General features: G+C 40.0%; 184 protein-coding genes, 1 tRNA gene, 2 pseudogenes and 2 riboswitches (1 of these 189 cut by a window edge). Of the genes and pseudogenes, 101 read left to right on the top strand and 86 right to left on the bottom strand.

Annotated elements, in window-relative coordinates:
* From H6G75_RS07860 to H6G75_RS07850, 3 genes are all read left to right on the top strand, one after another.
* Positions 1-2459, top strand: the end of a protein-coding gene (locus H6G75_RS07860; protein WP_190979377.1) for an AAA family ATPase. 3484 nt of this gene lie to the left of the window's left edge; only the last 2459 of its 5943 coding nucleotides appear in the window; its start codon lies off the left edge, out of view; the stop codon is at positions 2457-2459.
* A 76-nt stretch (positions 2460-2535) separates the two neighbouring features.
* Complete coding sequence (locus H6G75_RS07855; RefSeq protein ID WP_190979376.1) at positions 2536-7932, top strand: ATP-binding sensor histidine kinase; 5397 nt, start codon at positions 2536-2538, stop codon at positions 7930-7932.
* 41 nt (positions 7933-7973) lie between these two features.
* Positions 7974-10238: an ATP-binding protein gene (locus tag H6G75_RS07850; RefSeq protein ID WP_242051475.1), complete on the top strand. Its 2265-nt coding sequence runs from the start codon at positions 7974-7976 to the stop codon at positions 10236-10238.
* Positions 10239-10424: 186 nt separating this feature from the next.
* Here H6G75_RS07850 and H6G75_RS07845 read toward each other — a convergent pair whose 3' ends face one another.
* The 4 genes from H6G75_RS07845 to H6G75_RS07830 form a co-directional block, all read right to left on the bottom strand.
* The gene (locus H6G75_RS07845; RefSeq protein WP_190979375.1) at positions 10425-11030 is read right to left on the bottom strand and encodes a DNA-3-methyladenine glycosylase; all 606 of its coding nucleotides are present in this window, start codon (positions 11028-11030) and stop codon (positions 10425-10427) included.
* Between the two features lie 73 nt (positions 11031-11103).
* A complete protein-coding gene (locus tag H6G75_RS07840) occupies positions 11104-14412 on the bottom strand; it encodes a GAF domain-containing protein (RefSeq protein WP_190979374.1) in 3309 nt (1102 codons plus the stop codon).
* Between the two features lie 323 nt (positions 14413-14735).
* Positions 14736-15923 (bottom strand): TRC40/GET3/ArsA family transport-energizing ATPase, encoded by a 1188-nt coding sequence (locus tag H6G75_RS07835; RefSeq protein ID WP_062294884.1) that lies wholly within the window; start codon positions 15921-15923, stop codon positions 14736-14738.
* A gap of 561 nt (positions 15924-16484) precedes the next feature.
* Positions 16485-17720, bottom strand: coding sequence for a glycosyltransferase (locus tag H6G75_RS07830; protein WP_190979373.1), 1236 nt, complete (start codon positions 17718-17720; stop codon positions 16485-16487).
* Between the two features lie 314 nt (positions 17721-18034).
* Here H6G75_RS07830 and H6G75_RS07825 point away from each other — a divergent pair, with 314 nt between their 5' ends.
* Positions 18035-19438, top strand: coding sequence for a serine/threonine-protein kinase (locus H6G75_RS07825; RefSeq protein WP_190979372.1), 1404 nt, complete (start codon positions 18035-18037; stop codon positions 19436-19438).
* A gap of 153 nt (positions 19439-19591) precedes the next feature.
* Here the strand turns inward: H6G75_RS07825 and H6G75_RS07820 are convergent, their stop codons facing one another.
* From H6G75_RS07820 to H6G75_RS07805, 4 genes are all read right to left on the bottom strand, one after another.
* Positions 19592-19996 carry a hypothetical protein gene (locus H6G75_RS07820; RefSeq protein WP_190979371.1) on the bottom strand — a complete coding sequence of 135 codons (405 nt, stop codon included), beginning with the start codon at positions 19994-19996 and terminating at the stop codon, positions 19592-19594.
* 264 nt (positions 19997-20260) lie between these two features.
* Positions 20261-21259, bottom strand: coding sequence for a glycosyltransferase (locus H6G75_RS07815; RefSeq protein WP_190979370.1), 999 nt, complete (start codon positions 21257-21259; stop codon positions 20261-20263).
* 26 nt (positions 21260-21285) lie between these two features.
* The gene (locus H6G75_RS07810; RefSeq protein ID WP_190979369.1) at positions 21286-21939 is read right to left on the bottom strand and encodes a DUF6391 domain-containing protein; all 654 of its coding nucleotides are present in this window, start codon (positions 21937-21939) and stop codon (positions 21286-21288) included.
* Positions 21940-22318: 379 nt separating this feature from the next.
* On the bottom strand, positions 22319-22582 hold the full coding sequence (locus H6G75_RS07805; protein ID WP_190979368.1) for a helix-turn-helix transcriptional regulator: 264 nt from the start codon (positions 22580-22582) through the stop codon (positions 22319-22321).
* 450 nt (positions 22583-23032) lie between these two features.
* On the opposite strand from H6G75_RS07805, the gene H6G75_RS07800 reads away from it, so the two are divergent.
* Positions 23033-24010 (top strand): carbohydrate kinase, encoded by a 978-nt coding sequence (locus H6G75_RS07800; protein WP_190979367.1) that lies wholly within the window; start codon positions 23033-23035, stop codon positions 24008-24010.
* A gap of 153 nt (positions 24011-24163) precedes the next feature.
* On the opposite strand, the gene H6G75_RS07795 is transcribed toward H6G75_RS07800, so the two are convergent.
* Positions 24164-25303, bottom strand: a complete 1140-nt coding sequence (locus H6G75_RS07795) for an acyltransferase family protein (RefSeq protein WP_190979366.1) — start codon at positions 25301-25303, stop codon at positions 24164-24166.
* 42 nt (positions 25304-25345) lie between these two features.
* Here H6G75_RS07795 and H6G75_RS07790 point away from each other — a divergent pair, with 42 nt between their 5' ends.
* From H6G75_RS07790 to H6G75_RS07770, 5 genes are all read left to right on the top strand, one after another.
* Complete coding sequence (locus tag H6G75_RS07790; RefSeq protein WP_397331621.1) at positions 25346-26980, top strand: glycoside hydrolase family 10 protein; 1635 nt, start codon at positions 25346-25348, stop codon at positions 26978-26980.
* A 447-nt stretch (positions 26981-27427) separates the two neighbouring features.
* Positions 27428-29458 (top strand): pentapeptide repeat-containing protein, encoded by a 2031-nt coding sequence (locus H6G75_RS07785; protein ID WP_190979365.1) that lies wholly within the window; start codon positions 27428-27430, stop codon positions 29456-29458.
* A 111-nt stretch (positions 29459-29569) separates the two neighbouring features.
* Positions 29570-29758, top strand: a complete 189-nt coding sequence (locus H6G75_RS07780; RefSeq protein ID WP_190670631.1) for a hypothetical protein — start codon at positions 29570-29572, stop codon at positions 29756-29758.
* On the top strand, positions 29755-30042 hold the full coding sequence (locus H6G75_RS07775; protein WP_190979364.1) for a type II toxin-antitoxin system RelE/ParE family toxin: 288 nt from the start codon (positions 29755-29757) through the stop codon (positions 30040-30042). Before H6G75_RS07780 ends, H6G75_RS07775 begins: the two co-directional genes overlap by 4 nt.
* A 102-nt stretch (positions 30043-30144) precedes the next feature.
* Positions 30145-32133 carry a potassium channel protein gene (locus tag H6G75_RS07770; protein WP_190979363.1) on the top strand — a complete coding sequence of 663 codons (1989 nt, stop codon included), beginning with the start codon at positions 30145-30147 and terminating at the stop codon, positions 32131-32133.
* A gap of 73 nt (positions 32134-32206) precedes the next feature.
* Here H6G75_RS07770 and H6G75_RS07765 read toward each other — a convergent pair whose 3' ends face one another.
* Together H6G75_RS07765 and H6G75_RS07760 are read right to left on the bottom strand one after the other, a co-directional pair.
* The gene (locus tag H6G75_RS07765; RefSeq protein WP_190979392.1) at positions 32207-33061 is read right to left on the bottom strand and encodes an amino acid ABC transporter substrate-binding protein; all 855 of its coding nucleotides are present in this window, start codon (positions 33059-33061) and stop codon (positions 32207-32209) included.
* 303 nt (positions 33062-33364) lie between these two features.
* A complete protein-coding gene (locus H6G75_RS07760; protein WP_190979362.1) occupies positions 33365-33799 on the bottom strand; it encodes a BON domain-containing protein in 435 nt (144 codons plus the stop codon).
* A 464-nt stretch (positions 33800-34263) separates the two neighbouring features.
* Here H6G75_RS07760 and H6G75_RS07755 point away from each other — a divergent pair, with 464 nt between their 5' ends.
* Positions 34264-34608, top strand: coding sequence for a DUF760 domain-containing protein (locus tag H6G75_RS07755; RefSeq protein ID WP_190979361.1), 345 nt, complete (start codon positions 34264-34266; stop codon positions 34606-34608).
* Between the two features lie 175 nt (positions 34609-34783).
* Here H6G75_RS07755 and H6G75_RS07750 read toward each other — a convergent pair whose 3' ends face one another.
* Positions 34784-35278, bottom strand: coding sequence for a pentapeptide repeat-containing protein (locus H6G75_RS07750; RefSeq protein WP_190979360.1), 495 nt, complete (start codon positions 35276-35278; stop codon positions 34784-34786).
* A 151-nt stretch (positions 35279-35429) separates the two neighbouring features.
* Here H6G75_RS07750 and gcvT point away from each other — a divergent pair, with 151 nt between their 5' ends.
* From gcvT to H6G75_RS07720, 6 genes are all read left to right on the top strand, one after another.
* Positions 35430-36545 carry a glycine cleavage system aminomethyltransferase GcvT gene (gene gcvT / locus H6G75_RS07745; RefSeq protein WP_190979359.1) on the top strand — a complete coding sequence of 372 codons (1116 nt, stop codon included), beginning with the start codon at positions 35430-35432 and terminating at the stop codon, positions 36543-36545.
* Positions 36546-36696: 151 nt separating this feature from the next.
* Positions 36697-37086 carry a glycine cleavage system protein GcvH gene (gcvH, locus tag H6G75_RS07740; protein ID WP_190979358.1) on the top strand — a complete coding sequence of 130 codons (390 nt, stop codon included), beginning with the start codon at positions 36697-36699 and terminating at the stop codon, positions 37084-37086.
* 114 nt (positions 37087-37200) lie between these two features.
* Entirely contained in the window at positions 37201-40119 is a 2919-nt protein-coding gene (gene gcvP / locus H6G75_RS07735) for an aminomethyl-transferring glycine dehydrogenase (protein WP_190979357.1), read from the top strand.
* A gap of 307 nt (positions 40120-40426) precedes the next feature.
* Positions 40427-41386, top strand: a complete 960-nt coding sequence (locus tag H6G75_RS07730; protein ID WP_190979356.1) for an AEC family transporter — start codon at positions 40427-40429, stop codon at positions 41384-41386.
* Positions 41387-41708: 322 nt separating this feature from the next.
* Complete coding sequence (locus tag H6G75_RS07725; protein ID WP_190979355.1) at positions 41709-42614, top strand: M23 family metallopeptidase; 906 nt, start codon at positions 41709-41711, stop codon at positions 42612-42614.
* A gap of 119 nt (positions 42615-42733) precedes the next feature.
* Complete coding sequence (locus H6G75_RS07720; protein ID WP_190979354.1) at positions 42734-43267, top strand: late competence development ComFB family protein; 534 nt, start codon at positions 42734-42736, stop codon at positions 43265-43267.
* Positions 43268-43344: 77 nt separating this feature from the next.
* Here the strand turns inward: H6G75_RS07720 and H6G75_RS07715 are convergent, their stop codons facing one another.
* On the bottom strand, positions 43345-44127 hold the full coding sequence (locus H6G75_RS07715) for a L,D-transpeptidase (RefSeq protein WP_190979353.1): 783 nt from the start codon (positions 44125-44127) through the stop codon (positions 43345-43347).
* A gap of 1016 nt (positions 44128-45143) precedes the next feature.
* Between H6G75_RS07715 and H6G75_RS07710 the strand changes: the two genes are divergently transcribed.
* Together H6G75_RS07710 and H6G75_RS07705 are read left to right on the top strand one after the other, a co-directional pair.
* On the top strand, positions 45144-45800 hold the full coding sequence (locus tag H6G75_RS07710; RefSeq protein WP_190979352.1) for a sigma-70 family RNA polymerase sigma factor: 657 nt from the start codon (positions 45144-45146) through the stop codon (positions 45798-45800).
* Between the two features lie 167 nt (positions 45801-45967).
* Positions 45968-46591 (top strand): anti-sigma factor, encoded by a 624-nt coding sequence (locus H6G75_RS07705; RefSeq protein ID WP_190979351.1) that lies wholly within the window; start codon positions 45968-45970, stop codon positions 46589-46591.
* A 100-nt stretch (positions 46592-46691) separates the two neighbouring features.
* On the opposite strand, the gene H6G75_RS07700 is transcribed toward H6G75_RS07705, so the two are convergent.
* From H6G75_RS07700 to H6G75_RS07665, 8 genes and pseudogenes are all read right to left on the bottom strand, one after another.
* Positions 46692-47159 carry a gamma-glutamylcyclotransferase gene (locus H6G75_RS07700; RefSeq protein WP_313934812.1) on the bottom strand — a complete coding sequence of 156 codons (468 nt, stop codon included), beginning with the start codon at positions 47157-47159 and terminating at the stop codon, positions 46692-46694.
* The gene (gene folB / locus H6G75_RS07695) at positions 47156-47518 is read right to left on the bottom strand and encodes a dihydroneopterin aldolase (RefSeq protein WP_190979350.1); all 363 of its coding nucleotides are present in this window, start codon (positions 47516-47518) and stop codon (positions 47156-47158) included. The genes H6G75_RS07700 and folB overlap by 4 nt, the downstream gene beginning before the upstream one ends.
* A gap of 94 nt (positions 47519-47612) precedes the next feature.
* Positions 47613-48512, bottom strand: a complete 900-nt coding sequence (locus H6G75_RS07690; protein ID WP_190979349.1) for a YihY/virulence factor BrkB family protein — start codon at positions 48510-48512, stop codon at positions 47613-47615.
* Positions 48513-48705: 193 nt separating this feature from the next.
* Positions 48706-48855, bottom strand: coding sequence for a PsaJ protein (locus H6G75_RS07685; protein ID WP_190979348.1), 150 nt, complete (start codon positions 48853-48855; stop codon positions 48706-48708).
* A gap of 57 nt (positions 48856-48912) precedes the next feature.
* On the bottom strand, positions 48913-49392 hold the full coding sequence (locus H6G75_RS07680) for a DUF4383 domain-containing protein (protein WP_190979347.1): 480 nt from the start codon (positions 49390-49392) through the stop codon (positions 48913-48915).
* A 299-nt stretch (positions 49393-49691) separates the two neighbouring features.
* Positions 49692-50693: an SDR family oxidoreductase gene (locus H6G75_RS07675; RefSeq protein WP_190979346.1), complete on the bottom strand. Its 1002-nt coding sequence runs from the start codon at positions 50691-50693 to the stop codon at positions 49692-49694.
* A gap of 254 nt (positions 50694-50947) precedes the next feature.
* Positions 50948-51508, bottom strand: coding sequence for a general stress protein (locus H6G75_RS07670; protein ID WP_190979345.1), 561 nt, complete (start codon positions 51506-51508; stop codon positions 50948-50950).
* 217 nt (positions 51509-51725) lie between these two features.
* Positions 51726-51830: pseudogene (locus H6G75_RS07665) on the bottom strand (FAD-dependent oxidoreductase); the annotation flags it as partial.
* A gap of 212 nt (positions 51831-52042) precedes the next feature.
* Between H6G75_RS07665 and H6G75_RS07660 the strand changes: the two are divergent.
* The gene (locus H6G75_RS07660) at positions 52043-52306 is read left to right on the top strand and encodes a hypothetical protein (protein ID WP_190979344.1); all 264 of its coding nucleotides are present in this window, start codon (positions 52043-52045) and stop codon (positions 52304-52306) included.
* A 123-nt stretch (positions 52307-52429) separates the two neighbouring features.
* A complete protein-coding gene (locus H6G75_RS07655) occupies positions 52430-52699 on the top strand; it encodes a hypothetical protein (RefSeq protein WP_190979343.1) in 270 nt (89 codons plus the stop codon).
* 91 nt (positions 52700-52790) lie between these two features.
* On the opposite strand, the gene H6G75_RS07650 is transcribed toward H6G75_RS07655, so the two are convergent.
* The 4 genes from H6G75_RS07650 to H6G75_RS07635 form a co-directional block, all read right to left on the bottom strand.
* Complete coding sequence (locus H6G75_RS07650) at positions 52791-53987, bottom strand: site-2 protease family protein (protein ID WP_190979342.1); 1197 nt, start codon at positions 53985-53987, stop codon at positions 52791-52793.
* A gap of 527 nt (positions 53988-54514) precedes the next feature.
* Entirely contained in the window at positions 54515-57712 is a 3198-nt protein-coding gene (locus tag H6G75_RS07645; protein ID WP_190979341.1) for a GAF domain-containing protein, read from the bottom strand.
* A 296-nt stretch (positions 57713-58008) separates the two neighbouring features.
* Positions 58009-58338 carry a DUF6464 family protein gene (locus H6G75_RS07640; RefSeq protein ID WP_190979340.1) on the bottom strand — a complete coding sequence of 110 codons (330 nt, stop codon included), beginning with the start codon at positions 58336-58338 and terminating at the stop codon, positions 58009-58011.
* A 171-nt stretch (positions 58339-58509) separates the two neighbouring features.
* Complete coding sequence (locus H6G75_RS07635) at positions 58510-58998, bottom strand: hypothetical protein (RefSeq protein WP_242051474.1); 489 nt, start codon at positions 58996-58998, stop codon at positions 58510-58512.
* A gap of 121 nt (positions 58999-59119) precedes the next feature.
* On the opposite strand from H6G75_RS07635, the gene H6G75_RS07630 reads away from it, so the two are divergent.
* Together H6G75_RS07630 and H6G75_RS07625 are read left to right on the top strand one after the other, a co-directional pair.
* Complete coding sequence (locus H6G75_RS07630) at positions 59120-60673, top strand: NAD(P)/FAD-dependent oxidoreductase (protein ID WP_190979338.1); 1554 nt, start codon at positions 59120-59122, stop codon at positions 60671-60673.
* Positions 60674-60695: 22 nt separating this feature from the next.
* The gene (locus H6G75_RS07625) at positions 60696-61400 is read left to right on the top strand and encodes an actin-binding WH2 domain-containing protein (RefSeq protein ID WP_190979390.1); all 705 of its coding nucleotides are present in this window, start codon (positions 60696-60698) and stop codon (positions 61398-61400) included.
* A 133-nt stretch (positions 61401-61533) separates the two neighbouring features.
* Here the strand turns inward: H6G75_RS07625 and H6G75_RS07620 are convergent, their stop codons facing one another.
* The gene (locus H6G75_RS07620) at positions 61534-62211 is read right to left on the bottom strand and encodes an ATP-dependent Zn protease (RefSeq protein WP_190979337.1); all 678 of its coding nucleotides are present in this window, start codon (positions 62209-62211) and stop codon (positions 61534-61536) included.
* 179 nt (positions 62212-62390) lie between these two features.
* Between H6G75_RS07620 and H6G75_RS07615 the strand changes: the two genes are divergently transcribed.
* The 4 genes from H6G75_RS07615 (at position 62391) to rnc (ending at position 65117) form a co-directional block, all read left to right on the top strand.
* Positions 62391-62828: a secondary thiamine-phosphate synthase enzyme YjbQ gene (locus H6G75_RS07615; RefSeq protein ID WP_190979336.1), complete on the top strand. Its 438-nt coding sequence runs from the start codon at positions 62391-62393 to the stop codon at positions 62826-62828.
* 5 nt (positions 62829-62833) lie between these two features.
* The gene (locus H6G75_RS07610; protein ID WP_190979335.1) at positions 62834-63415 is read left to right on the top strand and encodes a Uma2 family endonuclease; all 582 of its coding nucleotides are present in this window, start codon (positions 62834-62836) and stop codon (positions 63413-63415) included.
* A 420-nt stretch (positions 63416-63835) separates the two neighbouring features.
* The gene (locus H6G75_RS07605) at positions 63836-64291 is read left to right on the top strand and encodes an NYN domain-containing protein (RefSeq protein WP_190979334.1); all 456 of its coding nucleotides are present in this window, start codon (positions 63836-63838) and stop codon (positions 64289-64291) included.
* A 142-nt stretch (positions 64292-64433) separates the two neighbouring features.
* Complete coding sequence (rnc, locus tag H6G75_RS07600) at positions 64434-65117, top strand: ribonuclease III (protein ID WP_190979333.1); 684 nt, start codon at positions 64434-64436, stop codon at positions 65115-65117.
* A gap of 15 nt (positions 65118-65132) precedes the next feature.
* Here rnc and H6G75_RS07595 read toward each other — a convergent pair whose 3' ends face one another.
* Together H6G75_RS07595 and H6G75_RS07590 are read right to left on the bottom strand one after the other, a co-directional pair.
* Complete coding sequence (locus H6G75_RS07595; protein ID WP_190979389.1) at positions 65133-65585, bottom strand: hypothetical protein; 453 nt, start codon at positions 65583-65585, stop codon at positions 65133-65135.
* 82 nt (positions 65586-65667) lie between these two features.
* Positions 65668-66858 (bottom strand): sensor histidine kinase, encoded by a 1191-nt coding sequence (locus H6G75_RS07590; RefSeq protein ID WP_190979332.1) that lies wholly within the window; start codon positions 66856-66858, stop codon positions 65668-65670.
* Positions 66859-67185: 327 nt separating this feature from the next.
* Positions 67186-67394, top strand: a riboswitch (cyclic di-AMP (ydaO/yuaA leader).
* Between the two features lie 20 nt (positions 67395-67414).
* Between H6G75_RS07590 and H6G75_RS33475 the strand changes: the two genes are divergently transcribed.
* The 11 genes from H6G75_RS33475 (at position 67415) to H6G75_RS07540 (ending at position 78200) form a co-directional block, all read left to right on the top strand.
* The gene (locus H6G75_RS33475) at positions 67415-67537 is read left to right on the top strand and encodes a hypothetical protein (protein WP_277884077.1); all 123 of its coding nucleotides are present in this window, start codon (positions 67415-67417) and stop codon (positions 67535-67537) included.
* Positions 67491-68342 carry a nitrate ABC transporter permease gene (gene ntrB, locus H6G75_RS07585; protein ID WP_190979331.1) on the top strand — a complete coding sequence of 284 codons (852 nt, stop codon included), beginning with the start codon at positions 67491-67493 and terminating at the stop codon, positions 68340-68342. Before H6G75_RS33475 ends, ntrB begins: the two co-directional genes overlap by 47 nt.
* A 203-nt stretch (positions 68343-68545) precedes the next feature.
* Complete coding sequence (locus H6G75_RS07580) at positions 68546-69988, top strand: ABC transporter substrate-binding protein (RefSeq protein ID WP_190979330.1); 1443 nt, start codon at positions 68546-68548, stop codon at positions 69986-69988.
* Positions 69989-70045: 57 nt separating this feature from the next.
* Positions 70046-70882 (top strand): ABC transporter ATP-binding protein, encoded by an 837-nt coding sequence (locus H6G75_RS07575; RefSeq protein ID WP_190589509.1) that lies wholly within the window; start codon positions 70046-70048, stop codon positions 70880-70882.
* Positions 70883-70899: 17 nt separating this feature from the next.
* Positions 70900-71037, top strand: a riboswitch (cyclic di-AMP (ydaO/yuaA leader).
* A gap of 203 nt (positions 71038-71240) precedes the next feature.
* Entirely contained in the window at positions 71241-71885 is a 645-nt protein-coding gene (locus H6G75_RS07570) for a universal stress protein (RefSeq protein WP_190979388.1), read from the top strand.
* A gap of 118 nt (positions 71886-72003) precedes the next feature.
* Entirely contained in the window at positions 72004-73341 is a 1338-nt protein-coding gene (locus H6G75_RS07565; protein ID WP_190979329.1) for an ArsB/NhaD family transporter, read from the top strand.
* Between the two features lie 155 nt (positions 73342-73496).
* On the top strand, positions 73497-74105 hold the full coding sequence (locus H6G75_RS07560) for a hypothetical protein (RefSeq protein WP_190979328.1): 609 nt from the start codon (positions 73497-73499) through the stop codon (positions 74103-74105).
* Positions 74106-74147: 42 nt separating this feature from the next.
* Positions 74148-75935 carry an OmpA family protein gene (locus H6G75_RS07555; protein WP_190979327.1) on the top strand — a complete coding sequence of 596 codons (1788 nt, stop codon included), beginning with the start codon at positions 74148-74150 and terminating at the stop codon, positions 75933-75935.
* A 2-nt stretch (positions 75936-75937) separates the two neighbouring features.
* A complete protein-coding gene (locus H6G75_RS07550; protein WP_190979326.1) occupies positions 75938-76435 on the top strand; it encodes a Rab family GTPase in 498 nt (165 codons plus the stop codon).
* Positions 76436-76840, top strand: coding sequence for a hypothetical protein (locus tag H6G75_RS07545; protein WP_190979325.1), 405 nt, complete (start codon positions 76436-76438; stop codon positions 76838-76840).
* Positions 76841-77078: 238 nt separating this feature from the next.
* Complete coding sequence (locus H6G75_RS07540) at positions 77079-78200, top strand: sensor histidine kinase KdpD (RefSeq protein WP_190979324.1); 1122 nt, start codon at positions 77079-77081, stop codon at positions 78198-78200.
* Here the strand turns inward: H6G75_RS07540 and H6G75_RS33470 are convergent.
* A complete protein-coding gene (locus H6G75_RS33470) occupies positions 78186-78320 on the bottom strand; it encodes a hypothetical protein (RefSeq protein WP_277884076.1) in 135 nt (44 codons plus the stop codon). The two genes, H6G75_RS07540 and H6G75_RS33470, sit on opposite strands and share 15 nt — an antisense overlap.
* A gap of 221 nt (positions 78321-78541) precedes the next feature.
* Here H6G75_RS33470 and H6G75_RS07535 point away from each other — a divergent pair, with 221 nt between their 5' ends.
* Positions 78542-81325 carry a pitrilysin family protein gene (locus H6G75_RS07535; RefSeq protein WP_190979323.1) on the top strand — a complete coding sequence of 928 codons (2784 nt, stop codon included), beginning with the start codon at positions 78542-78544 and terminating at the stop codon, positions 81323-81325.
* Positions 81326-81508: 183 nt separating this feature from the next.
* Here H6G75_RS07535 and H6G75_RS33765 read toward each other — a convergent pair whose 3' ends face one another.
* Complete coding sequence (locus H6G75_RS33765; RefSeq protein ID WP_190979322.1) at positions 81509-83902, bottom strand: response regulator; 2394 nt, start codon at positions 83900-83902, stop codon at positions 81509-81511.
* Between the two features lie 1236 nt (positions 83903-85138).
* Here H6G75_RS33765 and H6G75_RS07525 point away from each other — a divergent pair.
* Positions 85139-86956, top strand: a complete 1818-nt coding sequence (locus H6G75_RS07525; protein ID WP_190979321.1) for a vanadium-dependent haloperoxidase — start codon at positions 85139-85141, stop codon at positions 86954-86956.
* 57 nt (positions 86957-87013) lie between these two features.
* Here the strand turns inward: H6G75_RS07525 and H6G75_RS07520 are convergent, their stop codons facing one another.
* Positions 87014-87946, bottom strand: coding sequence for a phosphodiester glycosidase family protein (locus H6G75_RS07520; protein WP_190979320.1), 933 nt, complete (start codon positions 87944-87946; stop codon positions 87014-87016).
* Positions 87947-88020: 74 nt separating this feature from the next.
* Complete coding sequence (locus H6G75_RS07515) at positions 88021-89268, bottom strand: DUF4912 domain-containing protein (RefSeq protein ID WP_190979319.1); 1248 nt, start codon at positions 89266-89268, stop codon at positions 88021-88023.
* A gap of 508 nt (positions 89269-89776) precedes the next feature.
* Here H6G75_RS07515 and H6G75_RS07510 point away from each other — a divergent pair.
* Positions 89777-90136, top strand: a complete 360-nt coding sequence (locus H6G75_RS07510) for a VOC family protein (protein ID WP_190979318.1) — start codon at positions 89777-89779, stop codon at positions 90134-90136.
* Positions 90137-90213: 77 nt separating this feature from the next.
* Here H6G75_RS07510 and H6G75_RS07505 read toward each other — a convergent pair whose 3' ends face one another.
* Positions 90214-91188: a hypothetical protein gene (locus tag H6G75_RS07505; RefSeq protein WP_190979317.1), complete on the bottom strand. Its 975-nt coding sequence runs from the start codon at positions 91186-91188 to the stop codon at positions 90214-90216.
* A gap of 992 nt (positions 91189-92180) precedes the next feature.
* Here H6G75_RS07505 and H6G75_RS07500 point away from each other — a divergent pair.
* On the top strand, positions 92181-93497 hold the full coding sequence (locus tag H6G75_RS07500) for a recombinase family protein (protein WP_190979316.1): 1317 nt from the start codon (positions 92181-92183) through the stop codon (positions 93495-93497).
* A gap of 4 nt (positions 93498-93501) precedes the next feature.
* On the opposite strand, the gene H6G75_RS07495 is transcribed toward H6G75_RS07500, so the two are convergent.
* On the bottom strand, positions 93502-94377 hold the full coding sequence (locus tag H6G75_RS07495) for an MBL fold metallo-hydrolase (protein ID WP_190979315.1): 876 nt from the start codon (positions 94375-94377) through the stop codon (positions 93502-93504).
* 554 nt (positions 94378-94931) lie between these two features.
* A complete protein-coding gene (locus tag H6G75_RS07490; RefSeq protein WP_190979314.1) occupies positions 94932-95333 on the bottom strand; it encodes a fasciclin domain-containing protein in 402 nt (133 codons plus the stop codon).
* Positions 95334-95489: 156 nt separating this feature from the next.
* On the opposite strand from H6G75_RS07490, the gene H6G75_RS07485 reads away from it, so the two are divergent.
* Positions 95490-96428, top strand: a complete 939-nt coding sequence (locus tag H6G75_RS07485; protein ID WP_190979313.1) for a putative 2-dehydropantoate 2-reductase — start codon at positions 95490-95492, stop codon at positions 96426-96428.
* A gap of 305 nt (positions 96429-96733) precedes the next feature.
* On the opposite strand, the gene H6G75_RS07480 is transcribed toward H6G75_RS07485, so the two are convergent.
* From H6G75_RS07480 to H6G75_RS07470, 3 genes are all read right to left on the bottom strand, one after another.
* Positions 96734-97228: a hypothetical protein gene (locus H6G75_RS07480; RefSeq protein ID WP_190979312.1), complete on the bottom strand. Its 495-nt coding sequence runs from the start codon at positions 97226-97228 to the stop codon at positions 96734-96736.
* Between the two features lie 98 nt (positions 97229-97326).
* A complete protein-coding gene (locus H6G75_RS07475) occupies positions 97327-99459 on the bottom strand; it encodes a pentapeptide repeat-containing protein (protein ID WP_190979311.1) in 2133 nt (710 codons plus the stop codon).
* Between the two features lie 59 nt (positions 99460-99518).
* Positions 99519-99860: a hypothetical protein gene (locus tag H6G75_RS07470; protein WP_190979310.1), complete on the bottom strand. Its 342-nt coding sequence runs from the start codon at positions 99858-99860 to the stop codon at positions 99519-99521.
* Between the two features lie 378 nt (positions 99861-100238).
* Here H6G75_RS07470 and H6G75_RS07465 point away from each other — a divergent pair, with 378 nt between their 5' ends.
* On the top strand, positions 100239-100676 hold the full coding sequence (locus H6G75_RS07465) for a hypothetical protein (protein WP_190979309.1): 438 nt from the start codon (positions 100239-100241) through the stop codon (positions 100674-100676).
* A gap of 122 nt (positions 100677-100798) precedes the next feature.
* On the opposite strand, the gene H6G75_RS07460 is transcribed toward H6G75_RS07465, so the two are convergent.
* Entirely contained in the window at positions 100799-101236 is a 438-nt protein-coding gene (locus H6G75_RS07460; protein WP_190979308.1) for an Rrf2 family transcriptional regulator, read from the bottom strand.
* Positions 101237-101537: 301 nt separating this feature from the next.
* On the opposite strand from H6G75_RS07460, the gene H6G75_RS07455 reads away from it, so the two are divergent.
* The 3 genes from H6G75_RS07455 to H6G75_RS07445 all read left to right on the top strand — a co-directional run bounded on the left by H6G75_RS07455 (position 101538) and on the right by H6G75_RS07445 (position 104215).
* A tRNA-Cys gene (locus H6G75_RS07455) sits at positions 101538-101609 on the top strand.
* A 132-nt stretch (positions 101610-101741) separates the two neighbouring features.
* A protein-coding gene (locus H6G75_RS07450; protein ID WP_397331598.1) for an IS5 family transposase occupies positions 101742-102502 on the top strand; the annotation gives its coding sequence in 2 pieces (ribosomal slippage) (positions 101742-102078 and positions 102078-102502; 762 coding nt in all).
* Positions 102503-102931: 429 nt separating this feature from the next.
* On the top strand, positions 102932-104215 hold the full coding sequence (locus H6G75_RS07445; protein WP_190979306.1) for a CHAT domain-containing protein: 1284 nt from the start codon (positions 102932-102934) through the stop codon (positions 104213-104215).
* A 22-nt stretch (positions 104216-104237) separates the two neighbouring features.
* Here H6G75_RS07445 and H6G75_RS07440 read toward each other — a convergent pair whose 3' ends face one another.
* The 3 genes from H6G75_RS07440 to H6G75_RS07430 form a co-directional block, all read right to left on the bottom strand.
* Positions 104238-106577 carry a caspase family protein gene (locus H6G75_RS07440; protein ID WP_190979305.1) on the bottom strand — a complete coding sequence of 780 codons (2340 nt, stop codon included), beginning with the start codon at positions 106575-106577 and terminating at the stop codon, positions 104238-104240.
* Between the two features lie 345 nt (positions 106578-106922).
* A complete protein-coding gene (locus H6G75_RS07435) occupies positions 106923-109580 on the bottom strand; it encodes a CHAT domain-containing protein (protein WP_242051473.1) in 2658 nt (885 codons plus the stop codon).
* 206 nt (positions 109581-109786) lie between these two features.
* Complete coding sequence (locus H6G75_RS07430) at positions 109787-110581, bottom strand: tetratricopeptide repeat protein (RefSeq protein ID WP_190979303.1); 795 nt, start codon at positions 110579-110581, stop codon at positions 109787-109789.
* A 319-nt stretch (positions 110582-110900) separates the two neighbouring features.
* Between H6G75_RS07430 and H6G75_RS07425 the strand changes: the two genes are divergently transcribed.
* Positions 110901-111551: a hypothetical protein gene (locus H6G75_RS07425; protein WP_190979302.1), complete on the top strand. Its 651-nt coding sequence runs from the start codon at positions 110901-110903 to the stop codon at positions 111549-111551.
* Between the two features lie 267 nt (positions 111552-111818).
* Here the strand turns inward: H6G75_RS07425 and H6G75_RS07420 are convergent, their stop codons facing one another.
* Both H6G75_RS07420 and H6G75_RS07415 read right to left on the bottom strand, forming a co-directional pair.
* Positions 111819-112025, bottom strand: coding sequence for a ChaB family protein (locus tag H6G75_RS07420; protein ID WP_190979301.1), 207 nt, complete (start codon positions 112023-112025; stop codon positions 111819-111821).
* Positions 112026-112060: 35 nt separating this feature from the next.
* Positions 112061-112507, bottom strand: coding sequence for a pyridoxamine 5'-phosphate oxidase family protein (locus tag H6G75_RS07415; RefSeq protein ID WP_190979300.1), 447 nt, complete (start codon positions 112505-112507; stop codon positions 112061-112063).
* Positions 112508-112817: 310 nt separating this feature from the next.
* On the opposite strand from H6G75_RS07415, the gene H6G75_RS07410 reads away from it, so the two are divergent.
* From H6G75_RS07410 to metK, 3 genes are all read left to right on the top strand, one after another.
* Positions 112818-113336 (top strand): DUF5132 domain-containing protein, encoded by a 519-nt coding sequence (locus tag H6G75_RS07410; RefSeq protein ID WP_190979299.1) that lies wholly within the window; start codon positions 112818-112820, stop codon positions 113334-113336.
* A gap of 150 nt (positions 113337-113486) precedes the next feature.
* Positions 113487-116513, top strand: coding sequence for a cation-translocating P-type ATPase (locus H6G75_RS07405; RefSeq protein WP_190979298.1), 3027 nt, complete (start codon positions 113487-113489; stop codon positions 116511-116513).
* A gap of 174 nt (positions 116514-116687) precedes the next feature.
* Positions 116688-117872 (top strand): methionine adenosyltransferase, encoded by a 1185-nt coding sequence (metK, locus tag H6G75_RS07400; protein ID WP_190979297.1) that lies wholly within the window; start codon positions 116688-116690, stop codon positions 117870-117872.
* Positions 117873-117906: 34 nt separating this feature from the next.
* On the opposite strand, the gene H6G75_RS07395 is transcribed toward metK, so the two are convergent.
* The gene (locus H6G75_RS07395) at positions 117907-118245 is read right to left on the bottom strand and encodes a XisI protein (RefSeq protein ID WP_190979296.1); all 339 of its coding nucleotides are present in this window, start codon (positions 118243-118245) and stop codon (positions 117907-117909) included.
* A gap of 91 nt (positions 118246-118336) precedes the next feature.
* Positions 118337-118651, bottom strand: coding sequence for a hypothetical protein (locus H6G75_RS07390; RefSeq protein WP_190979295.1), 315 nt, complete (start codon positions 118649-118651; stop codon positions 118337-118339).
* Between the two features lie 189 nt (positions 118652-118840).
* On the opposite strand from H6G75_RS07390, the gene H6G75_RS07385 reads away from it, so the two are divergent.
* A complete protein-coding gene (locus H6G75_RS07385) occupies positions 118841-119626 on the top strand; it encodes a class I SAM-dependent methyltransferase (RefSeq protein WP_190979294.1) in 786 nt (261 codons plus the stop codon).
* Between the two features lie 207 nt (positions 119627-119833).
* On the top strand, positions 119834-121000 hold the full coding sequence (locus H6G75_RS07380) for a pyridoxal phosphate-dependent aminotransferase (protein WP_190979293.1): 1167 nt from the start codon (positions 119834-119836) through the stop codon (positions 120998-121000).
* Positions 121001-121206: 206 nt separating this feature from the next.
* On the opposite strand, the gene H6G75_RS07375 is transcribed toward H6G75_RS07380, so the two are convergent.
* Together H6G75_RS07375 and H6G75_RS07370 are read right to left on the bottom strand one after the other, a co-directional pair.
* Positions 121207-123132, bottom strand: a complete 1926-nt coding sequence (locus H6G75_RS07375; protein WP_190979292.1) for an ATP-binding protein — start codon at positions 123130-123132, stop codon at positions 121207-121209.
* An 88-nt stretch (positions 123133-123220) separates the two neighbouring features.
* Positions 123221-124996, bottom strand: a complete 1776-nt coding sequence (locus tag H6G75_RS07370; protein WP_190979291.1) for an SWIM zinc finger domain-containing protein — start codon at positions 124994-124996, stop codon at positions 123221-123223.
* Between the two features lie 509 nt (positions 124997-125505).
* Between H6G75_RS07370 and lpdA the strand changes: the two genes are divergently transcribed.
* From lpdA to nifV, 5 genes are all read left to right on the top strand, one after another.
* Complete coding sequence (gene lpdA / locus H6G75_RS07365) at positions 125506-126933, top strand: dihydrolipoyl dehydrogenase (RefSeq protein ID WP_190979290.1); 1428 nt, start codon at positions 125506-125508, stop codon at positions 126931-126933.
* A gap of 88 nt (positions 126934-127021) precedes the next feature.
* Positions 127022-127909 carry an indole-3-glycerol phosphate synthase TrpC gene (trpC, locus tag H6G75_RS07360; RefSeq protein ID WP_190979289.1) on the top strand — a complete coding sequence of 296 codons (888 nt, stop codon included), beginning with the start codon at positions 127022-127024 and terminating at the stop codon, positions 127907-127909.
* A 213-nt stretch (positions 127910-128122) separates the two neighbouring features.
* Positions 128123-128374 (top strand): DUF5340 domain-containing protein, encoded by a 252-nt coding sequence (locus tag H6G75_RS07355; protein ID WP_015111101.1) that lies wholly within the window; start codon positions 128123-128125, stop codon positions 128372-128374.
* A gap of 381 nt (positions 128375-128755) precedes the next feature.
* Entirely contained in the window at positions 128756-129262 is a 507-nt protein-coding gene (locus tag H6G75_RS07350; RefSeq protein ID WP_190979288.1) for a phosphate-starvation-inducible PsiE family protein, read from the top strand.
* Between the two features lie 199 nt (positions 129263-129461).
* Positions 129462-130577, top strand: a complete 1116-nt coding sequence (gene nifV, locus H6G75_RS07345; protein WP_190979287.1) for a homocitrate synthase — start codon at positions 129462-129464, stop codon at positions 130575-130577.
* 49 nt (positions 130578-130626) lie between these two features.
* Here nifV and H6G75_RS07340 read toward each other — a convergent pair whose 3' ends face one another.
* The 3 genes from H6G75_RS07340 to H6G75_RS07330 all read right to left on the bottom strand — a co-directional run bounded on the left by H6G75_RS07340 (position 130627) and on the right by H6G75_RS07330 (position 133233).
* Positions 130627-130803, bottom strand: a complete 177-nt coding sequence (locus H6G75_RS07340; protein ID WP_190979387.1) for a hypothetical protein — start codon at positions 130801-130803, stop codon at positions 130627-130629.
* Between the two features lie 312 nt (positions 130804-131115).
* Positions 131116-131655, bottom strand: coding sequence for a hypothetical protein (locus tag H6G75_RS07335; protein ID WP_190979286.1), 540 nt, complete (start codon positions 131653-131655; stop codon positions 131116-131118).
* A 222-nt stretch (positions 131656-131877) separates the two neighbouring features.
* Positions 131878-133233: an OB-fold nucleic acid binding domain-containing protein gene (locus tag H6G75_RS07330; RefSeq protein ID WP_190979285.1), complete on the bottom strand. Its 1356-nt coding sequence runs from the start codon at positions 133231-133233 to the stop codon at positions 131878-131880.
* A gap of 208 nt (positions 133234-133441) precedes the next feature.
* Between H6G75_RS07330 and H6G75_RS33455 the strand changes: the two genes are divergently transcribed.
* Positions 133442-133576: a hypothetical protein gene (locus H6G75_RS33455; protein ID WP_277884075.1), complete on the top strand. Its 135-nt coding sequence runs from the start codon at positions 133442-133444 to the stop codon at positions 133574-133576.
* 129 nt (positions 133577-133705) lie between these two features.
* On the top strand, positions 133706-135163 hold the full coding sequence (gene gatA / locus H6G75_RS07325; protein WP_190979284.1) for an Asp-tRNA(Asn)/Glu-tRNA(Gln) amidotransferase subunit GatA: 1458 nt from the start codon (positions 133706-133708) through the stop codon (positions 135161-135163).
* Positions 135164-135262: 99 nt separating this feature from the next.
* Here the strand turns inward: gatA and H6G75_RS07320 are convergent, their stop codons facing one another.
* Positions 135263-136111 (bottom strand): helix-turn-helix domain-containing protein, encoded by an 849-nt coding sequence (locus tag H6G75_RS07320; RefSeq protein WP_190979283.1) that lies wholly within the window; start codon positions 136109-136111, stop codon positions 135263-135265.
* Between the two features lie 181 nt (positions 136112-136292).
* On the opposite strand from H6G75_RS07320, the gene H6G75_RS07315 reads away from it, so the two are divergent.
* The 7 genes from H6G75_RS07315 to H6G75_RS07285 all read left to right on the top strand — a co-directional run bounded on the left by H6G75_RS07315 (position 136293) and on the right by H6G75_RS07285 (position 147625).
* Positions 136293-137177 (top strand): alpha/beta hydrolase, encoded by an 885-nt coding sequence (locus H6G75_RS07315; protein ID WP_190979282.1) that lies wholly within the window; start codon positions 136293-136295, stop codon positions 137175-137177.
* 160 nt (positions 137178-137337) lie between these two features.
* Positions 137338-138378, top strand: coding sequence for a RodZ family helix-turn-helix domain-containing protein (locus H6G75_RS07310; protein ID WP_190979281.1), 1041 nt, complete (start codon positions 137338-137340; stop codon positions 138376-138378).
* 162 nt (positions 138379-138540) lie between these two features.
* Positions 138541-139716 carry an 8-amino-7-oxononanoate synthase gene (bioF, locus tag H6G75_RS07305; RefSeq protein ID WP_190979280.1) on the top strand — a complete coding sequence of 392 codons (1176 nt, stop codon included), beginning with the start codon at positions 138541-138543 and terminating at the stop codon, positions 139714-139716.
* Between the two features lie 299 nt (positions 139717-140015).
* Positions 140016-141851, top strand: a complete 1836-nt coding sequence (locus H6G75_RS07300) for an alpha-amylase family glycosyl hydrolase (RefSeq protein WP_190979279.1) — start codon at positions 140016-140018, stop codon at positions 141849-141851.
* 375 nt (positions 141852-142226) lie between these two features.
* Entirely contained in the window at positions 142227-145202 is a 2976-nt protein-coding gene (locus tag H6G75_RS07295; RefSeq protein ID WP_190979278.1) for a response regulator, read from the top strand.
* Positions 145203-145247: 45 nt separating this feature from the next.
* Complete coding sequence (locus tag H6G75_RS07290; RefSeq protein WP_190979277.1) at positions 145248-147020, top strand: response regulator; 1773 nt, start codon at positions 145248-145250, stop codon at positions 147018-147020.
* A gap of 197 nt (positions 147021-147217) precedes the next feature.
* Positions 147218-147625 (top strand): KTSC domain-containing protein, encoded by a 408-nt coding sequence (locus tag H6G75_RS07285; RefSeq protein WP_190979276.1) that lies wholly within the window; start codon positions 147218-147220, stop codon positions 147623-147625.
* Between the two features lie 130 nt (positions 147626-147755).
* Here the strand turns inward: H6G75_RS07285 and H6G75_RS07280 are convergent, their stop codons facing one another.
* From H6G75_RS07280 to H6G75_RS07270, 3 genes are all read right to left on the bottom strand, one after another.
* Entirely contained in the window at positions 147756-148763 is a 1008-nt protein-coding gene (locus H6G75_RS07280; RefSeq protein ID WP_190979275.1) for a DnaJ C-terminal domain-containing protein, read from the bottom strand.
* A 218-nt stretch (positions 148764-148981) separates the two neighbouring features.
* Positions 148982-149551 carry an AAA family ATPase gene (locus tag H6G75_RS07275; protein WP_190979274.1) on the bottom strand — a complete coding sequence of 190 codons (570 nt, stop codon included), beginning with the start codon at positions 149549-149551 and terminating at the stop codon, positions 148982-148984.
* Positions 149552-149670: 119 nt separating this feature from the next.
* Entirely contained in the window at positions 149671-150960 is a 1290-nt protein-coding gene (locus tag H6G75_RS07270; protein WP_190979273.1) for a glucose-1-phosphate adenylyltransferase, read from the bottom strand.
* Between the two features lie 446 nt (positions 150961-151406).
* Here H6G75_RS07270 and H6G75_RS07265 point away from each other — a divergent pair, with 446 nt between their 5' ends.
* Positions 151407-155594, top strand: coding sequence for a chemotaxis protein CheB (locus tag H6G75_RS07265; RefSeq protein ID WP_190979272.1), 4188 nt, complete (start codon positions 151407-151409; stop codon positions 155592-155594).
* Between the two features lie 127 nt (positions 155595-155721).
* Here the strand turns inward: H6G75_RS07265 and H6G75_RS07260 are convergent, their stop codons facing one another.
* Entirely contained in the window at positions 155722-157614 is a 1893-nt protein-coding gene (locus H6G75_RS07260) for a transketolase (RefSeq protein ID WP_190979271.1), read from the bottom strand.
* A gap of 889 nt (positions 157615-158503) precedes the next feature.
* Between H6G75_RS07260 and polA the strand changes: the two genes are divergently transcribed.
* Both polA and H6G75_RS07250 read left to right on the top strand, forming a co-directional pair.
* A complete protein-coding gene (gene polA, locus H6G75_RS07255; protein WP_190979270.1) occupies positions 158504-161419 on the top strand; it encodes a DNA polymerase I in 2916 nt (971 codons plus the stop codon).
* A gap of 5 nt (positions 161420-161424) precedes the next feature.
* Entirely contained in the window at positions 161425-162381 is a 957-nt protein-coding gene (locus tag H6G75_RS07250) for an alpha/beta hydrolase (protein WP_190979269.1), read from the top strand.
* Between the two features lie 100 nt (positions 162382-162481).
* On the opposite strand, the gene H6G75_RS07245 is transcribed toward H6G75_RS07250, so the two are convergent.
* Positions 162482-163333 (bottom strand): TauD/TfdA family dioxygenase, encoded by an 852-nt coding sequence (locus tag H6G75_RS07245; RefSeq protein WP_190979268.1) that lies wholly within the window; start codon positions 163331-163333, stop codon positions 162482-162484.
* A gap of 147 nt (positions 163334-163480) precedes the next feature.
* Here H6G75_RS07245 and H6G75_RS07240 point away from each other — a divergent pair, with 147 nt between their 5' ends.
* Both H6G75_RS07240 and dxs read left to right on the top strand, forming a co-directional pair.
* Complete coding sequence (locus H6G75_RS07240; protein WP_190979267.1) at positions 163481-164170, top strand: S-layer homology domain-containing protein; 690 nt, start codon at positions 163481-163483, stop codon at positions 164168-164170.
* Positions 164171-164415: 245 nt separating this feature from the next.
* Positions 164416-166323, top strand: a complete 1908-nt coding sequence (dxs, locus tag H6G75_RS07235; protein WP_190979266.1) for a 1-deoxy-D-xylulose-5-phosphate synthase — start codon at positions 164416-164418, stop codon at positions 166321-166323.
* An 80-nt stretch (positions 166324-166403) separates the two neighbouring features.
* Here dxs and H6G75_RS07230 read toward each other — a convergent pair.
* The 9 genes and pseudogenes from H6G75_RS07230 to H6G75_RS07190 all read right to left on the bottom strand — a co-directional run.
* Positions 166404-167324: pseudogene (locus tag H6G75_RS07230) on the bottom strand (diguanylate cyclase domain-containing protein); the annotation flags it as partial.
* A gap of 277 nt (positions 167325-167601) precedes the next feature.
* Positions 167602-168024 carry a response regulator gene (locus tag H6G75_RS07225; RefSeq protein ID WP_190979264.1) on the bottom strand — a complete coding sequence of 141 codons (423 nt, stop codon included), beginning with the start codon at positions 168022-168024 and terminating at the stop codon, positions 167602-167604.
* Positions 168025-168421: 397 nt separating this feature from the next.
* Positions 168422-169864 (bottom strand): NF038130 family PEP-CTERM protein, encoded by a 1443-nt coding sequence (locus H6G75_RS07220; RefSeq protein ID WP_190979263.1) that lies wholly within the window; start codon positions 169862-169864, stop codon positions 168422-168424.
* 419 nt (positions 169865-170283) lie between these two features.
* Entirely contained in the window at positions 170284-170655 is a 372-nt protein-coding gene (locus H6G75_RS07215) for a hypothetical protein (protein WP_190979262.1), read from the bottom strand.
* Between the two features lie 173 nt (positions 170656-170828).
* Positions 170829-172022: an LL-diaminopimelate aminotransferase gene (locus tag H6G75_RS07210; RefSeq protein ID WP_190979261.1), complete on the bottom strand. Its 1194-nt coding sequence runs from the start codon at positions 172020-172022 to the stop codon at positions 170829-170831.
* 66 nt (positions 172023-172088) lie between these two features.
* A complete protein-coding gene (locus tag H6G75_RS07205; protein WP_190979260.1) occupies positions 172089-172424 on the bottom strand; it encodes a co-chaperone YbbN in 336 nt (111 codons plus the stop codon).
* Positions 172425-172700: 276 nt separating this feature from the next.
* Positions 172701-173486, bottom strand: a complete 786-nt coding sequence (locus H6G75_RS07200) for a PspA/IM30 family protein (protein WP_190979259.1) — start codon at positions 173484-173486, stop codon at positions 172701-172703.
* Positions 173487-173646: 160 nt separating this feature from the next.
* The gene (locus H6G75_RS07195) at positions 173647-174354 is read right to left on the bottom strand and encodes a PspA/IM30 family protein (protein WP_190979258.1); all 708 of its coding nucleotides are present in this window, start codon (positions 174352-174354) and stop codon (positions 173647-173649) included.
* A gap of 83 nt (positions 174355-174437) precedes the next feature.
* A complete protein-coding gene (locus H6G75_RS07190) occupies positions 174438-175667 on the bottom strand; it encodes a hypothetical protein (RefSeq protein WP_190979257.1) in 1230 nt (409 codons plus the stop codon).
* A gap of 133 nt (positions 175668-175800) precedes the next feature.
* On the opposite strand from H6G75_RS07190, the gene H6G75_RS07185 reads away from it, so the two are divergent.
* Together H6G75_RS07185 and H6G75_RS07180 are read left to right on the top strand one after the other, a co-directional pair.
* Positions 175801-176343, top strand: coding sequence for a DUF721 domain-containing protein (locus H6G75_RS07185; RefSeq protein WP_190979256.1), 543 nt, complete (start codon positions 175801-175803; stop codon positions 176341-176343).
* Positions 176344-177459: 1116 nt separating this feature from the next.
* A complete protein-coding gene (locus H6G75_RS07180; RefSeq protein WP_190590385.1) occupies positions 177460-177795 on the top strand; it encodes a hypothetical protein in 336 nt (111 codons plus the stop codon).
* A 125-nt stretch (positions 177796-177920) separates the two neighbouring features.
* On the opposite strand, the gene menB is transcribed toward H6G75_RS07180, so the two are convergent.
* Positions 177921-178754, bottom strand: coding sequence for a 1,4-dihydroxy-2-naphthoyl-CoA synthase (gene menB, locus H6G75_RS07175; protein WP_190979386.1), 834 nt, complete (start codon positions 178752-178754; stop codon positions 177921-177923).
* Positions 178755-178864: 110 nt separating this feature from the next.
* On the opposite strand from menB, the gene H6G75_RS33760 reads away from it, so the two are divergent.
* Positions 178865-179089: a DUF4351 domain-containing protein gene (locus H6G75_RS33760; RefSeq protein WP_190979385.1), complete on the top strand. Its 225-nt coding sequence runs from the start codon at positions 178865-178867 to the stop codon at positions 179087-179089.
* A gap of 153 nt (positions 179090-179242) precedes the next feature.
* Positions 179243-179911 (top strand): hypothetical protein, encoded by a 669-nt coding sequence (locus H6G75_RS07165; RefSeq protein ID WP_190979255.1) that lies wholly within the window; start codon positions 179243-179245, stop codon positions 179909-179911.
* Positions 179912-180024: 113 nt separating this feature from the next.
* On the opposite strand, the gene H6G75_RS07160 is transcribed toward H6G75_RS07165, so the two are convergent.
* Complete coding sequence (locus H6G75_RS07160) at positions 180025-180207, bottom strand: hypothetical protein (protein ID WP_190979254.1); 183 nt, start codon at positions 180205-180207, stop codon at positions 180025-180027.
* A gap of 70 nt (positions 180208-180277) precedes the next feature.
* Complete coding sequence (gene menD, locus H6G75_RS07155) at positions 180278-181993, bottom strand: 2-succinyl-5-enolpyruvyl-6-hydroxy-3-cyclohexene-1-carboxylic-acid synthase (RefSeq protein WP_190979253.1); 1716 nt, start codon at positions 181991-181993, stop codon at positions 180278-180280.
* 164 nt (positions 181994-182157) lie between these two features.
* On the opposite strand from menD, the gene H6G75_RS07150 reads away from it, so the two are divergent.
* Together H6G75_RS07150 and H6G75_RS07145 are read left to right on the top strand one after the other, a co-directional pair.
* A complete protein-coding gene (locus tag H6G75_RS07150) occupies positions 182158-182664 on the top strand; it encodes a DUF4112 domain-containing protein (RefSeq protein ID WP_190979252.1) in 507 nt (168 codons plus the stop codon).
* 9 nt (positions 182665-182673) lie between these two features.
* Entirely contained in the window at positions 182674-183609 is a 936-nt protein-coding gene (locus H6G75_RS07145) for an alpha/beta fold hydrolase (RefSeq protein WP_190979251.1), read from the top strand.
* Here H6G75_RS07145 and H6G75_RS07140 read toward each other — a convergent pair.
* Both H6G75_RS07140 and sbcD read right to left on the bottom strand, forming a co-directional pair.
* Complete coding sequence (locus H6G75_RS07140; RefSeq protein ID WP_190979250.1) at positions 183602-183754, bottom strand: hypothetical protein; 153 nt, start codon at positions 183752-183754, stop codon at positions 183602-183604. The genes H6G75_RS07145 and H6G75_RS07140 overlap by 8 nt on opposite strands.
* A gap of 5 nt (positions 183755-183759) precedes the next feature.
* Positions 183760-185013: an exonuclease subunit SbcD gene (gene sbcD / locus H6G75_RS07135; protein WP_190979249.1), complete on the bottom strand. Its 1254-nt coding sequence runs from the start codon at positions 185011-185013 to the stop codon at positions 183760-183762.
* A gap of 210 nt (positions 185014-185223) precedes the next feature.
* Between sbcD and H6G75_RS07130 the strand changes: the two genes are divergently transcribed.
* The 8 genes from H6G75_RS07130 to H6G75_RS07095 all read left to right on the top strand — a co-directional run bounded on the left by H6G75_RS07130 (position 185224) and on the right by H6G75_RS07095 (position 195751).
* On the top strand, positions 185224-185526 hold the full coding sequence (locus H6G75_RS07130; protein WP_190979248.1) for a hypothetical protein: 303 nt from the start codon (positions 185224-185226) through the stop codon (positions 185524-185526).
* A 6-nt stretch (positions 185527-185532) separates the two neighbouring features.
* Complete coding sequence (locus H6G75_RS33755) at positions 185533-185748, top strand: WG repeat-containing protein (RefSeq protein ID WP_190979384.1); 216 nt, start codon at positions 185533-185535, stop codon at positions 185746-185748.
* Between the two features lie 67 nt (positions 185749-185815).
* Positions 185816-186388: a hypothetical protein gene (locus tag H6G75_RS07120; RefSeq protein WP_242051472.1), complete on the top strand. Its 573-nt coding sequence runs from the start codon at positions 185816-185818 to the stop codon at positions 186386-186388.
* A 343-nt stretch (positions 186389-186731) separates the two neighbouring features.
* Positions 186732-187127 (top strand): DUF2809 domain-containing protein, encoded by a 396-nt coding sequence (locus tag H6G75_RS07115; RefSeq protein WP_313934811.1) that lies wholly within the window; start codon positions 186732-186734, stop codon positions 187125-187127.
* A gap of 851 nt (positions 187128-187978) precedes the next feature.
* Positions 187979-189160 (top strand): calcium-binding protein, encoded by a 1182-nt coding sequence (locus tag H6G75_RS07110; RefSeq protein ID WP_190979246.1) that lies wholly within the window; start codon positions 187979-187981, stop codon positions 189158-189160.
* Between the two features lie 230 nt (positions 189161-189390).
* Positions 189391-191118 carry a pentapeptide repeat-containing protein gene (locus H6G75_RS07105; protein WP_190979245.1) on the top strand — a complete coding sequence of 576 codons (1728 nt, stop codon included), beginning with the start codon at positions 189391-189393 and terminating at the stop codon, positions 191116-191118.
* A gap of 341 nt (positions 191119-191459) precedes the next feature.
* Positions 191460-194477 carry a UPF0182 family protein gene (locus H6G75_RS07100; protein WP_190979382.1) on the top strand — a complete coding sequence of 1006 codons (3018 nt, stop codon included), beginning with the start codon at positions 191460-191462 and terminating at the stop codon, positions 194475-194477.
* 293 nt (positions 194478-194770) lie between these two features.
* Positions 194771-195751 (top strand): magnesium transporter CorA family protein, encoded by a 981-nt coding sequence (locus tag H6G75_RS07095; protein ID WP_190979244.1) that lies wholly within the window; start codon positions 194771-194773, stop codon positions 195749-195751.
* A gap of 249 nt (positions 195752-196000) precedes the next feature.
* Here the strand turns inward: H6G75_RS07095 and H6G75_RS07090 are convergent, their stop codons facing one another.
* The 4 genes from H6G75_RS07090 to H6G75_RS07075 all read right to left on the bottom strand — a co-directional run bounded on the left by H6G75_RS07090 (position 196001) and on the right by H6G75_RS07075 (position 199838).
* Complete coding sequence (locus H6G75_RS07090; protein ID WP_190979243.1) at positions 196001-196588, bottom strand: heme-copper oxidase subunit III; 588 nt, start codon at positions 196586-196588, stop codon at positions 196001-196003.
* A gap of 209 nt (positions 196589-196797) precedes the next feature.
* Positions 196798-198444: a cytochrome c oxidase subunit I gene (gene ctaD / locus H6G75_RS07085; protein WP_190979242.1), complete on the bottom strand. Its 1647-nt coding sequence runs from the start codon at positions 198442-198444 to the stop codon at positions 196798-196800.
* Positions 198445-198648: 204 nt separating this feature from the next.
* On the bottom strand, positions 198649-199494 hold the full coding sequence (gene coxB / locus H6G75_RS07080) for a cytochrome c oxidase subunit II (protein ID WP_190979241.1): 846 nt from the start codon (positions 199492-199494) through the stop codon (positions 198649-198651).
* Positions 199491-199838: a hypothetical protein gene (locus H6G75_RS07075; RefSeq protein ID WP_190979240.1), complete on the bottom strand. Its 348-nt coding sequence runs from the start codon at positions 199836-199838 to the stop codon at positions 199491-199493. The genes coxB and H6G75_RS07075 overlap by 4 nt, the downstream gene beginning before the upstream one ends.
* A gap of 1084 nt (positions 199839-200922) precedes the next feature.
* Between H6G75_RS07075 and H6G75_RS07070 the strand changes: the two genes are divergently transcribed.
* Positions 200923-202515: a helix-turn-helix domain-containing protein gene (locus H6G75_RS07070; protein WP_190979239.1), complete on the top strand. Its 1593-nt coding sequence runs from the start codon at positions 200923-200925 to the stop codon at positions 202513-202515.
* Positions 202516-202563: 48 nt separating this feature from the next.
* Here H6G75_RS07070 and H6G75_RS07065 read toward each other — a convergent pair whose 3' ends face one another.
* Together H6G75_RS07065 and H6G75_RS07060 are read right to left on the bottom strand one after the other, a co-directional pair.
* Complete coding sequence (locus H6G75_RS07065; protein ID WP_062295009.1) at positions 202564-202776, bottom strand: high light inducible protein; 213 nt, start codon at positions 202774-202776, stop codon at positions 202564-202566.
* A gap of 41 nt (positions 202777-202817) precedes the next feature.
* Positions 202818-203021 (bottom strand): high light inducible protein, encoded by a 204-nt coding sequence (locus H6G75_RS07060; RefSeq protein WP_190979238.1) that lies wholly within the window; start codon positions 203019-203021, stop codon positions 202818-202820.
* Between the two features lie 517 nt (positions 203022-203538).
* On the opposite strand from H6G75_RS07060, the gene H6G75_RS07055 reads away from it, so the two are divergent.
* The 4 genes from H6G75_RS07055 (at position 203539) to H6G75_RS07040 (ending at position 207690) form a co-directional block, all read left to right on the top strand.
* On the top strand, positions 203539-206658 hold the full coding sequence (locus tag H6G75_RS07055) for an MFS transporter (protein WP_190979237.1): 3120 nt from the start codon (positions 203539-203541) through the stop codon (positions 206656-206658).
* A 79-nt stretch (positions 206659-206737) separates the two neighbouring features.
* Positions 206738-207022: an element excision factor XisH family protein gene (locus H6G75_RS07050; protein ID WP_190979236.1), complete on the top strand. Its 285-nt coding sequence runs from the start codon at positions 206738-206740 to the stop codon at positions 207020-207022.
* A gap of 138 nt (positions 207023-207160) precedes the next feature.
* A complete protein-coding gene (locus H6G75_RS07045; RefSeq protein WP_313934808.1) occupies positions 207161-207400 on the top strand; it encodes an element excision factor XisH family protein in 240 nt (79 codons plus the stop codon).
* A complete protein-coding gene (locus H6G75_RS07040; protein WP_190979235.1) occupies positions 207367-207690 on the top strand; it encodes a XisI protein in 324 nt (107 codons plus the stop codon). The genes H6G75_RS07045 and H6G75_RS07040 overlap by 34 nt, the downstream gene beginning before the upstream one ends.
* 193 nt (positions 207691-207883) lie before the next feature.
* Here the strand turns inward: H6G75_RS07040 and H6G75_RS07035 are convergent, their stop codons facing one another.
* A complete protein-coding gene (locus tag H6G75_RS07035) occupies positions 207884-208384 on the bottom strand; it encodes a sterol desaturase family protein (protein WP_190979234.1) in 501 nt (166 codons plus the stop codon).
* A 496-nt stretch (positions 208385-208880) separates the two neighbouring features.
* Here H6G75_RS07035 and H6G75_RS07030 point away from each other — a divergent pair, with 496 nt between their 5' ends.
* From H6G75_RS07030 to H6G75_RS07020, 3 genes are all read left to right on the top strand, one after another.
* Positions 208881-209882 (top strand): isopenicillin N synthase family oxygenase, encoded by a 1002-nt coding sequence (locus H6G75_RS07030; RefSeq protein ID WP_190979233.1) that lies wholly within the window; start codon positions 208881-208883, stop codon positions 209880-209882.
* A 116-nt stretch (positions 209883-209998) separates the two neighbouring features.
* Positions 209999-210562, top strand: a complete 564-nt coding sequence (locus H6G75_RS07025) for a leucine zipper domain-containing protein (protein WP_190979232.1) — start codon at positions 209999-210001, stop codon at positions 210560-210562.
* An 87-nt stretch (positions 210563-210649) separates the two neighbouring features.
* Positions 210650-211033 carry a DUF2358 domain-containing protein gene (locus H6G75_RS07020; protein ID WP_190979231.1) on the top strand — a complete coding sequence of 128 codons (384 nt, stop codon included), beginning with the start codon at positions 210650-210652 and terminating at the stop codon, positions 211031-211033.
* Between the two features lie 304 nt (positions 211034-211337).
* Here the strand turns inward: H6G75_RS07020 and nadA are convergent, their stop codons facing one another.
* The 4 genes from nadA to H6G75_RS07000 all read right to left on the bottom strand — a co-directional run bounded on the left by nadA (position 211338) and on the right by H6G75_RS07000 (position 213930).
* Complete coding sequence (nadA, locus tag H6G75_RS07015; RefSeq protein ID WP_190979230.1) at positions 211338-212312, bottom strand: quinolinate synthase NadA; 975 nt, start codon at positions 212310-212312, stop codon at positions 211338-211340.
* Positions 212313-212614: 302 nt separating this feature from the next.
* Positions 212615-213007, bottom strand: coding sequence for a DUF5615 family PIN-like protein (locus tag H6G75_RS07010; RefSeq protein WP_190979229.1), 393 nt, complete (start codon positions 213005-213007; stop codon positions 212615-212617).
* Positions 213004-213378 (bottom strand): DUF433 domain-containing protein, encoded by a 375-nt coding sequence (locus H6G75_RS07005; protein ID WP_190979228.1) that lies wholly within the window; start codon positions 213376-213378, stop codon positions 213004-213006. The genes H6G75_RS07010 and H6G75_RS07005 overlap by 4 nt, the downstream gene beginning before the upstream one ends.
* A 186-nt stretch (positions 213379-213564) precedes the next feature.
* The gene (locus tag H6G75_RS07000) at positions 213565-213930 is read right to left on the bottom strand and encodes a hypothetical protein (protein ID WP_190979227.1); all 366 of its coding nucleotides are present in this window, start codon (positions 213928-213930) and stop codon (positions 213565-213567) included.
* Between the two features lie 370 nt (positions 213931-214300).
* On the opposite strand from H6G75_RS07000, the gene H6G75_RS06995 reads away from it, so the two are divergent.
* The gene (locus tag H6G75_RS06995) at positions 214301-218233 is read left to right on the top strand and encodes a DUF2157 domain-containing protein (protein ID WP_190979226.1); all 3933 of its coding nucleotides are present in this window, start codon (positions 214301-214303) and stop codon (positions 218231-218233) included.
* 121 nt (positions 218234-218354) lie between these two features.
* Here H6G75_RS06995 and H6G75_RS06990 read toward each other — a convergent pair whose 3' ends face one another.
* Positions 218355-219302: an NAD-dependent epimerase/dehydratase family protein gene (locus H6G75_RS06990; protein ID WP_190979225.1), complete on the bottom strand. Its 948-nt coding sequence runs from the start codon at positions 219300-219302 to the stop codon at positions 218355-218357.
* A gap of 491 nt (positions 219303-219793) precedes the next feature.
* Here H6G75_RS06990 and purD point away from each other — a divergent pair, with 491 nt between their 5' ends.
* The 6 genes from purD (at position 219794) to H6G75_RS06960 (ending at position 227342) form a co-directional block, all read left to right on the top strand.
* On the top strand, positions 219794-221077 hold the full coding sequence (gene purD, locus H6G75_RS06985; RefSeq protein WP_190979224.1) for a phosphoribosylamine--glycine ligase: 1284 nt from the start codon (positions 219794-219796) through the stop codon (positions 221075-221077).
* A 130-nt stretch (positions 221078-221207) separates the two neighbouring features.
* Entirely contained in the window at positions 221208-223100 is a 1893-nt protein-coding gene (gene nblS, locus H6G75_RS06980) for a two-component system sensor histidine kinase NblS (protein WP_190979223.1), read from the top strand.
* 636 nt (positions 223101-223736) lie between these two features.
* Positions 223737-225104 carry an NAD(P)/FAD-dependent oxidoreductase gene (locus H6G75_RS06975; RefSeq protein ID WP_190979222.1) on the top strand — a complete coding sequence of 456 codons (1368 nt, stop codon included), beginning with the start codon at positions 223737-223739 and terminating at the stop codon, positions 225102-225104.
* A 106-nt stretch (positions 225105-225210) separates the two neighbouring features.
* Positions 225211-226521: a guanitoxin biosynthesis MATE family efflux transporter GntT gene (gntT, locus tag H6G75_RS06970; RefSeq protein WP_242051471.1), complete on the top strand. Its 1311-nt coding sequence runs from the start codon at positions 225211-225213 to the stop codon at positions 226519-226521.
* A gap of 140 nt (positions 226522-226661) precedes the next feature.
* A complete protein-coding gene (locus tag H6G75_RS06965) occupies positions 226662-226943 on the top strand; it encodes a Precorrin-3B methylase (protein WP_190979221.1) in 282 nt (93 codons plus the stop codon).
* A gap of 48 nt (positions 226944-226991) precedes the next feature.
* Positions 226992-227342 (top strand): hypothetical protein, encoded by a 351-nt coding sequence (locus H6G75_RS06960; RefSeq protein WP_190979220.1) that lies wholly within the window; start codon positions 226992-226994, stop codon positions 227340-227342.
* A 160-nt stretch (positions 227343-227502) separates the two neighbouring features.
* Here the strand turns inward: H6G75_RS06960 and H6G75_RS06955 are convergent, their stop codons facing one another.
* The 3 genes from H6G75_RS06955 to H6G75_RS06945 all read right to left on the bottom strand — a co-directional run bounded on the left by H6G75_RS06955 (position 227503) and on the right by H6G75_RS06945 (position 230041).
* Positions 227503-228396 (bottom strand): SDR family oxidoreductase, encoded by an 894-nt coding sequence (locus tag H6G75_RS06955; protein ID WP_242051470.1) that lies wholly within the window; start codon positions 228394-228396, stop codon positions 227503-227505.
* A gap of 51 nt (positions 228397-228447) precedes the next feature.
* Positions 228448-229062, bottom strand: a complete 615-nt coding sequence (locus H6G75_RS06950) for a Crp/Fnr family transcriptional regulator (protein WP_242051469.1) — start codon at positions 229060-229062, stop codon at positions 228448-228450.
* 112 nt (positions 229063-229174) lie between these two features.
* Positions 229175-230041: an SDR family oxidoreductase gene (locus H6G75_RS06945; RefSeq protein WP_190979219.1), complete on the bottom strand. Its 867-nt coding sequence runs from the start codon at positions 230039-230041 to the stop codon at positions 229175-229177.
* Between the last annotated feature and the right edge of the window lie 645 nt (positions 230042-230686).

The raw sequence follows: 230686 nt of genomic DNA, 5'->3' as shown, positions 1-230686 counted from the left end.
ACAGTTCTCTAATTTTATGCAAACACTATCCTAGTTTGCCAGAAGTAGAGCGTAACGAGGTATTGCAGCAAATTGAAATCAATCAAGCCCAACTCAAAATTTGGTCAGAAAGTTGTTCCGAAAACTTCTTACATAAATATTTGTTAGTCGAAGCCGAGCGATCGCGCATTGCGGAAAAATATTTAGTGGCTCAGGAACTTTATGAGCAAGCAATTACCGAAGCTCAAACTAATGGTTATCTCCAGGAAGAAGCACTAGCCAACGAACTCGCCGCAAAATTTTACCTAAATTGGGGTAAAGAAAAAGCTGCCCAAGGATATATGCAAGAGGCATATTATTGCTATGCCCGTTGGGGAGCCAAAGCCAAAACTTATGACTTAGAAAAACGTTACGCACAATTACTCAAATCTATTCAGCAACCGCAAAAAATCAATTTCAACTTATTAGAAACTATTGGAACAATTGCTAATATATCTAATACCAATAGCACTAGTATTACTGATGCCATTAATTTTGCTTCTGTCCTCAAGTCTGCTCAAACTATTTCCAGCACTATCGAATTAAACCAACTTATTGCCAGTTTGACACAAATCATTTTAGAAAACTCTGGGGCAAACAAATGTGCATTAATTCTTCCAGAACCACAAGGCAATTGGCAAGTTAAGGCAATTACTTTAATGAGCAATCAAGCAAATTCCGAAAGTAATATTCAAACTCAAATTAGCTCGCAAACTATTAATAACTGCCTAGAGATTCCCAAAAAAATTATTAATTACGTCAAAAATACTCAACAAACAATTGTAATTGATAATTGTCTGACAGATATTCCCGGCATTATCGGGGAATATATGCAAAGAATTCAACCCAAAAGTGTATTATGTACACCAATTATTCATCAAGGATATATAGTCGGAATTCTCTACCTAGAAAATCAAATTACCAGCGGTGTCTTTCATAGCGATCGCCTCGAAGTTATCCAAATGTTGTCAGCCCAAGCCGCTATCTCTTTAGAAAATGCCCGCCTGTATCAAGAATCGCAAGAAAAAGCCCAACAGCTACAACAAACTCTCCAGCAGCAACAAACTTTATTTGAGGTGGTAACGCAGATTCGCCAATCTTTAGATTTAGAGGCGATTTTCCGCGCTGTTACCCAAAATATGCGGCAAATTCTTGATGCTGATCGCGTGGGAATTTATCAATTTCATCTGAATGTCAATTATCAATATGGTGAATTTATCGCTGAGGATGTTTTACCTCAGTTTACTTCCGCTATAGCTGTGAAAGTGGAAGATAATTGCTTTGGTAACAATTTTGCTACTTTATATAAACAAGGACGCTGTTGTGTCATTGATGATATCAACACAGATATAGTCATCGATTGTCATCGAGAAATGTTAGCACAATTCCAGGTAAAAGCATCTTTGGTAGTACCAATTATGCAAGACAACGAACTTTGGGGTTTGCTGTGTATTCATCAGTGCGATCGCCCGCGTCATTGGCAACCTTTTGAAATTCAATTTGCCCAGCAAGTTGGCGCACAAATAGGAGTTGCTATCAAACAAGCAGATTTATTAATTGAAACCCAAAAACAAGCCACCCAACTCGAACAAACACTCCAACATCTCCAACAAACTCAATTACAATTAGTCCAAAATGAAAAGATGTCGGCATTGGGTAACTTAGTTGCTGGTGTAGCACATGAAATGAACAATCCTCTGGGATTTATTTATGCTAGTCTCCAGCAAGTTAAACCTACCTTAGCTGATATCACAGAGCATCTCAAACTCTATCAAAAAGCTTTACCCAACCCTGGAGAAGAAATTCTTGGTCATGCAGAAGTAATTGACCTTGATTATAGTTTAGAAGACTTATCTAAAATTGTTGATACGATGGCTTTAGCCTGTGACAGATTAAAAAATATTAGTACAAGTCTTCGCATTTTCTCTCGGACTGATAGAGACTACAAAGTACCATTTAATCTTCACGAAGGTATTGATAGCACAATTTTAATTCTTAAACATCGCCTGAAAGCTAATGAACAACGCCCAGCCATTGAAGTGATTACCAACTATGGAGATTTACCTTTAATTAATTGTTTTCCTGGGCAATTAAATCAGGTATTTATGAATATTATTGCCAATGCTATTGATGCGTTAGAAGAAGCCAATATTGGTAAGAGTTTTGCAGAACTTCAAGCTCATCCTAACCGGATTACAATTACAACCTCAATGGTAGATAAATACGTAAACATCTCAATTGCTGATAATGGTACAGGGATGAGCGAAGAGGTAAAACAGAAAATTTTCGACCATTTGTTTACGACTAAAGCTGTAGGCAAAGGTACAGGGTTAGGCTTGGCGATCGCCCGACAAATTATTGAAGAAACCCATGCTGGCAAATTAAATTGTCATTCCGGGCTAAGTAAAGGCACTGAATTCAGTATCCAAATTTCAGTATAAAAATCAGTAAGTATTTGTAAATAAATATAATTTATTCTGGGAATACTAAATCCAAACATTCTGAGGATTTAGAGGTATGATTGGCACTCTTGTGAGGATTCCCGGATATAGCATCAGTGAAGAACTCTATAATGGTTCCCGTACACTGGTTTATCGAGGATATCGAGAAAATGATTCCTTACCAGTAGTCATCAAGCTGCTAAAAAATTCCTATCCTAGTTTTAGCGAACTGTTGTTGTTTCGCAATCAATACACAATTGCCAAAAATCTCAACTCCCCCTTAATTATTCAAACTTATAGCCTGGAACCCTTGAATAATGGCTATATGTTAGTTATGGAAGACTTTGGGGGAATTTCGCTCAAGAATTATTTTACCAAAAATCAGAGTGTCACATCTCTAGAGGAATTCTTAGAAATTGCGATCGCACTTTGCAACGGACTAGATTTACTTTACCGCGATCGGATTATTCATAAAGATATTAAACCCAGCAATATTTTAATTAATCCCGAAACTAAACAAGTAAAATTAATTGACTTTAGTATTGCCTCTTTATTACCACGAGAAACTCAAACCCTCGTCAATCCTAATGTTTTAGAAGGGACACTAGCTTATATTTCTCCAGAACAAACAGGGAGAATGAATCGCGGAATTGATTATCGCACAGATTTTTATTCCTTGGGCATAACTTTTTATGAGTTACTCACTGGAGAATTACCATTCCGATCTAATGATGCAATCGAATTGGTACATTCTCATATTGCCAAAACCGCACCATTAGTCCAAGAAATTAATCCAAGAATTCCATCAATTCTCTCAGAAATCATCAGTAAGCTGATGGCGAAAAATGCTGAAGATAGATATCAAAGCGCATTAGGGTTGAAGTTTGATTTAGAACAATGTTTACAGCAACTAAGAGAAACTGGGAAGATTAGCAACTTTAAAATTGCTACTAGGGATGTGTGCGATCGCTTTATCATTCCTGATAAACTTTATGGCAGAGAAAGCGAAGTCTCAGCCTTGTTACAAGCTTTTGATAGAGTCAGCTTTGGCACAACAGAAATGATGCTTGTTGCTGGTTTCTCTGGAATTGGTAAAACAGCCATTGTCAACGAAGTCCATAAACCAATACTCAGACAACGTGGCTATTTTATCAAAGGCAAATATGACCAATTTCAACGCAATATTCCTCTCAGTGCTTTTGTACAAGCATTTCGTGATTTAATCGGGCAATTATTAACCGAAAGCGATGTTCAAATTCAGCAATGGAAAAATAAAATTCTCGAAGCTGTTGGGGAAAATGGACAAGTTATCATTGAAGTTATTCCTGAATTAGCAAACATTCTTGGTGAACAACCACCAGCCGTAGAACTATCAGGAACAGCAGCCCAAAATAGATTTAATTTGTTATTTCAAAAATTTACTCAAGTATTTACAACTAAAGAACATCCCTTAGTCATATTTCTCGATGACTTACAATGGGCAGATTCAGCATCACTAAAATTAATCCAGTTGTTAATGACTGATACCAGTCATCTGTTTATCATTGGGGCATATCGAGATAACGAAGTCAATGCTGGACATCCATTAATGTTGACTTTGAGTGATATAGAAAAGGCAAATGCAACAATTCATACAATTACCTTAGCACCACTAAGCCAATTACAAGTAAATCAATTAGTTGCTGACACCCTCAAATGTACAGAAGAAACGTCATGGCATCTTTCTGTATTGATATATCAAAAAACTCAAGGTAATCCCTTTTTTGTGACACAGTTTCTGAAAGCATTACATCATGAAAACCTGATTCACTTTGATTTGGAATTAGGCTGTTGGCAGTGTGATATTGCTCAAGTCAAAACTCAAGCTGTGACAGATGATATTGTAGATTTCATGAGTCTTCAATTGCGAAAACTCCCCTTATCAACGCAGCAGGTATTACAGTTTGCTGCTTGCATTGGTAACTCTTTTGATTTAGATACTTTAGCTATTGTTTCAGAACAATCAGCCATCGCAACATCTGATGCTTTGTGGAAAGCATTGCAAGAAGGCTTAGTTTTACCAATCAGTGATGTTTATAAGTTTTATCTTGGTAAAGAGAATCAAGCACTAGCACAAGAAAATCAAGAGAATGTTAGATATAAATTTTTACACGATCGCGTCCAACAAGCTGCCTATTTACTAATACCCGAAGATAAAAAGCAGGAAACACATTACCAGATTGGACAATTATTATTAGAGCATACATCTCTAGAAAAACAAGCAGAAAATATTTTTGATATTGTCAATCATTTGAATATAGCTAGAGAGTTAATCGCCACTAAGTTCCAAAAACATCAATTAGCACAATTAAACCTCATGGCTGGCGAAAAAGCCCTGACAGCAACCGCCTATAGTGCGGCTGCTAAATATTTCCACAATGGAGTTAAGTCTCTAGATACTGATAGCTGGCAAAGCGACTATAGGCTAACTGTATCTCTTTATGAATCTGCGATTAAAGCAGAATATCTTAACATCAACTTTGCCTATGCCCAAAGTTTAGCTAATCTTGTTTTAGAGCGTGCAACCAGCCTACTTGATCGCATAAAAATTTATGAGCTGCAAATTCAAATGTATACGGCTCAGTCAGAAATGCCAAAAGCACTGGATGTAGGAATTTTGGCATTGGAACTTCTAGGTGTCGATTTAAATTATGCACCTGCATCTTCAGCAATTCACCTACCAAAATTGCACACAATCGAATCATTGCCAGTGATGCAAGATGCCCATCAAATTGCTGTCATGCGTATACTTATGGCAATTTTTCCTCCAGCCTACACAACAAAACCAGAGCTACTCTCACCCATTGTCTTGACAATGATTGATTTAAGCTTAAAACAAGGACACACATCGCTGACAGCATTTGCCTATGTATTTTATGGCATATTACTGTGTGCATTTGAGAAAGATTTAGATAAAGGATACTACTCTGGTTTGCTGTCCTTGGAAGTATTAGAGCGATTTTCTGCTAGAGAATTAGAATGCAAAGTCAAGAATTTATTTAATGTTTTTATTCGACCTTGGAAAGAACCTCTAATTGGCACGATAGAAGCATTAGTAAAAGCTAGTCAAGTCGGTTTTGAAATGGGTGATATTGAGTATGCTAGTTATGCAACTGCCCATAGCTGTACCTATAGGTTTCTTGCCGGAGAAACTTTAACAGATTTGCAACAAAACCAAAAGATTGCCCTTGAAGTTTTGCAGCCGATTCAACAAGTTCACTCTCTGGTCAATGCTCAAATTTGGCAACAACTTGTTGCTAATTTATTGGAAGATAGCACTGAGCCAAAGCAATTATCAGGTGAGCATTTTGATGAGCATGAACTTCTACCTGTTTACTGTGCCGGGAACGATCGCTCACTGCCATTTACAGCATATTTAGCTAAGTCTATTCTCAGCTATTTATTCGCCGATGATTCTGCTGCGGTGACATCGGCGCTCAATGCAGCAAATTACGCTGATGCTGGGATTGGAATAACTGTGGCAATCCACAACTTTTATTATTCTCTTGCTCTGCTGTCCCAGCGTATTGATTTACAAGCATCTGAAGTCAGAAGCATATCACCCCTAAACCAACAGTCTCAATCCCTACTAGAGCAAGTAGAAATCAATCAAAAACTCATGAAAGTCTGGGCTGTTCATGCACCTACCAACTTTGAACATAAATATATTTTGGTAGAAGCAGAAAAATGTCGAGTGCTAGGAAAAATTGCAGAAGCTATTGACCTGTACGACCGGGCAATTTCCCTAACCAAAGCTAACGAATACATCCAAGAAGAAGCATTGGCTCATGAATTAGCCGCAAAATTCTATCTTGATTGGGGCAAACACCGCATCGCGCAGGAATACATGACCCAAGCTTACTATGCCTATGCCTGTTGGGGAGCCAAAGCCAAAGTTGCTGACTTAGAAAGACGTTATCCCCAATTGCTTGCGCCTATATTACAGCCAATCCGTTCTGCTGTTTCTAGTAACGAAACTATCTTTGCTTTGAGTAGTGTGACATCTAGTAGTTCTTCCAGTTCTAGCACTAGCAGCAGTGTTTCAGATTCCCTCGATTTAAAAGCAATTCTCAAAGCATCTCAAACCCTCTCTGGTGTCATCGAACTCCAAAAACTACTTGCATCCTTACTTTCCATCATCATCGAGAATGCTGGGGCTGATAAATGTGCGTTAATGCTGTTGCAAGACAATCATTTAGTAATTCAAGGTTCAATTATCCAGGGTTATGAGCCAGTTGTATTGCAAAGTCTTCCCATTGAAGACAGCCAGGATATTCCCCACAAGCTAATTTACAAAGTCAAGCACAGTCAACAGACTATGGTGCTATTGGATGCAACAATCGATCCCAGCTTAATTAACGACCCTTATATTATCCGCCAACAGCCCCGGAGTATCTTGTGTAGCCCAATTTTGTATCAAGGTAAATTGCTGGGTATTTTATATCTCGAAAATCATTTAGTGACGGGGGTGTTTACAAGCGATCGCGTCGAACTGTTAAATTTACTCTGCGCCCAAGCCGCAATTTCCCTAGAAAATGCCCGACTTTATCAACGTTCTCAGGATTATGCCCAACAGCTAGAACAGGCATTAGATAACTTACAACAAGCACAATTACAAATCGTTCAAAGTGAGAAAATGTCTGCATTGGGTAACTTAGTGGCTGGTGTCGCTCACGAAATGAATAATCCTTTGGGCTTTATTGCTGCCAGTCTCAAACAAGCTAAACCGACATTTAACGATATCATCGCTCACTTGAAAATCTATCAAGCAACTTTACCCGATAAAACTGAAGAGATCCTCGACCACGAGTCTGAAATTGATTTGGAATATACCATAGAAGACCTGCCTAAAATCCTGGATTCTATGACAATGGCTTGCGACAGATTAAAAAATATCAGCACTTCACTCCGCGTTTTCTCTCGGACTGATCGAGATTACAAAGTACCATTTAATATTCACGAAGGTATTGATAGCACCATTTTAATTCTCAAACATCGTCTCAAACCTAACGAACAACGTCCAGCAATTGAGGTCATAACCAATTACGATAATTTACCACAGATTCAATGTTTCCCTGGGCAATTAAATCAGGTATTTATGAACATTTTAGCTAATGCTATTGACGCATTAGAGGAGTTGAACTGTGACCGTAGTTTTGAGGAAATTCAAGCCAATCCTAACCGCATTACCATTACAACTTCCTTAGAAAACCATTTAGTGAAAATTGCTATTGCTGATAATGGTAAGGGCATGAGTGCAGATATTAAACAAAAAATATTTAACCATTTGTTTACTACTAAAGCCGTAGGAAAAGGTACAGGCTTAGGTTTGGCTATCGCTAAACAAATCGTTGAAGAAAGCCACGGTGGAGTAATTGAAGTTAATTCTCAACCAGGCGAAGGGACTGAATTTGTCATCCATTTGCCGCTATAAAATCAACAAACTTTCAGAATTTTCCTGAGATTTCCTACGCTATGGTTGTCCAAATTAGACAAATTCTCCATCAACAGTGGTCTTTAAGAGGTTTTTCTTGGCTGAAGAAATGCCCGAATTCACTCACCCACAAAACACTGATGAATATGGCAGTGCGAGTCACAGTAGTGGTACTCCTATCTGCTGGGGTGAGTTATGTTCATATGATGTCGCGTTTAGAAAGCCAAACTCAAGCACAATTAGAAAAATATATCAAAGAAAGAGGGGAGCAAGAAAGTAGCATCTTTCAATTGGCACAAGATAACTTGACTTCGTTGCGCGATCGCTTATTGGTAGAATTTCAGCAACCTACTAATATTGATATCCAAGCTGAATTTGAACGGCAGTATTTTTCCTGGAATGATGGTACTCGGCGTAATTTTCCCCAAAATCGACCGATTAAAGAATTTGATTCCACTCGATATCCCAGTTCCATCATTAGTCGCAATGTGCAGCTAACTACAGAACTCAAGCAGCGAATGTTAATAGCTAACAAAGTCATTACTGCCTATGGGGCTGCTTGGTCTAATCGATTTGTCGATACATATTTTCTCACACCAGAAAATACAGGAGTTAATTATTGGAATGGCGTACCGTTGGCTTTACAGGTACCGCCTGATGTCTATCTGCCAAATGAAGAATATTTTTATATTGCCGATCCTCAACATAACCCAGCCCGCTTGCCAAAATGGACAGGTGTTTATCTTGACCCAAGTGTAAAAGTCTGGATGGTGTCGGCAATTGTCCCAGTTTATCAGGGCGATCGCTTTTTGGGAATTGTGGGACATGATGTGGTTTTAAGCGATCTGATACAGCATACGACGGAGGATCAATTACCCGGTACATACAATCTCATTTTTCGCTCTGATGGTCGTTTAATTGTCGATCCCCACCACACTCAGGAAATTCAGCAAGCGCAAGGAAAGCTCAAAATTGATGCAATTTACGATCCCCATCTCCAACGGATTTTTCAGTTAGTCAGCAACACTTCAGCAGAAACCCAAGTTTTAGACAATAGTCAAGACCGTGAATATCTAGCAGTGACTCGTTTAAAAGGCCCAAACTGGTATTTTGTGACAGTTTATCCCAAATCATTACTATCGGGGATAGCTTGGGATATGGCTCAGTTTATTTTAATGTCTGGTGCTGTGGCGTTGCTGATTGAAGTGTTATTGCTGTTGTCGGTTTTACAACAACAAATCACTACACCTCTACAACAATTGACCATTGCTAGTCAGCAACTTGCTAATGGTGACTTTGCAATTAATCTAGATACTCATCGACAAGATGAACTCGGAGAACTCGCTAGTTCTTTCAACAGTATGGTAAGTCAGTTAAAGACTTCTTTTATTGAACTAGAACAAGTAAATAATGCCTTAGAACTCAAAGTTGAGGAGCGCACCACAACATTACAAAAAACACTTCAAGAATTGCAACGTACCCAAACCCAAATGATTCAAAGTGAAAAAATGTCTGCTTTGGGTCAGATGGTAGCAGGTGTAGCACATGAAATTAATAATCCTGTCAGCTTTATTTATGGGAACTTAACCCATATCGAAACTTACATTCAAGATTTGTCAAAATTTATCCAACTCTATCAGCATTACTATCCACATCCAGTGGACGAAATTCAAATCGAGGCTGAAAAACTGGATTTGGCATTTACCCTAGATGATTTGCCCAAGACGCTGGCTTCAATGAAAATAGGCACAGAGCGAATTCGAGAAATTGTGCTATCACTACGTAATTTTACTCGGTTAGATGAGTCCGAATTTAAAGCAGTTAATATTCATGAGGGCATTGATAGTACATTATTAATCTTGCAAAATCGCCTAAAAGAGCAAGCACAAAAACCAGCCATAGAAGTAGTCAAAAAATATAGTGATTTACCTTTAATTAGTTGTTATCCTGGACAACTCAATCAAGTATTTATGAATATCTTATCTAATGCTATTGATGCCTTAGAAACAGTAAATCAGCAGCGTCATACACATCAAATTTTGATTCATACTCAAGTATTATCAGAAAACCAAATTATGATTTCTATTGCAGACAATGGTTTGGGAATGCCCGATACTATAATCACAAAAATATTTGACCCATTTTTCACAACCAAAGATGTGGGTAAAGGTTCTGGATTGGGTTTATCTATTAGTTATCAAATTGTGACTGAATTACATCAAGGTCAGCTTAATTGTCATTCTACATTAGGCACAGGCACAGAGTTTGTGATTACTTTGCCTGTACAAACTCACCGCAGACTTTGATTGCAGATATCAGCAAAAGTCATCTATCTGAAGTAGTATAGCAGGGGACAGGTAATAGGGGACAGGTGACAGGTTTCAAAGCTTTTTAGTGTCTCAGTTTTATTATTTATCGATGTCCTAAGCAACTTGGCTGCTGCTATATATTTTTAATATATAAATATTGGCGCGATCGCCCAAATAATACATCTATCCTTTTTTCGACACAGCCAGACTATTCCATAAATACCAGCGCCAAGGCAAGTCTACACCTTTAGTCAAACCAATGCGCGTAGTCTGAATTAACGAGAGATTTCCCTGTTCTAGCTGTTGTTGAAACTCAGGCTGGCGGTGTTCTAACCAGAGGGGTTGACCAAATTCTAGGGGTGTTGCATTCAATGTCAAATCAATCTTCAAAGCGCGGCAAAGTTTACCTGGCCCGGCGGCGATGCGATGCGGTTTGAGTTTTTCTTGATGATCAACCCAGGTAGGGACTTGCTCTAACTCCAAGGCGCGAAGAAGCACCGCACTAGGAATTCCGTCTCTGTCAGTTACCACATTCAAACAGTGGTAAACACCATAAATTAAGTACACATAAGCTTTTCCAGCCGCCTCAAACATTACCTGATTGCGAGTAGTCCGACTACGATAAGCGTGCATTGCTGGATCATCGGGTGCATAGGCTTCTGTTTCGACAATTATTCCCCGAAAAATCTTACCATCGGGCATTTGTCTTACTAAAGTACAGCCAATCAATTCAGGAGCCACTAAAGTTGAGGAACGAGTCAGCCAAATTGCATCAATGTCAGATGTCATAGACTAGGGGCTAGAGGTTAGTATTTTTACTCAGCACTCAGCACTCAGCACTCAGCACTTAAAACTCAGCACTTCAAGTATGAATACTCTGCTGGATGGGAACTTCAATGCGAAACTCTGTACCTTGCCCTGGTTGTGAATCGCATTGAAAAATACCACCATGCTTATCTACCACGATTTGGTAACTAATTGATAGTCCCAAACCTGTACCCTTACCTACAGGTTTAGTGGTGAAAAATGGGTCAAAGACTCTTGTTTTGACGGCTTCTGGTATGCCTAATCCATTGTCTTTGATGTAAATTACCACGCTTGGCACATTTTTGTTCATGTTACCAATGGTAGTGCGAATGGAAATTTGAGGTTGATGAGTAACTGAGGTGGATTCTGGGTGATATTCTATAGCATCGATCGCATTGCTCAAGACATTCATAAATACTTGGTTGAGTTGTCCTGCATAACACTCTACCAATGGCAAATCACCATACTCTTGAATAACTTGAATGTCAGCACCATCGGATTTCGACTTTAAGCGGTGCTGTAAAATCAGCAGGGTACTATTTAGGCCTTCGTGAATATCTACTACCTTCATTTCCGCTTCATCCAGGCGAGAGAAATTCCGCAAGGACATGACGATTTGGCGGATGCGTTCTACACCAACGCTCATAGAAGCGAGAGTTTTGGGTAAATCTTGTGAGAGAAATTCTAAATCAATATCTTCCAGGCGATCGCTAATTTCCTCACTAGGTTTAGGATATTGTTTTTGATAAAGGTTGAGCATTCCCAGTAAATCATCTGCATACTCCCGCACATGGGATAAATTGCCATAAATAAAATTTACGGGGTTATTAATTTCATGAGCCACACCAGCTACTAACTGACCGAGTGAAGACATTTTTTCGGTTTGGATGAGTTGAGTTTGGGTAGCTTGTAACTCATGCAAGGCGGCGGTTAATTTTTGGGCTTGCAGTTTGGTTTGCGCTAGTAAATCAGCTTGTTCTAGGGCGACAGAAAGTTGCGCGGCGACTTGGGTAGTAAATTGAATTTCGGAAATTTCCCAGTCTCGCGGTTGGGCGCATTGGTGAATACACAATAAACCCCAGAGTTCTAAACCTTTGACTAAGGGAACTACTAAATTGGCTTGTACCTGAAGTTTTTCCAATAAGTTTAAATAACAAGGGTTAAGTCCAGAGTTGTGAACATCAGTAATCACATGCACTCTTCCCTGACGATGCAAAGCAATATATTTCTGCTTAAAGCAAGTGTCTTGAATTTTTAAAGCAAGTGTTGAGACAAACCCAGGTAAAATATCCTCTGCTACAACTTCACCCGTATCTAGTTCTGCATTGGGGTCAAAGCGATAAACTACAACTCGGTCAGCATTTAAAGTCCGTCGCACTTCATGGGCTGTTGCACTAAAAATCGTATCTAAATCTAGAGATTCCCGCAATTTAGTCACTACTTCAAATAATATTTGCCGTTGTTCGGCGGCTTTTCGCAAATCAGCAGCTTGTTGCTGAGTTTGCATCAGTAATTGGGCTTGTTGCAGGGCTACACCTAATTGGGCGGCGATTTGACTGAGAAAGTTAACTTCCGAAGGTTTCCATTCGCGGGGGCCAGTATGTTGATAGGTGCAAAGTAAACCCCAGAGTTTTTGCCCAACAAAAATAGGAGCTAAAACAAAAGCATGAATGTGATAATACTCTAGATTATCTAAATGGCACTGGTTAAAGCCAATTTGATAGATATCATCCACAGCAAATGTTTCGTTGTGGCGGTAACGTCCTCCCTCGGTTTTTTGCAGGTAGGTGTCATTCCAAACGGTATTTAGCCCTATTTTGCTTTCATTTGTCCAATGGGGGCTAGTAGCTTCAAAATCGCCGACAAATTCACCGCCCCAATCTTCGGTAAAGCGATAAACCGAAACGCGATCGCCTTTGATTAACTGACAAACTTCTTTGGTGGTAATTTGAAAAATCTGATCCACATCCAACGACTCCCGAATTTTAGCAATCACGCCAAATACGGCTTGTTGTTGTTGATATGTGCGTTCTAGTTCAACTGTGCGTCTTTTTACTTGATGTTCTAAATTCTGATTAAAACCTTGTACTTGCTGATAAAGTTCATATTGTTGAATTGCTGAGGCAAAATGTTTAGCAAGTTCTCTAGCTAATTCAATATCTGCGTCTGTCCATTGTTGCGCTTGGGCTGTTTTTGATTCTTTCCAAACATCAAAAGATAACCGGGGATACAACTGGCGGCGATCGCTGTCAAATTGACCAGCCCACAAGGTTTCTGTATCGATTTCATTACGAAAGATACTTAAATAGCCAACTAACTGCTGACGATAATACAGGGGGATCATCAGCAAGCTGCGAATTTTAGTTGATTTAAAAGTTGGTTGCAAAGTTCGCAAACTAGCTGTTTGATAAATATCATCAATTGCCCAAACATCATATTCACCAGACTGATAATGTTCTTGCCAGACGTTATACTGCTCCATTAAGGGATAAATATTATCTTGGGGAATTTCTGGCTGTTGTCCACAGGTGTAAATTTGAATGCAGTCACTCCCTGGAATTAAACATTCTTTCAAACTTTTAATTTGATTATTAGACGCTTGAAAAGCTTCGTTTCTCATACACAATCTCCCACCAACACCTTGAAAGGCGGCGACAGCCGCTTCTAAGGCTGGTTGTAAAACAATTGTCGGGAGGGAATGTAGCAGGGTAGCAATGCGATTAATTACACTTTCTCGTTCAGCTTTGGCGCGGGCTTGGGCGAGAAGATTGCTTTGGGCGATCGCCACCGATAATTGATCTACAACCATTTGCATCGCTTCTAATTCATAAAGTGAAATAGAATGCGCCTGGGAATGATGAGATACCAGCAATCCCCAAAGTTGATTTTGATGGAAAATCGGTGCGACGACACAGGATTTCACCCCCATCGCCGTTAAGTATTCTGCATGACAAGGATCTACAGGGCGATAACGAATATCTTCCGGTTTCAGTTCCCCCGTTTCTAAAACACTCATCGAACTGTGACCAATCTGTTGCAATTCTACATTTACAACCGAACGTACCCTAGATTTAATAAACAATTCACGCGCATGAGGCGGAATATCATCGGCGGGAAAATTCAGCCCCAACAACGAAGGTAAACGCTGTTCATGAATGGATTCAGCCACCACCTTACCTGTACCATCCGTATGAAATTGATAAATCATTACTCGGTCAGTCCCCAGTAAACAGCGTACTTCTGCTGTTGTGGTTGTAATAATTTCTTCTAACTCTAATGTTTGACGAATCCGATTTGTTATCCGGCGTAGAAGACTCTCTTGATTAAGTCTTGTCCGCAAGTTTGGATCTGCTAGTTGGGACATTGTTTTTAAGTTTAAAAATTTTTGAAATTAAATATCTTGTCAGCGATAAATCTAAAAATATTGTGAATTTTATATAATGTATTTGTCTACAGTAAAACCACGGTCAAAATACAGTGAATACTCCTAGGTTTTTGTTACAGGTTTTTACATTATTTTATTTAAGAAAAAAATCTCAGTATTTTATAGATTTTTGATAAATTTTTACTAGTAAAAAGTTTAAAAAAACCAGATATTTATGTTTTTCTAAAAAAAAAGAGACCAGAACTAAGCTGTGTCTCTACTGTTAAAGATAAATTATTCCTTGAGGATGATTACCCAGAGAATTAAACTCGGTTATTATCAGCAAAACGAATTCTTAAATAGTCTTCTTCCATCTTAGCCCCAGCAGGTTGTAGTGCGGCTAAAGCCTGTGGCAGCACTAAATTGCGGCGATGGTTGCCGATTGTAATGTTTAACTCATCACCTGTTTTACTTAGCTGAATTTGGTGTTTAGGAATCCCCGGTAAATACAGTTCTAAACTGTATTCATTTTTCTCTTGTACGACTCTAACTGTTGTTTCTTTATAATAAACTTGGCTAGGGTCTTCGTCTTTATAGAGAATTTCCTTGAGTCTTTCTAGTGCCGCTAATCCACACATTTCTTCAGAAAATAGCGGCACTTCTTTAACTGGCAGAGGATGGAAATTTTCGTGAATTTCTTGACGATACTGTTCTTGATTTTGTTTCCAACGTTGGAAAAATGGATCTTCCACTTCCGGCGGAATAATCCTGTTAGCAACTACTAAATCTGTAGCTACATTATACAAGCTTAAATAAGCATGGGCGCGTAGCGATTCTTTAATCACCATCTTTTCGGGATTAGTGACAAGACGCACAGAAGTTTGAGTATTATCTGTTAATACCTTTTCCAGTGCCTCAATTTGTTCATAAAACTCATAAGGTGCATCCATTACCTCTTTGTCGGGTAGAGAAAAACCCGCAATTGGTTTAAAAATTGGTTCCACTAAAGGACGCAACGCTACAGATATATTTTGAAATGGTTTGTAAAAGCGGCGCATATACCAACCGCCAACTTCTGGTAAGCTTAACAGGCGCAAAGCTGTGCCGGTGGGGGCTGAGTCAATAATTAAAACATCAAAATCCCCTTCATCATAATGGCGTTTCATTCTTACCAAGCTGAAAATTTCATCCATTCCTGGTAGAATCGCCAATTCTTCCGCTTGCACTCCTTCTAAGCCCCGCGCCTGCAAAACCTGGGTAATGTATCGCTTTACAGCACCCCAGTTACCTTCCAGTTCTTGCAGTGCATCTAGTTCTGCACCCCACAAGTTTGGGCGAATTTGCTTCGGTGCATGTTCTAGTTCTAAATCAAAACTATCGGCTAAGGAATGGGCAGGATCTGTACTTAAAACTAGTGTGCGATAGCCCAGTTCTGCACAACGAAGTCCCGTAGCGGCAGCAACAGAGGTTTTTCCCACACCGCCTTTGCCTGTCATCAAAATTACTCGCATTATCTCGAATCTATAAGGTTTTTAGCTTGTGAGTCCTCTAAAATGCTCAATTAATGCTCAAAGAGGGGTGGTTAGTTTTGCAGCCAAATATTAAGTATGAATTTCATACTCAATCTCTCTGCCAAAAAAACACTCATCTCTTATTATTACGTAATTCTCAAGCTCACAAGTTGCTGCATTCTAAATTCGCTGAGGAATTCAGAGGTGAATCATTACCGCAAAAGTATAAAGAAACGAACCGCAAAGGACGCATAGACACGAAGTGGCTTCCCGAAGGGTAGGACACGAAGTTATAAGAGTTTGAGAGAGTTATTGCGTAATACCAATTCTATTTGAGGTTGCATTTAATCTTTATATCTCTTCTTTCTTTGTGTCCTTTGCGCCCTTTGTGGTTCGTTCTTTAATTCAGTGCATCTTCATACAGAATTGGTATAAGTCCTATAAAATTCAGAAGTCAGGAGTCTGAATGGTTAATAAATCACAGTTTTGCTAGACAGAGATTTTCACAGTTTCAAACAAGTTTCTCAGCGAAAATCCAAAATCCAAAATTGGTATGAGTCGTTATTTGATTAGTCCCATCTCATATAAACCTTGGTGCAGTCTTTTGGCTTCTGCGATATTTTGCTGCTGTTCGTGGAGGAGTATGGCATTTTTAAATGCTGTCAGACTAGCTTGGAGATTACCAACTTTTAGCTGTACTACACCTAAATTTTGATATGCTTCTGCGTAATAAGGATTTAATTTGATGGCTTTTTGATAACAAGCGATCGCATCAGTAAATAAATTCAAAGCCTTTAATGTCATCCCTAAGTTATAATACCCAGTCGCAAAATCTGGATCAATCTTTAAAGCTGTTTCGTAAGCTTTTTTGGCGTTGTTTAAATCGCCTGCATCTTTGAGTAAGTTGCCTAAATTGTTATATGCTCCTAACTTGAGCATAGGATAAATCGGTAATTTAATCGCAGCTTGATAGTGTTCTAGGGCTGGTTGCGGCTGTTTTAAATGATTGTACGCAATCCCTAAATGATAATGGAGTTCATATAAAATTTCGTAGTTTTCTGCTGATTGATTTGCTGTCACCCAATCTTGGGATGACCTACCACTAGCTTGCTTGAGTCCCCGTAGCAATAATTCTACACCTTGAGAAAGTTTGCCAGTTTCAACGTAAAGCGCCCCTAATTTACTGCAAACATAAGGATCATTGGGATGGGTGGCGAGAAACTCTAACATTGCGGCTTGCGCTTTGATGTATTTATTATTTTGGGCGATCGCTCTTTTTTGATACCCTGTATGCAGAATTGCTACACCCTGCAAATAACCAACTTGCCAATGAGGTTCTTTTTGTATAATCGTCGCTACACTATCATCCACTAAGGCATGATAAGGCCTTTCAAAGCGAATTTCGGGATGATTGCGAAACAACCGCGAAACCAAAGAATAGGGAGATTGAACCGCACCAATTTCTTGGCGGATGAGATTGATTAAGATATATTCATCACTTTGCATTGCATCTTGTAGCTGTGGCACAATGCTGGGGTTGAGTATTTCATCTGCATCTAACACCAACACCCAATCACCAGTCACATATTTTAAAGCGGCATTCCGAGCAGTACTAAAGTTATTAGTCCATTGAAAATGATGTACTTCTGCACCGAATTGTTGAGCGATTTCGGGAGTGCGATCGCTAGAACCTGTATCTAAAACTACCATTTCATCCACGAAATCCTTAACACTATTTAAGCACTTCGGTAGCGTAGTTTCTTCATTTTTTACAATCATGCACAGACTAATACTCATACGCGAACTTCAATTTATTTACTTATATTTATTAAACATAGGTGATGCACTTGCACAAATTCGGCACTTAGCAATCTTAAATCGGTTGCTGACAAATCTACTCCCTGTCTCTTCGCGTAGTTTACAAATCAAACCGGATTGCTATATGACAACTCTACTTGCTACCAGCCAATGCTTAACACTTTATTACAACAAATTGGCAAAACAGTGAAGTACACTATCTGCCGAGGATTCTGAATCTGGCTGTGCTGTATGTGCAAAAATCAAGATTAACAAATCAGTGAGTGGGTGTTCTCAAAGAGAGGGGAAACTTCATGCTGGGTCAAACGGTCGGGGGACGCTACCAAATTCTTACTCAGTTAGGACGGGGAGGATTTGGCACGACTTTTATAGCTCAAGATATACAAAGACCTGGAAATCCCCAGTGTGTTGTCAAGCAATTTAAGCCACTGGCGAATGATCCCTACACCTTAAATGCAGCTAAACGCTTTTTTGACTTAGAAGCAGCGATTTTGGAAATGTTAGGAAAACATGACCAAATTCCCCAATTACTCGCGCACTTTGCAGAAAATGAGGAATTCTTTTTAGTCCAAGAATTTATTCCCGGTCACGATCTCAAACAAGAATTACCGCCACTCAGTGATAAATTAAATGAAACGACTGTAATTCAATTGTTAAAAGAGATACTGACTGTTTTAGCATTTGTCCATCAAAATCATGTGATTCATCGGGATTTGAAACCTGAGAACATTCGCCGCCGAGAATCAGATGGCAAAATAGTTTTAATTGACTTTGGCGCAGTCAAACAAATTAGTACCCAAGTCGCCAACACTGCGGGACAAACAAGTTTTACTGTTGCTATTGGTACACCTGGTTATATGCCTAGTGAACAAGCTAATAGTAATCCCCATTTAAGTAGTGATATCTATGCAGTGGGGATGATTGCTATCTTAGCTTTAACAGGGATAAATCCGGCGGCTGGTAGTCATTCAATCCCCAGAAACCCAAATACAGGCGAAATTGATTGGCGTAATCAAGTGAAAGTTAGCCCCCAGTTTGCCAGTATTTTAGATAAGATGGTGCGCTATGACTTTCGTCAGCGTTACCCTACAGCCGAATCGGTGTTACAAGCCTTAGAAATGCTTGAGAAAGCACCATTAACTAAACTCAAACAATCTTTGCCGAAAAAATGGGTGATGGGTTTAGGAATTACAGCCGCAGTTGCAGTTGGATTAATAGTTTTATCTCAAATCAAAATTAATCAAACCAAATTTTTAAATTATGCTGCTCATGGAGTAAAAATTAACTATCCTGATAATTGGGCAGTGCAGGAAACACCAAATGCTGTAACCCAAGATATCGTTACTTTCTTATCACCAAAACAAAGTGATACTGACCAATTTCAAGAACTTATAACTATTCGGGTGGAACCACTTTCGAGTACTTTAGACGAGTCGAAAGATTTATTTATTCGGGAAGTGAAAAATACAGTAGATGATGCTCAAATAGAAAGTTCTAGTGAAACAACACTGGCTAATCAGAGAGCCAATCAACTGGTATTTACAGGGAAAATTGATAATGGGCGGTTAAAAAGTCTACAAGTTTGGACTTTACAAAATGATAATGCCTATATTATTACTTACACGGCAACTGTTGACGAATATAATAACTTTTTACCCATCGCAGAAAAAATGATTCAATCTTTTGTTTTTGAATAAAATAAACTAATTTAAAAAGTTTTCTGTTCGTTTCCTCATACTCCTTCAGCCATTTGAATTGAAAGCCTTGTTTTTAAACACAAGCATTTTGGGCGGGGTCGAAATCCCCGTCCAAAACCAGCGCGTTCCCTGTTCCCTTTTAATAAGATTGTTTTAAAACTGAGTGACTGTCAAACTGACACCACCAGAATCTAGTCGCGGAACCTTTAAATAATCTACTGGTTCGCCGTTACGTTGAGTAGGTTCGTTATGATTGGGCTTTTCACATTCTTTAATTGCGGCTTCGGGATCGTTGAGAATTTCTAGGGGTTTAATATTTTTGCAACCCTTTTCTTCACGGACGCGGCCAATAGTGTTAGCAATTTGTCTTAAGGCTTGAGCGCGATCGCTGTTACTAACTGCGCTACTGTTGATTGTAATTGGTTCAGTGATCAGGGTAGCGGCTTCACGGCGTTCGATAGTCAGTGGCGCAAGTTCTTCTTGTTGTTGCGCCTGGACAGGATAAGCAAGAGCGATCGCACTGACAACCACAGCTAAAGTTATAAATGGGCGTTTCATACTTTAACCCCTGAATTTAAGTTATATGTGATACCTACAAGTGCAATTCCATCTTATCCGCAAGCAATTAAAATGTAATCACCTGTAAAGTTGAATGTGTTCCATTTACAAAACTGGCACAGTTGTCTACAGCAGAATTCAGAAGTCAGACTTCTAAAGTCAGAATAAAAATAGGCTCTCTATCTTGCTTTGGCAACTACGCTTTATACTCATCTTACTTGTAGCATACTGTATCTATACCCGTAATTTTCCTTATCTACCTCATCAAGCATGAAAATATTTTTTCTTCACTTTCTTGTAGAGATTTTTAATTCTTAATTGATTTAAGCGTAATTGTGTCAATTTAGGTATGTTAGATTGATAATGCCGTTTATGGTCAAAAAACTCATTTAATTCCTTTAAAATTACTTGCATTCTCTGAATAATATTTTCGTAGCGGTACTCTTTTAGCACCTCCGCTGACAGACTTAAACCTGTGCCAGATTGCAGCACTTTGAGAATCTGAGCTATATCATATTCTTTAGAATAATTAGCAATTTTATAACTATTAAAACCAGGGTCTAAATAATCTGAAAGCCCGCCATTAACGCTAGAAAATACCTGACATCCACAGGCTAAAGCTTCCATTGGTTGCAATCCAAAACCTTCACTGACAGCTTGTTGCGCCCAATATTCTGCCGAATCATAAATATACACCTTAGCGCGATTAAATAATCCTGGTAAATCTTCTACATAATAATCAACCAAATGCACGTTACATTTTTGTTGTAATGTGGGAATTAGCTTTGTTAATAAATACTCCGAAGACTTTCGCGCCTGAACTAACACATCTATATCTCGTTCTAAATGTAAATTTTGAAATTCTGGGCTAATTTCATTCGGTAAATAATATATCAGTGTGTTTGGTGACTTCTGTCCCCAATATCCCAATGTATTGCGGCTAACTGTAATAATGGGAATCTCTGTAGGTAAATTAAATTTGTAACCAGAACTATGGGCATGATATACCACATTATGTTGCTTGAGTTTGGCGACTAATTTAGCGATGTCAAATCCCCAACTAATGATAAAGATGGCATTATCTAAATTTGGTTCTTTCAGCAAGTCATTTAAAAACAACTTACCTGCTTCTCTTTGGCGGTAAGTCACGATTTCCGCACTACAAACCTGTTGAGCAAGTTTCAATGTTTTTAATTCTGCCCAGAGACCACCACAGACAAATCTGCCCTGAGTTCCAGGCAATACAAAATACAGCTTTCGCATTATAAATTATGAATTACGAATTAATTTCACTCTCGCCATTTTACCTTGACAAAATGCCCTTGCCGTCCCCAAACATCACGAGCCACAGTAATATTTTCTACTGCTAAGTTAAACGGAATAGCTGTGGTGAGATAACGCTGGGCTATTGAACCTAAATCTGGGGCGATTTCTGCGGCTGTGGTGGCGGCTAGTCCCAAACCAATTAATTGTTCAACTGGGCGAAAGGGAAGCAATAAATTGACACCGACAGCGAGTCCGGCGGTTAACAACATTGTGACTGAGAGATTTGTACCACAACGGGGATGTACTGCTAAATCCCATTCCCCATGTGTCAGGCGATAAAGGGCTTGGCTGACTGCGCGTCGCAAGTTACTAATATTAACTTCACCATAAAGGTAAAATCCTTGATCTGTAGATAAACCACCCAATAATTCGTTATCAAGTTGAACTGTATTGGGTCTCCCTGGGGGAGTATGAACATTTTTAGTTTCGCTCAAAACCCAAACTGTAGCATGTTCTAAGGCGTGAACTTGCCGCAGCATGATAATTTCTTTTAAACCGGGAACAAATGATAGCTGTTTGACTAAATCAGCATCTAGGGTAGATTGCGGCGTAGTAAAGTCAAAGTTAAAAAAGTTAAAGGAAGACAAGCCACCTTGAACAGAAGCAGAAGTTTCCATAGCAACACTGCTCCTCAAACTGACGGAGCAACATAGATTTCTTACAAATGTAACGCTTGTAGCCAAAGATTATTGCTAATTTTTATTGATGACTGGATAAATATCTTTTTAAATATGGTGAAATGTACCGTTGAGCCAGTTTGACAAAACTGACTCAACGGTAACAATTCTGCACGATAACCAATAACTAAGTAATCTGTTCTGCCTGATGTTGATGTTAGCGAGAACTAAAGGTTCACGCTGGAATAGATGCGTGAGGAGTAAAACAAGCAGTGAACCATGAAAATGTCGTAGCTGCACGCCAAACGAAATTTATCGCCATATTAGACGCGATTAATGGCATCTGCCAAACGCCATTGACCACATCTTTACTAGCAATTCACTCGTTTTGGTTAGGCAGAGGGCAGCAATTCACATCATTTAAGCAGACCTTGCCCCACTGTAAAGCCCAGCGGACAAGCGCCACTCGGTTTTCTGTTTGGGTTTTGGTGAGAATATTGCTGATGTGGTTATCAACTGTTCGCTTGCTAATTTCCAGTTTTGCTGCAATCTCTTGGTTAGTTAAGCCAGCGGCCACTAAGTCGATAATTTGCAGTTCTCTGTCTGACAGAGTAACAGGGGTCTGGGACTCGCCACCAGCCATGACTGATTCTATCCTCCCTTGGTATATGTACTTAATCACTCTCTTTAATTCTAGAAGATTCTTTTGTTGGTAGGGGTTTGAAGTGTTAGCTGCAATACGATTGACAATAATTTTTTTCAAGTTTAATTCAAGGACAAATTTCTATACATAAGTTTAATGTTGTTTTAATTACGTCTATAAAAATTTTATTAAGTATTAATTCTGAGGCAATAAAAGCCGATATTAAAGCCTACATATTCAGTAAGAGTAATAAAAATTGCCATTGAGTTCTATGAAGGACTGGCGACAGAAGACAAAGATTATTGTAGATTTTATACTGACCTCACAAGAACTTAAAAGTTAGGGGTCAACAGGAAAAACTTAGAATTGAGAGTTCTGAGTTCAGGCAGAAAAATTCTGATGTCAGGATTCTTCTTGCTTCCTAAACCTAAATCGCAAATCTAAAGTGAGATGAGCAATCCCCGTGTTTTGTGTCTTGGTGAAATTCTATTCGACTGTTTAGCCGATCAGTTGGGGCTAAAGCTGGAGGAGGTACAGTCTTGGACTCCTTACCCTGGAGGAGCGCCTGCTAATGTGGCCTGTGCTTTGGTGAAGCTTGGAACTTCTGCCGGATTTGTTGGTTCTGTGGGTGAAGATGAACCGGGAAATGAGCTGGTTCAGTTACTCCAAGAGATTGGGGTAGATATAACGGGTGTGCAACGTCATCCAACTGCACCAACGCGACAGGTGTATGTGGTGCGAGATTTGGCAGGCGATCGCAGTTTCGCAGGCTTCGGTCAATATGATACATCTGAATTTGCCGATACCCGTCTCCAAGCCAAGCAATTACCCACTTCGCTGTTTCAAGAGGCAGATTTTCTGGTTTTGGGTACTTTAGAATTAGCCTATCCTGACAGTGAGCAGGCAGTTTATCGCGCTTTAGATTTGGCAGAACAATTAGACCTGAAGATTGTGCTAGATGTCAACTGGCGACCAGTATTTTGGCAAGACCAAAATATCGCGCGGCAAAAAATCCAAAATACATTTAAGCGGATTGACTTTTTGAAACTTTCCAAAGAGGAAGCAGAATGGCTATTTGACACCGCCGATGCGGGAGCTATTACTTACCGTTTAGATTCGGTGGAAGGAGTACTGATTACTGACGGTGACAAAGGTTGCGCCTATTGCTTAAGTGGGAACGAAGGAATATTACCTTCTTTTCCAGTCAAGGTAGCTGATACCACTGGCGCAGGAGATAGCTTTTTGGCAGGATTTATCCACCAATTAAGTCAGTATGGTATCCAAAAATTAGCAGATGCAGACACAGCAAAACGCATTGTTACTTATGCCAGTGCTGTGGGAGCATTGACTACGATTAAACCAGGTGCGATCGCTTCTCAACCAACAGCCGCAGAAGTTGATGCTTTTCTCGCTACCCATCAACTTTAACAAGACTGTTGTCTGTTGAGAATGGGTTTCAAGGTATAGGGGTGTCAGGGTTTGAAATATCTATACCCCTATACCCTGATAGAACCAATTTGGAATCTATTGTTTTTGATGATATTTCTCCAATGTAGGGGCGAATGACTGGGAAAGCCTCTACTAAATTTTGAAAAACCAACGCCGACGATACATTCCATAAAGAATTGTCCACCACAATAAAACCATGACTATGGCAAATGCAAGTGAACCATTGAATGTCCCCGCCCAAGGGCGAAATAGGTTGTCATAAATCCAGTTGTAGGTTGTGCTGTTGCCAATGTTAGTTTTGAGTAAAATTCTGGTAAGTATGCCAGAACCAACAAACAAAAAGATGGCATTTAGTCCCATCACTTCTAATGGTAGTCCCCAGTTTCTCAAATTGCGGACTTCGATGAGTTCATAACACAAAGCTAAAGTGAGTAATGCCCAACCTGCTGTAAAAACAACATAAGAACTTGTCCAAAGTTGTTTATTAATGGGAAATAAAAATCCCCACAATAATCCAATTACTAAGGCAATTAAGCCAAAAATTACTAAATTTACACTTGTGCGGCTTTTAATTGGCTGAGTGCGTAACCAGTCGCCTGTAAAATATCCCAAAAAGACGGTGACAACAGATGGCAAAGTACTAAACAAACCTTCCGGGTCAAAAGCACCGCCGCGATAAATATGCTTACCTAGAATTATGCGGTCAATGTAACCACTAAAATTTCCTTCTGGGGTGAGATTTCCCGCACCAAAGCCGGGGACAGGGATAAATTGCATCGCCAGCCAGTAACCGATGAGGATAACACCCGCTAATATCCACAACCAACGGCGGGAAAGGTTAAGAACTGCTAAGGCTGCAAGTACATAAGCAAGACTGATGCGCTGCAAGACTCCCATAATTCGCAGTGTGCCGAAATTGGGTGGTATGCCTTTAACTAACCAATCAAGGGTTAAAGAAACCAAAGCCAGGAACAAGCCCAGGGCAAATAATATCAGACCACGGCGGAAAATACGCTGATAGACAGTAGCCGTGGGGCGATTTTCTGGGGTGTACTTGGCGAAAGAAAACGGCATTGCGACACCGACAATAAATAAAAAGAATGGAAACACCAAGTCTGTCGGTGTGCAACCATTCCATTTGGCGTGGTCGAGAGGGGGATAGACATAATCCCAATTACCGGGATTATTCACTAAAATCATAGAGGCGATCGCAATTCCCCGAAATACATCCAGGGAAGCGAGGCGCGTAGAGGGTGTAGAGGAATTTTTCATAACGTTATAGTTTAATCTGTTCAACGCTCCTCCAAAACTTTTGTGAACATCAAAGACATTTTTCTTAGTGGATTTTTACGTCTAGGAAAGCAGCACAGGAATTTAATTCTTACCTCCTGTCTCCTGTCTTCTACCTTCTGCCTTTTTCCACTTCAAATTGCAGACTCCTCACCCCAGCCAGCAGCTATCATCCCCCCATCACCCAGCAGAGAATTTCGGGGTGTATGGGTTGCGAGTGTGGCTAATATTGACTGGCCTTCTAAACCGGGTTTAACCACCAGCCAACAACAAGCTGAGTTAATTACAATACTCGATCGCGCGGCGAAATTAAAACTCAATGCTGTAATTTTACAAGTCCGTCCTGACTGTGATGCCTTATACCAATCTACATTAGAACCTTGGTCAGAATTTTTAACAGGACAAATGGGTAAACCACCCGCACCTTATTATGACCCCTTAGCTTTTGCCGTGGCAGAAGCCCATAAACGCGGACTCGAATTACACGCTTGGTTTAATCCTTATCGTGCCAGTCATCCCCAGGGCAAATCAACAGTTGCACCGAATCATATCAGCAAAACCCATCCAGAATTAGTCAAACGTTACGGCAAATATCTCTGGTTAGACCCCGGTGAAAAAGCCGTGCAGGATTACACCGTGCAAGTAATTATGGATGTTGTCAATCGATATGATATCGATGGTGTTCACATTGATGATTACTTTTATCCCTATCCCGAAAAAGATAGGAGAAATAAAAAAATTGATTTTCCTGATCAAATTAGTTGGCAAAAATATCAACAATCAGGAGGGACAGCAACCCGTGATGATTGGCGGCGAGAAAATGTCAACACATTAATTCAACGACTTTATCAAAACATTAAAACAGCTAAACCTTGGGTGAAATTTGGTATTAGTCCTTTTGGCATTTGGCAACCAGGATTTCCCAAACAAATAGGCAATGAAAAAGGTTTTAATGCTTATCAAGAACTATATGCCGATTCTCGCAAATGGTTAATGAATGGCTGGTTAGATTATCTCTCACCCCAACTTTATTGGAAAATTGCACAGCCCCAAGAAAGCTATCCTGTATTGTTGAATTGGTGGATATCACAAAACACTCAATCTCGACATATTTGGCCAGGAATTTACACTAGCCGCATTGGACAAAACAGCCGCACAGCTTGGCCTGCAAAAGAAATTGTCTATCAAATTAAAACCACTCAAGGTCATGTTGGTTCTGATGGCAATATTCACTTTAGTATGAAACCTCTGCTGCAAAATCGCGGCGGCATTGCAGATTTATTACCCCAAGATGTTTATCACCATCCCGCATTAGTCCCGGCATCACCTTGGTTAGATAATACAGTACCTGAAAAACCCCAAGTGAGTTTAGAAAAAGATGTGACTGGGACTAGAACAGTTCTGAGATGGCAACCTACAGGTAAACAAGCAGTTTGGTTATGGGTTGTGCAAACCAAAACAGGTAATGAATGGAATACCAATATTTTACCTGCTGGGCAGAATTCAACTTTGTTAAATCATAATCAAGTTGAAGATGTCGCTGTTTCGGCGGTGACTCGTTATGGTGTGCAAGGCACAAGCGCCGTTGTGGAAATTCCTCAATATCAGGCGAGAAACTCTAATGTTCACACTCCTTTGCCAAGATTAAATTCTCGTTAATGGAGTTATAAGAGGTTTTTTTAAAAGTAGTTTGTTGTGTTTATCGGCACTTACAGATCCCCCTAAATCCCCCTTAAAAAGGGGGACTTTAAGAAACTCTTAGCCCCCCTTAAAAAGGGGGGTTGGGGGGATCTAAAATGTTTGGCTACCAACAATAGGACTTTTGAAACATCCTTTAAGGCTCATTAATGAAGTCTTGAATACTCGCGCGAGAACCTTTGATATTCGTGAATGAATCTCGGATACTCATTAATGAAGTCTTGAATACTCGCACGAGAACCTTGGATATTCGTGAATGAACCTCGAATACTCATTAATGAAGTTCTGATATTCGCACGAGAACCTTTGATATTCGCGCGACTATAGCAGTAGTTTTGTGAAATGCTATCAGCACTATTCATCAGCTTAAGCGTGTAGTAAAATTTGCTTAAGTGCGTAAAACTACAGATGGCTTTAGACTTTTCCGGTCAAAATCTCCGAGGACGCAACTTCAAAGGACAAAACCTTGCAGGTGCAAACTTTAGCTATGCTGACATTCGAGGAGCAAACTTTAACGGTGCTAACCTCACAGACGCAAACTTCAGTAACGTCAAAGCTGGACTGCAAAAACGTTGGGCAATAGGTTTAATTTTGATTTTGCATTCCTTGTGGGGATTGTCAGTATATTTATTAAGTTTCAATATTTACTTAATTAGCAATACTGATGAAACCCATATTACAGGCTGGGTTGTCTTAGTCGTATTAATTGCTTTCTATTTCATCACAATCCTTAAAGGATTCAAAGATGCTTCAGGAGCTTTTGCATTTGTTTTCATAGGAGCCTTTGCTGCTGCGAGAACCTTTTTTATGGGAGCCTTTACTATTGTGGGAGCATTTGCTATTGCGGTAGCTTTTGTTGTGGTTGGAACTATTGCTGGAGCCGTTGCTGCGGCTGGATATGTTACTCTCGCTGGAATTTTTGCCATCGAAGCATCTTTTCCTGCTGTCTTTGCTATTGCGTTGGCAATCTTTGGGTATTTAATCGCTACCGCCATTGCCCCATCTCACAAAATTGCCGGAGCCATAGCTGGAGTCGGAACGTTACTGAACATTTACATCGCTTGGGAAGCGATGAAAAGAAAAGAGAAGTATTCCCTAATTCGTAATATTGTTATTGCCTTTACAACTACAGGCGGTACAAGCTTTCGTAACGCCAATTTAACCAATGCTGATTTCTCCCAAGCCATACTCGAAAGCACAGATTTCCGCAATGCTACCCTTACCCTTACTTGCTATCATCAAGCCAAAATGCTTGACCGTGTCCGCCCTGGTAAAACCTATCTGCAAAATTCCCAAGTACGACAACTGCTAGTTACTGGACAAGGACAAGACAAAAACTTTGATCGCCAAAACCTGCGGGGTATAAACTTACAATCTGCTAATTTAGCAGATGCCAGCTTTATCGGTGCTGACCTCAGTGAAGCTAATTTACAAGATGCTGATTTATCCAGAGCCAAACTCAAACAAACCCAACTCGACGCAACCGATTTAACAGGCGCAATTCTCACAGGTGCATTTATTGAAGATTGGGGTATTACCAGAGAAACTAAACTGCATGGTGTGAGGTGTGAATATATCTTCATACGCTTACCCACCACAACAAACCCCGACCCCCTCCGCAAACCAGATAATCAACAAGAAGTCTTTCAAGACGGCGACTTTGCCGAATTTATTCAACCAATTTTTGATACCCTCGACCTTTATCACAATCAACAAGTTGCCCCTCGCGCCATTGCTATTGCGTTTAATAAATTAGCAGAAAAACACCCCGAAGCTGGATTAGAAATCGTCGCAATGGAGAAACGCGGCGATGATAAATTATTAATCCGCGCCAAAACTGCGGCAGATGTTAATAAATCGCAACTGAGTGCCGAATATTTTGCAGATTATAATCAACTCAAAGCTTTATCTCAAAGTCAACAATCATTACTTATAGAAAAAGACGATCGCATTCGTAGTTTAGAAACTATGCTGACAACTGCTCTCAATCAGCCCAAATATTATATAGAAGGAGATAATAAAGTGTCTGATATTAGCGGCATTAGTATTCAAGGCAGCAGTAATGTTAGTGGTATTGCGGGTGGTGGTTCTGTTGCCAACTTAGGAACAATTAGCGGCAATGTAAATATTGCCATTAATGATTTACCTAGTTCCCCGAATAGTGAGCAACCAGGAATTAAAGAATTACTCACACAATTACAAGCGGCAATTTCCCAATCATCAGAGTTATCTGATGAAGATAAAGCCGAGGCTTTAGAACAAGTTAAAACTTTAGCTGAAGCAGGTCAAAATCCTCAAGAACCTGTTAAGCAAAAGGTTGCAAAGACAGCCATCACCATGTTAAAAGGTTTATTTTCTGGCTTACCCGCCGTCGCCACATTGGTAGAAGCAGCAAATAAATTATTACCTGTAATTTCTAAACTGTTTGGGTTGGGATAATTCTGGAGGCACAGATCCCCGACTTCTTAAAGAAGTCGGGGATCTTGGAGAATGTGATGAGGCAATTGCGATCGCCTACAATATATACATAAAGCGATTGTTTAAACATATATGGAAAAACTAAACATCAAAGAAGAAGCCAAAAAATTAATTGAGCAATTGCCAGATAATTGTACATGGGATGACCTAATGTATGAGATTTATGTCAGACAAGTAATTGAGGCTGGACTTGCTGACTCTCAGGCTGGTAGAGTAACTTCTGTACAAGCAGTTAGGGCAAAATTCGGACTACCAGAGTGAAAGTTTTTTGGACAGAAACAGCTATAGAAAACTTATCGGCTATCTACACTTACATTTCCCAAAACTCACCGCAATATGCAGCAAGGATAGTAGATCGAATTACCAGACGTTCGGAACAAATTTCTAATTTTCCTTTATCTGGAAGAATTGTGCCAGAGTTTGAAACTGAGCAGATTCGTGAAGTCATTGAAGGTTCATATAGAATTATTTATTACATTAAGCCTGAACAAATAGAGGTTTTGGCTGTTATACATGGCTCGCAGCAATTCACACAGCAACCGTAGGGTGGGTATTATATGCTCACCCTACAAACTAATAAAAGAATTTATTTTTAATAAATTAATTTAAAAAAAGTCAAGTAAAATCTACTGACTAACATCAAATATATGGAACACAATACAACAACAGATCCGAACTGTTTCTTAGTGTGTGGACTGGGGAATTTAGGACAATATTGTGTATCTGTGCTGAAGGAGTTTGGCGTTAAGGTCAATGCAATTGAACAAGTAAATACTCACACTTGGGAAATTACAGAATTACCAGAATTAATCGATAAATTGGTGATTGGTGATTGTCGGCAACCGAAAATATTAGAACAAGCAGGGATAAAACATTGTCGGGCAATTTTGATTGTAACAAGTGATGAGCGGGTGAATATAGCTGCGGCATTTGCAGCGCGATCGCTTAACCCTCATGTGCGTTTAGTTATCCGTTCCGCCCAAAATAATCTCAACGATTTACTCCAAGACAGTTTGGGTAATTTTATCGCCTTTGAAGCCACCCAATTACCCGCCCACAGTTTAGCCTTAGCCGCATTAGGCTGTGAAACCAGAGGATTTTTTAATTTAGAAAACCATTTACTCCAAGTTTTCGCAGTATCTATCCATGCTTCTCATCGCTGGAGTTATTGTTGTCTTTCGCAAATTAATACTAGCCACCGCCGCGTACTTATTCACGTCACAGCCGGTCAACCAGTACCTAAAGGTTTTTATCAATGGAAACCAGATGCAAAAGTCCTCCCCGGAGACTCTATCTTTTACATTGAAGTCACCGAAAATCTCAAGACTTCCCCAAAACAAATGAACAGCTTTGGGCAATTTTGGTATGAGATTTTAACAGAAATATCATGGCAAAATCTCCGCAACAAAGTAACGCAGTTTTGGGAAGAAACTACCCAAACTCGCCGTGTCGCTTTAGTTGGGGCATTATTGTTAGTGAGTTTATTTTTGTTAGGAACACTGCTTTTCAAATCACAGTATCCTGACCTTTCTTGGCAAGATGCGCTAAATGTGGCTTTGGTATTGAGTCTCGGCGGTTACGGTGATGTCTTTGGGGGACAACAAAAAATATCTTTTCCCCTGACATGGTGGCTGCATTTATTCAGTATTACCACGAGTGTGACTAGTACACTGTTCGTTGGTATTCTCTACGCCTTAATGACAGAACGCGTCTTATCTGCAAGATTTCAGTTTTCTAAACGCCGTCCCCGCATCCCCAAAGCCGACCATGTAGTATTAGTGGGAATGGGGAGAGTTGGTCGGAGTGTCGCCCAGTTGTTGCAAGAACTCAAACAACCCTTGGTAGGCGTAAATACCAAAGACCTAGAATCAGGAATGTTACCCCAAATGCCCTTAGTTTTGGGAAATCTCAACCATGCTTTAACGAAAGTCAATCTTTCAACAGCGAAAAGTGTTGTGGTTGTCACCGATGATGAAGTGACAAATTTGGAAATTGCTTTAAAAGCAAGTACTGTCAACCCAAAAGCTAACTTAGTTATTCGTACCTTTGACCCTTGCTTTAGCGAAAATATTGGACTGTTGCTACCTCACGCCAGAATTATGGGAGTTTACGCTTTAGCCGCCGAAGCATTTGCGGGTGCAGCATTTGGGGAAAATATTTTAAATTTATTTCGTTTGCATAACCAAACAATTTTAGTTACCGAATATCAAATTGAAGTAGAAGACACCCTCAATGGCAAATTAATTGCTGATATTGCCTATGGTTATCGAGTAGTACCAATTTTTCATCTGAGAGCTAAACAGCATACACCCAAGTTTATGCCTGCCGATGATATCAAATTAATTGTAGGCGATCGCTTGGTCGTCTTAGCCACCATCGAAGGACTGCAAGCCGTTGAACGTGGAAGCATCAAACCCGGACACTGCTTGGTGCGAGTCGAAAAAACAATTTCCGCAGAAGCCAAATTTGAAGGCGCAACCATAATTTCACGAGTTACTGGTTGTGATATGCACCTAGCCAGAACTTTAATGAATCAATTACCCGCCACTCTCCAACATCCCCTATACTTGCACCAAGCACATCGTTTAGTACAAGAGTTGAGTAAATGCCAAGTTTCGGCTCATGTTGAGTGCTGAGTGCTGAGTGCTGAGTGCTGAGTAGATATTCTTCCCCTACACCCTTTACACCCTTACACCCACACACCCCTAATTACAGTTCTCTCTTCGGAATTTCCTCACGAAACTCAATCACCAATTGCATCGTTTCCACAGTTAAATCGCGCAAATCTCGATTCAGAAAAACCGCACCTTGCGGCCCAAACCAACGGTCAAAAATAGCCACATATTTACTATCGCCGTTGACAAAACCTTGCATAAACTTAACCAGAGAATAATTTACAGCATCGAGAAACTTAGAATTATCCTCTGGAACCATACAAGCAATACCTTCTCGTGAAAAAGGTCGATCAGGTGCGATCGCAAAATTATCAGGATTCTTCGCCTTTTGCAACCATCCTTCCAACAAAATACTATCAGATGCAAAAGCATCAATTTTGCCTTCTTCTAAAGCTGTATATCCTTCTGCACGAGTTTTCAAATAAACCAACTTAGCTTGGGGTTGTACCTGTTTAATCGCTAATTCATTTGTAGTTTGTGCTAACACCCCAATTCGTTTCCCAATTAACGATTCCGGCGAACCAATATCACTACCTGCTTTCACTAATAATTGCGTCCCCGTCACACCATAACTCACCGAAAAATCAACCTTTTTATCTCGTTCCCAGGTAAAACTACTAGCATCACAAACAATATCAACTTCCCGGTTAACTATTTTTGGAATTCTCTGTGCAGGAGTCAACCCAACTAATTTTAATTGAATTCTTTTACCTAATTGTTTTTCTAATTGTTGTTTGATGACATTTAACATATCTACCGAATAACCAGTTAATTTACCTTGGTTATCGGTGTATGCAAAAGGCAAAGCATCTTTACTAGTACCAGCCGTCAGTACCCCTGTACGTGCAATTTTTTGCATCACAGTCTCAGCTAAGGCAGCATTAGGCATAATTGCTGCGATCGCCAGACTAATCACAGGAATAGTTATTTTAGTATATTTAGTGATTTTGATAAATTCAGATAAGCACTTTAAATCAAAACTTCTATGCACAGCACCCTCACAAAAAATCTGTTGTGATGGACAAAATACAGTAATTATCCCTGTCAAATGCAAATTAGTTGAATCCGGTAATGATTCTTTACCAGCACTTATCCAAAGACTCTCTATCCTACTAAGTATAATTAGCCTGCCTACGCAGGCTTTGTTTGTATAGCCCCAGACTTCCAGTCTGAGGGGAGGGGTTTACTGAAGTTAAATTTTATTAGGTATTACCACTTTTGCTTCTACCTTGACATTCTTCACACCTTTGACTTCCTTAACTAATTTTTCAGCTTTTTGTAACTCTGCATTCGATGTCGCAGTACCTTTAATTACCACATCTCCTGCTTTATTTTCTACCTCCAATTTATTATTTTGTAACTCGGCTTTCAGCTTTTTGGTAATTTCACTTTTTAATTCATCCTCAGACTTTGTAGTTACAGGAGTATTTTTGGTTACTGCTGTTTTCTCAGTTGTATTTTTAGGTGTTTTACCTGTAGTTTGAGTAGTTTGAGAAGCGGGTTTTGCTGAGGCTTGAGAAGTTGGGTTATTAGTAGAACTTTTAGCAGTATCTTGATGATTTTCTTGACAACCAAAAGCACTAACTAACAGAATACTACTGATAATCAACGGAAATAACTTTTTCATATCTGTCTCCAAATTGAATACTTGCAGCGGTCAATAGAGATAGATGCTATTCTGAAGAAAAAATTTCAAGACAATCACTGAGGCTATGGCAAAATAGCTAAAGTCAACAGCTATTAATTAATAAGCAATTTGCCAGCTAATAAACACCCTAGATACCAAGATATTTCTTTAGGATGTATCCTACGCAGTTTCATAACGGTTTTCTGATGTTATCAGATTAATTAGATATTTGCCTATATTTTGTCAAAATTTTATATTTTTATAAAATATATTCACCAGTTATTTTGGATACATATTTTCTTGAAAAATATTTTTATTACTGAATAAAATATATATGATTGCTATTAAAGTAAAATTCATCAGATGTAGAATAAACCAGAGTTGGGATGTTCGGTTAATCTGAATTTATATATCTAAAAAAACTGATAAATTCAACATAGTGAAGCGCACCCGGAAATAATACTATGAGTAATCTTTCCTCTCGCCAGCCAGAAAACCTTATGCCTGAAGATATTAACAACAATCAATTTTGGCAATATCTTCAATCTCTCAATCGAGATACAGTTGTCCAACTATCTAAACCAGACTCCCCAGAAGTATTACATTTAATTCAACAGACAATTGTAGCAATGTTAGGCAACTTGCCTCATGATAAATTTAATACTACGATTACTACTAACCGCGAAGAATTAGGCAGATTACTAGGTTCAGCTATGGTAGATGGCTATTTTTTAAGGAATGCCGAACAAAGACTGCAAATAGAAAAAGCTTTTCATTTAGTAGATGAAAAATCTCCAAATCCTGAGTAATTTTTCTGCTGATTAATATAGTAGTCCTAAACCCTTCGTGAACCAAAAGATCCCCGACTTCTTGAAGAAGTCGGGGATCTGAGCCTCTTGACTTTCACAAATCAAATACGACTGCTGTATTCAAAATTTCATCAATTAAAACCCTCCAAATATCTGGAGGGTTATTTTTATCAATTTACTTACAACCTAAAGACTCGCGTGTATCTACACCTGTTTTAGAATTGACACCACTAGCTTTAGTACAGAGTTTTTTCACCTGCGGCCCGTCTAACACTGCATTCGTAAAATCTGCACCTGTAATCTCAACATTATCAAAGGTCGATCGCAACATCATCGCGTCGGTCAAAATTGCATCTGTCAAATCAGCATTTTTGAACCTAGTCAAGTAAGCTATACCATTACTAAAATCTACACCATGCAGATTTACACCTTCTAGGATAGTCCCATTAAACACCCCACCGCGTAAGTCAGCATTGCTAAAGTTCGCATTTTCTAAATCAACGTTGGTAAACTCACTACCCACTAAACTTTGACCAGAATAATCCTTTGCTATCACTTCATCCCCAGCCGAACGGGTAATACTCGAAGAACTAGCAGCCTCCGCCGACAGAGGAAATAAAAATAGAACCATTGCTAAAACAACACTCGCTAGTATGCGCCAATATTTCATAACTTATTCTTAACAAAACTCAACACTCCTACAAATAACATTACTAGGTTAAAGTCTGAAGGGTGAAGTCTGAAGTCGGAAATTTTATACTTCAGACTTCATCCTTCATCCTTGACTTAGGATATATAGATGTTGAAGAGCATAACTACCTGTGGCTAATCAAGAAAACATCGCCGCATCCTTGGCGCGAACTCCTTTATATCAACTGGGTGTAGAACTTAAAGCCCGCCTCACCAGCTTTGGCGGTTGGGAAATGCCTGTACAATATAGCGGTATTACCAGCGAACACGAGGCTGTGAGAAATGCTGCTGGGATGTTTGATATATCTCACATGGGCAAATTTACCCTGGAAGGTAAAACAGTCATTGACCAACTCCAAGGTTTAGTCCCTTCTGACTTGAGTCGCTTACAAGCAGGTCAATCGCAATATACAGTATTGTTAAATCCCCAAGGGGGAATTATTGACGATATTATTATTTATTATCAAAGTGAAGAGAAAGTAGCGATCGTTGTCAATGCAGCAACCACAGCCAAAGATAAAAGCTGGCTATTGCAAAACCTCAACTTAGATGAAATTCAATTTCAAGACCTCTCACCCGAAAAAGTCTTAATTGCCTTGCAAGGGCCAAAAGCTGAAAAATATCTCCAGCCATTTGTAGAACAAGACCTACAACCAATTAAAGCCTTTGGTCATTTACAAGCAAACATCCTCGGTCAACCAGCCTTCATCGCCCGTACAGGTTACACCGGCGAAGATGGCTTTGAAATTATGGTAGACCCAGAAGTAGGGATAGAATTATGGCGGAATTTATACAACGCTGGTGTTGTTCCCGCAGGACTAGGTGCAAGAGACACCTTGCGCCTTGAAGCCGCAATGGCACTGTACGGTCAAGATATAGACGACAACACAACACCCCTAGAAGCAGGTTTAGGCTGGTTAGTTCACCTCGATACCAAAGGTGACTTTATCGGTCGGTCAGTCTTAGAACAGCAAAAAGCCAACGGAGTGCAACGCCGACTCGTAGGTTTACAAATGCAAGGACGTAACATCGCCCGTCACGGCTACCAAGTTTTATCCGCAGGTCAAGTTGTAGGAGAAGTTACCAGTGGTACGATATCTCCCACACTGGGTTATCCTGTTGCTTTGGCATATATTCCCAGCAATTTAGCAAAGGTTGGTCAACAGTTAGAAGTCGATATTCGCGGTAAAGCCTACCCCGCAGTAGTAGTCAAACGCCCCTTTTATCGGTCAAAAACTAAAAAATGACGTATGAAGGACGAAACTTCAGACTTCATACTTTGCAGTTTTTAAGGAATAATGTGTTGTGAACTACTTAAGCTACAGTAAACCTGATTATTAAGTATGACCAGCATTACTGTGAGAACAATAATTTTGGTGATATTGGAGAGTAAATAATATGTCTAGATATCCTGAGGATTTGAAATACCAAGATAGTCATGAATACGTGCGACTAGATGGTGATCTTGCTACCATCGGCATTACTGAATTTGCCGTCAAAGAATTAGGTGAAATTGTATTTGTAGAACTGCCAGAGATTGGTCAATCTTCTACCAAGGGTGATGAATTAGGCACAATAGAATCAGTCAAAGCCGTTGGAGAATTGTATTCACCCGTAACCGGCACAGTGGTAGAACGTAACGAGACTGTAATTGATGATCCCGAACTACTGAACGATGACCCATACGGCGATGGCTGGTTGCTAAAAATACGTGTTGATGACCCTGGTGAACTAGATGATGCCCTAACTGCAAGCCAGTACAGCGCCCTCGTGGAAGGGATGGCTTAAGAAGTATGAAGTATGAAGTATAAATTCCATACTTCGTACTTTTCCTTGAATGTCAACTTGTTAAAAGTATTTTTTATTGCAAAATATTAAATAGTTGCGTCCGGAGTTCGATTTGTGGTATACCATGCCCCTCAAACCCAGTCTACCCTTCCTGAAAATACAACATATTCTAATTTTATAGAACGACATATAGGCCCTAGCTTTCATGACATTCAGCAAATGTTGAAAGTATTAGGTTTTGCCAGCCTAGACGACCTCATCGATCGCACAGTACCACAAGCCATCCGATCGCAGCAAACGCTACAATTACCCGACGCACAAAGTGAATACGCCGCCCTAGCAAAGTTAAAAAATATTGCGGCTAAAAATCAAGTGTGTCGTTCATACATCGGTATGGGATATTACGACTGCGTTACCCCGCCTGTAATTGGTCGTAATATCTTAGAAAATCCTGGTTGGTACACTGCATACACACCCTATCAGCCAGAAATTGCCCAAGGGCGGTTAGAAGCCCTGCTGAATTTCCAAACCATGATTATTGACTTAACAGGTTTGGAAATTGCCAACGCTTCCTTACTCGATGAAGCCACCGCCGCCGCCGAAGCCATGAGTCTGAGTTATGGTGTCAGCAAAACCAAAGCCCATAACTATTTTGTTTCCCGTGACTGTCATCCCCAAACCATAGATGTGTTGCAAACACGGGCTAAACCTCTAGGAATCAATATCATCGTTGGCGACCATCAAACCTTTGATTTTGCAGAACCAATTTTTGGTGCAGTCTTGCAATACCCAGCCACCGACGGCACAATTTACGACTATCGCGCCTTTATTGATAAAGCCCATACAGTCGGGGCGTTAGTTACAGTCGCCGCCGACCCCCTCAGCTTAACTTTACTTACCCCACCTGGTGAATTTGGTGCGGATATTGCCGTGGGTAGTACTCAACGCTTTGGTATTCCCTTGGGGTTTGGCGGCCCTCATGCAGCGTATTTCGCCACCAAAGAAGAGTATAAACGCCAAGTTCCAGGGCGTATTGTTGGGTTATCTAGAGATGTTAACGGTAAGCCTGCATTACGTCTAGCACTGCAAACCCGCGAACAACACATCCGTCGAGAAAAAGCGACCAGTAATATTTGTACTGCCCAGGTATTATTGGCGGTGATGGCGGGTATGTACGCTGTTTATCACGGGCCACAGGGACTAAAGAATATTGCTGAAAATATTCACAAATTAACTTTAATCTTGGCAGCAGGGTTAAAGCATCTGGGTTACAAAATTAGTTCGGAAAATGTCTTTGACACACTGCGCGTAGAGTTAGGTACACAAAACCTCGAAACTATTCTTGCAGGTTGCCAAGGTAGAAATATCAACTTACGAATTTTTGATGAGACTGCTGTTGGTATCTCTTTAGATGAAACAACTACAGCAGAAGATTTAATCGACCTGTGGCAGATTTTCGCCGATAAAGATGAATTACCTTTCACCATAGAAGAATTAACTAATTCCACTGCCGATATTTTGCCACGCCGTCAAAGCAGCTACCTCACCCATCCTGTATTTAACCGCTATCACTCGGAAACAGAGTTGTTGCGTTATCTCCACAAACTAGAAACCAAGGACTTATCCCTCACAACATCAATGATTCCTTTGGGTTCTTGTACCATGAAACTAAACGCAACCGCCGAAATGATTCCGGTGAGTTGGGAGGAATTTGGCAAGATACACCCCTTTGCACCACCATCACAAACACGCGGTTATCAAATTCTCTTCCAACAACTTGAGGCTTGGTTAGCGGAAATTACTGGGTTTGCGGGAATTTCTCTGCAACCAAATGCAGGTTCCCAAGGAGAATACGCCGGACTGTTGGTCATTCACGAATATCACGCCAGTCGCGGCGAAGCACACCGCAACATCTGTTTAATTCCCACCTCCGCGCATGGAACCAACCCAGCCAGTGCGGTGATGTGTGGGATGAAGGTTGTACCGGTTGCCTGCGATGCTGACGGTAATATTGATGTATCAGACCTCAAAGCCAAAGCCGAAAAGCATGGTAGTGAACTCGCGGCGTTGATGGTGACATATCCTTCAACTCACGGTGTATTTGAGGAAGCCATTCAAGAAATTTGTGAAGTTATACACCTTCACGGTGGACAAGTATATATGGATGGGGCAAACATGAACGCCCAAGTCGGGTTGTGTCGTCCCGGTGATATTGGTGCAGATGTTTGTCACTTGAATTTACACAAAACTTTCTGTATTCCTCACGGTGGTGGCGGCCCTGGTATGGGGCCAATTGGTGTCGCCTCCCATCTCGTACCCTTTCTCCCCGGACACGCCGTAGTTCCCATTACTAAACCCACTCAGCACGCCCCACTTCCTACTCCCCACTCAGCAGGCGCAGTCGCCGCCGCACCTTGGGGTAGTGCCAGCATCTTGGTAATTTCTTGGATGTATATTGCCATGATGGGGGTGGCTGGTTTGACCGAAGCTACGAAAGTGGCAATTTTGAATGCTAACTACATTGCCAAGCGACTAGAAAACTACTATCCAGTTTTGTACAAAGGCAAAAATAACTTAGTTGCCCATGAATGTATTTTAGATTTGCGATCGCTCAAAAAATCCGCCAATATCGACATCGATGATGTTGCTAAACGGTTAATGGATTATGGTTTCCATGCGCCGACAGTCTCTTGGCCTGTGGCGGGAACTATCATGGTAGAACCCACAGAAAGCGAATCTAAGGAAGAATTAGACCGTTTTTGTGATGCTTTGATTGCTATTCGTCAAGAAATTGCCGAAATTGAATCAGGCAAAATGGATATTGAAGATAATCTTTTGAAGAACGCACCCCACACCGCCGAAAGTCTCATCGCTGGGGAATGGACTCATCCCTATTCCCGCGAACAAGCCGCCTACCCCGCACCTTGGACGCGCGACGCAAAATTCTGGCCTAATGTCGGTCGTATTGATGCTGCTTTTGGCGACAAAAACTTTGTCTGTGCTTGTTTACCAATGGAGGCCTACGCAGAATAAATCACGCCGTGTGCAACTTTCTCTCAAACCTAACCCCCAACCCCTTCCCTGGTAGGAAAGGGGAGCAAGATTCAAAGCCTCTCTCCGTTTCGGGGAGCCAGCGCGTTGCGGAGGTTCCCTCCGTTGTAGCGACTGGCGTGAGAGGTTTGGAGAGGGGTTTCAAGAATAAGTCGCACATCGCGTTAAATAATAATGTAAGAGGCTGTGCTGAATTTTAGATTTTGAATTTTAGATTTGAGATTCAATCCAAAATCTAAAATCCAAAATCCAAAATTTCTAGACACCTCAACCAAGGTGCCACTCTACCATGATTGACAGTTTGATTCATGCTTACACCCCGCTTTTCCTGTGGATTGGGATAGGATTATTAGGTTCTCGATTAACTTCAGATAATTTTCTCAAGTGGCTGGGTAACAGCTTGTATTGGGTGGGAGTGCCATTGCAACTTTTTGTTTTGGCGCGTCATACTGATTTATCTCACGGCCTCCTCATCCCTGGAGTCGCAGTTGCAGTATTACTGCTGAGTTTGGTTTTAGCGTTGTTGATTTGGCAAGCCATACAGTGGTTCCGACATCATCAACAGCCAGCCTCTGAATCATCTGTAGACATCCCATTAATGCAAGCTAGTTTAGGCAGTTTTATTCTCGCTACCATTTTAGGGAATACTGGTTTTGTTGGACTCACCCTCACCCAAGTCCTTACTAGTCCCGCCAACAACGACTGGGCAGTATTATTTAGCGTCACTAACAACGTCATCGGCACTTATGGTATTGCGGTCTTAATTGCCAGCTATTTTGGGAAAAGTACAATCAATAAGCACTGGTGGACTCAGCTACGCGATTTAATTACAGTGCCTAGCTTGTGGACATTTTTTCTGGGCTTGAGTACTCAATTTATCCAATTACCAGCAGTCGTTGAGTCAGGCTTAGAACAAGCTGTTTGGGTAGTTATCGCCTTGGCTTTGTTACTCGTCGGTCTGCGGTTAGGTACAATCACAGGCTGGAAAAGTATTAAGATTGCTTCCATTGCCAGTGTATTGAAGGTATTTATTATTCCTGTATTAGTAGGGTTAAGCGCCACCTTTTTAGGTATAACCGGCGAACAACGTTTAGTGCTAGTGTTAATGTCCGGTACACCTACTGGGCTTTCTGTATTAATTTTGGCAGAAGTGTATGAATTAGATCGCAACTTATTAGCCAGCAGTATTGCCTTGACATTTGTCGGCTTATTTATAGCACTGCCTTTGTGGCTTTTATGGTTTAGTTGATTTTAGAAGACCACTTTAATAATTTTTGATACAACTTCTCTTTGAGCAATCAATCTTGGGACACTATAATGTATCGGTTAAAGAAAGGTTGGCACAAAATCTTCCAACCATGTCTTAGCCTAGTTTTTGCTTGACAAAGTATAGTATTTAATTGGAATCAATGATGATCATTGGCGATCGCATCCAAATCGGTATAGTTTATTCATTAGAATGTTTATTGACATAATATTATGGTGTTCCAAAATAATTGCATAGCGAAGAAAGCCCTAGCAATGATTATTTAGGCTAAATGTTCACAAAAAAGGAATAATATTATATTTCTATGATTATCGAGAATCATCCTAAAAATTCTCAGAGTCAACTAGTAACTCGCCATACTAAAAATTTTTTATCTGGGATATTTATATCTTTACCCCTAACATCGGCATTACCCGCAGCAGCTTTGCAAGTGCAGTTATCCCCTAGTAGTCCCCAATTGGGAGACACCCTGTCGGTAATGATTGATGTCACCCAAGAAAATAATCAGCAACCAACAGTAGTAGTAGGCGAGAAAACTTACCCAGCTTTTGCCGTTGCGCCCAACAAATATCGTGCCTTTATTCCCACCACTCCCCTAGAAACAGCAGGAAATCGAACCTTAAAAATTGCGGGAGATGGTCAAGTTAAGAATTTAACAGTCAAATTGCGATCGCGCAAATTTCCCATACAACGCATTACCCTCCCACCAGGGAAATCCGCCGATGGAGCCACCGAATATGAACTCCAGCGTGTCGCCGCTTTCAAAGCTTTGCAAACCCCAGACAAATATTGGAACGGGAAATTTCTCGCCCCCAGCAAAGCCCGGATTAGTACAATCTATGGCGTACGTCGTTACTATAATGGTAAATTTGCAAAGGATTATTATCATCGGGGTGTAGACTACGCCGGAGCCGCAGGTTCACCTGTAACCGCGCCAGCTGCTGGGCGAGTTGCTTTAGTAGGTACAGTATCTCAAGGCTTCCGAATTCATGGCAATGTAGTTGGCATTGATCACGGCCAAGGAGTAACCAGCATATTCTTACATTTAAGTCGCATTAACGTTAAGGAAGGCGACTTTGTAAAAGCTGGCCAATTAATTGGCGCAGTGGGTTCAACAGGTGCTTCTACAGGGCCGCACTTGCACTGGGGTTTATATGTCAATGGCCAATCTGTTGATCCCGTACCCTGGCGAACACAGATTTTTCAATAAAAAATGTTAACTAATAACCTGTGTGCATAATTTGTAGATTATGCACCGATAATTGGGCAAGATAAATTGGATTTGTACCGTCCTTACCTTACTTGGGTGGCTTAAACAAGATGAGCGTTATGAGTATTGAAAAAATTGTAGAACAAGCTCTTCAGGATGGTTATCTCACACCAGCAATGGAAGCAGAAGTTGGGCGAATTTGTGATAACGCATCGGAACTCTCGATAGAAGAGTATATGGCCCTGGATCGATTAATGGGAGCTTTATTAACAGGTGAGGTAGTGGCGGTACCTCGCAAACAATTTATCAACGTCATGGAAGAATTGGTGTTGACAGAAGCAATTGCCCGTGTTGCCGAAATTGAAGCTACCAGCGAAAGTTCTCTTGATGTGGGTGATATCGCTGCCTATGCTCTCAACCGCCTGCCACCTTTATATGCAACCACAGAAGAAGGTGCAAACTATCAACGTCAACGTGCTAGAGCCGAACTACAAGAGTTGATTTCTCAACAAGTTAGCGAAGCAATCGGTCGTAACCTCGACCAACCCAACGACAACAAAACACCAGTTTTAGCTAAAAACACTGGTAATGAAGTTCTCCGTCAAGTTAGTACCTTACTCCAGGTCTACGCCCCTAGCTTCGAGCAGAAATAAATTGTGGTCAATAGTCAATGGTTGATGGTCAAGATTTGTTGACGCTGAACTCTTGACTATGGACTCTTGACTCTTGATTAATCACGCACTGTTACCAATGTGCCAACTTTAACTTGGTCATACAACAAACGCACATCAGAATTACGCATTCTCAAACAACCGTGAGAAATGGCAGTTCCTAGCAAGTGAATATCTGGTGTGCCGTGAAAACCAATTTCATTGCGTCCATCTGTCCAAAAGCCAATCCAACGCTCACCTAAAGGACTGTCACTTCCGGGAGGAAACACTTTGCCAGTAATGGGGTGTCGCCAAATTGGGTCATGTTGCATATCCATGACTTGGAAAGAACCCGTAGGTGTTTCCCAGCCTTTTTTACCTACAGCAATTGGGTAACTGGCTATAACCAAATCTCCTTGATAAACATAAGTGCGGCGATCGCTTAAATCAACTATTACTTGTGTTTTCATCCCCAGTTTATTAGCCGTTTTTTGTTGAGTGGAAAACTGGGTAAAAAAGGATTTTGGTTGTGTATCAGTATTCTGAATTTCTCTTGGTTCTGACTCAGCGCCCACTAATCGTCTGTTATTAGGTATATCAGTATCCCTAGCTACATTTTGGATGACTGTACCTGATTTATGATCAGAATTCCGTTGCGATTTCTGACCTGGAATGGATTCATCAGTCGTTGTAGACGCACCAAAGGCTGTTTCTCCTATACTCCCTGGAAACTTCCGATTAGGGGCATAATTATCCGACTGTTGTTGCGTTGTCGTAACTCGCCAATGGACAGCTAAAGACAAGATGGCTGCGCCAAAACAGAGAAACATTGCTACACGCGTTACAGATTCATTTCTTATCATTGCGATCGCCTATTATTTATCCCTGACAGATCCATCTCTTGGAATAATTGAATGCGCTCATCATCCAATTATCAATAATTCATAAATACTTATCTGTTTCCTTATACATTCGCTAATCTTTCTGGGCAAACTTAACTTAAGCAAATGTCCCAGCAAATAAAACTTCTGGAGAGAAACCTTGATTCCCGTAAAGACCGAGCGAAGGTTTCCTCCGTTCAGGCTTTTTTCTAGAACTCTCCAAGTGCAGCAATCAATCATTAATGGTGTGGGTGGGAGATAATCCATGTTTGAAAAACTATTGCTAGCAATCACAATCACATTTTCCATTAATTTCTTTCTTCAAGTTCGGATTACAAATCCAGCGAACACTGATGCTATTTATCAGGAACATCCAGAAAAAACTACAATTCTGGTAACTAGACCAAATAAATAACATGAGTTTTCCAGGATGCCAGCAGAAATTCATAATGTCTGATTCATAATTATTAATTATGAATTTCTGCGAGCTTCATAATCTTTGGCAACAATCACCAAAAACAAGATTCTACTCTACCCTTAGTGAAGTTACCACAATCTTTAAAACAGTCTAACGACTTCTTCAACCTCAATTCAGTATTCAAAGTAGAAGCTCAGAAATTTAGTTATTGCTCTGTCAACAGATTTAGATTTTTGCCCTGAGCGTGAGGAAAGAGGTGATAGGTGACAGGTTACAGAGGATATGTAATCACAGATTAACTTTGATAATCATGAAAGGTAAAATTTGTCAAGCGTAAATAGTCAGTTGCTATCAGCCGCACAATTATAGGTAAAACACCCATGAGTACAAATGTGGCATGATTCAACGGCAAACCCTACTTTTCGACCAAAAACTAGAGTTGAGCAACATTGTTGTAACCAGGAATCTTACCGAAATTCAATATTTTCATGTTCCAGTCGTTAATCCGGCACTGAAACCAGGAACATACTGTAATTTAGTAGGTCTAATAGTAAGGGATGATTTAAAGCGAATACGATCTATGAGTCAATCGATTGCTGTATCCTGGTCAACGGTTGATGCGAAATATCCAGAAGCATCGGTGCAAGTTGACAAACTCTCAAATCACGATTTAATTTTGCGCTGTCAAGCAGGACTGCGTCCAGATCGTGCTGCGTTTGCAGAACTCCTGCGCCGCTATCAGACCCAAGTAGAGAGGGTTTTATACCACCTAGCGCCCGATTGGCCAGATAGAGCCGACTTGGCTCAAGAAGTGTGGATTCGAGTGTATCGGAACATTAACCGATTACAAGAACCTGCTAAGTTTCGCGGCTGGTTAAGCCGGATTGCCACTAACTTGTTTTACGACGAATTGCGTAAACGCAAGCGCGTTGTGAGTCCATTATCGCTAGATGCTCCCCGTGCGGTAGATGATGGCGAAATGGATTGGGAAATTGCTGGTGATACTCCAGGGCCAGAAGAGGAGCTAACCACCAGAGAATTTTATGAACAACTGCGAGAAGCGATCGCTGACTTGCCAGAAGTGTTTCGGACTACAATTGTCTTAAGAGAAATTGAAGGCATGGCCTATGAAGAAATCGCCGAAATCACAGGGGTTTCTTTGGGTACGGTAAAATCAAGAATAGCTAGAGCTAGATCCAGACTGCAAGCGCAATTGCAAAATTATCTAGATACCTAAATTACAATCTCTTTCCTTTGTTTGATGCCAAAATTTAAACATTGATTAAGAATTGTGAGGAATCAAAAAGCCTGCTGCTGCCGTCAGGAAAAATCAGGAATTTATCAATGAATTTCTGAGAATTACTAGCTTGCCTTACCCGTGTATGAATTAGTAATAATGTTAAGATGACTACTGATTCTCAGTTTAACGACCTTTCCCACTTACAACTTACTGGAGATTTGTCAGCAGGGATGGATCAACATACCAATGAATCAACGGGTACTACAGATATGGTGAAGCGCGATCGCTTCGAGTTATTAAGTGCATACCTCGATGGTGAGGTAACAGCTACAGAACGCAGGCAAGTAGAAGAATGGTTGGCTAATGATGCCTCTGTTCAATGCCTGTACGCCAGATTATTAAAACTGCGGCAAGGTTTACGGACTTTACCTGTACCAGACACCGCACAATCACCAGAAGTCACAGCCCAAAAAGTTTTCTCTCGTTTGAGTCGTCGCTCGCGTTTGGCATGGACGTTTGGTGGTGCGGCTGTTGCGGCCTGTTTCATTAGCGTAGTTTCGGGTTTACTACCGGGAAGTGAATCTAGAACACCACAACTAGCTCAAAAACCACCAGTAGAAATAGAATCTCCATCAGCAGCCAAAACATCTACTAGCCCCACAGCACCGCTAATGGTGGCTATAAATAATCCAGTGATTGAAATTCCTAAAGCAGCAGTCACTAAACCAGAAACAACTATTGACTTCAACCAACCGGAAATCCATAAAACCGAGCCAGACTTGAATTAATCTCAAGTCAGACAATTTTGGATTTTAGATTCTTTTCACGAATAAATTCGGTGGCTTCAAACCTGGTTAAATTTTGGCTCTTGAATTTTCAATCTAAAATCTAAAATTCGGTGAGGGTTAAACCACAACCACTCCACCAGCCATCAGCTAAAAAAGTACCGTTGAATTGGTGAACCAGCTCTAAACCCATCACATAAACCCAAGCCCAACCAAGAGCTTCGCCTTGGGGTGTGTACACTTCAACTCTTTGGCGATTGTAAAGATTGTCTGAGGTGGGTCTGTGGGGTTGGTAATCTTCCAGGGAATCTAGAGCTTGTAAAACCTTTGATTCCGAGAAAGAAAGTAAATAACCGTGGACTTGATTTTGTCCCAATGTCATTCCTGGGTAGCCCATAGGTAAAGCAAACAGCTTGCCGAGTACGACTGCCCTCTTGGTATCTACCACCTTACCTGCACAGTATTTTTGATAATTAGCTTCACCGGGTTTGAGTGTACCGTAAACAAAAACCCGTAGTTCGTCAGGCGATATTAACCTATCACCTGTAACCTGTAACCTGTAACCTCTCACCTATAACCTCTAGTCAATTCAATACTAATTTTGCCACCGAAATCAGGAATGGGGGCGGCGGGTTTGGTAACAATGACTTGGACTTGTGTGACGCGATCGCTTTGTTGCAAGATAGAGTCAGCGATTGCACCTGCTAACTTTTCTAGTAAAGCGAACTTAGATGTTTTAACTAAGTTTTGAATCGTGCTAATTACACTGCGATAATCAAGAGTATCTGCGATCGCATCAGTTTCAGCAGCTTGGGCAAGATCCAACCACAACTTAACATCCACCTCAAACCATTGCCCTAAAACTTGCTCTTCTGGCAAATATCCAGTGTAGCCATAGCAGCGAATTCCTGTTAAATGAATACAGTCCATAGTTTTCCAGATAAATTTGCCATCCAAAAATTTAACAAACAACGGACTTACACACAAACTTTGTCTGTTGATACTGGAGTTATAAATTCTTTTTCTACTTTGCTGTTTCCTTACTCTGTATGTTGTGATAGCGCATATCTTCGCCAACAATCACGTTTAGTTGATTCCCAATGAGTAACACAGCTGCGCTCATCCACAACCACAACATCAAAACGATGACAGTCCCAACCGCGCCATAAACTTTATTGTAGTTACCAAAATTAGTGACATAAAGGCGGAATAGTGCTGAGAGTATTGCCCAAAAAATCGCTGCTAAACTTGCCCCTGGCATAATTGGTGTACCAGAATTCCACACACTAGGGCCATAGCGATATACAAAACTAAAAGCTGTAGCAACAATACCTAAACTTACAGGCCAGCGTAATAACTGCCACAGGTGCTGCAAGAATAGTAGAGAACTATGCTCATAGACAGCTATTTTTAATAGCAAGTCACTGACAAAGACTAAAAACGAAGCCAACATTAACAGTGCGATTGTACCAACTGTTAAGCCCAAGGAAATCAGTTTAGCTTGCCAGAAAGGACGGCTTTGTTGTGGCGGAGTTTGATGGATTTGATCAAATGCTGTCATGGCTGTACTGATAGCACCAGAAGCAGTCCAAAGAGCGATCGCAAAGCTGAGAGAAAACAAACTACTATTTTTAGAGTGGGCAATTTCCCGGCTGGCAAAGTCTCGAATCAAAATCATCGCTTCTTCTGGTGCAACTTGACTCAACAAAGCCGCCATCTGTCTAAAAGTATCTTGTAATGATTCTGCCAACAAACCAATCGCTGTTAGTACAGCCAGAATCGCCGGAAACAACGATAACATGGCATTGAAGGCAATTTCAGCAGCAAGTCCTAGTAGTCGTCGTTCGATTGTCCGAGCAAAGGTTTTTTTGAGAATGCGCCAATTCAGATGGCGAAAAAAACGGACAAAACGCGGCTTTGGCATAACTAGCTATTAAGTCTTCACAAGCACAATGCCACAATAACTTATCTAGTGTCATTGGTAAATCTAAATGCTTTGGCTTGCAGAAGTCAGAAGTCAGGAGTCAGAAACAAAACAATTTAAGTGGGGACGAACTGCTGTTCGCCCCCACCTTTGGGGAATATTGGTAATGCTGATTTTATGTATAGAAAATCACTTATGGCATCGGATGGAAAAGCAAGTCAGGGAAGAAGTAATTAATAATTGCCCAGGTAGAAAAAGCAATTGATACCGCAAATACAGCCAGAACTGGGGCTAAAGAAAGATACCGAAGAAAGTATTGTTGCTGTTTGCTAGATTTCTGCATATAAAGCTCCTAAAAATTGGCAAGCTACAGTTCTTGATGGTGATACTTTTTCAAACATTAAACATTTTGAGAAACATTCACACCTGCTACTTTAGATGGAATGATCAGACCGTAATAACCTGCTGCGATCGCTGCTAAAAAATTAACCCAAACATTATTGCCAAAAAGTGGCATAAATCCGAAAAATGTCTTGGCGAATGGTAATAATCCCATGATTGCTAATGCCACATAAGCGACGGCAAAAGTAGCATTAAATAACCGCGCACTTTTAGCACTGTTATAAGAAGCAATGCCTAGTAAACCGACAGAACATCGCACTAAATCATGCAAGAAATTGGTAGGAAATAACCCAAATATATAACCAAATCCCGCAGCATAAGCGTTAGGAGATTCATCTAAAGGAATGAAAGATTCATGGGTTCCTGGTAAAGATACCAAAGCTGGTGTAAACCCTGCCAAACCTAGTAATAAATAGAGAATACCAATGGTTAAAGCACAATAACGTTCTATCATTTTTGCTGTTTGAATATTTTCCATGTTCTGTATTACTCCTGTGATGCTTTAATTTCTGAGAAAATTCATACCCATTCGCTATTATTAAAGATTTACAGCTTCATTTTTTTTGTAGGCTTAAAGCTGTGGTCAATCAATACTTTCAATTCAACCGATAATTTTAAATTTAAACTCTATCAAAAGGTGGGGTTAAGTATATAAATCATATTTAATTTATGAAATAGATATGTTTCCCAAAAGTAAGGGCGAACAATCTTTCGCCCTTAATTCATGAACATGATTTTTTTGATAAGTCCGGTTTCTTGTGATTCATCAACTAATAATCATTCAATTTGTTTGAATGCTTGTGCTGCAAGTAAAGCTAATAAAGCGCCTGTTCCTAATTGAAAAATCGGTAATTTACCCAAAGCATCAGTAATGCTGGGAATGACTAAATTTTGATAATCCCCATCAACTCTATCATCTGGAATAGGTTGATAAAAATTGTTGGGTGCGTCTTCCAATTTTAATTCGCCACTACTAAGTTGAAGATTAAAACCTAACAGTAATAACAACGAATCTACTAATGAAGGCGAGATTTTCTGAGCTAAATCGAGTAATTTAGCGATATCTCCAACTAATAAATCCCGAATTGGGTGTTCTGCTGCATAAACTATGGCATCAGCCACAATTTTGGGGTCATAGTAAGGTGGTATTCCTGATGGTTTTACGCCTAATTTAGTTAAACCATTACTCCAAAATGGAGTGTTAATGACGGCTGGTTTAATACTCGTGACATTAATAGGCCATTTTTCATGAATCAATTCAATTCGCATCGCTTCCAGAAAGCCTTCAATGCCGTGTTTAGCACAAGAGTAAGCACTTTGATAAGGAAGCGATCGCCTACCTTCCATTGAAGATACATGAATCAGTGCGCCCCGTCCTTCACGTTTTAGATGGGGTAACGCCGCCATTGCACCATAGACTTGTCCCATCAAACTCACATCTATAACGTGCTTAAACTCTTCTGGAGATGTTTTGTCAAAAGTGGCGAACATTCCAATCGCCGCAGCATGAACCCAAGTATCAAGTCGTCCGTATAACTCGACAGTTTTATCTGCGATCGCTTTTACTTGGTCAAATTCTTGCACGTCAGCAACAATATAATTCGCCTCACCACCAAAACCGCGAATTTCTTCCACCAGCGACTTTAACTTTAATTCACCACGCGCCGAAACAACTACCTTGGCTCCACGTTGAGCAAATTCCAGGGCGGCTTTACGTCCAATACCACTGGAAGCACCAACGACTGCAACGACTTGCTGATTTATAGGCTTTAACTGCATGGATATTACTAGATAAACTTCTGTTAGGGGTTAGAGACTTGGGCGTGTTTTCAAACTATTCATTTAGCTTTTTAATTTTTTAGATCCCCCTAAATCCCCCTTAAAAAGGGGGACTTTAAGATGTCTCTTAGCCCCCCTTAAAAAGGGGGGTTGGGGGGATCAGAGACTTTGAAAACAGTTCCTAAAGGTTAAGGGCTAGAGAAGACAGTATTTCATGTACTGACTTAAAAGTGCTGGGGAAAAAATCCTAGTTTCTAGCTTCTAGCTCCTCGTCCCTCTTGATAAACGCCCCAATTTTGAATATCTTGTTCACGTAAAATTGGTTCGGCGCGTTGAATTTCTGATTCTGTACCTTCGAGGATGAGCAAATAATAGCTTTGTTGCAAGCGATCGCTATAAATTCTCGCTCTCTCTTCCGGGATACCCAAATCTGTGAAAGCTTTGACCAAGTTTTGATTTGCTGCTGCGCCTACAGCCACACCTGCCACACTAGTAGCTAAAGCTACACCAACAGAACCTGCTGCTAATACTGCACCCAAGCCAGGAAGTGCTAGACTGCTCAAGCCTAGTAGCAAAGTACCCCAACTAGTTGCTGTGAGAGTATTTCCGACTGGTGAGCTAACATTGACATCTTGATCGCCGATGCGATCGCTGAGTTGGGCTTCACCGATACTTTCACCTTGCTTGACATCTTTAGCAATCACAGAAACTCTTTCTTTAGGAAAGCCAGAAGCTTGCAAATTATTAATCGCTGTTTCTAAATCTTGAGCATTAGCAAATACCCCTAACGCATAGATACTATTTTTCGTTACCATATTTTCCTCAGTGATAATTTTGTAAGTGAATGATTGTAGAGTTATTAACCTTGAAAAACAGATGCAATTTTGGACTTAAGCGAATTTCCTGCTTCTTTAAATGTCTGATAAATGGGTTCCTCACCTTGCAGAAATACTCGCGCACAATTGTGTCCCGGCATTCCCAAAATTGAACCACCAGGGTGAGTTCCAGTACCAGTTAAATAAAAATTCTCAATCGCCCTTCCAACAACAAGACGCTGTAACCAGCTTTAAGTAAGTAGCCAGCACATACCAAGCCATTGTGACCAGCACCAATAATTACAACGTCATACGCTTCCATGATTGCCACTTAGAAACCAGAGCATCTTTACCGATGTTAGAGAATATATCCAAGCTCTGACTCTTTCGTGGGTTATATTATTTTTAATAACTAAAGGTAGTGTCCCATACACGAAAAAACGTTTATCTCACGCAGAGGCGCAGAGCCGCAAAGAAGAGTGGGAGAGAGAGTTGACAACTTGATTAGTGTTGATTATTTTTTTGGAGATGTTCATGAACGGCATAGATTGGTTAAGAACATTGCATACAAAGCAAATTCTCACAATTAAAAATGATTATTCTCAGTATTTTCTGTATTGTGGTTATATTATCTATAACAATGGGGATTTTCCTCCAGACTCTGGAATTAAGATTACCTACGAAGAATTAAAACAGGTATTAAGTGAAAGACCTCACGTACCAAATAAAGCTGAAACTAAACGTATCAGACAGCAAGCAGCAAAGCAAAAAGTCAGGTCATATCAATCTAGTAAGTAGGTGAACACAATTATGTAGCAGACACATTATGACTCCCTTATCCTGCGGAAGTACTAATGCGAAGAAGAATGGGAGAGTGAGTTGAAAACTTGATTACTGTGGATTATTTTTTTGGAGATGTTCATGAAGGGAATAGATTGGTTAAGAAAATTGCATACAAAGGAACTTCTCGGCATTAAAAATAATTGCTATAAGTGGTTCTTCCATCCCGATGGTTATGTTATCTATAACAATGGTGATTTTCCTAAAGGCTCTGGAATTAAAATTACTTACGCAGAATTAAAACAGGTATTAAGTGAAAGACCTCACGTACCAAATAAAGTTGAAACTAAACGCATTAGACAGCAAGCAGCAAAGCAAAAAGTCAGGTCATATCAATCTAGTAAATTCTGATATCAAACAATAACCGCCAATACTCACGAACAAACACAAATCATCTTCCTGAACTATCTGCATTCATCCGCGTTTATCGGCGGTTAAAAATTTAATTAACAGTAGACTTAGCAATTACTCCCAACTGCAAACCCGGCGGATAACTACCTTCTTCTTTAATCCGCTTAATTTCCACATCGGTGAATGGAATACTTAACTTTTGTGCAACTGCACTCACAATATCACCCCGGTCAATTACGCCAGCTACCGCACCAGCCGGAGAAAGTACAGTAATACGTGGTAACTGTTCATTTTCTAGTTTGTTAATCACTTCTGCGATCGCAGTTGATTCGGGGACTGTTGGTATTTCTGTGAGAGGATGAACAATAGTTTGCAGAGTGAGGGTTTCCCATTCACTTCTTTCGACTAAGCGCAAATCCTCAATCGCCACCAGACCACGATAACGACCATCGGATGCAGCAAAATAAACTTGTGGTGCAGCACTTTCTAATAAATATGCGTCAGCAAAGGCGCGTAAACTTTGGCCAGCATCAACTACGCGAAAGTCGCGTGTCATCGCACTACTAGCGACCATTTTCAACAAAGTTTCTTGTAAGGTAGTCACGCGGTCGTAGGTGTTGGCGTTACGAATCCCAAACCAACCAATCAGCGCAATCCACAAACCGAGTGCTAATTCTCTTGTAAAGAAGTCTACCGCAAATCCTAACGCGATCGCCGCATAACCCAGAATTTGCCCTGATCTTGCAGCCCAGTGTACTGCTTGAAAGCGATCGCCTGTAACTTTCCACAGTGCCGCTTTTAACACCTGACCGCCATCCAACGGTAAGCCAGGAATCAAGTTAAATAAGGCGACAACCAAGTTAATTCTCGCCAAATCTCCCACCATCATACTGAGCGGACTAGTCTCAGGGATGAAAATTGCTACCAGCCGTAATAAGAAAAACAACCCCACACTGACCAAAGGCCCGGCGATGGCTACTTGAAAGGCCTTACCAGGAGTTTTCGATTCTTCTTCAATTGCCGCAATCCCACCAAACAAAAATAGGGTGATGGAATTAACTTTAATACCTTGCGATCGCGCTGCCAAACTGTGACCTAATTCGTGTAACAATACCGAAGCAAATAGCAGCAATGCCATCACTATCCCAGCACTCCAGGCGATGACAGACCCCCATTCTTGGTAAGCCACACCAAAATTGAGAGTTGCGAGTCCTAAAATCACAAACCACAAAGGGTCTAAAAACAACGGGATGCCAAATAAAGTCCCAATTTTCCAATTTGTTTGCATTACATTGTCCTAAATCTACAATCATCCCCAGTTCACTTTATTCACCCACAAGGAATTTCACAACTCCTCTAGGTGGGAAAATCGTTTTATTTACACTAAATAATTTATGTATTAGAAGTTACATTAAAACAGCGATGCCTACCATTAATATTTTACAAACATATCGGCGATCGCTCCTTAGAAAGCGCAAAATACACGATTATAAATTGTAGAGATTTTTAAACCATGTAAAAAATATTTGGGCGTTTGGATGTTGCGGATTTAGGACTTTATACTTAATAGCTTGATGTAATTTATCAACTAAACGAATACATAGCATTCCTAAATTATTCGTAAGCCAAAAGATCCCCGACTTCTCAAAGAAGTCGGGGATATGAGCCTCTCAATTTTCACAAATCAAATATGATTACTATAAGAATACTGAGTTTCCACTCAGCACTTTGCTATACTTCACATTTTACCTGTACCGCATCGCCAAAGATTTGTGGCGCGTTAGGAAGATTTTCCATAACGCACCTTAACATTAACTATTGTGGCTCGGAGGGATTGATTTTAGCTATCGATTTACTATTTGTTACCTGACGAATTGGTAGTTCAACTACAAACTCAGAACCTTTGCCAAGTTCTGAGTGGCAATATATCTTACCTTTATGTTTATCTGTAACAATTTGATAACTGATAGAAAGCCCTAGCCCTGTGCCTTTACCAACAACTTTAGTTGTAAAAAATGGGTCAAACAATCGCGCCAGGATATTTTCTTCTACACCAAATCCATTATCAGCAATCCGAATCGAAATCCAGTCTTTATTCATTAGGGCAGTAGAAATCCGGATTTCGCTAGGTTTTGCTGCTAGTAATTCAGGAGTAGATTGGACATTTCGCTCTTCTAAAGCATCAATAGCATTAGAGAGCAAATTCATAAATACTTGGTTTAATTGACCAGGATAGCATTCAATTAAAGGTAAGGAATCATAATCTTTGATGACATGAATAGTAGGGCTATCGCCTGAAGGCTTTAAGCGGTGTTGCAAAATCATCAATGTACTGTCAATACCTTCGTGAATATTTGCTACTTTAAAATCAGCTTCATCTAAGCGAGAAAAATTGCGTAAAGAGGCGACAATTTCACAAATTCGTTCACTTCCCACTTGCATAGACTGAAATAATTTTGGTAAATCGTCAAAGAGAAATTCGATTTCTGTGTTGCTAAAAAATTCTCGAATTTCCGGTGCAGCATCGGGATGATGTTGGCGATAAAGTTTTACGCAACGTAGTAAATCTTGAGTATATTGGTGCGCGTGTTGCAAGTTGCCGTAAATAAAATTAATTGGGTTGTTAATTTCATGGGCAACTCCCGCGACTAATTGTCCCAAACTTGCCATTTTTTCGGCGTGAATAATTTGCATTTGAGCAGTACGTAACTCGTTCAATGCTTGGGCGAGTTGATTTGCTTCTTCACGGGTTTGACCAAGTAAACTAGATTGTTGGAATAAGTTGGCTTGACGCAAAGCAACGCTGATTTGAGCGGCTACTTGGGTGACAAATTCAAGTTCTTCTTCTTCCCAATGACGTGCATGGGTGCATTGGTGAATGCACAACAAACCCCAGAGTTCATCACCTTCCATGAGGGGGACAACAATTTGGGCTTTGACTTGGAAGCGTTCAATGACATCTAGATGGGGGACTTTGGAACCAATGCTGTTGACATCAGAGATTACTTGCACTTGGCCTTGACGATATTGCGGTGCGAAATGGTCGCCAAAGCAATAGTCTTGTACTTTTACAGACAAGGCAGAATCGAATTTAGGTAGTACGTCTTCAGCGATAAATTCGCCACTACAAAAACCCACATTTGGATCAAAGCGAAATATCCCAACTCGATCTGCTGTGAGCGATCGCCTGATTTCCTGTACTGTAGTCTTGAGGATGGTCTCTAAATCTAATGATTCTCGGATTTTAACCACCAAATCAAATAAAATCCGGCGCTGTTCTGCTGATTTGTGCAGCTCATCGGCGCGAGTCTGCACTTGAGTCATCACTTGAGAACTTTGCAGTGCTACTCCTAGTTGGCTGGCTACCTGTCCCAAAAATTCTACTTCTACAGTATCCCAGTAGCGTGGTGCAGAATGTTGATAAGCTGCCAATAAGCCCCACAAATTTCTGCCGACAAAAATGGGAGTCAATGCGTAGGCACGAATTTTAAATTGCTCTAAAATATCGAGGTGACAGCGAGTGTGTCCAGCTTGGTAGATATCGTGGACAGCAAAATGTTCGTTGTTGCGATAACGTCCGCCTTTGGTTTCTTGTAAATAAGTATCTTCCCAAACGAGATTTTTGCCAAAGGGATTGATGCTATCCCACTGTGCCTCAACCATACCAAAATGACTCACAAATTCGCCACTCCAATCTTGATTAAAGCGATAAACGCCAACTCTCTCGACTCGCAACAGCTTACATACTTCTTGGCAAGTTGTTTTCAAAATCAAATCAATATCTAAAGAGGAGCGAATTTTGCCGACGACTTCTGTGAGTGCGCGTTGACGAGCGATCGCTTCTTGTAAGGCGGTTGCTTGTTGTTTCGATTGGTTCAAATTCTCGGTTTGTTGAATTGCAACCCCTAATTGCGCTCCTACTTGTCCCAAAAACTCAACTTCGTAATTTACCCATTGGCGTGGCCCAGAATGCTGATAGGCGGCAATTAGCCCCCAAAGTTTCGGCCCAGTAAAGATTGGTGCTAAGGCATAAGCACGAATTTTAAATTGCTCTAAAATGTCAATGTGACAACGTGAGTGACCAGCTTGGTAAATATCGTTGACCACAAAACTTTCGTTGTTGCGGTAGCGTCCCCCTTTGGTTTCTTGCATGTGGGTATCTTCCCACACCAAATTTTTGCCAAAGGGGCTGATTCGATCCCACTGCGCTTCCACCATCCCAAATTGGCTGACAAATTCACCACTCCAGTCTTCATTAAAGCGATAAACTGCCGCCCTCTCTAGCTTGAGAAGTTTGCAGAGTTCTTGGCAAGCTGTGTTGAGGATAATTTCGGTATTGACTGATGAGCGAATATTCCCGACGACTTCTGTTAAAGCCCGTTGTCTAGCGATCGCATCTTGCAGTTCGGCGGTGCGTTGTTTGGTTTGCTCAATAATTTCGGCTTGCTGCATCGCTATGCCTAAATGACTGGCGGCTTGTGCTAAAAACTTGACTTCATGATGTTCCCATTGTCGAGCCGCCGAGTGTTGATAAGCTGCCAGTAAACCCCAGAGTTTAGCACCCACAAAAATAGGTGCGATCGCATACGCCCGAATCTGAAACTGTTCTAACACTTCAATATGGCAACGGGCGTGACCTGCATCGTAAATATCAGCTACGGCAAACGGCTCATTAGTGCGATATCTTCCGCCCTGGGTTTCTTGTAAATGAGAATCTTGCCACACCAAGTCTTGACCAAAAGCAATCAGCGTATTCCAAGGTGGTTCGGCAAAACCCAAACGATTAATAAAACTACCACTCCAATCAGAATTGAACTGGTAAATTGCTACACGCTCAATCTTTAACTGGCGACAAAGGTCTTGACAAGAAGTTGAACACAAAGATTCTAACGGTACTGATCCCCGAATTTTAGCTAAAATCCTTGCCAGAATTTTTTGATATTGAACATCAAGTTGTAATTGTTTTTGACATTCATGTAAAGATGTTGTCGCATCATCATCATTTGGTGCCATAAACTGTTAAAAAATGAAACACTTAGTTACAGTGTTCCCGGTTTTAGTTTTTGACTCACAAATAACAACAACAAGTAAGTCAGTGAGAAAAAAGTCACTATCTTAAGAAAGATAAATTGATTTAAAACTCTCTTTTTTCCTGCCTCTTGCCTTGTCCTGACTATAAATATTCACGATGACCTACTTATGTCTTGGGGCTGATTTTCTCATCTTTACAAGACTTTTACGTTGCAGAGCAAAGTGTTGAGTTGGATAAAACACATTAAAATTATGATTCGAGTTTCAATTTTTCATCTTCAAGTTGATTCGCTACTAGTTAATTCTTTCTGCTCGTAGTAACGACAACCTTGACAGGGGCCACAGGGGTTAACAGCGCAACGAATATAACCAGAACGGGCGTTAAATTTACAACTAATGTCACCAATTAAATAGCCTACTCCTTCTAAGTAGTAGCGATCGCCCTCCATAAGTTGGGTATTGTGTCTACCCCTTGTCCCGGCAAAATTCATGGCTGCTTGTCTAAGCTGCGCCCTTGTTCTTAAATGGGTTTTCCTAATTAACCACAAAGAAAACAGGGACGGTAAAAAACCAACGATAATTACCAAAAGTGTCTTTATATTTAACACCTTCTTTTTACCCCTTTTATACGCTGATTGATTGATCGTCCCAGATATGACATTCTAGTTGTTGCCAGAATGCAACTAGGGCGTGGCATCTGGCAAAAAACTACCAGTGCCACTTCAATCAGCATAACCGCTACAACCGATTGGGTGAACCACGGTTAAATTTTTATAACTTTAAGATTTGTTGATTAGCGCCCCCAAGGAAAAAGTTTTTGGTTCAATATCCGCACTTTGTGGGTTTTTTCGGTGTTTTTGTGCAGCTAATCTGCGGTTTTTATTGTGCTGTCTCAGTTTTTGTGCGAGTGATGCGGCTTCTCTTTCTGCACGAAATAAATCAACTTTTCTTGTTGTCAGAATTAAAGAATCATCTGACTTTTGTTTTACCCAAGGAATACTGACTGTAAAGTATTTAAAAACGTTTTTACGAGATTTACCATTTCCTGTCCAATAATTTCTTTGACTGTTGATTGTAGCAGCGATCGCTTTTAATTCTAGAATCTCAGTTTCTAACTCTGCGGCCATTTGATTGATAGTTTGGGCTTGGGCTACTAAACGCTCCCAACCACTGATAATTTTTTCTTCTGGCGGTTGTAAAGGTGCGATCGCAGACTGTGATGCGGAAGGTAAGATGGAACTTTTGTAACTATGTGCAATTTTTTTCATAGTTCCTCTGCTAATGCTACTGAGCTTGTTAGGCATTGTAGCAGCATTTTAATACAAATGTACTAATCAGACAAATTCCGCAAAGATACGATCATGAGTGTACTCCACCGAGAAACGCTGTATGTCTAGTTCACTAACCGAAAAAATTCTGTCTCAACTTCCGGGTGATGTGTTGCGGGGATTACGTCGCACCGATGATATCCTGACAGCCATTCGAGAAAATACTGCACCCATACCAACGGTAGTCAAGGAAAGTCAGCAAGATTTAGATTATCTGGAGTGGGATGTAATTATTTGCGGTGGAACTTTAGGCATTTTAATTGGTTGTGCTTTAGCAGTTAGAGGATTGCGTGTAGCGTTAATGGAGCGCGGAATATTAAAAGGCAGAGAACAAGAATGGAATATTTCGCGCCAAGAATTAGAAGTATTTTTGCAATTAAACTTGTTAACAAAAGCAGAATTAGAAAGTGCGATCGCTACTCAATATAATCCAGCCAGGGTAAGTTTTTATGGTGGTGTAGAAATTTGGGTAGAAAACGTCCTAAATATTGGCGTAGATCCTGTTTATTTACTAGCAACATTAAAAAATAGATTTCTGGCGGCTGGTGGAAAGTTACTAGAAAATACACCTTTTACTGAAGTTGTCATTCATCCCAATGGTGTGATTGTTAATCAGCAATTTGCTGCTAAATTACTCATTGATGCAATGGGACACCTTTCACCCATCAGCAAACAAGCACGCCAAGGCAAAAAACCTGATGCTTTATGTTTAGTTGTGGGAAGTTGCGCTCAAGGTTTTCCGGAAAATCCATCAGGCGATTTGTTGTTATCCTTTACATCCTTGCAGAATCAGTGCCAATACTTCTGGGAAGCTTTTCCCGCTAAAGACGGCAGAACCACCTACTTATTTACCTACATGGATGCCCATCCACAACGCTTGAGTTTAGAAACTTTATTTGAAGAATATCTGCGCCTACTGCCCACATATCAAGGCGTAGAATTGTCAGATTTAAAATTTCAACGGGCGTTATTTGGTTTTTTCCCAACTTACCGCGATAGTCCACTCAAAACCCCCTGGAATCGGATTTTGCCAGCCGGAGATAGCAGTGGAAGTCAATCGCCGTTAAGTTTTGGTGGTTTTGGTGCAATGGTGCGTCACCTGAAACGTTTAACTTTTGGGATTGAAGCAGCACTACAAACAAATCAATTATCTGCACAAGCATTGTCATTACTGCAACCATATCAACCAAATTTGAGCGTGACTTGGTTATTTCAAAAAGCTATGAGTGTGGGGGTAAATCAAAATATTCCCCCAGAACAAATTAATCAGTTGCTGGCGGCGGTATTTGAAGAAATGCAAAAGCTAGGTAATCCAGTCCTCAAGCCATTTTTGCAAGATGTGGTGCAGTTTTCGGCATTAACACAAACATTAATTAAAACTGGGTTATCTCATCCAAAATTAATTGCCAAGATAATTCCCCAAGTTGGTTTAGTTAACTTACTTGATTGGCTGGTGCATTATGGAAATTTAGGTGTTTACACTGCCTTGTTTACTCTGAGTCCAATGTTAGAAACATGGATTAAGAGCCTACCACATCCACAACAATATTACTGGCATCGCTTAATAGATGCTTGGAAGTATGGTTCTGGTGCTGATTACTGCGATGAAAGTTAAATAGTATGTTTGTGAGGATGACATAATGGAACGGAAAGCTGGCAGTATTAAATACTTTGCAGTGTTAATTGGTTTACTGCGCGATCGCCAAGGTTTTTTAGAAGAAGTTCGGCAAGGAATTAGAATCCCTAGTAAGATAATTTCTTTGCTGGTTTGTAGTTCTATTTTTATTGCCATCTACGGGGCAATTATCGGCTCTTCTCATAGTTGGATGCAGGCTATTTCTTCGGCGGTAAAACTACCCGCACTTTATTTAATTACTTTGCTAATTTGTCTACCGACGCTGTTTTTCTCTAATATTATCTTTGGTTCCAAGCGGAGTTTTGGGCAGCATTTTATTTTAGTTCTCACAGCAGTTGCCGTTACAAGTGTCCTACTATTTAGTTTTGCACCCATCACACTGTTTTTCTTGCTCACCACCAATAACTATCAATTTATCCTTGTGTTGAATGTATTAATCTTTGCCATCACAGGATTTATTGGAATTTCCGCTTTATACCAAGCAGCCAATATAGTAATAGAACAAGAGGATGATGGTAGTAAAACTCGCAAGCGAATTTTACAATCTTGGTTGTTTCTTTATGCCTTTGTTGGTAGCCAATTAGGTTGGACTCTCAGACCTTTCTTTGGTTCCCCAATGCACCCCTTTCAACTGTTCCGCGAAAGAGAAGGTAATTTTTATTTGGGTGTAATGAAAGCTATTGGTTATCTTTTGGGATTAAATTAATAGTTTACAGGATTTACGCACAAAGATTTTCTGTGGAGACTGGGTGTAAGGGTGTGGGGGTGAAGGGGTTTTAGATACATACACCCCTTCACCCCTTCACCCTATCTCCAACACTTAATTTTTCGTTATATTTTTATTTTGTACTAGCGATCGCACTTTGGCATTCTTCCACAGAAGCACGTTGTTGCATAGCTTGAACTAAAGCTTGATAACTTGACCAATTTTCTTCTAACAGAGTTTTTGCTTGCAAAACATGAAACCGTTGTTTTTGCTGAAAAGCTGACTCAGAAAAACCCACAACTTTTAAGACTTCCGCCAACTTCGCTTTATCATCACCGCCACCTTCAGCGCGTTCAAATACCAAAGCTTCCGCCGCAATACCAGCCATCCACATTGTGCAGTAACGGTCTAGCATTTGGGCGCTGATCGAACCTTTTTCTAATTGTGCAGCTAACTCAGCATCATTAAAAGCAACACCGCCTTGTCCTGGTTGTCCTTGTCGCCAAGCTTCCCAGGCGCTGAGGGTGTAGCCAGTGACGGGAATACCCAGCACCGAAGCTACCAAAAAATGTCCCGCTTCATGGTGGATAATGCGATCGCGGTGTTCACTCGAAAATCCCGCAATCCAATCTAGCAAGATAGTTCCACCCTTACCTTGCAAGCTAAAACTGTCTAAAGTAGCGATTCCCAAAATGGTGAACGTGGCGAGTGCTGGTACTGTCGGCGATAAGTTGATTAATGGCCCCAGCAATACCGAGAAAGTCATCAGAAAGACTGATATGGCTACTAAATTGAGGGCTGTTTGGCTCATTGTCAGTTTTTTAACTCAGGCTTAATCTTTCTTAATTATGGGGCGATCGCTCCATTTTTGAGTAGGATTTCTGATAGTCTGCATAGATAGACTGGGTTTTTCTATAGCAATCCTCAATAATCTCCCCCTAGTCTCCCTTGTCCGCCTTGTCTCCCTTTTCTATATCTAAACTTCCAGAAATGCCCATAATTCATCAATTAATCGAAATTGCCACCGAACCAGGAATTAATATTCACAACATCACCCCACAAATCAAAGATTTAATTGCTCAAACCTCAATCAAAAACGGACAAGTTTTAGTCTTCTCCCGCCACACAACAACAGCTTTAGCCATCAATGAATATGAAGTCAGATTATTAGAAGATATCAAAGTATTCTTTGCTAAATTAGCACCAGCATCAGACCGTTACTTACACAACGATTTGCATTTACGAGATGTTCCAGAAGATGAGCCAATGAATGCCCATTCTCATTTACTAGCAATGATGTTAAGTACCAGTGAAGTAATTCCGATTGTGGATGGAAAATTAGCTTTAGGAACTTGGCAATCTGTATTATTTTTTGAATTAGATGGGCCGCGTCAACGAACCGTATCTGTGCAGATTTCCGGCGAGTGAAACTTATGAATATTATTCAACCGAAACGTTTCACCTTGGATGAATACCACAAACTTACAGAATTAGGCTTTTTTCATGAAGATGAACATATTGAATTAATCAACGGGGAAATTATTCAAATTATATGTAAGGGTACAGCCCACGCAACTTGTTTAAGAAATTTATTACGAGAACTACCAAAATTAGTAAGAGATAGGGCAACATTACAATCTAAAGCACCAATTACTTTACCTCCCAATAGTGAGCCTGAAACTGATTTCGCTATTGTCAAAAACCGTCCTGATAATTATCTATCGGCTCATCCTAGCCCTGCTGATGTTTTGTTAGTAATGGAAGTTGCCGACTCTTCATTAAGTTATGACCAAGATGTGAAAATTTCTCTTTACGCTCAAGCTGGTATTTCTGATTATTGGATATTTAATTTATTCGATAATTATTTAGAATGTTACAGCGAATCTTATCAAGACAATCACGGTAAATATGGTTATTTAAATAAGCGAATTGTTTTACCTAATCAAGTAGTAGCGTTACCCTGTTTCCCTGATTTATCTTTAGAGTTAAGCAAGGTATTTTCGAGTAAGAACTAATTACTTTAAGATTTCTTTATAAAAAAAATTACCAGTATGCACTTGACATTACCACAATTATACGTGTTATATTTTTTGCAGCACAGCAATCAATCATCCAAGAGCTAAGGCTTAGGTTGGTGGTTACATAGGTTGTACTTTGTTATGCCTAGGTAAGCTTGTAGTCTGTGAACTGGGTAGTTACGGGTTAAAGTATTTAGCTAAATAATAGGTTTTGGTTAAATACTTTTGCTCGTAGCTACCCAGGCGTTAGACTATTAGCTTTCCTGTTCATAACAAAGTGCAAAGTTTGTAACTTTTAACTTAAAGGCTTTGTGTAGGTGTTTATTTATAAGATGAACATTCTATGCAGCTATTTGCTAAAGCAAAGGCGATTTTTGAATGCTGTTGAGCAAAACTCACAATTCTTCAGGTAAGAATATGTTTGAAAAAACAAGCTGGCAGCAACCTTTAGTTTCAATCTATTGGGACTATCAAAATGTCTCTAACATAAAAATAGCTAAAGATTCGTTATTATTAGCTAATTCATTAGGTTGTATCAATAACCGAAAAGTTTATAGCAATTGGTGTAACGCTAGTAAAGTTAAAAAAGCTTTAGAAAATCTGAATTTTGATTGTATTCATGTAGGTAATAAGTTTAAAAATGCTGTAGACTTTAAAATTGTCATGGATTGTGTTTGTGATAATTCTGATATATCTATTCTTATTTCTGGAGATAGTTATTGTGAAATACTAATTGATGATTTGCACTTAAAAAGTAAAAAAGTAGTAATTCTAGCTCAGGAAAAAAGTGTTAGAAACAGCCTGAAATTTCTTGCTGATAAATTTTACTATACAAGTGAGTTAAAGAATTTATTTAGAAACAGATTAGACTGATTGAAAGAGTTTTTAAAACCCAGTTCGGGAAAAACTGGGTTTTATGTAAACTACATCAATTTGGATTTTTTGCATATTTTAGATGCAATCTAATCGCGGAGTTTTCTAAAAATCAATAATTTGTAACTAAGTTAAAAATAACATGCACAAACTTCTAACATTTCGGAATGAAAAACTTTTACGTCATGCGCTGACTCACCGTTCTTATGTTCATGAAAACCCAGGAGAAGGGGAACATAATGAACGCTTGGAATTTCTCGGTGATGCTATACTCAACTTTTTAAGTGGTGAATATCTTTATCGCCACCACCCAGAAAAGGGAGAAGATGAATTAACTCGCCGACGTTCTGCATTAGTAGATGAAAAGCAATTAGCTAAATTTGCTGAAGAAGTTGGTATAGATTTTAGAATGCGGTTAGGAAGAGGAGCGATTTTAGATGGTGGTTTTCAAAATCCTAATTTGCTGAGTAGCACTTTTGAAGCTGTTGTGGGTGCTTATTATTTAGATAGTAATTCTGATATTGAAGCAGTAAGAGCTATTGTTGAACCATTGTTTGATTCTGTCCCTGAACAAATTGTTGTAGTTCGCTCAAATGTAGACTCAAAAAACCGTTTTCAAGAATGGGTACAACGCAATATCACAATAAACCCGCCTGAATACGTCACAAAGCAGGTAGGTGGTTTGTCTCACGCACCAATATTCACCGCAAAAGTATTTGTTGATGGTAAAGAGTATGGAGAAGGAAAGGGACGTAACAAAAAAGATGCGGAAAAAGCTGCTGCTGAAAATGCACTGGCTAAGTTGAAACAAGAAGGTATGTTGTAGAGATTGATATAACTTCTAAGTGTTTGGAGAAGTTAGCCTTGGTTGTGGTTGATTACTTCTAGATTGTGCTTTCATCCATTGAAAAGACACAAGGTTTAATAACAAACCGATGAGTAATAAAATCACCATCAAGGTTATCTGATACCACAGAATTGGCTGCACAAATAAATCTGCTACAAGATGAAGCAAATTCATAACGCTATAAAACACAGTCAATGCAAAATGCGACACGCGGTAGCGTTTAGATTCCGTAAAAGAAGTAGCAATTATCGCCAATATTGGTAGTGTAAAAAATCCCAACATCAGCCACAAAATTACAGAAATATCACTCAGTTGTGAGGCGTGTTGAGATTCAGCTACAGATAAACCATGAAACAAAGGCATTAAACCTAGTTGTGTATGAAACAATGTTCCTAGGAGAAATGCTGTCCATAGAGTAATGATTCGTTCTCTATAATTCAGCATGATGAAACCTTCTCGATTTATAGTCGCCCAGCTTTTAATTTAGGGAAAAAATCTGAGGAACTTGTGAAGGATGTAATTATTTCTATCAGGTATTGATTTTTAAGGGGAAAGTTACAGTAAATGTGGAACCAACGCCTAGCTGAGATTCTAAATTGATTTCGCCTTGGAGTAATTTGACTAACCGAGAAACGATCGCCAGCCCTAATCCTGTACTATCAGGTAGGTAAGTGCGATCGCCTTTACTCACACGATAATAGGGTTCAAATATCCGCGCTTGGTTTTCTGGCGCAATTCCAATTCCTGTGTCAGCAACCGTAAATGACCAAGTATTTTCGTCTAAAATTTGACAGCTAATCTTGACACTACCCGACTCTGTATAGCGAATGGCGTTACTGATAAGATTAGTAATCACTTGTTGTAATTGAAATTCATCTGTGAAAATTTCTTGTGGACAGCGATCGCAGTCTACAATAATTTGTAAATCTTTCTCTTCTGCTAACGGTTCCAACATTTCACACACATTAATTACTAATTCTGTGACATTGGTAGGCGCGATTTGTAGTTGTACTTTACCCGCATCATATCTGGATAGTTCTAATACATCATTAATTAAGCGCAGCAAGTGTCTGCCATTGCGTAATACTCGCTCGATATGTTCTAAATTTGTATAAGAGTCTTTAATATCATAATTCCGTTTTTGTTGTCTTAAAAATAAATCAGAATAGCCAATAATTGATGTTAAAGGATGTTTCAATTCGTGGGCGAGTTGGGAAAATGTATCTTGATTAGCATTAATTAACCGGGTTAGTTCTTCGTTATGCAGAGTTAATGATAAATGTAGGTGCTTTAATTCTCGCAAACGCTCTTCAACATAACTCTTAAAACACCGTGCGATCGCTTCATCTATTACAGCATCAATTAAACGCATATAACGCACAATTTCCACTGGCGTTCCTTGCAATAAATCTGACTCTAAAGTATCAAATATTACTATTCTTAATAAGCGATATTCTCTGGCAATTTCTGTTGGGTCAAAACCTTGTTCCGCCCGCAATAACCCATGCTGCCAACTGGCTTTGAGTATCGACTTGATATCACTTTCCTGAGATGGGGCAAGTACACTAATCATGGCGCAAAACACATCAGGAATGTGATTTTTAATCGCTGTATAAGACAAGTCATCAGCACTTTCAATCTGCCTGTCTTGCCGAACTGCTGCCACCCATTTCTCAATAATACTGTTAGTATTTTCAGCCAGTATGAGACTAAAATCCATTACGTTAATTTTTGTAAAGATTTAGTGAGGGAATTTGTAACTAGAACTAGTGTATCGAGAATGGTGATTTTTTGGTGCCGAATTAACCGAATCATTCAACTATAACAAGTAGGAAACTACGTACCTATAGAGATAGATTTTAGCTATTGAGATTGAATTTTTTGGCTTTTTGTTGAGTAATACTTACGAGGTAATAGTAGATATTTGTTACACATCATTGATAGCCCAAAGGATAAATAAATTAAGCAATATCAATCAATAGAATCTATCCCTGGAAGTTGTTTTTACTGGACAGCAATGTTATATTTCGCTATATTGTTTTCAATTCGAGTAAGTCAGCCTAATTCAGCGCGTCAAAGTACGTAACGCTGAAACGGAGGAACCAAATTTTGGGGCGTATCTTAGTAGAAGTGAAAAGTAAAAAGTGACTAAGAGTTGAACTCAGCACTCAGCACTCATTACTCAGCACTCTAAAAGAAGGGCATCTCTCAGCCCTAGCCCGTCAGCTAACTTCGTAGGCATTGAGAGGAGACTGAAGAGATAGCATTTTTCTAATGTGTTGATCTCATCAGTGTCCAAGGCTGGTACTGCTCAGATTTTTGTACCCGTACTGAAACCTGCTGAGGTTAAATATGATATTGCAATTAAATTTAGCAGCGATCGCGGCGATCGCCGGTAAAGCTGTATGGCAGAAAAGCAAGCCCATTATTACTAAAGATGTCGTCTTTCTACCTATTCTGGGTTTTTTAGGCATTATTTTGCTGTGGTGGGCAGTTGCTTTAGTCAACCATGAATTAATGCCCACACCACCAGAGGCGTTAATTGCTAACTTAGACTACATATTAAATCCTTTTTATCAACGCGGGCCGGGTAATTTGGGCATTGGTTGGCTGTTACTAGCCAGTCTGCGCCGCGTGTTGATTGGTTTTTCGTTAGGTGCAGTCGTCGCCATTCCCTTGGGATTTCTCATTGGGATGTCTAAGCCAGCAATGTTAGCCCTCAACCCCATTATTCAGATATTTAAACCAGTATCACCCTTGGCTTGGTTGCCCATTGCTTTAGCTATCTTTAACTTGGCAGACCCCTCAGCAATTTTTGTAATTTTCATCACCTCCTTGTGGCCGACCATTATTAACACAGCCCTGGGAGTCGCCAGCGTTCCCAAAGATTATATAGATGTGGCACAGGTGTTAGAAATGCCACGCTGGCGCAGAATCACTAAAATTATTTGGCCTGCCAGTTTACCTTATATCTTCACAGGCTTGCGAATTAGCTTAGGCATTGCTTGGTTAGTTATTGTCGCCGTCGAAATGTTGACAGGCGGTATTGGTATTGGCTTTTTTGTTTGGGATGAATGGAGTCGGTTGAATCTCAGTTCTGTTTTTCTGGCTGTATTTGTCATTGGTTTAACTGGACTAATTCTCGATTTCGCCGTTGGTAAACTCCAAGAATTTGTCACTCATCGCCCAACAACTGCGAAATAACAGAATTTAAGACATTACCTAATTAAATCAAAACTCTTGTGGGGTGGGCATCTTGCCCGCCCAAAATATCAGGGACGGGTGAGGACACCCATCCCACAAGAACTTAAAATCATCTCCTTTCGTAAAAGGTGGTCAGATCCCCGACTTCTTAAAGAAGTCGGGGATCTCGCAGCCCATCAAAAACACAATATGGAGCTACAAAAATGGGCGATAATAACTGGACTAGAAGATATTTTCTCTTAGGACTAGGAACCACAACAGCCGGAATTGCCTTATCATCCTGTGGAATTTCGGGAGATAAATCTGCGTCAGGGCTGACAAAAGAAGCCTTAGCAGTTCAACCCGTAGTTAGGTCTCAAGACTTAGAAAAACCTGATATTACTGTTGGTTACGTCCCTGTTAATGATTGTGCGCCATTTGCGATCGCCTGGAAAAAAGGTTTCTTTCGCAAGTATGGTTTAAACGTCAAACTCAACCGTGAAGCCAGTTGGGCAACTTCCCGCGACGGTTTAATTTTCGGTCGTTTAGATGCTTCCCCCGTTGTCTCTGGGGCTGTCACCAATGCCAGAATTGGGGCTGAAGGCGCACGCCACGCACCTTTATGTGCAGCCATGACCATTCACCGCCACGGTAACGCTATGACGATGAACAAAGCTATGTGGGATTTTGGCTTGCGTCCGTGGTACGAATATCAACAACAATATGGCGAAGGCGCATTAGAAGCCTTTGGTAAAGATTTCCGCGCCTACTTTGATAAGCAGTCAGCAGAAAATAAAGTTTGGGCAGTAGTTCTAAGTTCCGCAATTTACGAATACTTCGTGCGTTACATATCTGCGGCGGCTGGTGTTGATCCTCTCAAAGAATTTCGCGTCATCATCGTCCCGCCTCCCCAGATGGTGACAAACGTGCGAATTGGGGCAATGCAAGCTTATATGGTAGCCGAACCTTGGAACACCAGAGCCATTACAGGTAACGAAAACATTGGTTTTACCTTTGCCCAAGGTAAGGAAGTCTGGTTAGGACACCCCGATAGATTATTAGGCGTGATGGAATCCTTCATCGATAAATATCCTAAAACCTATCGTTCTCTGGTAAAGGCGATGATTGAAGCTTGCCAATATTGCAGCAAACCAGAAAACCACCAAGAAGTCGCCGAACTACTTACAGACCGTTCCTTTACAGGTGCGAGACCAAAAAATAAGAATGCACCAATTACCAAATTTACAGCCCCAGGCATTTTAGGAAGTTACAACTATGGTGGGTTTGACGGCAAAGACCGCACCATCCAAGCGGCTGATACTACCATCTTTTACGATATTCCCGACAACTTACCCAAACAACCAAACGAACACGCAACATTTATGTGGCGGTCGAGAAGTATATGGTTAATGACCCAAGCCGCACGGTGGGGACAAATTCAGGAATTTCCTAAAAATGCCGAAGAATTAGCCGAAAAAGGTTGGAGAACAGATTTATATCGAGAAATAGCAGCAGAAATGGGTATTGAATGCCCGAAAGACGATTACAAAGTTGAAGCAGCAGAAGTATTTATTGACAAAAAACCCTTCGACCCTAGTGACCCCGTAGGATACCTCAAAAGTTTTGAGATTCGGGCTAAATCTCCGGTGCGTTTTTTTATGTCTTAGGTATTAATTCTCAACATTGACTAACAAATAGTTCAAATTTTAGCGGAGCCTTTGATGATGAAATATACACCCACTTCAATCGATACTGAACAGCAAGTTATGTCTCGTAATAACTTCTTAGAAATTGAAAATTTAGTCAAGTCATATCCGACACCCGATAAAGGTAATTTTGTGGTTTTGGATAGTGTCAATCTCAGCATTGGTGAAGATGAATTTATTTCCGTAATTGGTCATTCTGGTTGTGGTAAATCAACTTTGTTAAAAATTGTTGCCGGGTTAGAAACAGCAACTTCTGGTTCAGTGCGACTAGATGGCAAAGAAATCCGCAAGCCAGGTGCAGAAAGGATGATGGTCTTTCAAAACTACTCCTTATTACCTTGGTTAACTGTTAGAGAAAACATCCGTTTAGCCGTAGATGAAGTGTTAAAAAATGCAACTCGCGCTGAAAAAATTAGCATTGTTAACGAACACTTGGCAATGGTAAACTTAACCCCGGCAGCAGATAAGTATCCTGATGAAATCTCTGGAGGTATGAAACAACGAGTAGGTATTGCCAGGGCTTTAGCAATTCGTCCCAAAATGTTGCTGATGGATGAACCTTTTGGGGCATTAGACGCATTAACTAGAGGAAAATTACAACGGCAAGTATTAGATATTTGGGAAAACAATCGCCAAGCCGTGATGATGATTACTCACGATGTTGATGAAGCTATTTATATGAGCGATCGCATCGTCCTAATGACTAATGGCCCAGCCGCTAATATTGGGGAAATTTTAGAAGTACCTTTCGATCATCCACGCGATCGCGCCGCTATGCGTAATTCCCAAGAATATTTTGAATTGCGTAATTATGCCTTGAACTTTCTTGATAGATACTTCACCCAAAATGAGTAAATTAGTTTATTATTTCTTTTAGCGGGTCGCCTAATTCAAATTCATCCACAATCGTGATTTGAAGCGGAGGAACCATATACATGGGGCTAATCTTTCAGAAAGACACCTTCCAGTCTTAGCCCGTCAGCTAACTCCGTCGGCAATGGAGGGAACTCCCAAAAATTTGGCTGTAATAACAGTTATTATTGGGGTTTCTTGAAATAAAGGATAAAAATGAATCCTGAAGAATCAAGTCTCAAGGATGAAATTACTACTGAAAATTTCATACTTCACACTTCATACTTCATACTTCATTCACCCTGCTTCTCATTATTAATTCATTTGCTTTAGGAGAAGTTAAACTGTGAACATTAAGCCAATGTTAGTGCGCTTGCAAAGCGCCATAGGTAGAGATGATTTAGTTGAGCAAATGGTGTTAATACCAGAGCCAAAAAGCAGTAATTTGACAAATTCTCCCATAGCTAAAGCCATCAATTTAATTGTTGGTTATGACGCTTCACCTCATAGTCACACAGCACTAGATATTGCTTTTTGGATTGCTCATCAAACACGTTTAGCAACAAATCAGCAAGTTATAGTCCAAGCTGTTTATGTAGTAGAACAAAATCAGAGTGAAAAGTCTTTAGATAAAGTGAATTGGGCAGATTATCTAACTCCCTGCGAATGTGGAGTTAGTAATATGTCCCAATCTGCAACCTCGGTCTTAACTCAACCAAAAATTAAAGGTATCGCCCAGCCTTTACAAGCACAAACTATTACTCATCTAGAACAAGCTGATAAAATTCTTTGGCAAGCACGTAGTTTAGCTGAAGAATGGCAGGGTTCTTTTAAATCGCATTTACGCTTCGGTAACGTTGCTACAGAATTAACAAAAGTTGTGAAATTAGAAGCGGCTGATGTTTTATTGCTGGGGTGTAAATCTATTAATCATAAGATGATTCAGGCGCTAGGTTTTAAGTTTCCTTGTGCGATTTTAGGTGTACCCAATGGCATTGATGAATAACTACTGGATGAAATAACAGTAATTCTTGAGCTAAATCAGATTTATAGCAAGCCACCTATACTTTAGGTGGCTTTTTCAGTAATATGCAACTAACTAGCTAGACATCAAGAGGTCTAAAGTGGAACATTGGCAAGCTATCCTGAGTGTTTTCACCTTTTTGGGTGTAATTCTCCTAATTATGACGGAATGGGTGCATCTAACTATCGCTGCTTTATTGGGAGCATTGCTATTAGTTTTCACCAACGTTATGACATTAAAAGAAGCTGTGGGTTATATCGGTAATAGTCATGGAACATTAGGTTTATTTTTTGGTGTGATGGTGCTTGTCAGGGCATTTGAACCAACTAAAATATTCGATTATTTAGCAACTCAGATTGTAATTATAGCCAAAGGTGATGGCAAACGTTTGTTATTAAGTATTGTGGGGATTGTTACGCCGATTTGTGCAGTCTTACCCAATGCCACAACCGTAATGTTGTTAGCGCCATTAATTCCCCCAATGGCACAAGAAATAGGCATAAATTTTGTACCATTGTTGATATTAATGGTGTTTATAGCTAATAGTGCAGGTTTATTAACCTTAGTTGGTGATCCGGCAACGTTTATTGTCGGAGATGCGATTAATATTAGTTTTATAGATTATCTGTGGAACTTAAGTTTAGGTGGAGTGATTGCTATTATTACAGTCACAGCAACACTACCATTTTTATTTCGGAAAATTTGGCAGACTAAACTTGATAGTCTTGAGGAATTACCACATCCCCAAATTAATCATCCACGAGTATTAACTGTGGGGGCGGTGATTATAGTCTTTGTCTTAATATTTTTTGTGATTGGCGAATCTTTACCAGTGCCGATTTCACCTGCTGCTGTGGCTTTATTAGGTGCAGCTTTGGCATTGTTACTATCTCATCACAGCCGCATTGATACTGTTAACAATATTTTACGTGATGTTGATTGGAGTACATTAATATTTTTTATGAGTATTTTTGTATTAATTGGCGGCTTAGAGAAAACAGGTGTAATTAGTGGTTTATCAGGGTTTTTGGCAATTATTCTCGGAAAAAATATCATTCTCGGTTCTTTAGTTTTATTATTATTTGTCGGCATATTATCTAGTGTCGTGCCGAATATTCCTTTGGTGGTGGCAATGGTACCCTTACTCAAGCAATATATTGTCAGTGTAGGGTTAGCACCAACAGAAGTGTTAGCACAAGACTTTCAAGGGCAATTTCCGACTGAAGTTTTACCATTGTTTTACGCCATGATGTTTGGTGCAACTTTGGGAGGTAACGGTACACTTGTAGGCGCATCTTCTAACATAGTTGCAGCCGGAATTTCTGAACAACATGGTCGCCGCATATCATTTAAAACTTTTCTGCATTACGGTATTCCCGTAATGTTTTTACAACTAGCAACTTCGGGATTATATGTGTTAGTGCGATTTTTAATCTAGACATAATCACAACTAATACAAATTCCTTCTGGAGAGGGATGATTTTAACAGCACGTATTTAAATATACTTACGTGTATGGTTTTGTCGTGGCTATAAATGTTGCATTATAAGTATAAGAGCCAAATCAAAATCAGCTTCAAAAAGGATCAAAATTATGAACCCGCCTGAAGAATATACCAACTACAATGCACTAGAACCAGGACAAGGGGGGTTGAATCAAGTCAATAACAAACTACAATTTACTACTAATGGGATTGGTGAAACTAACAGCTTAGATAAAGTCCGAGATATTCTTTTTGGCAACCAGATACGTGATGTTGACAAAAGATTGACTCGCTTAGAAGAAAATTTAATTTCAGAACTTGTCAGCTTGCGAGAGGAAAACCGCAAACGTTTAGATGTTTTAGAAAGTTATATCAGACAAGAAGTTGATTCGTTAACAGAACAACTGAAGAAAGAGCAATTAGAGCGTGATAGTGGGATGCGATCGCTCTCGGAAGAGCAGAAAAATAGTAACTTATCTTTAGAAAATAAAATCGCTCAAGTTGACGAACAAACTACCAACCGTCAACGAGAACTGCGTGAACATATCTTGAATCAATCGAAAAATTTACAGGATGATATTCAGCAAAAGTATGAAGAGATTTTAGCGGTGCTGAAACGCGAAATGCAAGACATTCAAAGAGAGAAAACAGACCGTTCTAAGTTGGCTGCTTTGTTTACAGAACTAGCCGTACGGCTAAATACAGATCATAAATTTTGAGATGAAATTTCAGTTACTTATGTAGATTAAGGGATTTGGGTAATGAATAACTATCCCCCGAATCGAGTACCTCCAGAAGCTAAAAGCATGAATGGAGAATCTGTTAACTTAGATTCTCTCAATCAAGATGACCTCTCTTTACTTCGCAGTTTACTCCTAGGGATTGAACCTTCTCAACTAAATAAACTCTACGACAGATTAAATAATCCGCAAATTCAACCAGAAGATATCAGTCGTTTGCTTCCCGAAGCTGTGGTTTTGCGTTCCAAGCAAGATCAACAATTGGTAGAAGCAATGGTTTCGACTGTGGAACAAGCAATTCAAACCTCTATTAGCCAAGATGAAAATGTTCTTTCTGAAGCATTTTTTCCCATTATTGGCCCAGCTGCTCGCAAAGCGATCGCCACCGTTTTAGATGAAATGATGCAATCGCTGAATCAAGCCTTAGAAAATAGCCTGTCGGTACAAAGTTTTCAATGGAGGTTAGAAGCCAGAAGAACCGGAAAATCCTTTGCAGAAATTGTTCTGCTGCGGACTTTAATTTACCGCGTTGAACAAATATTTCTGATTCACAGACACACTAGTTTATTGCTGCATCATGTCAGGTTACAACAAGTAGCTGTTCAAGATCCCGATTTAGTAGCAGCGATGTTGACAGCAATTCAAGATTTTGTCAAAGATTCTTTTAAAGTCCAGCAAGAAGATACATTAAGAAGTTTGCGCTTTGGCGAACTCACAATTTGGGTAGAAGCAGGGCCACAAGCAATTATCGCGGGGATAATTCGTGGTAAACCGCCGCAAGAATTACGCGCAGTTTTTCAAGCAGCTATTGAAAAACTACACCTCAAACTCGGAACAGAACTGCATAGCTTTACAGGCGAAACCGAACCATTTCAAGCTAGTGAACCTTATTTAGAAAACTGTTTAGCAGTACAGTATAAAACTCCGGCTCGGCAAAATTATACCTATGCTTGGACTTTTTTAGGTTTAATGGCGATCGCCGCAGGAATTTGGGGCTTTTTTGCTGTGAGAGAAAATATCCGTTGGCAAACTTATCTCCATAAATTGAACTCCCAACCAGGAATTGTGGTGTTGAACACTCGATATTACAACGGGAAACACTTTATTTCAGGAATGCGTGATCCTGTAGCTGTAGATCCCAACACCCTCATCCCATCAACAAATTTGCAGCCGGATAAAGTTATCGCTAAATGGCAATCTTACTTATCATTAGAACCACAAATCATTACTAAAAGAGCCACAGAATTACTGCAACCACCACCCACCACAAAACTACAAGTAAATGATTCTGGCATTCTTGTGGCTAGTGGTTACGCACCACAAAAATGGATTTTAGAAGCTCAGAAACTCTGGCGTTTTATTCCTGGAGTCACACAATTTCAAACTAAAAACCTGTTAGCAAATGAACTCAAAGAACTAGAATCGGCTAAAAAGAAAGTTGAAGCTACGACATTTTTATTTGTCGAGGGCAAAGATGAGTTAATTTCTGGAGAAAGTCAAAAATTGCCGCAGTTACGGACAAATTTTTCTACCCTTTTCAAAATAGCTCGATTCTTAAATAAAGATGTACAAGTTTTAATTCGCGGTCACACTGATACTACTGGTACAGAAGGACAAAACTTACGCTTGAGTCAAGTACGCGCGAATAAAATCTTTACCGCTTTAAATGTGCCGCAAATTAATGCTAATCAATTTAAACTTGCAGCTTTAGGTTCTACACTACCTTATCAGCCAGAACTAAATTTAGATGCCAAAAAGCTCAATCGCCGCGTGTCTTTTCAAGTATTCCTCACTGACAAAAGTAAATAAATATGCTGCAAAAGAAAATATGTATGGTAGGTGCATTTGCCACTGGTAAAACTAGTTTAATCGCAAGGTTTATCTATAGTATTTTTTCTGAGAGATATTATACGACTGTTGGAGTCAAGATTGATAAAAAAACGCTTAATCTGCAAGGCAATGATGTTAATTTAATTCTTTGGGATTTGTATGGTGAAGATGAGTTTCAAAAAGTCAGAATGTCTTATCTGAGAGGTTCATCCGGCTATATTTTAGTGGTGGATGGCACAAGGCGCAATACTTTAGATAAAGCTTTTGAGTTACAAACTAAAGTAGAAGAAACAGTTGGTAAAGTACCTTTTATTTTAGTATTTAACAAATGGGATATGGCAGAGGAATGGGAAATTGAACCCCAGGAGTTAGATAGTATTCTCAGCAAAGGCTGGAATGTAATTAAAACGAGTGCTAAAACAGGACAGGGTGTGGAAGAAGTTTTTCAAACACTTGCTCATCAAATCATCAATCGATAAATGGCAGACATCCCCAAGGCTATAGTTTTATATATTCTCAATTTTATTATCGAAGAGCGATCGCTTGCTTATCTCTTAGTCAACAAGAATGGTGGTCTAGAAGCCTGGGGTGGAAAACTCACTGAGTATGGGATTACAAATCTCAGTCCAGGAATGCAAGTATGCGAACAAATTTTTTTTCTAGAAGGGTTACTACCTATAGATGACTTTCCGTTATTCTTACCCTTAATCAAAATCGCAGAGGGTATTTGTGCAGATGTCCATATTTTCCCCTCAGAGGAAGGTGATTGGGTATTACTATTAAATAGTATTTTAGATGAAAAGCATCTGTCGGCTATGCAGCAAGAAGCAAATTATTCCAGTCTAGCACAAGAAAAATCTGATAAATTAATAAGTAAGGATTGAAGAATTACCCGTCAAAATTTAGAATAATTAATCGATCCAATCTTTCCTAAAAGAGAGATTTTAATCATCTAAAAATTAATCAGTGACCTAGAGAATAAAAAACTATATTTTTTATAGGACTCAGATTTAATTTTGAAAAAAAACTAGGTACACTTCTAATCTTTTTGTCTTGTTCCCTTTTGCCAATCTACACGATTATGTTCAGTGAGCAAATCAGATTCCGATATATGTTCATGATATGACTACAACTATATTATCTGACTTATTCTTAGGCTTAAATATTTTAGTCTTAGAAAGAATTCAGATTGGATTATTTAGAGTCACAGCTCAACCACCTAGCTGGTTACAGCGTTTTTGTAGCCAGAATTTAAGATTTGGGATGGATATGTTAATTCCGCAAGAGGAATTTGCATTTTTAGAGAATTTTCTGTTTGATGCCGAAGATTTTTGGAGTGAAAATAGGCTTGGTAAGCTAAATTCTGGTCTTTGGAGTCAAAAAAACTTAAATGGTTACGAAGAGCAGTTAGAAGCTTATGCTCTTTGTGTTAATGAAAGTAAAGTTTTATTAATTGAATTGGCAGAAGATAAATTTAAATATAAACAGCACCTGATTCAAGCGGGTAGAGAACAACAATTAAATTATCAACGATTATTAAAAGATAATCAAAGAAAAGAAGTATTAGTTAATTGCATTATTCATGATATTGCAGGACAACTTAACGCCATTAATTGCTGTTTAGCATTGCTAGAGTTTGAGAACTTAACAGATAAAGGCAAAGAAAATTTAGAAATTGCTCGCAAGCAATCTATTAAGCAAGAAATGTTAATTAGAAATATTTTAGATGCTTTTTCAGATGAGGTGCGATCGCTAGAAAGTTGTATCATTGATATTGATACTGCTCCCGATATTCTACTGGCTGTAGAAGAAACTATAGAACTATTTCAAGCTAGTTTTGCCCTGACTAACCAAAAGTTACAGCTTGCGCCTAACGTTGATAGAACAGCCGATTGGAAAGTTGTAGGCGAACAATCGCGCTTAGATCGAGTTATTACAAATCTGGTGGAAAATGCTTATCGCCACAGTCCAGAAGACTCTACAGTAACTATTAATTTGCAAGCAGAAACAGAATATATTCTCTTCACTATTGATGATGAAGGTGAAGGTGTACCACCAGAAATGAGCAATAATTTATTTCAAAAGTTTTCTCAAGGCCAAAATCGTGCAGGTAGAGGTGGAATTGGTCTTTATTTTTGTCGAATGACAATTGAACGTTGGAGTGGCAATATTGGTTATTTACCACGTCCCGAAGGCGGTTCCCGTTTTTGGTTCCGCCTTCCCAGACCATTAAGAAGGGTGTAGGGTGGTAAGGGCATAATGTGCAATTTTCAAGCGTGATTGAGCCGCACTGTCTGATGACGGCGGAAACTGTAATAAGAAGCGATCGCTCGATATCACCATCCCCGTTGACGAAAATACCACGAATTTGATTAATCACTTAAATTTGAGCTATTTCTGGAATAAGCTCCCTGATTTTTTTGAGAAGTCGGGGAGCTTATATTTTGAAACCAGGGATTTTAGTTATTAATTTTCTTGTTGAATTATGCCATTCTGGCGTGATTACAGAAATTGATCCCCATACCTCAGCGTATGATTCGCTAGAATCGCCTTTATGAATTGAAAATTCACATTTTGATTTGCTTATGCAGCGACGCTCAACGATGGTGATAGCATTTTTACTTAGTTTTGTTCTAAGTTTTATACCTTTTTCGGGAAATGTGATTAATGCGGTAACTCCAGCCGCAGTTGCGCCTGTATCGGGATTATCTTTTACCCAAGGAGTTAAAAAAACTATATTAGAAAACGGTTTAACAGTGTTAACTAAAGAAGTTCATACTGCCCCGGTGGTGAGTGTGCAAGTATGGTACAAAGTTGGTTCACGCAATGAAGGTAAAGGCGAGAGTGGTATTTCTCACCAGTTAGAACATTTGATGTTTAAAGGTACAAAAGACCGCCCTGTACAGTTTGGCCGTTTGTTTAGTGCTTTGGGTAGTCAGTTTAATGCTTTTACAAGTTACGATGAAACAGCCTATTTCGGCACTGTGCAACGAGATAAACTCCAAGCATTGCTGATTTTAGAAGCAGACCGGATGAAAAATTCTTTGATTGGGGCTGAACAACTTGCTAGTGAAAAGCGTGTTGTAATTTCTGAGTTGCAAGGTTATGAAAATTCACCCAGTTACCGTTTAGGTCGGGCGGTGATGAAGGCGGCTTTTCCCAATCGAGCTTATGGTTTATCAGTCGGTGGTACGAAAGCAGATGTGGAAAAATTCACTGTCGAACAGGTACGAAACTATTACCAAACTTATTACAGTCCTGACAATGCGACTTTGGTCATTACAGGTGATTTTGCCACAGAACCTGTACTCAAGGCGGTGAAAGAAAGTTTTGGCAAGTTGACGAAGAATCAAAAGTCAACTGTCGAGAGTCAAGAAAGAGCTGTTAGTCAAAAACCCAAATCTCCCACTCCCAACTCCCAACCCTCAACTCCCATAGTTTTAAAAGAACCAGGAAGTGCGGCCCTGTTAAATGTTGTCTATCCTTTGCCAGATATCAGACATCCTGATGTACCAGCAATTGATGTGATGGATGCAATTTTGACAGGCGGACGGAGTTCGAGACTTTATCAAGCTTTGGTGGAATCTGGTTTGGCAAGTTCTGTGGGTGGAAGTGCGGCGGAATTAATTGAACCGGGTTGGTATGAAATTGAGGCGACAGCCGCACCTGGTCAAAAGTTAGAGAAAATTGCCCAAGTTCTGCAAACATCTTTATCAGAATTACAACAAAAAGGAGTGAGTGCAGCAGAGTTAAACCGCGCCAAGACAATATTGCAAGCTTCTTTTGTGTTAGGTAATCAAGATATCAGCAGCCAAGCTAATCAGTTGGGGTATAACCAAACTGTAGCGGGAGATTATAAATATATTGAACGCTATTTAGCTGCGATCGCCAAAGTAACGCCCGAAGATGTCCAACGAGTAGCGAAAATTTACCTTGTTCCAGCTAAACAAACCATCGGCTTTTTTGAACCAACTCAACCAGATGGTCAAGCCGGAACTTCTGGTTCTGGTTCTGGTCGGACTGTGGAAAACTTTAGTCCTGGTCAACCTGTAGACCCGGCCGAACTGGCGAAATATTTACCACCGGCGAGTTCATCTACAGGATCTAATCAGCAACCTCTACCACAACAGTTTTCTTTAGCCAATGGTTTGCGAGTCTTACTATTACCCGACCGCAGTCTGCCCACAATTAACATTAGTGGTCAAATTGATGCGGGAACTGAGTTTGATAGTAATCAAAAAGCTGGACTCGCTGTTCTAACTGCGGAAAACTTAATGAATGGTACCCAAACTAAAAATGCTTTGGCTTTAGCCCAAACTTTAGAAGATCGGGGAACCAGTTTAGAGTTTAGCGCCAGCCGCGAAGGTGTCAGCATTGCAGGTGAAGGGCTGTCGGCTAACTTGCCAATTTTAGTGCAAACTTTGGCGGATGTAGTACAGAATGCTAATTTCCCCGCTGACCAATTAGAACTGAGTCGTCAACGCACGTTAACTAATTTGCAAGTGCAGTTAGATGACCCCAGTACTTTAGCAAGGCGCGTATTTCAACAAGCCATTTACCCAGAAAATCATCCTTTCCACAGCTTTTCCACAGAAACGAGTTTAAAGAGTATCACTCGTGACGATGTGTTGAATTTTTATCGTCAACATTACCGTCCAGATACAACCACACTCGCTATAGTGGGAGATTTTGACCCAGTGAAGGTGAAAGATTTGCTGAATCAAGCTTTTGGGAAATGGCAAGCTGAAGGTAAACCACCTGCGTTGAATTTGTCGACAGTACCCCTACCAAAAACTTCCACCCGCTTGAATCAAGTGATTCCTGGTAAAGCGGAGGCTGTAACTTACATTGGTTACAACGGTATTTCACGCAAAGACCCCCGTTTCTATGCTGCTTTGGTGCTGAATCAAATTTTAGGCGGTGATACTTTATCTAGCCGTTTGGGTACGGAAGTGCGCGATCGCCTTGGTTTGACTTATGGTATCTACAGTGGTTTTGCTGCGGGAATTAATCCCGGCCCCTTCTTAATTGAAATGCAAACTGCGCCTACAGATGCCCAAAAAGCGATCGCCAGTACCCTCGCTTTACTCAAACAGTTACGTGAACAAGGCATTACAGAATCAGAATTAAATACTGCAAAACGTTCCATTACTAATAGCTACCCTGTAGAATTAGCGAATCCCAGCGAAGTTGCCAGCATCATTTTAAATAATGCTGTCTTGGGTCTTTCACCCGCAGAAATCCGCGAATTTCCGCGACGCATTCAAGCTGTAAATATGACGCAAATTCAACAAGTCATCAAAGATTTAATTCAGCCAGAAAATGTCGTGATTGTGACTGCTGGCCCTGGTGATACGGCATCTAAATAAGGGTAACTTATTGATGATTTGACTGCTGTATGTCAATCCTCAATCATTCATAAACAAGTAGATACCCGACTGCTTAAAGAAGTCGGGTATCTAATTCAGAGCAATTTCTATCATCGTCTCAATTAGCAATGAAATAAACATCGCATTCGCAAAAATTATCAATGCGATCGCCGAAATTCTACTTTAATTCCTCACCGACAAAAATATCCGATCACGTCCTGCGGCTTTAGCTTGATACAAAGCAGCATCAGCAGCACGATACAGCGTTTGCACATCATGGCCATGTTTCGGGAACTCTGCCACGCCGCCACTAATGGTAACAGTAAAACTTTCTTGATTGCTGGTTGTAAATTCTATGCCGCGCAGAATATCTAATAAATTATTTAACCGCTTAATTACCTGTTGTTGAGTAATACCATACAAGCCAATGATAAATTCTTCCCCTCCCCAACGCGCTACTACATCTTCCTGACGAAATGATTGTTTTAAAAGTTTTCCTAATTGGCTTAAAACTTGATCTCCTGCATCATGACCATACTGGTCATTGATATATTTAAAACGGTCTAAGTCCAAAACCACAAAATAAAATGGTTGATTTTGGCGTTCAGCAAGGTGCAGTAATCTGTTAAGTTCTTGGACTGATTTGCGCCGATTCGTAATTCCGGTTAACGCATCAATTTCGGCTAACTTACGAAGAATTTGGCTACGTTCTAAACGACAAAGCACACGCGCTAATAATTCTGGTTCGACAATTGGCTTGGTGACATAATCATCAGCACCAGCTGTAAATACTTTTTGTACTATGTGGGTGTCTCTGTGTGCCGAGAGAAATAATACAGGCAAATTACTCCATTGAGGGTCATTTCTGACAACTTGACACAAATCTATACCGCTGAAATTTGGCATTTCCAAATCTAAAATCAGCATATCTGGCATAAACTTTTCTAAGGTATCCCAGAAATATTGCGGATCATCTAGCAAAGTTAGTGTAAATCCCCAAGGCTGGAGAATTGTCCGCAGAATATCAAGGGTTTGCGGGTCATCATCGACAATCAACAGTTTGGCTGATGATGTTGTAGATTGTTGCAGAATAGTGGCGATCGCTTCCATAATCTCTGATGGAAAAACTGGCTTTTGTAAAAAACCTCTACCGCCCATCCTGGCAACTTTGACTCTTTGTGCAAAACTATCTTGAGATGTAAATACTAATACAGGTATAGGTGGATGCAAGGCTGTTAACTCGCCCAGTAATCCAAAGCCATTTTCCGCAGATTGAGGAAAGCACAAATCCAACAATACAATATCAGGTCGAGAATTGGCGATCGCTAACCTCGCCGCAGATATACTATCAACGACCACAGTTTCAATCCCTGAAATGCTTGCTTCTGCTGCGACTTGTTGTGCTAACTGCACATCATCATCAACAATTAACAAGCGATATTGTTGATTGAGATAGGGTGGTTTCACACCTGACTGTTGTGGAACTAGTTTGAAATTTTGCTTTAATGTGTTTCTTAATTCCACCAGCAAGGTTTGGATTTGTACGGCTTGGGTGTTACCTAATGTTTCTGTAGATTTGAAGATAGTTTCTATGTTGTGACACAACTGAGTCGCGCCCTCAAAACCAAAAATCCCCAAGGAACCTGCTAAAGTATGAGCTTGTTGTTGTGCTTGTTGGCGCAAGTCTTCAGTTAAGGTATTTGCTAACAAAGATTGAGCCGCTTGCTCAATAATTGTAATGCGATCGCTATACTTGACCTGATAACGTTCCCATAATCCAGCCAGTTGAGTAGTTACTCGCTGTTCAATAGAAGAATTACTTGGATTTTCCCCATCTGCTTTTTCACTGTATTTTGGCTGTTCCGTCTCCACAATTTGCTGCTGCAAATTACCAACTTCTAACTCTTGAGTATTCAGGCGATAACCAAATCCATAGACAATTTCAATCAAGTCAGCCTTCACACCTGCTGTCCTGAGTTTAGAACGCAAACTCTTGATGTACTTTCTTACCGTATCTTCCCCAGCAATTTCATCAACAGACAATAAATATTCTTGCAGAAAACTGTAGCTAAATATCCGCCGACTATTGCGTAATAAAAGTTCTAGTAAAATATATTCCTGATTGGTCAAGGGCAAAATTTTCCCTTCATAAGTAATTTGACCACAACTCGCATCAAGACGCAAAGCCCCTAACTCAATGGACTGTGTAGTCCTGATCATACTTCGCCGCAACAAAGCGCGGATTTTCGCCAATAATTCCTCTAAATTAAATGGCTTCATTACATGATCATCTGCTCCTGCATCTAACCCAGCAATTGATTTAATACATTGATCTTCTTCTATAAGTAATAGAATTGGGATATTACCACCTTGATCCCGTAGATGCTTGCAAATACTTATACCGTCAACTGTTGGCAAGCTCACATCTAGCAAAATTAAATCATAGACATTTCCTAACGCAAGTCCTAAAGCACTTTTAACATCAGTAGCTACCTCCAAAACATAATGTTGTGCTGCAAGTGCTACCCTCAGTATTTCAATGATATTTGTATCATCTTCTACTATTAGAATTTTCACAATAAATTTGTCGTGAATTTAAAATTTTAAATTTGATAAATTAATGGTTACTTCTTCATCTCAACAGGATATATAGTCAATCAAAAAACTTGGCTTAACATTAAATCTCTAATTTTATTTGCTCGCAAAATATTTATAACCAGCACCAACCTGTTATCTATATTGTATAATATAAGTCTTCACACTTGGCTCATCAGAAAAACATTAAACAAGAAATTGGGCAAATCAATCATTCCCAACTTGCATTTGAGTAAACTGTTTCTGACTTACCTACATAACTCGCCTTCTTCAAAAGAGTAGTAATTATTTAAGTACATAAATTTATCTAATAATTAGGATAAACAAAAATGACAAAACAAATTTTAGTCAGTGCAAGTAGAATTGCTCCACCTCGGTGTAGCAGGAATAATTTGCAAACCATTTGTGCCATTAGATGTAGTTGATCAAATCTGCTAAGTTATCAACTGGTAGCAAGAAAATACCCCAGTATAAAATATGTGATGATATTGGTTTTAAGTGAGCTTAAAATGCTGGAATGATTGGCTGTTTACTGGATATAAAATTGTGTTCAAACATTATGTTACCATCCCCAAAACTTCCTGAAAATTAGTGCGAGTTTGAGAGATTTACAGAAATTACAGCAGTTTGTATATTCATGAAATACTGTAGAGAATTTATATATAAATTCTCTACATAGTTTTGGTTTTTACCCTTGTACCTCATATAATAATTCAGAAATCAGAAGCAAAATGATTGATCAATCAAGTATTTGCTAGACAGTGATTTTCATAGTCTAGAACCATGAGTCATTCAACTGTAATCACTTCTGAGTTCTGTATTCTGAATACCTACAGACTTTTGACTTCCAACCACCTCTGTAAAAAAGGTAGATGTAGCTAAAAGTCTTACATTATCTACATTTCAACGTTTATTTAAGTAATAGTATTGCTTTTTAAGCCGATTTGTGGGAAATTCTAATTTAATCATAACTACGGTAAATCGGTAGATTTTTAGTAGTTAACGAAAATGTATAGATAAAAGCGGCTGTTAAAGTCAGCCTCAATTCTGATGCGTAGATTATCTGCTAAGTATCAGAAAACAGGCAAATCTTTGCACCTGCAAACAGAAATTCTCTCACGCATCCGGTTTTGATGATGCGCCATAGATAAGCAACGTCTACAAACAACTGCTTGTAGCGATATATCGTCTTGACTTTTTTATTGAGGAGCAAATCTGATGCAATTTGAATCTGAATCAGCAAATCAAGCGCAAAGCGAAAGCCAACATTCACCAACTCGTAATTCATTTATTAAACGCTTAAGCAGACGTTCATTTCTTAATCGCACGACGATGTTAACAGCAACTGGGGTAGTTGCAGGTGTGATGGGTTCCACAGTTTCGTCTTTCCGCAAAGAAGGTATTGTTCAAGCTAGTGGACGAGATGTTGTTGGGCGGTTTAACTATAACAGGTTTGTGGATAGAGCCTACCGAGTTAGGTTAGAAGCTGCCAGACTAGAACGAAGTTTTCCGATTCCACCTCATCCTACCAACGGCGATGAGCAACGATATGCTAACAAAATTGGCAGTGACTCTAGAGGCTTACCTCACAACCAAAGAGGTGAAGTTAACCTAGAAGCTTACAACTCTTTAACTACAGCACTCACCAGACAAGACCCCAGCCTATATGAAAGGATTATCTTGGGTGGTACAAGAAAACTAGTCAACCCTCAAGGGCCTTTGGCAATTAGCCTTGAAGGTATCAACGCGGCTCAAATAGGAGTACCAACACCACCAGCGTTAGCCAGTGCAGCCCGCGCCGATGAAGCCGTGGAATTATACTGGCAAGCTTTACTGCGTGACGTGTCTTTTTCTAAGTTTCAAGATAATACAGATGATCCAAATGTTTTGGCAGCTGTTGAAGAGTTGAACAGACTGTCGGCTTTTTATGGGCCAAAAATCAATGGTCGTGTCACCCCGCAAACTTTGTTTCGCGGTACTGTTAGCTATGTTGACCCCTCTGACCGTTCTGGTAGAACTGCAAAACACGTCACTCCTCCAGGGGTGTTAAACGGCCCTTACATTTCCCAATTTTTACTGCGGAATATTCCTTGGGGAACGCAGTATATTTTGGCCGTTATTCGGACTGCGCTCCCTGGTAACGACTTTTTGATTGACTTTAACGAATGGCTGACTGTGCAGAATGGTGGCAATTCTGGCAGAGCAATTAATTATGACCCTACACGCCGTTATGTATCGACTGTGCGTGATTTGGGTGAGTTTGCCCATATTGGTGGTGCTTTGTATTACGGGGCTTCTTTGCTTCTCAGTTCCCCTGTAAATTTACGTGACCCACTCATTGACGGTGGTATTGGCGCACCATTGAATCCAGGTAATCCCTACGTTAATTCTCGGACTCAAGTGGGTTCTGCTGCGACATTTGCAGTAGGTCATTTGCAAGCACTATTAAGTTTGGGAACTTCACGAGCAATTCGCGCCTCATATTGGCAAAAGTATTATGTACACCGCATTTTGCGCCCAGAAGCCTACGGTGGATTAATCTACAACAATCTTGTCAACAGAACTCAATATCCTATTCATCCTGAGATATTAAATTCCCAAGCTTTGGCAAAAACTTACAGCAATTTGGGTACTTATTTGCTACCACAAGCTTATCCAGAGGCTGCACCTTTACATTCTTCATACACAGGTGGCGCTGCGGCGATCGCAGGTGTTAATGTGACATTGTTAAAAGCTTTCTTTGATGAAAATTATGTCATTCCTAACCCAGTAGTACCCGACCCCAGCGACCCAACAAAGTTAATTCCCTACACTGGTGAACCATTAACAGTTGGTGGTGAGTTGAACAAGTTGGCAACTAATTATGCCATTGGTCGCGGCCACGGTGGTATTCACTGGCGGACTGATGGTGCAGCAGGTTTAGCTTTAGGCGAAGAGGTGGCTATTAGCCTCTTGAGAGATGAAAGGTTAGGTTATATCGAAGATTTCCCAGGCTTTACCTTTACTAAATTTGACGGCACCAGAATTACTGTGTAATTTGATTGGTAGTAATAAATGCGATGGTATATGAGCGATCGCATTTATTACTATAATTTAATTGACCGTTTTGTAAATTAAAAACACCGAACCAATTGCACCGCCATTTTCGACATAAATTTTACCGTTGTAATATAATCCCGGCGACCCACCCCCATCAAATAACATTCCTTCTTGAATTTTGCCTAAACAGTTATTTCGGGCAATTCCAGATAAAACATCATCAAACATATCTGGCATTAATTCCTGATTAACTTGAGAAGATTCAATAACTGAATTAGCTTTGATATCATTCACTAATAAAATTACATAACCTTTACTAGTTGTCGCCACCATAGAGCGATTGATTGCTTCTTTACAAGCAAGTTCTCCTAAATCTTGACAAATGTCTTTAAACTTACCTTGACGATAAAATCTACCATTCCCACCCACTAAATTGTAATTCAAAAGATTGTTACTTCTTCTTCCGGCTTGAATTGTAGCGATTCGCTCTTGTGGTTTACCTCCCGAAATACCAAAAGAAGAACGCCTATTTTGAAATGCCCCTGAATACTCAACACCACGGGAAATATTTAAGCCTTGTGGTTTATCGTCAGTTCCTATATAGTCGGCGTTAATCGCTACTAGTGGTCTTTGGCCATTTAATAGGGAGTTGCGATCGCTAATAATTTCATTAAATTGCTTCGGTACATAATTTCTGATAAATTTTCCCTGTTGATTTTTAGCATAAAGCTTGTGAGATAAACCCACATTCACCTTGAAATCTAACTTGGGTGATTTAGGATTAAAAATAATCACATGATTAATACCCTTGGCAGACTTCTGTCCTTGATTATTAGTTTTAAAAAATTCTAGGCTGAATTGAGGATTTTCACCAGGGCAAGTTTTTGCAGCTTTAGTTGACGAATTGGCTGTATCTTCTTTACAAGCTAATAGCAAATTGATTGTAATACTCAATATACATAAGAGAAATATTTTTTTAATCCACATATTAAGATAATAAGAACCCGCTACAGAACGACTATAGCGGGTAATAATTCAAAATTCCAATTTCGGCGGATTATTTAGAAAATCCATTCGGGAATAGCTTCTTCTTTGGTGTTGGTATTGCGAGATGGTGTTTCACGATTGAACTTCATGTGAATTGAGCGTGTTTGCTCACCATCAGCAGCTACAGCCAAAATTGGGTAGTCGATTAAACCATCTTGGAAGGACATCTGGAAGCGGAATGTGCCATCGGGATTCAGTTTAATTTCACGACCACCAATGGTTACGGTAGCGTCGGGTTCGGTTGCACCATAAACAATCAATTCAGCATCGGCAATTAACCAGAACTGGCGGGGACGAATTGGTGCAGCAGAAGCGGAGAAGCCAACACCAGACATTCCTGCACCAGACATGGTTAAACCAGACACGGTGGGAACTGCCCACATACCGACACCAGAGGGGAAGACGTAGGAACTGATAGCTTGTTCGGGGCGTACAGAACCAGCTACGTGCTGCATGGAACCAAACAGAGAACCTGCGACCCTTTGTGCTTCGGCAGACTCGGCTAAACCAAAGATTTGGTCGTAGATGGGGTTGCCACCATTAACTCCTGCTGCTGTCGCCAGTTTCTTAGCAGGTGGTACTAGTTCGTACAGAGTTCTACCACGCAGGTCTTCTTCAAAGTTGACGGTGATGAAGACATCTTCAATCCAGTCAGATGGGTACACAGGCGGAATGTGTACTTGAGCAGAACGAGCCAAAACTAACCAACGACCATCAAAAGTCCGATAACCAATATCGATGACATAATCGCGATCGCTCACAGGGATGGGTAAATACCATTCTCTAGCTAGTTCATCAACAGGATATTCTTGGATGCTGTGGGGGCTTTGATAATCAAGGTTGATGTCGGTAACATCATAAATTCGTAGTGCTAATTGCTGTCCACCTTGACGACGCAGTTCTTCTTTATGGTCGTTGGGAATATCCCAATAAGTGTAAGCCCATTGGGGATCGCGGGGTAAAAGCACAATCCGACTTTCACCATAACCACCCGGTAGATCGGCGAGTCCTTCATCAACATCAGCCAGAGAGCCACCTGTACGGTCTTCTTGACCCAGTTCAAATTTTGCTGCTTCCACGGTTTCCTGTGCCTCAAGTGAACGAGATGGACTAAGGGATGCTTTGCTGCGCTGCACTTCTTGAATTGCTGCCAACAATTGTGATTTACGCATTCGGCTGTAGCGGGAGACGCTATATTCACTGGCTACTTTACGTAGTTGTCTCAGTGTCATCTCCTCTAGCGGTGGGCGTTCTTTTGCCATTAATTTGGCCTCCAGTAGTTTGAAAGGTAATTATCTCTCTGAGTTAGAGAATGTTTGATAAAAAAGCCATTCTTCTCAGATGAATTTCTTATTCCTGACTCCTGGTTTTGCCCAGTTTTTAAAGTTTTTTAATTTGCTTTTAAAATGAGGGTCACTCCCTATTTAATTTCCTTAAATGCTTGAGTAAGCATTTTTCGGGATCGGAGGAGTCGTTTTGTTAAGTCAATACTAACCAGTAACCCTCAGTGTTGATCAAGGGGTCTAAAGGCACTTTTTTCAGGCTTTTACGAATTTAATAGCTTTGACGGGATCATTTTGTCATGGTTTTTTGACATTTGGGATTTACAACTCTCTAAATTGTCAATATTTCATGACTTATATAGAAATAAAGCAATCAAACCCTTGTGGATAGATGATCTCATCTCAAATCCTGGCATTTAATTTGGAGCGATCGCCTAGTTGTAAGGTAAATACGTCAAAATCTAAATAAAAGCGAACTTTAGCAACCATGCAGATTACTCAAAGCCTTCATACAGCCATTCTCGTTACTAACTTAGAACGCGCTGAAAATTTTTACACTCAAGTGTTGGGATTATCTAAAATCGACCGTTCCCTAAAATATCCTGGTGTATGGTATCAAGTCGGCAACTATCAAGTTCACCTCATAGTCGCATCCACAGTACCAACCGATAACCCCAATGAAAAATGGGGACGTAATCCCCATATCGCTTTTGCAGTGAGTGATTTAGAACAAGCTAAACAAGAACTGCTGAGTCAAAATTATCCTATTCAAGCCAGCGCCTCTGGTCGACCCGCCATCTTTACTCAAGATCCCGATGGAAATGTGATTGAGATCAGCCAGCAGTGATTACATACTCGTTATTACAGCAGTGTGATGTAAATCAAATTAGCCGCTTTACCCAAACAACCAACACGGTCTTACTACTATGGAGTAAAGGCAATTTTAGCTACACTTACTTTTGATAAAAGTGTCATATTTCCAGTTTTGATATCTACAGCAAACACAGAATTCTTCGACTCATTATTGAGATTAGCAAGTGCAATAAGTTGACCCGAAGGAGAGAAAGTTAAGCTAAGTATGTCACTGGATAAATATTTTCTGTTGTATGTTAAACCCGCCACAGTAGTAATTAATAATTTACCTGTAAGTAGTGAGGTTTTGTTAGGATCTAGCTGCACTAAAGTTGTTCTACCTTCTGAAGTCAGAATAGTTGCATAAAACTTGCCATCAGGACTAAGAGCAAGATTACTGAAGCGTGCATTTCGTGGTAGTTCAGGTAACTTTAACTCATCACCAGAGGTAACCTTACCATTTTTGGGGTCAATCATCACTAGATAGAAAGGAGGAACACCATTATTCGCACTAGCAATTCCAATAATTTTGTTATCTTTGGTTCCTAATACTCCTTCGATTGTATGATTACCATTTTTAAACCCTGAGATTTTTTTAGCCTTTGCTTTCTTAGATTTACTATCCGTGAATATAAGTTTACTATGATTACCTTTTTGGGTTGTTTCTACTGTAACCATTGCCATTGTGGCATCTGGTAGGCTGGTAAAACCAGTGATGCGGCTTGATTCAGTATAAAACGCTCTTTTAGCAGCTTCAATTTTTGTAGTTTGATTATCAACAATACTTGTAGGAATATCTGTACTTAATTTTTCACTCCCAGTTGTTAAATCTAAAGACACTAAAGTAAATGCTGGACTAGTATTTTCTACATCTGTAGAGATTTTAGCATTTTGCTTATTTTGGCTTGCAGGCATCCGAACTCCAACTAGCGATCGCGCTGCCTCTTGTGCCAAGGTTTTATTTTTGACAAGATTAACTAGCATTGTTGTGGCTGCGCTAGCAATAACTAAGTGTCCAAATTGTCTACGTTTGATTTTCAAGTACATAAATCAAAATCCTAAATTTGATATTGTTGAACGAAACAGGGTTAGGTTTTAGCTAATAAAAATTCTTGATTTTGCCAGAAAATAAAGCGATACAATAGCATCTGTATTCTAAAATTATTTTCTGGTTGAATACATGATTATTGAATAATAACAAGATCAAAAATTACTAATTGTGTCTTGTTATTCCTATTTTAAAAATAGAATATATAGTGAAAATTAACTGAACTACCTTAGACTTCTTACAGAAATATTTTTTGTCTTAGAGCTTTGCTGATTCGCATTATTTATCACTAACAGTGGCAAAAAAACCTTGCAAATAATTACTTTTACAAGATGTCTAGTGATTTAAACCGAATATCAAAATAGGGTGTAGGAATGAGGCAATAGATAAGCAATCACCTTCAGACTTATCTATATGATTTCTCTATAATGCCTGGAGCATGATTAACAATGAATATCCTTCTTGATTTATATCTGTTAAGTTGTTAATAACAGCATTTTATTTCAGTAGTAATCAATTAACAGCATTTTCGATTCACTCTCATCAAATAAATTGGAACATTACAAATTAGATTCTTGCGGATTTTTAAGCGCAAGCAATCTTAAACCGAGTGATTAAAAAAAGTTAAATAGGGAAAATCATAAATATCAGCATTTTAGCTAGTTAATGGTCAAGAACTATCTTGTGTAAGATAATTCTTCGCTAAGTAACATCGCTCTAATATCATTATATACACTTTAAAGAAGAGTATGATGCTAGTCATACTGAAACTTTAAAATATCTTTGCTAATAGCATAGATTTCATATTGATGAATTAATGATTAAGATAAAAAATAACATCAGAATGATTTACCAAATCTTTACTAAAACTTATTCTTTACCTCATAAAAATTGATGCTTTATAAAAGTTGATAGTTACAGAAAGCTGAATTCACGGGACTTGTAGCTGATGTTTGTGTCATATAACTATTGATAGTTGATTTATTGACTAATGAAAGTTATTGCCTACATTTATTGTGATCTACTCCTAGACTCTGTGCCGCAAAACATTAATTGGCAATGGGAGGTAGAACGAGTTTATGAAGATTTGTCTAAGAGAGATACTGATGGATATACTGTACGATCGCAACTACAACAATTACTCATAGACTGCCAACATGAACCAGTAGAATATTTGCTGGTTCGTCGTCTGGAAGAATTAGGTGATACGGTAGAGGAAGTCAGCGATCGCTTAAATGAATTAGAAGCGATGGGTGTAGCTGTAATTGCTACTGAACAATCCTACACATCAGAGCAATCCCAGTTTCGGGCTGAATTACTAAAACTAATCCAAGAAATTCAATATCAACAAAGAAGTCGGCGTATTCGTCAAGGACACGCCCGCAACCGCCTGGAAGCCGCACCCCCACCCGGAAAAGCACCTTATGGTTATCGCCGTGGTCAGGGAAAATATATTATTGACCGCAGCACCTCCCCCGTAGTGAAAGACTTTTTTGATCACTTTTTACTCTACGGTTCCTTACGGGGCGCAGTGCGTTACTTAGCGAAAAAATATGCGAAAAAAATTTCTGTTACCACTGGACGACGCTGGTTAACAAATCCTGTTTATCGGGGAGACACGGCTTATCTTAATGGTGAAATTATCTCTGATACCCATACGGCGATTCTTTCTAAAGAAGAAGCAGCCCAAATTGACCGACTGTTACGCCGTAATAGCCGCTTACCATCTCGAACCGCCAGTGCGCCACGTTCTTTAGCTGGGTTAGTTGTCTGCGGCGAATGTCAGTCTCATACAACAGTTACTCGTGTTACCCGTCGCTACCAAGACCAAGAGTATCTTTATTTACGTCCGATTAGTTGTCCTCGCAGTCCCAAGTGTCGCGCCATTCCCTACCAAGACATTTTAGAATCGACGATCGCTAAAGTTTGTCATGATTTACCATTAGCAGTAGCCGGGATGAATTCTCCAGAGTTGGATACTGTCAAGAATAGTTTAGGAGATGCGATCGCTCGTCAACAAGAAATCTTAGCTCAGTTACCTGCTTTAATTGAAAGTGGCATTTTAGATGTAGAAACAGCCAAACTCAGAGAATACAAACTCCGCACAGAAATCTCTGCACTCCAAGCCAAGTTAGCCACACTTCCCCCTGTCAATCTGCGTTCTGTCGCCCAAGCCGTTTCTATTCCGCAATTTTGGTTAGATTTGTCAGAAACAGAACGACGCTTTTACCTCCGGGAGTTTATTCGTCAAATTGAAATTATCCGTGAAGATAAAAAATGGGATTTACGAATAGTATTTATTTTTTAGCAAGTCATTTAAGCCTTTCCATCAACTCAATACACTTGTGCATTTGCTGATTCATAGTTGCAACATCAGCGTGGAATCTCCGCCCATGACCAGGTAAAATCCACTCAAAAGTATAATTAGCTAAATTCCGCATTGATTTAATTTGTTCTGACCAAGAATACCAACAGTGGTCACGAAATGCTGCTAATTGATGTCTAGTTTCTGACCAAGCGAGATGGTCGCCTGTGAATAAAAACTGATTTTTGTAAAGTAAAACTGTGTGTCCTTTGGTATGCCCAGGAACGGGAATAATTAATATATCTGAAGTAAGGGCAAATGTTTCTAAACCTGTTAGCTGAATTTCCACATTACGCGTATTTGCAGAAATATCATCTACGTGGAGGATGCGATCGCACCCAAAATGTTCAGCATACTTTTGATGATCTGCCACATCATCTTGATGGGTTAAATACATATAATGAATTCCCCCCATTGCTTCTAGCTGCTTAACTAGAGGTGGTGTAAACCGAGGAGAATCTACTAAAATATTCCCTGTTGCTAACTGAATAAAATAACTCGCAGCACCGTAAGATTTTTCGGAATGATAGCCACAATGATAGACATTTTCTGCTACCAAAATCGGCAAAGTTTCTTGAGTATGTTTGATATCTTTGGGTTTTTCAACTGTACCAATGGAACTTGTCGGACAAGCTAAAAGTGCTTGCAGTGCTGTTACTCTTTCTGCTTCATTATTTGGTTGATGATAAACTGCTGACTGTTCCTCAACACGCGAAAAAACTTCTGGACTCATCCAGCGACAAGTATCACAATCAATACAGGTAGTATCTACATAAAAATCGCCGTTAGTATTTTGGGGACGACGTAAATCTAAATGAGCCATCTTAACCTCTTGGACTGACCATAAACCCCAATAGCCCTAGATTAGCAAACATGACTATCAGTTGAGATTAATCGTTAACTAAGTAAGTCGGTGGGAAAAAACCTAACTATGTTACGAAAGATTAACTAAGCTAAAAACCTCTTCTCTCCTGCCTTCTGCCTCCTGCCTCCTGCCTTATCCTGACGATAAATATTCACAACGACCTACTTACAAGATCCCTGACTTTTTTGACTCGACTTTAGCCAATCAAAAAGAGGAGGCGAGCAGTTGAATCAACTGTTCGCCTTCTATATTGAGTGCAGATAACACTTCTGCTGTTTCTTTTGATACACTCAGCATAAGTTTTATTAGAAAATACAATGGAGCCAAGCTTACATTTCTGGTTTGACTTGGCTCCATTTTCTTTACATTTTGTTTCCTTACTCTTTCCTCTCTGCCCTAATGGCTAAAGTCGAGTTTAAGAAGTCGGGGATATCGTAAACTACTAGTAAAATGAGTTTATTAATATTAAGAAATCGAAATAATTGAGGTGGGTTATCCCCACCTGAAGTCAGTTACCCAGGCAAAATTACTGTATCAATGACATGAATCATGCCATTGTCAGCATCGATATCTGCCGCTAAGACAGTAGCGTTTTTGATTTCAAACCCCTCAGAACAATCTATTTTAATGATTGAGCCTTCTACAGAAGTAACTGTGCCTAGTTTGGCTAACTCAGCCTGAGACAACTTCCCAGCCACGACGTGATATTTTAGAATTCTGGTCAACTGAGGAATATTCTGCACCAGAGTTTGGATTGTTCCTGGTGGTAACTTGGCAAAAGCATCATCAGTCGGGGCAAAAACTGTAAATGGCCCTGGACTTTTTAATGTTTCAACTAAACCAGCCGCTTGTACAGCTGTTACCAAGGTTTTAAACGCATCGTTACTAACTGCAATATCGACAATATCGGCCATATTTTTTACCTATTCACTGCTAAAAATTTTAAATTATATTAAAGCGATTTAATTTTTTTGACGAAAGCCGAAGTTATAAAATTACACTATCATAGGCAAAAGTCAATCTAATTAATAGATACTAACCAATAGTTATTAATTAACTTGGGAGCAACAATGGGCGATAGCAAGTACGCCATCATAGGAACAGGTGCATTAGGCGGGTTTTACGGCGCAAAACTACAAAAAGCGGGTTTAGATGTTCACTTTTTACTCAAGAGTGATTACGAACACGTCCACCAGCATGGTTTAATCATCGAATCGAAAGATGGCGACTTTACCTTACCCCAAGTTAACGCCTATAACGATGCGGACAAGATGCCACAATGTGATGTAGTTATAGTGGCACTCAAAACAACCCAAAATTATTTATTACCAAAATTATTAGCACCTGTAATTAAAAATAATGGTGTGGTATTAGTATTACAAAATGGATTAGATATAGAACTAGAAATTGCCCAAATTGTGAATAATGTCAACATTATTGGTGGCTTATGTTTTTTATGTTCCAATAAAGTTGGACAAGGCCATATTCATCACTTAGATTATGGACACATTTCTTTGGGGGAATACAGTCATAACTACGAAGCTGCGGGAATTACCAATAGAATGCAGCAAATTGCTAACGACTTTCAAAATGCTGGCATAGTAATAGAATTAACAGAAGATTTACTCTTAGCGCGGTGGCAAAAATTAGTCTGGAATATTCCCTACAATGGTTTATCTGTAGTTTTGGATGCCAGAACTGATGAATTAATGGCAGATCCATACACTCGTCAATTAGTTGAACAATTAATGTATGAAGTAGCCGCAGGTGCAAAAAGTACCGGACGCATAATTGCTGATAGCTTCATTCAAAAAATGCTAGATTACACAGTCAAAATGAAGCCTTACCGCACCAGTATGAAAATTGACTATGATGAACAACGTCCTTTAGAAGTAGAAGCAATTATTGGAAATTCCCTACGTAAAGCCCAAGCCGCAGGTGCATTTTTACCACAAATTAACTGCTTGTACAATCAGTTAAAGTTTTTAGACAACAGGAATAAACACTAATTTTAGAGCAACGTATCTGTAGAGTGGGCATTTACTACTATGTTCTTGCTGAATTGCAAGTTTTACAGAAAATGCCCGCCTATAGTAATCCTATCTGATTTGTGAAAAAGTATTCTTTTTAACGAACCGCATAGACGCGTTAGCGGCTTCCCGCAGGGTAGGGCGCATAGACGCGATAGCGGCTTCCCGAAGGGTAGGACACAAAGAAAGAGAAAGAGGAAAAGAAAGAGAATTTCACGAACGATTTAGGATTGCTATATGTATAGTTCAGAAATAAAATCCGATCGCCTGTATTTAATTAGCTTTTAAAATCTCAAACCCACCCCACCTTGCACAGCCAGCGCCGTACCACCGCCATCACGGTAAGCATCAAAGGCAATAATCGCGTTGCCAAAAATTACCGTATTGCTATTGGGAACAACGTAATCCACTCCTGGCTGTAAAGCAAAACTAATTTTATTTCCTACAGGAGAGGGACTATCACCACCAGTTAATACCAACCCTGCGCCTAAATAAGCATCTGTTTGCCAGTTGAGTGGCAAGTCATAAGATACAGTAGGGACAACAGCAGTATTCTGACCAATCAATGCTTGAGCGCGAAAAGAAACTGGTGCTTCTAAAAGTTTGTAACGAAAAGCCACAACTCCGCCGATTTGAATACCATCAGTTAACCCAACAGTGGGGCCGACACCCACATAGCTACCATAAGCAACTTGAGCCTGTGCTGGTTGATAATCCATTAGCAAGCTGAAAACGGCACTAGCCGCTATAAATGAACTTAAATTAGGTAGATACTTCATCACCCGACTCCTCACACCGTAATTTGAATGTTATCTTGTGTCATTTGTGATTAGTGAGGAGATAGGATTAAGTATTTTCCTGACTCCCCATCTAAATTTTACGGGCAACGGGGATGAATGCCACCTTGGGTACAAATGTAAGCTAATTGCTTGGCATCTAGGTTTTTCGCTTGAGAAAAATCAACACCTTTGACCACAGCCGATACTGTACCAGTATCAGGTGTTTCCACAAATTGATCTGCGGGGTCTTGTTTGCTGGGTGCAATAATTGTGTCTTTAAAATCTGCGCCTGCGACGTTTGCACCGCGTAAATCTACAAAACTCAAATCAGCATTGCGTAAATCAGCATTTTCTAATTGAGCAGAACGTAAAACTGCACCAGTCATCCGGCTAGTACTCAGGTTAGCATTGCTGAGATTGGCATGATCTAAATAAGCTCCAGATAAATCTGCACCTTGCCAATCGGTTTTGGTTAAGTTGGCAAATGATAATTGTGTACCGATCGCAATTACCCTACCCAAGCGAGCCGCATAAAGATTAGCTTCGTTTAATTTAGCATCACCTAAATCTGCTCCAGTCAAGCTGGCATTTTCTAAAACTGCATTCCGCAAATCAGCCCCCACCAGTTGGGCGCTGCTGAGATTTGCCCCAATTAAACGCGCACTTTCTAAATTAGCGCGGTTGAGAGTTGCCCGACTTAAATCACTACCAGTCAATAACACCCGGCTGAGGTTAGCATCGGTGAGATTGGCTTTTTTCATTTGGACTTGCGTTAAATCAGCGATCGCATCATCAAAAGTATCCCAACGGCCATCTTCACCCATACTCCGAAAACGGCTACCTTTGAAACTCGCTTGGTTGAGATCAGCAGCTTTTAATTTCAGTCCCGACAAATCAATGTTTTCTAACACTAAATTAAACAAAGGACTGCCATTTGTACTGGTTTGACTTAAAGTCGTACGAGTCAAGTCCAGACCGTTGATTTTGCCACTATATACATTCAAAATCTTATTGATGGTTTGCTGGTTGAGTTGTAACCGCTTTTGCCACAATTCGCGCTCTTGTGGTGCAGCTGATTGCAGTTCGTTAGCGAGAAACTGGTTCTTGTTTTTTAATTCTGGGATGGCGGGAATACCCACTGTTGTTAAAGCTTGCTGAATCGAATTCAACAGTACAGGGTTAGTTTCATTCACTAACAAATCAGCCAAAAATTGAATCGATTGGGTATCATTTAGACCACCCATCGCCAGAATTGCACTTTGGCGTTCTTCTAAACTAGCGCCAGAGTTGGGACTTAATTGTTTGACAAGTTCCAAAAACTTCTGGCTGTTAATTTGTGAAGTTTCTCGCTGAGTTTGCTGTTTTTGAATATAAACTTGTGTCCCAATTAAAGCCGCTAGTACTGCACTCATACTTGCTAGGGTAACTGCAAACAAAGCTAGGTTTGAGTTTTGCTGCATCCGTCGCCACAATGTTGGCAATTTGGTATCTGTGGCTGAGGTTGGCGCAAGGCTGGCTTCGGTTGCATTTGGGGCTTCTGGTTCACCAATTTTCACTAATGCACTCCGTCCATTTTGACGTTTAGCATCAATGGCTTCTGTACCTGCTAACCAATCATGTAAAGCGCGACGACCTTGGCGGGAAGATAAAGCGACACTTTCGCCTAACACCATCAATACTGCCAAAAAGGTAAATAGTCCCAAATTCGGAAAGGCAAAACTATAGCGCCAGAGAATGTAAGCAATCGAAACTGGTACAGACCAGCGACCAATACCTTCCCTAGCGATCGCTGCGCCTAAACCTGGGGCTTTACCTTGGTCATTCACCACCCGCACACCAAACCAGCGTTTTGGTAAAGTACTCCCGGTTTTTGCTAGTAAGTATAATTGCCACCAAGATAAAGTGACAGGTGCAATTAAAGCCAACATCCATAAATAATTAGTCGGCCAAGCAACATTGGGAATACCGTAACTAACAGGTAAAGCTAAAGGCCGTGCGATCGCTCTTTCGGTTACAACTAATACAGGATTCAGTGGTACACGGTTGAGATCACTCCTGGAATTGGCATAAGCTCCCAATCCAAAAGGAATTAACCCACTCACAACCACTAGGCTAATTTCTGCTGTCCAAGCCGCCAAACGTCGAGTTACTAACGGTAAGGAATTGGTTTTTGTCGGTGCATTTGAATTACTAGGTTGACTATCATTTCTCCTCACAATTGGGGTCGCCATTGAATAATTCCCTTTAAATTTAATAGTTTTGCCATAACTGGCGTGATTAATATAGAGTGCTATTGCTTATTGGAAAAGCTATCAGCGACAAAAAATTTGTATCCAAGATACACTAACCCTGCCAACACCGCCAGACTAATTGCAGAGGTTACAAGTTTTAGTACTGCTTGCAACACCGCCAAACCCAATAGCACCGTGACACCCATAACTACCAACTTCCCCGTTCCCGACAAACTTTGAAACCACAGTTGCGAACGAGTAAAATACTGTTTAAAGTTGAGAAAATAAGACTGAGATTGCTGTCTGGCTGCTGTTTTCTTCGCTTCTACACTCTCAGCATTAATCTCTGCTTCTAGCTTTTGTAGGCGTTGTTGCCAATCTTCTTCCGGTTGAGGATTCATAAATATTGTCTACCTCTGCTAAAACACTTGTTCAACAGGTGAGCAATCACATCCGAAATTTTTCCGGTTGTGTTTGTGATTTTAACGAATGTTTGGTTTTTACAAGGCTGATAATGGCAGAAAATAGAAACTTCTGTCGCTATGTATGTATAAACTTAATGAGAATATCAGTCTAAAGTTTTTTACCATTAAGACAAATTCTCTGTCTATCCAAAATGAATGACTTCATCTCTTTTTCATATTTAGCCATATAGTCATCAAAAATCAGCAATAAAATTTTATACTTCGCTTTAGGAACATTGAGGGATTGCGATCGTCTATTAACTCGGACTATTTATATCAATATCGCTCTACAAATAGTCGGGAGCATAAACGAATATGAAAACTCTGAGGCTATGGCAAATTGTTCCCTTGGCTGTTGTACTGAGTATGGGAATTATCCAGCCTAACTTGGCAGAAGCACCATCAATTCCAATTCCTGCCAAACTCAAATCAGATCCTCTAGTGTTAACTGGCAAGTCTGGAGGAACTGTCCAAAGTAACTGCGGAAATATTCCTGCTGTCCCTAATCAAGTTATTCAAGTTACAGAGTCAATGCCTTATATGCGGTTAACTGTTGACAGTCCTGGACAGCCAACATTACTCATTGACGGCCCTAGCGGACGCTTTTGTGTGTTAGCAGATAGCTACTCCCAAAACAAGCCAGAATTATCCGGTTACTGGCAAGCTGGCAAATACTCACTGTATGTAGGTCAATTGTCCCAAGAGCAGCATAACTATACTCTTTCAATTTCGCAACAAAAAAAGCCTAAATAACAATCAGGACTGACGCATCTGTGGAGACTGGGTCTGGGGGTTTTGCATACATACACCGTTCGACTGACGTTCACGGCAAAGCCCCTATCTACACCCAGTGTTTATCGACTACTTTCATGAATCTAGATATAGTACATCAGGTCTTTCTGCCTGTGGATATTTCGCCGTTCGCACAAGTCTTGTAGAGTATGTTGTTGTAAAACAGCGTTGGCAGCTTGACAAGCTTCTTGCCAAACCTCCTGAATTACTTGAGTTTCTGTATTTTGGGAAGTTTGATTGGATGCGATCGCCCCAGCATCCAATCCTTCCATACAAGTAATACAATCTAATATGGTAATTTTACGTGGTTCGCGTGCCAAAACATAGCCACCTTTAGCACCGCGAATACTTTTAATCAGTCCTCCACGTCTTAAAGTTGCTAGTAATTGTTCTAAATAACGAATTGGTATATTTTGTAGCTCTGCCATCTGTCGAATTTGCAAAGATTCACCACTGGAATAACAAGATGCCAATTCCAATAGAGCTAAAAGAGCATATTCCGATTTGTTCGAGATTTCCACAGGCGTAAGATTTTTAAATTCACACCTAAAGCTTTTCAAGTTGTTGACTTTGATTGACTCGGTTCATCCTGAGCAAAACTGATCACGCAACTTTCATATTTAAAGGCTTGACTTTACTGTAATCAGCCTTACTAATAAGAGCAATTGTTTTTATTTTTTATTTCAATAAAAAAAAATGATTAATTATTGTCAATCACAATCTAAACCTTCAAAATGCCCAATCTTTCCCTGCTTGGCTGATTGTTGCTGGGAACCCTTTCAATTTTGAACAAACATTGCTATACTAAATAATCGTGGATACGGCGACATAGCCAAGTGGTAAGGCAGAGGTCTGCAAAACCTTTATCCCCCGGTTCAAATCCGGGTGTCGCCTTAAGGCTTTTAGCCTTCTCAAAATAAACTAACTGGGGTAACTAAGGTAAATTGATAGTCGAACCTAGGGTGTGTCATCAATTAGGTAAACTGGAATCAACAATGTAAAATAAAAACGAAATTTAAAGAAATAATGACTCGGCGTTACGCACTGCGAGATGACCAGTGGGAAAGGATTAAAAACTTACTGCCAGGAAGAGAAGGATGTGTGGGAGCGACAGCTAAAGATAATCGATTGTTTGTGGAAGCAGTACTGTACCGCTACCGAGCCGGAATACCCTGGCGAGATTTACCGGAACGATTTGGGGATTTTCGAGTAATTCACACTCGCTTTACGCGGTGGTCAAAAACAGGAGTGTGGGAGAAGGTATTTGAACACTTGACAGAAGATGCAGATAATGAATATGCGATGATAGATTCGACGATTGTCCGCGCCCATCAGCATAGTGCGGGTGCAAAAGGGGGGAGCAATCAGCACAAGCCATTGGTCGTAGCAAAGGCGGACTGAGTACCAAGATTCATGCTGTGGTGGATGCTTTAGGAAACCCACTCAGCTTTCACCTCACACCAGGGCAAGCCTGTGACCTGGATGGAGCCGATGAATTGCTACCAAATATTGTGGCGGACACAGTACTAGCCGATAAAGGCTATGATGCTTCGGAGCGAGTAATTGAACGACTTCAGGCACAAGGTAAAACCGCAGTCATTCCTCCCAAACGCAACCGTACTAGACTTCGTGAATACGACCGGGATTTGTACCAAGCTCGTCATCTCATTGAAAACTTTTTTGCCAAACTCAAGCAGTATCGAGGCATTGCTACGCGCTACGATAAACGCGCTAGCAACTTTCTTTCTGGAATTTATCTGGCTGCTTCTGTTATTTGGCTTAATTGATGACACGCCCTAGAGTTTAAGGGTCGCTTTAGGGCTAGGTTGACTTATTCGTAGAGTTGGGCTGGCTAGTATTTTCCTAGTTACCTTATGATTACTTTGCAGAAGAACTCAGCCATCAGAACAAGAGTGTGTGGCAAAGTAAGTAGGGCGACGTAAATATTTGTAGTTGGGAAAAGGCAGGAGGACGACACTTTGCTCAAGTCGGGAAACCCGCCCACGCAAGTGTCTCCAGAAGGCAGGAGGCAAGAAGATTTTAGCCTCATTAACCTTTCTTAATATAGTTTGGTTTTTCCCACCGACTTACTTAACATAATATATTGTAAATCGCTAAATTTAAAACTTAGCGCGGTGTTTCATAGCTTATTCATCCGCGGCTTTGTAGAGAATTTATACTGAATTCAGACTCCTGACATATTTATTCTATATATAATGCCGAGTTACTTTACACAATTAATTTTTACAAATACATTAATTTGCCTAATTATGATGGCGATCGCATCTTTGAGTAATATCAATATTCTCTCCAAAGATAAGGTTTTAGCCAAAACTATAAATTCAGAGAAATTGCCAGTAAATATATTAGGCGATCGCATATTTAAATTAGCAATTAATTCTGCTACAGAACAGAGTAAGCAAGTGGCTAAACAACAAAATGCCACCCTTGTACAGTATTCAATTATTAATGATGAATTTACGATTGCAGGCAAAAAACAAACGAGAGAATCAGAACTCTATATTTGGGTCATTAAACCTACAGGAGATATAACCTTTCGTAAAGTTGATATTAAACCCTTGTGGCAAAAACAAAACACATCACTAGCTGATTTAATTGCTCAAAGTCGTATGTCTTTAGGCGTGGTAGGTAATTATAATTATCTCAAACGTAATCAACTTAAAGATAACTTCCAAAAACTGCATGAATTGTTAATTAAACCTATTGAAAATTTATTACCCACTCAACAAAATACAAATATTGTTTTCATTCCCCAAGGCGAACTATTTCTTGTACCTTTTGCCGCCTTACAAGATGCGAGAGGTAAATATTTAATTGAGCGGTATGCAATTGCAACTGCACCTTCTATTCAAGCTTTAGATTTACTTTATCAGCGAAAAAAACAATATCAAAATGTCGGACAAGATATTTTAGTAGTGGGTAATCCTGCAATACAATCTGATCGAGGAGAACCGCTTCAGCTATTTGGTGCAGAACAAGAAGCAAAAGCGATCGCACAGTTATTTAACACCCAACCACTCATAGGTAATGCAGCAACCGAAACCGCAGTTGTACAGCGAATGTCGCAAGCCAAAATCATTCATTTAGCAACACACACATATCTCAAAAATCAGCAAGGTTTAGCTTTCACACCCTCCACTCAAGATGATGGCTTACTCACACCCGCAGAAATTCAAAAATTAAAATTAACAGCAGATTTAGTTGTCTTAAGTGCCAACGATACAGCCATCGGAAAAATCACAAATGATGGTGTAATTGGCTTATCACGTTCTTTCTTATCGGCGGGAGTTTCCACTGTGATTGCTTCTTTATGGGATATATCAGATCAATCAACTGCATTTTTAATGACAAAATTTTATCAAAAACTCTATGAAAAACCAGATAAAGCAGCAGCCTTGCGTTATGCAATGCTAGAAACTCAAAAAAAATACCCAAACCCCAGAGATTGGGCAGCTTTTACGTTAATTGGCTTGTTATAGTTTTATAGAAATCTTAAATCATTTACAAACATCTCTTCCTTGCCTCCCTTGTCTCCCTTGTCTCCCTTTCCACCTTGTCTCTCATATTCATCAAATAAAACTCCAGTGAAGAAACAACAACTTCAAAAGAAATAGACATTGCAGCTAATTTTTTACTATCAATACCACGCACTCCTGATGGTAATTGTACTTGCTTTGCAGAAATACCGCCACGAGTGCCTGCATCTAAATCATCTAATATATTGTTGGTGACATCTAAAATTTCATCTGTTACAGCAATCGGAGTACTACGATTTGCGACATTTCTTAAACTAGCAATTTTTTGCAAGGCTAAAAGTGAAGTTCTTAGGGGTGTTGTACTAGCAATAACTAACGCTTCTGAAATTCCTAAAGGTCTATCAACAGCTAAGATAAACTCATCATCTGTTTGGGGGATGAGTTTTGTTTTTTGTGCTTCTACTAAAGCCGCATTTTGTGTGGCAGACCAATTATTAGGGAATATAACCGTCATTTCTCCTTCCGCATCAATTACTAAAATGCTGACATAAATGGGTTGATTTTCATTGTTTTGAATTTTAAAAGCAATTTTGGTGCCGACGGCAAGTTGAGTCAAGCCGGAATTAGACAATTTAATAGCAGGTTTTGGTTGTTTCGAGATAGATCCGCGAACTGGGAAAGATTCTGCTAGTAATTCATTGCTATCCGCCACATTCATCGAAACAGCAACATTAATGCGGGATGAATTAATGTTACCCAAAATTTGCTTAACTACTCTAGCAGCTAGTAAAGATTTGAACTTCGGCTGTAAACGTTTTACAGCTTCAGTAACAGATTCACCAGCTTGACCAAAAGACTTAGGAATAATTTCATCTTGGCTAGGGAGAAATAACCCAAAACTACCAACTTCTGGCAACTGAGAAATGCCTTTTTTCTGTAATTCCTGATATTTAGGCTGAGTCATCTGCCCTAGAATATACTGAACAGATTGTTTTCCTAAAAGTTGCGGTTCAACACGTTTCAGGGATTTGAGAGCTTTTATGGCTTGCTGGGCATTGTTATTATTGAGAGATTCATCAATGCCTATTTTTAAAGTAGGATTGTTGGGAATACTGCGAATCCGTTCTTGTAATAAATTTCCTGGCTGTAATTTTAAAGTTGAGCGTGTACCTGTATTGACTAATGTACCTTTACCAATTAATCCTTGACGGGATTCTAATTTGATTAAGCCAACTTCATCACCTTGAGGATTGACAACGGAAAATAAGGGATTATCTGTGAAGGCTTCTAAGCTTTGTGGATCTATACCACCCAACCACAATTGAACTTGATTACCCTTGACTTGAGTCACAACAGCTTCAGCCGGCACAGCTTGAATCGGAATAAAATAAATCGGTGGGTTGTTTTTGTTGCGGCTAAGATTTAATTCAAACTCTGGGTCTTGGAGATTACCATTTTCCCTCGCTAAGATTTTAGTACTGCGTCCAATATTTGCGATCGCACTATTTACAGATTCATTACCAGCTTGTTGCCAAAGATACTGTGTCAACAAATAAGTAAACGCCCCAGCATGAAAGCCCTCAAACGGTGCATCCGCCGCAAATTGATCACTTCTCGCACTAGCAATCACAACTCCCTTCGCCACAGCTTGTCTGCGTTTCTGGATAAATTCTTGTTGCGAAAGTCCCAGCCGCTTCAGCCATTGGCGTTGATATTCCAACTCTTCGGGACTGGGTTGTAGTGATGTACCACCATTCACCGAACGAACACGCAAATTTCCCCGTTTACCACCACCAGAATGACAACTATCTAACACAACCGTCACATTCTCGGTTTTTAATGCAGACATCAACAAAAACAATGTGTGTCCCATAATATGATTTACAGAACCGCGTCCGTTAGGTGGTAATTTACCATCTATCGGAATAAATGTACTATTCAGCCCATCTGGTGAATTACTATCTGGATCTTTGACTCGTGTACCATGTCCAGAAAAGTGAAATAATACTACATCATTGGGCTTGGCTTGTTTAATTAAATGTTCTTCAAATGCTTTCAGAATGCCTTGACGAGTAGCTTGTTTGTCAGTCAAGGTGAGAATATCTTGGGGTTTAAAACCAAAACGATGAATTAATAATTCCTGCTGTAGTCTGACATCAGTAACACAACCAAAAAGGGGCCACAAACCATCATCTTCAGAATACTCATTAATGCCTACTAATAAAGCTAGTTTGCGCCCTGTATTTTGTGCCAAAACTTTACCCAGATGATTACCCTGCTGCATCAGATCCCATTGGCTCAAACCCAATGCGGTGAGGGTAGCAGCAGAAAATTGTAGAAAATGACGGCGTTTGATATTAGACATAAGATGTAAGAAATATCTAGGTTGAAACTGTTTTAAAAAATTGTATTTGTGGCTTGTGTGAGATTATGCAAAATGTTCCAGATAATTTTATAGAGTTCCTCATCTACTGAACTACAAATTTATCTGCGTCCATCCGCGTTTATCTGTGGTTAATTATTTCCCTATATAGCAGTCCTAAATCAATTGTGAAATTCTCTTTCTTCTCTTTATTCTCCTTCTTTGTGTCCTACCCTGCGGGAAGCCGCTATCGCGTCTATGCGCCCTTTGCGGTTCGTTAAAAAGAATATTTTTCACAACTCAGATAGGATTGCTATATAACCCACACAAGGCGTAAATTTTCCAAATCTACTCAGCTTCACCAATTAAACTAAAAGCAGCCCAATGTAAGGGATTTTGATATTTATCTTGTTTCATTGTTGTTAACATAGCTTGGCGTAATGCAGTAGCTTTATCTTGTTTTTGTTGGAGATTTTTATAAAATTCGGTCATTAAAAACGATGTCGAGTTATCATCAACTGCCCATAAAGAAACGATGACACTAGGGACACCAGCACTAATTAAAGAACGAGATAAACCAATAACACCATCACCCGTTACTCTACCGCGTCCGGTGTCGCAAGCACTTAAAACTACTAAGTCTGCATTTAATTTTAAATTGAGAATTTCTTCTGCTGTCAATAAACCGTTATCTTTACCGGATGGTGCTAATGCTATGGCGCTTCCTAAACCTTGGTTATCATCTAATAAACCGTGGGTTGCTAAATGCACAATTCGCGCTTTTGAGATTTGCTGTAAAATGGCAGCTTTAGTTGCTTGGCTACCAGTAATTGCTTTAGTTTTAAATAACGGTGCAATTTCTTTTGCTTCTTTTTCTGCACCTGGTAAAGCTGGTAATTGTGCCAATGGTTTGCCCGGTTCTAAAACTACTTTTGGCATTGTGGGATTACCCACGATTAAAACTTCTCCCTGGCGCGAACTTTGATGTCCTAACTTTTGTTTACGAGTTAAGTCTAAGACTTGAATTGATGGCGCGGTGAGAATTGTATGTTTTTCAATTAAGTATTTGCCTTGTTCATCTTGCAGGGCTGGAAAGGGAACTAAAAACAAAGATTCTTGAGGAATAAAGATAACTTTTGTACTTTCTTGACTGGGTAAAAGGTCGGCAATAGGTTTAATTAATAAGTCATGTAATTGTCTAAAAGAGTTTTTGGCTTTGGTGACATTGGGGTTAGCCGTAACTTGAATTCCCCCGCGGCCTCTCACACCAATTGATTGACGACTCACCGTCACTAATTCTGCGAGAGAGGTTTTATCTTTTTCTTGTAAGGGTCTGAGATCAGTTATGCGGAAGGTAATTTCACCTGTAGGTTTGACTACCCAAATATATAGCGCCTGCTCAAGAGTTGATGATGCTCCTAAGCGAGAGGTAGTTTTAGAATCAATTGAATATTGAACTAAGGTAGCATTTTGCTGTTTAGCAATTTGTTTGAGCAGCGATAATGTTGGTTTTGCGATTGTTGGTAATTGTGGTGCATTACCGCGAGTGCTAGGCCTTGACTGGCGGGAAGATAATAAATCTATAAACGCTCTGGCTCTACCTCGTTCTGAAACTTCTAGAGCTTCATTTGTTTTATTTTGGGCAATTAAAACTTTTTGTAATAATTGATAAGCTTGAATTGGCTGCTCAAAAAATGATATTTTATAACTATCATTTTCTCCTAATCTTTCGCGCAGTGATTCCCAAATTTCAATGGAAGAATATAGGGCTTTTTCTGCTTCTGGGAGCTTGCCTAACTCCATCAAAGGAATACTTAAATTATAGAGTGTGATGCCTTCGCCTCTGGTATATTTTGCCTCTCTGGTAGCAACTAAAGCTTGCTGATAATATTCTACCGATTTACTATAATTTTTCACTTGCAGGTAAGCACTACCCAAGTAGCCTAAAGTTTGACTTTCGTTGAGGCGATCGCCTACTATTCTGGATACTGCCAAATCTTTTTCTAGATAATCTATCGCCTTAGCTGCTTCACCTTTATTAATATACGCTAGTCCGATATTTCCTAATGCTAATCCCTCGGCTCTGCGATTAGATTGGGAACGGGCAATAGACAAAACTTGCTCATAGTAATTAATCGCTTTATCATAATCTCTCAGATAATAGTAAATATTGCCAAGAGAGTTGAGAGATTGACGTTCACTATCTTTATCTTGAATTATCCGAGCAATTTCTAAACCCTGCTGGTTGTATTGAATTGCTTGATTATAATCAGCAATAAAATAGTAGGCACTGCTGATATATCGCAGAAAATCTATAACTGCTGTACTATTAGTTAATTCTTTAGCAATGACTAAGCCTTTTTGAGAAACTTCAATAGCAGCAGCATAGTTTTCTAAATTTAGATAAGTCTCACCTAAATTTAACAGTGCGACTAACTCACTTTGACGGTCATTAATAGCTCTCGCAAGTGCTAAAGCTTGTTGGTAATAATCAAGAGCTTGTGGTAAATTATTCAGGGCTGCGTAAGTTCTCCCTAAATTTCCGAGGGCAGCTATGCGATTTTGACTATCTTGATTTTGCTGGTCTAGAGCTAAATATTGTTGATAATATTGTATCGCCTGATTGTAGTTTTTTTGCAGGCGGTGAGCATTGGCTAACTTAACTAAAATTTCACCTGCATTGGGTCGCTTGGGTAATTTCTGGACTATCTGCCAAGATTTTTCATAATAATCAATGGCTGTTTTGTAGTTATTTTCTTGCTCATAACTAATTCCTAAAAATACTAAAGCAACAGACTCACCTTGAGGCTCATTAACTTGTTGATAAATACTTAAAGCCTGTTGTAAAGCTTGTCTGGCTGAAGTGATTTGTTTATTACTTAAAAGTGCAGCCGCTTGTCTAATTAATGTATTGGCTTGTTGTTCTTGACTATTGGATGTTTGTGCTAATACTGGTAAATTAAAAAATAGTAAAGGTAAGTTTGCCGGAGTAAGAGAAATAGTCAAAATGACCGGGATAAATGCGGTTAAATTTATTTTGCTTAGGCGTAGACTGTTGTGAAATTTATTTAGCATTTGATATACGAAAAAAAATAGACAAGGGAGAGTGTTTGTTATTTAGGATTGCTACATCTGAAATTAGATTAGATTATTGTGGTGTGGGCATCTTGCCAGCTCACCTTGTGCAAGTTAAATGTGCAATAGCTGATCAATTAACGTTTTTGGTTTTGATTTCTTTCATAACTAAGAATACCAAGAATATTAGTTAATCTCGACTCGGTTTCTTTATCATTGATCTCGCGGGCAATATTTAAGCTCTGCTGGACATACTCTAAAGATTTATCATATTGTTTTAAGCGATAGTGAGCTTCACCTAACTTTTCTAGAAAAAACATTGCCCCTGGTTTATCTTGTAGAGTTTTGACTAAGGCTAAACCTTGTTGAGATACTTCAATGGCTGCGGCATAGTTTTTGACTAAAATATGACCAATTCCTAAATTACCTAGTAGTTCTTTTTCATTTTTAGTATCTTTATTTTTTCTAGCTAACACCAAGGCTTGCTGATAATATGCAATAGCTTGGGGATAGTTTTCTGATTTTTGATATGTATCTCCTAATAAACGAACAATGGCATATTCATTTTCTCTTTTTGGTAATTGCTGGACAATTTTTAAAGCACGTTGATAGTAATTAATCGCAGCATCATAGTTATTTTCTTTGTTGTAAGTAATGCCCAACAATAGCAGCATTGCTGATTCACTTTGCGGCTTTTTGGCTGCTTGATACAGTGCCAAGGCTTTTTCAAAAGACTGTCTAGCTTCAGCAACTTTTTGATTGTTTAAATATTCCACACCTTGTTTGAAAAATTTGTCTGCTTCTACTTCTTGACTGTTTTGAGTTTGTGCCAATACCTGCGTTGATTGCCAAATGAACGAATTTGACGGGATCAATCCAACAGCTAATACCAGTGTAGTAAGTGCAGTTAAGCCAATAGTGCGATAAGACATGGTGCTTTTACATATAAATATTTTTGTAATTTATTACGTAGGTGGATATTCTTAGCCAATATAGAGATAAATTTTAAGAATTCAATACTCCCCTTCCTTCGTCTACGGTATATACACAAATCAGGGTTGAGTGCATCTATCTCGCCTCGGAATCAATTCCGAGTCTCATAGCGCAAGTCCTCTCAAGAGGACTCCAGCCAAAGTTCATTTCAGCCCACTGGAGTTGTTTTTTGAATTAAAGTATCTCTTATTATGCTTATTTCCAATTTTTTCTTTGTCTAGTCTCTAAAAGGATATGACACCGTAGTTACTTGAACAAATGCGTCGTCAACTGTGGAATTTATTGACTTATAGTATGCTGAATTTAAACACCTACCAGCAAATTTACCAGAAATTAGCTTTGTTAAACATCAGCTTATTAAAACCGTACCGAATAGTCATTGGCGCAATGCTGTTGGCAATGACTGTCACAGCCTGCGATAACTCGGCTAAATCGCAACTAATATTTATCAATAGCCCTTCGGCCACAAAACTTTCGGACAATTCCAATTCATCGCCACCACTTACATCTACCACACAAAAACCAGTCGATACCAAGTCACTGGAACAGCAAGCAATCCAAGTTATTCACGATTATTATGATGCGATCGCTACTCAAGACTACAAAAAAGCATACTTGCTTTGGGATGGAGATGGAGCCGCTAGTAAGCAGTCTTTTGATGAGTTTAAGCGGGGATTTGCTAACACGGCATCCGTAGCTGAAGAAATTGGAAAACCAGACCCCACAGAAGGGGCAGCAGGCTCGTTATATATTAAAATCCCAGTTACGGTAACGGCGGTGACAACCAATGGAACCCCGCAGCGATTTCACGGTAGTTACGTGCTGCGACGAGTCAATAATGTTCCTGGTTCAACGCCAAAACAGCGTAGCTGGCACATCTACTCAGCTAATATTTCTCAAGAGAACTAAGCTCCCCAACGCCGCGTCAAATTGACTATCAAATATTAATCCTAATAATATAATTTTCAACCTAAGAAATAACCTGGGAATCTCACAAACTTTCAGCTACTCATCTTGAATAATCAAGAGTTTGACTGTGATTTGCTTAAATCCCCAGGACGGAAGTTTACTACTACTGCCAGTAAGAAAAATATCTTTATACTAGTTCTGTTAGCGTCTAACTAAAGAAATAGGTTTTTTGCAGTTAATTGGATCAATAGTAGAATTGATCACACATTAGTTATTTGGCTTTTTGTGCCACTGCCCATCTTCGCCTTTTTCATAATCACGCTTTACTGCGCTCCAAGCAACCCGAAAAGCACTTTCTTCTTCTCTATATTCTGTTTCCGCATTATTAAATGCAGCCCTGAATATTTCTTGGGCGTGTTTAGGCAAGTGGTGTTTTACTGAATCTGGTAATTCCTCAATTTGTTGATATGGCATAAAATATCAACCCTGCTGTTTTAAAGGTGTGATAGTTAAGAAAAATTGATGGTTTGGGGATGATAACTAGAACTGCTATCCCAATAATCGGCTTGTTTAATATTGACTTGGAGTAATGCCAAATCTGGCTGATCTAAGCCTTGAGAAAACCAAGTTTCTAATTCTGGTTTCCATAATTCGGCCATCTTTTGACGGTCTTTGAGGAGTTGTGCTGTACCAGAAATGGAAACATAACGCTGCTGTTCACAGGAGGAAAAACTCACATTTACCTGCTGATGATGTTCAATTTCACTGACTCGATGGGAGTTAGCACTAGTAAAAAACCAGAGTCTTCCTTCTGCATCTATTTCGTTGATTGAGTACATAGGACAACTGTGCAAGCTACCATCATCATTGACTGTGGTCAACATTCCAGAGTCAATATCTTGAATTAATTCTTGCAATTGTTGAATTTGGCGCTCGCTGTTTGTAGAAATTGTCATAATCTAAGAGGTTTCTATTAATTGATAGGGATATTTTTCTGATTACAGCCAATATTCTATTCTGGCGCAATCTATTTTTTATTCTTAACGTTTCCCTTGATTTATGGCTTGAGTCTAAAGACATAATCTTGCTGTGTATACTAATATATCCCCGACTTATTTAAGAAATAGGGGATCTGAATTGTGCAAATATAATTAATACTAGAGATATAAATTTAAAATTTTCTCTGTGACTTTTGGATGATGGAAACAGTTAATAGTTTGATTACGCTTCTATAGTGATGTGTTACTTATAGAGGAGATAGTGATAATGGAGTCTAAGTTTGATTGGGAAAAAGTGAATTTACCAGAAATTGCTGAAGGTTTGAGTGCAATTATTTTTTCCCAGATGATTATACCTGTGGCTGAGGTTATCAAACAACCTTTAGTCCAAACAGCCATTAAAGAAGGTATTAATCTATCAGAAAGTTATCAAGAAGCAGTGACAGTCATAACGGATAATGGTCAGACTCAGCAAACAGATCAGAATTATCGAAATCAGTCAATTTCTCAACCTTATTTAACAAATAATCAATCTGCGATCGCTAAAGATTTGTTAAATATAATGTCCGATTTTAATGCCGATGTTTATAAAATGACTAACGGTGCGGCTGATTTACGGGTAATCGTACCTCTGGGACTTGGTTTATTTGCCCTAGCTCAATTAATCAAACAAGGTTTTAAGTTTGAAGATATACCTTGGTACACAGTGGTATGGTTTGCCTTTGATAGTTTCATAAAACTTAACGATGCTGAGAAATCAAAATCAATCAACATAAATAAAAATTAATCTATTTTGCCTCATTTATTAAGTTATAGGCTTTGCAACCCTTAACATTTCTATTAACAGCAATACAGTCACATACCCTATAATTTTACTAATGGAGATATATATCAAAATTGCAGTTTTGCAAGAGCAAGCACGGGGGCAAAAATTGCAGTGATTCAAGCAGTACATACCAAAGTTAAAGGCAGAGCTAGATATAAAGTAGAAGAACTTCACAATTCAGCAGAACTCAAAAATTATCTGGAGCGATCGCTGTTAAATTATCCAGAAATCAAGTTTGTGAATGCTAATCCTTTAACTAGCAAAGTTTTAGTTTATTTTCCTCAAGAAAAAAGCTATAAAGACATAGCAATTATTATCGAAAGTGTTTTATTAACATACCAAGGCAAGAGTAAGTTAATTTCAACCAAGAAAAAAGAGAAAAACTTAAAAACTCACAAACCAACTGTTAATAATCTTCAAAAACAAAACCAAGCCGACTGGTATTTAATTCCGTCCGATAAAGTTGTTCACAAATTAAATACCTCACCAACACTAGGATTATCCAGTGAATTAGCTAGTATCAATCTGCATAAATATGGTGCTAATGTCCTGGCACAAACAGAAACTCGCTCTGATTTAAGCATTATTATTGAGCAATTTCAATCTCTACCCGTAGCATTACTCGGTGTGGCGGCGGGAGTATCAATATTTACGGGTGGAGTGATTGACGCGGCGGTAATTTTAGGTGTAGTAATTCTCAATGCTGCCATTGGTTACACTACTGAAAGTCAATCAGAAAAAATCATTCATTCCCTAAAAAATCGAGACCAACCATCAACATGGGTAATTAGAGACGGTAAACCGCAAGAAATCCCGACAGAAAATGTCGTTTTAGGTGATATTTTAACCCTCAAACCTGGTAGTTATATAGCCGCAGATGCGCGATTAATTGAGGCTGATAACCTGAGTATTGATGAATCTGCCTTAACAGGTGAAAGTCTACCCGTGACGAAAATCAATGATTCGCTAATAGGTGAGGATATCCCATTAGGCGATCGCTTGAACATGGCCTATAAAGGCACTTTGGTTACAGGTGGTCAAGGACTGGCGGTTGTAGTCGCCACGGGACAGAATACCGAAATGGGCAATATCCAACAACTTGTAGGCGAAGCCACCGCAATGGAAACGCCCCTCGCCAAACAACTAGACCAAGTAGGTAGCCAGTTGGTATTAATCAGTATGGGTATTTGCGGTGTCGTCTTTGGTTTGGGCGTGTGGCGGGGATATGGTTTAGTGCAGATGTTGAAATCATCCATATCTCTAGCTGTAGCGGCTGTTCCCGAAGGCTTACCCACCGTGGCGACTACCACCCTCGCCCTTGGTATCCGTGATATGCGCCGTAACCGCGTCCTCGTACGTAGCCTGAGTGCAGTGGAAGCCTTGGGTTCTGTGCAGACAATTTGCATGGATAAAACCGGCACATTGACAGAAAATAAAATGTCAGTCGTCGAAATTCAAAGCAACACCCACAACATTAAAGTTACAGACGGGGAATTTATCACAGCAGAAAAAACAATCAACCCCTACAACAATGATGAACTATTAAAACTAATTCATGTCTCAGTTCTCTGCAACGAAAGCCAAGTCAGCCGCGCGGGAAATGGTCAGTATGAAGTCATCGGTTCCGCCACAGAAAACGCCCTGATTTATGTGGCTATTAGTTCTGGGGTAGATATTATTGACCTCAAACAAAAATATCCCCTAGTGCAAACCAACTTGCGGTCAGAAAATCGCAACTTGATGAGTACAATTCATCAAACTTATGATGGTAATAAATTTATCGCCGTCAAAGGTAGCCCCGCCGAAGTTGTGGAAATCTGCCAAACATGGGTAAAAAATGGGCAAATTGTAGAATTAACCCCAGCCGATAAAAGCGCGATCGCTATTGAAAATGATCGCATGGCTGGGAAAGCATTACGAGTTTTAGGCATAGCCTATAACCAGATTCACCAGTCACCAACCAACAATAACCATGAAACAGACTTGATTTGGTTAGGTTTAGTCGGGATGGCTGACCCCATTCGGAAAGGTGCAAAAGAACTCATTGGGGACTTTCATCAAGCGGGAATTGCCACCGTGATGATTACCGGCGACCAAAGCCCCACAGCTTATGCGATCGCCAAAGAATTAGAATTAAGTCAAGAACAACAATTAGAAATTCTCGACTCCAGCAACCTAAATAACCTCACCCCCGAAGCCTTAACCGCCCTCAGCGACAAAGTAGATGTCTTCGCCCGCATCAGTCCCAGCAATAAACTGCAAATAGTCCAAGCCTTGCAAGCCGCCGGGAAAGTCGTCGCCATGACAGGTGATGGAATTAACGACGCACCCGCCTTAAAAGCCGCCCAAGTTGGTGTAGCTATGGGTAAAGGCGGTACAGATGTCGCCAGAGAAGTTGCAGATATTGTCCTGGAAGATGACCGACTCGAAACCATGATTGTCGCCGTCAGTCGCGGACGCACAATATATAACAACATCCGTAAATCTGTACATTTCCTCCTCGCCACCAACCTCAGCGAAATCATGGTGATGACAGTAGCCACCGCCGCAGGTATTGGTGAACCTTTAAATGCGATTCAACTACTCTGGCTAAACTTAGTAACCGACATCTTCCCCGGTTTATCCTTAGCAATGGAAGCCCCAGAACCAGAAGTTTTGAGTCAACCACCACGCAACCCCGACGAACCAATCATTAAAAAATCCGATTTTGGGCGAATTGTCTTTGAGTCTGCTGGTTTATCTGTGAGTACCTTACTCGCTTACGCCTACGCCATCCGCAGATATGGTTTTAGCCCCCAAGCCAGTACCATTGCCTTTTTCACCCTGACCTCAAGCCAATTGCTGCATACAATTAGCTGTCGTTCCGAACATCACAGCATATTTAGCAAAGAAAAACTCCCACGGAATAACTATTTAAACGCTGCCATTGTTGGTTCCTTTGCCATTCAAATTTTAGCGATCGCCTTACCACCATTGCGAAACCTCTTAAAGATTACCTCAATTAACTTTATCGATACTGCCGTCATTATTGGTAGTGCATTGTGGCCTTTATTGTTAAGTGAATCAACAAAGAATATTCAGCCAAATCTTAATAGTGCTTTACCCTTACTACCTCCAGAAAAAACACAACAAAATTAGGCTTTGCATAAATGCGGGTTGAAATCATAAAATTCCACTTTTAAAACTCTTGCTCTTTGCGCCTTTGCGTCTTTGCGTGAGACAAAAATCATCCCTGTAATCAGCAACGCCACAAAATTAAATTAAACATTCTTCTCTCTGCGTCCTCTGCGTCTCTGCGGTTCGTAAAATCTTATGAAAAAAGACTTCATGTTCACATCAGAATCAGTCACCGAAGGACATCCTGATAAATTGTGCGATCAAATCAGCGATGCCATAGTAGACAGATTCTTACAACAAGACCCCTACGCCAGAGTCATTACCGAATGTGCCGCATCCACAGGCATATTATTTATAGCTGCCCGATTTGAACCCAACGCCAATGTAGACTTTACCAATATTGCCAGACAAGTAATCGAACAAATTGGTTACGAACAAAAAGAATTTAACGGTAAAACCTGTAGTATTTTGACCAGCTTGCGAGAATTACCCGCCAGTCAAACTCACGTATTTGATGAACAGAATTTATCAGATGAAGAGATAGAAAAAATTACTGTGACAAACCAAGTAACAGTATTTGGTTTCGCCTGTAATCAAACCTATACCCTCATGCCCTTGCCGATTTGGTTAGCGCATAAATTAGCCAGACAATTAAGCGAAGTCCGACACAAAAATATTTTGCCATATCTAACACCTGATGGTAAAACCCAAGTAGGAGTAGAATACCGCGATCGCCGTCCTTATCGAATCCATAGTATTACCGTCATTGCCAGTCAAAATAAAGCAGGCAAACCCGATTACCAACAATTGCAAGATGATATTCGAGAAACAGTGATTAATCCTGTGTTTGAGAACGAAGAAATTCGCCCCGATGCCAAAACCAGAATATTTATTAATCCTGATGGCGCATTTATTAAAGGCGGGCCAGCAGTACATTCAGGCTTAACAGGTAGAAAAAATGCGATCGATACCTACGGCGAATATTCTAAACATAGCGGTTCAGCCTTGAGTGGCAAAGACCCAATTAGAATAGATAGAATTGGAGCCTATATTGCTCGTTATGCTGCCAAAAATATAGTCGCCGCCAAACTTGCTGATGAATGCGAAGTACAACTCAGTTATTCCATTGGTTTGTCTCGTCCTGTGAGTATTCAAGTAGAGACATTTGGTACAGGCAAAATCTCAGATGAAGAGATTACTAACTTATTAGAAAAGCATTTCGATTTCCGCTTGGCAGGAATTATTAAACAGTTTAATTTAAGACATTTACCCACAATTCATCCAGGTGGTTTTTATCGCCAACTCGCAGTTTATGGCCATGTAGGAAGAATGGATATAGATTTACCCTGGGAAAAAACAGATAAAGTCGATGTGTTTTGAGATGTAATAATTTTTTATAACTCAATTATGTGCATTAACCTACAGCAAACTCTGTGTACTTTCGCACATAAGGCGCGTGATAAGCCAACACAATATCTTGCTTTGGTACTCCCTTTGCCACTAACTGATCTGCAATTGCATCTTCAGTTCCATCATGTTGAACCCAAATTTTTCCATCTATAATATCGACGTGCAGCACACAACCATAAATTCGAGTACTGCTATTTTTCCATCCTAAATTGACAAGTTGATAGTGATCACCATCCCGATCAAAAATTGTTTGACTTTTGATCGGGTCATTAGGAGAACGCAATTTTGCTCGTTCTATTAACAATTCCTGAATTAGTTGACGATACAAATTTAATTTATCCATTGGGCAATCTCCTGCTTTTCGATGTTGTAAAATAACAACGCAATTTGTTTACAACAAATAATTTTTATGACTACATTTTAACTAACTTTAACTACTGAAAACCAGGTAATTTACCAAAATAGATAAATAACAGAATTGCTGATATTGCTAACCAGAGATTTTTTGAAAGCTCCTGACTATATTTATACTTTTCAAAATCCTTGGCAAATGGTGTAATTCCTCGTTCGTATAAATAACAAAACTCAAACCATAACCACAGAGGCGGCATAACAATCCAAAATGCTATCAGTGCTTTTTTGATATTATCTGACCAATCAAATAAAATAGCACCCACAACCGAAATTAACAGCACAACAATAGTAATTCTGGCAAACAACTCTGTGGCATTATATTTTATGCGATTCATGTTCACGCCTCCTTGAGATTTATTTGTCTAGCGTACCCAAATGTTATGCAAGACTAACAATAGTAGTCATATTTGATAGATGAATGAAAGAGACAAGGTAGACAAGGGAGAGAAGTTTATAATGTGGTTACAACAAATGAGAATGTAGTAATATCAGTTGGATACTACATCAAAGATTTGCTTCATATTATGAAGAGATTAGAACTGATATTACCAAATCAAATCCGTAAATTTAGTTTTGTATCGATTGCGGGAATTATTCTGATTGCTGTAATTGGTTGGTGGTTGAGTGCGAATCAACCAGAAATTACGAATGTTGACTCTAGCAAAACTTACGAACAAAGAGTTAATCATAGTCCCGATGGAATTGGCAAATTTTATATGGGAAGAGAAATCGCTAAAGTGATGGGACACACAGGCGCAGGTTGGCTAGAACGTCCTAGCCGCGAGTTAGAAGAACAGCCAAGCAAAATAGTTAGTGCTTTGGATTTAAAACCCAATGATGTAGTTGCCGATATTGGTGCTGGTACAGGTTATCTGAGTTTTTTAATTGCACCTTTATTACCCCAAGGAAAGGTTTTGGCGGTAGATATTCAGCCAGAAATGCTAGAGATAATTCAAGATAGCAAACAAAAGAAGAAAATTACTAATGTTGAACCAATTTTAGCAACCATTGATAATCCCAATTTGCCAGCACAAAGTATTGATTTGGCTTTAATGGTAGATGCTTACCATGAATTTGCATATCCCTACGAAGTGATGCAAGGAATTGTCAAAGCACTCAAGCTGGGGGGTAGAGTCGTATTGGTAGAATACCGTGGTGAAAATCCCTTCATCATGATTAAAACCCTGCATAAAATGACACAAAAACAAGTGCAGAAAGAAATGCAGGCTGTTGGTTTAGAGTGGCGCGAGACTAAAAACCTGTTACCCCAACAGCATTTGATGGTGTTTGCCAAGCAAGCTTCTCAGTAAGGGAATCAAGGGAGACTGGGGGGACAAGGAGGACAAGGGAGACAGGGGAGACAGATATTTGTAAATCCCTAAGAGATTATTGAACATTCTGGTGTAAAGTAGAACAAAAAATATAAAGATGAAAAGGAATTACCCAAAAGGCAAATCTTGGTAGGGTTTCTGGGATATCCTAAGATAAGTGAGAGATTTGCCAAAGAATAAGTAAGAATGAAACTGGCAGCAAGAGTAAGTCAGGTAAAACCTTCTTTAACCTTAGCGATCGCAGCTAAAGCTAAGGCGATGAAGGCAGAAGGTATAGATGTTTGTAGTTTTAGTGCTGGTGAACCGGATTTTGACACCCCAGCACATATTAAAGCCGCAGCAGCAAAAGCTTTGGCAGAAGGTAAAACCAAGTATGGCCCTGCACCTGGAGAACCAAAGTTAAGGGAAGCGATCGCCCAAAAGCTGAAATCTGATAACGGTTTAGATTACAAAGCAGAAAATGTCATCGTCACCAATGGCGGTAAACATTCTTTGTACAATTTGATATTGTCACTCATCGATCCGGGTGATGAGGTGATTATTCCGGCTCCCTATTGGCTGAGTTATCCCGAAATGGTAACTTTAGCAGGTGGCGTATCCGTGATTGTCAACACCGATGCTTCCACAGGCTATAAAATTACACCGGAACAACTGCGCCAAGCCATCACCCCCAAAACCAAGTTATTTGTCCTCAACTCCCCCTCCAACCCCACCGGGATGGTTTACACGCCAGAGGAAATTAAAGCTTTGGCACAGGTAATAGTTGATGCAGATATCTATGTAGTCTCCGATGAGATTTACGAAAAAATTCTCTATGACGGTGCAGAACATATCAGCATTGGTTCCCTGGGACAAGAAATTTTTGAGCGCACCTTTATTAGTAATGGGTTTGCCAAAGCTTATTCTATGACAGGTTGGCGCTTGGGTTACTTAGCCGGGCCAGTCGAGATTATTAAAGCAGCCAACTCCATTCAAGGGCATAGTACATCTAATGTGTGTACCTTTGCTCAATATGGTGCGATCGCTGCTTTAGAAGAATCTCAAGATTGTGTAGCTGAAATGTTGCAGGCTTTTAGCAAGCGGCGACAAGTCATGCTAGAGCGAATTAACGCCATTCCCGGTTTATATTGTCCCAAACCAGACGGCGCTTTTTATCTGTTCCCCGACATCAGCAAAACCGGACTCAAATCTCTAGAATTTTGCGACGCATTGATTGAAGAACATCAAGTTGCAGTCATTCCCGGAATTGCTTTTGGTGCAGATAATAACATTCGCCTTTCCTACGCTACCGATTTAGCCACAATCGAAAAAGGCTTGGATAGGTTAGAGAAGTTTGTGCGTTCAAAAATTTAATTTAGGGTCATTTGTTATTGGTCATTTGTCATTTGACAGATGACCAAATAATTAAAAATACCGTAGAACAAAAACTTTAGACCTCTTGCATAAATATTTTTTTGTCTCACGCAAAGGCGCGAAGGCGCAAAGAAAAGAGCGCAAATAACGACTTTTGCAAGGGGTATTTTGATATCGAAACCTATCATTATTCCTTGTAACCTAATTCAAGCCGCCAGCAATCTTTCCTGACTAATTGGAAGTATAATTACAAATTCTGTACCTTTGCCGACAGTAGAATGACATTCCAACTTACCCTGATGTTTTTCCGTCACAATTTGATAACTAATAGATAAAGCCAAACCTGTACCTTTACCAACAGGTTTAGTAGTAAAAAAGGGATTAAATAGTTGCTTTTGTGAAATTTCAGAAATCCCAATTCCATTATCAATAATGCGAATAATAACTTGTTGATTAGCAGTAATTTCAGTTTTAATGTGAATTTTGCCTGTACGTCTATCTTGAGTTGGCGACAAATTAATAAAAGACTCTTCTATGGCATCAATCGCATTTGTCAGCAAACTAATAAATACCTGATTCAGTTCTCCTGCATAGCATTCTACCAGTGGCAAATCAGTATATTCCTTGATAACTAGAATTTCTGGATGGTTGGGTGTAGCTTTGAGTTGGCTTTGCAAAAACATGAGTGTACTATCAATACCTTCATGGATATTAACCAGTTTCATTTCCGCCTCATCTAAGCGCGAAAAATTCCGCAGAGACAGCACAATTTGTTTAATCCTTTCAGCCCCAACTTTCATCGAATTAAGTAAATTTGGTAAGTCTTCTATCAAGAAATCCAATTCAATAGCTTCTGCTTCATCTTGAATTTCTGCTACTGGTTCGGGGTAGTGATATTGATAAAGTTCTAAAAATCTGAGTAAGTCTGCAATATATTCTTGGGCAGGTTCAATATTACTATAAATAAAACTAACTGGGTTGTTAATTTCGTGGGCTACTCCTGCAACTAATTGACTTAAACTAGACATTTTTTCAGCTTGAATCAACTGAGCTTGAGTTTGTTTTAATTCTTGTAAGGCTTGCTCTAATTCTTGTGCTTGTTGTTGTAATGTTTTTTGTTGTTGACTGAGCATTACAACTTGAATTTTTGCTTTTTGGGATAGTTGTATTTGTCGCCAAGCGATAATTGTTCCTATCGCCAGCAGTCCACCTAATATTGAAGTTAGTAAATTTAGTGCTTGGAGTTGAGATTCGATATTTTCTCGCGGTATAACTAAAGCTATTGACCAATTTGCTTGTTTGAGATGAACATAAGCAACATATTGGTAAGTCCCATCAATAGAAATCAGTTCAATTCTCTCTTCTTTGTTTACCATCCGCCGAGCCAGTTCCGCCAAGCTAGAGTCGGTTGATTTGAGAAAACTGGGAGCAGGTTTTTCTTTGGTTGACATCACTTTCGGATGAATAATTGGTTCTCCTTGAGAGTTAAGTGCAAAGGCGTAACTCAAATTACCGTAACGCAGTTTGTTGACTACTTGAGTAATTCTGTGTACTTTTAAGCTACCGTTAATCACAGCTATGGGAGGACTTTTAAAATCGTAACTTTGACGAATAGGTGCAGCAATTGCGACAGAAGGAATACCTGTAGTCCGACTGACAAAAGGATCTGATATATTTGTTTCTCCTGCTAATGCTTTTTGAATAAAATCTCGATCGCTATTTTTGGTGTTGCTTTTACCCACCTCAGTGTTGTAATAATAACCATCAGGTAGTGAGAGTGAAATTTTAAAAAAATCATCAGTGCGCTTCACTTCTGACTTTAATAATGGTTCAATCAATCTCCAATTTAAGGAACGGGCTGCGTCTGTATTTGCAATAGTTTGAATTGTGGTAGAGCAAATTGCTAACCACTGATCAATCTCATCAGTTCCTTGGCGGACTTGTAATAATGCTTTTTCTTTAAGTTGTTGAATAATTAACTTTCTAACCACCAAGTAGCTAGTCCAACCAATAATCCCTATTGCTAATGTACAAGCAATCAAAATTAGTGATGTTCTAATATCAGGTGGTTTTGTGGTGGGAGTGGGTTGGGATTTGCTAATTTTGAGGGCTTTGGGGAATAAATAGAACATATAGGTATGACTGTAAAGCTTTAGTTAGACTCATTACCTATAGTTCCCATAGCATTCAGCTGATAAACATCAATTGATGAATTCAGAATTATTCCATATCTCGTCCTTGCAACATTCCCATCAGTTTGCGCTTGCGGGCGTGGATTTCCATTAATTTGGCGCGATAATTTGACCAGTTGGCTTGTTTATTGGACGCAATGTAAGCAGCGCGGGCTTTTTTGAGCCATTCAACTGCGGCATCATAATATTCAGCTTTCCCTGCATTCATAATTGCTTCCGCAAGCCGACAAGCATGAGTAATTACCCATTCAGGACGATGGGGAATGGCAGCATTCATGACTCGATGAATAATATCAGCATAATAGACATTTAAATCATTAGCGATCGCGATCGCATCATCAATCAGTCCTTCATGTAAGAAAATATCGACTTTGATGGGGGCAGTTTCCCAACCACTATAAAGCCGGAGAATCTTCAATAAATCAGGTTTAATTCGCAGCCATTCTTCCCCAGCCAAATCTTGAATATCTTGGTATTCTTCTAGAGAAGGATGTGCTTGAAAAGCTAATTTTTTGGCTTGCAAAGCTGTGGTTTGATCACCTAACTTTTGGGCTAAATCGCTTGTCCATAAACCCAAGTCATATTGACAATTTCCCTTTAATTGCAAACCAATTTGAGCAATATGCAAAGCTTGTTGTAATGCCCCTTGTTCTTGCAGAGTTTTACCCAAAGCAAAGGCTTCTTCCATTGAATTCATCTCGGTTTGGGCAGCTTCTAAAGCTTCTTCTACCCTGCCGAGTCTCCCCAACATGGTTAAATATTGCCGCGTTTGTCCTTCTGCTTCTGCTAAATATAAATATTCTTGATAACGTTCTTGGCGTTCGAGAATTTTCAACCGAATTAAAGCTAAATCATCGGCATAATCGGGAATGGTTGTTTCCCAAACTCCCCGTTCACTAATTTTGCCTTGCAGAACTTCTGTGAGTTGTGGGTAATCCCAACCTTGGCGCAAAGCTTCTAAACTCAAGCCAAAATCTACATCCCATTCATCTTGCCAAACTTCCAAATTCACCTGGATATCTACTTTTTCTTCGGGAGTTAAGTCAGCAGTCAGAATAGCTTCACACCAAGCATTATTTAATTCCCAGGCAATTTCATCATAGTCTGCACCATACTCGGCGACTTCATACCAATTTTCAATACAGGTAGAAGTAATCGCCTCTAAAATTGCGATCGCTTTATTTCCTTCTCCCCGTTCAATCAAGTCTACCGCCGACTGCACTAAACCCAGCAATTCCTCGGCGATGGGATCTTCTTCACAGCCATCTTCCAGATAGCGTACACCATCGTGAATAATCTGCCGTACTTGTCGCCGAAAAGCAGTGGTATCAATGGCATTTTGCCGCAAAGCTTTGAGCTTTTTTGTCTGGGGCAAAGGATTTGTCATCCAGGTAACATGACGATCAATTGTCTCGATCAATTGGGGATGTTCGGCGACTAATTCTTGCACTAGTCTTTGTGTCTGCACATGATCCAGCCGATCAAGCAATTGCTCTAACGTCGGACGATGTTCAATAATCTCAGGCTGGCGCACACAGACAAGCAACGTTGCCACAATGTGTTTACACCATCCATCAAAATTGTAGGCACAAGTGCAATTAGCTGAGGTTAAACTATGGCCATCAAAACTGAGGCTAACACGATAAGGTCTAGCTTCACTGCCATCAACTTCGGCGTGTAATAGATTACCACGGCGAGTGATGGTATCTACAGCACCAGACTCAAAATAAGCCTCACCTCGTTGGTAAGACTTGGCGTTGGCATAACGACGGATGGTAAATTCACTGATTTTGGGAATAGACATCGGGCAGACGAAGTGCGAAAATCCTATGGGTAAATGAATTTTAGATCCAGGTTGGCTTTTCGGCTCATACTGATTTTGAATTTCCAGCCATAACCATCAGGCTCTTACTGAACTTTCAAACATTACGATACTAGTACAATAAAGCTGCTGATAAAATCTTTACCTCAAAAGTAGTTTATTTCCACAATTGAGTACTAGTATTTTCTAATACTTATTATCTAAGTTTAATTGTCCAATTTATTGCTAAATCAAAGCACAAGCAGCTTAACAAGGTAAAAATAATCAGTTTTGATCAACCTGGATCAGCTATTATAGCTTTCCAAAAAAATTAGCCATATCAGTATAAAATTCAATAAGTGAATAATGTTTACTAAAATTGTCAATAAAGTTATCTCTTCGCTTGCTAGGGTGAACGATAATAGTTGATTTAGCCATTCCCAACTCTTTGGAGTTGTCAGAATAGCTAGTCGAATTGAGAATACATAGGCGAAGCACACGGGGAAACTAACGTGAGTCAAGGATTTGATTACGATTTAGTAATTATTGGCGCTGGTGTAGGCGGACATGGCGCAGCCCTACACGCGGTAAGCTGCGGTTTGAAAACAGCAATTATTGAAGCAGCTGACATGGGCGGAACCTGTGTTAACAGGGGCTGTATTCCCTCGAAAGCATTGCTGGCAGCAGCAGGACGTGTGCGGGAGTTACGTAATGCCCACCACCTCAAGTCACTGGGCATTCAAATTGGTAATGTGGAGTTCGATCGCCAAGCGATCGCGGATCATGCAGGCAATTTAGTCTCGAAAATTCAAGGCGATTTAACCAACAGCCTCAAGCGTCTAGGCGTAGATATCATTCGGGGTTGGGGAAAAATCGCGGGTACTCAAAAAATCACTGTCAGTGGCGATGGCAGTGAAAAAACGATCACCGCTAAAGATATTATTCTTTCTCCTGGTTCAGTTCCTTTTGTTCCCCCAGGCATTGAAGTTGACGGCAAAACTGTATTTACCAGCGACCAAGGCGTAAAATTAGAATCTCTCCCGCCTTGGGTGGCAATTATTGGTAGCGGTTACATCGGTTTGGAATTTTCTGATGTCTACTCGGCTTTGGGCAGTGAAATCACTATGATTGAAGCCCTAGATCAGTTAATGCCAGGATTTGACCGTGATATTGCCAAACTCGCAGAACGGGTATTAATTACGCCGCGTGATATTGAAACCAAAGTCGGTATCTACGCCAAAAAAGTCATCCCTGGTTCGCCAGTGGTGATTGAGTTGGCTGATTTTAAAACAAAAGAAGATTTAGAGGTGATTGAGGTTGATGCTTGCCTAGTAGCGACAGGACGCATCCCCGCCACCCAAAACCTTGGTTTAGAATCTGTGGGTGTGGAATTAGACAGGCGGAATTTTATCCCCGTCGACGATCGCATGGCAGTATTGAGTGCGGGTGAAGTTGTACCCCATCTGTGGGCAATTGGTGATGCTAATGGCAAAATGATGCTGGCTCATGCGGCTTCGGCTCAAGGTATTGTAGCGGTAGAAAATATCGTCGGGCGATCGCGCACTGTAGACTATCGCAGCATCCCCGCCGCCGCCTTCACTCACCCAGAAGTTAGCTATGTCGGTTTAACCGAAACTGCTGCTAAGGAATTAGGACAAGCAGAAGGTTTTGAAGTTGGTACAAGTAAGAGTTACTTTAAAGGCAACTCCAAAGCTTTGGCAGAAAACGAAGCCGATGGTATCGCTAAGGTAATTTATCGCAAAGACACAGGCGAAGTTTTAGGTGTTCACATCTTTGGAATGCACGCCTCCGACTTAATTCACGAAGCCTCAGCCGCCGTGGCGAAGCGTGAATCTGTCCACACCCTCGCCCATCTAGTTCACGCCCACCCCACCCTCTCGGAAGTTCTAGATGAAGCCTACAAACGGGCTGTAGCCTAATAAAGGCAAAAGTAAAAAGGTAAAAAGTAACAATCTTTACTTTTACCTTTTTACTTTTTACTTTTTACTTACTACTCAGCACTCAAATATGCAAATCCGTCGTCGTCAACCAAGCCCAGCTATTGATGTATCCGTAGTGCGCTATCAAGCCGCTTTGCCAGATGCCGAACCAAATAATATTCTGGAAAAAATTGTCTGGCAAAAAGAAATTGAAGTTGAGCAACTGCGAGAAAAAAAGCCTTTAAGAGAATTACAAAAGCAAGCACTTTCCGCACCGCCAACTCTGGATTTTGTTGCCGCCCTCAAACAAGGTAAGACAAAACCAGCGTTGATTGCAGAAGTGAAAAAGGCTTCACCGAGTAAAGGTGTATTACGCGAAGATTTTGACCCAGTGGCGATCGCTTTATCCTACCAACAAGGCGGCGCTAGTTGTATTTCTGTGTTGACAGATGTGAAATTTTTTCAAGGCAGTTTTGACAACTTAGCGAAAGTCCGGGCCACAGTTGATTTACCATTATTGTGTAAGGATTTTATTATCTATCCTTACCAGATGTACTTAGCTCGTCTCCAGGGTGCCGATGCCGTTTTATTAATTGCGGCAATTTTAACTGACCAAGACTTACAGTACTTTATCAAAATTGCCAAAGCCTTAAACATGGCAGCCTTGATTGAAGTCCACAGTCTAGAAGAACTCGACCGGGTATTGGCTTTAGATGGTGTCTCTTTAGTAGGCATTAACAATCGCAATCTCGAAGATTTCACCGTAGATTTGCAGACAACTTGTCAACTTTTACAAGCTAGGGGTGAACAATTACGCGATCGCAATATCGTGGTTGTCAGTGAATCCGGTTTACACACACCTGATGATTTGACTGTTGTTGAACAAGCAGGTGCAACTGCTGTGTTAATTGGCGAATCTTTAGTCAAACAACCAGACCCAGAATTAGCGATCGCGCAAATTCTACCCAATCATTAATCTAGGTGAAGCTATCTTGCTCTATTGAAACAGAGCAATGATAGCATGTTATATAAACAACATAATAATTACCGTACTTTCACCAGGGTTTGCGAAAAATTTATCGTTAAAAACACCCACGCCTTAACCAAAAGTTCATTTTTTATGTAACAATTCATGGCAAGAGATAAACTCTAACTAACACAAATTATACATTTGTAATATTAAAGCCACATGGAGCAAATTCCTCTACCGTCACCCATCCACTACGAATTAATACTCCAACTGTTAGAAAGACAAACCTTGTTAGCCGTTAATCAAAATCCCGATTTGCGACATCAGGTAAATCAACTCATCATCACCCTTCGCAAAGCAGCAGTCCAACAAAAACGGCTAGAAGAGATTTGTGAGGTAACATCTGTGGCTGTTGACCACCGTTGGTCACTCAACCACCATATTGCTGAGAAAGTGGTTGTACCTGACTGACAAAGATATTCAGCAATTATTATTTGATTTATAAATATGAGGTTAATATCCCCGACTTCTTCAAGAAGTCGGGGATATTGTTTGGAAATTGAAAAACTGGATTTTATAGTGAAGTGCTGAGTGCTGAGTAGGAACTAAGCATTTTCATGAGTTTCAGCCACCAACATAGTCCGAACCTATGCTTCGACTGCTATATCAATAAAAAATATAGTTGTTGTCAAGAAAAATACAGTTTAAAAAATAATTTTTTTGCTGTAAATGATATTACAAATTAGCTCAAAGATATGTTAATAAAATTCTACAAAATGTCAAATATTATTAATTTTTTGATTCTTAAATTGCCTATCATGGAGATAAGCAAATCAGGTTTTAGAAGAAATTATGCCAAAGCGTGTAATTAAAGAAGTAAATAGTTGGTTTGAGCGAGAGCGCATTGTCAATAACCTAGAAAGATTCCAGGATTTTATCATTATCTCATTATGCCTTGGCTTATTCTGCGTTATGCTGATTCGGCTTGGGGATATGTTCTTTTCATTTTTACACCCCTTAGATTTACGAGAAATTACATCTGATATCTTGTTTATTTTGATTCTGGTTGAGTTATTCCGGCTACTGATTGATTACTTACAAAATCAGCAAATATCAGTAGGCGCAGCAGTTGAAATTACAATAGTTTCGGCATTACGAGAAGTAATTTTACGTGGAGTATTAGAAATACCACAAAATCAGCTTTTTGGTATTTCGACATTTTTATTAGTTTTAGCAGTAATTTTCATTACCATACCTTTAATTTCCCGCATATTTGGTCATGTTAATAGCCATAACCATGAAACCTTATCCGATACAGAAATAGTTGCCAATAGAACTGTAGCTGCTGATGAAATATAATGCAGAAATTATGAGTGTTACAGTTGGCTGTAAATACCCCTTCGCCAGTAGGAATTAGAGGATATCGGCTTTCACTTCAGCAACATAAGTATAAATTAAATACTTATTGAATTTTTAAGTCATTTTTATCGAATTCTGATTATATTTACTCAAGCTGGAGCTAAAAAGATAAATCTCTTTTTTTGGAGAAATGCAAGCAATGAATCAGGTTGTCATCAATGACACAACATTACGTGATGGCGAACAAGCAGCAGGTGTCGCTTTTAACTTAGAAGAAAAAATTGCGATCGCCAAATTTCTCGATGCAATTGGTGTACCAGAAATTGAAATTGGGATTGCAGCGATGGGTGAAGCCGAGCAAAAAGCGATCGCCACAATTGTTGACTTAAATTTACAAGCTCATCTGTTAGGCTGGAACCGCGCCGTCATTTCTGATATTCAAGCTTCCATCGCTTGTGGTTTAAAGCGTGTGCATATATCTATTCCCGTCTCTGCAATTCAAATTGGCGCAAAATTTCAGGGAAACTGGCAATTAGTCTTACAAAAACTCCAAGATAGCCTGAACTTTGCTTTAGATAAAGGACTGTTTGTTTCCGTAGGCGGAGAAGATTCTTCCAGAGCCGATGAGCAGTTTTTGTTAGATACAGTACTTGCAGCTCAAGAATGGGGTGCATCACGGTTTCGCTTTTGTGACACTGTAGGTATTCTCGACCCATTCAGCACTTATGACAAGGTAAAAAAATTGGTCACATCCTTGTCTATACCCGTGGAAATGCACACTCACAATGATTTTGGTTTAGCCACAGCCAACGCTTTAGCTGGTATCAAAGCTGGTGCATTATCTGTAAATACTACAGTCAATGGTTTAGGTGAAAGAGCCGGAAACGCAGCTTTAGAAGAAGTTGTTATGGCGCTAAAACACTTATCTAAGATTGATTTAGGCATAGACACCCGACGTTTATTAGAAATCTCGCAACTAGTAGCCACAGCATCTGGTTATGGTTTACCCCCTTGGAAAGCAATAGTCGGCGAAAACACCTTTGCTCATGAATCAGGTATTCATGCTCATGGAGTCATACAAAATCCCCATACCTACGAACCCTTCGCACCCGAAGAAATTGGACAAGAACGGCGTTTAGTAGTGGGTAAACATTCTGGCCGCCATTTATTATCAAATGTGCTGCAACAACATGGGATTATTCTCAATAGTGAAGAAACACAATCTGTTTTAAATGCTGTACGACAAGAATCAACCCAGAAAAAGCGCAGCCTGACAACACAAGAGTTGTTATCTTTAGTCGGAGTTAAACAGTAATCAGCTTTCGTTGGGTTTCGCTACTGCTCCACCCAACCTAACTATTGTCTTATCCAAAATATCTTGGGTTAGTGTCAATTATTGCTATGGGTGTTGAATCAACTTGACCAACAGGCGCAGGTTTCATGTCTCGATAATCGAGGAATTGAACAAGAATTAGATAAGCAATAGCCAACAATACAGAAATTGCACCTGTAATAATGGCAACTATTTTAGAACGATTCATCAGTAATCCTAATAATGTAGACTTTTTGCTGTTCTCAATATCCACATTGCCACAAGATAAGTAGAGCGGCGTAAATATTTGTAGTTGGAAAAAGGCAGGAGGCAGAAGAATAGAGGTTTTGGCAAGATTCAGGACAAGCTCAGTGACCATCTTCACAGGCTAATTATATGCTGCTTCATATCGATGTGGTATTGCAGCTATGCAAAAATTTTGAGACCGTAAAAAATATTAGAGACGCGGAAGTTCGCGTCTCTAAGAATGTAGTATTAACATAAGATATAAATTAAATAAGTAAAATAACTAAAAGAAAAGTTAAATGGTGCGTTTGTAACTTCTGCGCCATTTTTCTAACTGATCAATTGCAATTGACTTAGTAACTACATTCATCCCGTTACCGCGCCATTCCACTTCGGAATCTGTTGTAAAAACACCACATTCTAACTGATTCAGTTTTATATCCCAATATTCACTAAATCTATTTTTTAAAGTAATTACTTGTTCAAATACTTTATTTCTGTGCTTATTACGTCTTTTTCTCTCAGTTGCGCCTGTAGCTTCTGTATCAATAAATTTCGTTTCGATGAGAAATAGATTACCTTTTAATGTCAGATAAACAAAATCACATTTTCCTAAATCGGTGTAATCTGCAATTGGTGATTTTTCAAATAACAGCAATTCGCAGCAGTCAGGAAACAAGTTTTTAATATTTAAAAATAAATAAGCTTGCAAAAGTAGTTCCTTATCGTAAGGAAAAACAATTACTCCTTCAAAAAACTGTTTGATATCTTCTTGGGTTTGTGGTTGAATTTTTTTACAATACGATACAAATCGATGTAAATCATTGGCAATCATCAAGCTCTAACTCCTTCACTTAGCAAATCTCCAACTCTCCCTAGCATCAAAAAATACCATTACAACCAAGAAATCATCATCCGCATAAGTCACTAAAAAAACGAATTTACTACAGTATTACTACGGTGTTATACTGTTGACGAAGGCATATTTAAGATATCAACTAGTTTTAGTAATTAAAAATCAGGTAATTTTTCTTACCCAATCTTGCAAAGTTTCTGATCAACTACTAGTTAATTGTTTTACATGAGCGAGAAATCTGGCATTTTGTAGTGCTAAAACCGTTGAGCGAGAATCTTGCACCCAAAATTGTCTGCCAAACCGAACAAGTTGCCGAGAACTACCAGCTTGTACAATGCCTATGACAGGGACTTTGGCTTTTTCTCTGTCACCTGATATTTCTTTTAAAATTGTGCGTAGGCGATCGCGTTCTTCAATTGTGATAGCTTGTTGAGGCGTGAGTTCTACCATCACCAGTTGCACTGTTTCTACGGGTTCAACATCTTCCACAATTAATTGCACTTGTTCATCACGTCTATCGACTTTACCCCAAATAATTAATCTGGCATCAACTTCTAGTGCAAGACTCACCCGTTCATAAGTTTTAGGGAAAACCACAGCTTCTAATTGTGCAGTTAAATCTTCAATCTGCAAAATTGCCATTGGATCACCTTTTTTGGTCATGACTTTTTTGACATGATTTAACATCACAACCGCACAAAGTAATGTGTCTTCTTTCTGATCACCAAGTTGTGATAAATTAATTGGTGCTAAAATCGAAGATGAGTTTTTAATTGATTTAAGCGGATGGTCTGAGACATAAAAGCCTAACAATTCTTTTTCCATCTGCAACTTTTTCTGCGGCGGAAAATCAGGCACAGGTTGGGCTTTGGGTGCCGAGTCAAAGACATTATTGTTAGTTTTATTAGTAGATGTAGAAGCAAATCCACCGCCTAATAAATCAAATAAGTTACCTTGACCACTGGCTCTATCTTTAGCGCGAGATTGCGCCCAATCATAAACAAGTTCTAGGTCTTTAATTAATTGGTGGCGATTTGGTTCAAGTTTGTCAAAAGCACCGCAATAAATCAGTGATTCTAAAGTGCGGCGGTTAACTGCACGCAAGTCAACGCGATCGCAAAAGTCAGATAATGATTTAAACACCCCTTGGTCTTCCCGCGCTTCTAAAATACAAGCGATCGCATTCTGCCCCACATTGCGGACAGCAGAAAAACCAAATAAAATCTTATCGCCCACGGGTGTAAAATCTACACCAGAACGATTAATATCCGGCGGTTCGATTTGAATATTCATACTCAAACAAGTCGAAATATATTTCTGCACCTTGTCTGTGTCACCACTGTTAGCCGTTAACAGGGCTGCCATATATTCTAAGGGATAATTTGCTTTTAAATATGCTGTTTGATAAGTGACATATCCATAAGCAGTAGAGTGGGATTTATTAAAGCAATTAGAAGCGATGAAATTATTTTTAATGACAAAATTATGGTCTTGTTCTACCCCAATGTCATAGACATTTGACTGACCAACATATTTACGCGTAATTATTTTAACCATCTCTCTTTTCCCCGACGCAAACTTAATAAAAGCGAATAATATTACTTTAATGATTTATCAACAACCAGACTTAAAAGTTTACTTCCCTAACGGCTACTCATCTCCTCTTACTCGACAATAACTGAAATTTATAGCTAAGTTAATAGTCTAAGTTTTATAATTTGCAAACATCCAGTTATCAAGTATATATTTGCTGTTTTGGGAAAGGATGACATACATCTTGCACCTGACGATTAAAATCGCACGCCAGTTGCTTCAAGTCGGGAAACCCGCCCAACGCACTGGCTTGGCTACACGAACAAAGCCTGCCTCCGCAGGCTCAAAAGGCTTGACTTTACGTTAGTCCGCCTAGGCGGACTTTGTTTTTATAGCCGCGAATTCCATTCATCGGGGCTAGGTGCAAGATATGTGATGACATACTTCCCCGCAATATGTACTAAAATCAATGACTTGAGTTACCAAGAGAGCAGTCATGGCATCCATACGCGAGTTGCACGAACAGCTAGTTAAAAAAGAACGTTCCGCCGTTGAAATTACCCAAGAAGCTTTGGACAAAATTCAAGCTTTAGAGCCGAAATTACACAGTTTCTTGCATGTAACAGCACAACAGGCGTTAGAGCAAGCTCGTGCTGTAGATGCCAAAATTGCTGCGGGTGAAGAAATTGGCTTGTTAGCGGGGATTCCGATTGGCATTAAAGATAATATGTGTACCAAAGGAATTCCTACTACCTGCGGTTCCCGGATTTTGGAAAATTTTGTGCCACCCTATGAGTCTACAGTGACGCAAAAATTGCTAGATGCTGGGGCTGTCACGGTGGGCAAAACCAATTTAGATGAATTTGCAATGGGTAGTTCGACCGAAAATTCTGCCTACCAAGTTACAGCTAACCCTTGGGATTTAACGAGGGTTCCTGGTGGTTCATCTGGCGGTTCAGCCGCCGCCGTAGCTGGGGGAGAATGTGTGGTTTCTCTAGGTTCTGATACTGGTGGTTCAATTCGCCAACCGGCTTCTTTTTGTGGTGTTGCTGGTTTGAAACCAACCTACGGACTGGTTTCACGCTACGGTTTGGTGGCTTACGCTTCATCTTTAGATCAAATTGGCCCTTTTGGACGCTCTGTAGAAGATACAGCAATTCTGCTCCAAGCGATCGCAGGCTACGACCCCAAAGATTCCACCAGCCTGAAAGTCGACATTCCCGATTATGTGGCTTCCCTAAAACCAGACTTCAAAGCTAGAAGAAAACTGCGAATTGGGGTAATTACAGAAACCTTTGGCCAAGGCTTAGACTCAGTGGTTGAAACGGCTGTTACCAAAGCCATCGACCAATTACAAATGTTGGGCGCAGAAATTCATACAATTTCTTGTCCGCGTTTCCGCTACGGCTTACCCAGCTACTACATCATTGCTCCATCGGAAGCATCAGCCAACCTCGCACGTTACGACGGTGTGAAATACGGCTTACGCACACCCGATGCAGATAATTTACTGTCAATGTACAAGAGTACCCGCGCTAGTGGCTTTGGAACCGAAGTTAAACGCCGAATTATGATTGGTACTTACGCCCTATCGGCCGGGTATTATGATGCTTACTATCTCAAAGCCCAAAAAGTCCGCACCCTGATTAAACAAGACTTTGAAAATGCGTTTAAAAAAGTAGATGTATTAATCACTCCCACCGCTCCCACCACAGCATTTAAAGCCGGCGAAAAAACCACAGATCCTTTGAGTATGTACTTAAATGACCTGATGACCATTCCCGTCAATTTAGCTGGCTTACCGGGGATTAGCGTACCTTGTGGTTTTGATGACAACGGTTTGCCCATTGGCTTGCAAATCATTGGCAATGTCTTAAGAGAAGACCAAATTCTGCAAATAGCTTACGCTTATGAGCAAGCAACTAATTGGCATTTACGTCAGCCAGCATTGTAGTGCTAAGTTTGTGCCTCGCCATATCATGTCTGATAAAAAGTAGAGACGTTGTATACAACGTCTCTACAGAATTTATAGAGTGCAGTTTGAATTAATGAACTATTGACCGTTAACCTTGGGCTGTTGACTGTTGACTTGAGGGGTGAATGTGACTTCCTTGATTTTCCCGGAAGTTCCCAAGGGTGTTGCTGGTTGATTGTTCACAGAAACCAAGACAACACCAGCATTTCCAGAACGCACAGTCAACTGTTTTTTGGCTGTCCAGGTTTTGCGTTGTCCTTTGTTTAAGTTACCCACAAATTCAGTTTTACCGTCTACTTTCACTTGTAACCAAGATTTACCTTGAAGTTCTAAGGTAACAGCCACAGCTTGACTCAAACTATCTTTGGGTGGTGCAATCACAGCTATGGGTGTTGGGGGATTTTCGGCTGGTGCTTGATTAGCTGATGGTAAAGATTCGGTTTTAGGTAAGGGTGCAGGTTGAGATAAGGCTGCTGTTGTTTTTTTAGATGTTCCTAAGTTAAGTTTTTTAACAAGAGATTCGGCAGAAAATTGGGGATTAAGTACATACATAAGCCCACCAGCCGCCACCAATAATAAAACGGTGTAAGGAATGAAGAGTGGTAAAGAAAATTTACGTTTTGAGGCTGCTTTGTGACCAGAGGTTTTTTCAACCATTGAAGGTTGAACTTCAGTGGAAAAAGTTTTGGCTAACGATGCACCATCTAAACCGATGACATCTGCATAACGACGGATAAATCCTTGAATATATACAGGTTCGGGTAATTCATCGAATTTGCCTGTGTCTAAAGCTTTTAAGCAAGCAAGGCGAATATTGGTTTTAATTGCTACCTGCTCTAGTTGAATAGATTTTTCCTGTCTGACTTGTTTTAAAGTTTTACTTATTTCTTGCAACTGTTCTTTTTGAACGTCTTCTAAGAGGCTCACGACCTTCTCCTAAAATTAACTTACGTTTACTATTTAACGGAAGAATTACTAAATTTCCGAATCCTGAATTCTGACTGCTGAATTCTTCTCCAAGAATCCCAAATTGTTTTTGACTCTATACTCTATACGAAAACAACAAAAACTGCTATACAAGTAATTTTTAAAGCATAAAATTACTTGTATGAAAATACGTAAGCAGCAATTGTTATTTTTATTCAAGTCTAGGCTGTTACTTGTTTTTGGAATATTTGTGGCGATCGCCTACTGTAGTATCAGTCTATTTCTGTTTTTCCAGCAAACCAAGTTCATCTTTTTTCCCTCCAATTTCATTGAAAAGACACCAGACTCTTTCAATCTGCCTTATCAAGAAGTCTGGCTACCTGTAAAAACTAGCTTGGGAAAGGTGGAAAAAATCCATGCTTGGTGGATTCCAGCCAACCAGCCCGATGCCAAGGTGTTGTTATATCTGCACGGGAATGGCCTGAATATTGGCGCAAATATAGCGCATAGTCAGCGATTTCATCAACTAGGATTTTCGGTATTGCTGATTGATTATCGGGGATATGGTCGCAGCCAAGGCGATTTTCCTAATGAAATGCAAGTCTATCAAGATGCTGCTACTGCTTGGCAATATCTGACGCAGCAACAAAAAATTCCCCCCCAGCAAATTTTTATTTATGGTCATTCTTTGGGTGGTGCGATCGCTATTGATTTGGCGGTGAAACACCCCGAAGCCGCTGGGTTAATCGTAGAAAGTTCTTTTTCTTCCATACGCGAGATGATATCTACTCGCAAATGGTTTTCCGTCTTTCCCATCGATTTAATTTTGACACAGCGTTTTGACTCAATCAAAAAAGTGCCACAGTTGCAAATGCCAGTTTTATTTATTCATGGCACTGCTGATTCTACTGTACCTGCTTACATGAGCCAAAAACTTTATGATGCTGCTCCTGAACCAAAACAGCTAATTTTGGTTCCCAATGCCGACCATAACAATACAGCTGTAGTTTCTGGTGGTAAATATCTGCAATGGATACAGTCATTTGTGCAGAAGGCTAGTATGTAATATTACTTAGTTCTTAATCTTGCCTTCTTTCCTTTTGGTAAGTATACCTAAAATAAGCAAAAATCTGGGATTTCATAGATAAATATCCTGATACATTATCTAAAGCGCAGGAGAATTTATACAACTAGACTTTCTTGCGGTATGGGGAGTGGTTTGTATTATGAGTATGGCACCTGCATATTTATTAAAAATTCTGGGAAATCCTACTATCGAAATTTCGCAAGCAGAACTGCGATCGCTACTGGGAGAAATTGAGTCTCAACTTCATCGCAGTCAGGTTTATCGTCAAGCTGTGACTAAACTACAAACATTACTTGGTTCTTCCGAAGAAGCCAAAAACTTATTTAAGGCTGTCGGTAGAGAAGCCATTAGTTTAGTCTTCCAGAACTTTGCACACCACGCGAAAGTCGCAGATAGCAATCAACAAACAAACACAGAATCAGAACAATCTAGTGATGTTGCTAATAGTATTTCCAGCCATCATTCAAATACAGATATATTATCAACACCTTTGGTAACGGAAAATACCAGTAATCCTGCAACCCAAAATCCAGAAAGTTCAACTAAAAAGCATCCCACAGCAAAACTCATGAACTGGCTGCAACCCAATCAAAAAAAAGCGAGTGTTGAACTAGCCCAGCAACAACTAGCCGCACAACGGTTAGAAATCATGGGTCAAATTGGTCAACAACTACGCCAAGCCCGTGAAGCTAGAGGCTTTTGTTTGAGAGATTTGAGTATCTTTACTCACTTACCAACTCATCAAATGGAAGCAGTCGAAAATGGCGATTTAGATTCATTACCAGAGGATATTTTAGTTAGAGGATTTATCCGGGTGATGGGTAATGCTTTAGGACTGAACGGCACAAGTTTGGCTAACTCGTTACCAATGGTTAACACTGTGCCATCAGTTATACCTTCTTGGTCTCAGCCTAAACATAATTCCCCTAGTACGGGGTTAGAACTACGACCGATACATTTATACTTAGGCTACACAGCCTTGGTAGCTGGGACAGTAGGAGGGTTATCTGTCATGTCTCAGCCGGGAAAAATTGACACTACTGTTAATCCAGATGTGAGTCCGTCTTCGTCTATTTCCAACTCAACCCAAAGTCCTGAAATTAATACTAAACCAGGTATTAAGTCGAGTAAGACTGGAATTAGTGTCGGTTCAGATATTGCCCCGCCGGAAGCACTGTGAGGAGTGCTGAGTGGGGATAGACAAGGTTGAGGGGGTAGACAAGGTAGAAAGATTACTCCCTTGTCTCCCTTGTCTCCCTTGTCACCCTTGTCTCCCTTGTCCCCCTGCTCCCCGCCCCCTGCCTACAAAGTGATACTATATCTTTGTAATCAAAAGCCCCTTATGACACCAGACCCTTATGCTTGGATAGAAGAATCATTAGCAACCATCCATCGGGCGGACTGGTATCGTGCAGTACAAACTTTAAGCGATCGCCCTGGTGCGACGGTGATTTTGGCGGGGCGAGAGGTGATTAATTTTGCCAGTAATGATTATTTGGGCTTGGCTGGGGATGAAAGGTTAATTGCTGCTGCTATAGCCGCCACTAGTGAATTTGGCACTGGGAGTACAGGTTCTCGGTTACTCAGTGGACATCGACAATTACACAGAGATTTAGAAAAAGCGATCGCATCTCTCAAACAAACTGAAGATGCGATTGTCTTTAGTTCAGGATATCTGGCAAACTTAGGAGCGATCGCAGCTGTTGTTGGGAAACGTGATTTAATTCTTTCTGACCAGTACAATCATTCCAGCCTAAAAAATGGTGCCATTCTCAGTGGGGCAACCATCACAGAATATCCCCATTGTGATGTTGTTGCTTTAAAAACCCTACTCAGCCAACAACGGCAAAACTACCGTCGTTGTCTAATCATTACCGATAGCGTCTTTAGTATGGATGGCGATTTATGCCCTTTGCCAACATTGTTAGCGATCGCTGAAGAATTTAACTGTATGCTGCTAGTTGATGAAGCTCACGCAACTGGGGTCATGGGTCAAACTGGCGCGGGGTGTGTGGAATTTTTTGGCTGTACTGGTAAGCAGTTAATTCAAATTGGCACTTTAAGCAAAGCTTTAGGTAGTTTAGGCGGTTATGTTGCTGGTAATACTCACTTAATTGATTTTTTACGCAATCGCGCCCCGACTTGGATTTACACCACCGGACTTTCCCCAGCCGATACCGCCGCAGCTTTAGCCGCAGTTGAGATTATCCAACAAGAACCCCAAAGGCGAATGCAATTGTGGCGTAATGTCGATTACCTCAAAAATCTGATGCAGCAGCAATTACCCCAACTAAAGTTATTACCAACAGAATCACCCATACTTTGTTTTCAATTACCTAGTCCAACTGATGCACTCCGCGTTGGTAAGCACCTCAAAGATGCAGGTATTTTTGCCCCTGCAATTCGTCCACCCACTGTCCCAACCAGTCGCATCAGAATCTCTGTCATGGCTACCCATCAAACAAAGCATATAGAAGCATTAGTCACTGCATTAAAAAGTATTCTTCCTCATCTGTGAGTTTACCTGCTGTAGCAATCCTATCTGAGTTGTAAAAAATATTCTTTATAACGAACCGCATAGACGCGTTAGCGGCTTCCCGCAGGGTAGGACGCAAAGGACACAAAGAAGAAGAATAAAGAGAAGAAAGAGAATTTTACAAATAATTTAGGATTGCTATATATCGAAATTACTGCTATTCATCCCACAGCCATCACATCATCAAGAACTGACAATTTATCCGGAATTTAAAAATTGAGTTTTGTAGCTTTCCGTATCCACACAGCAATTATTTCAGTCATTAATCTGAGAATACGGAAATGGCAATCAAACAACTATCACAACTTAATTTAGCTGCTTATACCGCCAATAAAACATTTTATCCATCTCCCAATGCTTGGGAAGACCAAGTGTTTTATTTTATGATGCTCGACCGATTTTCTGATGGTAAGGAGAATGGATATAAAGATAATTTGGGCAAGATTGTCTCTAATGGTGTAACTCCCTTATTTGCAGGTGATCAAAATAATGCTACCCGCACGCCAGAAGGCGCAGAACGTTGGCGTGAGGCGGGTGTAAAATACGTTGGTGGTAATCTTAAAGGACTAACTAGTAAAGTCGGATACTTGAAGCGGTTGGGCGTATCTGCTATTTGGATTAGTCCCATTTTTAAACAGGTATCTTTTCAAGAAACATATCACGGCTACGGTATTCAAGATTTCTTAGAAATTAACCCTAAATTCGGTAGTGGTGAAGATTTGCAAGAGTTAGTGCAAACGGCTCATGCCAATGGTATCTATGTAATTTTAGATATTATCCTCAACCATTCTGGGAATATTTTTAGTTACGAAGCTGGTAATGTTAATTACAATGGTACACCCTATCAAGTCAAAGGTTTTAATGACGCAACAGGTAAACCTAGCATCCCATTCCGCAAAACAGACCCCAACAAGCCTGCAACTTGGCCTCAAGAAAATGATGCAATTTGGCCTGTAGAATTTCAAGATCCATCTTTATATACTCAAAAAGGACGTATTAGAAATTGGGATGGCTATCCAGAATTTTTAGAAGGAGACTTTGAGGATTTAAAAGATATTCATCATGGTTTTGGTGGACTGGATGATTATGTACCATCTCCTTCGCTCAAATATCTGGCTCAGGTGTATAAATATTGGATAGCCTATGCAGATATTGATGGTTTCCGCATTGATACTGTCAAACACATGGATAAAGGTGCAACGCGCATTTTTGCTTCGATGATTCATGAGTTTGCTCAAAGCATTGGTAAAGAAAGATTCTTTTTGCTTGGTGAAATTACTGGCGGAAGAAGGAGAGCATTTGAAACTTTAGAAGAGACAGGTTTAGATGCTGCTTTAGGTATTGATGAGATTCCTGACAAACTGGAATATTTGGTTAAAGGATATCGTAACCCTAGAGATTACTTTAGTTTATTTCGTAATTCTTTACTGGTGCAGAAAGAATCTCACATTTGGTTTAGAGATAAGGTCGTGACGATGTTCGACGACCATGACCAAGTACGTAAAGGACAAAACAAAGCAAGATTCTGTGCAGATAAAGACGCTACAAAAGTAGTACTGAATGCTTTAGCACTCAACGCTTTAACGCTGGGTATCCCTTGTATTTATTATGGTACAGAACAAGGTTTTGATGGACATGGAGATAGCGATCGCTATTTGCGCGAGTCTATGTTCGGCGGTGAGTTCGGCGCATTTGGTACTAGAGGCGTTCACTTCTTTAACGAAGACAATTATATCTATCAAGAAATCTCCCAAATTCTCAAAATTAGAAGCGAGAAAAAAGCTTTAAGTCGTGGTCGTCAATATCTTCGTCCCATTTCTGGTGATGGCGTAAACTTTGGCTTACCCCAAATCATTGGTAACGAAATTCGTTCTGTTGTTCCTTGGTCTCGTATTCTCAGCGACCAAGAAATAGTCGCCGCTATCAATACCGACTATTATCAACCTCGTGAAGCTTGGGTGACTATTGATAACGAATTACACAAAGAAGGTGATTTCCTGACTTGCATTTACTCTACCGATAAACAACAAGTCGGACAAAAGGTGAAAATTGCAGCCAGGAATGGTAAAGCTGTGAAAATTACTGTACCTGCGGCTGGGTTTGTCATTTACGAATAAATTTCTTTTCACTACCAATCTTCTCTCCTTGTAGAGCGCATATATATAGATATGCGCTCTTTTATTATTTGTATTGCGGGAGCGATCGCAATTACCAAACTTTTATCACTAAAATATTTTTGGGATAAATATTATATGTAAAAATAACTGATTTAATCATACAATTTTTCACTGAACAACAAAATTTATCCTAGCTCAGTATGAAAAACATCTTTCCCAACTTACATAGTAGATAAAACACTACGCCAGCAAGCTGAACTGTTGTAGTTCCTCATTTAGCCTCTGTCTGACTACAGTCTGGACTGAACAACATTTATATAAGATATCTTTTTTGATAGCTAAATTTTTGTAAAAAACAAATATTAAAATTTTCCAATGAGCGATTCCGATACGATTACTATCATGGACTGTGATCAGGAACTAATTAATCTGCCGGGTTATATTCAACCATTTGGTGTCCTGTTAGCTTTAGAATTACCCCACCTGAAGATTCTACAAGCTAGTGAAAATACAAATGAATTTTTTGGGATTTCTGCAACCGATTTAATTGGGCATAATTTAAATTTTCTCTTCGCCACAGAACAAGTCCAATCAATTATTGATTCTCTGCAACAAGAAATATTTCCGTTTGTTCATTTGTTGGAATTAAAACCTGAACTGCACCAATTTCATGGAGAAAATAGGCAGAAATTTTATCTTGGAACTATACAGCGATCGCAAAATTTTCTGATCTTAGAGTTAGAACCACGTTCCCATACACAAAGCAGTCCATTCCTGGGATATTGTCATCTTTTAGAACAAACAGTTTCCCAGCTAACCACTGCTAGAAATTCCTTAGAACTATTTCAAATTATCGTCAAAGAAGTGAGAAAAATTACTCACTTTGACCGGGTGATGCTCTATAAATTAGAAGCCGATTACAGTGGAGTTGTGATTGCAGAAGATAAGCTCAATCATCTCGAAAGTTATTTAGACTTACATTATCCTGCTTCCGATATTCCCGCCCAAGCTAGACAACTTTACACCAAAAAATGTTTACGATTAATTCCAGATATCAATTATCAGCCAGTTAAATTAATTCCGTCTCATCTAAGCTTAGATTTAAGTACAGTAACCTTAAGAAGTGTTTCACACTGGCATCTAGAATACTTACATAATATGGGTGTAACAGCAACTCTGTGTATCTCCCTTGTCAATCAAAATCAGCTTTGGGGGATGATTGCTTGTCACCATTATACACCTCAAAATGTTGATTATGAAATTCGCAAAATTTGTGAATTTATTGGTCAATTTGCTTCAATTCAATTACTCAATCAGCAAGAAAAAGAACTAAATTTTTATCGCCAACAAGTTAAAATAATTCAAGAACAACTCAGACAAGCCTTATCTAATGAATTAGACTACATTGGCAATGTCTTTAAACGCAACGAATCTAATTTATTAAACTTAGTGCAAGCTCAAGGTGTAGCCATCTTATTAGAAGAACAATTAACTTTAATTGGCCAAACTCCTTCAGAAAGTGATATGAGAAAGCTGATAAGTTGGCTTTCTGAGCAAAACCGTCAAGAAATTTTTTATACTGACTCCTTACCAGAAATCTACCCCATTGCCAGAAAATTTAAAAATAAAGTTAGTGGTCTCCTCGCCATTTCAATTTTTCTGAATCAAAGGTCTTATCATATTATTTGGTTACGACCAGAGCAAGTCCAAACTGTGAATTGGGCGGGAAATCCTCAAACATCAATTTCTATAGCTACTGATAATAGGTTACATCTTACTCCTCGCAAATCATTTGAACATTGGAAACAAACAGTAAAAGATAAATCTTACCCCTGGCAAGCATTTGAAATTGAAGTTGCACAGGAAATGAAAAATAACTTGATGTTAGCAGCTTTAGAATTTTCTCATGTGGCGCTTCAGCAAGCAGCTGAACAAGCAGAAATTGCTAACCGTGCTAAAAGTCAGTTTTTAGCCAAGATGAGTCATGAATTGCGTACACCACTCAATGCCATCTTAGGTTTCACCCAAATTATGAATCGTAATAGTTCTTTATCGCAAAACGACCAAGAACATCTAGACATTATTAGTCATAGTGGTGAACATTTATTAGCTTTAATTAATGATGTTTTAGAAATGTCAAAAATTGAAGCTGGTCAACTCACTTTAAATGAAAGTTACTTCGACTTGTATCGGTTAATTTTATCAATTCAAGAAATGTTTGCCCTCAAAGCTTCCGATAAAGGAATCAACATCATTACTGAGTTTAGTCCAGAGGTAAATCAATATGTTTATGGTGATGAAGGTAAGCTGCGACAAATATTAATTAACTTACTGGGCAATGCCATTAAATTTACAGTGGTTGGTTATGTGGCGCTGCGAGTTTCCTATGCTGAATATGCCAAACAATCCGGCAAGGTAACTGTAAAATTTGTGGTAGAAGATACTGGCCCTGGAATTGCCAGTGAAGATTTAGAGTTAATTTTTGAAGCATTTGCACAGGCTAAAGGTGGAAGACAATTTATGCAAGGTACAGGCTTGGGACTAGCCATTAGTCGCCAGTTTGCCAGATTAATGGGCGGTGATGTACGCGCTCAGAGTATCTTAGGCCAAGGTGCAACTTTTACTTGTAGCATACAGATGACTATCGCTGAGAAATTGGATGTTTTACCTGTTACACAGGTTACTAGGCGCATTGTTGGTTTAGAACCTGGTCAACCTAGATACAGAATTTTAATTGTTGAGGATGTTTTAGAAAATCGCCAATTAATGGTAAAACTGCTGAAATCTGTTGGTTTTGAGGTTTGTGCAGCGGAAAATGGTTTGATGGCTGTTGATATCTGCAAAGCTTGGCAACCCCATCTAATTTTAATGGATATACAAATGCCTGTGATGAATGGTTATGAAGCAACTAAGCAAATTCGCGCTCATACTCAAAATAAAGTTTTAGCAATTATCGCGTTAACTGCCAGTGCTTTTGCCGAAGATAGAGAAGTTATTTTACAAATAGGCTGTGATGATTTTGTGGCTAAACCTTTTGAAGAAACAATTCTCTTGGAGAAAATGGCACAATATCTCGGTGTACGTTATGTTTATGCTGAAAATCATCAGCACAAATTACCAGATTCCAAACATCAATTGCAAAAAATAACATCATCTGATTTAGCAGATATGCCAGCAAATTGGCTTGCTCAGGTTTATGAAGCTGCATTAATTATTGATGAGGAAAAACTTTATCAACTTTTCCAAGAAATTCCTGTTAATAAACATCAACTTGCAGAGGCTTTAAAAGATTTAGTTGATAACTTTCATTTAGAAACAATTATTAATTTGCTCAAAAATGTTTTAAATTAAACAATATTAGCACCTCATAATTAAAGAAAACTAAACTAATAAATTATGTCTTTATCTAGATTGACAATTGATTCTGCTTTGATTTTGCTAATTGATGACACACCAGATAATTTACGTTTGTTAGCGAAAATCCTAGAAAACCACGGTTTTAAGGTTAAAAAAACTGTCAGTGGTAAAATTGCAATTCAGGCTGCCCAAATAGAACCACCTGATTTAATTTTACTGGATATTAACATGCCAGAAATTAATGGTTATGAAGTATGTCAGCAATTAAAGTTATACCCAAAAACTGCTAATATTCCTATAATTTTTATTAGTGCGTTAGACCAAATTACAGATAAAATTAAAGCCTTTGAACTAGGTGGTGTCGATTATATTACTAAACCTTTTCAAGAGTCGGAAGTGTTAGCGCGGGTGCAGAACCAACTGATTATTTATGAGCAGCGAAAAATGCTGCTGGCTCAAAACCAACGCTTACAGCAAGAAATTCAAGAACGTCAACAAGCCCAAGCAGCTTTGCAAGAACTTAATCAATGTTTTGAACAACAAATTATCCAAAGAACTGCGGAATTACAAAGATCCCTAGAGTTTGAAGCAAGATTAAAACGGATTACAGATATAGTTCGTGACAGTTTAGATGAGAAGAATATTTGGCAAGCAGCGGTGGCAGAGTTGGTAGTAGGCTTGGAACTAGATTGTTGTTATGCCACTATTTGTAATAATGATTTAAAAACTTGTGTTGTTGCCTATGAATATCACAAAAATAGTGAGAATGATTGTGTAATTAATTGTATTAAGCAAATAAAAACCTGGGTTGAATTTCCCGCAACAATGCGAACAAAACACAGTACACAATTTTGCTGGTATTTTCTCAATGACAAACAGGAAATTGAGCGAAAATATGCAATTTTATTATGTCAAATTTTTGATAATCAAAAAACTTTAGGGAGTTTGTGGTTGTTTAAATCAGCAGCAAAAGCCTTTGATGAATTGGAAATTAGATTAGTCAAACAGTTAGCCAATCAATGTGCGATCGCTCTCCGTCAAGCTCGACTTTATCAGGCAGTGCAAGCACAAGTTGAAGAGTTACAAAAACTCAATCAATTAAAAGATGATTTTCTCTGTTCTATCTCTCATGAATTACGCAATCCCATAGCGAATATTCAATCATTTATTCAATTACTAGAAACGGAATTAACAAGTTTAAATTACCATAATCCCAAGATATTGCAGTATCTGGCAATTTTACATGAAGAGTGCCAAGGTGAACTTCAGCTAATTCAAGATTTACTAGATTTGCAGTATTTAAATGCTGAGTTTTATCCCTTACAATTTACGACGATTAACTTGGGTGATTGGATTCCTTACACAATAGAAGTATTTATTATTCAATCTCAACAACAGCATCAGAATGTGCAGATTCAATTGCCTCCTGACTTACCATTGCTAACAACTGATATATCTAGCCTGAGCCGCATTCTGCGCGAGTTAGTTAAAAATGCCTGTAAGTACACGCCTGCTGGAGAAACTATTACAATCACTGCTTTCCATCAAAATGATCACCTCCATCTTTGCGTGATTAATTCTGGTGTAGAAATTCCGGAAGCTGAACTATCTCGGATTTTTGATAAGTTCTACCGCATTCCCAATATCGGACATTTAACATCTGGTGGTACTGGTTTAGGGTTGGCATTGGTGAAAAAATTGGTAGAACACTTGGGCGGTTCTATCTTTGTGAAATCACGCCCAAGAGAGATTTGTTTTACCTTGGTGTTACCGTTGCTGACTGAATGTAACTATAGGGGCGAAAGGGTGTAGGAGTATAAGGGTGTATGTATCCAAAACCTTGACACCCTTATACCCTCACACCCCTACACCCAGTATCTCTACGTAAGTCCTAGTTTTAAGAAGAGATTATGAGGAAACTTGACGACTCAGGGGTTTTATAGTACAAAAATACTAAGATAATTTGCCGATCGCACACGCACAACAATACCAGCAGGAGCGCCAAGTTAATGAAGCTATCGAAAATAGACTTAAGCAGTTTAGTAGGGATTGCTCATTCTGACGGATACTTGCAATTATTACTCGATAGAGGTGATGAACTGGAATTTTTAGAAATTCCTGCACCAGTTCAAGCTTATGAAGGGTTACAACACCTGAATGAGATGGTGGCAGAAACGCTCACCTTGCCTGTGCTGGAAGAACCGATTGCGATGCTACCAGTCAGTTCATCAATGGCGATCGCAGTGGGATATAGTGAAGGCGATCGCATCTTACAAGTAGAATTTCACAACGGTGCAGTCTATCAATATGCGGAAGTAGAGCCAGAAACTTGGGAAGATTTACACGATGCTGACTCTGTTGGTGAGTTTTTCAATCAAGAAATTAAAGGTCGATATCTGTCAGAACGGGTAGATTAGCAGGAGGCAGAAGGCAGGAGGCAGGAGGCAGGTAAAAGAGAACAGGTGACAGGGAATTATCTGTTCCCCAACTTTTGATACTAAGTTGCTGTCAGAAATAGTATCCCGACTCCCCACTTCCTACTCGTAATTACAACTTAACTTGGTTTAAATGACTGCGGGGGTTATATGTACGTATCGCCCGAATTTTTTCATAATATTCGCGTTCTTGGGGGCTGAGGTCTTTTGGTGGTGCGATCGCAACTTTCACCAATTGATCACCACGTCCACCTTTGGGTAAAGGCCAGCCTTTGCCCCGTAAACGCAGAGATTGACCAGAACGCACACCCGCAGGCAATTTCACATTCACATTTCCATCAGGGGTAGGTACATCAATGGAAGCGCCTAAAGTTGCTTCATCGGGTGTAATTGGCACTTCACAAACCAAATTATCACCTTCAATTTGGAAGAATGAATGAGGTTGCAGTTCCACTTTTAAATACAAATCGCCCCGTTGTTGAGTCATGGGGTTAAATTGACCTTTACCCCGCACCCGCAAACGACTACCGGGTTTAGCACCAGCCGGAATGCGGACATCAAGGGTTTCACTACCCAAATTAAACCGCTTTTGTACACCAGCAAACGCTTCCAAAAAAGTCAAAGTAATGATGGCTTCCGTATCTTGGGCTGTACCTGCACCAGCATCTTGAAAGCCAAAATCGTTAAAGCCGCCATAACCGCCACCTGGTCTACCTGTGCTAGTGCGGTAAGAGTAACTTTGTCTACCACCAGCCGCACGAGAACCAGCCGCACCACCAAAGCGGCCTAATAACTCATTAATAAACTCATCAAAACTACCGTATTGGCTGAAGTCGAAACCACCCATATCAACCCCAGCACCACCACCGGGGAAACCTTGGCCGACTTGTTTCCAATATTGACCAAACTGGTCATATTTTTGGCGCTTATCTGAGTCAGATAAAACTTCGTAGGCTTCGTTGACTTCTTTAAAATTGGCTTCTGCTTGCTTGTTGCCAGGATTAACATCGGGGTGATACTTTCGGGCTAATTTCCGAAAAGCTTGTTTAATTTCCTCTGGACTGGCAGTCTTACTAACTCCCAAAACTGAATAATAATCTTTGAAGTCGGTTGCAGCCATCTACCAGCCTCCTGTAAAAATTTACTTTAAGTTTTTTTGTAAGATGTCAGATTTATATTTTGCTAGGTATAATGCCGAGCAATTAGATTCTGATTTTAAATTAACAAACAATACACAATTACAAGTGGGGTTCTTGCTCACTGCACCAGCGCAATTCCCGTACTTTGGGAATGGGGGAGTAGAGAGTGGGGTAATAATTTCTTTACACCCTTATACCCCTACACCCCACACCCTATTTTAATCAAGTCGTCTAGTCCTTCTTCGATGCTGGGTGGAGCGTCTCGGAGTTGGTGGTGCATTCGTAAGATGACTTCTTCGGGAACTTGGCGATCGCGTCTTTTATTGCGAGCTAAACACAGCCATACTGGTGTAGTCAGCCAAATTCCCACCACTTGGGTAAAACCTATGTCACGGCTAAAGGTAATCAAGTCGCGGCGATGGCTTCTTTGGGCATTAGTAGCATCAAAAATTGCTGATTGATTAGCCAGGACTGTTTTTTGGAGTTGCTGTTCTAATTCTTGCCAAATCAAAAACCACGGCCCTTGAATAATTTCATCGCCAAACAATTGCCCCCGGATGGCATCTGTAGAAATCAGTTGCATCTGGGGGCATTTAGCCATTAATTGTTTTGCTAAAGTTGACTTGCCGCTACCCGGCAGACCGATGAGTAATATGAGTGCTGAGTGCTGAGTGCTGAGTGCTGAGTGCTGAGTGCTGAGTGTGGAGTACTGAGTGCTGAGTGCTGAGTGAGAAGTTAACAGAGAATAGTAGTCATCAGTTGTACTCATAATTCAAAGTTTCAAACTCAGCACTTTCAACTCAGATGGCAAGAGGTGGGTTTGAATCCCTCTTGGATTTCCCTCCTGCCTTCTGCCTCCTGCCTCCTGCCTTCTGTCCCCTGCCTTCTTTAAATAATCGTCCCATCGGTAATGACTGCACCTTTGAGAACAACTACAATGCCGCTACGGATGTAGAAGCCTTGACTTTCTCGGTCAGCTTCCTGGACGTTATCTTTGTTGATGATTTTAACATCGTGACCAATGCGGGCATTTTTATCAACGATCGCCCGCCGAATGATGGTATCTGTACCAATACCTACGGGGATATCACCTTTGTCGATGCTGCATTGACGTTCAACCGAAGCTTGATAAAAGTCTGCACCCATGAGCAAAGATTCTTCGATGATACAGCCCGATTCAATCCGCGATCGCACTCCTAAAACTGAATGTTGAATCCGGCAGTTTTTCAAAATACAGCCTTCACCAATAATTGATTCGGTGACATGGCAATCTAATAATTTGGTGGGTGGTAGATAACGCGGACGGGTGTAAATTGGTGCTTCTTCATCGTAGAAGCTAAAAGGTGGTTGTGGTTGCTGGGTTAAGGCTAAATTGGCATCATAAAATGCTTCAATTGTCCCGATATCTTCCCAGTAATCATCAAATAAATAAGCTTGAATGTTATGGTCTTGGGCGGCATCAGGGATAATTTCTTTCCCAAAGTCAGTCCGTTCTAATTTTTCCCGCAACAACTTGATCAAAACATTTTTCTTAAAGACATAAATCCCCATTGAGGCGATGTATGGCTGTTGTTCTGCCTGTTCTTTGGTTAATCCCAAAATGGTAGTATCAACCTGCATTTTTGCTAAAGCCTCACCTTTGGGCTTTTCGCTAAAGTCAACCACCCTACCAGACTCATTGATTTTCATCAAGCCAAAGTCAGAAGCCCGACGGTTATCAATGGGAATTACCGACAGGGTAATGTCAGCATTGGTGTCTCGATGACGCTGGATGAATTGACGATAATCCATCCGGTAAAGGTGATCTCCTGAGAGAATCAAAAATTCATCTACATCCCATTCCTCCAACATCCACAAGTACTGTCGCACTGCATCGGCTGTACCTTGGAACCAGTTGGGGTTTTCTGGAGTTTGTTGTGCAGCCAGCACTTCCACAAACCCTTCACTGAATCCACTAAAGTTATAAGTACGAGCAATGTGACGGTTCAGAGAAGCTGAGTTGAATTGTGTCAGGACGTAGATTTTAAAAATTTCCGAATTAATACAGTTACTCACAGGGATATCAATTAAGCGATATTTCCCTGCAACGGGAACTGCTGGTTTTGCCCGGAGTTTAGTTAAAGGGTAAAGGCGGGTGCCTGCGCCACCACCGAGAATGATTGCTAAAACTTTTTTCACAAAATTTCTCCCGACTGCCTTTCAACTCTCACTTTCAGTTTATGACTGTATGTAGCCTCTGATAAGGGGGGATCGAAATATTCTCCGGGATGATTTTTGGAAAATACTGGCTGTAACTGTTACTAGTGGAGGACTAAAATCGCTCCAGCGTCATATTTCTCCTGCCATCTGAAATTCTGAAATAATGTATAAGACTCTCGCCGTGATCCAAAAAATCAAGAGTATAAAGATGTGGGGGTAGAATCAAGTCGAAAGTCAAAAATAAGAGCATTTTTGACTTTCGACTTGCTTGTAGGGGTGTGTTTATCCCAAATTCTTACACCCAATCTCCACGGACAATCTGTATGCGGAAGTCTGGAATATCTATCTTTGGCTGGCTAAAGTCTAGCCAATAACATCGTATTTTGTTTACAGATCATGTAACGCCCTATAATCATTTTGAGATCATGAACCCTAGGCGGCCTAAAAAGTCTCAGTCTTCTAATTCCGATAAGCAGCAACAAACACTCCAAAATGAATTATTTCCGATTGTGGGGATTGGTGCATCTGCCGGAGGGTTGGAAGCATTTACCCAATTACTCAGCCATTTGCCCAATGATACAGGGATGGGATTTGTGTTTATTCAACACCTAAGTCCTAACCAAAAAAGTATATTGGCTGAAATTTTATCCCGGACAACGGAGATGCCAGTCATGGAAGCCCAAAATGGCATGGTGGTGGAACCGAATCATGTTTATGTGATTCCTCCCAACGCGATGATGACTATTGCTGAAGGCAAGTTAAATTTGGTTCCGCGTCAGAAAACTCGCGGTCAAGTGATGTCGGTTGATTTATTCTTCTTTTCATTGGCGCAGGAACGGGGTAGTAAAGCTATTGCCGTGGTGTTGTCTGGGGGTGATGCTGATGGTGCAAGGGGATTAGAAGCAATTAAGGAAGCTGGGGGAATTACCTTTGCCCAAAATGAAACATCGGCACAGGTGAGTGATATGCCGAATACAGCTGTGGCTTCTGGTCAGGTAGACTTTGTGTTAACACCACAAGCGATCGCTCAAGAGTTAGCTCATCTCAGTCATCATCCCTACATTCGTCCCTCAAATCCCGCACAATCAATTGAGGTGCGACCCACTGAAGAAACTGCTTTGCTGCAAATTTTTAGTCTGTTAAAGGCTGCTACAGGTGTTGATTTTAACTTATACAAACAAACCACCCTCAAGCGGCGCATTCTGCGGCGGATGATTTTATACAAGCTAGAGAGATTAGAAGATTATGCAAGTTATCTTCAGGAACATCCGGCAGAAGTCAAAGCATTGTATTATGATGTGCTAATTACGGTCACTAGTTTTTTTCGTGATCCAGAAGCTTTTGAAGCTTTAAAAACCAAAGTATTTCCGCAGATTATTAAAGAACGCAACTCTCATTCCCCCATCCGGATTTGGGTAGTAGGATGTTCTACTGGAGAAGAAGCTTACTCAATTGCAATTTGTTTACTAGAGTATTTGCACAATCAAAATATTAATCGACAGATTCAAGTATTTGCTACGGATATTAATGAAATCGCCATTGAAAAAGCCAGGACTGGAGTTTACAAATACAATCAATTAATTGGTGTCTCTCCTGACCGTTTGCAACGTTTTTTTATCTCGGTAGAAGGTGGCTATCAAATTAGCAAAATAGTGCGCGAAGCCTGTGTTTTTGCTAGACAAAATCTGATTGGTGATCCTCCTTTTTCCAATCTGGATTTAATTACCTGTCGCAATGTCTTAATTTATTTGGGTTCTTCTGTCCAAAAGAAACTGCTGCCACTTTTTCACTATGGTTTGAATCCCAACGGCTTTTTAATGCTAGGTACATCCGAGACAGTAGGCGAGTTTAGTAATTTGTTTACTTTGATTGACAGAAAGTACAAAATTTACTCGCGCAAAATGGCTGTGATTCGGTTGGGAATTGATTTAATTAGTAGTAGCTATCCCAGCGAAAATTTCAGCACACAACTATCAGCAAGTGAAAGAACGTGGAATGATGTAGAAATACAAAAAGTGGCTGATCAAATTGTATTAGATCAGTATGCGCCAGTAGGTGTAATTATCGACAGTGATTTAGAAATTGTCCAGTTTAGAGGACAGACCAATCCTTATTTGCAATTACCATCAGGTAGACCAAGCTTTAATTTGTTGAAAATGGCTAAAGAAGAATTAAGGCTAGAACTACGTGCTGCAATTCACCAAGCCAAAAAACGCGGCGTAATAGTCAAAAAAGAAGGCATTAAAGTTAAAGACAACGAAAAAATGAAGCTGGTCACCATTGAAGTTATACCGTTTAATGCTGCCAGTACTACAGAACGCTACTTTTTAATCATATTTGCAGAGATACCCGCGGCCGCCACTGCTTTGTTAAATTTACCTAGTGATAACCGTAAAAGCAAACCAACTAATGAGCAAGACGAAATTCACCGACTCCAACAAGATTTAGCCACCACTAAAGAATATTTACAGTCAATTATTGAAGAACAACAATCGACTAATCAAGATTTAAGGGCGGCTAATGAAGAAATTCTCTCTAGTAATGAAGAGTTACAAAGTACTAATGAAGAACTGGAAACTGCCAAAGAAGAAATTCAAGCTACGAATGAAGAATTAAACACAATTAATGATGAACTGCAACGCCGGAATTTAGAATCAACCCAAGTCAGTAACGATTTACAAAATCTCCTCAGCAGTATTAATATCCCCATCTTGATGTTAGGTGGTGATTTACACATTCGGCGATTTACTCCAGTCGCAGAAACTATTTTTAACTTGATTCCTTCCGATGTGGGGCGGCCATTGAGTGATATTAATCACAATTTAAATCTTCCTGATTTAGAGCAGCAAATTATCGAAGTGATCAACACACTCAATTTTAAAACGCAGGAAGTCCAAGACCAAGAAGGACATTGGTATGATTTACGCATTCGCCCCTATCGCACTATTGATAATAAAATAGATGGTGCTGTTGTGGTGTTGGTTGATATTGACGCTCTCAAACGCAGCACCAGACAAGCTACAGCCGCCAGAGATTACGCGGAAGCAATTGTCGCCACTGTGCGAGAGTCTTTGGTGGTATTAGATACAGATTTGCGCGTAATTACCGCCAATCAGTTTTTCTATGAAAAATTTCAGCTATCACCAGCCGAAACCGAACAGTGTTTGATTTATGAAATCGGCAATGGGCAATGGAATATTTCCCAATTGCGATCGCTCCTAGAAGATATTTTGCCTCATCACAGCCAATTTCAAGATTTAGAAGTTGAGCATAACTTTGAGCAAATGGGGCAGAAAGTGATGCGATTGAATGCGCGGAAATTGTCGCACATCCATGATATCCCAATGATATTGTTGGTGATTGAAGATATTACCCAACAAAAACAGCTAGAAGCAGAACGAACTCAACTATTAGCCCAAGAACAATCTGCCCGTGAAGCCGCCGAGACCGCCAACCGCGCCAAAGATGAATTTTTGTCAATTCTGTCTCACGAACTGCGAAACCCGTTAAATGCCATGCTGGGGTGGGCAACTTTACTCCGCACTCACCAACTCAACGAAGCCACAGTCAATCAAGGTTTAGCAGCCATTGAACATAGCGCCCAAACCCAAGCCCATTTGATTAGTGATTTGTTGGATATCTCCCGCATTAGTTCCGGTAGGCTGCAAATGAATGTCCAAGAAATTGAACTAGTGCCAATTATTGAAGCAGCGATCGCGGTAGTAAGTCTAGCAGCAGAAACCAAAAACATTCAAATTAACACTAACTTAGCTTCCACAAGCCGAGTAATTATCGGTGATCCAGTCCGCTTACAACAGATCATCTGGAATTTACTCTCTAATGCCATTAAATTTACCCCAGCTAACGGCAGAGTTGATATCTCTTTAGAGTACACAAATTTGCAAGCACAAATTCGAGTCAGCGATACAGGTCAAGGCATTAGTGAAGAATTTTTACCCTACATTTTTGAACGCTTCCGCCAAGCAGATGGCAGCAAAACACGTTCTAATCCAGGTTTAGGGTTGGGGCTGGCGATTGTGCGTCACTTGGTAGAACTCCACGGCGGGACAGTGGAAGCCCACAGCCCAGGAGAAGGTCAAGGCGCAACATTCATCGTCAGACTACCTCTACAAGCTAATCAGCCAGAAATTCCTGTGGTGACTCCTTCCTTACCATCCATCACCAGAAATAACCTACCGGATATCCCACCCGATGACCTTCCTTCCTTGGCAGGTGTGCGGGTACTAATAGTAGACGACGAACCAGATATTCGCCAATTATTTAAATTAATTCTGGAAGAATATGGAATTGAAGTTACAGCCGTCGCTTCTGTCAGTGCGGCCTTATCAACTTTATTGGCAAATCCTGGCGGTTATGATGTCCTTTTGTCTGACATTGGTTTACCAGAAGAAGATGGTTATATGCTGATGCGCCAAGTCAGGGAACTCAGCCCCGAACTGGGTGGGCAAATTCCCGCCGTCGCCCTCACCGCCTATGCTAGTGATGCAGACTATACCGAAGCTTTAGCCGCAGGCTACCAAATGCACCTAGCAAAACCTGTTGAACCTATGCAGTTACTCAGTGTCGTTGCGGCTTTGAGTGGGAGGGGGTAGGGGTGCAGGGTGCAGGGGGCAAGGGGGACAAGGGGGACAAGGGGGACAAGGGGGACAAGGGAAGGGAGCAATCTTTCTACCTTGTCTACCCCCTCTACCTTGTCTACCCCCTCTCAGCACTCAGCACTCAGCACTTCGTACTCACTGGATGTTTGACTAGCGATCGCACTGCGGCAATTATGGCATCAGCATCGATTTTGGCGGCGTGGAGTAGTTCTTCGGGGGTTCCTGATGTGGGCATTTCACTGACGGCTAGTTTGATGAGTTGTAGTTGTGGCCCTTCGTAAGTTGGCATTTCGCCGACACCAGCAAAAGCATCCAACACCGCCGCACCTAATCCGCCCTCTAGCCAATGATCTTCGACTACGATTAAGTTACCTTCGGTGTCTTGTGCGGCTTGATGTAGGGTTGGCAGATCAATGGGTTTGACTGAGTAAGCATCGATGATGCGGACTGTAATACCGTCGTTTTTCAGTTGTTCATAAGCTTTGAGGGCTTCATGTAAAGTAATCCCCGCACCGATGATGGTGGCTTGGTCTTGGTCAGAACTGCGGATAACTTTGCTACCACCAATGGGAAATTCTGCTTCTGCATCGTAAATGACGGGTGTAGCTTCGCGGGTGGTGCGTAAGTAAACAATACCTTGGTGATCGCTCATTTGCGCTACTAATTTGGCGGTTTGATTTGCGTCGCTGGGGTACAATACAGTGCTACTCCACACAGCCCGAAACGCCGCTAAATCTTCTAACCCCATTTGGGAAGCGCCATCTTGACCGATAGAGACACCAGCGTGGGAACCCATTAAATTAATGTTGGCGCGAGACACAGCCGCCATCCGAATAAAATCGTAGGCGCGGGTTAAAAAAGCAGCAAAGGTAGAGGCAAAGGGTTTATATTTTCTGACTTGCAAACCCACCGCCGCCGCAATCATTTGTTGTTCGGCGATGTACATTTCAAAGTAGCGTTCGGGAAAGGCTTCGGCAAAATCTTCGACATAAGTGGAATTACTGACCTCAGCATCAAGGGCAACTACATCTGGTTGAGCATTGCCTAACGCCTTTAAAGCATCGCCATAAGCCCGACGTGTGGCTACTTTTGTGCCTTTTTCATAACTAGGAAGTTGTAGGGGTTGGGGTTTACCCGTAGGAACCGGCTCTTGGGTATCTGGTTGATGAACTGGGATAATTATCTGACGTTCACCGCCTAATTCGGCAATTGCTTGCTGTTCTTGTTCAGGTTTTAAAATTTTGCCATGCCAACCGCCTAAATTTTCCAAAGTAGCCACACCTTTACCTTTCTTGGTGCGGGCGATAATTACTGTTGGGCGATCGTTAATTTCAATAGCCGTACTCAAGGCTTGATCTATTTCAGTAAAATCATGACCATCAATTTCTATCGCTTGCCAACCAAAGGCTTTGGCACGATTAGAGTATGCTTGCGTATTCCAGCCTAACTCTGTTTGCCCCCGTTGACCCAAGCGGTTGACATCAATAATCGCAATTAAATTATCTAAGGTGTAATGTGCAGCATGGTCAAAAGCTTCCCAAATTGAACCTTCGGCGGTTTCGCTATCTCCGAGTAACACCCAAACATGATAGGGAAGTTGGTCGAGATATTTCCCGGCTAAAGCTAACCCCACAGCAATGGGTAAGCCTTGCCCTAGAGAACCAGTTGCCACATCCACCCAAGGTAAAATGGGCGTGGGATGACCTTCTAAACGACTACCTAATTTTCGCAGCGATCGCAATTCTTCATCGTTAATCACACCTGCGGCTTTGTACATAGAATATAGCAATGGTGCAGCGTGACCTTTAGAAAAAATCAGGCGATCGTTATTGGGATTTTCGGGATGCTCAAAATCGTAGTGCAAATATTTAGTCAGTAAAACCGCCATCACATCCGCCGCCGACATAGATGATGTCGGATGACCAGAACCCGCAATTGTGGTGGCGCGAATGCTATCAACACGCAACTGTTGGGCTAGTTCATACCATTGATGCAATTCTTCTTGTGTAGTCATAATTGTTTTCCTAACTTAAAATAATTGCCATTAAGATTTGGGATGTTGATGAAAAATTTGTGGGAAATGATGACAGGATGTTTTAAAACTCCTAGTGTTGGTAGCCAAACATTTTAGATCCCCCTAAATCCCCCTTAAAAAGGGGAGCCACTGCGTTGGGCGGGTTCCCCGACTTGAAGCAAGTGGCGTGGACTTAAAGAGACTCTTAGCCCCCCTTTTTAAGGGGGGTTGGGGGGATCTGTAAGTGCTAATAATCACAGCGAACCGCTTTTAAAACAACCTCTGAGATAAAAATAATTTAACGCTGAGAAACACCGATGTTTTTTATCAGCAGATACAACCACTATCAATCAATTCACGAATAAGATATGATTGCTCTTGTCAAAAATCTCTCTATCTGGGTTTACTTTAGAGAGGAGAATCAAAAAACTCTTCTGACTAAGGGAATAAATAATATTTATATCTAGAAGAAGACTGCAAAAATCACTAAAGTAGTTAGGGATTATTATTCAGAGTGAAATTAAATTTTGCTTAGGGATGAATATTGAGATGATAAATAAATTATTGTGTGGAAATAAAACAATCAATCGCGTTTCCTAATGTGTTGATGTACAAAGTCTTGGACTTCTTACATAATTTTTTGTGTCTCACGCATTCGCCCTTGGCGTTCCGCTTGCGGTAGGCGCAAAGGCGCAAAGAAAGATGCTACTATGATCATGATTTTTGTAAGAAGTCTATTCTTGCTTATACCTTACTAAAATAAAAACCACTAAACGTCAAAAAATAATCAAAAATATCTGCATCCATCCGCGTTCATCTGCGGTTAAAATCATCCCATAATCCTGAATAATAAACTATTTAATTCCCCATTATTCGCTACAATATAAATATGTCTGAAAATTCTGCTTTAACTACAACACGCCCCACATTCATCTTAGTTGATGGACATTCTTTAGCATTTCGTTCTTACTTCGCTTTCGCCAAAGGAAGAGATGGCGGACTGCGAACTAAAACCGGGATACCGACGAGTGTGTGCTTTGGCTTTCTCAAATCTTTGCTGGAAGTGATGACAACACAACAGCCAAAAGCAATGGCGGTTGCATTTGATTTGGGTTTACCGACTTTCCGCCATGAAGCTGATGATACATACAAAGCTGACCGTCCGGGGACACCAGAAGACTTTGTTCCTGATTTAAAAAATCTGCATGAATTACTCGAAGGCTTGAACCTGAAGATTTTTACTGCACCTGGTTACGAAGCTGATGATGTGTTGGGAACCTTAGCGCAAAAAGCCACGGCGGCTGGTTATAAGGTGAAAATTTTAACAGGCGATCGCGATTTATTTCAACTCATTGACCCAGACAAAGAAATTACCGTTTTAAACTTTAGTCCTGATGCACTCAAACGCGCCACAAATAGCATCACAGAATTTAGTGTAGAACAAGTCAAAGAAAAATTAGGCGTATTACCTACACAAATTGTCGATTATAAAGCTTTGTGTGGTGATAAATCAGATAATATTCCTGGGGTGAAAGGCATAGGTGAAAAAACGGCAGTTCAGCTATTAAATACCTATGGTTCTTTGGAGAATATTTATGCAGCCATAGCAGAAATTAAAGGCGCAACCCAAAAAAAACTTACTGAAGGTCAAGAGGATGCTAAAAAGTCGCAATATTTAGCACAAATAGTCACCGAAGTACCTTTAGAAGTTAACTTAGACAACTGCCAATTAACCGGATTTGACACAAGTAATCTCACTCCTATTTTAGAAAAACTAGAGTTCAATACTTTTTTAAAGAAAATCAACGAAATTCAACAGAAATTTGGTGGTGAAGTTACAGAAACTCCCGCCAATGTAGAAGCATCCAGCATAGATGATGATGGTGATGATTTATCATTTTTCACTGCTGCTGAAACAGCCGCATATCAACAGCAACCAGTTTCAGAAATTCAGCCACGGATAATTAATAGTGAAGCTAAACTGACTGAGTTAGTAAATATATTGCAACAATTTACTGACCCTGCAAACCCAGTGGCTTGGGACACAGAAACCAGCGATTTAGAACCACGGGATGCAGCTTTAGTCGGAATTGGTTGTTGTTGGGGAACACAACCAGATGAATCAGCATATATTCCCCTGGCGCATAAAAACGGTGAAAATTTACATCCAGAAACAGCACTTGCAGCACTACGTCCAATTTTAGAAAATGCTAATTATCCGAAAACATTTCAAAATGGTAAATTTGACCGCCTAGTATTTCGCTGTCAAGGAATTAATTTAGCCGGAATTGTCTTTGACCCAATGCTGGCGAGTTATGTTTTAAATCCCGATACTAGCCATAACTTAACTGATTTGGCTTTACGATATTTAGGTTTATCTATTCAAAATTATGCCGAATTAGTTCCTAAAGGTAAAACCATTGCTGATATCGATATTACATCAGTTGCCAATTATTGTTGTTTCCAAGTGTATGCTACATGGCAATTAGTAGAAAAATTGCGCGAAGAACTGGATAAATTTCCAGCCTTGTCAAAATTATTACTAGAAGTAGAACAGCCATTAGAAGCCGTTCTCGCAGAGATGGAATACACAGGTGTCAGCATTGATTCTGCTTATCTGCGAGAACTTTCACAACAGTTAGAAATAGATTTAGCTAAGTTAGAAGCACAAGCAACAGAAATAGCTGGCGAAAAATTTAATTTAGGTTCTCCAAAACAGTTGAGCCAAATCTTGTTTGAAAAGTTAGGGTTAAGTACGAAATATTCTCGTAAAATTCAAACTGGTTATTCTACCGATGCCGCAACTTTAGAAAAGCTATTAGAAGTTGATAACACTGGGTTTGTAGAATCGATAATTGAGTATCGCACATTATCTAAATTAAAATCTACTTATGTAGACGCTTTACCAGCGTTGGTGCGTGCAGATACTCAACGTGTGCATACGGATTTTAACCAAGCCGCCACATCAACTGGTAGGTTATCTTCTTCTAATCCAAATTTACAAAATATCCCAATTAGAACTGCTTTTAGTCGGCAAATTCGCAAAGCATTTTTACCCGAAAAAAATTACTTAATGGTCGCTGCTGATTACTCACAAATTGAGTTGAGAATATTAGCACATTTGAGCCAAGAACCATTGTTAGTGCAAGCATATCAGCAAAACGAAGATATTCACACAGTTACAGCAAGATTGGTATTTGAAAAAGATGATGTTTCCGCAGATGAACGCCGAATAGCCAAGACAATTAACTTTGGTGTAATTTATGGTATGGGTTCGCTGAAATTCTCACGTTCCACAGGAATAGATAAGAATGTTGCCAATGAATTTATTAAACGATTTAACGAACGCTATGCTAAAGTATTTGCATATTTAGAGAGCGTGAAAAAACAAGCGATCGCACAAGGTTATGTTGAAACTATCCTCGGTAGGCGGCGTTATTTTGATTTCCAAACCAACAGTTTACGCAAGTTAAAAAATACAAATCCCGCAGATATTGACTTGAGTAAATTAAAAAATATAGGTGCTTTTGATGCTGGCTTGCTGCGTTCTGCTGCCAACGCACCAATTCAAGGCTCTAGTGCTGATATTATCAAAATTGCCATGCTGAGACTGCATGAAATTTTAAAACAATATCAAGCACGTTTATTATTGCAAGTTCACGACGAATTAGTGTTTGAAGTTCCGCCCCATGAATGGGAAGAATTGCAACCACAAATTAAATCAGTCATGGAAGGTGCAGTAACTTTAACTGTGCCATTACTAGTAGAAGTCCGCGCCGGAGAAAATTGGATGGAGACGAAATAAACTCAATGGATACCATTAATTTTGATGGTGTAAATGGGTATCGCTACTGGTTTTATGAACCTTATGTTTACACTGGTGTGGCTGACATTGATGAACGATTAAGTGGTTTTCCTGTCGCTGTTTTTTTACCACAGCACCAGCCTACACAGGACACACCCTTAGTAATTGGTTTGCAAGGGATGTGTGCGCCTTATGGTTGGAATGCTTTTATTGTGCCGACATTAACGCAAATGGGTATAGCTGTGGCTTTATTTGATACACCTTTTGCGGGTGAACGCAGCTTAGTACGTACATTTACAGCCGTAGTGCAGAACGAAATTAAGCCATTAATTGATAGAGGTATTGCCTTTGATACAGCATTACTTTTATCTATATTTCGCAGTACTGCCCAGGATATTACTAGGATACGAGATTTTTGCTGCGATCGCTATAATCTGAGTCAGACAAAATTGGCATTATTTGGAGTTAGTATGGGAGTCTTGCTCTCTGCATATAGCTTTACAGCACATAGCTTGGGAGATAGACTACTAGGCACTATTGGTCATGCTGATCTGCCATCATTTGCTAAAAGTTGGGGATATGGTTTTTTACCTGATTTAGCAGCTTCGCCCCTTGGTAATTTAGCAGAAATATTCTTAAAAAAATTCCAGCCGGATTTACAACCTGTAGTGCAGCTTTTACAATTAGCTAAACATCTCAAATATGAAGATAAATATACTTGGGAATGCAACCCGATGAACTATGTTCAACAAGTCCAACTTCCCCGAAGAGTGCGTTTTTTAGTTGGTGCGAATGATCCAATTGTTAATATTAAAGATACTCGTGCTTGCGCTCAAAAATTTCCCGATGGTGCTTATTATGTTGTTCCAGGAATGGGACACGGAACTAGACAACAAGGGCTAACATTTGTGGAGCATGTACGTTATTTTCTCGCTACCCAGTTGGGTGACTGGCAAAGATAAAAAAGAATTGACAAATAGGCAATCCACTAGCAACTTCTGTGGTTGAATCTCATTGATTTCAACTACTGAGGCATTGCAAACACAGCAAAATCCTCTTCTGTCACCTATCCACTGCTCCTACACGCAATGCCACACGCTTGTACTTACTCGCATCATAAGGAACACCTGCGTGCATGACTTGGGAGTTATCCCAAAAAACCAAATCTCCAGGCTGCCAAACATGAGCATAAACTGGCGTACCTTCTAAAATCCGTTGAAAGAGTTCATGCCAAAACTGCTTTGCTAAACTCAATTCATCTTCCATTCCCAGCAGTATGGAAGTATCTGAACCCAAATATAAACCTTTCTGCCCAGTGACTTTATGAGTTGACACAATAGGATGTTTTTTCATCGGCACCTCTGCCCCTAACTTAGAGGCTGGTGGCAGATGATACATTGACATTTGCTCTAGTTGTCGCTGATATTCAGGCTCAAGATTTTGATAAGCTTCCACCATATCAAGGAATTCAGTGGTGTGGGGTTGACCATCAAGTCCTTGTGCTGGTATTTCTACACCATACAACATCACCACATACAAAGAATTCATATCTAAACCTGTTGTTCTTGGCAGATGGTCTTTGTCATGATGCCATTGCCAAGCAAATTTCCCCAGAATTTCGGGAGAATTTGTTTTGGGATTTCCTAAAATACCAACACCAGGGCTTTGTAAATTTGGGTCAATATCTGGGTCTAGCGGTTGAGGTGGATACTTAAAACCTGATTCCCCAAAAGCTCTGTTGGCAAATTCCTGCAATTGTGAGGCTGTTAAATGTTGCTTTCTCAGAACAACTACACCATTCGCCCACAGAGATTGTTTAAATTCTTGTATTTGTTGGGTTGTGAGTTGCGTCAGGTTGCAACCTGGTAAAACTTCCGTACCTAGTCTATGATGCTGCTGAACTTTCTGCGGCATTTTCCTAGTCCTTGTGATCTGATTTCAATCTATCGGCCAAACAGCACAAGAGAATGGATGTGTTACAAAATATTTATTCGCTAGTTACAATTCTCAACAAACAGCATTCAGTATGTATCAGTACAAATCCTGTACGGAGCCGTGGAAATGAGAAATATCAGCAAGTACTTTAGTACAATTTCTTTAGTTGTGCTACTTCAAAGTTTTCCGGTAAATGTTCAGGCACAATCAACAGAAACACCTTCTGCGACAAGCTCAGATTCTATTCAACAGGTAATTGCCGCCAAATGGATGACCAATTCGCCAGATGGTAATTTTTATCCCGAAAGATTCCTCAGTCGGGCAGAATTAGCCTCAATTATGGTGAAAGTCTTTCGGCTAGATAAACGACAAGCTGTAAATCAAGAAAATGTTGTGATTGCAGATGTCCCGGCTTCTAATCGCGCATTTAACGATATTCAGATAGTCTTAAAAACAGACATTATGAAAGGCTATCGGGGGAATTTGTTTTTTCCTAACCAAAGAGTTACCAGAGCAGAAGCATTAGCGATATTTGCCCAAGCTTACGGTGTCTTTCAATTTGATGATGATTCGGTGAATGAGATTTTAGCCTCCCATCCTGATGCTAAATCAATTCCGACATGGGCGCGAAGAGCGATCGCTACTGTAGTCTCAGAAGGATTTGTCAAAACAGATAGCCTTGGCAATCTTTCCCCATTGCAACCCATGAATCGTGGAGATATGGCTTACGTGTTAAGTAAATACTTGCAACGGCAACAAAAACTACCAGATACACCAGAAGTTCCGACTGTGCCTGATAATACAGTTTCACCCTAGTAATCAAGGTAACTTACCCATATTCAGAGAACTCACACAAACAACAGGTATCAGGAATGTCAAACCTTGACGACCAAAGACTTTTATCTTCTAACGTCATACCGAACTAGAGTGTGTGATTACGTAAGTTCTCATTCTTAACGGGTCATGTAACAGAATTGCAACGCCTCATCATCATGGGGGCAACCCGACCGTGGGAAAATCAAAATACCAGAAGTAGAAATTAGAGAGGAAAACCCTATAATATGCATCTGAGCGAAATCACCCATCCTAATCAGTTGCACGGTTTATCTATCCGGCAACTGCAACAAATTGCTCGCCAAATTCGAGATAAACACCTGCAAACAGTAGCAGCAACAGGCGGTCATTTAGGGCCAGGTTTGGGTGTTGTAGAGTTAACTCTAGGGCTTTACCAAACATTAGATTTAGATCAGGATAAAGTTATTTGGGATGTGGGACACCAAGCTTATCCTCACAAATTGATTACAGGACGTTATAGTAACTTCCATACCCTCAGACAAAAAGACGGAGTTGCTGGTTATCTCAAACGTTGCGAAAGCAAGTTTGACCACTTTGGTGCCGGTCACGCTTCTACAAGTATCTCCGCCGCCTTGGGTATGGCATTAGCTAGAGATTTAAAAGGTGAAAAATTTAAAGCGGTTGCTGTTATTGGTGATGGTGCTTTAACTGGTGGGATGGCGTTAGAAGCCATTAACCATGCTGGACATTTGCCGAAAACCAACTTACTGGTAGTACTGAACGACAATGAGATGTCCATCTCTCCCAACGTCGGTGCAATTCCTCGTTACCTCAACAAAATGCGCCTGAGTCCGCCCGTCCAATTCATTAAAGATAATTTTGAGGAACAATTCAAGCAAATTCCTTTCGTGGGTGAATCTTTGTCTCCAGAGTTGGGACGCATTAAAGAAGGAATGAAGCGGTTGGCTGTTCCCAAAGTAGGGGCAGTGTTTGAAGAACTCGGCTTTACCTACATGGGGCCAGTTGATGGACACAACTTAGAAGAACTGATTGCAACTTTCCAACAAGCGCATCAAATACAAGGGCCAGTTTTAGTTCATGTAGTCACCACCAAAGGTAAAGGCTATGAACTGGCGGAACAAGACCAAGTAGGCTACCATGCCCAAAACCCCTTTAACTTGGCAACCGGCAAAGCTATTCCTTCTAGCAAACCCAAACCCCCGGCTTATGCTAAAGTCTTTGCCCATACCTTAGTTAAATTAGCTGAACAAAACCCGAAAATTATCGGTATTACAGCCGCAATGGCCACAGGTACAGGTTTAGACAAACTGCAAGCTAAACTACCTAATCAATATATAGATGTGGGTATTGCCGAACAACATGCTGTAACTTTAGCGGCGGGTTTAGCTTCTGAAGGTATGCGTCCGGTGGCGGCTATTTATTCAACCTTCTTACAAAGGGCTTACGACCAAATTATTCACGATGTTTGTATTCAAAACTTGCCTGTGTTCTTCTGTTTAGACAGAGCGGGTATTGTAGGTGCTGATGGCCCTACTCACCAAGGAATGTATGATATTGCTTATTTGCGCTGCATTCCTAACATCGTGTTAATGGCACCCAAGGATGAAGCCGAATTACAACGGATGATTGTGACTGGCATTAATCATACCAGCAGTGCGATCGCTATGCGCTTCCCCCGTGGCAATGGTTACGGTGTACCCTTAATGGAAGAAGGTTGGGAACCTTTGGAAATTGGTAAGGGTGAAATTCTCCGCAATGGTGATGATGTGTTAATCGTTGGCTACGGCACAATGGTTTATCCCAGTATGCAAGCGGCAGAAATTCTCAGCGAACATGGTATTGAAGCTACAGTCATTAATGCGCGGTTTGTTAAGCCATTAGATACAGAATTAATCTTACCCTTGGCTAAGAAAATTGGTCGCGTTGTCACCCTAGAAGAAGGTTGCATCACGGGTGGTTTTGGTTCTGCTGTCGCTGAAGCTTTACTCGATGCTGATATTGTTGTCCCAGTCAAGCGTATTGGTATCCCAGATGTCTTGGTGGAACACGCTACCCCAGAAGAATCTAAGGCAGAATTAGGTTTAACTAGTCGTCAAATTGCCGAAAGAGTGATGCAGGCTTACTTCCAGAAGCAAGTATCTACTGTAGTTTAAATCTGCTGTGTGATCTTCATTAATTGATTTAGGTGGTAATTTACCACCTTTTTTTGTATTGTTAAATTTCTTCCTATTCCCTACTCCCCAGTCTTAAATACTGCATAACGCGCTTTTCCTTGTTGCTTGGCAGCGTACATTGCTGCATCGGCATTTTGCAGTAAGTTTTCTGGTTTATCGCTACCACCTTGATTGATCGTAATACCGATACTGGCTGTAGTCGAAATTAAATTGCCATTCAGAGTTAAGGGTAAGCCTAAAGTGTCTTGAATACGTTTAGCGACGTTAATGGCATCGTTGATATCTTTAATATCTTCGAGCAGCACGGCAAACTTATCACCGCTAAACCTGCCGACTGTATCACCACTGCGTAGGCACGATTCTAACCTGCGAGCGATCGCTATTAATAAATCATCGCCCATCGTATGACCATAGCGATCGTTCAATTCCTCAAAGCCATCTAAATCTAAAAATAAAATGCCAAAACGGTAATCTATCCGGCGTTTACTTCTTTCTACCGCTTGTTTTAATCGATCTAAAAATAAAGCTCGATTTGGTAATGCTGTCAATCCATCATAAAACGCATTCTGAAGCAGTCGTGACTCCATAATTTTGCGTTGGGTGACTTCTTGAAGAACTAATACTGTACCAGTAATATTATTACTACTATCACGAATCGGTGCAGCATAATCTCCAACGAATATTTCTCTCCCATGTTTATTAATTAATACACAGTTATCTGGTAAATATACAATTGTTCCTGTAAATATTATTTGTGTAGCTAAATTTTCAATTGCTTCTTCTATATCTTTGTCAATTAGTTTCACAACTTCTGCTACATTTTTTCCCTGTGCTTCTTTTAGCTGCCAACCTGTCAGCATTTCCGCCATTGAATTCATAAATTGAATGCAACCATCAGTATCCGTGACAACTACAGCATGTTGCATACTGTTAATCATTGCCACCATTGGTTGCTGTTGTTTCTGCATTTTCTCGTTAATAAAGAAATTTTCATCCTCAGCAACTAGGATTTTGTGCGTCAGCATGTTAAGACTACCTATTTGCTAAGTTCCGATATTGTGGGAATTGTTAACTGAATCTGAAGGTGAATAATTCTATGATAATCAATATCTCGAATAATCCGTTTTGAATTTGGAAATTCTTCAACGCCATATTTTAGCGTTACTACGCCACTACGTGTATTTCAAAAATCTGTCTTTATAAGATTTATCGAGTACTAATTCTGATAAAGTTGGTATAAAAATCAAAATGTTAATTTTAAATACAGTGACAAGCCAACTCTTCTTCAATGGTCATCATCAAAGCGTTGAGATTAATTGGTTTGACAAGATAACGACGTGCGCCTAAATGTATAGCTCGTTCTTGATCTGCTTTAAAAGCAAAGGCTGAAATCACAATCACAGGTATTTTAGATACGTATGGATGTTGTTGGATTTGTTCTAACAGCCAATAGCCATCAATATCAGGTAATTTTAAATCTAGTAACACTAAATCGGGCTGAAATGTGTTGACCGTTGAAAATAACGCTGTACCATTTGACAAACTTTTGACATCATATCCACAGTAACCTAGATAGTCACTCAGCAACATCCGGTTTACATGGTTATCTTCAATTAATAAGACTCTTTTTAATTGATTGAGATGCACTTGCTGATTAATGGTGAGTAAGTTTACTGTCATTACAAAATAGAATTGAAGATATACATTCCAGGCTCGAAATTGAATAAAAAATATGTTGTTAGGCGAACTATTAAATTAATAAAAATCTATTTATACTATTTCTCTATATCAAAAAATAGTCAATAAAAGTTAGCTTTTATCTTAGTATTTACTAAATAATATCATTATGATTTATTTAATTATTTTAATAAAAAATTAATATTTACTTAACAAATCTTGATATTTCTATTATAGAACTTGATTGTGAATTTGTTTCCAGTCATGTATATGTACTTACATAAATGGCTTATTACAGTGATATATACAACAGTAATTCCACAGGAAAGGTATAAAGATTTCATAAAAAAAAGGAGCATAGTTGCTCCTTTGGTGATTATTTGGAATGGAAACCGGAGTCTCAACCGGAAACTTTCTTTAACTTGCGTTGTGTAGCAACGATTCCAGCCACACCCAACATACCCAATACTACTGAAGGTTCTGGTACGGAAGTGGAAGAAACATAGCCTGGTGTTTGCCAAGTGTAAATAGCACTGTAAGATACACCGTCATCAGAAGCGGTAATACCAGATGCAGTCGACTTAAAGCTGTAAGCGTAGTAAGTCTTACCACCAGTAACTACTTTGGCGATTTCACTAGCACCAATTTCACCTTCGTACTTCTTGAGTGCATCTTGCAGGCTCAGTATATCTTTAAAAGATGTCAGTTTAGAGATTTGCTCTGGAAGTTGAGTTTTGGCAGTCTCTAGGGTGTTGATTCCACTTGTGAGTTGAGTTTTGGCGGTATTTAGGGTGTTGATTCCACTTGTGAGTTGAGTTTTAGTGGTATTTAGAGTGCTGAGTCCACTTGTGAGTTGAGTCTTAGTGGTATTTAGAGTGCTGAGTGTGCTTGTTAGCTGAGTTTTTTGGGTATTTAGGGTGTTGAGTGTGTTTGTCAGTGTTTGTCTTAGTGTTGTGTTGGTTAAAGGAGTTGCGTTTAGCTGATTTTGCGTTGTGGTGATTTGTGAGTTAACAGTGTTCAGTTGTGTTTGTGTTGTGGTGATTTGTGAGTTAACAGTGTTCAGTTGATTTTGCGCTGTGGTGATTTGTCCGTTAACAGTGTTCAGTTGTGTTTGCGCTGTGGTGATTTGTCCGTTAACAGTGTTCAGTTGTGTTTGCGCTGTGGTGATTTGTCCAGGAATGGCATCTAGTTGTGTTTGCAGTTGTGGAATCAGAGTTTCAACTTCTGAGAGGGTTGGTAGAGTTGTTTGTTGAGGAAACTTCGATTTCAGTGAATCCCAAGTATTATCAACCTGAAGTGAAATAGTGCTTGCAAGCTTACTCTTGACATCCAAGTGACCAACTAATTTCAGTTCTACGCCACCATTTTTATCGAATTGGAAACCGCCAATGTTGGGGTCTCCCATTCCCAAAGAAGGCAAATAATTGGTGACTAGTGATTTAGTGTCGGCTGAAAAACCGTTCCAAACTGACTGAAATGGAGTGTAATTAGTCAATAAATCATTTACCCATTGGGAACTAAAACTCTTCCAGTCGTCAGCAGTGACACTAGTAACAGTGGCGTTGTATTTTCCTTTGGTTGCAGTGAAGCCAACATTAGAAGTAGGATTTTCTGTACTGTGCCAAAGTTCAACGTTAGAACTAGCATCTTTATCTGTTAAAGCTTTAATAGCAGCAGTGGTATCGCCTGTAATAAATTGGCCGTTGGAGCCACCTGTGTAAGTCTTAATTTCGTTGGTATCGTTGAAGGAAAAAGTTGTAGCTTGTGCTGGATTAGAGGCGATCGCACTCACGCCAACAGCCATTGAGGCACCAATTACAAGTGTTTTCAAAGTTCTTTTCATTTACTGTCTCCGCCAGTTTTGCTGTGATTTTATATACTTCTATTTGTTTCTGGAATTGGATGAGCCTGACTACAGGCTTTGACTTTTAAAGAATGCGGCTGGTCTCAAAAATCACCAGCTTTTAATCATCCCTCGTAGTTATGCACACCAATCTAGTTTAGGAAACGGGGAGACTTTATTGGGTAAAGCTGTTGTGGATTCTAAATAAAAAGATGACTAATCTTTTGCTATTGATTTCAGCAAATCTACGATATTACTAATTTTCCTAGTGTCGTGAATATGACATTGATTGAAACGGTAACAGGGAATGGGCAACAGGCAACACTTCAGCAAGCTTAGTGCATCGCCGGGGAATAGGATTGATAGGTTGTGGCGCGTTCTTTACTCCTCGCCCCATTTTTCTGTTCAAAAGACTTTTACTACCTAGCTTTTTTCTGCTGATGCTGCATTCCTAAGCAACTGGCGATCGCAATTAATCCTAGCAATACTGAAGGTTCTGGGACTCTGCGGGGGCTGGGATTTGTACTGTTGAGGTTTGCCCACCTATTGCTATAGGGAGGAATGTAACTAGATACAGGTGCATCACTTTTAGAGGTAGGAATCAAACTGGGCGTGTAGTCATGATTTGGGCTGGTATGATTTTCATCTTCAGTTACTTCTAGTTGGGAACTCGTCTGTTCTGGTTCTATTAATGAAGTGTTGTTTAAGCCCCAAACTGACTGCTGTCCCCAAGCACTAATTACAAAGAAAGACACAGCACAAAGGCTAATTTTTACTACACTACTTGCCATGCACCCCTATTCACCACTTCTAGTCTACTGTCACCGATAGATTTTAATATCTCGATGACATTTCCGTAATTTCTCTGTAGTTTATCTTAAACAAATTCAAAATTAGCCAGGGATTAATCAAATTCTGACCAATTTAACATCAAGACTTGATAAATCTACTGACCTCGGCGTACTTAAAGAAACTTAGCAATTCGTTCCACGGCAGTTTCTAATAAAGCTGGCTCATGTACCAAGGCAAACCGGACATATCCTTCTCCAGATTTACCAAAACCAGCACCGGGAGAAGCTGCTACCCCTGTTTGTTTGACTAACTGAGTACAAAATTCCACAGAGTTATTTTGCCAAAGTGCGGGTAACTTAGCCCAAATATACATTGTGGCTTCGGGACTGGGAACTTGCCAACCAATGCGATGTAAAGCATTCACAAAAGCATCACGGCGTTGGCGGAAGGTGGCGACTGTATTGGTGACTCCGGCTTGTGGCCCGGTTAGGGCTGCGATCGCCCCATTCAAAATTCCTCTATACTGATTAAAATCAACTGCGGCTTTGATGTGACGTAAAGCTTTGATTAACTCAGCATTGCCAATGGCATAACCAATGCGGAAACCACCCATATTGTAAGACTTAGAAAGGGTGAAAAATTCAATCGAGACGCTTTTTTCTGGGTCAGCTTGCAGAATTGACGGTACTAAAGATGGGGATTCCATTCCCTGAATTCCCTCAAACACCAAATCTACATAGGGGAAATCGTGAACTAACACAATATTGTGTTGCTGACAAAAAGCCACAGCTTCTTGGAAAAAAGCCAAAGGGGCGATCGCGGCTGTGGGATTATGGGGATAGCTCAACACCATCATCTTCGACTGAGCCACAACTGCATCCGGAATATCAGCTAATACTGGTAAGAAACCATTTTCTGCCAGTAATGGCATAGGATAAATTTGTCCACTGGCTAAATAAACTCCGCCTGCGTGGGAGGGATAACCAGGGTCGAGCAATAAGGCAAAATCCCCAGGATTTAATAAAGCTAGAGGTAAATGAGCCGTACCTTCTTGAGAACCAATTAAAGGTAACACCTCGGTTTCGGGATCAACTTTGATGCCAAATTTCTGCTCATACCAGTTAGCAGCCGCTTGTCGAAAGGCTTGTGTACCGTTAAATAACAAATAACCGTGGGTGCTGTGGTCATGTAAAGATTGGGCGATCGCTTCTAGAACGTGCGCCTCAGTCGGCAAATCCGAAGAACCCAATGATAAATCAATTAACTGCTGCCCAACAGACAAAGCCGCCGCTTTAGCTTTGTCCATCTCCGCAAACACATTAAATTGTAGAGGTTGTAAACGTTGTGCAAATTGGATGTTAGTCATTTGTCCTTTGTCCTTTGTCATTGGTCATTAGTCATTTGCTAATGACCAATGACCAATGACTAATGACTAATTTTTATTTAAATGCGTATCTAGCAGACTCAGTAATTTGTCTTTACTAATAACTCCCTCAGTTGATTCTAATAATTTTTCCCCTTGAATTAGCCTTAAAGCTGGTACACCTTCTACCCCGTACTGTTTGACAGAAATGGGATTGGGGTCAACTTCCATTTTGACAATTTTCAGGCGATCGCTATATTGGTTGGCCGCTAAATTAATCAGTGGCGACATTAACTGACATGGGCCGCACCAAGAAGCCCAAAAGTAAACTAATACAGGCTGCTCAGATTTCAACACTTCGGTTTCAAACTCAGCATCAGTGATGGTGATTACACCCTTACTCATGGCAGTCTCCATTAGTGGACATTAATACTTGGCACAAAAAATACTTTATCCCAAAGTTGTCAATAGTCCATAGTCGATAATTCATTGACTGTTGACTACTGACGCAAAATCCCACAACCAACAGGTGTGGGACTAGCTCAAATCAGTAAGCTAAACACATCTAAATTAAATATACAGCTTGAGTGTTGCCGGACTTACGTAGTGGGACGAAAAATCAAGGGTTGTAGCCAGGGTGTGTGCGTAAGTCATGTGTCTAATAGCTAATCTAGTCAAATTTTACATTTGATCTAGTTGCTTGCGTAAAGATTCCAACTCAGCGTCAACAACTTCATTGGTTTGGGGAGGCGTAGGTTGGGAAGGAGTTGCTTGCTGTGGTGGTAGTTGGGGTTGATTGGCGGGGCTGGCGGGTGCTAGTGAAGCTTTTAAAGCTGCCAATTCATCATCTACATCACTTCCCGCTTCTAAACGGGCAAACTGGCTTTCTAAATCAGCACCAGCGAGTTCTGCGGCAGATTGGGCGCGGGCTTCTTGCATCAGAACTTTTTCTTCCATCCGCTCAAAAGCTGCCATTGCACTGCTGCTGTTCATCCCGCGTACCATACCTTCGAGTTGCTCTTGGGCTTTAGCGGTGGTGATCCGCGCTTTGAGCATTTCTTTTTTGGTTTTGGCTTCGGAGATTTTGCTTTCTAGCTGAATTAAATTGCGTTTTAGAGTTTCAACTTGAGCAACTTGCTGATCTAAACTAGCTTTGAGGGCTGTAGCAGTATCGTTAAAAGTTTTTTTCCGTTCTAGGGCTTGACGCGCCAAGTTTTCATCGCCTTTTTGCAGTGCTAGTTGAGCGTTGCGCTGCCATTTATTGACTTCGTTGAGATTGTCGTTGTACTGTTTTTCAGTTCGTTTTTGAGCAGCGATCGCTTGAGCAACACCTTGTTTCAACTGTACCAAGTCTTCCTGCATTTCCAGAACTGCTTGCTCTAGCATTTTTTCTGGATCTTCAGCTTTATTTACCAAGTCATTGATGTTGGCACTGACGACTCGTTTAATCCGATCAAATAATCCCATAATTACTTTTCCTTTGGCAGTTTCGGTACTTGGATGAACAGTTAAGGTTTTTACTATGAAATAGTTTCTTATTTAAATGTAATCTTTCTGGTTTGGTTCGGTACCCCTCGATACCCCATAATTGCTAAGATATACCCTATTCATAGCAATTGACCAGTTTTTAAGACTCTGGAGCTTGAGGCAATTGCTGTTGTGGTGTATTGTCTGATTCATGCAGTACTTGTTGTTTCAGACTGGCCAATTCGGCATCAATACTGTTGCCAGATTCTAAGGAAGCAAATTGTTTTTGTAAGTCATCACTATCTAGTTGACTGATAGCTGCTGATTGTGCTTCTATTTGCCAGACTTTTTCTTCCATCCGCTCAAAAGCATTCAAACTACTGGTAGGGGAAACGCCACTCAGCATTTCTTGGAGTTTATAAGATGCTTCTGCCGAACGGGCGCGGGCGATATACATATCTTTTTTGGTTTTGGCTTCCGAGATTTTGGCCTCTAGCGATCGCATATCTGTTTTCAGACGGTTGACAATTTCTGTTTGTTGCCCAATTTGATTCGACAAAGATGTGGCAGTTTCTTGGTAAGCGCGACGCTTTGTTAAAGCTTCTCTGGCTAAAATTTCATTGCCTTGTTCTAGGGCGAGTTGGGCGTTGCGATACCATTTTTCCGCCGCAGCTTGGGCGGCTATGGCTTGGCGTTCTGTGCGTTTTTGGGTAGCAATTGCTTGTGCTACACCTTGCCGTAATCGCACTAAATTGTCTTGCATTTCGGCAACGGCTTGTTCCAAAACTTTTTCTGGATCTTCTGCACTGCCTATCAGACTATTAAGGTTAGCCTGAATCACCCGCAGGATACGCTTGATCAAGTCCATTTCAGCTCTCCATTCACTTTTGCCAGTTGACAGGCAGAGCATTTTCTCGATGTTTTCCTCATCCTATCTTAGATGTTGATCACTTATGGTTGCTGCACCCGTGCTTTAATTCCTTTGGCTTGTAGTTCTTGTAATCTTTGTGCAACTTGTTCTTTGGTTTTTAAAGCAGCAAGATGAATCAGTTTCTTGTCGCTTGATAAATAAGCATCAGCAACTAGTTGCCGTGCGGTTACAAAACTGCGATCGCCTTCATTATCCATAACGATATGAAAAAACCCATCTGCTGCTGGTTTGATTTCGGTATTTACCTGTGGTGAAGTGACTAGAGGCTGTGTTGTGGCGATGGGTGGTACATTCAATGGTTGTACTGGCTGCACCTCTGGTAAAGGATTAACGGCTGGTGGGGCAATTACCACAGGTGGATTTACAGGTGCGACCGCATTTGGCGGAGTTTTTGGTTGTAAACCCACAATATCGTTAGGATCTTTCAGTTCAGGAAATTCTTTCGCCGCTAAGTTGGGATATTTGGGTATGGGAGTGAGTTCGGTTGGATTTTGGGGCTGAGATTGGCTGGCGGCTGGCTGAGTCTGGGTTTGATTGGTATTAGTTGCAGAATTGCTGTTAAATATTTTATCTAGACTCAACTGCGGCAAGCTTTTGGGATTAAAAACTACATAGCCCAATGTCAAACTAGCCATTAACAATAGCAACATAGAGCCGATACCCAAAGGCGATAGCAAACTATCTTGGGAATTACTGGGTGGCTTGGTTGGTTGTGGTTGTTCATCATTTAAACTCCGCAGCAAAGCCTCACTTGATTCTAAGTAATCATCAGGTTGAGTCGGAGTTTCGTTGGTTGACATCAAATTTTCACCTTCAGCCGTCTTGACAGTTGCAGGCACTATACTGCTAGTCGCATTGGGCGATGGTAGGGGTATTTGAGTTTGCTGGGAATCGGTAGAAGATGTTGGCTGGGGTGGCGTTGTTGTTTCAGTCTTGGCTACTGTGACTGGTTTTTCGATAGAGACTTCCGTCACAGGTGCAGGCGGTATACTGGTTTTAACTTCTGTGACAGGTATTTGAGTTTTGCCAGTTAATGCCGTGATTGCTGTTGGATTTTGGAGTTGAGTGTTAACGTTACTGCCTGTTTGGGCTTGATAAGCTGTCTTGGCTGCTATACGTAAACGACGGTATCTAGCCAACTCTTGATCTAGCTGCACTTCTAAACTGGCCAGGGCTGCGGCTAGTGCTGGCTTCAACTCAGGTGTTTTAGATAATTGAATACCGGAATCTATCGGCGAGTTTTGACTCATTACCTGTCTGCCTCAAACCTAGACTGTTAGTTTAACTTTAGATAATTTGTGCCAATGGTAGCGAAAAATTTCGCATCACTATAGACTTTCTTGAACTATCTTGAATTTCAGCAATCAGCACTTGGAAGTAAAGATGTCTTTGAAATCAGTCAATGATATTTTAGGCTGTTTAGAACAGCAAGCCAGATGGCAAGAACAGCCATTCCAAAAAGTGCTGCATTTTTGGGCAGAAGTGGTAGGTGCGGTAGCCGCTAAACACACCCAACCAATCATGATTCAGCGAGATGTTTTGCGCGTGGCAACTTCCAGTGCTGCTTGGGCGCAAAATCTGGCTTTCAAACGCCAAATGATTCTTTTAAAGTTAAATCCAAAGTTACCTGCGCCGTTGGTTGATATTCGCTTCTCGACTGCTGGCTGGCAAAATTCATCAGTCAAACCCCAACCAACCACAAATACACCCCAAGAACATCCTAGTTATCTGGGAAAGACGGGTGCTGTTCAGCCTGATGCTGTAGCTGCACAAGAAACTCCTGAAACTGCATTTGGGGAATGGGCGAAAAAAATGCAAATGCGATCGCATAATTTACCTTTGTGTCCCCAATGTCAATCTCCCACACCTCCAGGTGAACTCCATCGCTGGCAAGTTTGTGCAATATGCGCGTCTAAGCAGTTTTGAAGAAGGCAGGAGTTAGAGGGCAGGAGGCAGGAGGCCGTTGCTGAGTAAATATACTAATTGCTCTTTCATCCAAGGCTCGTGAAATAAGTTTCATCAGAACAACCTTCTGCCTCCGATTGATGAATCTCGACACTTCGGCAAGCTCAGTGCATCGCTTCGCTCGATTACCGCGTAGCAGAACCACTGCCTTTCTGTAACGATAATTTTTAATACTGAGTTACTTATGTAAACAATATTTAATAAAATTGATATTTTTACAAAAAAAATCGCAAAGCTTTTGTAAATTTCATATTTTCTATAGGTCTCCCGGAAAATACTTAAGAAATCTAGAGTTAATTCCAGGCTTTTCCAGAAACAGTTAGAAATTATTAACTGGGTTAATAGCTGAAGTGTTCTCCCTAGAAATCAAGATTTGGCTGATAGCATCCAACTTGAATGACATAAAAAGTCATTTATCAAGGAGATTTCGCTGTGCTGGACTAGGAGAAATCTATCCTTTTGCTGATTTTTTTCTAAAAATTAGGTTTAAAAATCAAGTCTGATTAACTTCTAACTCAGGTGTTAAACGGATGTGGTTGTCATATAGATTTTTGGTTTAACTAAAATTTTTACCAGGATTTTAGGTAATTTCCATATTCAATTTTTCTTTGGATATCTCCTTTCTGAGTACTGATTGACACATCAAACTTTTGATTTTTAACGTGACTGAGGACTAGATTGAGCAAATAGTATTTCTCAATCTAGCAATTTTTCCTGATGACATCTCAGTAATAACTATGTAAGTTTCAAGCTTAATGGCTAAATTAAATACACAATTTTATCGTTAACTAGCTATATAAGGTGGATAAAAAAATTAAAGTTAAACTCAGCTTAAATCTAAACTTTTAGTTTTAACCTTGATCCCTAGCTATTTTTAGCTCAAAATTAGTAGGTAGCTACTTTAGCAATCATTTACAAATATAACAAGATTCTAAAAACATCCTGAAGTTTATTTTTCTGTTGGGATCGCTAGAACCTAGAGTAAATAATCATTTGTTGGCAATATTACGTATTTATATCTAGGCGCAAAATATAAACATATCAAACAGCCCTGAACAGCACGAAAGATGAACTCAAATGAAACCGATAAAATTTTTGACCTCTGCCTGTAGATATTGTCGTCATTACAAACCAGAAGGTCGCCGTGGCGGAACTTGTCAACAGTTGGGAGCGCATGTGCAAGCCAGTTGGAAAGCTTGCGCATTAGCGATCCCACCTTTTGCTCCTTCTTGGGAAACTTTAGAAGATTCTTGGAGTTTGCCGGATGGAACACCAGTTTTAGATGGTGTTCATTCTCTAGTTTCTGTGGCAGACAATATAACAGTTGTGCCTATAGAAGAAATAGCTAATTTAATTCCTGAAGAGACTGAGGCTAAAACAGTAAGTGCTAATTTAGCAACTATTTCTTATTAAACTCAGTTTATAGACATTAAAAAAATATTTCTCTTGAAAATTGCTAGTGCTGTAAACGTTGACATCTGGAAAAATCGCACCTCATACCAATTTTGGTATACCTGACGGTGCGATTTTTGCTATTTTTAAGGCAACCAAGGGAAAGAGCGAAAATTAGGCGATCGCTTTTCTAAAAATGCTTGCTTACCTTCCGCACCTTCTTCGGTCATGTAATAAAGTAAAGTTGCATTCCCCGCCAGTTCTTGTAAACCGGCTTGTCCATCACAATCGGCGTTAAATGCAGCTTTCAGACAGCGAATAGCAATGGGGCTTTTTTGTAAAATTTCTTGCGCCCATTGAATACCTTCATTTTCTAATTCTTCGACCGGCACAATACAGTTAATTAAACCCATATCTAGGGCTTGTTGAGCATCATATTGCCGACAGAGAAACCAAATTTCTCGCGCTTTTTTCTGTCCCACAATGCGGGCGAGATAACTAGCACCAAAACCACCATCAAAACTGCCGACTTTGGGGCCAGTTTGACCAAAAATAGCATTATCAGCCGCAATGGTGAGGTCACAAATCAAATGTAAAACATGCCCACCACCGATCGCATATCCCGCGACTAAAGCAATTACGACTTTTGGCATCGAACGAATCAATCGCTGTAAATCCAGCACATTCAAGCGAGGAATCCCCGCATCATCAACATAACCCGCCTGTCCCCGCACACTTTGATCACCACCAGCACAAAAAGCGTACTTGCCATCAGTGTGAGGGCCAGCCCCAGTAAATAGAACTACCCCAATACTTGTATCTTCACGGGCATCACAAAAGGCATCGTAGAGTTCAAAGACTGTCTTTGGGCGGAAAGCATTGCGCTTGTGGGGACGGTTGATGGTGATTTTTGCAATACCATCGGTTTTGTGATAAAGGATATCTTCGTAGGTTTTGACAGATTGCCAGTTAACTTGCATGAGAATGAATTGCGCTATTGTGCTTGAGAATTTTATCGCGGACTGAGAAGCGATCGCTAAAATTTTCTCTGTCAAAAAGTCTGACTTGTGAAGTATAAAAAACAAATTATATTGATTTCAGAAGAACCACGGGCTATTCGAGAAGCAAGAGAGGAAGAGGCGCGACGCTCATTCTCCGACAACTAAACCGACGAGTAGGTGCAATTTCCGATGAACTTCAGCGCCAGATTCAGGCGTTATCGTTAGAACAGGTAGAAGCATTGGGTGAAGCTTTATTGGATTTTGTGGTGATCGCGGATTTAGAAACTTGGTTACAGGCACACGCTACTAGTTGAGAGCGATATCACTACAGTAAAACGATTATGGCAGAGAGAGATGGTTTCCTTGATGAAGTAGCTTTTTAGCCTTGTTATATTCAGCCCTGAGATATAAACAATACCCTTGGGAATCCTATTATTAGGATTGCTTATCTTAAAGGGTATAAAAATATGAATGACCTTAAATCTTTACTAGATCGTGCTTCATTAGAGGATAGGAAAGCATTGGCAGATATTCTTAAAGCCTCAAAACCAACAGTCGATGCTATTGTTAATCGTCTATGGGAGGCAAGTCAAGATGCTGCAATTTATATATTTAACGAAATATGTGATGATCAACCCAGCTATCACAAAATAGTTAAGAAAGCTGCTAAAAAGTTAAAAATTAAATGTGGTAAATATGAATCTGCTAGTGAGATGGAGGTAAAAATTACACAGAAGGTGATGGCAAAAATCTTGGAAAAAATGACTCCCGAACAAAAGCGAGAAATGGAACAGGAGTTAAGAAAAACAGCATCACAATTTGATAAAGGCGGTGAATTATTAGGAAGTACTAGTATTTTTATTGCTTTAACAACTGCTCAATTGTCTGGTTTTGGTATTTACTTACTAGCTTCAACAACATTAGGTACGCTTACGGGAATATTAGGAGTTACTTTACCTTTTGTTGCCTACACAACAATGTCAAGTACAATAGCGGTAATTATCGGCCCAGTTGGGTGGATAGGTGCAGGACTATTCACTGCATGGCAATTGACAAGCCCTAATTATAAAAGGCTCATTCCAGCCATTATTTATATTTGCGCCTTAAGAGCAAAATTAGATGGAGGTTTTGCTTAATGATTTTTGAATAATTGCAAGATGTCTGATTTTCTGCACTGATTGCTTAATCATGCTTCGGTTACTGAGATTCACTTCAGAATATGAAAATGTCTGGTTATCTCAACTAAACCTTAATGATGAACATCTTTAAGCTTGGTTACTTTATTATCGACCACAACTACATATACTCCTCTAGTAGCTAGATTTTGTATCATCCAGTTGTCTTTTACTATGATCAATTCGTAACCATTGCCTTTTACATATTCAGTAGCTTCTTCAACTGTTTTCCCAATGAGAATTCTTTCATTTATCATGACTTCTTTCTTTTAATTTATGAAATATGAGTTATTCTCCTAACTTTTAACACATTTAAATCACAATAGCTTACGCAAATTTTCCTAAATTTTCCTGTCGCCATTTAGCATCGGCTTTCCGATTTGTCTGCAACTCTAAAACTCTGATTCCTTGAGTTGGTAACGAATTTAGTTTTCTCTGTAACTCTTGCCAAGAAGTAATTAATTCATGCTGTACACTGTATGTAGCACACAACTGAGCAAAATTAATATCCTGGGGTGTGCCGAAAAATTCTTCAAAGGGTGGGTCGAATTTGGCGATAGGCAACATTTCAAAAATGCCACCGCCGTTGTTATTAATTAAAACGATTGTGAGATGACCGACAAACTTATTGCGGATTAAAAAACCATTGGTGTCATGTAATAATGCTAAATCTCCTGTCAACATCACGCTGCTTTGTTGACGATGGGCAATTCCTAACGCGGTGGATAATGTGCCATCAATCCCATTTGCGCCACGGTTAAAATATGCCCGCACTCTTAAATTATTCGGTCGCCAAAAATACTCTACATCTCGCACAGGCATACTATTGGCAATAAATAACGGCGTTTCTGGGGGTAATATTTGAGACAATAACCAAGCTGCTTTCCCTTCAAATAAATTCTCCATTGTCGTCATAGTTTGGTCAACGGCAGCCCTGACTTTTGCTTCTGCAACACACCAATTTTGCAGATATTCCGATGGCGAATTTTGATTGTGACTTTCCCTGGTATCCAAAGTATCTACACTGATTCGTAAATGTGTGGTTTTGCCGTGGAGTGGGTCAAGGTTTTGGTCGCTGGGGTCAATTACCCAGCGTTGGGGTTGTGTTGCATTTAACCAAGTCCGCAGTTCTTTACTGGTAGGCATATCTCCGACCTGAATCACCATTTCGGGTGCTAACTGCTTGGCTAATTGCTGATTACGTAAAATCAGGTCGTAGGTGGAAATTAAATAGGGGTTGAGGTCGGCGTAGTTTCTCAGTGGCGAGAGTCCCTCAGCCAGAACAGGCCATTGCAGCGTTTGGGAAAGTTTGGCGATCGCTCTACAATAATTTTCAGGATTTTGTGGTTGGGCAACTCCGGCAATAATTACACCGCGATCGCAATTTTGCCATACTGAGGGCGTAGGGAGTGGGGAGTAGGAGGTGGAAATAGTATTGGTGACGGCTGTGAAGAATTCTTCTGGGTCAAACTGAAAGTCAGTACCGTCGGGAACTGGCGCAAGGGGGTCACGGAAGGGAATATTCAAATGTACTGACCCTGGAGTTGGTATTTGCGTTCTTTCCCAGGCATAAATCACCATTTGTCGTAAATAAGCCAGCATTTCTGTATTTGCTGAGGGCAAGGCTAACTCAGTTTGCCAGTTGGGATAACTACCATATAATTTCACTTGGTCGATGGTTTGACCAGAGTGACAATCTCGTAGTTCTGGTGGTCTATCAGTTGTTAATACTATTAGTGGTATGCGGCTTTCTCTGGCTTCTATCACGGCTGGATAAAAGTTTGCCCCTGCTGTACCAGAAGTACAAACCAGTGCTACAGGTCGTTTGGTGGCTTTAGCAACTCCCAAGGCAAAAAAAGCCGCAGAACGTTCATCTAGAATAGATATAGCTTCAATATGTGGTACTTGTTGAGCAAAGGCAACGGTTAAAGGTGTGGAACGAGAACCAGGACAAATTACAGCACAAGTTAAACCTAGTCGCTTTAATGTCTCTGTCAAGACAAAAGCCCAAAGTTGATTAACATTCCTATAGGCGACCAGCATTCAAATCCAAGGTAGCTATCAGACAATATTCATTCAATTGTGACATTTTCCCATACTGAGACCAAGTTGCACTTGAAGATTAAGTATTAGGACAAACTCTTGTCAAATTACCAAGCAGCAGTAAAATATTGAACGGTTCCAACTTCAAAGAAGCGATCGCTTGAATGCCTGATTCTTCACCACGGTTTTCTCATATTGATCCTGACGCTAAAGCACCTTCCTTGAGGCGACTGCGCCAGTTAAGTCGCGTTATGGATAAAGCCATCACTATTCCTGGCACAGAAGTGAGTGTAGGTTTAGATCCATTATTAGGACTGTTACCTGTTGGTGGTGATGTTTTAGGATTGATATTTTCAGGCTACATTATCTTAGAAGCTGCTAGATTAGGTGCGCCTAAAGCTACTTTGGGCAGAATGATTTTGAATATCATCATTGATAGCTTGGTAGGCAGTTTACCTATAGCTGGAGACTTATTTGATTTTGCTTGGAAATCAAATGAATATAATCTCAAGCTGTTAGAAGACCACTTAAAAATTCCTGGCAGTACAAAAAAAGCAGATACTGGGTTTGTGTTAGTTGTTTTAGTGGGTTTATTATTGCTAGGCATTGTTTTAATCACAATCCCAATATTATTAATTAGCACTCTGTGGCGAGTATTCACTGGTGGTTAGTGTAAAAGAATGAAAGATTGGTGGCAAGAAACTTTTCCTCAAGGTCGGCAAAACATCATTATTACTGATGCTCAAGGGTATCCTGTGCAGATTGCTTATGGAGAAAAAGGTACAGGTAAGCCTTTAATTTTAATGCACGGTATGGGGAGTTGGAGCTATAACTGGCGTTATAGTATTGAACCATTATCGAAATATTTTCGAGTGATTTGTTTTGATGCTAAAGGCTTTGGATTTTCCGAAAAACCTTGTTTACGACGAGAATATGACGGTCATCAAGTAATTGAATTAGAACGGATTATTCAAGAATTATGTGATGAACCTGCGGTTGTAGTTGCTGAGTCTTTAGGGGGCTTAGTTGCTTTAGCACTAGCACAAGAAAAACCAGAATTAATCGCGCGGTTAATAGTAGTTAATGTGCCAATTTTTGCTGACCGTTTACCGCATTGGGCAATGTCGATTTTAGCTCATACTCCCATTGAAGTTTTGCAAGCAATAGATTCTTTGCGGTTAGCGTATTTCGCTGCACCACTCGTCAGAGAAATTATGGCAATTGAACGCCGGAGAGTGCTATTTGACCCATCAATTTTGTCACAGGAAGATGTCTATTGGATTACTTATCCTTTTACAGAAATTCCCGGAACATTGGTAAAAGTTGCCGAAGATTTACAACTAGCGGCGCGAGAAATTGAAAACTTGCAAAGTAATAAACCTAATATGCTCACGAGAATTCAAAGCAAGTTATCTCATATTGAGTGTCCTACACTAATTTTATGGGGTGATAAAGATAGTTGGTTTCCTGCAAGTCACGGTGAAAAACTACATCAAAGTATTGCTAATTCTCAATTTCAAATCTTGACTGATTGTTATCATGATGCTTCTACAGGTTCAGCCAAAGTAATTAATACAGAAATTTTGAAATTTTTACAGGAAACAAATTTTATTTAGTTAGCAGCATCAAGTGTTTTGAACCCGCCTGTGCGTGTTTTGTCTGTGTAGCAGAGCCAGTGCGTTGGGCGGCTTTGCCGACTTGAAGCAACTGGCGTGCGACTTCAGTCGCTTGGTGCAAGATGTAAATTAACAGCTTATCCACCGATATTAATCAGATGTAGCGGCTTCTAACCAAATTTCCACATCATCTGATAGTAATTTTTCCGCAGCTTCTAGCATAGTTGCGGCGATTTCCTTGAGGTCTTCACGATTATTTAAGTAAGTTTTCAAGGCTTCCATTGGGTCGATGCTGTTACTTGCACTCAATTCAGGAACACGGGGACGCGCTAATTGACTGAGTAATTCTGGTTGAATGGTGTAAGTGTGGGCTGATTGTAAGGCTGTGTGTAAGGCAGCATTTTCAATCACATCTAACTGTTCAGAACGGAGTTTGTAAATTAATCGCACTACTGCATCTTGAATATCATATTTGGCGATCGCTTTTAAAATTGCTCCCTGGGGATCTTCGGCTTTGGAAATATCCACTTCAATGGTGCGGAAACTGCGAACGGGTAAGGGACAAAATTCCCAAGTCGTATTTCCCCGTTCCAGTTCAATCATTACATAGCCTTTGTCTTCTTTTTCTTCGCTAAAATCTACCCGTTCAATACTCCCCGGATAAATAACTGGCGGGTTATTCAATTTATTTAAATTTTGGTGTTTGTGGACATGGCCTAACGCGACATAATCAAAACAAGGGCGCGTCAACAACGACAACGGTAAAGTAAAACCTTTACCCACAGCTAACAAACGTTCTGCGCCTAAAGTTGCATTATCCGCCATCAAGTGAGCTAATAATACAGTCGGCGCGTCTGGGTCAAGGCGACGAATTTCCCCTTCAATCACAACTTGTAACCTTTGGGTTAATAACTCGTTGACTTCTGATAACGATAAACCTTCAGTTTCTTGGCGCGTCATTAAGGTCGAACGAGTCAACCAAGGTAGAGTAATGACTTGCACTTTACCGTTACGAGTTTGGATGTGATGAGTTGTTAATGTGTCACCCACCACAAACCCCGGTACACCCAAAGTTCGATAAATATTTAAGCTTGCGCCTCCTAAACCTTGGGAATGTTGGTCATGATTTCCCACCAACAATACTGTCGGGATATTCGCATCCACCAACCGACGAAATTGACTTGCAAAAGCTTCTTGGATATATGGCGGTGGTGTCGCATCAGGAAAGGCATCACCACCAAAGATTACCAAATCTACAGGATCTGTCAATGCGCGATCGATGCACAGGGATAAAGTCTGCACAAAATCCTCCAACCGCGTGTTTAACCCAGTCGCCGGGTTAATTCGACCGTGAGAAAAACCGCTTCCCATGTGGATATCTGAAAGATGGAGGATTTTAATCATAAAAATTTCAATAATTCCGTGTTTCCATATTAATGATAAATAAGTAGGTCGGTGCAATTAAAGATAACTAATGAGGGCTGTCATTTGTCATTGTCTTTTTAATTCACCCGATGGCGTTGGTGAGTGGATAACGATTCCCTTAGAGAGAAATTGAGATCAAACAGTACCTGCAATTAAAATTAACTTAAAAACTGGCGAGTTTCTCCCAAGATGAACTGCAAAACTTTAATTTCCGATCCGAGTAAGCAAGAGGCAATTACTTTAACTGTTGATCAAAAGCGTTATAAATTGGTACGTTGGGATGTTGCCGATACAGCCCAGATGTTGTCAGAGTCTTCTTTGGAACGATATACAGAATTAAGTTTACTTACCAAAATACCTCAAGCAGAGGCGATCGCTGTTATTCAGTGTAATAATATTTACGAACTTCCCTCCAAGCCAGTCAATGCCATCTTAGAAATTCGTCGCTGGGAAGATTTTAGCTGTATCCAGGAAATAGAGTTACCTGAATGAACCGATATACCAGGTTGTGTCACGATTACTCCCTGTCAACAGTACATCGTCGTTGTCGAATCATATACTTCGCTATTTACTAATCCAAAAGGTAAATTAGTCGTCAAGCCCCAGTTTGATGCAGCTTGGTCATTTTTTGAGGATTTAGCAGCAATTCAAATTGGCGAACAATGGGGATTTATTGACCGCACTGGTAAATATATTTGGCAACCAACCCAGTAATTATATAATTAATTTTCTCAACTTTGATTTTCTAGATTGCTGATATATTCTCACGAAACTTTTATATATGAATATTCAAAATAATATCAATTATGCTTTCATAAATCGTCTCGCTTTCTACATATATATACTATCTATAATTTTGGGTTGGATATCTTGGATGTGGTTATCGGAAAAATTGGAATATTCAATCAGAGGCGGCTTAATTAGTAATTTTTATTTTGTGATTTCAGTTTTAATTATTTCTATCGTAGCAGTAATTTTAATTTTCAAATCGAATTTATCTCTTTGGTTAAAATTTGGATTATCCATACCTCAATGCTTGGGAATATTACCATTAACTTTATTTATTATTCAATCATTGATAGTAATTTTTATTTTTGGAGCTGGATGTAGAACTGACTTTGTTTCTCCTAGTGGTAATAAGTCAATCGCAATTAGCGAGACATGTTTTATGGACTGTCATCATACTGTTTTTAGACATTATTGGATACTGGAGAAAAAAATCGGTTCAATCTCCTCTAATGCCGATAGAGTATGCAAAACAGAGAATGATTTTCAAATAACTTGGAATTCCAATGAAACTGCAATCAAATGGCAAGATAATAATCTATTAGAAGGAAGTTTAGTAATAGATTGAGAAATTGAATTACGAGGGTAATTTACAGAGGGAGTAATACCAATTTGCAATAAGGGAACCTTTTTCTGTGCAGAACTAGCATTGTCAAACTTTCTCCAGATTTGCAGATTCAAGGAAACTTCGATCAATATATAGGACATAAATGTAATGCAATCCCTAAAACTGCTTTGAACAAAGGAAATCGCAACTGTCACTAATTGCGATCGCAATAAACTACAAATCAAATCTGCTAACGCCACTCAGTACACTTTGCCAAACTAATTCACTAATTGGATTCATGATTTTAGGCGAATTTGAAAGAACGATGTTACGATCCTGGCGAATCACACCCAGGAAATCAATTGTGCCTAAACAATTTTTTAATCTCAAGTGGTTGAGATTTAATCGTACTTCTTTCACTCTGTTTGCGATTCTATTTGCAATAGTTGTAATAATTGCCCTCTGCTTTCGAGACGATTGGATTAGACCGTTACTGGGCGACGTTTTAATTGTCATGGTGATTGCTTACTTTGTTCATGCTTTTATTGCAGTTCCATTACGGAAGGTTGCTATTGGAACTCTCATATTTGCCTACTTGATTGAGTTTCTTCAGTTTCTGAATCTCATTGATATTTTAGGCTGGCGAAACTCCCAACTAGCTCATTTAACAATTGGATCTACTTTCGACTGGCGAGATTTGGTTGCTTATACGCTGGGGATTGCGATGGTTCTCCTCACTGCTAATCGTTTGAAGTCATAAACCAGTACCTAAGATAGTTGTCAACAGTAATTTTACAACCACAAAAATCTGCTTGAGTGATTTCTGCTATTTTTCCTGCTGAAATGTAAGCACATACAACAGTCTTTACTAAGATAATTTACGGTAATTTAAGTTTTGCGTTGCTTCCGTAGATATTTATACGGAGATTGTTATTCTTAAACAAAGCATAATCATTTCATTAAGGAAATAAAAAAATGAACAGTTCTAAACCCAATCAGCTAGGTGTATCCGTAGTTATGGGCGCTTTGATTATGTTAACCAGTGTGAGTATTATCACAATTATGAATATGTTCTAGGTTGAATGCTGAGAATTTTTGCAAATAAACTTTACAAAACCCTGTGTGGTACTGCACAGGGTTTTTATATTTTGTTATCTCATCACTGTTTTGTTATTGACAAATTAGTCTGAAAAGTCTTGCTATATATAAATTTGAGCATTTTTATTCTCAGGCTGTGATTTTGGCTAAAGATACTTGCAGTCTCAGGTTTAATTTTTTTAACTATATTGGCTAGATACTATTCCGGATTTGTACTGAGTCTACTGAGAATAGGAAATAAATCTGTTTAATCACTTCTAAGCGAAATGAGAGCAAATTTCTCTACTTTTAGCAAATGAGAAATTTGAGATTTTATTGTCCATAAGCATAGTTGCATTCCAATTTTAATGTTGGAATCAATTTTCATGCTGTCAGGATAATAAATATTCATTTCATTAGCGCGATAGAAGAAGATTGACCAAACATTAACATAAGCTTGACTGCTTTGAAATGCTAGTTTTTGGCTTATGCGATTTTTGGATAACTCATCAGTTTTGCAAGGTTAATAACGTTATGACAACAAGATTTTTTCGGGGAATTAATTACACTGTTGAATCATTAGTGGGAAGTGACCAAACTTTTCAGAGCAATCAAAAAAATACTTGGTTAGAAGTTTTAGGTACGAATAACGTCATCACAACTGGTAGAGGTAATGATGTCATTTTGGAAAACCTGAAGTTCCTGTTTATTAGTAATTATCCTCCTTATGTCGGCCCCGCAATTTTTTATGGTGGTTATGGTGTGATACCTGAAGCATCAATAAGAGGTACTACAACTATTGACACTGGACTTGGTGATGATTTTGTTGTTTTAGGAGAGGGCAATTATATTGTTGATCTCGGTCAGGGTAACAATATTATTGATGGTACTGGTACTTCTGGCAATATCAAAATATCGGCTGGCAACGGCAATAATATTATTGATATGACAGGAAGTGCTGATTCTCAAATTAATCTTGGTAATGGTAATAACTCAGTTTATCTAGGAGCAGGTAATGTCTCTGTGTCTACAGGTTCAGGAAATGATTTGATTACTACAACTATTAATGGGGCATTTACAATCTTAATTGATATTGAATTTTTTGGAGCAGAACCTTACAAACAAACTATTAATGCAGGAAATGGCGACAACCTGATTAAAGTAGTCGTGGCTGGGGAAACAAGTATTACAACAGGCTCAGGGAAAGATTTCGTTTTAGCTACCTCTGCAAATATTGAACTTTTTGATGGAGCGCCTAATTCTGATGTTGTGGATATTCTGACAGGAAGTGGTAGCGATACTGTCATTACAATTGGCACTAAAAGTTTCATTAATTCTGGTTCTGGAGATGATTTAATCATATCTGGTCGGGGCGACGACACAATTTTTACAGGAAGTGGTCGTGATGTAGTGAATCTTCGCGGAGACACTTTTTTTGCTCCCGCCCCTATCCAAGACCTTGAAGAAATATACTTTTCTGAAGCTACTGTTCAAGGAGGTGGCAATGATACTGTTTATTTGGGAAGCGGTAATAAAACAGTAATTTTGGGAAGCAGTGGCTTTGCTACAATCTATGGTTTTGATAAGAAGGATCGTTTAGATGTTAGCGGTTTAAATGCCACTTTCACGCAAATGGGAAATGACACACTCATCAGTTCAGGTGATCATTCTTTGGGAATTATCAAAGACTACACAGGTTCAGTAGCTTTGGTTTAACAGTTAATTCAGAATTAGATTGAAAATGCCTAAAGCCACTGAGGAAGGCGGGAAACCCGTCTAGCACAGTGGCTTATTAGGTAACTAAATCTTGGTGGGAGTAGATTATCATCTCAAGGCTTCGGCTAAGTATAAACTATTTGCTAAGGAACAAAGATAGCTTTTGCTTGATCCGTAATACTAGGTTTTGAGCTTGTAAAAGTTAAAAGAAGCTTGAGGATGAGTGACGGATGCTAAGAAAATACACTGGCAATACTAAAGCAAAAAATCTAAAGCAGTTTTTCATAACTCTTACCTTTTTAACTCCACTGTTAATTACAATTCCGGTTTACGCCAGCAAGCCGGAACATATCAAACAACTAATAGATACAAATAACTGTGCGAAATGCGATTTAAGCGGGGCAAATTTTAGCTGGAAAAATTTGCTGCGTGCTGATTTATCGGACTCTAATTTGAGTGGTGCGGACTTAAGTAATGCAGATTTGAGTGGCGCTAATTTGCGTAATACTAATTTAAGTAAGGCGAAACTATCTCGCGCTAATATTTTTCGGGCTAATTTGGAAAAGGCAAACTTAAGTGATGCTGATTTGAGTAGCACTAACTTGAGTGGTGCTGATTTGCGGAATGCGAATTTAACTCGTGCTGATTTGACTAATGCTGACTTGAGTGGTGCGAATTTAAATGGGGCAAATTTGCAAGATGCTAACTTGCGGGGTGTGCGGTTTGATAATGTCAACCTCCAAGGTGTGAATTTGAATGGTGTTGATTTAAGTAATGCAGATTTGCGGAATTTTAACTTCCGTGGCGTGTCGCTAAATGGGGTTAACTTAAGTCGGGTGAATTTGAGTGGTTATAACTTGAGGGGTATAGAACTGAAAAATGCCAATCTCAGTTATGCAAATTTACAAAATGCTGATTTGAGTAATGCCAGATTGAATAATACTGATTTGCAGAATGCTAATCTCTACAATGCAAATTTGCAGGGTGCAGATTTGATTGGCAGTAAACTTAATAGTGCCAATTTGGATAATGCAGATTTAAGGGGTGCAAATCTGGATGCTGATAGTTTACCTCAGAATATTCGTGCTGATGCTTTGGATTACAGCCGTTGGGGAAATACACTCAGTGGTCAAAGAAGATATCAAAATGCGATCGCCTATTACAACAAAGCGATAGAATTAAATCCTAGAGATGCTCAAATCTATACTAGTCGCGGTTCTGCTCACAGTAAGTTGAAAAATTATCAAGCTGCGATCGCTGACTACAACAAAGCAATTGAAATTGACCCTAGTTATGCAAAAGCATACAGCAATCGTGGCTTAACTCGCATTGAACAAAATGATTATCAAAGTGCGTTAACTGATTTTGACCAAGCCATTCGCTTTGACCCCAACAATGCGGAGGCTTATAACGGACGCGCCACCATTCGCCGCATTCAAAAAGATTATGCCGCAGTGATTACCGAAGCTTCCCAAGCTATTAGAATTAATTCTAAATTTGCCGAGGCATACAATAACCGAGGGTTAGCGCGGTTTGCTATGCAAGATTATCAAAGCGCGATTCAAGATTATGATAAAGCTATTGATAACTCTAGTGGTTGGGCTTGGGCATATTTTAACCGGGGACTTGCTCGCGCCGCTATCACTCAGCATAAAGATGCAACTAAAGATTTTGACCGCGCTATTGAAATTGATGAGAATTATACTGAAGCTTATTATCAACGCAGCGTTGCTAGGTTTAATCGTAAACGATATGAGGATGCAATTAAAGATTGCGATCGCGTCATTCAAAGAGACCCCAATTATGCCGCAGCTTATGAAAACAAGGGCAATTCTTTATTAGCACTGAAAAAGAAAGCGGAAGCTAAACTCGCTTTTGAACAAGCGATGAAAATCTATTCGCAAAAACAAGATAACCCTAGTTTGGAAAGATTACAGCAAATCGTTGCTGGATTGTAGGGAATACGTAAAAGAATGAAGAAACGAACCGCAAAGGACGCAAAGGGCGCAAAGTTATAAGAGTTTAAGAGAGTTTTAGCTTAGTCCGCGCAGGCGGACTTTGTTTTTATAGCCGCGAATTTCATTCGTTAGGGCTATGTGCTTCTCCCTTCCCTTGTCCTCCTTGTCCCCCTTGTCCTCCTTGTCTCCCTTGTCCCCCTTCCACTTACACCCCCTCCGCGCCTCTGCGTCTCTGCGTGAGACAAAAAACCGAGTTCCCGCATTTCTCATGTGAGAGAGATGCTGAGATTTCTATATATTGAGATTATAGAAATATTGAGAACACAAATTTGGCTGCCACAATGCTTTGGAAATGGTGCTTAAGACTCTTCGTAATACTCTTGGGACTGTGGCTGTTATTAGATTTCGCTTCCCGTCTAGGCGCAGAAATTTTTTGGTTTCAAGAAGTCGGTTATTTGCAAGTATTCTTATTAAGGTTAGTTACTAAGTTTGGTTTAGTATTATTTGTCACGGTTGTGAGTGCGGTCTATTTATGGGGGAATTTATGGTTAGCACAAAAGCTAAAATATCCCGCATCTTTGAAAATTGCTCAAATCAAGCGTGAAGAAGCTGGACTGAGTGCAGAGTTAAAAAATTTGCTCAGTCCGCAATATGCAAAATATGATAACAGTCAAATCACTTACACAGGTGTATTACCAATTAAACTGCGCTGGCTTCTACCTTTAGTTGTCATCTTCAGCTTGTTAGTGGGGTTAATGTTGGCGCACTACGGTCAAATTTCTTTTGCTTATTGGCAAGCTTCGGCTAACAAAGCTAGTTTACCTGTGATTTCGTTGTTTCGCCTAGAAACAATTTGGGCGTTGGGAAGGCAAATTACAACTCAGGTTTTATATGGTGCTTTAGTCGGGGGTGTAGCGATCGCTATTTTAATGTATCCACGCTGGTTATTAACAGCGATCGCGGGTACATTTAGTATTTTATTTGGTTGGATAATGCACCAGAACTGGGGAAAGGTTCTGCAATATTTTTATCCCACAAATTTCAACTACTCTGAGCCATTATTTAACCAAGATATTAGTTTCTACATCTTTTCTCTACCAGTTTGGGAATTGATGGAACTGTGGTTAATGGGTTTATGTTTATTTGGGTTCCTCGCCGTTAGTCTTACCTATCTGCTTTCGGCGGAGAGTTTAAGTCAGGGAATTTTCCCTGGGTTTTCATCCCAGCAACAGCGTCATTTGTATGGGGTGGGTGGCTTGTTAATGCTAGTTGTCGCTTTGAGTTATTGGCTGAGTCGTTATGAACTTGTTTATTCTCAACAAGGTGTGAGTTATGGCGCTAGTTATACCGATGTGACAACTCAGTTACCAGCTTACACCGTGTTGTGTGTGTTAGCAGTGGCGATCGCATTTTACTTATTAGGGCGGACAATTTTCTGGCGACCAAAATCAACTTATCGCAAATTTGTAGGTTACGGGTTAAGCGTTTATTTAGCTGTAGCTGTGGCGGCTGGCGTGATTTTACCCCAGGTAGTGCAGTATTTAATCGTGCAGCCAAACGAATTACAGCGAGAAGAACCTTATATTAAACGGACTATTGCTTTAACTCGCCAAGCTTTTGATTTAGAAGCCATTGACGCAAGAACCTTTAACCCCCAAGGTACTTTAACCGAAGCTGATATTAAAGCCAATGACTTGACAATTCGCAATATTCGTCTGTGGGATCAGCGTCCACTTTTAGATACTAACCGCCAACTGCAACAAATTCGTCCTTACTATCGCTTTCCTGGTGCAGATATTGATCGTTATACTTTAGAAGCAGAAGCAAATGCACAACGACCAGGTGCGCCTGCAACACCAACTGCACCAAATGAAGCAGCAACAGAATTAATAGAACGGCGACAAGTTTTAATTGCAGCGCGAGAATTAGATTATGGTGCTGTACCCCAACAAGCGCAGACATGGGTAAACCGTCATTTAATTTATACACATGGTTATGGATTTACTTTAAGTCCGGTGAATACAGTCGCCCCTGGGGGACTACCAGAATATTTTGTTAAAGATATTGCTGGGACTGCGAATGAAGCCCTAACAACTTCTAGTACTGCAATTCGAGATAGCATCCCGATTGGTTTACCCCGGATTTATTACGGAGAAATTACGAACATTTATGTAATGACTGGTACTAGAGTCAGAGAATTAGATTATCCTAGCGGTAGTGATAACGCTTACAACATCTACGATGGTTCAGGTGGCATTTCTATCGGTTCTCTGTGGCGACGTTGCTTATTTGCAATGTATTTAAAAGATTGGCAAATGCTGTTTACGCGGGACTTTTTGCCAGAAACCAAGGTATTATTTCGCCGCAATATCAACCAACGCATTCGCGCCATTGCACCTTTTTTAAAATTTGATAGTGACCCTTACTTAGTCGCGGCTGATCCTCGCATTGGTACTGGGTTTCCTGGTGCAGAAAATTATCTATTTTGGATTGTTGATGCTTACACAACGAGCGATCGCTATCCTTATTCTGACCCAAATAACGATGGAATTAACTATATTCGTAATTCCGTTAAAGTCGTGATTGATGCTTACAACGGCACTGTTAATTTTTACATTGCCGATGCTACAGATCCCATCATTCAAACATGGGCTAACATCTTTCCCAAGATGTTTAAACCTCTGAGTGCTATGCCTGCAACTATCCGCAATCATATCCGCTATCCAGTGGACTTTTTTCAAATTCAAGCGGAACGGTTGATGACTTATCACATGACAGACCCCCAGGTATTTTACAACCGTGAAGACCAATGGCAAATTCCTAACGAAATTTATGGTGATAAAGCGCGACCAGTGGAGGCTTATTATTTAATTACTGGTTTGCCGACTGTTCCCTTTGAAGAATTTATCTTACTGTTACCCTACACTCCCAAACAACGGACAAATTTAATTGCTTGGTTAGCAGCGCGATCAGATGGCGATAATTACGGTAAGTTATTGTTATATATTTTTCCCAAACAGCGCCTCATCTACGGTACAGAACAAATTGAAGCACGCATTAACCAAGACCCCGTAATTTCTCAGCAAATTTCTTTATGGAATCGTCAAGGCTCAAGAGCGATTCAAGGAAATTTGTTAGTCATTCCCATCCAGCAATCATTATTGTACGTCGAACCAATATATTTAGAAGCAACTCAAAATAGTTTGCCCACATTGGTGCGGGTGGTTGTCGCTTACGAAAATCGCATTGTCATGGCGCAAACTCTCGAACAAGCACTAAAAGCTATCTTTCAACCAGAAGTCACGCCAGAACCTGCTATTGTGCGTCCCTTTGAAGAAGGAACTTCAACTAGCCAGTAATATTGTGACATGCAACGTCTATAAAACTTAAGCAGCAATTTGGTATCAATTTTATTCAATTGTTAAATATCTGCCATGCACCATTAACAAATTCATGATATTTATGAAAAGCATGAGTTGTTGTCATTCTGACTGAGAAGCAAAGTTATACTCTTGCTTGGTTATTCATGTTTACCCCTAATACTAAGTTGCGTTTAAACATAATTTCTGACTCCCTCTCACCCCATATAAAGACGTTGTATACAACGTCTCTACAACTTTGATTGCAACTTAGTATGAATTAGGAATGCTATATGCTAACGCTGCTGACATTTTCTCAGAACCACTTAGAAATATTTTCTGGTAAAGATGTTAATGCCATCCTGAAAAGAATTGATGGTTCGCATAATATTTGGTTACGCTGTCTTCATTTCCGCGATCGCACCGGAACCGCTAAAATTATCAACCACTTTCACCTCGACCCATCCCGCATCGACATGATTTTTAACCATTCCTTCACCGGAATTGATGAAGACATGGAAGATTGTTTATTTGATGGCTATGAAATTTTAACTCACCAAATCAAAAATCGGGAATTTCAAGTGGCGCGGGGTAGTATTGTTTTAGGGCGTAACTTTATTATTACCTTTGAAACCACAGAAATTAAAGTTTTAACTATATTGCTAAATAATATTCAAAAGCAACACATAGAAATTCAAAGTTGGGGTGTAGATTACCTGTTATATTTAATCTCGAAAGATATCTTAAATAATTACCATACTGTATTTGATTATATTTCGCGGCAACTTGATGATTTAGAAGATGAAGTCTTAGCCAACTCTGGCAATGAAACAACTTATCAGAAAATTGCTGCTATGAGACAATCTACACGTTCTGGGCGGCGCAATTTTCAAAATATCAAATCACTGCTGGCAATGATGAATTATGATGATATTCAATGGATTAGCCAACCAGTCAAAGAATTATTCCATCAAGAATTAGGATATCAAATTGATAACCTCTGGCAAGAGTACCAAGCTTTACGCGCTTGGATGTCAGAATTAATGGAAATTCAACGCGATAACATCGCCAGTAAAACCAGTGAACGCATTAATCGCTTAACTATTCTTTCCACGACATTCTTACCCATTACCTTTATTACTGGCTTTTATGGCATGAACTTTAAATACATGCCAGAGTTAGAAAAACCTTGGGCTTACCCAGTCGTAATTAGCGTCATAGTGTTAATTGTGATTTGTAGTATTACCTTTGCTAAACGACAACGTTGGTTGTAAGTATGAGTCCTCTAAAAAATAAATTGCTTGCAATCACAATGTGAAGCAACGCATTGGCAATGCGAAGTGACACATTCGCATTGCAAGGCGACACATTCGTAATGTAAGACGACACATTCGCAATGCGAGGCGACACATTCACAATGTGAGGCGACACATTTACATTGCGAAGCGACACATTCACATTGCAAGGCGACACATTCACATTGCGAGGCGACACATTCACATTGCGAAGTTAAAAGGAATATTCTAAAACAAAGTCAGAATATACAAGAGCGAAAATAGGATAATCCAGATAATATCTACAAAGTGCCAGTAGATTTCTGCCATTTCAATGCCAGTGTGTTTAGTAGCAGAGTAATGACCAAGACGGCGCGATCGCCACAGTACACCCAGTATCAACAACAACCCAATAAATACGTGCAAGCCGTGAAAACCTGTCATTAAATAAAAACAGTTGGCAAACACATTAGTAGTTAGCCCATATCCCAAAGTCCAATACTCATATACTTGACCTGCTAAGAAAATCGCTCCCATCATTGCAGTGATACCATACCACAACCGCATTCCCGTGACGTTGTTTTTCTTAATTGCTGTATCACCCAAATGAATCACAAAACTACTAGAAACTAAAATGATAGTGTTAATGGTTGGTACAAGTAATTCAACTTCTGTACCTTCTGGTGGCCAAACTGCGGTAGCACCGCGTAAATAGAGATAACTGGCAAAAAAACCACCAAACATCAATGACTCGGAAATTAAAAATGTCAGCAGTCCAAATACTCGCAAGTCTGGATGTGCTTCGTGGGAGATTTCTGGTGTGTTAACAGTTTGCATAAATTTTTAATTGTGTTCAAAGTTGTCATTTGTCATTTGTCATTTGTCCTTTGTTCTTTGTCAATACAAATGACGAATGACAAAGAACCAGGACTTACGCAAAAATTCCTAAAAGGCTTAATTTATCGAACCGCCAAGTCGCCAAGAACGCCAAGAAACTGTAGAGTCTGCGTAAGTCCTAAGAACAAAGGACAAGTAGTTAAACAATTTCAAGTCACTGGTGCAAGATTGGAATTAACCTCTTCACTGCGACCGTAATCATAAGGGCCGTGAGTTACTACAGGTAAAACTTCCCAATTTTCAATGGCTGGTGGTGAACTGGTTGTCCATTCTAAAGTCATGGCATCCCAAGGGTTATCTGTGGCTTTTGTCCCATACGCCCAACTCCAAATAGCGTTGAAGAAGAATGGTAGTACAGAGATGCCCAGAATCATTGCGCCAATAGTACAAAGATGATTGATTCCCGCAAATTGAGGGTCATACATAGCAACTCGGCGTGGCATTCCTTGTAACCCCAGTTGGTGCATTGGCAAAAAGGTGAGGTGAGTACCGACAAAGGTTAAAGCAAAATGAACTCGTCCCCAAGTTTCATTCATCATCCTGCCTGTCATCTTAGGAAACCAATGATAAATTCCTGCATAGATGCCAAACACTGAACCGCCAAATAAAACGTAATGAAAGTGACCCACAACATAATATGTATCGTGGACATGGAGGTCAAAAGGTGCTGTACCCAAGGTTACGCCACCCAATCCGCCAACGACAAACATCGATAACAAGCCAATTGCAAATAACATGGCACTGGTGAAGCGAATTTTGCCACCCCAGAGAGTCGCCACCCAACCAAAAATCTTCACACCAGTGGGAACGGCAACAATCAAAGTAGAGATGGTGAAGAACATCCGCATCCAAGGGGGTGTACCACTGGTAAACATGTGGTGTACCCAAACAAATAACCCGATAATACAGATTGCCAAGCTAGAATAAGCGATCGCTTTATATCCAAATATCGGTTTACGTGCATGAACAGGAATCACCTCCGACATAATGCCGAAAATGGGCAGAATCATTAAATATACTGCGGGGTGAGAATAAAACCAAAATAAATGCTGATAAAGTACAACATTTCCCCCAGCATCGGGTTTAAAGAACGAAGTGCCGAAATTAATATCAAATAATAACAGTACCAATCCCGCCGCTAATACTGGGGTAGAAAGCAAGGCTAAAACGGAAGTTGCTAAAATTGCCCAGCAAAATAACGGCATTTGCGTCCACTGCATACTGGGGACTTTCATCTTTAAGATGGTGACGACAAAATTTAACGCCCCCAAAATTGAGGAAGTTCCCACCAAAACAATTGCTAAAATCCACATTGTCTGAGCAGTATTAGCTGTAATTAAACTCAATGGTGGGTAAGCAGTCCAGCCACTTTGAGAACCACCAAAGAAGAAGCTTCCTAAAAGTAAGGCACCTGCGGGTGGATTCAACCAAAAAGCGATCGCATTTAACTTGGGAAACGCCATATCTCGCGCCCCCACCATCAACGGGATAAGAAAATTGCCAAATCCACCAATGGCAGCCGGCACAATCCACATAAAAATCATCAATGTGCCGTGGTTGGTCATGAAGGCGTTATATAAATTGGGGTCGAGGAAATCTGCATCGGGTGTATTTAATTCGATGCGGATGGCCATCGCCATCAATCCGCCAATTAGATAAAACACAAAGGCGGTCACTATATATTGAATACCGATGACTTTGTGATCAATATTAAAGGTGAAGTAGTCGTACCATTTCCAAGCTTGTGGGTGATGGGTAACTTCTACTTTGGTTTGTTGAGTTTCTAATTGTGTCATAGGGAAAAGGAAGACAAGGGGGACAAGGAAGACTTAGTAATACCAATCCTGTATGAAGATGCACTGAATTAAAGAACGAACCACAAAGGGCGCATAGACGCGATAGCGGCTTCCCGCAGGGTAGGACACAAAGAAAGAAAAGATAAAAGATTAAATGTAGCCTCACATAAAATTGGTATAAGTATTGACTTTCGTGTAGCGGAATTAAGGATTTACAGCGACGGTTTGATCAATTTCTGGCTGTTGGGCGACTTGGTTTTCTGCTAACCAGCGATCGTAATCTTCTTGGGTGTGGACAACTACAGAAGTACGCATACTGCCGTGATAGCCACCACAAAGTTCGGCGCACACTATCGGGTAAGTTCCTGTTTTAGTCGCCGTAAATCTTAACTGTGTAGCTTGTCCAGGGATTGCGTCTTGCTTTAACCGGAACTGCGGCACCCAAAATGAGTGAATCACATCATTTGCAGAGATGTTAAGTAATACATCTTGACCGACAGGAACGTGTAATTCTCCAGTGTTGACATTGCTATCGGGATAGTTAAATAGCCATGCGTACTGTATTCCAGTGACGTTGACGACAACAGATGGTGGTTTACCTTCGTTTACAGGTGTAGAACCAATCCCAATTGAGTTAGATTTTGCTTCTGCCATCATTGCTGTGTGACTCATACTGTGATGGCCAATCTCATCCATGCCCCCCATTTCTGTGTAAACATCTACACTGTAAATTCCTAGTCCAATCACAATAATTCCAGGAATGAGAGTCCACAAAATTTCTAGGGGAAAGCTACCTTCAATAAATGCACCATCGCTATTATCGCCACGACGACGGCGAAATTTAATTACAGAAAATGCGATCGCTCCTTGTACTACCAAAAATAAAGCAGTACCAATGGCTACCATCACGTTAAAGAAATTATCTACTAAAGGCGCTTGCACCGAAGCTTGTTCTGGCAGAAGATGATTATTCTGTCCCACCCACAAGCTAATTAAAGTAATTAAAATACCTGCGATTAAAGTTATAATCCCAAGGGGAATTTGTTTCATAAAATTATTTCCTCTGGATAAGGACTTCTCTGCCAGATTCTTTCCAACATTTCAACTTGTCTTTGTAGCACAGCCGCACGATAAATCAGATATCTGTCGTACAATACAATTCCTAAACCAAAACCTATAGGGGCAAAAAACATCAACCATAGCACAACATTGATAATTGTCTTGTTAGCATCAGTAATTAATTGTTGGCTATCTTTTACTACATAAAGTAAATGTTTTGTTGCCATAAAATCGAGATGTTCTTGCCAAACCACGCTTATGACTCCCAAAGCCGGAGAAAGCACTACTAAGGTTAATAAGCAGACTTTTAGAAAATTCAAAAGTTTGGGTTTCATCTTGGCACTAATTAGCTTTAGCACTTTGGAGATAAACAGTGTTATATCAGCTACTTCATGGCTGATTAGCAATTATTAAGCCTGTACTCAACTGTTTAAATCTTTACCTGATAAGGGTTCAAAAGTTTTTTTAGTGCGGGGTACTAGTATTTTTCTGCTATTTACGAATATTTACATACAGAGTTACTGGTGTCTCTGTACTCAATCCAAGGTCTAAATAATACTTATAATTTTGTAATTTTTGTATAAAATCACACAAAATATTAAAATACACTTAATATAAATTCAATAAATTAAGTAACTCTCACAATATGCTTTTAATCTAGGGAAAAGTTACTTATAAAATCAATTACAAATTTTCAATTAACGCAACTTCGATATATTCGGAAAAATTATCTTTAAACCTGTGAAAGTGAGAATTAGATTGTCAAAAAATGGATATTTAACTGTTGACAACTTTTGTTTTATTTATAAGATGTAAAATGAGTATCAAACTTCAGAGCCAATCTGGGCTGGGAATAAGCTGATGAAAATTGATTAACTGCGTTGTAGATTCCGATAATGTTAAAAGAATATAAAAATTGGCTTAGTCGTTCAATACAAACAAAATGATTTTGATTTGTTTGTTACAAAAGTTACTAATATCAATATTGAGGATAGTGCTAATTAGTAATAATATTGAATGATTTCAATAAGCAATTTTGTGGCGATCGCCCAGAAAATTTACCCGAATATTGATCTACAAACAGAACCACCATAAAAAATGATTTATAAAATAAACCTTAAATTTTAAGTGATTTTCTACAGACAAAACTATAAGGACAGAATGAAAATTACTCTATTGTCTTAAAAAATGACTTGTGAGTTAAACGCGCAACCTTTTTCAGTTTTTATCTCCCTTTTTTAATATTCACTTGAAAAATTGCCTCTAAAGCTCGTAAATAAAGCAGATTGCAGGTAAATGAGGTACAAATTTTAACAAAAAAGCTATATACCAAAGTTTTCAATTCTGCCTGTTTCCTGCTATACCTACAGCTTTAGTTAGCAATTAGCATTGCTACCTGAAAATCACTATTACAAGACTATGCCTTACGCTATTACTAATCGCTGTATTCAGTGTGATAATTGCCTTCCTCAATGTCCTCAAGGTGCAATCAAACTTATGGAAGGTGAGTACTGGATTGACCCGATTTTGTGTAATGACTGTCAAGGTTATTCCATACCACAGTGTATAGTTTCTTGTCCGGTTAACTCTCCAGTGCCTTATCAAGCAAAAAAGGGCAGATGCAAGAGTGATGCGAGAATTACACCTAGTGCCAAATTGTTTGCTGACAGTAAAAGCCATCCTTTTGCTTCATCGATTATTATTTGGGAATTGTGCAATGTTTTGGCACAGCGACAGTCTCTTTTGTGGGAAAGTAATACAGCCGGAGAGTTATATTATCAACGACAAATTAATAGCGGTAAAGGTACGATCGCTGTTCAAATTACAGACAGTATAGAACAAGAAGCGCCAATTGCCCTGAAAGGTACAGAAGCCTTATCTGCGATCGCCGCATTTGATATAAGATCAGCTTGTATGCACTTGATTTATGCGGCTCATGCCACTAACCTAGATCAGCCTTGGCAAGAAGAGTTTATCATTAGCGATCGTCAAATTGAAGAATATCTAGGACTAGAAAAACGCAAAGACTTAAGCAAATCTGCCAAACTGGCTTTAATTAAAGAACTAGCTCAACAACCATGCAAACTTATAGCTTCTATTAACATACCTCCCCAAAGAAAAATTAAAGGAGTATTTTTAGAAAAAAGCCGCTTGTGGCATTTATTAGAAATTCAACACCACTTTCAAGCAGACGAACTAGGATGCAAACATCTGATTGGATTAACTTTCAAAATTAAAGCAGGAAAGTGGGCGCAGTATTTTCTTAATAGACAAGCTTGTAAAGAACGGACAGCTTTTTATCAGTATGGTAATTTGCCCAAACCTCTACTCAGCGCAATCATGAGCATTTGGCAGCAGCATGAAGGTGCAGCGCGGATGATGCTGTGGTTATTATTTAAAACCAAAATGGGTAGGGAACAACGCATTACAATTCCTACCCTGATGAAAGTTGCTTACGGCGAACAAAAACTTAGCCAAGTCGCTTTGCTACCAGAACATCGCCAACGTTTATTAAGAATATTTGAAAGTGACTTAGAAGTCCTCAATCATTATGGACTCAAACCTCTATTCGACCCAGTTACCTATCCTTTAGAAATTCAACCTTTGTGGACTAAGCTAATTGATATTCCCGAAGATGCAGAGGCAGCATTAGAATTTTGGATAGATGATGCTAGTAATGGTAATCGCTTAACCGATGCCGCTCCTCGTGGTAAATGGAATCGCTTAATGAATGCCCGCATCTTATATTTTGAGATGCCATCACAATGGCAAAAACAACTGACGAAGTCTAAAAAGAAGCGAACTAGTCACCGCAAAACCAAGTTAAAACCGCAAATTGCCCTCTCTAGAGAAAATATTCTGGAGTCAAGAAAAAAGTTAGGGTTAAGCCAAAGAGATTTAGCACAACTCACAGGCAAAAGTCAGAGTTGGATTCGTGACATTGAAAATGGACGTTTTCAAGCTAAGTTAGAAGACTTAATGTTATTGAGAAAAGCCTTGGGAATGAATTAAAAAATGGGTGTAAGGGTTTTGAACACTTACACCCTTACACCCAATATATTAATAGCCAATCAAGTGTAGGACATCACGAACTACGCTATAGCCAGCTAAGTCCCACAGTAAATAAGCCAAAAAACCAATTGCAGCTAAACGGCCATTCCAGAGTTCGGCTTGGGGAGTCCAACCAAACAAAAATTCATTGCGATCGCGTCCATTATAAGCATTAGCAACTGCTGGTAAATCTGTAGAGGAACGAGTTTCACGAGTTTCCATGATTTTTCTCCAAAATTAAGCTAATGTTGGCAAATTTTTCTTTAGTAACCAATTAGATGTAAGACATCGCGTAGGACGCTATAACCTGCTAAATCCCACAGTAAATAAGCGACAAAACCAATTGCGGCTAGGCGACCATTCCAGAGTTCGGCTTGGGGAGTCCAGCCAAAAATAAACGCATTGCGGTCTATGCCGTTATACTCTGTAGCAACTGGTGGTAAATTCGTGGAGGAGCGAGTTTCCATTTGTTGATTCCCAATTTATTTGTTACTTAACTTTACGTTAGCTATTTATCACTAGCCTGCTTTCCGTCTGGAGGAACAAACTCTAGCCACCTCTCATGGACGATACAAAAAGCTGGAAACTTGTAACATCTATTTCTTTAGATGGTGATCAGATTCATATTTGTAAATAAATGTAAATTGCTATTAACTAATTTCTGGATAATTTAGGATGAAATCAGAGGATTTCGCCAATATTAATCAATAGAAATTAAATACCGAAATATCTGTCATTACAGGTATTTGGCTGTCATAATTCCAGCGTTCTCCCAAAATTAAATCTTTCGGTTCATCAAACTTCTATCCGACGCTAGATATATTATTCAAACTTGAGATGGATGATCAAATCGCCTAAATTGCCCGATTCTGAGATTTACAAGAGTTAGGTATGGCGATTGTTAACACATATTAATTGCATAGTTGCTGCTCAGATGATTCTGATATCTCTCCAAAGTTAAACATTAAAAAATAAGGAAATACAATGATTCAAAGTACAGGCATTATGTTGGGACTCTACAAACCATTGTTATGGGTAGCACAAATTTCTGTAGATCCCTCCAACGTCACGCCAGCGCAAGCATCGGTGCTAACTTCCGGGCCGCGCTTTTTTGTCGCCTTAATTTCCGGTGTGATTTTGGCTTTTGCTTTTCAATTAGTGCTAACCAATCTCTCCGTGGCTGCTGGTATTTCCTACTTAGGACATTCCTCAGATTCCGATTCTAGTCATGGGGAAACAGGCAGTTTTGGCGGTACCATTCGCAAAATTGGTACGGCTGTAGGAATTTGGACGCTAGTTACTGTTACTATTGCCTTATTAATTGCCAGTTTCCTAGCAGTAAAATTAAGCTTAGTGATTTTTGACCCCAGATTAGGGGCAATTCTAGGGTTAGTGATTTGGGGTGCATATTTCTTATTACTAGTGTGGGTTAGTTCCACTACTGTGGGTTCCTTAATTGGTTCAGTGGTGAATACTGCTACCTCTGGTTTTCAGGCGATTATGGGTACTGCTACCGCCGCTTTGGGTGCGAAAGCCGTGAATCAGCAAGTGGTAGCCACCGCCGAAGCCGCTGCCGCTGCTGTACGTCGAGAATTAGGTAGTGCAATCGACCCAATTAGCATTCGAGAAAATGTTGAAGATTACCTAGAAAAACTGCGTCCACCAGAGTTGGATATCTCGCAAATCCGGGGCGAATTTGAAAAATTACTCAATGATCCACAATTAAAAGCGATCGCCGGTAGCCCTGATTTACGCCACATCGACCGCCAAAAATTTATTGATTTAGTCAGCAGTCGCACCGACCTTTCTAAACGCGACGTTAACCGCATTGCAGATACACTACACAATGTTTGGCAGCAAGTGGTAGGACAACAGCCGCCTGTTCAAGACCGTTTAGGGGAATTAGTTGACTATCTCAAATCTTTACCACCAGGACAAACTAGAACCGACGAACTCAACGCCAAACTAGAACAGTTAATTGCGGAAAGCCGTTCCGCGAAACAAGCTGACCAAAAAGCCACACCAGGCCCCATTCAGCAGACACTCCAGCAAGGTTTAACGGCTTTAACTGGTATTGTTTTGGGACGCACTGATTTATCAGATATTGATGTGGAAAAGATTTTACAGTCTCTAACCACCGCCAAAGATAAAGCCACAGAACAAGCTGATAAATTAGGACTTCCCGTACCTTCCCAACCTTACAGCCCAATTCGCGCTGACATCGAAAATTATCTGCATAACACCTATGCTTGGCAACTCAGCCAAGAAAGAATCGCCCAAGAATTCCGCGATGTGATTTATGACCCAGCCGCCGACCCTGGCATAATTAAAAGAGAATTAGACCGCCTGTCTCGCAATGATTTTGTGAGGATTCTGCAAGATAGAGGCTTACTTACCCAAGATGAAATTCAACGCATCGCCGACCGTCTAGAAGTTGTACGTCAATCAGTCGTAGTCACAGTTACAGCCGAAGAAGAAAGGGAAATCGCCCAAGATTTGCAACGGCGAGTCGAAAGTTATTTGTTGGTGACACCAAAATCAGATTTAACTGCGGAAGGTATTGAACGGGATTTTCAGTCTTTGTTGTCCGATTCTGATGCAGATGCTGAAACACTGTCACGCCGTTTTGCAGTGATTGACCGGGCAGAAATGCGACAAATTCTGCTGGAACGCAACGATGTGCAAGTATATGAAGTTGAACCAATTTTAGATGAATTGGAAAGACAACGCGATCGCGTTTTAATTACTGCCCAAGGTATAGCAGAACAGGCAAAATATCAAGCAGAAACCCTGTGGTTGAATGTAGAATCATATCTGCGGAACACAGGTAAAGCAGAATTAAACCCTGATGCAATTCGCGCCGACCTCAAGCGATTATTAGAAGACCCCCAAGCCGGGATGAGTGCGATTCGCGCCAGATTGTCTCGTTTTGACCGCGATACTTTAGTGCAGTTATTAAGTCAGCGCCAAGATTTGAGCGAAGACCAAGTTAATAACATTATTAATACTGTGGAAGATTCTTGGCACAGTATTCGTCACGCACCCCAAGCCGTCGCTGACAAAGCCAAAGAGCAATATGATTCTGTGATGACGACAATTACAGATTATCTGCGGAACACTGGCAAAGCAGAACTCAACCCCGAAGGAATTCAACGAGATTTAGATCGCTTGTTTGCCAATCCCAGAGAAGGTGCGATCGCTTTGCGGCGACGTTTATCCCAAGTAGACCGCGATACCTTAGTCAAATTGCTGAGTCAACGGCGAGACTTGAGTGAAGAACAAGTCAACCAAGTGATTGACTCGATGCAAACATCCATCCGCAATATTGTACGTGCGCCCCGCCGTTTGGCTACTCGTACTCAGCAAAGAATGGATACATTCAAAGCTTATCTAGAAGAATATTTGCGACAAACTGGCAAAGAAGAACTCAACCCCGAAGGTATTAAACGTGACTTGCAATTATTGTTGCATGATCCACGGGTCGGAGTAGAAAGTTTGAGCGATCGCTTGGCGCATTTTGACCGTTCTACCATCATCGCCTTACTGAAAATTCGGGAAGATATGAGCGATGAAGAAGCCGCCAGAATTGCAGACAATATAGTTTCTGTCCGGGATCAATTTGTCGAACAAATACGCAGTATTCAACGCCGGATACAAGATGTCGTGGATGGGATTTTTGCCCGTATCCGTAACTATCTCAATTCTTTAGATCGCCCAGAACTCAACTATGATGGCATTAAACGGGATGTGCGTCAGTTATTCGATGATCCACAGGCGGGATTTGATGCCTTGCGCGATCGCTTATCTGCCTTCAACCGTGATACCCTAGTCGCCATCATGAGTTCCCGTGAAGATATCTCCGAGGAAGATGCAAACCGGATTATCGACCAAGTGGAACGCGCCCGGAACACAGTCTTACAACGCGCCGAACGCATCCAACAAGAAGCACAACGCCGTTTAGAAGAAGTCAAACGTCAAGCCCAAAAGCAAGCCGAAGAAACCCGTAAAGCCGCGGCTACAGCCGCTTGGTGGTTATTTGCTACCGCCGTTGTTTCCGCAATTTTCGCCGCCTTTGGTGGTGCGATCGCTGTTTTGTTTGTCTAGCTTAAAAACTATCTCCGCTAAAATTTTAGCCTCTCACATTGGGAGGCTAAAATTTTATGGTGGAAATGTGCTTTAATTTATGCCACAAAGAGATACTATTCACACTCTTGTTAAACAAGCTATCATCAAAGATGGTTGGACAATTACCAACGATCCATACATAATATCCTACGGTGAACGATTTTTATTTGTAGATTTAGCAGCAACAGAGTCTAGTGACTCTCATAAAATTTCATCACCATTTATTGGTGCTGAAAGGCAAAATCGCCAGATTGCGATAGAAATTAAGGAATTTAGAGGTAAGTCTGTAATTGCCGACTTAGAACAAGCAATAGGTCAATATACTCTGGCTCTCCTAGACTAGCTATAGCAAATTAATACTTAATATCAGGTTAAATCCTTACATAGTCTGGGATTCAGGAGTAATAAAGTAAATTTTTATTAAATCATTGTTTTTATATTAGCGAAACCTTGTTATATCAATCATTTGAGCCATTTTTTAGTGTTAATTTATCAACCCAAGTCTGGGAGAGCCTATACTCTTTATCAACTTTTACTCAATCAAGTTGATCCAGAAAGGGAAATATATCTTGCTATTACAGACATTATCTACGAAGAAATATTTAGTGAACCTATCGGTCAATTGGTTATTAGTGAATTACCTATGAAATTACTGGTTATAGATTCAAATAAAGTTGAGGTAAAACAATGGATACCACCACGCATTATGCAGGAATTATAAAACGAGTAATTCAGAAATATGCCCAATTTACTCCATCTCATGGGCAAATTCGGCTGGATACTGTTTTTGATGAACAGCAAAATCGGTATGCCTTAATGCAAGTAGGCTGGGAACGAGGCAGAAGAGTTAGAGGCAATATAATTTATGTAACTCTTCATGATCAAAAAGTTTGGGTAGAATACGACGGTATTGAAACTGGCATTATCACAGATTTAATCGCAGAAGGAATACCAGAAGAACACATAATTTTGGCTTTTCTACCCGAACGACAATTAGCCAAGAATATTTAAACCGATTTCTGCTTTACCGATTTTCCAAAAAATGGAGAATTGGTAAAGCCATTAAAGTAAGTATTTAGAATACAGAAGTCAGAAGTAATCACAGTTTGATATTTCATAGTTTTAGATTTTGAGAATCTCTGCCTAGCAAAACCTTGATTTATTAATCATTCTGGATTCTGACTCCTGAATTCTTAACAATTAACTAAATCCGCGAATAACGCAGACGTACTCTCAAAAGACGCAACCACCGCAGCCAAACTTGTGCAGGTTGCTCAAAGAAAGTGAAAATATCGCCAAAGCCCAGGTTAGTTTTATTATGATGCAGCCAGTGTCTTTCGGGAGTGGTGATGAATAGAAATTGGCACACAACATTGATAATCTTTGGAGTTTGCCAACCCAAAACACTAACATGTCTCCACCATACATGAAACTGACCTAATAGCAATCCTAAAATCACACCAATGGGAGAGAAAGACCAGAAAATAAATGCCATAATTATATAAGGCAAAGCTCCCAAAATTCCATCTAAAAGTACCTGAAGATTTGCAGTTAATATGGCATAGTGGCGAAAATCCTTCTTCCAAGAATGATGTGTTCTTAAGTGGAGGCTACCAAAAACATGCTCAGGTATGTGATACACGAATGTAGATAAAAAATCACCAAAAAATAATAACAGCCAAGCAACAACGATAGCCTCAAGCATTTGTACTCCTCACGTTCAATTAAACAAATCCACACAAAAAAATCCCAAAAAGACAGTTGATGCAGCGCCGCATCTTGTCAATTTTTCGGGTGACATTACCGTAATATTTAAAAGTTTTATTGATGTGCGATTGTCAGTTTAATCAATCACATTCATGACTCCTTTTTTCTTCTGTCAGAAAGAAATTAGTCAATACATCTAAAACTTGATAGATTTAGTGTATTTTAATATTGTTACCCCATAATCTTCTTATGAAGACAGACAGTATGAGCAAAGAACCAGTTAAAATTAGTACAAATTTAGGTTAAGAATTTCTGCACAGTTATTTAGCAGAGATTAACTACAAGTTATCTGGCATTGAGAGAAAATTTTACTAGTTGACTGAAGGATAAATCTATCTGCGGTTAATTATTTTTATCTATAACTCACTAAGTTAAGAAAGGCGATGAGATATATCAAAAATTGATGTGTCAAATATTACGTAAAAAATAAAACTATGGCAATCATACAACAACAGATTCCGATTATAGATATCAGTGCCTTAGTGACAGAAAGTAGCGATCGCCACCTGACAGCAGCAAAAATTGGTCAAGCCTGTCGGGAATATGGATTTTTCTATATTATTGGGCATGGTGTAGATACAGACTTGCAGCAGCGCCTAGAAGATTACAGCCGTGAGTTTTTTGCCCAAGATTTAGCAACCAAAATGCAAATCCCTATGGCTTTGGGTGGAAAAGCATGGCGGGGTTACTTTCCTGTGGGTGACGAACTCACATCAGGAAAGCCAGATTTAAAAGAAGGGATTTATTTTGGTGCGGAATTAACTCCATCACACCCGCAGGTAAAAGCTGGTACACCCATGCACGGTGCAAATTTGTTTCCGCCTAATCTGCCACTATTTCGTGAGACAGTACTAGAGTATATGTCTGTAATGACCAAGCTGGGACATATTTTAATGACAGGTATTGCCTTAAGCTTGGGGTTAGAAGCATCTTACTTTAGCGATCGCTACACCAGCGACCCCTTAATATTATTTCGCATCTTTAACTACCCCCCTGATCAGTTATCAAGCAACGACGAAATTCGCTGGGGAGTGGGTGAACATACAGATTACGGTGTATTAACTATTCTCAAACAAGATAATTTAGGTGGTTTGCAAATCAAATCAAAATCACGCTGGATTGATGCGCCACCTGTACCGAATTCCTTTGTGTGTAACATCGGCGATATGCTCGATCGCATGACAGGCGGATTATATAAATCTACACCCCATCGGGTACAAAATTTTAGTGGACGCGATCGTCTATCCTTTCCATTCTTCTTCGATCCCAACTTTGATGTAGAAGTCAAACCGATTGAATTAAATCACGTCGTCCAAGAAGATTCTCAAGAACGCTGGGATAAAGCCAGTGTGCATAACTTTCAGGGAACCTATGGTGATTACGTGCTGAGTAAAGTAGCCAAAGTTTTCCCAGAGTTACAGCGCACAGTTTTGTAAATCAAGGATTTGCACAAGAGTGTATGTATACAAAACCCTTACACCCCTACACCCTCAACAGATAACCTTTGTGCCTTGAAAGCGTTACCCTAGATGGTAAAGCTCAAATTTAGACTATGACACCTGACGAAATTGCGGTAACACTAACAGAATTTTTTGGTACAGAAAGTATCGCTGCGATCGCACCTGGATCTTGGCAAGTAGACTCACCTAGTTTTCGGCTGTTAGTGCTGCTGTCAGAAGACCAAACTTGGCTGCGAGTGCTATTGCCAATTGTACCGCTACAAGAAGCGGAAACCTTTTTAACCCAATTTTTAGAAGCCAACTTTGATGAAACTCAAGAAGCCCGTTATGCAGTTTATGACGGAGTAGTTTGGGGAGTCTATCACCATAATATGGGTACATTAGTGAGTGCGGATTTTGCCAATGCTATTTCTAGACTGCTTTCTCTACATAAAGCTGGTTTAAATGATGTCTTCAATCGATTTATTGAAAACCGCCTCCGCAAAATTATTCAAGCCGCAAAACAGCAAGGACAATCTCTACAAGCCACAATGCAAAACTTAGACAGATTTTATGCAGAAGGCTTAATGGGTGAAATTAACCAATCTGCTAACGATAGAGAACAAGTATTAGCAACTTGGCAATATCAACTAGAACGCCTGTGGAATGAAATATAGCAAAGTGCTGAGTGCTGAGTGCTGAGAAAAAATACGAATCCCTAGTCTCTAGCCCCTAGTCCCTACTCCCTACTCCCTTTTTTATTCATGGATATTATCGCAATTCTCAAAGAAGATTATCAAAGATTTCCTGAAAATCAAACATATTCAATTTACGCAGAAGATGTTTATTTTCAAGATGCTGTTTTCAAATTTCGAGGACTTAAACTTTATCAGTGGATGATTAAATTTATCCAAACTTTCTTTTTAAATCTCAAAATGGATTTACATAGTATTCAACGTTTAGAAGACACAATCAAAACTGAATGGACACTGAGTTGGAATAGTCCCTTACCTTGGAAACCCCGCATTTCTATCACTGGCTGGAGTGAATTAAAACTCAACTCTGATGATTTGATTATTTCTCACATTGATTATTGGAATTGTTCACAGCTAGATGTAATTAAACAGCATTTTTTTTCACAAGCTTAGGTTCGTTACGAAGAAAGAAAACCCAGTAACAATAATTTCGGTAATTGCTTGGTTTTCTTAATTACATCTATTGATTGATGAGAGCGATCACTTTGAATGATGACAAGTTTATTCTAATGTGTAACTTGATATAGCAATCCTAAATCATTTGTGAAATTCTCTTTCTTTTCCTTCTTTGTGTCCTTTGCGTCCTACCCTGCGGGAAGCCGCTTGCGCGTCTATGCGGTTCGTTAAAAAGAATACTTTTTCACAAATCAGATATGATTGCTATAGTTAAGTACCATTCAGTTTCTAGTCAGCACTTTTAAGCACTCATTTCTAACATCCGTTGCATAGGACGCAGCGCCGCTAGTCGAATTTCTTCCGATATGGTAATTTCAGGAGCGCGGTTTTTCATCGCTAAATATAGTTTTTCTAATGTATTGAGTCGCATAAATGGACACTCATTACAGTTACAATTATTTGTGGGTGGTGCAGGAATAAAATGCTTATCTGGGGCAAATTTTTGCATTTGGTGAATAATTCCTGGTTCTGTCGCCACAATAAATTCTTTGGCAGGGCTGGTCTGACAATATTTGAGTAAAGCTGCCGTCGAACCAATATAATTAGCGTGGCGCAAAACGCTGGTTTCACATTCTGGGTGCGCGATCGCCTCCGCTTGGGGATGTGCTATTTTTAACTGGACGATTTTCTTTTCGGAAAAGGTTTCATGGACAACACAGCTACCTTGCCACAATACCAAATCTCTGCCAGTTTGTTCCATAACATAGCGCCCTAAATTCCGGTCTGGGGCAAAAATAATTGGCTGATCTTTGGGTATCTGCTGCACAATTTTGACAGCATTAGAACTAGTGCAGATAATATCGCTCATTGCCTTAATGTCAGCAGAGCAGTTGATATACGAAACCACCAAATGATCAGGATAGGCTGCTTTAAACGCCGCAAATTCCTGTGGTGGACAACTATCTGCTAAAGAACAACCAGCCGTTAAATCAGGTAACAGTACTAACTTATCAGGATTGAGAATTTTGGCTGTTTCTGCCATAAAGTGTACCCCAGCAAAGACAATTACATCTGCATTTGTCTGGGCTGCGGCTTTCGCCAGTTGTAACGAATCACCAATAAAATCTGCAATATCTTGAATATCTGGTTCTTGATAGTAATGCGCCAAGATTACCGCATTGAGTTCTTTTTTCAAATCCTCAATAGCAGCAAATAAATCTCGTGGTAGCTCACCTGATTGGGTTTGGTTTTTTGGTGCAAATGCAGTTGTAAACACAGTTAGGGGTTGCTTATGGTTGCAAGTATTTTATCCAGTGGATTCAATTATAGTAGTTTTTACCAAAAATAACAGGCAAGAAAATTAAAGACTTTTTGAATTATTACGTAAGTATATGAGAGCGTATGGTAATCTAGACTAATTTTGGCAATCCTCTGGGCAATCAGGGCGTAGGCAGTGGGGAATCCTGATTTTTCCGCAACCACGATGAGTTCTATGTGCGAAAAGTGATGAAAGGTTGAAGGGTGAGGTTAAGCAGGCGATCGCAGCAGTATTTTATACAAAAATCTTATGACTCAACTTTAAGGAATGAAAACTCGACCAACTCCCAGATAGTTTTCTAGATCAAATACAATCTCAATCAAGCGAGTTGCACATTTTTGCCGATAGTTACTTTCATCAAGTCTATCCGGGTTTCCGATTGTCAAAATTGGTAGGGAAGTTGGTTGATTTTCCTCACGTATTGTCTGTTCTAGAGAATCATCACCCTTCATATTTCGATTCGCTGTAATCAAAATCATCTGGTTGGTTTGAGCAAATTGCCAAACAACTCGGTCGCTACTATTCATCGGTAAACCAACTTCCTGAAATGTGCAGAAGCGGATAGGTAACAAATCCAGCCATCCTTCCGCAGAGAGTGTTCCCCAGAATAAAACAGCATCGCCCGTCAAGTTGTAGTCAATCAGAAAGTTCATGACTGCGCTTCAATGCGAGCTTTCCAGGCTTGTAGTTTTGCACGTAGGGCTTCTTGATCTGATTTAGGAGGCATTGCAGAGATTTTTGCAAAGTGTTCTCGATTTCGCTCTTCCCAATATTGCCGAATTTCCACTGCTGTTTGCAGACATTCCTGGTATTCTGCCTCAACTTCTGTCTGATGAGTTTCAATGTATGCTAACGCTGAATTAATCTGCTCATCATTGAGACCAAGCTTCTCACGAATCAGTTTTGGTGGATACTGAGCTTTTAGATAATCCATCACGTCGTAAAGTGTAATGCGTGTACCTGCGATCGTCAATCCACGCTCTGTGCGAATGATTTTTGGTTCTTGCTTGGATGCTGCTACCATAAAGATTTCTCATCAGAAGCTAATTTCATCATATCGCCAATGTAACTTTCCAGCAGACACAGGCGATCGCTATTGGGTTTTGATTGAGATTTGGAAGTTTGAGGGGTGCGATCGCTTCACTTCACTTGTGATGCTATAAATAGTCAATTGGTTAATGATACATCTCTGCCGATGGGTAGTGAATCTCTATGGAACAGGATTGAGTATGGTATCATCACAGGTTGGTAACCATCTTGAACCACCAAATCCACCGCTAACAGCACTTCTGGTAAATTCGGAGACACTCTGATTAGTCACTTTAACAGTCAAATTGAGAATTCCCCCAGATTTGATTCTACCTCTAGGGACATCAGCCCATTGCCCAGTGACAGTGTTTCCTTTTTTGACTCCCTTGAATACGTTTGTCCAGGTTTTTCCATTATCACTGCTCATACCAACCCACCAAACGTCATTGCCAATTTGCCTAACATAGTAGGTACCCCCATCATTTGCCCTCCAAATTCCATTGAGGTCTCTAGGTGCAACACATAGTGCAAGAGTTCTATTTGGCATCGCACAAATCATTGAAGTTGAGGCAAAAAGAGAAAGAGAAATATATTTGCCTGTTTTCAAAAGATTGCACTTCATACAGTGAAGTATCGATTTAACTATATCTACATCAAGACTTTACACCATAGTTATGAAATGAATCAATCTGAAGTTTGCGTTTGGTTAATTAGCCTAGAACTTTAGTTATAGGCGAAATATTTTTGCAGCATAAAAATTTTGACTTTGTATCTACAACGGAACTCCGCGTTGAGGAGAGGTTGATCGCACTTATCTTAAAACATTCTAGCGATCGCTCCCGGAACTGGCACAAGTTGAGTCAAGATATACTTTACCCTAATCAAGACTTAAGTATATACCTACACGGCTGCTGCTTATGTCATCTTCTCCAGAGCGTCCGTTAAAAATTCACATCACCCTACCATCATCCCATCCGCAATTATTAGAGGGATTGGATTTGTGGCTGCGCTTAGGTTTGATATCTGATGCCCAAGTTAGGCAATTGTGTAAAGAATACCTCAGTTGTACGGTGGTGCTACAGCCGCAAGTCGAACCGGAAGCAGTGGTAGCGGGTGCAACTCTCAAACAGCCAGCCAAGCCATTAATTGCTTATTCGCCAGCACCGCCAAAACAACCTTCTCAACCCAACTTTGTCACGAGGATGTTGCAATCTTTGGGGGAAGAACTGAGTGTACGCTGGCTACTATTTTTAGGTGTATTTTTAGTAGTGCTGTCCTCTGGGGTATTGGCTGCAAGTCAATGGGAAAGATTTCCCGCATCTGGACAGTATGGGGTGTTATTTGCTTATACTTTAACTTTTTGGGGTTTCAGCTTTTGGACTGGGAGACAAGCAAACCTGAGATTAACTACTCAGACGCTATTAATTGTCACGTTATTTTTAGTGCCTGTGAATTTTTGGGCAATGGACAGTTTTGGATTATGGCACAATCCGCTTAACTGGTTGACAGTTGCGATCGCTGCTCCTACCCTGACTTATATTACAGTTTTACTATGCCGTAATCGTACAGTTTTTCCCAACTCCCCCACGAGAAAGTTACCACTAATTAATATCCTGGCGCTGAGTTATTTACATTGGGGTTGGAAAATCGCAGTCTTTCCTTTAATTGCTGTGTATGCAGCGATGATAGGCACAACGCTACTAACTATCTATGACATTCGTCGTCAGCGACGTAATACCAATGAAAACCAACTCAATTTATTTGCCACCGTCATTGTTTACTCGTTAATTGTACTGTTGTCACGGGCAACTTTTGTTGCTGGTGTAAATGTCACCCAACTAGGGTTAGCCATTGGGATTTGTGGTTGGTTGATTACTTGGTTAGTACAGCAGGGAAGGGTGCAGGGGTACAAGGGTATAGGGGTGCAAGGGGGACAAGGTGGACAAGGTGGACAAGGTGGACAAGGTAGCTATCTTTCTCCCTTGTCTACCCCCTCTCCCTTGTCACCCCCCTCACCCCCCTCTCCCTCATTCCCTTGGGAAATCTTAGGTAGCCTTTTACTCTTCCTCGGTTGGGCTGTGGCGGTAGCAGATTATCCGGGACAAGCTTTGGCGGTGAGTGGTTTGGCTTTGTGGTATGTGAGTCAGCGTTTGCAGAGATATAGCCTCAAGCTTGATTTAGCGGTGCTGTTTTTGGTTGGCTTACAGTCGATTTGGCAGGGTTGGCGAGTTGTACCGCAGGGAACGCGACAATCGATAATTGCCACTGTGGCAAATCTCACCCAGGCACAAAATGAACCTTGGGCGTTGCTGAGTGTGGCATTATTTCCTTATTTAATATTTATGGTATGGTTTTGCGATCGCCTGCGTCATACCGAGAAACGAGATTTGGCAGATTTTGGTGAAGCGATAGCCGTAATGTTTGGCAGTTTTTTAACTGTCTTGTCCACAATTAATCCTACCTTGCGATCGCTTAATTTGGTTTTTTCTACCATTACTTTGGTTGTTGTTACTAAACGCCGTTCGCCATCTTCCACGCCGTTAATTTACCTGACTCACTTCATCGGCTTACTGGCACTTTTCTCAGTCATAGACTGGTTTTTCCCCAATCTCCCCCATTATCTCTGGGCAACGGTGATCTCAGTTGTGATGGTAGCAGAATGGGGATTTAGTCTTGGCAATGGTAGCTGGCAAAGTAGTGCATGGTATTTCGGGTTAGTATTATCCATTGTCAGTTTTAGTTTATTTTTTGATGCCACTGTTAACAAACAATATTGGGGCGTGATTTGGTTAATTACACCCTTATGTTTGACTTTTTTAGCGAGTCGTACCACAGGCAAACCCCGCACCATCAGGGCTTTTTTGAGTAGTTTGGCTGTGTTTGCAGTGCAGTTTTTAACTATTCTTGTACCAGAAACTAGATTTATGAGTTTGGCGGTGGGTACGGGTGTAATGTATCTCAATACCCGCTATTTACGAAATGAAGGATCTGCCGCTTTTACCATTGGTTTAGGACTGAGTTTTGTAGCGGCGTTGCTGTGGGAAGGAATACCAGGATTACCCCGCCTAGCTATTGCAGGTTGGTTAGTTGTAGGTGCGATCGCCACTTTTAGTTTATGGTTAATGCGGAAATTATTACAACAACGCAACCATGAATTAGCAGATATATATGCAGATGCTAGTGATAAATGGGCGATCGCTTTATGTTGTACTGTACTCTCAACCCTGACAATCCACTCATACTTAGTTTATGATGCCGTCGTCATTCCCGGAGTTTGGTATTTAGTTGCCAGTGCCATTACTTTACTCGCCATTGTTTACCGTAGCTGGCGTGAACCCACAGATTGGGCATTTTACGGTATTGGTTGGTGTGTAGAATTATTCATCGCCGAAGTGTTGAGCTTTGGGGAACGTTCTACAATCAGAATTGCGATCGCTAATATTGCTTTAGGTTTATTCACCCAACTTTTAGGCGAATGGTGGAAAAGACGATATCATCCCGCCGTACTTCCCAGCAGTTTACATATTCTGCCCTTAGTTTATGGTGCATTGAGTGTTGTTCTGCGGTTAAACGTTTTTACTGAGTGGACTGGTTTATCTAGTTTGGGTGTAGCGTTAATCATCATCGGTATCGGTAGACGACAACCAAACTTTAAACCGCTACTGTACTGCGGCATTATTGGCGTATCAATTTCATTTTATGAACTATTGTTTTATCAAATGTCCCAAGCTAAAGGCGGTGCATTGGGTGATGGCTTAATTGCTATGTCCACTTTAGGGACAAGCATCATGCTAGTTTACAACCGATTAGCACCGTGGTTGAGCCGATATTTACGCCTCAGTTTGCTAGAAATCAAAGGTATTGCTCATCTGCACTGGGCTTGGAGTAGTGTATTATTAACCCTGGCCATTGCCTTGCCAATTCAAGCTAACCGCCTTGTTGGGTTGGGTACAGGGGGATTATTAATTATGTATGCCATCTTTCAAGGAAGAGGGACTAGTAATACACCAAGGGTTTTTGGCAGAATCACCACAGAAGAAATGTGGGTGTATCTTGGCTTATTAGAAGTATTGGGAATGCGGGTTTATTGGCGAGAAACCGCCGTCGGACAGTGGTTAGCCGGGCCGTTAGTACCTTGGAATGGTGCGATCGCTTGTGTGATAGCCTACTTCTTATACAGCTTACCCTGGGAAAATTGGGGTTGGTCAAAAAGACCTTGGCAACTCGCCGCCTACATTTTGCCATTAATGATTTTGTGGGAAACCAAACTGCAAATTTACCCCATTACTCTTGTCATCGCGGCTGGATTTTACATCATCTTAGCCAAGGTGAGTGAAAATATCCGCCTCACATATATTAGTATCGCCTTAATTGATTGGGCAGCCTGGAAATGGTTATCCCAATTAAATATTACTGACCCCTTGTGGTATTTTACCGCCACTGGACTTTCACTGTTATACATTGCCCAAGTTGATCCACAGCTAAAACAGCCAGAATCAAAATCATCGCGGCACATTGTCAGGCTGGTAGGTATCAGTTTAATTTGTGGATGGGCTGTGGTATTTCATCAAGATACAGTCATCATTCCCGGAATTTTCAGCCTCATCGCTATTTTTGCCGGATTAACTTTGCGTATTCGGGCTTTTTTATATGTTGGTACAGGTACTTTCTTAGTTACTGGTATTTACCAATTAGTAATCTTCAGCTTACGTTACCCATTTTTAAAATGGATTATTGGTTTGTTAGTTGGCATCTTACTAATTTATATCGCCGCTAACTTTGAAACTCACCGCACCCAACTTAATAGCCTACTTCGCAACCGCAGTCATGAATTGGATGAATGGGAGTAGTTTTCCGCCATACACGATAATTTGCACCTGGCCGCGATTTTAATCTTCAGGTGCAATATTATGTGGGTATTTCTAGGGTTCTCCAAAATTTGCGATCGCACTACATCCAAATCTTGCTCATTTAATATAATCCCTTCACCCACTGCCATTCTTGTGTTAATCCCTCCCGCAGCGAAACTTGTGGCTGATACCCCAAAATTTTCTGCGCTTGGGATATATCCGCAGCCGTGTGTCGTGCATCTCCCATTGCTTTTTCAATGTAGTTTTTCTTAATTGGTTGACCAACAATTTCTGCCATTGTGTCTAACACTTCAGTTAACACAACTCGGCTACCACCGCCAATGTTAAAAATTTTACCCACAGCTTCTGCTGCACTCGCCGCCGCCAAATTTGCCGCGACAACATCACTCACAAATGTAAAATCCCGTGTTTGCTGTCCATCCCCATAAATCGGAATAGCTTCATCCTGTAAAATAGCCTTGAAAAACTTATGAAATGCCATATCTGGGCGTTGTCTCGGCCCATAAACTGTAAAATAGCGCAATGCCACAATCGGCACATTAAAGTTCTTCTGATAAAGCCCACACAACCTTTCGGCGGCTAACTTGGTAATGCCATAAGGTGAAACTGGATGAGGACAAATACTTTCGTGGGTGGGTAAAGTTTCCGCATCACCGTAGACACTAGATGTAGAAGCAAATACTAATCTTTTCAGATGTTTTGCATCTTTAGCTGCTTCTAATAAAACTTGTGTAGAATTGATATTCCGTTCAGTGTAAGCACGGAAACCATCACCCCAACTCGCCCTAACTCCAGCTTGAGCTGCTTGATGATAAATAATTTCTACATCTTGGAGTAAATTTTGCCAATCTAAAAACTGAATATTTCCTTCAATTAATTTAAAGTTAGACCAGCAGTTTAAAAGAGCAATGTTCTTACGTTTTAATATTGGATCGTAGTAATCATTAAATTCATCAATCCCAATTACTTCTGCTCCTTGTTGTAGCAGTACCTCTGCAATATGAGAACCAATAAAACCTGCTGCCCCCGTCACAATAATTTTAGCCATGTTCTCTCTTGACCCGTTTTTTGATATTTCCCTGATCGCAATATTCACAGGTTAATACTTATCTTGTATAAACGTCATCATTTAGCAGTAATGTTTAAATTAATCATCTAAACATCGCAGAATTACTTACGTATACTTATTGAGATTTTCTGATAAAAATTTAATTTTCAACCTAGGAGCTAGTACCGCTACGCGGAAGTTAAAAGTCAATATACAAGGTTGGGGACTTGCATCAGTACCTAAATTAGTGAAAAATTGATCCGCGAGTATTTCTAGTACAGCATGGCGGTAATCTGGCCGCCACTGTCAATGGTACAAGAGTTAAAAATTGACTTTTGACTCCCTAGTACAAGTCGGCGAAAATAAAGCACCCATTATAAATTGCTGCAAAGCTCACTATAAGGGTTTCTTCATTTCATACTTTAGACTTCATACTTCAGCCTTTTTGTACTAGACTTTTCTCGTGTCACAAGGCACGCAAGAGGAAATCCGTGAAAGTTTTAGTTGTAGGTAACGGCGGGCGTGAACACGCTCTAGCATGGAAATTATTGCAATCCCCGCAAGTTGAGCAAGTCGTTTGTGTGCCAGGGAATGGCGGTACAGCTAATCTGGCAGGTTGTCAGAATTTACCCTTGGCTGTGGATGATTTTGCGGGAATCAGCCAATATGCCCTAGCAAATCATATCTCTTTGGTAGTCGTCGGGCCAGAAGTTCCACTGGCGAAGGGAATTACAGACTACCTGCAAGCTCAGGGACTCATGGTATTTGGCCCTGTTAGAGCGGGGGCGCAAATTGAAGCCAGTAAAGCTTGGGCAAAAGCACTAATGCAAGAAGCTGGGATTCCTACAGCTAAGGCTGCGGTATTTACGGAAGCGGCAGCAGCTAAATCTTATGTGAAAGCTCAAGGTGCGCCGATAGTGGTGAAAGCTGATGGCTTGGCGGCAGGGAAAGGCGTAATAGTTGCTACAACGATAGAACAAGCTGAGAGTGCCATTGATGCGATTTTTCAAGGGCAGTTTGGCAGTGCTGGTGAGTTTGTTGTGATTGAAGAGTGTTTATTTGGGCAAGAAGTATCAGTGTTAGCTTTGACCGATGGGTTAACAATTCGCCCCCTACTGCCAGCACAAGACCATAAGCGAGTCGGTGAAGGTGATACAGGTGAAAATACTGGCGGGATGGGTGCATACTGCCCAGCGCCCATTGCCACACCAGAATTAATGGCTAGGGTGCAAACAGATGTGTTAGAAAAAGCGATCGCCACTCTCCGCAGCAAAGGCATAGACTACAGGGGTGTACTTTACGCCGGGTTAATGATTACCCCCGAAGGCGACTTTAAGGTGTTGGAATTTAACTGTCGCTTTGGTGATCCCGAAACTCAGGTAATTTTGCCATTGTTAGCCACACCCTTATTAGATTTAATTCTGGCTTGTGTCGAACAGCGTTTAGGCGAAGTCCCCATTACTTGGCACAGTGGCGCAGCAGCGACCGTTGTGGCGGCTTCTGGCGGTTATCCAGGGGATTATCAAAAAGGCAAAGTCATTACAGGCATTGACGCAGCCGAAACAGCCACAGTCACTGTATTTCATGCCGGGACAAAATTGAACGACCAGCAGCAAGTAGTAACTGATGGCGGAAGAGTATTAAATGTGACAGGCACAGGGGAAAACTTTCAACAAGCGATCGCCCAAGCCTACACAGGGCTGAAATCTATCCAGTTTGAAGGAATATATTATAGGAGAGACATTGGTTATAGAGTGTTGAGTAATGAGTGCTGAGTAAAAAACTTTTCCCCTAGCCTCTAGCCCCTAAACTCTAGCCTCTAACCCCTACCCCATTGGGCAAATTAACTGTTAATTTTTTAGTTGTTGGGGTTTATTACAAAAACTACTAACAACTTGATTGAAAATGTTAGCTCTGTTAAAAACAATCCGAGAAGCGATCGCCAATTGGTGGTCAGATTTCACCCTCCAAACTAAGCTGTTAGCTGTTGCCACTTTGGTGGTTTCTTTGGTGATGAGTGGTCTGACCTTTTGGGCTGTAAACACAATTCAGCAAGATGCGCGTTTGAATGACACCCGATTCGGCCGCGACTTGGGACTGCTGCTTGCTGCTAACGTTACTCCCCTCATTGCAGAAAATAATCTCACTGAGATTGCCCAATTTTCCCAAAGATTCTACAGCAGTACTTCCAGTGTGAGGTATATGCTTTACGCTGACGAAGGCGGCAAAATCTTTTTCGGGATTCCCTTTTGGGAACCCGAAGTGGAAAACTCTTTATTGACAATTGAGCGGCGGATACAATTACCAGAAGATTACCCTGGTAATGACGATAAGCCAATGGTGCGGCAACATAACACCCCCGATGGCATTGTCACTGATGTATTTGTCCCCCTTATTGTTGATAAAAAATACTTGGGTGTCTTGGCGATTGGGATTAACCCCAACCAAACAGCCGTAATTTCTACTAATTTCACCCGTGATGTTACCATCGCCGTATTTATCACAATTTGGGTAATGGTGATTTTGGCAGGGGTAATTAATGCTTTAACCATCACCAAGCCGATTAAAGAACTGCTAGTCGGGGTCAAACAAATCGCCACCGGGAATTTTAAGCAGCGCATCGATTTACCTCTAGGCGGCGAACTTGGAGAGTTAATTCTCAGTTTTAATGATATGGCAGAGCGTCTAGAACGCTATGAAGAACAAAATATTGAAGAATTAACCGCCGAAAAAGCCAAACTCGAAACTTTGGTTTCCACCATTGCCGATGGTGCTGTGTTGATTGACAACAACATGCAGGTGATTTTAGTCAACCCCACAGCCAGAAGGATTTTTGCCTGGGAAGGTAATGATGTCGTCGGTAGTAATGTCTTGCATCAATTACCCTCCGCCATTCAGATGGAAATCACCCGTCCCTTGTACGAAATGGCTGCGGGTGAATGCGATAGTGCTGAGTTTCGCATTCATCTGAATCAACCAACTAAGCGCACCATTCGGATTTTATTAACCACGGTGCTGAATTTACAACGAGAAAGTATTAAAGGAATTGCGATTACTGTACAAGATATTACACGGGAAGTAGAACTCAACGAAGCCAAAAGCCAATTTATCAGCAACGTGTCTCATGAACTGCGGACACCGTTATTCAATATCAAATCTTTTATTGAAACTCTGCACGACTACGGCGAAGACTTGAGTATAGAACAGCGTCAAGATTTTCTCAAAACCGTTAACCATGAAACCGATCGCCTGACTCGTTTAGTTAACGATGTTTTAGACTTATCTAAGTTAGAATCTGGTCGTAGTTATAACTTTGATGGTGTAGACCTCGCTCAAGCCATTGAACAAACTTTGCGAACTTATCAACTCAACGCCAAAGATAAAGGGATTGAACTCATTCAAGAAGTTGCCCCTAGTTTACCGCTAGTCATGGGTAACTATGATTTATTACTCCAAGTCTTAGCCAATTTAGTCGGCAATGCTCTGAAATTTACCAAAGCCGGCGGTCAAGTCGCTCTCCGCGCCTACCAATTAGATCCCAAACCCCAGTCCCAAAATCAATCTCCCCGTGTGCGCGTGGAAGTGTCTGATACTGGAATTGGGATCGCACCGGAAGACCAACAAGCCATTTTTGACCGCTTCTTCCGCGTCGAAAACCGAGTCCACACCTTAGAAGGTACTGGTTTGGGTTTATCCATTGTCAGAAATATTGTAGAAAGACATGGTAGTAAAGTTAACTTGGTTAGCGAAATTGGTGTAGGGACAACTTTCTGGTTTGATTTAACTTTATGTGACTAGACGTTGATAACAACATTTAGAAATGATTTCTAAATGTTGTTTCGCAGTTTATCAAAATAGAATTCAAGATTCATATCGTGTCCGGCAAAAGACTTAATCATTAACATCAAGTTCGGGTAATCAGTTATGATTCAGTCAATCTGTGCAGACAACAAAACCCTCTCCCCTGCTTCCTCTGCTCCCTGTCGCCGAGCGAAGTCGAGGTGCTGCTGCCCCTGCGGTCTTAATCATAAGTCTTTTCCCAGACACAATACTACTCTGCACCTCCGCGTCTCTGCGTGAGAATATAAGTAAGTTTACTCAATATTTGATTCTTAATATTTGTAATAGCATTCACTCACTAATTATCGATTCATTTATTTAGTGACTCATTCTCAATAAAAACAAATTTATTTCTCTGATAATCATCACCAATTAATTAATTATACTTAGCGTGTGATTTTAGATAATGCCGACAAAATCAGGCAGTTAAAGATGATTAATTCAAACTTGAGCATCTTAATTATGATGATTCGTAACTTTAGTCAATTCAATTATTTTTCTAACTGTTCAACATAAACTGTCATAAATCTCAGGAATTTGTTACACATTAGTTAAGAATGATTACAAAGCTCTTAACCCAAGGGAATATTAATTATGCAAGCTTCACTTGAGAATCATCAACCACATCAGGTTGTCATAGTTGGTGGTGGCTTTGGTGGACTATATGCAGCAAAGGCACTTGCCAAAGCTAATGTAAATGTTACTCTGATCGATAAACGAAATTTCCATTTATTTCAGCCACTTTTATATCAAGTTGCGACAGGTGCGCTGTCACCTGCTGACATTTCTGCACCATTACGTTCCATCCTCAGCAAAAGTAAAAATACGAAAGTGGTGATGGGAGAGGTAAATGATATTAATCCCGCAACCCAAGAAGTGATTCTCAGTGAAAGAACAATTAAATATGACACATTAATTGTTGCTACTGGTGCAAAGCATTCTTACTTTGGTAAAGATGACTGGAGAGAAGTTGCACCTAGTTTGAAAACCGTGGAAGATGCGATAGAAATGCGTCGCCGGATATTTAAAGCCTTTGAAGCCGCAGAACATGAAACTGATCCTGAAAAACGTCGTGCTTTATTGACTTTCGTGATTGTGGGTGCAGGCCCTACCGGGGTAGAATTAGCAGGTGCGATCGCAGAATTAGCATATAAAACCCTACAAGAAGACTTCCGCAACATTAACACCTCAGAGACTAGAATTTTACTACTACAAGGTGGCGATCGCATCCTTCCCGCCCTTGCACCAGAGTTATCCCAAGAAGCGGAAGCATCGTTAACAAGACTGGGTGTAGTTGTTCAGAAAAAAACCAGAGTCACAAACATTGAAAACGATATCATTACCCTGAAGCAAGGTGATGAATTCAAAGAAATTGCCGCTAAAACTGTATTATGGGCAGCAGGCGTGCAAGGTTCACCAATGGGTAAAGTATTAGCCGAAAAAACTGGTGTAGAATGCGATCGCAGTGGACGAGTGATTGTTGAACCAGACTTAAGCATTAAAGGATACAAGAATATTTTCGTTGTTGGAGACTTAGCCAATTTCTCCCACCAAAATGGTCAACCCCTCCCTGGAGTCGCACCCGTCGCCAAACAAGAAGGCGAATATGTCGCCGCATTGATTCAAAAACGTCTGCGCGGCAAAACTCTGCAACAATTTAAATATACTGATTATGGCAACCTAGCCATGATTGGCAAAAATTCAGCCGTTGTAGACATAGGGTTGATTAAATTAAAAGGCTTCTCTGCATGGGTATTCTGGCTATTAATTCACATCTACTTCTTGATTGAGTTTGACAGTAAAGTCTTAGTCATGATTCAGTGGGGATGGAATTACCTCACTCGCAGACGTAGCGCCAGATTAATTACCGAAAAAGAAGCTTTAGCATTCGCTAAATTTGAAGATAGCAGTCACAGAAATCATTACAATCCAGCTAACAATAGACAGCCGCTAAATGCTTAATTCATTGATTAGGTAGTTTGTTTGATTGAATCTCTCTGTGTAAATCCTAAATTTATTGCGACATTATATATATTAGCAGTCTCTAAATTTATTCATCTGATTTATTTTGCATCAACCTTCAACATTCATTCGCCGTTTTTTCCAACTTGCATCTGTAAATGTGATTTCTAACTTAATGGTTCCCCTAGCTGGACTATTAGATGTCATGTTTTTAGGACATTTGACAGAAATTCGTCATTTAGCAGGTGTGGCATTAGCAACCATTTTGTTTAATTATATTTACTGGACATTTGGTTTTTTACGTATGGGGACAACTGGAATGGTTGCCCAGGCGATCGGACGTAAAGATAATCAAGCAGTGGTTTTGATTGGGTTACAGCATGGAATTTTAGCCTTACTATTAGGGATTACCATTATTATTTTGCAGCAACCTTTACAAATATTAGGTTTTGCAATTTTAAGTGCAGCGCCAGAAGTCAAAAAATCTGGTATGGAATTTTATAATGCTTTAGTTTGGGGTGCGCCAGCTACGCTGATTAACTTTGTTTTGATTGGTTGGTTTTTAGGACAAGCAAAGAGTAGCAAAGTTTTGTTACTTTCAGCTATCGGTAACTTTAGTAATGTATTACTTGATTATCTATTTATTGTGCAATATGGTTGGGAAAGTAGAGGCGCAGGTTTAGCCACAGCCATGAGTCAATATCTCATGTTTACAGTAGGTATTGGGCTATGTTATCAAGAACTTTCATGGCAAAATATACAAGCTTTCAAGAAAAAAATCTTTGACATATCTGCTATAAAAACAGCCTTAATGCTCAATGGAGAAATTATTATTCGGACTTTTGCCTTGATATCAACAATGGCAATGTTTACTAATTTAAGTTCAAGTTTAGGGACTGAAACTTTAGCAGCCAATACCGTACTTATGCAAATCGTTGGCTTGGCAGCATATTTCATTGATGGTTTGGCATTTGCTACTGAAAGTTTGGCAGGGATTTATCAAGGTAGCGGTAATACTAGTTATTTGAAACAACTGTTAAAGGTTTCTTTGATTAGTAGTTTAATTATAGGACTAACCTTCGCCACTATATTTATTTTGGCTCCCGAACAACTTTTAGGATTCCTGACAAATCATGTTGAAATTATTCATAAATTGCGGGTTTATGTTCCTTGGTTATTACCAGTTTTAGGATTTGGTTCAATTGCTTATGCACTAGACGGTTACTTTTTAGGATTAACTCAAGGTCATATTCTACGCCAAGCAATGCTAACAGCCACAGCAATTGGTTTTATCCCCTTAGCGATTACAGCTTGGTATTTTCGTAATAGTCATCTGCTATGGCTGTCTATGTCTTTATTTATGGCAGCAAGAACAATAACTTTAGCACGGCACTTACCAACAACATTCAGTCAATAGGATAAAATAATGCAGTGATTTTCTGACAATGATAATGTTGAGTTCGGCAGTTATGAAAAATTGAGTTGTCATTTGTTAGTATCAGTTAAAATCGCTACAATGGTATTAGTAATCATAGAAAAAATCTCAGTATCTTGCAAATGGCAAAACAAGAAGCTCCACTTGTTGGTGAAGCGTTAATAAAAGAAGTCTGTCGGCGAATTCGTGTAGCACGTAGCTATTGGGATGCTCATAACAATGCTGCTTGTCGAGGTGAACGTGAACGAGCATTAGCTCTTTACAACAAATTAACTAAGGAAGAAAAAGAGCAGGTTCCGCAAGTGTTACGTGTATGGTTACGTTATCGGAGTGAGAAATACTTTGGGGCGCATAGAACACCACCTAAATCGAGGCGCAAAGCAAAATATAGCAAGTCGGTTTGATTTTTTGAATGTACTTTTTATTTCAGAAATAAAATATTAGTTTTATATATGAATAGTTTAACAATCAAATCAGGGTTGCTCCTAGCTATTTTGACAACAAATTTAGGAATGAACGCGCCTGTAAAGGCTAATACTCATCAAACTATCAATCAACAATCATTAGAGCTAAAAAGAAAACAGGTAAAAAGACAGTCAGCTTCTCAAGAATTGTGGGAAAGATTTAGACAGCGACAAGATGAGTTTAGATTGCAACAACATCATCAAATCGAACAATTTCGCTTAGAAAATCAACTTAGACAACAAAAATTTGAGCAGTTAGACAGAGACAGACTCAGGCTACAACAAAGACAAGAAATAGATACACTCAGATTACAACAAAAGCTGAGAAATCCATATTGATATATGAGTAAAATAGACAAGGTAGATAAAGGAGACAAGGTAGACAAAGGAGAAACTTTTTTCATAGCTAAGTATGAAAGTGTAAATAGGATTTTTACTCAGCACTTTCAAGCTAGAGATTTGTTTATAACGTTTACTGATTAGCTTTGCAGCAATCCATCTAAATTCCAGGGCGGAGAATTTTCTCAGCGACTTGGGGAAACCAACGTTGAAGGAAAAACAACAGTTTGGTTTTACCGATTCGCATTTCATAGCGATCGCACCTAAAATTATGCCAGAATTCATCCGCCAATGCTTCCGGTGAAATTTTCCCTTTACCTCTACCTTGAGTCATTGGTGTATCAACTAAAGGGGCAATAATTTCAAATACTTTAATGGATGTGGTTTCCAGTTGCCAGCGCAGGGCTTTAGTGGCAATATGTAATCCGGCTTTACTACCGCAATAAACAGGCGCAGTTTGTTTCGGTACTAATCCCAAGCCAGAAGATACATTCACAATCGCAGCGTTTGGCTTAGTTAACAAATGCGGTAACATCAGTTTAATCAATTGCAATGGTGCAATTAAATTGGTGCGTAATTCTTCCTCAATTAAATCAGTTGAAATTTCTGGATTAGCAAATTCATAGTTGTATTGAATCCCGGCATTGTTAATCAATATATTTACATTGGGATAGCGATTAACAAGCTGTTGTAAAGCATTAAAATCTTGTAAATCAGCAACTTCAGTAATAATTTCCGGCAAGATTTTCTTGACTTCAGCGAGTTTTTTGGCATCACGTCCAGTAATAATCACTGTATTTTGGGCTTGAAGAAACTTTCTAGCCAATGCAAAGCCAATTCCTGATGAACCTCCAGTAATTAACACTGTATTGCCTTGAGTTGGCATAGAGGATTTCTGCACTGATGGCTTAACAGCAACCGCAAGAGCGATCGCAAATGTCGGCATAATGGGATTTATGACTCCAAAGCCCAAAAATGCCAGAAAGCCTGTGTAGAGGATAAAAGGATGTAGTTTTGTCTTCACCATTGCCTGTTTTGAGCGATCGCATTTCATAACATCTTGTTTAGATGTAATCTCAAATCATGGCGAAGTCATTAACCTATGTTAATTCGGCTGGAGAATTTTCCGAATCCGACTGAGGGAGACAGGCGAAATTCCCAGATAAGAGGCTATATGATATTGCTTAACTCTATGTTCTAAATTAGGATACTCTTGCAAAAACTTTTGATATCTTGTTGTGGCATCATCTATAAGTAATTCCGCCTCCCGCCTCTCTTTTTTAATAAATAACGCCTCAACTAACTTATGATTAACAGCTTCCCAACATGGATTTTCTGTACATAATTGTACGTATTGATTATAATCTACAACTAATAATAATGAATCTTCTAAAGCTTCAATAAAAAATTGAGCAGGTTGTTTTAAAATCAGCGCACTATAGGCAGTTACAAAATGATTTTCTGGACAAAATGACTTTGTGAATTCAGTCCCTGCTGCATTCACATAATAAAGACGAAATATCCCGGAAACCACAAATCCAATTTGCTGAGGAACTTCCCCCGCACGCATGAAAAACTCTCCTGTTTTGCAACTGAATGGTTGAAAGACTTGGGTTAATTTTGCAAGTTCATTCTCTGGAATCTCAACCAGGGTGCGTAAAACATAACTCAGTTGAAGATAAGCAGGTGGAAACATAACGAAAGGAAGAGGTGAGGTCATAACTCTACTATGCAACATCTCACTACTTCCTTCATACTCGTGGGGATTAGGGTATGAGGGTGTATGCAAAATCCCTATACCCCATCTTTACAGACAATTTTGGTGGCTGAAGTTAACCGTTAACAACTTCTCCACCATTTACATGAATGACTTGACCAGATATGTAAGAAGCGTCATCAGAAGCTAAAAATACATAACTAGGTGCGACTTCTTCTGGTTGTCCGGCTCTTTGCATAGGTACTTGTTTACCAAAAGTCTCAACCTTTTCTTCAGGAAAAGTTGAGGGAATTAATGGTGTCCAAATAGGGCCGGGTGCTACTGCATTAACCCGAATTCCCTTTTCTACCAAATTTTGGGATAACGAACGAGTAAAAGCGACGATCGCACCTTTGGTAGAAGAGTAATCTAATAGTTGGGGACTGCCTTTATAAGCAGTTACGGAGGTAGTATTGATAATAGCACTACCTTTTTTCAAATGTTTTAATGCTGCTTTGGTTAAATAAAACATCGAAAAAATATTAGTGCGAAAAGTCCGCTCTAGTTGTTCCTTGGTAATATCTTCAATGCTTTTTTGGGGGTGTTGTTCCGCCGCATTGTTTACTAGGATATCCAGTTTACCAAACTCCCCTAAAGTTTGTTGAATCGCGTTTTGGCAAACAGCTTCATCGGTAATATCACCCGCTATCGTTAGCGCCCGCCTTCCTTGTTCTTCTACCAAACTTTTGGTTTCTTTTGCATCCCCGTGTTCGCTGAGGTAAACAATCACTACATCTGCACCTTCTTTAGCAAATGCGATCGCTACAGCCCGACCAATACCACTATCTCCACCTGTAATCAATGCGACTTTATTTTTTAATTTACCACTACCGCGATACTGTTCATCATCAGCTTTAGGTCTCGGCTGCATCTCAGATTCTTTACCCGGTGCTTGTTGCTGCTGTGGTGGTTGTAATGTTTCTTTTTGTGTTGATACTGTCATCGCATTGTCCTTACAATTAATATTGTGCCAAAATTCGCCCATATAAAAGTCAGAACTAAAAGCCTTCTTAAAAATGAATAAATAAACCTTGGATCGAAAATTCAAGCCAAGGTTTATTGATAGATTTTGCTTTCACTTACATCTAGTAAATGGCTGCATTTTTACCCCGGATATTAGCCAAATTTCATCTACTGACATTAATTCTCCCCACACCCTAAAAACGCTCTTATTCTGACCACGGAAAACAAAGTACACAACTCTACTTATTGATAAAGCATTAAAGTCTCTTTATCTGTTTTTAAGGTATCTATTAAGTTATGAGTATTAATCACTCTCTAGGTGGAAAGCGATTATCTGCTAACTCAATCTGAAGGGTGAAATGATAGCAGTTGTATTTGGGATAAGGGGGACAAGGGAGACAAGGGAGACAAGGGAGAGATGTTTGTAAATGATTTAGGATAGTTATATTCAGTTTCAACTGACAATCTTGGAGCTTATTCCTCAGTAATTTAAAATTGCTATAGCAATCCTAAATAATATATGAGAAAATACTGAGAGAGCAAAAAGTAAAATTTAAAACTCAAATATACTAGCAGTGATGTGGATGCAATTACTAGAAGATTTTATCAGAAACAGTAAAGAGCC

Origin of the sequence: Nostoc sp. FACHB-280 (assembly GCF_014697615.1) — a bacterium.
Classification (GTDB): Bacteria; Cyanobacteriota; Cyanobacteriia; order Cyanobacteriales; family Nostocaceae; genus Nostoc_B.
Note: the sequence above shows the minus strand (reverse complement) of the source record. Positions and strands in the feature narration are given on the sequence as shown.

Coding starts and splice junctions, on each gene's coding strand:
- H6G75_RS06950 (WP_242051469.1), bottom strand. CDS start 229,062: ATGACCTCACCTCTTCCTTTCGTTATGTTTCCACCTGCTTATCTTCAA.
- H6G75_RS07355 (WP_015111101.1), top strand. CDS start 128,123: ATGGAGCAAATTCCTCTACCGTCACCCATCCACTACGAATTAATACTC.
- H6G75_RS07560 (WP_190979328.1), top strand. CDS start 73,497: ATGAACCCGCCTGAAGAATATACCAACTACAATGCACTAGAACCAGGA.
- H6G75_RS07165 (WP_190979255.1), top strand. CDS start 179,243: ATGAATGACCTTAAATCTTTACTAGATCGTGCTTCATTAGAGGATAGG.
- H6G75_RS07465 (WP_190979309.1), top strand. CDS start 100,239: ATGAAAACTCTGAGGCTATGGCAAATTGTTCCCTTGGCTGTTGTACTG.
- H6G75_RS07485 (WP_190979313.1), top strand. CDS start 95,490: ATGGGCGATAGCAAGTACGCCATCATAGGAACAGGTGCATTAGGCGGG.
- H6G75_RS07795 (WP_190979366.1), bottom strand. CDS start 25,303: ATGAAAAATTCCTCTACACCCTCTACGCGCCTCGCTTCCCTGGATGTA.
- H6G75_RS07440 (WP_190979305.1), bottom strand. CDS start 106,577: ATGTCTAATATCAAACGCCGTCATTTTCTACAATTTTCTGCTGCTACC.
- H6G75_RS07120 (WP_242051472.1), top strand. CDS start 185,816: ATGAATATTCAAAATAATATCAATTATGCTTTCATAAATCGTCTCGCT.
- H6G75_RS07750 (WP_190979360.1), bottom strand. CDS start 35,278: ATGAAATATTGGCGCATACTAGCGAGTGTTGTTTTAGCAATGGTTCTA.
- H6G75_RS07105 (WP_190979245.1), top strand. CDS start 189,391: ATGCTAAGAAAATACACTGGCAATACTAAAGCAAAAAATCTAAAGCAG.
- H6G75_RS07475 (WP_190979311.1), bottom strand. CDS start 99,459: ATGGCGACCCCAATTGTGAGGAGAAATGATAGTCAACCTAGTAATTCA.
- H6G75_RS07680 (WP_190979347.1), bottom strand. CDS start 49,392: ATGGAAAATATTCAAACAGCAAAAATGATAGAACGTTATTGTGCTTTA.
- H6G75_RS06990 (WP_190979225.1), bottom strand. CDS start 219,302: ATGGCTAAAATTATTGTGACGGGGGCAGCAGGTTTTATTGGTTCTCAT.
- H6G75_RS07845 (WP_190979375.1), bottom strand. CDS start 11,030: ATGACATCTGACATTGATGCAATTTGGCTGACTCGTTCCTCAACTTTA.
- H6G75_RS07495 (WP_190979315.1), bottom strand. CDS start 94,377: ATGGCTCATTTAGATTTACGTCGTCCCCAAAATACTAACGGCGATTTT.
- H6G75_RS07730 (WP_190979356.1), top strand. CDS start 40,427: ATGATTGACAGTTTGATTCATGCTTACACCCCGCTTTTCCTGTGGATT.
- H6G75_RS07785 (WP_190979365.1), top strand. CDS start 27,428: ATGGCTTTAGACTTTTCCGGTCAAAATCTCCGAGGACGCAACTTCAAA.
- sbcD (WP_190979249.1), bottom strand. CDS start 185,013: ATGATTAAAATCCTCCATCTTTCAGATATCCACATGGGAAGCGGTTTT.
- H6G75_RS07090 (WP_190979243.1), bottom strand. CDS start 196,588: ATGCAAACTGTTAACACACCAGAAATCTCCCACGAAGCACATCCAGAC.
- H6G75_RS07370 (WP_190979291.1), bottom strand. CDS start 124,996: ATGTCTATTCCCAAAATCAGTGAATTTACCATCCGTCGTTATGCCAAC.
- H6G75_RS07275 (WP_190979274.1), bottom strand. CDS start 149,551: ATGAGTACAACTGATGACTACTATTCTCTGTTAACTTCTCACTCAGCA.
- H6G75_RS07205 (WP_190979260.1), bottom strand. CDS start 172,424: ATGAGTAAGGGTGTAATCACCATCACTGATGCTGAGTTTGAAACCGAA.
- H6G75_RS07420 (WP_190979301.1), bottom strand. CDS start 112,025: ATGCCATATCAACAAATTGAGGAATTACCAGATTCAGTAAAACACCAC.
- H6G75_RS07840 (WP_190979374.1), bottom strand. CDS start 14,412: ATGTCCCAACTAGCAGATCCAAACTTGCGGACAAGACTTAATCAAGAG.
- H6G75_RS07010 (WP_190979229.1), bottom strand. CDS start 213,007: ATGAACTTTCTGATTGACTACAACTTGACGGGCGATGCTGTTTTATTC.
- H6G75_RS07645 (WP_190979341.1), bottom strand. CDS start 57,712: ATGGCACCAAATGATGATGATGCGACAACATCTTTACATGAATGTCAA.
- H6G75_RS07380 (WP_190979293.1), top strand. CDS start 119,834: ATGAAACTGGCAGCAAGAGTAAGTCAGGTAAAACCTTCTTTAACCTTA.
- H6G75_RS07515 (WP_190979319.1), bottom strand. CDS start 89,268: ATGGCAAAAGAACGCCCACCGCTAGAGGAGATGACACTGAGACAACTA.
- H6G75_RS07535 (WP_190979323.1), top strand. CDS start 78,542: ATGCAGCGACGCTCAACGATGGTGATAGCATTTTTACTTAGTTTTGTT.
- H6G75_RS06960 (WP_190979220.1), top strand. CDS start 226,992: ATGAATAGTTTAACAATCAAATCAGGGTTGCTCCTAGCTATTTTGACA.
- dxs (WP_190979266.1), top strand. CDS start 164,416: ATGCATCTGAGCGAAATCACCCATCCTAATCAGTTGCACGGTTTATCT.
- H6G75_RS07660 (WP_190979344.1), top strand. CDS start 52,043: ATGAACGGCATAGATTGGTTAAGAACATTGCATACAAAGCAAATTCTC.
- H6G75_RS07570 (WP_190979388.1), top strand. CDS start 71,241: ATGTTAGTGCGCTTGCAAAGCGCCATAGGTAGAGATGATTTAGTTGAG.
- H6G75_RS07805 (WP_190979368.1), bottom strand. CDS start 22,582: ATGGCTGGTGGCGAGTCCCAGACCCCTGTTACTCTGTCAGACAGAGAA.
- H6G75_RS07020 (WP_190979231.1), top strand. CDS start 210,650: ATGGATATTATCGCAATTCTCAAAGAAGATTATCAAAGATTTCCTGAA.
- H6G75_RS07550 (WP_190979326.1), top strand. CDS start 75,938: ATGCTGCAAAAGAAAATATGTATGGTAGGTGCATTTGCCACTGGTAAA.
- H6G75_RS07540 (WP_190979324.1), top strand. CDS start 77,079: ATGACTACAACTATATTATCTGACTTATTCTTAGGCTTAAATATTTTA.
- H6G75_RS07605 (WP_190979334.1), top strand. CDS start 63,836: ATGTTTGAAAAAACAAGCTGGCAGCAACCTTTAGTTTCAATCTATTGG.
- H6G75_RS07715 (WP_190979353.1), bottom strand. CDS start 44,127: ATGATAAGAAATGAATCTGTAACGCGTGTAGCAATGTTTCTCTGTTTT.
- H6G75_RS07055 (WP_190979237.1), top strand. CDS start 203,539: ATGATTCAAAGTACAGGCATTATGTTGGGACTCTACAAACCATTGTTA.
- H6G75_RS07210 (WP_190979261.1), bottom strand. CDS start 172,022: ATGACTAACATCCAATTTGCACAACGTTTACAACCTCTACAATTTAAT.
- H6G75_RS07590 (WP_190979332.1), bottom strand. CDS start 66,858: ATGGATTTTAGTCTCATACTGGCTGAAAATACTAACAGTATTATTGAG.
- H6G75_RS07760 (WP_190979362.1), bottom strand. CDS start 33,799: ATGAAAAAGTTATTTCCGTTGATTATCAGTAGTATTCTGTTAGTTAGT.
- H6G75_RS07615 (WP_190979336.1), top strand. CDS start 62,391: ATGCCCATAATTCATCAATTAATCGAAATTGCCACCGAACCAGGAATT.
- H6G75_RS07415 (WP_190979300.1), bottom strand. CDS start 112,507: ATGACAATTTCTACAAACAGCGAGCGCCAAATTCAACAATTGCAAGAA.
- H6G75_RS07280 (WP_190979275.1), bottom strand. CDS start 148,763: ATGGCTGCAACCGACTTCAAAGATTATTATTCAGTTTTGGGAGTTAGT.
- H6G75_RS07825 (WP_190979372.1), top strand. CDS start 18,035: ATGCTGGGTCAAACGGTCGGGGGACGCTACCAAATTCTTACTCAGTTA.
- H6G75_RS07850 (WP_242051475.1), top strand. CDS start 7,974: ATGGTTGTCCAAATTAGACAAATTCTCCATCAACAGTGGTCTTTAAGA.
- H6G75_RS07510 (WP_190979318.1), top strand. CDS start 89,777: ATGCAGATTACTCAAAGCCTTCATACAGCCATTCTCGTTACTAACTTA.
- H6G75_RS06975 (WP_190979222.1), top strand. CDS start 223,737: ATGCAAGCTTCACTTGAGAATCATCAACCACATCAGGTTGTCATAGTT.
- menD (WP_190979253.1), bottom strand. CDS start 181,993: ATGCTGGTCGCCTATAGGAATGTTAATCAACTTTGGGCTTTTGTCTTG.
- H6G75_RS07310 (WP_190979281.1), top strand. CDS start 137,338: ATGAGTATGGCACCTGCATATTTATTAAAAATTCTGGGAAATCCTACT.
- H6G75_RS07480 (WP_190979312.1), bottom strand. CDS start 97,228: ATGAAGTATCTACCTAATTTAAGTTCATTTATAGCGGCTAGTGCCGTT.
- H6G75_RS07190 (WP_190979257.1), bottom strand. CDS start 175,667: ATGAGTCAAAACTCGCCGATAGATTCCGGTATTCAATTATCTAAAACA.
- ntrB (WP_190979331.1), top strand. CDS start 67,491: ATGATATTGCAATTAAATTTAGCAGCGATCGCGGCGATCGCCGGTAAA.
- coxB (WP_190979241.1), bottom strand. CDS start 199,494: ATGAAACAAATTCCCCTTGGGATTATAACTTTAATCGCAGGTATTTTA.
- H6G75_RS07635 (WP_242051474.1), bottom strand. CDS start 58,998: ATGAAAAAAATTGCACATAGTTACAAAAGTTCCATCTTACCTTCCGCA.
- H6G75_RS07330 (WP_190979285.1), bottom strand. CDS start 133,233: ATGGTTAAAATAATTACGCGTAAATATGTTGGTCAGTCAAATGTCTAT.
- H6G75_RS07030 (WP_190979233.1), top strand. CDS start 208,881: ATGGCAATCATACAACAACAGATTCCGATTATAGATATCAGTGCCTTA.
- H6G75_RS07145 (WP_190979251.1), top strand. CDS start 182,674: ATGAAAGATTGGTGGCAAGAAACTTTTCCTCAAGGTCGGCAAAACATC.
- folB (WP_190979350.1), bottom strand. CDS start 47,518: ATGGACTGTATTCATTTAACAGGAATTCGCTGCTATGGCTACACTGGA.
- H6G75_RS07160 (WP_190979254.1), bottom strand. CDS start 180,207: ATGATAAATGAAAGAATTCTCATTGGGAAAACAGTTGAAGAAGCTACT.
- H6G75_RS07295 (WP_190979278.1), top strand. CDS start 142,227: ATGAGCGATTCCGATACGATTACTATCATGGACTGTGATCAGGAACTA.
- H6G75_RS07000 (WP_190979227.1), bottom strand. CDS start 213,930: ATGCCAAATAGAACTCTTGCACTATGTGTTGCACCTAGAGACCTCAAT.
- H6G75_RS07425 (WP_190979302.1), top strand. CDS start 110,901: ATGCGTCGTCAACTGTGGAATTTATTGACTTATAGTATGCTGAATTTA.
- H6G75_RS07655 (WP_190979343.1), top strand. CDS start 52,430: ATGAAGGGAATAGATTGGTTAAGAAAATTGCATACAAAGGAACTTCTC.
- H6G75_RS07095 (WP_190979244.1), top strand. CDS start 194,771: ATGCTAACGCTGCTGACATTTTCTCAGAACCACTTAGAAATATTTTCT.
- H6G75_RS07810 (WP_190979369.1), bottom strand. CDS start 21,939: ATGGAAACTTCTGCTTCTGTTCAAGGTGGCTTGTCTTCCTTTAACTTT.
- H6G75_RS07410 (WP_190979299.1), top strand. CDS start 112,818: ATGGAGTCTAAGTTTGATTGGGAAAAAGTGAATTTACCAGAAATTGCT.
- H6G75_RS07705 (WP_190979351.1), top strand. CDS start 45,968: ATGACTACTGATTCTCAGTTTAACGACCTTTCCCACTTACAACTTACT.
- H6G75_RS07040 (WP_190979235.1), top strand. CDS start 207,367: ATGGATACCACCACGCATTATGCAGGAATTATAAAACGAGTAATTCAG.
- H6G75_RS07100 (WP_190979382.1), top strand. CDS start 191,460: ATGCTTTGGAAATGGTGCTTAAGACTCTTCGTAATACTCTTGGGACTG.
- H6G75_RS07300 (WP_190979279.1), top strand. CDS start 140,016: ATGGCAATCAAACAACTATCACAACTTAATTTAGCTGCTTATACCGCC.
- H6G75_RS07150 (WP_190979252.1), top strand. CDS start 182,158: ATGCCTGATTCTTCACCACGGTTTTCTCATATTGATCCTGACGCTAAA.
- H6G75_RS07445 (WP_190979306.1), top strand. CDS start 102,932: ATGCCGAGTTACTTTACACAATTAATTTTTACAAATACATTAATTTGC.
- H6G75_RS07490 (WP_190979314.1), bottom strand. CDS start 95,333: ATGGCCGATATTGTCGATATTGCAGTTAGTAACGATGCGTTTAAAACC.
- H6G75_RS07050 (WP_190979236.1), top strand. CDS start 206,738: ATGCCACAAAGAGATACTATTCACACTCTTGTTAAACAAGCTATCATC.
- H6G75_RS07830 (WP_190979373.1), bottom strand. CDS start 17,720: ATGAGTATTAGTCTGTGCATGATTGTAAAAAATGAAGAAACTACGCTA.
- menB (WP_190979386.1), bottom strand. CDS start 178,754: ATGCAAGTTAACTGGCAATCTGTCAAAACCTACGAAGATATCCTTTAT.
- H6G75_RS07720 (WP_190979354.1), top strand. CDS start 42,734: ATGAGTATTGAAAAAATTGTAGAACAAGCTCTTCAGGATGGTTATCTC.
- H6G75_RS07385 (WP_190979294.1), top strand. CDS start 118,841: ATGAAGAGATTAGAACTGATATTACCAAATCAAATCCGTAAATTTAGT.
- H6G75_RS07630 (WP_190979338.1), top strand. CDS start 59,120: ATGTCTAGTTCACTAACCGAAAAAATTCTGTCTCAACTTCCGGGTGAT.
- H6G75_RS07185 (WP_190979256.1), top strand. CDS start 175,801: ATGTCTTTGAAATCAGTCAATGATATTTTAGGCTGTTTAGAACAGCAA.
- H6G75_RS07340 (WP_190979387.1), bottom strand. CDS start 130,803: ATGAATCGTTCTAAAATAGTTGCCATTATTACAGGTGCAATTTCTGTA.
- H6G75_RS07575 (WP_190589509.1), top strand. CDS start 70,046: ATGAAATATACACCCACTTCAATCGATACTGAACAGCAAGTTATGTCT.
- H6G75_RS07285 (WP_190979276.1), top strand. CDS start 147,218: ATGAAGCTATCGAAAATAGACTTAAGCAGTTTAGTAGGGATTGCTCAT.
- H6G75_RS07690 (WP_190979349.1), bottom strand. CDS start 48,512: ATGCCAAAGCCGCGTTTTGTCCGTTTTTTTCGCCATCTGAATTGGCGC.
- H6G75_RS07710 (WP_190979352.1), top strand. CDS start 45,144: ATGAGTCAATCGATTGCTGTATCCTGGTCAACGGTTGATGCGAAATAT.
- H6G75_RS07225 (WP_190979264.1), bottom strand. CDS start 168,024: ATGACAGTAAACTTACTCACCATTAATCAGCAAGTGCATCTCAATCAA.
- gcvH (WP_190979358.1), top strand. CDS start 36,697: ATGTCTAGATATCCTGAGGATTTGAAATACCAAGATAGTCATGAATAC.
- H6G75_RS07200 (WP_190979259.1), bottom strand. CDS start 173,486: ATGGGATTATTTGATCGGATTAAACGAGTCGTCAGTGCCAACATCAAT.
- H6G75_RS07470 (WP_190979310.1), bottom strand. CDS start 99,860: ATGAATCCTCAACCGGAAGAAGATTGGCAACAACGCCTACAAAAGCTA.
- gatA (WP_190979284.1), top strand. CDS start 133,706: ATGGCATCCATACGCGAGTTGCACGAACAGCTAGTTAAAAAAGAACGT.
- H6G75_RS07520 (WP_190979320.1), bottom strand. CDS start 87,946: ATGTGGATTAAAAAAATATTTCTCTTATGTATATTGAGTATTACAATC.
- H6G75_RS07685 (WP_190979348.1), bottom strand. CDS start 48,855: ATGCAGAAATCTAGCAAACAGCAACAATACTTTCTTCGGTATCTTTCT.
- H6G75_RS07670 (WP_190979345.1), bottom strand. CDS start 51,508: ATGGTAACGAAAAATAGTATCTATGCGTTAGGGGTATTTGCTAATGCT.
- H6G75_RS07725 (WP_190979355.1), top strand. CDS start 41,709: ATGATTATCGAGAATCATCCTAAAAATTCTCAGAGTCAACTAGTAACT.
- H6G75_RS07855 (WP_190979376.1), top strand. CDS start 2,536: ATGATTGGCACTCTTGTGAGGATTCCCGGATATAGCATCAGTGAAGAA.
- H6G75_RS07245 (WP_190979268.1), bottom strand. CDS start 163,333: ATGCCGCAGAAAGTTCAGCAGCATCATAGACTAGGTACGGAAGTTTTA.
- H6G75_RS07260 (WP_190979271.1), bottom strand. CDS start 157,614: ATGACTACACAAGAAGAATTGCATCAATGGTATGAACTAGCCCAACAG.
- polA (WP_190979270.1), top strand. CDS start 158,504: ATGTCTGAAAATTCTGCTTTAACTACAACACGCCCCACATTCATCTTA.
- H6G75_RS07675 (WP_190979346.1), bottom strand. CDS start 50,693: ATGCAGTTAAAGCCTATAAATCAGCAAGTCGTTGCAGTCGTTGGTGCT.
- H6G75_RS07180 (WP_190590385.1), top strand. CDS start 177,460: ATGAAACCGATAAAATTTTTGACCTCTGCCTGTAGATATTGTCGTCAT.
- H6G75_RS07800 (WP_190979367.1), top strand. CDS start 23,033: ATGAGCAATCCCCGTGTTTTGTGTCTTGGTGAAATTCTATTCGACTGT.
- H6G75_RS07290 (WP_190979277.1), top strand. CDS start 145,248: ATGTCTTTATCTAGATTGACAATTGATTCTGCTTTGATTTTGCTAATT.
- H6G75_RS07110 (WP_190979246.1), top strand. CDS start 187,979: ATGACAACAAGATTTTTTCGGGGAATTAATTACACTGTTGAATCATTA.
- H6G75_RS07025 (WP_190979232.1), top strand. CDS start 209,999: ATGACACCTGACGAAATTGCGGTAACACTAACAGAATTTTTTGGTACA.
- H6G75_RS07835 (WP_062294884.1), bottom strand. CDS start 15,923: ATGCGAGTAATTTTGATGACAGGCAAAGGCGGTGTGGGAAAAACCTCT.
- nblS (WP_190979223.1), top strand. CDS start 221,208: ATGTTAGCTCTGTTAAAAACAATCCGAGAAGCGATCGCCAATTGGTGG.
- metK (WP_190979297.1), top strand. CDS start 116,688: ATGAAAAAAGACTTCATGTTCACATCAGAATCAGTCACCGAAGGACAT.
- H6G75_RS07130 (WP_190979248.1), top strand. CDS start 185,224: ATGAACTGCAAAACTTTAATTTCCGATCCGAGTAAGCAAGAGGCAATT.
- H6G75_RS07060 (WP_190979238.1), bottom strand. CDS start 203,021: ATGGAAACTCGCTCCTCCACGAATTTACCACCAGTTGCTACAGAGTAT.
- H6G75_RS07815 (WP_190979370.1), bottom strand. CDS start 21,259: ATGCGAAAGCTGTATTTTGTATTGCCTGGAACTCAGGGCAGATTTGTC.
- H6G75_RS07505 (WP_190979317.1), bottom strand. CDS start 91,188: ATGTACTTGAAAATCAAACGTAGACAATTTGGACACTTAGTTATTGCT.
- H6G75_RS07265 (WP_190979272.1), top strand. CDS start 151,407: ATGAACCCTAGGCGGCCTAAAAAGTCTCAGTCTTCTAATTCCGATAAG.
- H6G75_RS07335 (WP_190979286.1), bottom strand. CDS start 131,655: ATGATTGCCAATGATTTACATCGATTTGTATCGTATTGTAAAAAAATT.
- H6G75_RS07215 (WP_190979262.1), bottom strand. CDS start 170,655: ATGGCAAGTAGTGTAGTAAAAATTAGCCTTTGTGCTGTGTCTTTCTTT.
- H6G75_RS07620 (WP_190979337.1), bottom strand. CDS start 62,211: ATGAGCCAAACAGCCCTCAATTTAGTAGCCATATCAGTCTTTCTGATG.
- nifV (WP_190979287.1), top strand. CDS start 129,462: ATGAATCAGGTTGTCATCAATGACACAACATTACGTGATGGCGAACAA.
- ctaD (WP_190979242.1), bottom strand. CDS start 198,444: ATGACACAATTAGAAACTCAACAAACCAAAGTAGAAGTTACCCATCAC.
- H6G75_RS07525 (WP_190979321.1), top strand. CDS start 85,139: ATGCAATTTGAATCTGAATCAGCAAATCAAGCGCAAAGCGAAAGCCAA.
- H6G75_RS07500 (WP_190979316.1), top strand. CDS start 92,181: ATGAAAGTTATTGCCTACATTTATTGTGATCTACTCCTAGACTCTGTG.
- rnc (WP_190979333.1), top strand. CDS start 64,434: ATGCACAAACTTCTAACATTTCGGAATGAAAAACTTTTACGTCATGCG.
- H6G75_RS07610 (WP_190979335.1), top strand. CDS start 62,834: ATGAATATTATTCAACCGAAACGTTTCACCTTGGATGAATACCACAAA.
- H6G75_RS07035 (WP_190979234.1), bottom strand. CDS start 208,384: ATGCTTGAGGCTATCGTTGTTGCTTGGCTGTTATTATTTTTTGGTGAT.
- H6G75_RS33455 (WP_277884075.1), top strand. CDS start 133,442: ATGACATACATCTTGCACCTGACGATTAAAATCGCACGCCAGTTGCTT.
- H6G75_RS07770 (WP_190979363.1), top strand. CDS start 30,145: ATGGAACACAATACAACAACAGATCCGAACTGTTTCTTAGTGTGTGGA.
- H6G75_RS07005 (WP_190979228.1), bottom strand. CDS start 213,378: ATGGTAGCAGCATCCAAGCAAGAACCAAAAATCATTCGCACAGAGCGT.
- H6G75_RS07350 (WP_190979288.1), top strand. CDS start 128,756: ATGCCAAAGCGTGTAATTAAAGAAGTAAATAGTTGGTTTGAGCGAGAG.
- H6G75_RS07315 (WP_190979282.1), top strand. CDS start 136,293: ATGAAAATACGTAAGCAGCAATTGTTATTTTTATTCAAGTCTAGGCTG.
- H6G75_RS06945 (WP_190979219.1), bottom strand. CDS start 230,041: ATGACAGTATCAACACAAAAAGAAACATTACAACCACCACAGCAGCAA.
- H6G75_RS07755 (WP_190979361.1), top strand. CDS start 34,264: ATGAGTAATCTTTCCTCTCGCCAGCCAGAAAACCTTATGCCTGAAGAT.
- H6G75_RS07780 (WP_190670631.1), top strand. CDS start 29,570: ATGGAAAAACTAAACATCAAAGAAGAAGCCAAAAAATTAATTGAGCAA.
- H6G75_RS07545 (WP_190979325.1), top strand. CDS start 76,436: ATGGCAGACATCCCCAAGGCTATAGTTTTATATATTCTCAATTTTATT.
- H6G75_RS07390 (WP_190979295.1), bottom strand. CDS start 118,651: ATGAATCGCATAAAATATAATGCCACAGAGTTGTTTGCCAGAATTACT.
- H6G75_RS07555 (WP_190979327.1), top strand. CDS start 74,148: ATGAATAACTATCCCCCGAATCGAGTACCTCCAGAAGCTAAAAGCATG.
- H6G75_RS07195 (WP_190979258.1), bottom strand. CDS start 174,354: ATGGACTTGATCAAGCGTATCCTGCGGGTGATTCAGGCTAACCTTAAT.
- H6G75_RS07220 (WP_190979263.1), bottom strand. CDS start 169,864: ATGAAAAGAACTTTGAAAACACTTGTAATTGGTGCCTCAATGGCTGTT.
- H6G75_RS07820 (WP_190979371.1), bottom strand. CDS start 19,996: ATGAAACGCCCATTTATAACTTTAGCTGTGGTTGTCAGTGCGATCGCT.
- H6G75_RS06965 (WP_190979221.1), top strand. CDS start 226,662: ATGGCAAAACAAGAAGCTCCACTTGTTGGTGAAGCGTTAATAAAAGAA.
- trpC (WP_190979289.1), top strand. CDS start 127,022: ATGCAAATCCGTCGTCGTCAACCAAGCCCAGCTATTGATGTATCCGTA.
- H6G75_RS07075 (WP_190979240.1), bottom strand. CDS start 199,838: ATGAAACCCAAACTTTTGAATTTTCTAAAAGTCTGCTTATTAACCTTA.
- H6G75_RS07250 (WP_190979269.1), top strand. CDS start 161,425: ATGGATACCATTAATTTTGATGGTGTAAATGGGTATCGCTACTGGTTT.
- H6G75_RS06995 (WP_190979226.1), top strand. CDS start 214,301: ATGTCATCTTCTCCAGAGCGTCCGTTAAAAATTCACATCACCCTACCA.
- H6G75_RS07395 (WP_190979296.1), bottom strand. CDS start 118,245: ATGGATAAATTAAATTTGTATCGTCAACTAATTCAGGAATTGTTAATA.
- H6G75_RS07765 (WP_190979392.1), bottom strand. CDS start 33,061: ATGCCTAATGCTGCCTTAGCTGAGACTGTGATGCAAAAAATTGCACGT.
- H6G75_RS07650 (WP_190979342.1), bottom strand. CDS start 53,987: ATGCAAACAAATTGGAAAATTGGGACTTTATTTGGCATCCCGTTGTTT.
- bioF (WP_190979280.1), top strand. CDS start 138,541: ATGACACCAGACCCTTATGCTTGGATAGAAGAATCATTAGCAACCATC.
- H6G75_RS07580 (WP_190979330.1), top strand. CDS start 68,546: ATGGGCGATAATAACTGGACTAGAAGATATTTTCTCTTAGGACTAGGA.
- H6G75_RS07375 (WP_190979292.1), bottom strand. CDS start 123,132: ATGTTCTATTTATTCCCCAAAGCCCTCAAAATTAGCAAATCCCAACCC.
- H6G75_RS06955 (WP_242051470.1), bottom strand. CDS start 228,396: ATGAAATGCGATCGCTCAAAACAGGCAATGGTGAAGACAAAACTACAT.
- H6G75_RS07430 (WP_190979303.1), bottom strand. CDS start 110,581: ATGTCTTATCGCACTATTGGCTTAACTGCACTTACTACACTGGTATTA.
- H6G75_RS07070 (WP_190979239.1), top strand. CDS start 200,923: ATGCCTTACGCTATTACTAATCGCTGTATTCAGTGTGATAATTGCCTT.
- H6G75_RS07240 (WP_190979267.1), top strand. CDS start 163,481: ATGAGAAATATCAGCAAGTACTTTAGTACAATTTCTTTAGTTGTGCTA.
- H6G75_RS07065 (WP_062295009.1), bottom strand. CDS start 202,776: ATGGAAACTCGTGAAACTCGTTCCTCTACAGATTTACCAGCAGTTGCT.